The following is a 230,686-nucleotide window of genomic DNA, read 5'->3' as shown; positions in this document are numbered from 1 at the left end:
ACCGCGATCATCCTGCCCAATGACCTGCAGGATCTCGAGTACGAGCCACCAGCCCGGGCGCACGGCACCGCGCACTCTGGCGTCGGTTACACCAAGCCGAAAGTGCTGCCCTACGAGGCCGATCTGCAGCGCGCCGCTGATGTGCTGAACAGCGGTGAAAAGGTTGCGATTCTGGTGGGCGCCGGCGCGTTGCAGGCGACGGATGAAGTGATCGCCATCGCGGAAAAACTCGGTGCTGGCGTCGCCAAGGCGTTGCTCGGCAAGGCCGCGCTACCGGACGATTTGCCGTGGGTCACCGGCAGTATCGGCCTGCTGGGCACCGAACCGAGCTACAAGATGATGAACGAATGCGACACCTTGCTGATGATCGGTTCGGGTTTCCCGTATGCCGAATTTCTGCCCAAGGAAGGTCAGGCGCGGGGCGTGCAGATCGACCTGCAACCGGACATGCTCAGCCTGCGTTATCCGATGGAGGTCAACCTGGTTGGCGACTCCGCGGAAACCCTCGCCGCGCTGCTGCCGTTGCTCGAACAGAAAACCTCGCACAAGTGGCGCAAGAAAATCGAAGGCTGGCGCAGCACCTGGGAAAAGACCCTGGAAAAACGCGCCATGTCCAAGGCCGATCCGATCAATCCGCAGCGGGTGGTGTACGAGCTGTCACCGCGCCTGCCGGATCAGGCGATCATTACCAGTGACTCGGGTTCGTGCGCCAACTGGTACGCCCGTGACCTGAAGATCCGTCGTGGCATGCAATGTTCGCTGTCCGGTGGCCTGGCCTCGATGGGCGCTGCCGTGCCATATGCGATCGCCGCCAAGTTCGCCCATCCCGAGCGCGCGGTGATTGCGCTGGTGGGTGACGGCGCGATGCAAATGAACAACATGGCCGAGCTGATCACTGTCGCCAAATACTGGCGTCAGTGGGACAGCCCGAAGTGGATCTGCGCGGTGTTCAACAACGAGGACCTGAATCAGGTCACCTGGGAACAGCGGGTGATGGAGGGCGATCCGAAGTTCGAAGCGTCGCAAAGCATCCCCGATGTGCCGTATCACTTGTTCGCCATTTCCATCGGCCTGAAAGGGATTTTCGTCGACCGCGAAGAAGACGTCGCCGCTGCCTGGGAGCAGGCACTGGCCTCGGACGTACCGGTGCTGATCGAGTTCAAGACCGATCCCAACGTGCCGCCGTTGCCACCGCACATCAAGCTCGAACAGGCGAAGAAATTCGCCACGACCCTGCTCAAGGGCGACCCGGACGAGGCGGGGGTGATCGTGCAAGCCGCCAAGCAGGTGCTGGCCAGCGTCCTGCCCGGCAAAAAATAATCGTGTAGGCGCTTCGTCGCGCTCCAAATCTGTGAGCGCCGCTGAACCCTGTGGGAGTGAGCTTGCTCGCGAAAGCGTTGTGTCAGGCACAGCGTTTGTGGATGTATCGACGCCTTCGCTGGCAAGCCAGCTCCCACAGGTATTTCGCCGTGCACCAAAGCTGTGAGCACCGCTGAACCCTGTGGGAGCGAGCTTGCTCGCGAAAACGTTGTGTCAGGCACAGCGTTTGTGGATGTATCGACGCCTTCGCTGGCAAGACCAGCTCCCACAGGTATTTCGCCGTGCACCAAAGCTGTGAGCGCCGCTGAACCCTGTGGGAGCGAGCTTGCTCGCGAAAGCGTTGTGTCAGGCACAGCGTTTGTGGATGTATCGACGCCTTCGCTGGCAAGCCAGCTCCCACAGGTATTTCGTTGTGCCTGAAATCTGTGAACGAGACCGTGGAGATTTTCATGCGTGAAGCGGCGAAGGTGCTTTTTTGATGTTCATCGGTTGCGCAGGCTGGAGTCTGGGGCGTGAGTATTGGCCAGAGTTTCCGGCCGAGGGCACGCATCTGCAGCGTTATGCGGCGCGGTTCGACTGCGTGGAAATCAACAGCTCGTTCTATCGTCCGCATCGGCGTCAGACTTATGCGCGCTGGGCGGATTCGGTGCCGCCGGATTTTCGTTTTTCGGTGAAGGTGCCGAAGTTGATCACCCATGAGTTGCGCTTGCGCGACAGTGATCAGGCGCTGGATGAATTTCTCGGGCAGTGCGAGGGACTGGCTGATCGGCTGGGATGTTTGCTGGTGCAACTGCCGCCGTCGCTTGTGTTTGAGCCGGCAAGCGCAGAGGCGTTTTTCGTGGCGTTGCGCCAACGCTTCGCCGGAGACGTGGTGTTTGAACCACGGCATGAATCGTGGGTGGCGGCTGCGCCGATGTTGCAGGCGTATAGGATTGCCCAGGTCGTGGTCGATCCGTCGCGGATCAGTACCGACGGTTCGGCGCAGGGCTGGCCGGGTGTGCGCTATTGGCGGCTGCACGGCTCACCACGGATTTATCACAGTGCTTATGAGTTGCCTTGTCTGCAACGGCTGGCGCAGGACATGAAGGCCTGCGCTGCGGAGGGGGCCAGCGTCTGGTGCATCTTCGACAACACCGCCAGTGGCGCCGCGTTGGGCAACGCGATGACACTGGCGGCGCTTGTCCAGACCTGACTCAGGCCGACAAGTGCTCGTACAGAATGGTCGCGCCGACGATCATCAGCACCACGCCACCGACGATTTCCGCACGCTTGCCGACCACCGCACCGAGCACCCGGCCGAGCATCACGCCGATGGTCACCATGGTCATGGTTGCCACGCCGATGGCCGCTGCCGCCACCCAGATATTCACGTCGACAAACGCCAGACCGACGCCGACCGCGAGGGCGTCAATGCTGGTGGCGAACGCGGTGACCGCCAGAATCAGGAACGAGTGCTGGCCGGGTTTTTCTTCTTCCTCGTCTTCGTGCTTCAGACCGTTGTAGATCATGTGCAGACCGAGGATCAGCAGCAGGGTGAAGGCGATCCAGTGGTCCCATTCGGCGACCCAGCGGGTGGCGGCCTGGCCGATCAGCCAGCCGATGATCGGGGTGATGGCTTCGATCACGCCGAAGATCAGGCCGGTGCGCAGGGCTTCGCTCAGACGTGGTTTGTGCAGGCTGGAGCCTTTGCCGATGGACGCGGCGAACGCGTCCGTGGACATGGCCAGAGCGAGGAATATGAGGGAAACAGGATTCACGGGGGCACACTTCCAGTCGGGCTATGAGTCAACGACACAACCACACGCCCGACGTTAGGCATGGATGTGTCGTCGGTCTCACCAACCAAAAGGTGTTCGTACCACGGCGTGTTGCCGAGAATGTTGATACGAACGCTTCCGAGGGACTCGGAAGCAGGCTACTCCCCAACGAGGCTGCGAATCTTATTGGGGCAAACATGAAAATTTTGTCAAAAGCATCGAGACGATCGATCAACACAAGACCCTGTGGCGAGGGAGCTTGCTCCCGCGGGGTCGCGAAGCGGCCCTTCTTTTGTCGAACAGCAGAAGGCCTGCTGCGCAGTCCAGCGGGAGCAAGCTCCCTCGCCACAGATATCTTCACACGGAGTTACGCTCGAACTTGTCAGCTCAGCGCTCCTCATTGATCCGCAACTGCGCGCACAACCCGCCCTGCGGCCGGTTGTACAGCTGCAACGAGCTGCCGATCTTGCTGACGATCATCTGCACGATCGCCAGCCCCAGTCCGGCGCCGTTACTGTGGCCATGGCTGTAGAAACGCTCGAACAGCCGCGCGTATTCGTGCTCGTTGATACCGGGGCCGGCGTCTTCGACGCTGATATACACCGCGCCGCCCGCCTGCGGTTGCACCAGAACCCGTACCTCGCTGCCCGGCGGGGCGAAATTCAGGGCATTGGTTACCAGGTTCTGCAAGGCGATGGCGAGGGCCACCGGGTCGGTGTCGACCGGGCAGTGGTGGTCGCTGTCGAGGATCAGTTCGACGTCTTTTTCCATGGCCAGCGGTGCCAGTTCGGCGAGTTCTTCGCGCACCAGTTCGGTCAGCTCCACGCTGCGGGTTTCGGGGTTGGCCAGGTGCGGCTCGATGCGCGCCATGGTCAGTAACTGACTGGCGATGCGCGTCGCCCGATCCACCGCGCTGACCAGATATTCCAGCGCCTCTTCGCGTTGTTGCGGGGTCGCCGCCAGTTGCGCGTTTTGCGCGTGGATGCGCAGAATCGCCAGCGGTGTGCGCAGCTCATGGGCCGCGTCGGCAATGAAGCGCCGCTCACGCGCCAGCAGATTGTCGATCTGTTGCAGCAGACGATTGAGCGCGGTTTGCATCGGCTCCAGATCGTGGGGCAGGGGGCTGAGGTGCAGCGGTTTCAATGTCTCGGTGTCACGGCCGCGAATGCTCTGCGCCATGGCGCGCAACGGTTGCAGGCCCCAGCCGATGGTCAGCCAGATCAGCGCGGCCAGCAGCGGGACGCCGATCAGGCTCGGCCAGACGGTGTGGCCGACGATGCGCTCGATCAGGTCCTGACGGATGTCGTCGCGCTCGCCGACCCAGATCAGCAATCCTTGCTGCGAATCCTTGAGCAGAAACGCGCACCAGTCGCGGCCATTCTCCATCAGGTCGTGGGAGCCGAGGGTAGTGGGCGGTGCGGCAAGTTCCGGCGCTTCGGCCGAGCGCACCAGCAATTGCCCGTCGCTGCGCCAGACCTGAAAGGTCAGGCGGGTTTCGTAAGGGTGGGCGGGCTCGCCGTCGCCAACCCGGCTCATGGCTTCATCGAAGGCCTGATAGAGCCGGCTCCAGTCGTTGTCGCCCGGCGCGCGCTGGGCCAGCACGCCTTGCAGCAGGCGTGCGCTTTGCGCCAGTTGGGCATCGTAGACTTCTTCGATTTCATGGTGACTGTCGCGCAGCACCAGCCAACTGATCAGCAGGTCGCCGATCAATACCAGAATCAGCACCGGCACCAGAATCCGCGCACGGATGGAAATCATGGTTTGAGCTCCAGCACATAACCGACGCCGCGCACGGTGCGGATCAACTCGCTTGCGAGTTTTTTGCGCAGGTTGTGGATCAGCACTTCGAGGGTGTTGCTCTCGACCCGATCCTGCCAGCCATACAGCGCTCGCGACAGGCGTTCGCGGGTGACGACCTTGCCCGGGCGGGCCATCAGTTGATGCAGCAGTTGATACTCCATCGGCGTCACCACCACGTCGGTGCCGTGCCAGGTGACCTGCTGCGTGACCGGATCAAGGCACACGCCGGCATGCTCGAGCACCGGTTGCGCACGGCCCTGACTGCGGCGCAGCAACGCGCGAATCCGCGCTTTCAGTTCATCGACGTCGAACGGTTTGATCAGGTAGTCGTCGGCGCCGGCGTCCAACCCGGCGATACGTTCGGCGGTGCCGTCGCGGGCGGTGAGGATCAGCACCGGCAAGTCCTGCTGCTCGCCACGCAAGCGTTGCAGCAGCGCGAGGCCGTCGAGCCGTGGCAGGCCGAGGTCGAGCAGCAGCAAGTCGAAGCTTTCACTGCGCAGGGCGTGCAGGGCGCTGGCCCCGTCCTGCAACCAGTCGAGCGTATAGCCTTCGCTGCCGAGGGCAACGCGAATGCCTTGACCGAGGGCGCGATCATCTTCGACCAGCAATAGGCGCATAGCGGATTCTCTTGAGGAAACACGGCGGTTGACCGGCGGCATCATGCCGCTGTGCAGCCAGCTGTGGCAGCTGACCCGACGGGAAAGATGTAACGACTCGTTGCCAACTAAGCTTCGACTAAGGTTGCATTTGCACAGTGAGGCCTTCCTCATCGAGCGAGAGTGTTTCCATGCGCAAACTTCTGCTGTTGTCCCTCATCGTTGCCAGCCCGCTGGCCGTCGCCGGCCCGCAATGCACCACCGCCGAACGCTCGCAGTGGCAAGACCAGAAAGCCTTTCAGGAGCAGCTCAAGGCTCAGGGCTACGAGATCAGCAAGTTCAAGGTTACCGACGGCAACTGCTACGAGATCTACGGTTTCGACAAGGACAAGCGCAAGGTCGAGATCTACCACGATCCGGTCAGCGGCAAAGCGGTGAAAACCGAGATCAAGGGCTGATGCCGAGCGCGTCCGTGCGCCTGTGGGACCCCGTGGTGCGACTGTTTCATCTGTCCATCGCGGGCGTCTTTGTCGCCAATTACTTCTTCAATGAAGCCGGTGACGCCTGGCATGTCTGGCTCGGCTATTACGCCATGGGCTGGCTGCTGGTGCGGCTGGTGTGGGGCTTTGTCGGGCCGCGCAGTGCGCGTTGGGCGGATTTCTGGCCGACGCCGACGCGGCTGGTCGCCCATGCGCGCTCGCTGATTCGCGGACGGCCCGAGCATCGTCTCGGGCATTCGCCGATGGGTGCGCTGGTGATGCTGTTGATGTTGCTCGCGATGTTCATTGCCGGTGTGAGCGGCTGGGCCATGGAAGAGGTCGACGCCCTGTGGGGCGCGGACTGGCCGTTGCAGGTGCACGAAACCGCTACCGACATCTTGCTGGTGCTGGTCTGCCTGCACATCGCCGCCGCGCTGTTCGAAAGTTTTCTGCTGCGCGACAACTTGCCGTTGTCGATGCTCACCGGACGCCGACGGCGCTTGCCGGACGATCCGCCGCGCTGACGGGGATGTTTTGTCGATTGCCCTCCATCCTGTTTTTGCCGTGAGTCCACTATGCGTGCGCTTCCCGATCGCTTGAAATTTGCCCTCGGCGGACTGGCCGTGAGCCTGGTTTTCTTTGGTGCCTGGCGCAGTCATCCGGCGCATATGCTGGCGCCGTTTGCCGTGGCGGCACCGCCGGTCGATGCCTCGCTGCAGGCACCGGAGCCGCTGTACAGCAGTCGTTTCGTCTCCTCGCAATTGAATGATTTCGTGCACTCCTCGTCGGTGACCGCACTGCCGGGCGGCGACCTGATGGCGGTGTGGTTCGCCGGCTCCCGCGAGGGCGCTGCCGACGTGCAGATCCGTACCGCCCGCTTTGACGCCAACACCGCGGAGTGGGGCGCCGAGCAGGTGCTGGCCACCCGCGAATCGACCCGCGACGGCACCCGCCGCTACATTCGCAAACTGGGCAACCCGGTGATCGCCCTCGCGCCGGATCAACGTCTGTGGATGTTCTATGTTTCGGTGTCTGTGGGCGGCTGGGCCACCAGTGCGATCAACCTGATGGTCTCGGATGATTTCGGGCGCAACTGGTCGGTGCCACGGCAGTTGATCACTTCGCCGTTTTTCAATATCAGTACGCTGGTGCGCGCCGCGCCGGTGTTCCATGCCGACGGCTCGATCGGTCTGCCGGTGTATCACGAGTTCATGGGCAAATTTGCCGAGTACCTGTACTTGAGCGCGGACGGCGCGGTGATCGACAAATTCCGTATCAGCCGTGGCAAGCATTCGTTGCAGCCGACCATTGTGCCGCTGGACGGAAAACGTGCCGTGGCCATGCTGCGTTATGCCGGCGACACCCATCATCGAGTGCTGGCCAGCCGCACCGAGGACGCCGGGCAGACGTGGAGCGAGCCGTATCCGCTGGAGCCGGCCAATCCCAATTCATCGCTCGCGGCGGTCGGCACCGGTGACAACGGTCTGCTGGTGGCGCTCAATGACCTGCAGGACGGGCGCTTCAAGCTCAGCCTCTACGGCACTGATGCCAACCTGAGCAACTGGCGCAACGTGATCGAACTCGATCAGTCGCCCGATCCGCTCGGCCAGCCGTTCGCTCCCGAAGCCTACAGGGCGATCATCGGCGAAGGCTTTCGCGCTTCCAGTGGTGCCCGGCGCTTGCCGCTGGAACAGCGCTTTCTGAGCAATCTGGATTACCGGGTGTGCAAGCCGCAGGGTTGTGATTTCGAGTACGAATACCCGTACTTCAGTCGCGACAGCGATGGCCTCTATCACCTGGTGTATTCGTGGAATAACACCTTCATCAAACATGTCAGCTTCAATGAAGCGTGGCTGGCGGAGCGCCTGTGATGCTGTCTCTCTGGCAAGCCCATTTGACCTTTATCCTGCTCGGTTTTGTCCTGCTCGGCTCGTTGCAATGCACGCAACGCTGGCGCCCGTGGCTGTTGCCGCTGCTGGCGCTGGTCAGCTTCGTGCCAATCAACGAACTGCCTTTGGCGGCGTACGTGCGCAGCTTCACCGATGATCTGGCGATCACCACGCTGGTGTTGCTCGGCTGGGCCAGTCTGGTCCGGCTGGGCGTGGTCGAGCGGCAGACATTGTCGGCACGGGTGCAGATGCTGGTGCTGTTCACCGTGCTGGCCGCGCTGTTGTACCCGGCGACGATGGGCCTGACGTATGTCGATCCGTACCGCTGGGGCTTCAACCCACAGCCGATGATCGTCTGTATCGGCCTGCTGGCACTGGCGCTGTTGTGGCTGCGCAATACGCTGGCAGTGTCGATGATCGCTTTGGGCACGCTGGCGTTCGCCTTGCGTCTCAAGGCCTCGGAAAACTATTGGGATTACCTGATCGATCCGCTGCTGCTGGGTTACTGCCTGGTCGCCGCTGCGGCGCTGTGTATCCGTGAGGTCTGGCGTCTGCTGCGAGCCGCAACGGCAAGCACGACATCTTCTATTTGAACCAACGACACTGAGGTCAATGATGGGCTGGTTGCAATCGCGACGCCTGCGCTACAGCGTGGGTGCGGCAGGTTTGGCGTTCTTGTTGTTTGCCGTGCTCAGGTTGGTGTTTGTGCTGGGGTTTTCCGGGATCGCGCCCAGCGAGTTCATCGATAACCCGGCACTGCGCGAAACCCTCGGTATCGGCTTGCGTTTCGACTTGCGCCTCGCCGTGCTGCTGATCCTGCCATTGGCGCTGCTGGCCTGGCTGCCGCGCTGGAACCTCACGCGGTTGCGGTGGTTGCGCTGGGTCGCGCGAATTTACTGGCTGCTGGCGCTCGGCGTTATCGGCCTGCTGTACATCATCGATTTCGGTCATTACGCCTATCTTGGCGTGCGGATCAACGCCACGGTGCTGCGTTACCTGGAAGACGCGCAGATCTCGCAACAGATGGTCTGGGAAACCTATCCGGTGCTGTGGGTCGCGCTCGGCTGGTTGGCGGTGCTGGGCGTCTGCTTCTACGGACTTTTGCAGCTGGAACGGCTGACACTGGCCCGTGAAGCCAAGGTTATACGGCGTTCATCGCTGGCATTCGGCACCGGGCTGGGCGTGTTCGCGGTGCTGCTGGCGCTGCTGGGTCGCGTCGACAATCTCAATCTGGAAAACCCGGTGCCGCTGCGCTGGAGCGATGCTTTCTTCTCCGGTAACGCGCAGATCGCCGCGGTCGGTCTGAACCCGGTGCTGTTCCTGTACGACACGTTGAAAACCGGGCAGGCGCAATTCGATGAGCAGCAGGTGCGCGAGCACTATCCAGTGATTGCCCGCTATCTGGACGTGGATCGACCGGATCCGCAAAGCCTGAGTTTCGAGCGGCAGCAAGCCGTGCAGCCGTATCGGCTGCCGGGCGCGCCGAATGTGATGTTCGTCATGCTCGAATCACTGGGCACCAGCGCCGTCGGCGCCTACGGCAATCCGCTGAACCCGACGCCGAACCTCGATCAACTGGCGACCCAAAGCTGGTTTTTCAAGCACTTCTATGTGCCAGTCACCGGCACCGCGAAAACCGTGTGGGCAAGCATCACCGGCGTCCCCGACGTGACCCGCCGCGAGACTGCGACGCGCCATCCGCTGATCACCCGTCAGCACACGCTGATCAATGCGTTCACCGATTACCAGAAGCTCTACATGATCGGCGGCAATGCCGGTTGGGCCAACATCAACGCGCTGATCCAGCAGAGCATCGACGGCGTGCGCCTGTATCAGGAGAGTGACTGGCGTTCGCCGCTGGTGGACGTGTGGGGGATTTCCGATCTGGATCTGTTCAAGGAGAGCGACCGCATCCTGCGCGACCTGCCGAAGGACCGACCGTTCTTCGCCTACGTGCAAACCTCGGGCAACCATCGACCGTTCACCATCCCCAAGGACAACGACGGCTTCGAGGTCAGCAACCTGTCGCTGGAACAGGTGCAGGCCGCCGGTTCGCGCAGCGTCGAGCAATACAACGCGGTGCGCCTGCTGGACTTCAATATCGGCAAATTAATGGAATTGGCCAAGGCCGGCGGCTATTACGACAACACGATTTTTGTGTTCTTCGGCGACCACAACACGCGCATCAGCCAGATCCCGCACATGCCGCCGGCGTTCGAGCAACTGGGGCTGGAAAGTAATCATGTGCCGCTGCTGATTCACGCCCCGGGGCTGCTGGCGCCGAAGGTCATCGAGCAAGCGGTGGGGCTGACGGATCTGCTGCCGACGGTGGCGGGGATGGCCGGCGTGCCGTTCAGCAATGGCGCGATGGGCCGCGATGTCCAGCAACCGGCTCCGGAAGGTGAGCGCGTGGTGCCGCTGGTGCTGCGCGAGGGCACGTTCCCGGTGATTGGCGGGGTGACCAAGGATTTCCTCTTGCAGATGCAGCACGACGGCAGCTCACCGACCCTGCATGACCTGGCGTCGAAGACCCCGCTGGATAACGTCGCCGGGCAAAATCCCGAGGAATTCCAGCGCCTGGTGGAACTGACGCGGGGGCTACACGAGAGCGCGCGGCTGATGCTGTATCGCAACGTGCGCTGACCGGGTGGGTGCCTGATCAGCGCAGCGTTTTTAGCGGTTGAGGAAAGCCAGCAAATCTTCGTTCAGCGCTTCGGTGTGCGTTACGGCAAAACCGTGGGGGGCGCCGGCATAGACTTTCAGCTCAGCGCCTTTGATCAGCGCGGCGGCTTGCTTGCCGGTGGTTTCGAACGGCACGATCTGATCGCCGTCACCGTGGATCACCAGGGTCGGCACGTCGATCTTCGCCATGTCCGGTCGGAAGTCGGTTTCGGAGAACGCGGTGACACAATCCACGGTGCCTTTCAGCGAGGCGAGCAGGGCGATGTTCAGGGTTTGCGTGAGCACGCCGTCGGAGACTGTCTGGCCCTGATTGGTGCCGTAGAACGGCGCGGCGAAATCCGCGATGAACTGCGCGCGATCCTTGAGCAGGCCAGCCTTGATTCCGTCGAACACCGCCGTGTCGACGCCTTGCGGATAGTCGGCCTTCTTGCCGAACAGCGGCGTCACCGCACCCAGCAACACCAGCCCGGCAACGCGCTCGCTGCCGTGGCGGGCGATGTAGCGGCTGACGTCGCCACCACCCATGGAGAAGCCGACCAGTGTGACGTCGCGCAGGTCGAGGTGGTTGATCAGTTGCGCGATGTCATCGGCGAAGGTGTCGTAGTCGTAGCCGGTCCACGGTTGATCGGAGCGGCCGAAACCACGGCGGTCGAAGGCAATCGTGCGGTAGCCGCGACTGCTCAGGTATTCCATCTGGTATTCCCACATGTCGGCATCCAGCGGCCAGCCATGGCTGAACAACACGGGTTTGCCGCTGCCCCAGTCCTTGAAATAGATCTGTGTGCCGTCATCGGTAGTGAATGTGCTCATGGAAACTCCTTGGTGTGGGCGATCGTTCGGGAAGGCCGGATGCCGCAATGGCCGCTCATCACTATCGGCGCAAATCGCGGCGGTCACTTGTACGCAAGTGCTCAATTGCCATGGCGGGCGGCGAGGTTCTTTTCCAGCGTCACAGTTGTAAGATGCAACCACACGCTGGTTTGATGGAGAAACACCCTGTGAAGCGCAAAAGCCTGCACGGCAATGCCTGCCCGGTCGCCCGTACGCTGGATCTGATCGGCGACTGGTGGTCGCTGCTGATCATCCGCGATGCGCTGGAGGGCATCCGCCGTTTCAGCGATTTTCAGAAAAATCTGGACATCGCCAAGAACATGCTCAGCGCCCGGCTCAAGGCCCTGGTCGAGCAGGGGATTCTGCAAACCGTGCCGGCCGCCGATGGCGGTGCCTACAAGGAATACGTGCTGACTGAACGCGGCAAGGCCTTGCAGACGGTGATCGTTGCGCTGTCGCAGTGGGGCGGTGAGCACCTGTATGCGCCGGGTGAGCCGGGTTCGGTGATGGTTGATGCGCAGCAGCGTCAGCCGATCAGCAAACTGGAATTGCGTTCAGCGGATGGCCGCCTGCTGGCACCCCAGGACGTGGCGACGAAGTTGGGCGTTGCGCACTGAACCAAGGATTAACCCCGGAAAACCGCAACCGCATCGATTGTTCAATCCCTGTTACAAGCCCGACTGTCAAAATCCGATTCAAGGTTGAGTAAATGAGCCTGTTAAAAGTTGAATTTAAAGAAGTGAATCGGATAACGGCAGCGTTAGCGAATCACCTTGATTTGGAGAAAGATCTTCCTGCGATGGTCTTTCTTGATTCAGGGCTTGAGTATTATTTTTTTGAAAGACCAATGCTAAGTACTACTGATGTTCTCAGTGAACTGGTTTGCTTGAACTATGAAGTTTTCTCGACAGACGTATTCGCCTTGTTCAGCGCACCTCCTGGCTTGTGCTACCTTTTCGATGGGAACAATGTCGGTGAAAGTATCGAAGTCTTGAATTCTGGCTTTCGGGATTTTTTCAAAGGTACTGCGGATTATCCGATGATCGTCGGTAATCTGGGTTTTGATTGGCTATTGTTTGAAAGCGCTTACGAAGAGTTTGGTGTGCTGGCTCTGAGTAAGGCCAATGCCAAGTTAAAATTTTCCGAGGGCGTAGGGCGTAACTTTATCAGTTCCAAAGAGTTTCAAGCCCTTAAAGGTCGCGATGGCACTTTTGACGCAATCATTGACGCGTTTCATGATTATTTCAATGATGAAGGTGGGCGGGTCCCGCTCGAATGAACCATACCTGTGACCGCAGGTAGCGTTTCCAGTTTTTTGGGCGCGCAGGACGTTTGAGGCAATATCGTTAAAGGAACTGTCGATGTCTGTAACAGGTAAATCAAGAATCAACTGGTTATTCAAATACCGTTATTGGGTGGGGGGAGGGCTATTGCTCGCAGCACTACTCAATGGCTACTTCCAATTCAATGGCAGCTGGGGACGTTTTTTTACGGTACTTGCTGTTCAGTTATGGTTTGCTCAAGGTGTTTATAACTATTCAAGAGGGGCGACGGTTGCCATTGCACCCGGTGGATTAGGCCCGGATGCTGACCCCGCCGGGCGGGCGGCATTAGCAGTTTTTGCATTCTTTTTGTATGCGCTATTTTTCTTTGCGGATTATCGGTATTGAATTGTTGATTGCAAAATTTCCTTTGATATTCGAACTGTTTCGGAGATACCTATCAAAAAACCGGGCTGATGCCCGGTTTTTTTACAAGTCGCTCAGCGAAACGCCGGCACCACATACTTGATAAACAACTCCAGCGACTTCTTCTTCTCTGCATGCGGCAAGCTGTTGTCACACCAGAAACTGAACTCATCCACCCCCAGTTCCTGGTAGTACTTGATGCGCGGAATGATCTCCTCCGGCGTACCAATCATCGCCGTCTTGTGCAAACTCTCCAGTTCAAACTCCGGACGCCCGGCAAATTTCTCTTCCGGACTCGGAGCGAGGAAGCCGTTGACCGGTACTTCCTTGTTGCCGAACCAGGCATCGAAGGTGCGGTAGAAACGCGAGATGGCTTTTGCACCGACTTTCCAGCCGTCCGGATCGTCCGCCGAGTGCACATGGGTGTGGCGCAGCACCATCAGTTGCGGACGCGGCACGTCTGGATTGTTGTCCAGTGCGGTCTGGAATTTGTTCTTCAGGTCGAGGACTTCTTCGTCGCCTTTCATCAACGGCGTGACCATCACGTTGCAGCCGTTGGCCACGGCGAAGTTGTGCGAGTCGGGGTCGCGGGCGGCGATCCACATTGGCGGATTCGGCTTCTGGATCGGTTTCGGCACGCTGGTGGAGGTGGGGAATTTCCAGATGTCGCCGTCGTGGGCGTAGTCGCCTTGCCAGAGGGCGCGGACCACCGGGACCATCTCGCGCAGTGCCTGGCCGCCGGATGAAGCAGGCATGCCGCCGGCCATGCGGTCGAACTCAACCTGATAGGCGCCACGGGCCAGGCCGACTTCCATGCGTCCGTTGCTGATGACGTCGAGCAGCGCGCATTCACCAGCGACCCGCAGCGGGTGCCAGAACGGCGCGATGATGGTGCCGGCGCCGAGGTGAATGGTGGTGGTTTTGGCGGCGAGGTAGGCCAGCAGCGGCATCGGGCTTGGCGAGATGGTGTATTCCATCGCGTGGTGTTCGCCGATCCACACGGTGCTGAAACCACCGGCCTCGGCCATCAGGGTCAGTTCGGTCAGGTCTTCGAACAGTTGGCGGTGGCTGACGCTTTCGTCCCAGCGTTCCATGTGGATGAACAGGGAAAATTTCATGACGCTTCCTCGGATCTTTTGTTGTTGAGGCTACTGGTGTGAGGGGCTTGCTCGCGAAAGCGGTGTAACGGCCAGCATCTATGGCGACTGACAAGACGCCTTCGCGAGCAAGCTCGCTCCCACAGTTGATTTGTGTAGGGCTGACGATCAGGCCAGAACGGGCAGGGCGCCCATCTTGCCGTGGCAGTAAACCAGCGGCCCGGCGATTTGCTCCGGGACGATCAGATTTTTCACTGCGCCGACCATGATCGCGTGGTCACCACCTTCGTATTCGCGCCACAACTCACACTCGATGATAGCCGTCGCATTGGCCAGGATCGGATTGCCCAGCTCGCTCAATGTCCACTCGATGCCTTGCGCCTTGTCCTTGCCTTTGCGGGCGAAGGCATAGGCTTCGCTCTGCTGGCCACCGGAGAGGACGTGGATCGCAAAGCGCTTGTTCTTGATCAGTACAGGGTAGGAGTCGGAGCTGTAGTTGGGGCAGAACAGCACCAGCGCCGGGTCCATCGACAGTGAGCTGAAGGCGCTGGCAGTGAGGCCAACGATCTGGCCGTCATCGTCCAGCGTGGTGATGACAGTGACGCCGGACGGAAACGAGCCCATGACTTGTTTGTAAATGGCAGTATCGATCATTGGGTGATCCTCGGGTGTTGTGACGCGATTTTTATGTATTTGTTGGTCTGATGGTATACCAGTATTTTTTCTTTGCAAGGGCTTTTAGGCTGAACCGATAAACGTGGTGCTTTCGTCGGAAACTCAGCATTTATTGGGCTTTCGGCTGGCCTGCAGGCCGCAGGATCATTGAAGATGGCGTATCAGCTGGCGCCGTAAACTACGGATCAGTCTTGTGAAATGTTTGGAATACCATAATATGGTCTGCATCTGAGGGGCGGCCAAAGAGTCCCCCCGGTTTGGCTTCATACAAAGATAAGAACAGACAAACTCGAGTTCATGCATATGTCCCAGATGTCCCGGCAAGATCCGTTGATCGAGAATCACACGGTCGACTACGTCCCACTCGCGGAACGCCACGGGAAGGCCCGCGACCTTTTCACCCTTTGGTTCAGCACCAACATTGCGCCACTGCCGATCGTCACCGGGGCCATGGTGGTTCAGGTGTTTCATCTCGACTTGTTCTGGGGGCTGCTGGCGATTGCGCTGGGGCACCTGATCGGCGGGGTGGTGATCGCGCTGGCGTCGGCGCAAGGCCCGCGCATGGGCATTCCGCAAATGGTCCAGAGTCGTGGTCAGTTCGGGCGTTACGGCGCACTGCTGATCGTGTTTTTTGCGGCGCTGATCTACATCGGTTTCTTCATTTCCAACATCGTGCTTGCCGGTAAATCGATTGTCGGCATTGCACCGTCGGTACCGGCGCCGCTGAGCATTCTGATCGGCGCACTGGCGGCCACGGCGATTGGTGTGATCGGCTACAACTTCATCCATACACTGAACCGCATCGGCACCTGGGTGATGGGCAGCGCGCTGCTCGCCGGTTTCATTTACATCTTCGCTCACGACTTGCCGGCGGACTTCCTGACGCGCGGCAGTTTCAATCTGTCCGGCTGGCTGGCGACGGTGTCGCTGGGGATCATCTGGCAGATCAGCTTCTCGCCGTACGTGTCCGACTATTCGCGTTATCTGCCGGCGGATATCGGCATCGCCAAACCGTTCTGGGCTACTTATCTGGGCGCGACGCTGGGCACGATTCTGTCGTTCAGCTTTGGCGCGGTGGCGGTTCTGGCGACGCCGGAAGGCACCGAGGCGATGGCGGCGGTCAAGCAGTCCACCGGGTGGCTGGGACCGATTCTGATGGTGCTGTTCTTGCTCAACATCATCAGCCACAACGCGCTGAATCTGTATGGCGCGGTGCTGTCGATCATCACCTCGATCCAGACGTTCGCCAGCCAGTGGACGCCGAGCATCAGGGTGCGCGTGGTGTTGTCGAGCGTGGTGCTGGCGGCTTGCTGCGTGGTGGCGCTCGGTGCTTCGGCGGATTTCATTTCGCAGTTCATCGGGCTGATTCTGGCGTTGCTGCTGGTGCTGGTGCCGTGGGCGTCGATCAATCTGATCGACTTCTACCTGATCAAGCGCGGCAGCTATGACATCACCTCGATCTTTCGCGCGGACGGTGGCATTTACGGGCGCTTCAATCTGCACGCGATTATTGCCTATTTCATCGGCATCATCGTGCAGTTGCCGTTCGCCAACACCTCGCTGTACGTCGGGCCGTACGCCAATCTGGTGGACGGTGCGGATCTGTCGTGGCTGTTTGGCCTGGTGGTGACAGTGCCGTTGTATTACTGCCTCGCCACACGCGGGCAGATGCAGAAGCAACGTGGCGAGGGGATTTATCCCCGATCGGCTGCGAAGCAGTCGTGACATCAGCGAGTGCGGCCCCCTTTGAGATATAAAGGGGCCGCTTCGCAACCCATCGGGGATAAATCCCCTCACCACAAGTGACGTTTCCTTAGACCTTGTGCATTCGTGCGGTCATTCATATTGGCCATTTCGATCCCCTTTTGGCCCATCCCCCACTGTGCCACGACCGCGTGGTCGGCAAGAATCAAAGCCATAACTAAACGCTGGACTTTGCTTGCCCTTGGCTACCTTTACAGCCGCTGCCGTGTACAGAACATAAAAACCATCGATCTCACGTCGCATTCCGGGGAAACAACCATGGTCACGATGAAACGCATTCTGGGTGCCACCGTGTGTGGGCTGACGCTGCTGGCCAGCGCGGTACACGCCGAGCAGCGCGAGCTGCGGGTCTACAACTGGGCGGATTACATCCTGCCGTCGGTGCCCAAGGATTTCGCCGCGAAAACCGGCATCAAAGTGACCTGGGACACCTTCGACACCAATGAATCGCTGGAAGCCAAGCTGCTCACCGGCAACTCCGGCTATGACCTGGTGGTGCCGTCGAACCAGTTCATCGACACTCAGATCAAGGCCGGCGTGTTCCAGAAACTCGACAAGTCGAAACTGCCGAACTGGAGTCACCAGGATCCGGCGCTGCTCAAACTGCTCGACGCCAATGACCCTGGCAATCAGTACGGCGTGCCCTACATGTACGGCACGGTACTGATCGGTTTCAACCCGGCCAAGGTCAAGGCAGCGCTTGGTGACAACGCGCCGGTCGACAGCTGGGATCTGGTGTTCAAGCCGGAGAATATGGAGAAGCTCAAATCCTGCGGCGTGGCGATGCTCGATTCGCCGTCGGAAATTCTGCCGCTGGCCCTGCATTACCTCGGCCTCGACCCGAACAGCCAGAACCCGGCCGACTATGAAAAGGCCAAGGACCTGATGCTGAAGATTCGTCCGTACGTGACCTACTTCAACTCGGCCAAATACATGACTGACATCGCCAACGGCGACATCTGCGTGGCCATCGGTTACTCCGGCAGCTTCTATCAGTTCGGCAACCGTGCGAAAGAGGCGGGCAACGGTGTGGTGGTTGACTGGCGCTTGCCGAAAGAGGGCGCGCCGATCTGGTTCGATACCTTTGCCATTCCGAAGAGCGCGAAGAATGTCGAAGAGGCGCACGAGTTCCTCAACACCTTGCTCGATCCGAAAGTCATTGCGCCGATCAGTGATTTCCTCGGCTACCCGAACGTGAACAAGGATTCGATGCCGCTGGTGAACAAAGACATCACCGCCAACCCGAACCTGACGCCAACGCCTGAAGCCCTGAAAACCCTCTACGTGGTCCAGCCACTGCCGCAAAAACTCGAACGCGTACGCACGCGGGTGTGGACCAGCATCAAGTCCGACAAGTAACTACCCCCCCTGTAGGAGCTGCCGCAGGCTGCGATCTTTTGATCTTGTTTTTCAGGAAGCAAAATCAAAAGATCGCAGCCTGCGGCAGCGCCTACAGGGATTGGGTTGGGTCTTCCGTGCGGGTGATGAGCAGGCTCATTACCACCGACCCCAGTATCACCCCACCGACCACCGCCAGCGACCATTCCACCGGCATGTGGAACCAGGGCATCAGCGTCATTTTGCCGCCGATGAACACCAGCACGATCGCCAGTCCGTACTTGAGCAAATGAAAGCGGTCAGCCATGTCCGCCAGCAAGAAGTACAGCGCCCGTAGGCCCATGATCGCGAAGATATTCGAGGTGAACACGATGAACGGATCGGTGGTGACTGCGAAGATCGCCGGGATGCTGTCGACCGCAAACATCAGGTCGCTGGCCTCGATCAGCACCAGCACCAGGAACATCGGCGTGGCCCAGCGCACGCCGTTCTGCAGCACGAAAAAGCGCTCGCCATGAAAGCCCTGAGTGATCCGCATGTGTCCGCGCACCCAGCACAGCAGCGGGTTTTTGTCGAGATCAGGTTGCTGCTCGGCAAACATCAGCATCTTGATCCCGGTGATAATCAGGAACACCCCGAAGGCATACAACAGCCACTCGAACTGCGATACCAGCCACACCCCGGCGAAGATCATCGCCGCGCGCATCACGATCGCCCCGAGCACGCCATACAGCAGCACCCGCCGTTGCAATTCCGGTGGCACGGCGAAGTAGCTGAAGATCATCACGAAGACGAACATGTTGTCGATCGACAGCGACTGTTCGATCAGATAACCGGTGAGGAATTCCAGGGTTTTGCGCTGGGCAATCTCGGCGCCGAATTCGCCGTGCAGATACCACCAGAGCAATCCGGCGAAAGCCATGGCCAGTGCGCACCAGGCGATCACCCAACAGGACGCTTCGCGCACTGAAACGCGGTGCGCCTTGCGTCCGCCGAGGACGAACAGATCCAGTGCAAGCATAGCGAGGACGAAGACGATAAACGCGCCCCACATCCATGGTTCGCCGATGTTGATATTGTCAGTTGGCATGGCAATCTCCCTGTCTTTTATGTCGTTGGAGGCAGACCGGGACATGCTAGCGAGGAGTGAATGCCAAGGAAAAATCGTATATTTCTGAGGCAGGATTCGATAAAAACGAAGTGTCTGGCTTTTTTGCGGCAGGCATCATTTGCAATGACGAACGGCATTGATGCGTGAATACAGAGTAATTTTTAGCGTGAATTCATTTGGAAGGCACAGCTGCCAAACACTGCGGGCAGGCACTTACCCGTTTGGCATTGATGTGTGTTTACGAATGACTTTCCTATTGTGGAGGATTTTAAAGAGGACCCGTCGCCCGCAGTTCTAATCTGCCCTCTACTTTGTAGGACGTTCCACCGGATTCTATTTGAAAATCAAATTCTGCGTAGATTGATTCTTTTATGTTGTCTCGCTTAAGTTTGATTTCGCCCTTGTCACTCGAAATGATCCCTCCAGCGGAAATGACGTTGGCACGCACACGGCTTTCGTCACCTTTCTTAATCGGGTATGTGCCGCTTTCGAGCTTCTGATCAATGATGATAGTAATCTGGTAGAAATCGTCCGCTGTGTGATGTCGGCCGATGATACTGACTGAGCCGGGAAGCAAGGAAGCATAAATAAACAGATTCGGTTCGAAACTCGGAATGGGCGGAAAATCAGGGGTGAATTTGGCTTTGTAGTATTTATCCTCGGGTTGCTGTTTTACTTTGATGGGTAATGGCTTCGAGTTTTCATCGACGCCAAGTTGTTTAAGCAGAATGGCATTGCTCATGGTTGCGTTCCTTCAGTGCTCAACGGTTTTTGGGGTTTCTAAATGAAAAGCCCATTGAGCGAGAACGTTACTCGCCGTCCTGTTCGACCGCTACTGTCAGAACTATCAGTTGTCAGGTATGGGGGAGTGTGTTGGCAGGTGTGTAGTGATGCAGAAACGAGTGGGGTTAATGCGCCGAAAGCGGATTGAGACCCTATCGAGCCTCAATCCAACCCTCTCTGTTACTTGCCGGCAGTCAGCGCCGGAGTGCGCGGCGGCACCTGACGCTTCGAACCGGTCGCCTCGAACGCCGAGGCCAGACGCAACAGATTCGAGTCATCGTAAGCACGACCGGCGAAAGTCAGACCAACCGGCATGCCGATGTCGGCCATGATCCCCATTGGTACGGTGACAGTCGGCACGCCGAGGTGCCGGATCGCCAGATTGCCGTTGGCGACCCAGACACCATTGCTCCAGGCGATGTCCGCTGATTCCGGATTGATATCGGCATCTGCCGGGCCGACGTCGGCGTTGGTCGGGAACAATACCGCGTCGAGTTTCAGCGCATCCATCCAGTCTTCGAGGTCGAGCTTGCGGGTCTTTTCCAGGCCGCGCAGGCCGTCCGGCAGGGTCGGTATCTGGTCCCACGGGGTGATGCCGCGTTGGGCCATGCGCACGTATTCGTCCATGCCGGCGGCCAGATCGCCTTCACGGTTGGGCAGGGTGCCCGGGTCGTGCGGGAATATTTTCGGCCCGTCGACGTCGGCCAGACGGTTGAGCTTGGGATCACCGTTGGCGCGCAGGAAATCATCGAAGGCCCAGGCTGACAGGTCCCACAGTTCGTGGTGCAGAAATTCCTTGGAGACGATGCCGCGATTGAACACGGTCGGTGCGCCGGGGCGGTCGCCTTCGCAGTTGGAGACCAGCGGGAAATCCACTTCGATGACTTCGGCGCCGGCCGCTTCCAGAGCGGCGCGAGCCTGTTTCCACAGGTCGATCACCGAAGGGCGGGTGTTGATGCGCTGCCCGGTCGGGCCGCCGATGCCTGGGGCTTCGCTGGTGCCGGCTTCAGGGTCGGCATTGATGTACATCTTCGGCACACCGAGGCGTTTGCCGGCCAGTGCATCGGATTTCACCGCCAGTTCAGCGTAGGACGCCGGGCGTACCGAAGCAACGCTCGGGATCGGCACCCACGGCTGCAGGCGCCACAGATCGCCACGGGTGTCGGGGTCTTCGGCGACCACCACATCGAGCACTTCAAGCAGATCGGCCATGGTCCGGGCGTACGGCACCACCACGTCCATGGTCGGCGTCAGCGGCCAGTTGCCGCGTACCGAAATCACCCCGCGCGATGGCGTGTAGGCGCACAGACCGTTGTTCGACGCCGGGCCGCGACCGCTCGACCAGGTTTCTTCCGCCAGGCCGAAGGCCGAGAAACTCGCAGCGGTAGCGGTGCCGGCACCGTTGGACGAGCCGGAAGCAAACGGCGCGGTCAGGTAGGCCGCGTTGTAAGGGCTTTCGGCCCGGCCATAGACGCCACGCTGCATGCCGCCATTGGCCATCGGCGGCATGTTGGTCTTGCCCAGGCAGATCGCCCCGGCGGCGCGCAGGCGTTCGATGGTGAAGGCGTCGCGATGCGCCACCAGATCGGCGAAGGCCGGGCTGCCCGAGGCGGCGGTCAGCCCCTTGACCAGATAGCTGTCCTTGGCGGTGTAAGGGATACCGTCGAGCGGGCCGAGGGTTTCGCCCTTGGCGCGGCGCGCATCGGACGCCTGGGCTTCAGCCAAAGCCTCGGGGTTGCGCACCACCACGGCATTCAGTGCGGTGGCGGTGTTCGGGCCGTCGTAGGCGTCGATCCGGGCCAGATAGGCCTGCACCAGTTCAACCGCGGTGGTCTGGCCGGCGTCGAGCGCCGCGCGTAATTGAGCAATGGAGACTTCAGTGACTTCGATCATGCTGTTACCGCCGACAGGTTCGCTAAAGGGGTGGGTCATTATGGTTATCGTCGAAACGTGTGAAGAATTACCGATGAGCGAAACTCTACCCTGAACTTAGCCGAATGGCATGTGCTAATTCGATAAATATCGACAAAACTCAACGAAAAAATTCCCCCGGTGTCTCGCCAAACTGTTGGCGAAAGGCTGCGATGAACGCCGAGGTCGAGTCATAACCGCAGGCCAGAGCCACGTCGGTGACGCGTTCGCCGCGTTCCAGCGGGGTCAGCGCGCCCAGCAGACGCAAGCGCTGACGCCAGGCGCGGAAGGTCAGGCCGGTGTCGCGCAAAAACAGACGGCTGAGGGTTTTCTCGGTGACGCCGAATTTTTCGCTCCAGTGCTGCAGTGTGGTCTGCTGTTCCGGATGTTGCTCCAGGCTTTGATAGATCTGCTGCAGACGGCTGTCCTGCGGCAGCGGCAGCATCAAGTCGATCTGCGGAGCCTCGGCCAGTTGATCGAGGATCACCTGGGCCAGGCGGCCATGCGCGCCGCTCTCGTCGTATTCCACCGGGACCAGACTGAACGCACGAATCAGCTCGCGCAACAGGTCGCTGACGCCCAGCACATGACAGCGCTCAAGCGCCCAGCCGGCCACGCTGCAATCGATGTACAGGCTGCGCATTTCCGTGTGCGGCGAGCTGAACACTCGGTGCGGCACGCCCGCCGGAATCCACACCGCGCGCTCCGGTGGCGCGACGAAACGTCCGGCGCTGGTCTGCACCTCAAGCACGCCCTGAATCGCGTACGACAATTGCACCCACGGGTGACTGTGACGTCGGGTCAGTGCGCGATTGGGCAGCGATTCGGTGCGCCCGTACAGCGGACGGGGCAGGCTGGGCAACCCGGGAATGCTGCGCCGGAAGCTTTTCTCATGTCCTTTAGGCGGCATCTGTCGGCTCTTCGGCGTTAGTCGGTAATTTCTCCTCACGTTAGAGTCGCAGTCACGTACTGGCAACCCCGGAAGAACAAACCCATGACCCGCCCAAGATTCCTGCCCGACAATTTCACCCTGACCCTGATCGGCGTCGTGCTGCTGGCCAGTTTTCTGCCGGCCAGCGGGCAGGTCGCGGTGGGGTTCGGCTGGCTGACCAACATCGCCATCGCGCTGCTGTTTTTCCTGCATGGCGCGAAACTGTCGCGTGAATCGATCATCGCCGGTGCCGGCCACTGGCGCCTGCACCTGTTGGTGTTCGGCCTGACCTTCGTGCTGTTCCCGCTGCTCGGCCTGGCGCTGAAACCGCTGCTGTCGCCGCTGATTGGCGACAAGCTGTACATGGGCATGCTCTACCTCTGCGCGTTGCCCGCCACCGTGCAGTCGGCGATTGCCTTCACCTCGCTGGCTCGAGGCAATATCCCGGCGGCGATCTGCAGTGCAGCGGCGTCGAGCCTGTTCGGGATCTTCCTCACGCCGTTGCTGGTGACGCTGCTGCTGAACGTGCACGGTGACGGCGGTTCGACCCTCGATGCGATCTTGAAGATCAGCGTGCAACTGCTGCTGCCGTTCATTGCCGGGCAGATCGCTCGGCGCTGGATCGGCGCGTGGGTCGGCCGCAACAAGAACTGGCTGAAGTTTGTCGATCAGGGTTCGATTCTGCTGGTGGTGTACGGCGCATTCAGCGAGGCGGTCAACGAAGGTATCTGGCATCAGATTCCGGTAGTCGATCTGCTGGGGCTGGTGGTGGTCTGCTGCATTCTGCTGGCGCTGGTGCTGCTGGCGTCGACCTTGCTGGGCAAGGCGTTCGGTTTCAGCCAGGAAGACCGCATCACCATTCTGTTCTGCGGCTCGAAGAAGAGTCTGGCCACCGGCGTGCCAATGGCGCAGGTGTTGTTTGCCGGCAGCACGATTGGCGTGTTGATTCTGCCGCTGATGCTGTTCCATCAGATTCAATTGATGGTCTGTGCGGTGTTGGCGCAGCGCTATGCCAAACGGCCGGAATCGCTGCCGGAGCTAATGGCGCAGGTTGATCCATAAACACTGCTTCCCGTGTAGGAGCTGCCGCAGGCTGCGATCTTTTGATCTTGAAAGTCAAAAGATCGCAGCCTGCGGCAGCTCCTACACGGGTTTTTTCTCAATCCTGCGTAACGTGTTTCGGCCCGGCCAGTGCCCAGGCAATCAGGCCAAACAACGGTACGAACACGATGGCGATGATCCACACGCCTTTGTTGCTGCCTTTGCCTGCGCTCTTGCGCACGCGGTTGATCGCCCACAATTCGATGATCACAAGAACGACGGCGAGTACGATCCAGACGGGTTCAATTTGCATGGGCTACCTCCTGATGGTCTTTCAGTTAGGTGAGCCCAAGCGCGCAGGGTTCATTTAAATTGCGCCACTGCCTCCCGAATATTTCACCGCAGCGGCCGCCCGCGACGGCACGTTGAGCGTGCGCAACAGCGACGACACGTGGATGCGCACGGTGAACGGCGAAATATCCAGTTCCCGGGCAATTTCCTTGTTGGTCTTGCCTTGGGCGATCAGCCGCAACACGTCCTGCTGACGCGGGGTGAGGGCGGTGCCGGTCTCCAGCGGCAGCAGCCCGGAAGGGGCGAACCTGACCAGCACTTCGCCTTCGCGGATCGCCAGAATCGCCTCGCCGATCTCATCCGGGGCAATGTTCTTGCCGATGAAACCGTCGATGCCAGCCGCCATCACTTCGCCGATCAACCCCTCGTCGTCGACCATCGACACCACGATCAATGTGGTGCGCGGCAGTTTTCGCCGCAGCTCGGCGAGTTGGCTGATGCAGGTCAGACCGGGGAAGCGCAGGTCGAGAATCAGTGTGTCCGGCTCGCTGCCGGCGGGCAGCAAGGCCAGCACGGCGTCGAGGTCGCCGGCCTCCTCGATAGTCGCCTCGGGCAGCAGGCGCTGCACGGTGCGCCGCATGGCCTCGCGAAACAACGGGTGATCGTCGGCTATGATGATGCGGCAAGTCATGACGTGACCCTCCCTGGATCAGCGTGGTTTACGGCATGCACCTTAGCACCGCAAACGCAGATTGCCTGCCGACCGCTGCTGAATCTGATGACTGTCGCACAAGGACGTTGCCCATGAAGTTCGAGAAAAACACTGAGCTGGATCAGGCCAATCTGCGGATTATCATCGCCAGCATCGCCATGGTTTACATCTGCGTGCTCGGTGTCTTGCCGGGTCAGCGCTTCGATGTCTATCTGCCGGTGGTGATCTACATCGCGCTGTTTCTGTTGGCGTCGATTGTCTTGCGCCAGGCTATTGCGCGCTGGCCGGGGCATTACCCGGCGCGGCGGATTTTTGCCATGGTCCACGATTACACTGGCACCTGTTTCGGCCTGGTGCTCGGCGGTGAAGCGGCGTTGCCGCTGTACGCGGTGATCATCTGGGTCAACCTCGGTAATGGCATGCGCTACGGCTCGCGTTATCTGGCGATTGCCACGGGGTTGGCGCTGCTGGCGTTGCTGGCGGTTTATCGGTTGACGCCGGTATGGCAGGCGCAACCGTACATGGTGCTGATGTTGATGCTCACCAGCACGGTGATCCCGTTCTACGCACACTTGCTGCTGGAGCGCACGCGCAAGGCTTCCGAAGAGGCGGTCGCGGCCAATCTGGAAAAGTCGCGGTTTCTCGCTCAGGCCAGCCATGATCTGCGCCAGCCGATTCACTCCATCGGCCTGTTTACCGCGTGCCTGCGCGAGTCGCGGCTGGGCGAGCAGGAGCGGCAACTGGTCGACAACATCGACCGTTCGCTGCTCAACGTCTCGCAGTTGTTCCGTTCGATTCTTGATCTCTACACCCTCGACAACGGGCGCATTTTGCCCAGGCTGCAAGTGTTCAATCTCGGCGAGTGGCTGGCCGACCTGATCCGCCAGAACGCCGAGGCGGCGCGCTGGGCGGGCGTGGAGTTGCGTCTGCGTCCGTGCCAGCACTGGGTGCAGAGCGATCCGGCGTTGCTCGCGACCATGGTGCAGAACGTACTTTCCAACTGCTTCAAGTACGGCGCGCAACGCCCGGTGCTGATCGGCGTGCGCAAACGCGGCAGCGGGCTGGCCATCGTGATTTATGACCGTGGCAACGGCATTGCCGAGGAGCATCTGCCGAAGGTCTTCGAGGAGTTTTACCGAGTGCGTCAGGTGCGGGACAAGGACGTGGAAGGCGTCGGCCTCGGGCTGTCGATCGTCAAGCGTCTGGGGCAGTTGATCGGCGTCGATGTGGCCTTGCGCTCGCAGCTTGGGCGTGGCACGGCGGTCTCCCTGTATGGCTTGCCGGTGGCCGTGGCGCCGCAGTTGCCGGTCATGCGTGACGACGTGCGGCAGGCCGGCCTGTTGACCGGGCTGAAGGTGTGTCTGGTGGAGGATGATCGCAACGTCTTGCTGGCAACCTCGGCGCTGCTCGAGCGCTGGGGCTGCGTGGTGCAGGGCGAGTTGAGCGGAGAGAATCTGCGCACCGATTGCGACATCATCGTCGCCGACTACGATCTGGGTACACATTCCACGGGTATCGAGTGCATTGACGAGGTGCGGCGCCATCGGGGTTTTGCGGTGCCGGCGATGATCATCACCGGGCATGACATGGAAAAAATACAGGCGGCCTTGCACGACCGCCAAATTGCCATCCTGTCCAAACCGGTGCGCCCGGCCGAGCTGCGCGCGACCTTGCGCAGCCTGCGCGACCGGCAAACCGAGCCGGCCGAGCAGGTTTGACTCAACGCTTGCAGAGGTAGTCCTGAGTGATGGTGGTTTGCAGGCAGTTGAACTGGCCCATGGTGCGGCAGATGTTTTTCTCCGAACCGGTGACCTCGGCGTTCTTGTAGCCCCAGGTCTTGCAGCGCTCCATGGCGACAGTGAGGCCTTGCGCGGCGTTGGTCTGGCCGCTTTCGAACTGGCCCAGTTCATATGAGACCTGAACCACGCCGTCGTTCTTGCTGCCGCCGGTGGCTTCCCACTGTTTGGGCGTGGCGCAGCCGGTCAGGGCAAGGGCAGTGAGGGTGAGAGAAGCAATCAGGATTTTCATGATGAAACGTAGTCCTTTACCGAGAAAATGAATTACTGAACCGGGATCGGTGAGGCGCCTTTCGGCAGGCAGGACAGCGGCGGGGTCATGATGCCCATGCTCGCCACGGCGATAATCGCGCCGCTGGGCAACTCGCAGTTGTACTCGCCGGCCGGTGTGTACGCGGTGTAGTAGGTGAGGGTGCTGTCGCTGCGGATGTTGTCGATTTTCGACACCGGTTTACCGATGACCGTCTGGGCCCGTTCTTTCATGCTGGCTTCGGTAGGTTTGGCGGTCTGGCAGCCGCTGGCGCCAAGCAGCAGAGCGCTGACGATGGCGACTTTGCACAGGTTGGAATGGAGTTTCATGGCGTTTCTTCCTTGGTGTTGTTCTGATTTCCAGGCACAACGATCCCGCGCACTGCACAGCGGCAATGTTGGGGAGCATCGGGGGTTGCGAAGGAATATAACGCCGGTGGGCGGGGCGGTCGATTAGCACAAATGTGCTAGTGCGGCGGAGGGAGAGGCGACCCAATGGGTCGCCCCGCGCCGATTACTGAGGAGAGTTGAACTGGTCGGAATAGCTGCCGGTCATCAGCGCCGAAGCGACGCGATCAGAACCGACGCCGACGCGAGTGTAGGCATAGCGATTGGCGCCGACCTTGTCGGTGCCGTCTGAGGCCAGAGTATTGGCGCCGACATGATCGGCGCCATCGGAAGCCACTGCGCCAGCGCCAACGTGGTCGGAGCCATCGGATGCCACAGCACCAGCGCCGACATGATCGGAACCATCGGACGCCACTGCACCAGCGCCAACGTGATCAGAACCGTCCGAGGCGACTGCACCAGAGCCGACATGATCGGAACCGTCCGAGGCGACTGCGCCAGCGCCGACGTGATCGGAACCATCGGACGCCACTGCACCAGCGCCAACGTGATCAGAACCGTCCGAGGCGACTGCGCCAGCGCCGACATGATCGGAACCATCGGAAGCCACTGCGCCAGCCCCCACATGATCAGAGCCATCCGACGCCACTGCACCAGCCCCCACATGATCCGAACCATCAGAGGCCACAGCCTGCGGCTGCGCAGCCCAGACCGTTGGCAACATCACGGTCGCCGCGACCGCAAGAACGGCGCCTGATAAAAGCGTGTGTTTCATGATTTTCTCCACGACCCATCAGCCACACAGCATTCCGTTGGCCCGGGGTTGACCTGATTGGCGATTGGCACGGGCGCACGGTAACGCGCACGGGTGTCGACGTATTGCATGAAACCGCGATAGCGAACTGAAAAGTATAGATCGTTAAACACGGACCATGGCTGGCCGGGGGAGGAAGTGATAGTCGGTTAACTTCCTTGCGCAGGGGCGCTTGAAGGAAATCAGTCTAAAAACACCTGACCATCATTCGATGGATTTTGCTAGCCTCAAAGGTGTAGGCGAAGACGCAGACTGATGCGCAAGCGGATAGCAAGGGGACGTGGGGCGCGTTCCGAAGGGTACACGGTTAGAAAGATCTCCGCGCTGAGATCCAGCCCTTATGCCGTGTGAGGCAGCAAAGCACCGCTCTTTTTCCATGGTTGCTTTTGTACTGTGAGAGGCCCGATAAACCTTGTAAGCCAGAGACCAGCACTGGCCGCCTACTCGAACACCAAAGCCCGCATTGCTGCGGGCTTTGTCGTTATTGCAGGATCAGATTTTGGTCAGCGCGTAGGCCAGATCGGCGCGCAGGTCTTCGAGGTCTTCGACCCCCACCGACAGACGCACCAGGCCATCGCCGATGCCCAGTTTCGCGCGGGTGTCAGCAGGAATGGTCGCGTGAGTCATGATCGCCGGGTGCTCGATCAGGCTTTCGACGCCGCCCAGGCTCTCGGCCAGGGCAAAGATCTTCACGTTTTCCAGAAAGCGCCGTGCGCCATCCAGATCACTGTTCAGATCCACCGAGATCATCCCGCCAAAACCTTGCATCTGCCGTTTGGCCAACTCATGCTGCGGGTGCGACGGCAGGCCCGGGTAGTAGACGCGTTTGACCTGCGGTTGTTGCTCCAGCCACTTGGCCAGTTCCAGCGCGTTGCTGCAATGACGCTCCATGCGCAGCGCCAGGGTCTTGACCCCGCGCAGGGTCAGGAACGCGTCGAACGGCCCGGAAATCGCGCCGACGGCGTTCTGCAGGAAGCCGAGTTTGTCCGCCAGTTCGGCATTCTGCCCAACCACCGCGATACCACCGATCACGTCGGAGTGACCGTTCAGGTACTTGGTGGTCGAGTGCAGCACGATGTCGAAACCCAGCTCCAGCGGGCGCTGGATATACGGGCTGGCGAAGGTGTTGTCGGCGACGCTGATGATCCCGCGTGCGCGGCAGATGCGCGCAATCGCGGCGAGATCCGACAGGCTCAGCAGCGGGTTGGTCGGTGATTCGACAATCACCAGGCGGGTGTCGTCCTGCAGCGCCGCTTCGAACGCCGCCAGGTCAGTCAGATCGACGTAGCTGAAGCGATGCCCGGCACTGCGCTGACGCACCTTGTCGAACAGACGGAACGTGCCGCCGTACAGGTCGTTGCCGGAGATCACGTGCGAACCGGCATCGATCAGTTCGAGCACGGTGGAAATCGTCGCCAGCCCGGAAGCGAACGCGAACGCGCGAGTGCCACCTTCCAGATCCGCCACGCAACGTTCCAGGGCAAAACGCGTCGGGTTGTGCGAGCGCCCATAGTCAAAGCCCTTGTGTACGCCGGGGCTGTCTTGCAGGTAAGTGGAGTTGGCGTAGATCGGCGGCATCAGCGCGCCGGTGGTCGGGTCAGGCTCTTGCCCGGCATGGATCACCCGGGTCGCGAAGCCTTGGGATTTATCGTCGTGCTGACTCATGCGAGGGATCTCCGTAATTGGTTGAGCATGTCGGTGCGGGTAATCAGGCCGTGGAAGCCCGAGGCGTCGGCGATGATTGCAACGAGGCCGCGACTGAGCACCGCTTCCAGCTCGGCAAGGTTGGCACCGGGGGCGAGGGTTTGCAGTTTGTCGGTCATCACGCTGGAGACCGACTGACTGAAGCGCGCAGCGTCTTCGTGCACCGGCAGCAGGATGTCCGACTCGTCGATCACCCCGACCAGTTGTTTGCCTTCCACCAGTACCGGCAGCTGCGAAACATCGGCCAGGCGCATGCGCTGGAACGCGGTCAACAGGGTGTCATCGGGGCCGACGCTGATCACGCGGCCGTCTTCGAAACGACGAGCGATCAAATCGCGCAGGTCGCCATAGCGTTTGCGCTGCAGCAAGCCCTGATCGGTCATCCACTGGTCGTTGTAGACCTTCGACAGATAGCGCGTGCCAGTGTCGCAGACGAAGCTGACCACACGCTTGGGCTCGGTCTGTTCGCGGCAATAACGCAGCGCGGCGGCGAGCAGGGTGCCGGTGGACGAACCCCCGAGAATGCCTTCGGCCTTGAGCAACTGACGGGCGTGGTCGAAGCTTTCTTCGTCGCTGATCGAGTAGGCGTGGCGCACGCTGGTGAGGTCGGTGATCGACGGAATGAAATCCTCACCGATGCCTTCTACCGCCCATGAACCGGGGGTCGGCATCGTGCCGTCGCGGCTGTATTGCGCCATCACCGAACCGACCGGGTCGGCGAGAACCATTTCCAGATCCGGCTGCACCCGTTTGAAGAAACGGCTCAGGCCAGTCAGGGTGCCGGCCGAACCGACGCCGACCACGATCGCGTCCAGGTCATGCTCGGTCTGCGCCCAGATCTCCGGCGCAGTGCTGCATTCGTGGGCCAGCGGGTTGGCGGGGTTGTTGAACTGGTCGGCGAAAAACGCGCCGGGAATGTCTTTGGCCAGGCGTGCAGCCACGTCCTGGTAATACTCGGGATGGCCCTTGCCGACGTCCGAGCGGGTAATGTGCACTTCGGCGCCCATGGCTTTGAGATGCAGGACTTTCTCGGTGGACATTTTGTCCGGGACGACCAGCACCACGCGGTAGCCTTTGGCCCGGCCGACCAGCGCCAGGCCCAGACCGGTGTTGCCGGCGGTGGCCTCGACGATGGTGCCACCCGGTTGCAGGCGCCCGTCGCGTTCAGCGGCATCGATCATCGCCAGACCGATGCGGTCCTTGATCGAGCCGCCGGGGTTTTGTGATTCCAGTTTGAGAAACAGTGTGCAGAGGCCGGTATCGAAGCGGGTAACCTGTACCAGCGGCGTATTGCCGATCAGCCCAAGTACGGCAGGGCGTGAATCCTTTGACATTTCTTCACCTCTTGTAGTGGTGTTGATCGCGTTCCATTCGCGGGGAAAAGCTCGCGTGCAACATAGGCTTAGACATGATCCGTCGCAACCTTTAACCAGCCGCTGCGCCAGCCATTTCGATCTAACCATAGAACAGAATCGCAGCCTGCAAGCGCCCGGTTTCAGAGGGTTTACATCAAGGCGCCATCGAGTATTGAAAGGGCGTCGTGCCTGTGCTCGATAGCTTGATTCGCGGATGAATATCCTGCAGGGCAAACCGAGTTTTCAGCGGACATACGGCTGATATCTGATCATGAGGGAAACTTGTGATCATCAAGATTAAAATGAGTTTGTCTCACTAGCGCTCGATCTCGACAATGGCCGCCATCAACAAGACATTGGAGTTGTTTGTCATGGCACTGGCCCATTCCCTCGGATTTCCGCGCATCGGTCGCGACCGCGAACTGAAGAAAGCGCAAGAGGCGTTCTGGAAAGGAGAACTGAACGAGGCCGGCCTGCGTGAAGTGGGTCGTGAACTGCGCAAGGCCCACTGGGACTTGCAGAAAAACGCCGGCATCGAGCTGCTGCCGGTGGGCGATTTCGCCTGGTACGACCACGTGCTGACTCACTCGCTGATGTTCGGGGTGATTCCCGAGCGCTTCCGTCCGCATGACGGCAAGGCCAGCCTGCAGACCCTGTTCAGCATGGCCCGTGGCGTCAGCGACAATTGCTGCGTCGGTGCGCACGCTCAGGAAATGACCAAGTGGTTTGACACCAACTACCACTATCTGGTCCCGGAATTCAGCGTCGATCAACAGTTCCAGCTCGGTTGGGAACAGTTGTTCGAAGAAGTCGAAGAGGCCCGTGCCCTCGGCCATAACGTCAAACCGGTGATCATCGGCCCTCTGACTTACCTGTGGCTGGGCAAGGCCAAAGGCGCCGAGTTCGACAAACTGGAACTGCTTGATCGCCTGCTGCCGCTGTACGGGCAGATCTTCGCGCGGCTGGCCGCACTCGGTGTGGAGTGGGTACAGATCGACGAGCCGATTCTGGTGCTCGACTTGCCGCAGGAATGGAAGAACGCCTTCGAGCGAGCCTACAACCAGATCCAGCGTGATCCACTGAAAAAACTGCTCGCCACCTATTTTGGCGGTCTGGAAGAAAACCTCGGGCTGGCTGCCAATCTGCCGGTCGATGGCCTGCACATCGATCTGGTGCGTGCGCCGGACCAGTACCCGACCATCCTCGATCGCCTGCCGGCTTACAAAGTGCTGTCGCTGGGTGTGGTCAACGGTCGTAACGTCTGGCGCTGCGATCTGGAACATGCGCTGGCGACTTTGCAGCATGCGCATGAACGTCTGGGTGATCGGCTGTGGGTCGCGCCGTCCTGCTCGTTGCTGCACAGCCCGGTGGATCTGGGTCGCGAAGACCAGCTCGATGCCGAGCTGAAAAGCTGGCTGGCGTTTGCCGTGCAGAAGTGCGAGGAAGTCGCGGTGCTGGCGCAGGCGGTCAACGAGCCGGAAGCGCCGAAAGTGCTGCGCGCCTTGGCCCAAAGCCGCTCGGTACAGACCAGCCGCGCCGCCTCGCCACGTATTCACAAACCGGCAGTGCAGGCCCGTGTCGCGGCCATTACCGCGCAGGACAGCCAGCGCCAATCGCCGTTTACCCAACGTATCGCCAAGCAGCGCGCCGGCCTCGATCTGCCACTGTTCCCGACCACCACCATCGGATCGTTCCCGCAGACCGCGTCGATCCGTCTGGCGCGTCAGTCGTTCAAGCAGGGCAAGCTCAGCGAAGCCGAATACACCGAAGCCATGTACAGCGAGATCCGCCATGCGGTGCAAATCCAGGAGCAACTGGGCCTCGACGTGCTGGTGCACGGTGAAGCCGAACGCAACGACATGGTCGAGTACTTCGCCGAGCAACTCGACGGCTACGTGTTCACCCGTTTCGGCTGGGTGCAGAGCTACGGTTCGCGTTGCGTGAAACCGGCGGTGATCTTCGGTGATTTGAGCCGCCCGCAAGCCATGACCGTGGACTGGATTCGCTACGCCCAGGGCCTGACCGACAAGGTCATGAAAGGCATGCTGACGGGGCCGGTGACCATGCTGATGTGGTCGTTCCCCCGCGAGGACGTGTCCCGTGAAGTGCAGGCGCGGCAACTGGCGCTGGCGATTCGTGATGAAGTGGTGGATCTGGAGGCCGCCGGAATCAAGATCGTGCAGATCGATGAAGCCGCGTTCCGTGAAGGCTTGCCGCTACGTCGCGCGCATTGGCAGCACTATCTGGACTGGGCGACTGAAGTGTTCCGTCTGTGCGCCTCGGGGGTGCGTGACGAAACCCAGATTCACACCCACATGTGCTACAGCGAATTCAACGATGTGATCGAGTCCATCGCGGCGATGGATGCCGACGTGATTACCATCGAAACCTCGCGCTCGGACATGGAATTGCTCGACGCCTTCGAAGCCTTCGCCTACCCGAACGAAATCGGCCCGGGCGTCTACGACATCCATTCGCCGCGAGTGCCGGATGCCTCGGAGATGGCCAATCTTCTGCGCAAGGCGGCCCTGCGGATTCCGGCCGAACGGTTGTGGGTCAATCCGGATTGCGGTCTGAAAACCCGTGGCTGGCCGGAGACTGAGGCGGCGTTGGTGCATATGGTTGCTGCCGCCCGTCAGCTGCGCAAAGAACTGGCCTGAGAAGGCAACCACAAAACCCTGTGGGAGCGAGCTTGCTCGCGAAGGCAGCGTGTCAGCCGATAAGTATTTGGCTGATACACCGCTTTCGCGAGCAAGCTCGCTCCCACAATGTAGTGTGCAGGGTATCAGTGACGGCTCATCAATCCATGCAGCACACCCAGGCGCAGCCCCGGTTCCGACGGTGCCATCTGCGAAATCCCGAACACCTTGAACGCCGCCAGCATCAGCACCAGCCCACCCGGCAGGATGCTCTGACGATGCGGCTGCAAGCCTGCCAGCTTCAACTGCTGAACGTTTTTCACCTTCAGCAGCAACAGCGACAAACGCAACAGTCCGCCATAGGTAATGCCCTCCTGGCCGAAGTCATTCAAGCGATTAGCCTTGAGCACCTTCGCCAGCATCCGCGCCGTGCCGGAGGAACCAATCGTCTGCTGCCAGCCCTGCGCACGATAGCGACGGGCGACTTTCTCGAATTGCAGGATCGCCACGCGCTCGGCTTCCTGCAGCGCACCGGGTGCGATACGGCCGTCGGGGAAATAGCGGGCGCCCAGGGTGCCGCTGCCGATGGCGATGCTTTCGGTGAGCAGCGGCTGTGTGCCCTGGCCGAGAATCAGCTCGGTGGAGCCACCACCGATATCGACCACCAACCGCATGTCTTCAGCGCCCGGCAGGGAATGGGCGACACCGGCGTACACCAGTTGCGCCTCTTCATGGCCCGAAATGACGTCGATACGAAACCCCAGATGACGCTCGGCACTGTGCAGAAACAGCTGCGCATTGTCGGCCTCGCGCACGGCGCTGGTCGCCACTGCGCGAACCTTGCCGGCCTCGAAACCACGCAGCTTCTTGCCAAACCGCGCCAGCGCCTGCCAGCCCCGGTCCAGCGCCATTTCGTCCAGAGCACCGCCGTCGAAGCCCTCGGCCAACCGCACCGGCTCACGCAGGGTTTTGACCTCCTGAATCATCAAGCCTTTTCGACTGCGCACCGACTGGCCGATCATCAGGCGAAACGCATTCGAGCCCAGGTCGATGGCGGCAAACAGCGAGGCGTCGTCTTTCATGGGAATCCCTGCAAACATCCGTCGAAGGCTCAAGACGGTTTGCGAGGATTCTGCGGTGCGCTTGATGACATCCTGATGACGGGGCAGGGGCGGTTCTGTGAATTGTTGGCTGTCATGACACTGTCATTATCCGGCGACTATCCTGCTCCCAATACATCGCGTGTTCTTAAAGTTTTTGCTGCCTCTTTGGGCAGCTTTTTTTTGCCCGCGATTTGGCAAGCCGTGCGCAAGGTTTGCAATCGTGGGCGTCCCTTGGCTAATATACGATCCATATACACTTCGTATCGGATTCGGATATGGGCATCGTAAAGATTTCAGAAGACATGCACGAAAACCTGCGCATCTCCAGCAACGCGCTCAGCCGCTCGATCAACGCGCAGGCCGAGCACTGGATGCGCATCGGCATGCTCGCCGAGCTGCACCCCAACCTCGACCACAGCGCCATTTGCCGCTTGCTGATCCGCGCCGAACAGAACGGCGGGCTGGATCTGCATCAACTGACTCAGGAAGCCGTCAGCGCATGAGAAACCAGATCAAGATCAACACCCCCGCCGAAATCGCCCAGTCGCGCGCGGCCGGCAAACTCGCCGCTGAAGTGCTGGCGATGCTGGTGCCGCATGTGAAGGCCGGCGTGACCACCGATGAGCTGGACCGCCTGTGCAACGACTACATCGTCAATGTGCAAAAAGCGATTCCGGCCAACGTCGGTTATCACGGCTTCCCGAAGACCGTCTGCGCTTCGGTAAACGACGTGGTGTGCCACGGTATCCCGTCGGGCACACCTTTGAAAGACGGCGACATCGTCAACCTCGACATCGCGGTGCTCAAGGACGGCTGGTTCGGCGACACCAGCCGCATGTACGTGGTCGGCGAGACGACGCCGGAGGCGCAGCACCTGATCAAGACCACCTACGACGCCATGTGTGCCGGCATTCGCATGGTGCGTCCGGGCGCGACGCTGGGTGACATCGGCCACGCGATCCAGAGCCTGGCGGAGAAGGAAGGTTTCAGCGTGGTGCGCGAGTACTGCGGGCATGGCATCGGCAAGGTCTACCACGATGAACCGCAGATTCTGCATTACGGTTTCCCCAATCAGGGCATGAAGCTCAAGGCGGGGATGATCTTCACCGTCGAGCCGATGCTCAATGCCGGCAAGCGCCATGTGAAGAACATGCCGGACGGCTGGACCGTACTGACCAAGGATGGCTCGTTGTCGGCGCAGTGGGAGCATATGGTCGCGGTGACCGAAACCGGTTTCGAGATCCTCACGGCGTGGCCTGACGAAATTGAAGGTTTCACCCCGATCAACTGAGTGGCACCGTTGAATCGCAATCTCATGTAGGAGCTGCCGCAGGCTGCGATCTTTTGATCTTTGAAAAGCAAAATCAAAAGATCGCAGCCTGCGGCAGCTCCTGCACGGATTGTCAGTGGGAACCGGCGGCTTTGTTGAGGTCGCTTTCAGCCCATTCGGTGTAGACGCAGGCATCCGCCGTGGCCCAGCGCACTCGCACCGGATCGCCTGCCTTGAGCGGCATGCCGGCGGCGGACAGCGCTTTCACCGTCATCGAAGTACCGCCCGAAGTCACCACGCTGCAGGTCTGGCTTTCGCCAAGGAACAACACTTCCACAACCTGCGCCGACACCTCATTCCAACCCGCCGCCAACGGCTCGTCGCTCGCCTGCTGCACGCTCAGCGCCACAGCCTTTTCCGGACGCACCATCAGCAGCACATCCTGCTCGGTGTGCAACCCAGCGGTCAGTCGAATCGACAATGACTGTCCTTCAAACGAAGCCGCCGCATTGCCTTGGGCCTTGAGCTTGAGGAAGTTCGAGTTGCCGAGGAACGACGCGACAAACGCGTTCGGCGGATTCTGATACAGGTCATAACCGCTGCCTAAACCCACAATCTTGCCGTGACTGAAAATCGCAATGCGCTGCGACAGACGCATGGCTTCTTCCTGATCGTGGGTCACGTAGACGATGGTGATGCCCAAGCGTCGATGCAGTTGGCGCAGTTCATCCTGCAAGTCTTCACGCAGTTTTTTATCCAGCGCACCGAGCGGTTCGTCCATCAGCAGGATGCGTGGCTCGTAGACCAGCGCCCGGGCGATGGCGACGCGTTGCTGCTGGCCGCCAGACAGTTGCGAAGGGCGGCGATGGGCGAACTGTTCGAGCTGCACCAGTTTCAGCATCGCGTCGACACGCTTGTCACGTTCGGCGGCAGCGAGTTTGCGGATCGCCAGTGGGAAGGCGATGTTGTCGCGCACCGACAGATGCGGGAACAGCGAATAGCGCTGGAACACCATGCCGATGTCGCGCTTGTGCGGCGGCACGTTGACCAGCGACTGACCGTTGACCAGGATCTCGCCGCTGCTCGGGGTTTCGAAGCCGGCGAGCATCGACAGCGTGGTGCTTTTGCCCGAGCCGCTGGAGCCGAGGAAGGTCAGGAACTCGCCGTCCTGGATGTCCAGCGAGATGTTGTCCACGGCGGCGAAATCGCCGTAGTGCTTGTTCAGATTGCGCAGGCTGACCAGGGGTTTGTCGCTCTGCTGGGATGCGTCTTTGATCACGGCACTCATGTCGTACTCCTGGGCGCTCAGGCGCTGATTTCGTTGCGCCGGCGCAGAGCGGCGGCGATCACCATGACCAATACCGACAGGCCGATCAGCAACGTCGAAGCGACGGCGATCACCGGGGTCAGGTCCTGGCGCAAAGTGGTCCACATTTTCACGGGAAGGGTTTGCAGGGTCGGGCTGGCCATCATCACGCTGAGCACCACTTCGTCCCACGAAACCAGGAAGGCGAAGAGGGCGCCGGCGACCATGCCCGGACGGATCGCCGGGAACGTCACCTTGAACACTGCTTGCAGGCGTGAGGCGCCGCAGATCACCGCCGCGTCTTCAACCGACTGATCGAACAGCTTCAGCGAGTTGATGATCGAGATGATGGTGAACGGCAGCGCGACGATCACATGGCTGACCACAAACGCGAACATCGTCCCGGTGTAACCGAGCTTGAGAAACAGCGCGTACACCGCCACGGCGATGATCACCAGTGGCACGATCATCGGCAGGGTGAACAGGCCGTAGAGCATTTCCCGGCCGGGAAAGCGCCCGCGCACCAGGGCAAATGCGGTCGGCAAACCGAGGGCCACGGCGCAGATCGTGGTCAGCACGGCAACCTTGAGGCTGGCTGCCGCAGCGTTCATCCAGTCGGCGTTGGAGAAGAACTGGCCGTACCATTTCAGCGTCCAGCCCGGCGGCGGGAACACCAGCCACTGCGACGAGCCGAACGACAGCAGCACGATGAACACGATCGGTAGCAGCAGGAACAAACCGATCAACCCGGTGGTGGCATACAAGCCGAAACGCATCCGCCGGCTCATGGCATTGGGAGTCAGGAGCATCTCGGCTTACCTCGCGTTGCTGGCGCCAACCGGGGATTCCGGCTGAAGCTTCAGGTAGAAGTAGAACAGCACCAGCGTGATCGCGATCAGCAACGCGGCGCCGGCACTGGCCAGGCCCCAGTTGAGGAACGATTGCACCTGCTGAATGATGAACTCCGGCAGCATCATGTTCTGCGCCCCGCCGAGCAGCGCCGGGGTGACGTAGTAACCGAGCGACATCACGAACACCATCAACCCGCCGGACGCCAGGCCCGGCCGGCACAGCGGCAGGAACACCCGGAAGAAATTGGTCCAGGGACTCGCGCCGCAGATCGAACCGGCCTGCAGAATCATCGGATCGATGGCCTGCATGGTCGCCTGCAACGGCAGGACGATGAACGGGATCATGATGTAGCTCATGCCAATCACAACGCCGGTGAGGTTGTGCACCATTTCCAGCGGCTGATCGATGATGCCCAGCGCCATCAAAGCCTTGTTGATCACCCCCGAGGCTTGCAGCAAAACCAGCCACGAATAGGTGCGGGCGAGCAGGCTGGTCCACATCGACAGCAGCACGATGTTGAGGATCCAGCGCCCCCAGCCGCGCGGCACCAGAGTGATCGCCCACGCCAGCGGAAAGCCCAGCAACAGGCTGAAAATCGTCACCAGCCCGGCCACCGAAAAGGTGTTGAGCAGCACTCGCGCATACGCCGAGTTGGCGAACAGTTGTTCATAGTTGCCAAGACCCGGGGTCGGTTCGAGCACGCCGCGCAACAGCAGGCCAATCAACGGCGCGAGAAAGAACAGGCCGAGGAACAGCAGTGCCGGCGCGAGGTTGCCGGCGCCGCGCCAGCGTTGTCTGAGGGACGGGGCTTGCGCCATTGCACTGGCCTTGCCTGTGGCCGGGCCGGCAGCGCTCGCGGCGCTCCCGGTGGCAGTGGAGGGACGGGACGCAGTGGCCGCCATTTTCATTTGACCAGCCATTCGTTCCACCGTGTCGCGATGGCTTGACCGTTCTTGGCCCAGTACGCGAAATCAAGAGTGATCTGATCCTTAGCGTAGGCAGTCGGCAGGTTCGGGGCCAGCACCGAATCCAGGCGCGCCACGCTGTCGACGTTGACCGGGGCGTAGGCGGTCAGGTTGGAGAAGTCGGCCTGGCCTTTGGCACTGCTGGCATTGGCCAGAAACTTCATCGCCGCGTCCTTGTTTTTCGAACCCTTTGGAATCACCAGAATGTCGGCCATGACCAGGTTCTGTTTCCAGCTCACGCCCACCGGCGCGCCGTCTTCCTGCAGGGCGTGAATCCGGCCGTTCCAGAACTGGCCCATGCTTGCTTCGCCGGAGGCCAGCAGTTGTTGCGACTGCGCGCCGCCGCCCCACCAGACGATGTCTTTCTTGATGGTGTCGAGTTTCTTGAAGGCGCGATCCAGATCCAGCGGGTAGAGCTTGTCAGCCGGCACGCCGTCGGCCAGCAGCGCCAGTTCGAGCACGCCGGGGCTCGGCCATTTGTACAGAGCGCGTTTGCCGGGGTAGGTCTTGGTGTCGAACAGGGCGGTCCAGTCCTGCGGCTTGGCGGCGCCGAGCTTGCCTTCGTTGTAGCCGAGGACGAAAGAAAAGAAGAACGAGCCGACGCCGTAATCGCTGACGAAACGCGGGTCGATCTTGTCGCGCTGGATGACGTTGAAATCGAGGGGTTCGAGCAGGCCCTCGGAAGCGGCACGCAGGGCAAAGTCGGCTTCGACATCGACCACGTCCCATTGCACGTTGCCGCTTTCGACCATGGCCTTGAGTTTGCCGTAGTCGGTCGGGCCGTCCTGGACAACAGTGATGCCGCTCGCCTTGCTGAACGGATCGGCCCAGGCCTGTTTCTGCGCATCCTGGGTGCTACCGCCCCAGCTGACGAAGTTCACGCTTTCGGCGGCCATTGCAGCCTGGCCGGTCACGCTCAGCAGTCCCGCAAAAAAGATCGCGGTTGCAGCTTTGTTCAACACCATTTTCACGCCCTCATTGTTGTGTTTTTGAGCGGGCTTGCGTTGTTGCCCGCCTGTCGGGAGCAGTAGCCGGACGGTTTTTCAGGTCGTCCGGTCTATGGAATATCATATTATGGTATTCCAAACTTTGTGCAAGCACTTTGCCTTACCGGTTATCTGGCAGATGGGCTTTTTTGACCGCCGAAGGATTTTCGATGGGTGAAAAATTGTGGCGAGGGAGCTTGCTCCCGCTGGGTTGCGAAGCGACCCTCGCTTTATCCAGAAAAGGGGCCTGCTGCGCAGTCCAGCGGGAGCAAGCTCCCTCGCCACAGGTGATCTTCGTTTTCTCAGGAATGCTCGGTGAAGGGAATGCTCTCCACCACTTCCAGGTCATACCCGGTCAACCCCGCATACTTGAGCGGCGGCCCAAGGTGCCGCAGCTTGCCGACGCCGAGGTTCTGCAGAATCTGCGCCCCGGTACCCACCTCCGAATAGATCCGCGATTGCGAGCGGCTGAACTGCCTAGGCGGCTGAGTCAATTGCGGCACGCGCTCCAGCAATGCCTGCGACGATTCATGGTTGGCCAACACTACGACCACGCCATGCCCTTCCGCCGCGACCCGTTGCAGCGCCGCCCACAGTGTCCAGTTGCTCGGCCCGCTGTACTCGGCGCCGACCAGATCACGCAGCGGATCAATCACATGCACACGCACCAGCGTCGGCTCTTCGCGACGCAGATCGCCCATGACCATCGCCATGTGCACGCCGCCCTCGATGCGGTCTTCGAAAGTGATCAAACGAAAAGTGCCATGCACCGTCGGCAACTCACGCTCGCCGATGCGCTCGATGGTGTGCTCGGTGCTCAGGCGATAGTGGATCAGGTCGGCGATGGTGCCGATCTTGATCCCGTGCTTACGCGCGAACACTTCCAGATCCGGGCGGCGGGCCATGGTGCCGTCATCGTTCATCACCTCGACGATCACCGAGGCCGGGGTGAAACCGGCGAGGCGCGCGAGGTCGCAACCGGCCTCGGTGTGGCCGGCGCGGGTCAGCACGCCACCTTCCTTGGCGCGCAGCGGGAAGATGTGCCCGGGTTGCACCAGGTCTTCGGCGCGGGCGTCTTTGGCCACGGCAGCCGCGACCGTCCGCGCGCGGTCAGCCGCAGAAATGCCAGTGGTGACGCCGACCGCCGCTTCGATCGATACGGTGAACGCAGTGCTGAACACGCTGCCATTGCTCGGCACCATCTGCTCAAGGCCCAGGCGTTGACAGTGCTCGTCGGTCAACGTCAGGCAAATCAACCCGCGCGCCTCACGGGCCATGAAGCTGATCGCCTCAGGCGTGCAGCAGTCGGCGGCCAGCAGCAGGTCGCCTTCGTTTTCCCGGTCTTCGTCATCGACCAGCAGGACCATTTTGCCGAGGCGATAATCTTCGAGGATTTCTTCGATGCTGTTGAAGGCCATGCTGGACTCTCAGGGTTGGTTGCAAATAATATTGGTATACCATAATACAAAATCAACAAAGAGGTCACTATGAAGGCGTACTGGATTGCCCACGTGGATGTCGACGATGCCGAGCACTACAGCCAATACACCCAGCGCGCGCCGGCCGCGTTTGCCGAGTTCGGCGCGAAGTTTCTAGCCCGGGGCGGGCGCAGCGAAGCGCTGGAGGGCAGGGCTACCCCTCAGCGTAGCGTGGTGATCGAATTCGAGAGCTACGAGCAGGCACTGGCGTGCTACCACTCGGCGGCGTATCAGGAGGCGAAACGTTATCGCGAGGAATGGGCGAGGGCGGAGATTGTCATCGTCGAGGGCCTGGCGCCGTAACCCCTGTAGGAGCTGCCGCAGGCTGCGATCTTTTGATCTTGTTTTTTAAAATTACAAAGTACAAAAGATCGCAGCCTGCGGCAGCTCCTACAGGAATGTTGGGGTGTGAGGGAATATGGGGCACCGGCAGGGTGGGATGTGATCAGCGGATAAAGTGAATCTTGCCGCTGTCATCATTGCCCATGTAGATCCCATACACCCCGGCCTGACGCTCCTCAATGTAGCGCTCGAGAATCTGCCGGATCGCCGGGTAATAGATCTGCTCCCACGGAATGTCCTCGGGGGCGAAGAACTTGTAGTCCAGGGTCTCGGGGCCGAATTGGCCGGTGATCTCCAGCGCGATGGCGCGGAAGATGATGTACACCTCGCTGATCTTCGGCACGCTGAAAATCGAGTACGGCGAGACGATTTCCGCGCGCACGCCGCTTTCTTCCCAGACTTCACGCAGCGCCGCCTGCTCCGTGGTTTCGCCGCTTTCCATGAAGCCGGCCGGCAGCGTCCAGGTGCCCGGGCGTGGCGGGATCGCCCGTTGGCACAAGAGGTATTTGCCGTCCTGCTCGATGATGCAGCCAGCGATGATCTTCGGGTTGACGTAATGGATGTAGCCGCAGGCGCGGCACATCAGGCGCTCGTGCGTATCGCCCGGCGGCACCTGCTGACCGAGGTCAGGGCCACCGCATTTCGGGCAAAAGCTCGGGCTGAACATGTCAGTGACCTATGCGCGGTTCTTTCAGCGCGATGGGCAGGGTGATGTTCGGCGTGGCGCCGGTCTCTTCCTGCTTGCGCTTGAGGTAGTCGAGGGCCACGGCGGCGGCTGCGCGTACGTGATCGACACAGGCCTGATGCGCCGCCAGCGGATCACCGCTCTTGATCGCCTCAACCATTTTTTCCATTTCGTGGTTACTCGCGCCGCGCCGGTTTTCCTGGGACACCGAGGTCGCCCGCAGGTAGCTGATGCGCGCCTGCAACTGGCGCAATTGAGTGGCCGCAACGTGGTTGCCCGAGCCTTCGAGCAGCACGTCGTAGAAGCCCTGCACCGAGTCGATCACCTGCTGCAGTTCGCCGTCCTTGAGCGCCTTGCGGTTCTCGTCGAGGGCTTTTTCCAGGGCCTTGATGTCCTTGGCCTTGGCGCGCAGGGTGAACAGCTGGACGATCAGGCCTTCGAGCACGCAGCGCAGCTCGTAGATGTCGACCGCATCGGCGAGAGTGATGATCGCCACCCGTGGGCCTTTGGCATCGGCAAACTCGACCAGGCCTTCGGACTCCAGGTGACGCAAGGCTTCGCGTACCGATGTGCGGCTGACACCGAGGCGATCGCACAGATCGCGCTCCACCAGACGATCGCCGGGCATGAGCTGGAAATTCATGATCGCGCTACGCAGTTTATCCAGCACGATTTCGCGCAGGGTAACGGGGTTGCGATTGACCTTGAAGCTGTCGTCGAGTGGCTGGCGTTTCATGGGGTCCGCTCTTTACTGTGGCTGTCCATGCCAGACGGGCATCAAAACAGCCGAGGGGTTAACTGGAGGCCTCGGCGTCGGCTTCGGCGAAGGCTTCACGGGCGAGCCGGAAACTGTCCACGGCTGCCGGGACGCCGCAATAAATACCGACCTGAAGCAGAATTTCGCGTATTTGCTCACGACTCAGGCCGTTACGCAAGGCGCCGCGCACATGCAGCTTGAGTTCGTGCGGGCGGTTGAGCGCCGAGATCATCGCCAGGTTGATCATGCTGCGCTCCTTGAGCGACAAACCCTCACGCCCCCAGACGTGGCCCCAGCAATATTCGGTGACCATTTCCTGCAGCGGGCGGGTGAAGTCATCGGCGTTCTCGATCGAGCGCTGCACATAGGCTTCGCCCAGCACCTGGGTGCGGATCTTCAGGCCTTTTTCGTACTTTTCGTTACTCATATTCTTCGGCTCACCTCAATCCCTGTGGGAGCTGGCTTGCCAGCGATAGCGGTGGTTCAGTCAGCATTGATGTTGAATGTTCCGACGTCATCGCTGGCAAGCCAGCTCCCACAGGGTTTTGCATTGTTCTTTCAAGCAAGGGTTGGCAACGGCCCGAGCTTGCCCTTGTGATAAATCATCGGCGTCACCGGTTGCTCGGGCAGGATCAGGTTCTTCACCGCGCCGACAATGATCGCGTGATCACCACCGTCGTATTCACGCCACAACTCGCATTCGATGATTGCCGTGGCCTTGGCGAGGATCGGGTTACCGAGTTCGCTCAAATGCCACTGGATGTCTTTGGCCTTGTCCTTGCCTTTACCAGCAAAGGCATAGGCTTCAGCGGTCTGGTCGGCGGACAGCAAATGGATCGCGAATTTCTTGCTGTCGCGCAGCACCGGGTAGGTGTCGGAGGCGTAGTTGGGGCAGAACAGCACCAGCGCCGGATCAATCGACAGTGCGCTAAAGGCACTGGCGGTGATGCCGACGATGGCGCCCTCCGGGTCGAGGGTGGTGACCACCGTGACCCCGGACGGAAACGAGCTCATGACGTCTTTGTAAATGCCGGGTTCGATCATGTCGCAGGACTCCTAGCGCATCACAAACGGATCAGGCATCGGCGCCTGAGAGAGGTTGATCCACACCGTTTTCAGTTCGGTGTAGGCCAGCACCGAATCGATGCCGCTTTCGCGTCCATAGCCACTGTTCTTGAAGCCGCCGATCGGCGCCATCGCCGACACCGCACGGTAAGTGTTGACCCAGATGATCCCCGAGCGCACATCCCGCGCCAGACGATGAGCGCGACCGAGATCGCGGGTCCAGATACCGGCGGCAAGGCCGAACTGCGAGTCGTTGGCGATCGCCAGCGCTTCGGCTTCATCTTTGAAGCGAATCACCGACGCCACCGGGCCGAAGACTTCTTCCTGCATGATCTTCATCGAATTGCGGTCGCACTCGAACAGCGTCGGCTCGTAGAACCAGCCGTCACCGAGGTTGGCCGGACGCTTGCCGCCGGTGCGCAACCGCGCGCCTTCAGCGATGGCATCGGCGACCAGACCTTCGACTACCGCCAATTGCTGCGCGGTGGCCATCGGGCCCATTTCGCTGTGGTCTTCCTGCGGGTTGCCGATGCGGATGCGCTGGGCGCGTTCGACCAGGCGGTTGACGAACTCGTCGTAGATTTCGTCCTGCACCAGTAGGCGTGAGCCGGACACGCAGCTCTGGCCCGAGGCCGCATAGATCCCGGCAATCGCGCCGTTGATCGCGCTGTCCAGATCGGCGTCGGCGAAGATGATGTTCGGCGATTTGCCGCCGAGTTCCAGCGACAGCTTGGCGAAGTTCTCGGCGCTGCTGCGCACCACATGCCGGGCCGTGGCCGCGCCGCCGGTGAAGGCGATCTTGCGGATCAGCGGATGGCGGGTGAGGGCGGCGCCGGTGCTCGGGCCGTAACCGGTGACGACGTTGACCACGCCTGGCGGAATCCCGGCTTCGAGGGCCAGACGTGCCAGCTCAAGGATGGTCGCCGAGGCGTGCTCGGACGGCTTGATCACAATGGTGTTGCCGGCGGCAAGGGCCGGCGCCAGTTTGATCGCGGTCAGGTACAGCGGGCTGTTCCACGGAATGATCGCGGCAACCACACCCATGGCTTCGTGCACGGTGTAGGCAAACAGGTCGGGCTTATCCAGCGGCAGGGTGCCGCCTTCGAGCTTGTCGGCGAGGCCTGCGGTGTAGTGGAAGAACTCCGGCAGATAACCGACCTGACCACGGGTTTCGCGGATCAGTTTGCCGTTGTCGCGGCTTTCCAACTGCGCCAGTTGTTCCTTGTTTTCTGCGATCAGGTCACCGAGACGCCGCAGCAGTTTGCCGCGGGCAGTGGCGGTGAGGCCGCGCCAGGCCGGGCTGTCGAAGGCAGTCTGCGCCGCTTGCACGGCGCGTTCGACATCGGCTTCATCGGCGTCGGGCAGTTCGGCCCAGGCTTGCGCGCTGGCCGGGTTGAGGCTTGTGAAAGTCTTGCCGGAGAGGGCGTCGACCCATTCTCCGCCGATGCACATCTGGAAGCGTGCGAGTGTCATGCAACGATCCCCTTTATATGGTTTTGTCGGGAGTGTGCGTAGTCGAGAAATTCCAGCAGCGTCTGGTTGACCAGGCGCGGCGACTCTACCGGCATCATATGCCGTTGCTCGGGCAGCACCGCAACCTTCGCACCGGGAATGCGCCGGGCCAGTTGCTCGGCCATTTCCGGGGTGGAACCGGGGTCGAGTTCGCCGGTGGCGATCAGCGTCGGCGCCTGTATGCTGCCGAGGTCGTCGGCGCGGTACATGTCCTGGGTGGCGAACAATTCGTAGGTGGTCAGGTAGCCTTGCGGATCATTGCCGGCCAGGGTCTGACGAATGGCCGCGATCTGCGCCGGGTTGGCCGCCTGATATTCACGGCTGAACCAGCGTGACAGCGCCGCTTCGGCGTTGGCGTCCGGGCCGTGTTCAGCGGCCTGCGCGGTACGGGCGATGACGCCGGCACGCTGCTCTTCGCTGCGGTTGAACACGCTGTTCAGTACCACCAGGCTTTGCAGGCGCTCCGGGTAGTGCAGGGCAAACGCCCGCGCCACCAGGCCGCCCATGGAGAAACCGATCACCGCTGCCTCGGGCAGATTCAGGTGATCGAGCAGCTCCAGCAACTGATCGGCATAACCGAGCAGGCCGGTGCCGCTGGCCGGTCGCGGGCTGTCGCCATGGCCGAGCATGTCGTAGGCGATCACCTGGTATTGGGCAGACAGGCCAACGATCTGGCCGCCCCACATTTCTTTGTTCAGGCCCACGCCGTGGATCAAGACCACGGGCTGGCCTTGGCCGGTCGCCAGGTAACTGGTGCCAGCCGGGGTGAGTTCAGCGGTGAGCCGAATCATGGAGCGCTCCTGCAATGCCTTTTTATTGTGATTACTGGGCTTTTTCGGCGGCCAGTTCTTCCAGATCGATGTAGCGGTTGCCGATGCGCGGGTGCAGGCGACCACCGTCGGCGCAACCGAGCACCACGACGATTTCGTCGGCACGCGGCGCGTCTTCGATCTGCATTTCCAGGGTGATGTAGTGCGAGCGCAGCCCTTCGTCGTCCTTGTGCATCATCGGGATCTGGATCGAAGTGCCCGGGCCGCCGCGCTTGTTGGTGAAGCTCAGGTAGCTCTTGGCCTTGACCGCTTCGCGGTAGTGGTTACCGAAACGCAGGGTGTGGATTACGGCCGAGGCGTGTTCGATCTCGCCGTCGGCGCCGACCACTGCCGCTTTGCCGTAAGCCTCGATCTTCTCGGCGCCACCAATGATGCCCACCAGCCGCTCGACCATCATGGCGCCGAGGTCGGAGCAGTTGGCGCGGATCTGCGGTTTCAGATCCTCGACGAAGCCGTTGCCGACCCACGGGTTCTTCATCACCACGGCCAGCCCGACCATGGTCACTGGCTTGTCAGTGGCCTTGCCGCCTTCGATGAAGGTTTCTTCGACATAGCTGACGATCTTGCGAATTTCGAAACTCATGAGCTGCTCCGTAGGGGGATTGAGAGTGTCTGTGCGTCTGATGGTATACCATAATACCGATCATGCAAGTCCCCCCGATAACTTTTGCCGCATCACTCCGGCGAATGGTCATGTATTCAAATCCCAAAGCCACCACCAACCCCTGTGGGAGCGAGCTTGCTCGCGAAGAGGCCCTTTCAGTCGACATCTTCATTGCCTGACCCAGCGCATTCGCGAGCAAGCCCGCTCCCACAGGGGAATTCCTTTGTTACAGGGAGCCGCTTTCGGTTAACAAAAGATAACGTGGCGCCGATTGTCAGACGTTTCCAAAGCCCGATAGGATGAGCCAGCTTCCCAAGGCGCTCTGGACTGCGGGTTTCACGGCTATGCTTGTGACCCATCAGTCACCACGAGCACCCTTGCGGCGCCCTAAGGCCCAATGGCCTAACAATAATAAATAGGGGAAGGTCTATGAGTCGTTGCCGCCCGCCGGCGTTACGCAACACCGCGTTGCTGGCCACAGCACTCACTCTGCTGGGCTGTGCTGCCTTGTCGGCACCCGCGCTGGCCGCCGAAGCGCCGGCCGACGGGGTGTATTCCACCGAATCGGCCAAAGCCGCCAAAAGCCTGATACTCGATGTTGTCCACGCCGGCACCCGCCTGGTGGCGGTCGGTGATCGCGGGCACATTCTCTATTCCGATGACCAGGGCAAAACCTGGACTCAAGCCAAAGTGCCGACCCGGCAACTGCTGACGGCAGTGTACTTCGTCGATGACAAGCACGGCTGGGCGGTGGGGCACGACGCGCAGATCCTCGCCAGCGAAGACGGCGGCCTGACCTGGAGCAAACAGTTCGAAGACCTCAAGCGCGAAGCACCGCTGCTCGACGTCTGGTTCCAGGACGTCAACCACGGCGTCGCCGTAGGCGCCTACGGGGCCTTGCTGGAAACCACCGAAGGCGGCAAGAACTGGCAGGATGTAAGCGACCGCCTCGACAACCAGGATCAGTTCCACCTCAACGCTATCGCCGCCGTCAAGGACGCTGGTCTGTTCATTGTCGGCGAGCAGGGCAGCATGTTCCGCTCCCCGGACTGGGGCCAGACCTGGGAAAAACTCCAGGGTCCGTACCAAGGCTCGCTGTTCGGCGTGATTGGCACCGCCCAGGCACAAACCCTGTTGGCCTACGGCCTGCGCGGCAACCTCTATCGCTCCAGCGATTTCGGCAGCACCTGGCAGCAGGTCGAACTCAAGGCCGCGCGCGGTGCGCTGGAGTTCGGCCTGTCCGGCGCCACGCTGCTCGCCGACGGCTCGATCGTGATCGTCGGTAACGGCGGCTCGGTGATCAGCAGCAGCGACAACGGCGAAACCTTCAGCGTGTTCAATCGCCCGGACCGCATCTCGCTGTCCTCGGTGACAGCGGCCGGCGACGGCAATCTGATTCTGACCGGGCAGGGCGGCGTGCACACCACGCAGCCAAACGGCGCCGAAATCAATAATAAGAAGGCGGGGCTATGACTTCCTTGATCACTCCTCAGCAGGACAAAGCGACGCTCCTCGAACGTCTGATTTTCAACAACCGCCCGGCCGTGATCCTGATCTGCCTGGTGGTCAGCATTTTCCTGTTCTGGCAAGCCACGCTGATCCGCCCGTCCACCAGTTTCGAAAAAATGATCCCGCTCAAGCATCCGTTCATCGAGAAGATGATGGAGCACCGCAACGATCTGGCGAACCTGGGCAACACCGTGCGCATTTCGGTGGAAGCCAAGGACGGCGACATCTTCTCCAGGGAGTACATGGAGACCCTGCGGCAGATCAACGACGAGGTGTTCTACATCTCCGGCGTCGACCGCTCCGGCCTCAAGTCGCTGTGGAGCCCGAGCGTACGCTGGACCGAAGTCACCGAAGAGGGTTTTGCCGGCGGTGAAGTGATCCCGCAGAGCTACGACGGCTCGCCAGACAGCCTCGACATGCTGCGCAACAACGTCCTCAAATCGGGGCAGGTCGGGCGACTGGTGTCCAACGACTTCAAGTCGAGCATCGTCGACATCCCGCTGCTGGAGTCCTACCCGGACCCGCAGGATCAGGGCAAATTGCTCGCGCTGGACTACCGCCAGTTCTCCCATGAACTGGAAGACAAGATCCGCAACAAGTTCGAAGCGCAGAACCCCAACGTCAAGATCCACATCGTCGGCTTCGCCAAGAAGGTCGGTGATCTGATCGACGGGCTGGTGATGGTGGTGATGTTCTTCGGCATCGCTTTCGTCATCACCCTGATCCTGCTGCTGTGGTTTACCAACTGCCTGCGCAGCACCGTCGCGGTGTTGAGCACCACGCTGGTGGCGGTGGTCTGGCAGCTCGGGCTGATGCACTTCTTCGGTTTCGGGCTGGATCCGTATTCGATGCTGGTGCCGTTCCTGATCTTCGCCATCGGTATTTCCCACGGCGTGCAGAAGATCAACGGGATCGCCCTGCAATCGAGTGAGGCGGACAACGCCCTGACTGCGGCGCGGCGCACTTTCCGGCAACTGTTCCTGCCGGGGATGATCGCGATTCTCGCCGACGCCGTGGGCTTCATCACCTTGTTGATCATCGACATCGGGGTGATCCGCGAGCTGGCGATCGGCGCGTCCATCGGCGTGGCGGTGATCGTGTTCACCAACCTGATCCTGCTGCCGGTGGCGATTTCCTATGTCGGCATCAGCAAGCGCGCGATTGCCAAGAGCAAGAAGGACGCCAATCGCGAGCATCCGTTCTGGCGCTTCCTGTCGAACTTCGCCAGCCCGAAAGTCGCACCGGTTTCCATCGCTCTGGCGCTGATCGCCTTTGGCGGCGGCCTCTGGTACAGCCAGAACCTGAAAATCGGCGACCTCGACCAGGGTGCACCGGAGCTGCGTCCGGACTCGCGCTACAACAAGGACAACAACTTCATCATCAACAACTACTCCACCAGTTCCGACGTGCTGGTGGTGATGGTCAAGACCGCCACCGAAGGCTGCTCGCGCTACGAAGCCATGGCGCCGATCGACGAACTGATGTGGAAGATGCAGAACACCGAGGGCGTGCAGTCGGCAATCTCGCTGGTGACCGTGTCCAAGCAGATGATCAAGGGCATGAACGAGGGCAACCTGAAATGGGAAACCCTGTCGCGCAATCCGGACGTGCTGAACAACTCGATCGCCCGCGCCGACGGCCTGTACAACAACAGCTGTTCGCTGGCGCCGGTGTTGATCTTCCTCAACGACCACAAGGCCGAAACCCTCGACCGTGCGGTACACGCGGTGCAGGAATTCGCCAAGGCCAACAACAAGGACGGTCTTGAATTCATCCTCGCCGCCGGTAACGCCGGGATCGAAGCGGCCACCAATGAAGTGATCAAACAGGCCGAGCTGACCATTCTGGTCCTGGTGTACATCTGCGTGGCGGTGATGTGCATGATCACCTTCCGCTCGTGGGCGGCGACCCTGTGCATCGTCCTGCCGCTGGTGCTGACCTCGGTGCTGGGCAACGCGCTGATGGCGTTCATGGGCATCGGCGTCAAGGTTGCGACCCTGCCGGTGGTGGCGCTGGGCGTGGGGATTGGCGTGGACTACGGCATCTACATCTACAGCCGACTGGAAAGTTTCCTGCGCGCCGGGCTGCCGTTGCAGGAAGCCTATTACCAGACCCTGAAATCCACCGGTAAAGCAGTGCTTTTCACCGGTCTGTGCCTGGCCATCGGCGTGTGCACCTGGATCTTCTCGGCGATCAAGTTCCAGGCCGACATGGGCCTGATGCTGACCTTCATGTTGCTGTGGAACATGTTCGGTGCGCTGTGGCTGCTGCCGGCGCTGGCGAAGTTCCTGATCAAGCCGGAGAAGCTGGCGGGGCAGAAGGGCAACTCGCTGTTTGCCCACTGATCCGGATGGCTGAAACGACAAAGCCGCAACCTTTGGGGTTGCGGCTTTTTTTATCCCGCGAATTTCACACAATCCATTGTAGGAGTGAGCCTGCTCGCGATAGCGGTGTGTCAGTCAGTGATTCTCTACCTGATAGACCGCTATCGCGAGCAGGCTCACTCCTACAAGGGGAATTGTGCTGTGTCAGGAGAGTTCAGTGCCGAGTACTGCACTAAGAGCACTGCGCGCATCATCCAGTTGAACCAGCGTCGCGTGGCGGGCGCCAAGGGCATCACGGTTCTCGATCGCGGTGAGAATCGCCTTGTGCCGAGGCAACGCCAGTTCATGCAGATTCGGCCGCTGGTTGGAATGCTTCAACGCTTCGGCAATTGCCACCGAGAGCATGTTGCACAGGTTCGCCAGCAGATCGTTATGGGTCGCGTCAGCGATGCGGCTGTGGAAGTCCAGATCCGGCTGCAGCAATGCTTCCGGGGTCGGTGCGGCTTCCATACGCTGGTAAGCCTCGCCGATGGCCGCGATGTCGGCCTCGGTTGCATGCTGGGCGGCGAGGGCGGCGGCGGCCGGTTCGATGATGCTGCGCACGCTGGTCAGCACATTGAAGAATTCATTCTGCGGGCTGCTTTGCATCAGCCAGTGCAGCACGTCCGGGTCGAGCATGTGCCACTCGCGGCGGGCCTTGACCACCGTGCCGACGCGCGGTTTGGAGTACACCAGTCCCTTGGCCACCAGCACTCGCGTGGCCTCGCGCAACACCGGCCGGCTCACCGCGTATTCCTCGCACAACAGCGCTTCGGCGGGCAGTTTGTCGTCGGGCAAAAAGCGTCCGGAGACGATCTGCATGCCCAGTTCCTGGACAATGCGCGAGTGCATGCTTTTGCGGTCGGAAGGTTTGCGGTAATCCATGGGGAACGGCGCGATCCTGAGCGATGGAGATGCCGCGCATCATAGCAGGCGTGGCGCATTCTTGAGGCGGGTAAAGAACAACTGTGGGAGCGAGCTTGCTCGCGAAAGCGGTGGGTCAAACAACATTGCAGTTGAATGTACCGCCGTCTTCGCGAGCAAGCTCGCTCCCACAGGGATTGGTGTGATCAGTGGGAATGACGCGGGACTTCCGCACCTCGACAACCAACGAGGAAGTCGAAATCACAACCCTGATCCGCCTGCAGCACATGGTCGATGTACAGCTGACGATAGCCACCCACCAACAACTGCTGCGGTGGCTGCAGATCGGCCATGCGCGCCGCCAGCTCGGCATCCGCAATATCCAGATGCAAACGCCCGCTGGCGCAATCGAGTTCGATCCAGTCGCCTTCCTGCACCGCCGCCAAAGGCCCGCCGGCCGCCGCTTCCGGGGCAACGTGCAAAACTACCGTGCCATACGCGGTGCCGCTCATCCGCGCATCGGAGATGCGCACCATGTCGGTCACGCCCTGCGCCAGCAGCTTGGCCGGCAAGCCCATGTTGCCGACTTCGGCCATGCCCGGATAACCCTTCGGCCCGCAGTTTTTCATCACCAGAATCGAGTCTTTATCGACATCCAGATCCGGATCGTTGATCCGCGCCTTGTACATGTCGAAGTTCTCGAACACCACCGCGCGACCGCGATGCTGCATCAGCTCCGGCGTGGCGGCTGACGGCTTGAGCACCGCACCGAGCGGCGCCAGGTTACCGCGCAGCACGCAGATGCCACCGTCAGCGCGAATCGGATTGTCGAGGGTGCGGATCACTTCGTCCTCGCCATAGATCGGCGCGTCTTTCACGTTCTCGCTCAGCGTCTTGCCATTCACGGTCAGGGCATTCGGATTGGGGATCAGATTGGCCTCGCCAAGACGCCGCAGCACCGCCGGCAAGCCACCGGCGTAGTAAAACTCTTCCATCAGAAAACGCCCGGACGGTTGCAGGTCGACGATGGTCGGCATGCCGCGCCCGATGCGGGTCCAGTCGTCCAGATCGAGCTCGACACCGATGCGCCCGGCGATGGCTTTCAAGTGGATCACCGCGTTGGTCGAACCGCCGATGGCGGCGTTCACACGGATAGCGTTTTCAAAGGCTTCCTTGGTCAGGATCTTCGACAGGCGCAAGTCTTCGCGAACCATCTCCACCGCGCGCATGCCGGACATGTGCGCCAACACGTAACGTCGCGCATCCACCGCCGGAATCGCCGCGTTGTGCGGCAGGGACGTGCCCAGTGCTTCGGCCATGCAGGCCATGGTCGAAGCGGTGCCCATGGTGTTGCAGGTGCCCGCCGAGCGTGACATGCCGCCCTCGGCCGCGAGGAAATCGTCGAGGGTGATGGTGCCGGCCTTGACCTGCTCGCTGAGCTGCCAGACCACGGTGCCGGAGCCGATGTCCTTGCCCTTGTGCTTGCCGTTGAGCATCGGCCCGCCGGTGACGACGATCGCCGGCACATCGCAACTGGCCGCGCCCATCAGCAGCGCTGGAGTGGTTTTGTCGCAGCCGGTCAACAGCACCACGCCGTCAATCGGGTTGCCGCGAATCGCTTCTTCAACGTCCATGCTCGCCAGGTTGCGGGTGAGCATGGCGGTGGGGCGCAGGTTCGACTCGCCGTTGGAGAACACCGGGAATTCCACCGGAAAGCCACCGGCCTCGATCACCCCGCGTTTGACGTGCTCCGCGATCTGGCGGAAATGCGCGTTGCACGGGGTCAGTTCCGACCAGGTGTTGCAGATGCCGATGATCGGCTTGCCATGAAACTGGTGGTCGGCGATGCCCTGATTCTTCATCCAGCTGCGGTACATGAAGCCGTTCTTGTCGGCCGTGCCAAACCATTGGGCCGAGCGCAGGGTGGGTTTCTTCTCAGACATGATCGATTCTCTTATTGTAAGACTATTGTTTGCGAGTCACGGCTAAACATAAGCGCAAAATCACCGCTTTGGAAGTGTTGTTGGGTAATTAGTAATACTATATAGTCGTTTTCGACGGAGGGATTGGCCCTGGCGGTTTCCGCGAGAGGCGTCCCCCGAGGTTCTATAAAAACAACAATCGGAGACCGATCCCATGAGCCAGGAACTGCGGCTTGTTCGCCGCATCACGCTGAAACTGATCCCCTTCCTGATCCTGCTGTACCTGATCGCCTATGTGGATCGCTCCGCCGTCGGCTTCGCCAAGCTGCACATGGGCGCCGACATCGGTATCGGTGACGCGGCCTACGGTCTCGGTGCCGGACTGTTTTTCATCGGCTACTTTCTTCTCGAAATCCCCAGCAACCTGATGCTCGAGCGCTTCGGTGCGCGGCGCTGGTTCGCGCGGATCATGATCACCTGGGGCGCGATCACCATCGGCATGGCGTTCGTCCAGGGCCCGCACAGTTTCTACGTGATGCGCTTTCTGCTCGGCGCGGCGGAGGCGGGGTTCTTCCCCGGCGTTCTGTACTACATCACCCAATGGTTCCCGGTGCGCCATCGCGGCAAGATCCTCGGCCTGTTCATCCTCTCCCAACCGATCGCGATGATGATCACCGGCCCGGTGTCCGGCGGCTTGCTGGGCATGGACGGCATCCTCGGGTTGCACGGCTGGCAGTGGCTGTTCATCGTCATCGGCACTCCGGCGATCCTGCTGACCTGGCCGGTATTGCGCTGGCTGCCCGACGGCCCGCAAAACGTGAAGTGGATGGATCAGGCCGAGAAAGACTGGCTGACCGGCGAACTGAAAAAGGATCTGCAGGAATACGGCCAGACCCGTCACGGCAACCCGCTGCATGCACTCAAGGACAAACGCGTGTTGCTGCTGGCGCTGTTCTACCTGCCGGTGACCCTGAGCATTTATGGCCTCGGCCTGTGGCTGCCGACGCTGATCAAACAGTTCGGCGGCAGCGATCTGGTCACCGGTTTCGTCTCGGCGGTGCCGTACATCTTTGGCATCGTCGGTCTGCTGATCGTGCCGCGCAGTTCCGACCGCATGAACGACCGTTACGGCCACCTGGCGGTGCTCTATGTGCTGGGCGCGCTGGGCCTGTTCTTCAGCGCGTGGCTGACCCTGCCGGTGGCGCAACTGGCGGCGCTGTGCCTGGTGGCGTTCGCGCTGTTTTCCTGCACGGCAGTGTTCTGGACTTTGCCCGGGCGGTTCTTTGCCGGTGCGAGTGCGGCGGCTGGGATTGCGCTGATCAACTCGGTGGGCAACCTCGGCGGGTATATCGGGCCGTTCGTGATTGGCGCGCTGAAGGAGTACACCGGGAATCTGGCTTCGGGGCTGTATTTCCTCAGTGGGGTGATGGTGTTCGGTTTGATTCTGACGGGCATCGTTTACCGCGTGCTTGAGCGCAAGCACGTGCTACCGGTCGAGCAGTTCGCCGCGAGTGCACGGGGCGCCACAAGAACCTGACTGGCCGACACCGACCCTGTGGGAGCGAGCTTGCTCGCGAAGAGGTCGGCACATTCAACATTTGTCGTGACTGTTGCACCGCCTTCGCGAGCAAGCTCGCTCCCACAGGAATCAGCGGTGTTTTTGAGGGAATAGGAGAAGAACATGCATCTGGTTCAATTCGAATTAAGCAACGGCGAGCGCCGCGTCGGCGTGGTCGACAACGGGCTGGTCCGCGAAGTGCAGGACGCCCGCAGCGTACGCGATCTCGCGCTGGCCGCCATCGAAGCCGGCAGCACTCTGGAGCAGCAAGTACAAACCCACGGCCTCGGCATCAGTCATGACTATGCGCAGTTGCTCAAAGACCGGCGCATCCTGCCGCCGCTGGACCACCCGGACCCGGCGCACCTGTTGGTCAGCGGCACCGGCCTCACGCACCTGGGTAGCGCCTCGGCGCGGGACAAGATGCACCAGCAGGCCGGCGACGAAGCGCAAATGACCGACACCATGCGCATCTTCAAATGGGGCGTGGAGGGAGGAAAACCGGCGGCGGGGCAGGCGGGTGTGCAACCGGAATGGTTTTACAAGGGCGACGGCAGCATCGTCGTGCGTCCGGGCGAAGCCTTCCCGTTGCCGCCGTTCGCCGAAGATGCCGGCGAGGAACCGGAAATGGCCGGGCTCTACGTCATCGGCCATGACGGCAAACCGTATCGCCTCGGTTTCGCGGTGGGCAACGAGTTCTCCGACCACGTCATGGAACGCAAGAATTACCTGTACCTGGCCCACTCGAAACTGCGCAGTTGCAGCTACGGCCCGGAACTGCGCACCGGCGAACTGCCGCAGCATCTGGCCGGCACCAGCCGCATCCTGCGCAACGGCGAAGTGCTGTGGCAGAACGAATTCCTCAGCGGCGAGGCCAACATGTGCCACAGCCTCGCCAACCTTGAATACCACCACTTCAAATACCGCCAGTTCCTGCGTCCGGGCGACGTGCACATCCATTTTTTCGGCACCGCGACCCTGTCGTTCGCCGATGGCATCCGTACCCAACCGGGCGACCGGTTTGAAATCAGCCAGGCCGAATTCGGCGCACCGCTGGTCAACGGCATTGCCCCGGCAGCAGCGGCTTTTCAACCGCACAGCATCGGCACCCTTTAAGGAGCTCCCATGACTCAGATTCTCGGCCACAACTACATCGGCGGACAGCGCAGCGCGGCGGGCAACGTCAAACTGCACAGCGTCGACGCAACGACCGGCGAACAGCTGCCGTACGAGTTCATTCAAGCGACTGAAGCCGAAGTCGATGCCGCCGCCAAAGCCGCCGCAGCCGCGTACCCCGCTTATCGCAGCCTCAGCGCCGAACGCCGTGCACAGTTTCTCGATGCGATTGCCGATGAACTGGATGCGTTGGGTGATGATTTCGTTGCGCTGGTTTGCCGCGAAACCGCGCTGCCGGCAGGGCGAATTCAGGGTGAGCGCGGGCGCACCAGCGGCCAGATGCGCCTGTTTGCCAAAGTCCTGCGGCGCGGTGATTTCTACGGCGCGAGAATCGATCTGCCGTTGCCTGAGCGCCAGCCGTTGCCGCGTCCGGATCTGCGCCAATACCGCATCGGCCTCGGCCCGGTGGCGGTGTTCGGTGCGAGCAACTTCCCTCTGGCGTTCTCCACCGCCGGCGGCGATACCGCTGCCGCGCTGGCCGCCGGTTGCCCGGTGGTGTTCAAGGCGCACAGCGGCCACATGGCAACCGCTGAACGGGTTGCTGATGCACTGATTCGCGCGGCGGAAAAAACCGCGATGCCTGCCGGTGTGTTCAACATGATCTACGGCGGTGGCGTTGGCGAATGGCTGGTCAAGCATCCGGCGATTCAGGCTGTCGGCTTCACCGGTTCGCACAAGGGCGGTCGGGCACTGTGCGACATGGCAGCGGCGCGACCGCAACCGATCCCGGTGTTCGCCGAAATGTCGAGTATCAACCCGGTGATCGTTCTGCCTCAAGCCCTGGCTGAACGCTCGGAAAGCATCGCCCGCGACCTGACCGCCTCGGTGGTGCAGGGCTGCGGCCAGTTCTGCACCAATCCGGGATTGGTCATTGGTATTCGTTCGCCGCAGTTCAGCGCGTTTGTTCAGCAAGTGGCCGGGCTGATCGGCGATCAATCGGCGCAGACCATGCTCAACGCCGGCACCCTCGGCAGCTATGGCAAAGGCCTGCAGAAACTCTTGACGCATTCCGGGATCGAGCACTTGGCGGGCCAGCCGCAGCAGGGTAATCAGGCGCAGCCGCAATTGTTCAAGGCCGATGTCAGCCTGTTGATCAACGGTGATGAAGTGCTGCAGGAAGAAGTGTTTGGCCCGACCACGGTGATCGTCGAAGTGGCCGACAAGGCGCAACTGAGCGCGGCATTGCACGGCCTGCACGGGCAACTGACGGCGACCATTATCGGCGAGTTGGCCGACTTCGAACGCTTCCCGGAACTGACGCCGTTGCTGGAACAAAAGGTCGGGCGGATCCTGCTCAACGGTTATCCGACCGGGGTCGAGGTGTGTGATGCGATGGTGCATGGCGGGCCGTATCCGGCGACGTCCGATGCGCGCGGAACGTCGGTGGGGACGTTGGCGATTGATCGCTTCCTGCGCCCGGTGTGTTTCCAGAACTATCCCGACAGTTTGCTGCCCGAACCACTGAAAAACGCCAACCCGTTGCGCATCCAGCGCCTGGTGGATGGCAAACCGTCACGCGACGCGTTGTAACTGACAGCCGATATCCCTGTGGGAGCTGGCTTGCCAGCGATGAGGACGGCACATTCAATATCGATGTGTCTGACAAATTGCTATCGCTGGCAAGCCAGCTCCCACAGGGTTCTGCGTCAACAATGAGCTATCATTGCCGGTTTCCCCCCTGAAAGACTTGATTGCCATGACTGCCCAAACCCTTCTCAACGCCCTCGAACACTGCGGCATGGTCGAAATCGACGGTTTGCACGCCTTCGAATTCGCCCTCGACGAAGACGACAACCTGCACATCGAATGCATCGATGGCCGCACGGCCAGGCATTGGGAGTTCACCCCGGCGCAGGTTGCGGCGGCGACGTTTGACGAAGACCTGCAGAGCTGGCTGATCATTGGCTACGCCAGCGACACCAAAACCACCGGCGAGCACCGTCTGGTTTGCCTCGGTGATGTAGTCAGCAGCAGCGACGACGAGGAAGATGATCAATGAACATGCGTAAATTCTGGCCGCTGCTGATGGCCGGCAGCGTCGGTGCGATGGGCCTGTCCAGTGCCAGCGCCGAGACCTATCAATTGCTGGTTGGCTCCTACACCGCCGGCACCAGCCAGGGCATCTATCGAATGAATTTCGATAGCGCCACCGGCCAGATCGCCGCCAAGCCACTGCAAGTGGTCAAAAGCGAAAACCCGTCGTGGCTGACCCTGTCCAAAGACCAGCATCGGCTGTTCGTGGTCAACGAAAACGGCCCCGGCCAGAAAGACCCGGTCGGCCGCGTCAGCAGCTATTCGATCGATCCCAAGACCCACGCCCTGACCTTGATCAATCAAGTGCAGAGCCTGGGCAACGAGCCGACCCATTCGAGCCTCAGTGGTGATGCCAGCTATCTGTTCGTCAGCAACTATTCGGTGATGGAAGATCCGGGCGGCACGCTGGCGGTATTGCCGGTCGGTGCCGATGGCAAACTCAAACCGGTGGTGCAGATGAGCGCGCACCCGGCGAGCCGGGTCAATCCCGAGCGCCAGGCGTCCAACCACGTGCACTCGACGGTATCCTCGCCGGATGGTCGCTATGTGTTCTCCAATGATCTGGGGGCGGACAAGGTTTTCATCTACCGATTCGACCCGAAAGCCAACCCGGATCTGCCGCTGACCCCGGCGAAAACCGCCTCGGTGAGCCTGCCCGCCGGCAGCGGCCCGCGTCATCTGTTGTTCAGCGCGGACGGCAAGCATGCCTGGCTGACCATGGAAATGAGCGCGCAGGTCGCGGTGTTCGACTATAACGACGGCGTGCTGACCCAGACGCAACTGGTCGATCTGGTCGCCGGTCAGCCGACTTCGGACAAGGCCGGCGCAGCGCTGCACGCGTCTGCCGACGGCAAGTTCCTCTACGTCAGCAACCGCGGCACCGCCAATCAGCTGGTGGTATTCAGCATCGATCCGGCGAACGGGCAGCTCAAAGAGCTGCAAAAGCGTTCGGTGGAAGGCGATCACCCGCGTGAGTTCAGCCTCGATCCGAGTGGCAAGTTCCTGCTGATCGCCAACCAGAAGAGCAACGAAATTGTCGTCGTCGAGCGTGACGCCAAGACCGGTCTGCTCGGCAAAACCGTGCAAAAACTGCCGATGGACGCCCCGAGCGACCTGAAGTTTCTAGTGCGACAATAAGCCACAGGCCCCGGTTTGCGGGGCCTGTCTCGCTGTATTAATCGCGCTGATATCCGGTAATGCTACAAAGCATTTCAAGCGATCAACCCTCGAGCGTTAAGTTTGCTCCACGGCCCAACCGGGCAAAGCAAACCAACCGAATACGAGGTTACCGCCATGAACTTCAATCTCTTCTCGATCATCGCCGCTTCCGCCATCTCCGCCACCGTTGCATTGCCAGCCAGTGCCAGCGTTGAAATCGCCGGCAAAAAATCCCACACCCAGAGCTACACCCAGAAATACCTGCAACAGAGCGCCAACTTCTACGCCGCACTGGATCACAAAGCCCAACACTGAAAGTCTGATTTGGCACCACTCCCTGTAGGAACTGCCGAAGGCTCGGGCCGCGATCGGACGATCTTTTGACGTTTAAGATCAAAAGATCGCAGCCTTCGGCAGCTCCTACACGTTTGTGCGTTGGACGGCTTGATAGATCTCTTCAAGCACGTAAATAGAAAGGCCAAATAATCAACCAAGCTGATATTTACTATGGCAAACCCTGAGTGGTTACCACGGCTTTTTTGATTGATCCTGACGGCACTGAAACATGCCCACGGAGCACATCATGGCCAGTTCAATCATTACCTCAGCCAAGCGCGGCGCCTACCTGGCCATCGGTCTTTACCTGGCCCTGGTGTTGTTTGTCAGCATCGCGTCGCAGACGCAACACAACTTCGTAGCGCCGATCGAAGTCGCACACCCCGGCATCCAGTTCGAACACCGCGCAGACGTGTTGGTTGATCGTGCTGAACTCGCAGGAGTGGGCGGCGCATGAAAGGCTACAGACTCTGGGTCATCGCCGGTCTTGCCCTGATGACCAATGGCGCGGCGTTACTCGGCTTCGGCCAAGGTTCGGTCGGTGCGCTGGCGCGTGCCATCGAGGCCAATCACAGCATTGCGCACAACATCGAACGGGCCGGCTCCCAAGGGTTGCTGGCCGGCAATCCGCCGATCAAGGCCGAGGTCGATTTTCTTGGGCCGTTTGAAGTGGATTGCATGGCACTGGGCATGTGCAACGCTCTTGCATAACCTGTGGCGAGGGAGCTTGCTCCCGCTCGGCTGCGCAGCAGTCGCAAAACCATTCAACACGGATCATCAGAAATTGGGTATCGCCGCATTTGGGGCTGCTTCGCAACCCAGCGGGAGCAAGCTCCCTCGCCACAGATGTTCGGCAAGCAGGAAGAGGGGGTTATTTCTTCATGATCGAGGTGAAGAGGTCGGATTCGAGGAAGCGCTGTAGCCACGCCTGCAAGCGAACGTAAGGCGTCTGCGCAAACCATTCGCGATCCACATGCGCAAACTGCCGCACGAACGGCAACAGGGCGATATCCGCCAGGCTGGGATGCTCGCTCAGCAAGTAATCGCGATCCCTCAGCAACTCATCCAACTGCTGCAAAAATACCGCGCCCTCAGCCCGATAAACCTCCATCGGCTGTTCGGGATAGCGCTCGGCGTACTTGTAGCGGTTCAAATGCACTTTGAACACTTGATCATTGGCTTCGATCAATTCGGCAATCCGTGAATCACCGCCAAGCAACCAGTTGTCAGGATCATTCTGCGCCAACGCCCAGCGCATGATCTCCAGGCTCTCATCGATCACCCGACCCGCCGCATCCAGCACCGGCACCGTGCCTTTGGGCGAGATCGCCAGCATCTCGGCCGGTTTGGCCTTGAGGCTGACTTCGACGATCTCCACCGGCACGCCCGAATAACGCAGGGCCATCCGCGCACGCATCGCGTACGGGCAGCGGCGGAATGAATACAACGTGTTCATTTCACCTCCAGGGTGCTCAACCCGTTGCCGAGGCGTTGCACCTGAATCTGCACCGGAATCCGTTCGTGCATTTCCTGCACGTGGGAAATCACTGCGACCTTGCGTCCCTGCGCCTGCAAACCGTCGAGGGCGTCCATCGCCAATTGCAGCGATTCCGGGTCGAGGCTGCCGAAGCCTTCGTCGATGAACAGCGATTCGATTTTCAGCGTGCTCGAGGCCATCGATGCCAGCCCCAGCGCCAGAGCCAGCGACACCAGGAACGTCTCGCCGCCGGACAGCGAATGCACCGAGCGCAATTCGTCGCCCATCTCGGTATCCATCACCAGCAGGCCGAGCATGCTGCCACCGCGTTTCAGGCGATAGCGTTTGACCAGTTGGCGCAACTGCACGTTGGCGTGATGTACCAGCAGGTCGAGGTTGTAGGCCTGGGCGATCTTGCGGAAGGTGTCGCCGGTGGCCGAACCGATCAAGGCATTCAGGCGCGCCCAGCGCTGGTACTCGGCATAGGCGTCGGCGATCTGCTGCGCCAGCGCCTGATTGGCGTTTTGCCGGCGCTGATCTTCGGCCTGTTCGGCGCGCAGTTCGGCGCACTGTTGCTCGCTGAGATTGAACTGGTTCTGCAGCTCGGCGAGGGCGCTGGCGAGTTGTTCGGCATCGAGGTTGCCGTTGTGCTGCGCCTGATGATCGGCCAGACGCTGATCACGTTCCTGCAGCAGCACCTTGGCCTGTTCGATGGCTTTTTCATTGTGCTGCAAGCGCTGGCGCAATTCGCCGAGCTGCGCGTCATCGACGCGCAGCAGGTCTTCGAGGCCGCCGTCATCCAGCTCCGGATGACGTGCGCGCCAGTCGGCAATCTTCTGCGTCAGTTCGTCGTCTTCGCTTTGCAGTGCCTGCAAGCGTTCCTGCTGCGCCTTGAGTTCGGCACTGATCTGCACCCGTTGCGTGTGCACATTCTGCAGTTCCGCAGCCGTGCCGGTTTCGGCGTTGCGCGCCTGTTCCACGGCCTGTTCCAGTTGCTGCTGCCAGTGCTCGGCGCTGCTGTGTTCGCCCAGCAGTTGTGCGAGTTTTTCCTGACTGGCCTGTTGCTGCGTGGCCAGGGCGCCGAATTGCTGCTCGGCGCTTTGCAGCTGCTGTACGCGGCTGAGCTGGCGATCCTGTTCCTTCTCCAGCGTCTGCTGGCGTTGCTGCTGCTCTGCCAATTCTTCCTTCTGCTGCTCGACCTGCGCCAGACGCTCGGCAATCTGTCGATCCAGTTGCATGAAGGTCGCCGCCGGTTCAACGCGCAAGGCTGCAAGCGTATCGGCCGGCAACAGGCTGGCGAACGCAGCGAGTTCCTCGTCGAGGCGCTGACGGTCGCTGCTCAACTCGCGTTGTTGATTATTCAGGTGCTGCGCCGCTTGCTGATGCGCGGTTTCGGCGTTGCGCAGTTGCTGGGTCAGGCGCGCCGCATCCTGTTGCAGGGTGAGCAGGGCGCTCTGGCGTTGTTCGTCCTGGGTGATGCTCTGATTCAGTTGATCGTTGTGCCGGGTCAGCCAGGCATCGCGTTTGTCGGCGTCCTGATTGAGCAACTGAGGCGCCAGTGGATGCGCCTCCAGACTCGGCGCCAGTGCCTGCAGCTGGGCGTTCAATTGCTCCTGCTGTTGCAGCAGCTCTTTCTGCCGGGCGATCACGCCGCCGACTTCAGCGCGCAGTTCGGTGAGTTTTTCCTTGAGCAGATCCACCGCTTGCTGCGCACTGGCCTGCTCGGATTCATCATGACGGCCGAGACTTTGCAACAGCGCTTCGGGCTGATGATACGGGTGCTCGTTGCTGCCACAAACCGGGCACGGCTGGTCGTCCTGCAACTGCGCGCGCAACTCTTCGACACTGGCGCTGCGTGCCAGTCGCTGGCGTTCGAGCAGTTCACGGGTGACGTTGAGGGTTTGCTCGGCGACGGTCAGTTCGGCTTTGCTTTTCACCCCGTCCTGGGTCAGCCGTTCGCGCTCTTGCTGCGCGTCGAGCAGACGCTGCTGCAGCTCGGCGCCGCGTTTTTCCAGCTCCTGCTGACTGGCCCAGAGCCGCGTCAGGTCTTCGATGGCGCGCAGTTGTTTGCGGTTGTCCTGCAGCAGATTGCCAAGGATGCCGATCTGCTCGGCGACCGCATCCGGCTCGGCGCCGGCCTCTTTGAACAGCACTTCCAGTTGCTGCTTTTGCGTGGCAAGCGCGTCGGCGCTGTGCGCGGCATTCTGTTCGAGGGTCGCCAGTTCGGCCTGGCCCTTGTTCAGGCGATTGCCGATCAGCATCAGCTGTTGCAGGCGATCACGATAAGCATTCCATGCATCGCTGAGCGGCGCCAGATCGGCACTTTGCTCCAGTCCGGCGGCGATTTTCTGCAAGCGTTCGGCGACTTGCACCTGTTTATCCTGCAAGGTCTGAATCGCGCTCTGACCCTCACTGCAGGCCTGCTCGGCGGCTTGCCGGGCCTCGGCGCTGAGGGCGGTGTCCTTGGCGAGGCGGGCGAGGGTGCTTTGCTCGTCGAAGGCCTGACGCAGTAGCGGGGCGCTTTCGCTGTGGCGCTGCTGCGCTTCGCTGAGGGCGACTTTTGCCGACTCGAGTGCCTGTTCCAGTTGCGTTTGGCGCTCACCGAGTTCGTCGTGCTGCTGAGTGTGCGCAGCAATCTGCGCCGCCAACGGGGTCAGCTGCACATCGAGTTCAGTCTTGCGCGCGAACTGGTGGCGTTGCGGGGCGAGTTGCTCCAGGCGCGTCAGCTTCAGGCGCTCGCCGGCCAGGCCTTCCCACTGTTGTTGCGCACTGTGCAGTTGTTCGGCAGCCGCTTGCTGCGCGTCCTGCAGCTGGCTCAGATCCTTGAGCCAGCTGTGCTGTTGTTCCAGTTGCTTGAGCTGCGCCTGCTGCACTTTCAACTGTTGCTGGGCAGCGCTGAAACGCTCATCGAGTTCGGCCCGCGCCTCGGGCGTCAGTGGGGTGACGCCGGTGGCCTGATCCTGCAGCAGCTTGTGCGCTTCGCGGGCTTCTTTAGTCTTGTCGAACGCGCGGCGACCGAGACGGGTATAGAGCGCGGTGTCGGTGAGCTTTTCCAGCAGTTCGCTGCGGTCGTTGTCGTCGGCCTTGAGGAACGCGCTGAACTCGCTCTGGGCCAGCAGCACGGCGCGAGTGAACTGCTCGAAGTTCAGACCGAGCGCGGCTTCGAGTTGGGTTTTGTATTCGCCTTTCTGACTGGCGAGCAGTTGATCCTGATCGATGTCACGCAGGCTCTGACGGCTGATCTGCAACTTGCCGCCAGCCTTTTCCCGGGCACGGTTGGCTTCCCAGCGCGCCCGGTAACGGCGGCCATCGACGCCGACGAAATCCACTTCCGCATAACCTTCACCGGTACCACGGCGCAGCAAAGTGCGCGGGTCACCGGTGGCAATTTCACCGTCGGCATCCGGGACCTTGGCGTCGCGGCCAGTGTTGTTCAGACGCGGCACGGCGCCAAACAACGCCAGGCACAACGCGTCGAGCAAGGTACTTTTACCTGCGCCGGTCGGCCCGGTGATCGCGAACAGCCCGGCACTGGCCAGCGGCTCGGCAGTGAAATCAATCTCGAACGGGCCTGCCAGCGAGGCGAGGTTTTTCAAGCGAATGGCGAGAATCTTCATGGCTGCTCGCCCTCCATCTGTACGTCCTGCAGCAGTTCGGCGAAGTCCTTGAGCGTCTGCTCATCGACCTCGTTGCCGTAGTTGTCGAGCCAGGCACGGCTGAACAATTCTTGCGGGGTGAGCTGATCCAGTTCGACCAGTGCGCTGCCGTCGTCGCTGACATCGGCGCCACGGTTGCCGGCGTATTCGGCGGCAATGCGCACCAGGCGCACGGCTTTGCCTTGCAGGGCGTTTTCCACTTGATGGCGCAAGTCCGGCTGCGGCTCGTCGAGGGTCACGCGCACTTCCAGCCATGGCTGGCGCTGGGTTTCAGCGAGCAGATCGATATTCGGCAGGTCGGCCAATTGCAGCAGGATCTCCGCCAGCGGTGCCGGGCCGATGCGTTGCAGGTTGACCGACCTTGGAATCAGTTTCGGTTCGACGCTGACCAGGGTTTCGCCGTCGAGGGTGACGTCGAGAATCTGGTGCTGATAACCGATTTCCGAGAACGACAATGGGATCGGCGAGCCGCTGTAGCGGATGCGTTCTTCACCGTTGACCTTCTGCGGCTTGTGCAAATGGCCGAGGGCGACGTAACTGATGCTCGGCCCGAACAGGCTGGCTGGCAGCGCTTCGGCGTTACCGATGATCAGGCTGCGCTCGGAGTCTTCCGAGACCGAACCGCCGGCCATGTGCGCGTGACTGATGGCAACCAGTGCCTGGCCGGGTTTGCGCTTGGCATTCGCCGCTTCGATCAGCCATTCATGCACCTGACCAATGCCGCGCAGATAGTCGTCGCCCAGATGCGCACCGGTCACTTCCGCCGGACGCAGGAACGGCAGCGCCAGGCACCACGCGGCGATCTCGCCTTGGGCATTCGGCAACGGCAGCAGCAAGCGTTCGGCATCGAGCTGGCCGTCATCCAGCCACAACACGCGACCCAGCGCATGGGTGCGCAAACGGCGCATCAACGGCGCAGGCAGTTCGATGCGCGAGCCGGAATCATGGTTGCCGGCAATCATCACGATGGTCAGCAACGGCTGCTGCTCGTGGGCGCTGACGATGAAGTCGTAGAGGCGTTCCTGGGCTTTGACCGGCGGATTGACCGTGTCAAAGATGTCCCCGGCAATCAGCAGCACATCCGGCTGCGCCAGTTGCAGTTGGCGCAGCAGCCATTCGAGAAAGCACGCATGCTCGAAATCGCGCTCCTGGCCGTGCAGGTTTTGCCCAAGGTGCCAGTCGGAGGTGTGGAACAGACGCAAGGTGGACTCCGCATCAATTAAAAGAGGTGATGGCCGCGAGGAAATGATGGGCGGCTGAAGAGGGGGGAGTTTACAGATTATTGGAGAGTGAGGGCTTGTTGTGGCGATCAAGCAATTCCAGTGCGCGTGTCTCGCCGCGTCTGGCACATTCATCGTTCGAACCGGCTTACCCGTTTGTCGCAACTGTCAGATCTGACAGTTGCTGATGCCTGAAGGCTTCAAGCAGTGTCGAGCAGCCAATATTCCATTGCGGAGAACGCTCATGACGACTGAATACGAAAGGAACGATCCTGAAGGTCCAATGGCCCTTTTCCCTCTGTTCCTGCCCAATGCGACATCGTCTATTGAAGATTACGACTATGGTGTTCCGGTGCGAGCCGTAGAGGGTGGGTTGAGATTTTCTATTGATCCATGGTTATCCATGGCGGTCGCCGACTATCTCGAGATTTTTTGGGGCAACTCGCTGAGTGCGGTGTGGAGCAAGTCAATTGACAAGGATGATCTGAATCGCCGGGTGACAGGCAGTATCAGCGAATCCTTCATCGTGCGCGGTGATACGCATCCGGTGTTCTATCGTGTGACAAGGCCCGGAGGGGGTGAGGGTGAGGACTCGCTACCATTGCTGAGCGTATTGGTGAAACTCGATCGGCCCGGTGGCTTCGATAGTGATATCGGCGAACCAGGCCATCAAGGTCTGCGATATTCCATTCCCCAGGCAATCATTGATGATGGCGTCGGCCCGGATGAGGCTGCGCTGGGCATACCGATCACCATTCTTCCCTACGAGTTCATGCGCAAGAACGACCTCATCCGCTTGACATGGGGGGCCGAGGAACTCGTCACGAAGGTCGAACAGCGTCACATTGACGACCCGCTGAACAACCCGCTGGTGGTCATGGTCGATGCGAAGACGCTGGAGGACGCCGGGGACGGCGCCAGGATTGCGGTTACCTATCAGGTCATCGACGAATGCGGCAATTATCCGGATGAGCGTTCACCTTGGGCGGTAACCACCTACATTCTGGTCGATCTGAAACAGAACCGGCTCGATCCTGCCATTGTGATTTCCGCCGATCCTGATACCGATATCATTGATCTCGAAGAGTTGGGCGAGGAGGACGTTGAGGTCATTGTCAACACGGCGGGAAGTGCCTTCAAAGTCAATGACAAAATTGCCCTGAAGTGGTTCGGCATACCGGCAGAAGGCACTCCGGTGATTTATGAACCAGCCGAATTGCCGGTGGTTCGGGTGGGGGTCGCGGTCCCGTTCAGTGTGCCTAATGCGATCGTGCGGGCGATCGCCATGGGGCGTGCCAGTGTCTCTTATCTGTTGAAACGCGAAGGGACTCTGGACCGGCCATCGAAGAATGCCAGTGTCAGTGTCTCCGGGGCCATCGAGCGTCTGCCCGCGCCTGCCGTTGTCGAGGCTCCCGAGGGTTATCTTGATCCTGATCTGCGTTGGGCGACGGTGGAATGTCCGTGGTATCCCGGACGTCGATCCAGCGATCTGCTGAAACTGATCTGGGAAGCCACACGTCCCGGCGGCGGTACCGTTCATTACGAAGAGGCCATGCCGGTGGGCGACGTGCCGGATGGCGAGCCGGTATTGCGCAATGTCATAAGCACCGAGATCCAGCGTTTCGACGGCTTGCAGGTGTCGGTGTTTTACACCGTTGCCAACGACGATGAGTCGATTTTCAACGTCCGCGAATCGTATCCGTTTGTCATGCAAGTCGGCGAGGCGCTGCCTTTGTTCTCGTCACCGCGGGTGCTAGAAGCAGTATCCGGTACTTCATTGATAGATCCGGATGCGGTACCACCCTTGGGTTGTAAATTGATTGCAACGCACCTCGAAACCCAGGTCGACGACGAAGTGCATTATCGGTGGCGCGGTTCGGTCGGTAACGGCAGCACCAGTGGCTCACTGCGTCTTACCTCGCAAACGGCGGGTAAGGAAGTGCCGTTCACGGTGCCTAAACAGTTTGTGACCAACAACCTCAATCGCCGGATCGTCATTGATTACTTTATTGTCCGTAACAACAAAACCCTGGGCTACTCGCTCCCTCTGACGTTACGCGTTGGCAATGCTTTGCTGGATTTTGATCCGCCGACGATCGATGGTTCACACGGCGACCAGATCGATGTAAGTGCGGTGCCAGGTGTCGGCGCGACCTTGCGTCTCGCCGCTGCGTACGGATTAAGGGTCGGTGACAGCGGTGAAATCCGCTGGATAGGAACACCGGGAGGTGGTACGGCCATCGTGCCGTTTCGCGTGGAGAGCGGAGAAGCGGGGCGCGACAAGCTGGTGACCGTTCCGAGGTCGGTGGTGCTGGCCAACGTCGGGCAGGAGATCTCGCTGGATTGCACCGTGGTGCGTCAGACCGGTGGTCGCCAGTATTCGCGCGTGGCGGTTTATGACGTGCGTGTTTCGTTGGGAACGGGACGCTTGCTGGTGATGGGCGCGCGCTCGCGGGGTAATTACCAGATTTATGGCGGCGGGACTGCGTGGTTGACCGCACTGGATGCAACCACCCGGCAGCCGGTCAGGGCCTGGTGGCGTTATAACGGCGAGGAGGGCGAGGTCAGTGGTACGACGTTCCGTGACACTCGCCCGGATCGGCTGCTGCATGTGCGGATCAGTGATGATCAGGTGACGATCAATCCGCAGAACCTGTGCGGGAACGGTAATTTTATTTCCGGCCAGGAAGCAAACTATGCAGCCTTTGCGGCGCGGACGGAGCGCGGAGCACTGGTGGCATGGGGCAGTCCGGAACGTGGTGGAAATTTGGGGGATTCGTTACCGGACATATCCGATGCCATATCGCTGAGTGCTTGCGGTTATGCCTTTGCAGCACGTCAGGCCGGTGGTGGGGTGGTGGCTTGGGGTCTGAGAGGATACGGAGGAGACGTGTCGGAACCCATCACTCCTTTGCGGGATATCGTAGCGGTAAGCGGTAACGGTTATGTGTTCTGTGCGCTGCGTCGTGATGGGAGTCTGGTAGCGTGGGGAATCCCGGGTAATGGGGCAACGCTTCCACAGCCGATACCTGCGCTGAGGGATGTCGTCAAAGTGGTTGGCAACCTCTACGCCTTTGCTGCGCTTCGGGCCAATGGTTCGGTAGTGGCTTGGGGACACCAAAGCTACGGAGGTAATTTGCCTGCGGCCATCGAGGCATTGACTGACATCGTCGATCTAGTTGCTACCGCTTATGCTTTTTCCGCCCTGCGTGCCAATGGTGCGGTAGTAGCATGGGGCGGTACCGGTCATGGGGGAGTTGTGCCCGCCGGGATTGGGGAACTTACAGACATTGTGGAGCTAAGCGCAACCGAAAGAGCCTTTGCCGCACGCCGCAGCAATGGCAGCGTTGTTGCTTGGGGACACGGCGTATATGGCGGAAACGTCCCTGCACCGATCGCAGCCCTGACGGATATCCGGACGGTGACGGGGCACTATGCATCATTTGTCGCACTGCTGAGCAGTGGGCGTGTAGTGGGATGGGGAGCCCTGGCTATTCCTGCGCCGGTTGCAGCATTGACTGACATCGTCCAGGTGGTATGTGGGGGAGTTGCTTTTGCCGCGCTGCGCGCCAACGGCACCGTTGTAGCCTGGGGCGCTGCTGATCGAGGTGGTGAAATCCCGGAGGCCATTGCGGCCAGATTGATCAACGTCCGCGCCATTTATGGCAACACCCATGCCTTCGCCGCGCTAACCTCCAGCGGCGAGGTCGTGACCTGGGGGCGTGGCCCGGCCGGCGGTGACAGCGATGCCGTCGCCGACCAACTCAACGGCAAAATCTTCTACGAAGCTACAGCGCTGTCCCGTGGTTTGGGAATGCGTGAGACGCGATTGCTTGAAGCGGCAGAAAGTGAACAAACCTCATAACCCCGTCAACACCTGAAAGATCGCAGCCTGCGGCAGCTCCTACACGTGATCCCTGTAGGAGCTGCCGCAGGCTGCGATCTTTTGCTTTTACTTCGGGTAGAGCGGCGGCAACCCGCTGTCACCCACCGGATCCTGCACCCGCTCGGCCGCCGGAATCGTGCGGATCGCCCGCCACAAATCCTCACCCTGCCAATGCTGCCCCGTTTCGCTGTACAGCGCGCCGTTGAGCCCGTCCAGCGCATCCGACAGCGGCACAAACCGCGCCGCCATATCCGCCAAAGTCTCCGGCTGCTGTCGCGCCCAGGCATCGAGTGCCTGCCGGGTCGCTTGCGGATCGTTGGCCTGGCACGCCCGTTTGATGTCGTCCAGCAACGTGCGCGGGCTCGGCCCGGTTTGCGCGGCGCGGTGCACCGCCGGTTGCCAGCGCGCACGCCACCACAGGCCGAAGCCGAGCAGGGTGGTGCAGGCGAGGATCAGGGTGCTGAGTTTCCACCACCACAACACATCGTTATCGACGGCGTTCACTTGCAGGGTGCCGGCCGGGGTGTCGATCTGCAGGCTCGGGTTGGTCGCCACTTGCAGGGTGCGCGCCGGCAGGCTGGTGTGTTCCAGATGATCTTCGAAGGTGTTCCACCAGATCACGTCCACCGTTGGCAACTCGATCGCGCCGCTGCGGCTGGGCACCAGCGCTTCGCGTTCTTCCCGGCTGCCGATCAGGCCGCGCTCGCCGCTCTGGTTGCTCAGCACCGGTTGATCCGGGTAGCGGCGCAGGCCACTGGCTTCGGTGGCGGGCAGGGCCGGCAACTGCGAACTGGCCAGGCCTTCGGCTTTCAACGTCAGGCTGCGGGTCAGGGAGTCGCCGACCTGAAGATGATCCGGCTCAGGGTTCCAGCTTTCGCTCAGGCTCAGGCTGCGTGCGGGCAGCCACGGCGCATCGGCCGGGTAGGTCAGCGGTTTCGGTTTGACCGTCAGGGCGATCTCGGCGGAATTGACCCGCAACAGCTTGCCCGGTTTCGGGCCCTGCACGGTCGCGTCCTGGGCCGGCTGGGTGTCGACCAGCGTGGCGCTGAACGTCTGCGGGGCAATGAGCAGCAAGCCGCTGTGCTGCGGATAGATCGCATAGCGCATCTCGATCACGCCATGGCGCACACCGTTGATGTCTTTTTCGTAGGTGCGCGTATCGCCCAGTTGCTCGATGCGCGTGTCGGCGATCTGCAGCGGGGTCAGGCTGCTGTCGTCGTACAGCGACACCGAGTGATAGATGCGCAACGTCAGGATCGCCTGAGCCTGCACATACACGCTGGGCTGGTCGAGGCTGGCCTCGATGAACACCGGGGCCGGGTTGTTCTTTTCTTCGCGGATGTCGCTCTCGACCACTTGCACGGTGATCGGCTGGCTCTGCACCTCGCCCAGTTGCAGCGGCGGAATGACCACACTGCCGTTCTCTTTCGGCAGCAGGGTGATGATCCAGCGCGTGGTGGCGCGGTTGTCGCCATTGAGGGTGTTCAACTGGTTGACCTGGCGCGTGCCGCGCACCTCGAACAACGGCTCCAGCGGTGTCAGGTCGGGTTTGCCGAACTGGGTGACGTCGCTGGTTTCGAGGGTGAGTTCGACCGTCTCGCCGGAGTTCAGGCGACTGCGATCCACGCTGGCCGTCAGCTCGGCCGCCTGAGCGGTGGTCGTGCAGAGCAGCAGGGGCAGCAACAGAGCGGTGAAACGGGTCATCGAGTTTTTTCCTGATCCTGATGTTGTTGCTGTTCGTACCAGAATTTTCGTCGCAGCAGTTCGCCCGGATCGTCGGGGATCTTGCCCAGCCATTGTTCCAGCGCCTGACGTTGTTCGCCTTCGAGGTTGTCTTCGCTCGGACGCAGCGTTGGCACAGTGTCGGTTTCCTCCGCTTCATCGCTGCCCGGCACTTCATTGGGTCCCGGTTGCGGCGGGGTGGTCGGTGGCGGTTCGCTGGCCGACTCGCCGGGCTGAGCCTCGCTCGGGGCGTCACTTTTCACCGCGGGTGGCGGCGTGGTCGCTGGCGGTGGTTCATCGCCGGGCACGTTCGGCTGCGCCGGTTGTGGCTGCGGCTCGACCGGCGGCGGGGTGTTCTTCTGTTTGAGCAGGTTTTCCACCAGGGCCTTGTTGGTCAGCGCCGGGCGCAAATCCGGTTGCAGTTCCAGCGCCTGTTCATAGGCATCGATCGCCGCTTCCAGCTCACCACTTTTTGCCAGGGCGTTGCCACGATTGTAGTGGGCGTGGGCATCGCTGCCTTCGGCGAAACGCTGAGCGGCGCCACTGTAATCGCCGGCCTCGTACAACGCTACCCCTTGCCACTGATGATCTTCGAAGTGCTCGGCAGCCTCGGCCGGGCGTTTCTGCTTGAGCAAGTGCAGGCCCTGTTGGTCGGGGCGCAGCCACAGGTCTTCGAAGTCAAAAGCGTAGCTCGGCTGCGGCAGGCACAGCAGCAATGGCAGGCAGAACAACCAGCCACGCCGTCCGGCACAGGCGGCCAGCAGCAATAGCGGCAACAACAGCCAGTAACCCTGATCGGCCCAGGTGTCGAGGCGCACGGTCTGGCCATCGTCGCGCAGGCTGCGCGGGCCATCGAGCAGGCCGAGGGCGCGCAAATCGGTCTCGTCCAGCCGCGCACTGTGGTACTCGCCGCCGACACTGGCGAGGAATGCGCCAAGGCTCGGACTGTCGAGTTGCGGCACGCGGATCGCGCCCTGTTCGTCCTTGAGGAAACTGCCGTCCTCCTGGGCAATCGGCGCGCCTTCAGCGGTGCCGATGCCGAGCATCAGCAGTTGCGCCGATTGCTCGCCGAGGGCGCGGCGGATGCCTTGGCGTTCTTCATCTGTGAGCGAGGAGCCGATCAGCAGGATCCGCCCCTGGCCGAGCGCGCCTTGCTTGAGCAGGGCCAGCGCTTTGCTCACGCCGAGATCAGCGCGATGGCCGCTTTCCGGCATCAGCGACGGCTTGAGCGCGTCGAGCAGATTGCGGCTGGTCGCCAAGTCATCCGACAGCGGCACCAAGGTGTGCGCGCTGCCGGCATAGACGACGATCGCGGTCTGCGCATCGCTGCGCGCCTGCAGCAGATCGAACAGCTTGCGCCGCGCCTGCTCCAGGCGGGTTGGCGGTGAGTCGGTGGCGAGCATTTCCGGGGTCAGTTCCAGCACCACCACCAGCGGGTCGGCAGGTTTCTGGCTGGTCTGTTCGACCCGCTCCCAGCTCGGCCCGAGCAGGGCGACGAGGGTCAGCAACCACGCCACGCCGAGGGCGATCCACGGCAGCTTGCTGTCGCGCCCGCTGCCACCGCTGAGCAGCGTCGCGTGGAACGCCGGCGGCAGAATCATCTGCCAGCGTCCAGCACGTTTCTGCCGGTGCCAGAGTTGCCAGATCAGCCAGCCCAGCAGCGGCAGGAGCAGCAGCCACCAGGGGCGGAACCAGTGCGGCCAGAGCGCGATCATCGGCGCCTCCGCAGACGCAGGCGCTTGAGACGCTCGCGCCAGTCAGGCAACGGACTTTGCAGATACAGCTCCTTGGTGAACAGGCGTTGCAGCGGGTTGTCCGGCCACAATTCGCGGACGACCAGCAACAGGCTCAGCAGCAGGGCCAATGCCAGCGGCCACTGATACAGGGCTTGCGCCGGGCGCGCCTGGGTCGGTTGCTGGGTCACCGGTTCGAGCTGGTCGAGGGTCTCCCTGATCGCTTGCAGCTCTTTGCCGTCGCGGGCGCGGAAGTACTGGCCGCCGGTGGCTGCGGCAATCGCCTTGAGCGCCGGCTCGTCGAGGTCCAGGCTCGGATTGACCCCGAGCAGGCCGGTGCTGCCACTGTCTTCCGGGTCCGCGCCAATGCCGATTGGGTAGATTTTCACCCCTTCGCTGGCGGCCAGTTTTGCTGCGGTCAGCGGATCGATTTCGCCGCCGTTGTTGGCACCGTCTGTGACCAGAATCAACACCCGGCTCTGCGCCGGACGCATGCGCAGGCGTTTCAGCGCCAGGCCGATTGCATCGCCGATGGCGGTGTTCTTGCCGGCAATGCCGATGCGCGCTTCATCGAGCCAGACGCGCACGGTGTGCCGGTCAAACGTCAGCGGTGCCTGCAGATAGGCCTGACTGCCGAACAGGATCAGACCGACGCGGTCGCCATCACGGCTTTCAAGGAAATCCCCGAGCAGATGCTGGACCAGCGACAAGCGACTGACGTCTTCGTCTTGCCACTGCATGTCGGGGAAGTCCATCGAGCCGGACACGTCCACCGCCACCAGCAGATCGCGGCCGCTGGCGGCAATCGGCAACGGTTCGCCGAGCCATTGCGGGCGGGCGGCGGCGCTCAGCAATAGCAGCCACAGCAGCAGGAACGGCGCTTGCTGGCGCCACGCCGGCAGGTTGGCGCGTGCCCGCCGACGGGCGAGGCCTTCGAGGTCTGAGAGAAAACTCACGCGCAACGCCGGCTCGCCGCTGTCGGCCACCGGCAACACCAGACGCATCAGCCACGGCAGCGGCAGCAGCACGAAGATCCACGGCCAGGCGAACTCAAACATGCTTGCGAATCCAGGTGTCGACGGCTTGGGTCAGGCCGGCGATGGCTTTGTCATCGAGTTTGCATTCCGGTTTGTAGGCGCCTTCGACCAGCACCATCCAGCGTGTCAGGCCGGCGGCCGGGCAACGGTTGTCGAGAAATGCCAGCCATTTGCGGCCATTGAGCGTGTGGCTCTGGCTGTAGGGGTAGTGGTTGCGGCACAGGCGTTTGAGCAGACCGTTGAGCTGCTGCAGCCAGGCCCCCGCCGGTGCGCCATCGTAGGGTTTGGGCATTTGTGCCAGTTCGGCCAGCGCGGCGATGCGTACGGGGTCGAGAGGTTGTTCGGCGCGCACGATCGGGCGTTTCCTGGTCGGAATGAACCGGCGCAAACGCCACACGGCGAAGCCCAGCAACGGCAGCAACAACAGCAGCAGCCACCATCCCGGTGCCGGTGGCCAGAAGTCGATCGGCGGTGGCGAAATCAGCGGTTGCAGTTGCTCGAGGCCGTTCATCGACTGCTCCCCGGGCGCTGCGGATTGAGGAACTCGCGCATCTGCTCGACCATTTCACTTTGCGTGCTCAGCGGCATCAGCAGCACCCGTAGTTTCTGCGCGAGCAATTCCCAACGGGCGATACGGGCTTCGGCCTGAGCGCGATAGGTCTGGCGCAGATCGAAATTAAGCGTGTCGAGTTCCAGTTGCGCGCCACGTTCGGCGAACCGCAAAAGCCCGGCGGCGGGCAGGGCGTGGTCCAGTGGATCGGACAGCGGCAGCATCAGCAGGTCGCAATGGCGCGATAGCAGACTCAATTGCTGCTCGGCGCTGTCGGACAGCGCGCGCTCGTCGCAGATCACGATCACCAGACTGCCCGGGCGCAGCACCTCACGCGCCCGACGCAGCGCTGCGCCAAGGGCATCGCGGTCCGGTTCGCGTTCGCTGTGCAGCGATTGATTGACCTTCACCAGACGGTTGAGCAATTGCAGCAGGCTCTGCTTGCTGCGGCGCGGTTTGATTTCGTAGTGCTCGTTATCGCCGAACACCAGCCCGCCCACGCGGTCGTTGTGGCCCAGTGCGGCCCAGCCGATCAGCGCCGCCGCTTGCGCCGCCAGCACCGACTTGAACATCAGCCCGGAACCGAAAAACAGCCGGGTGCTTTGCTCGACCATGATGAAAATCGGTCGCTCGCGTTCCTCATGGAACAGCTTGGTGTGCGGCTCTTGGGTGCGCGCGGTGACGCGCCAGTCGATGGTGCGCACGTCGTCGCCGGCCTGGTAGACCCGCACCTGATCGAAGTCGACGCCGCGCCCGCGGAATTTCGAGTGATGCAGGCCGATCAGCGGGCTGCGCTGGCTCGGCGTGGAAAACAGCTGCACTTCGCGCACACGGTGGCGCATCTCGATCAGGTCGGTGAGGCTGATGCGGATGCCCGGTTCGGACGGCAGGGGGACGTTCATGGGGGTCAAGCGACAGCTACGACGTCGAGAATCCGCTGCACCACCCGATCCTGATCGATGCCGGCGGCTTCGGCTTCAAACGACAGAATGATGCGGTGACGCAACACGTCGAACAGCACCGCCTGAATGTCTTCCGGGCTGACGAAGTCGCGCCCGGCCAGCCACGCGTGGGCACGGGCGCAGCGGTCGAGGGCGATCGAGCCACGTGGACTGGCGCCATAGGCGATCCACTCGGCCATCTCCGGGTCGAACTTGGCCGGGGTGCGCGTGGCCATGACCAGTTGCACCAGGTATTCCTCCACGGCGTCGGCCATGTACAGACCGAGGATTTCCTTGCGTGCGGCGAAGATCGCCTGCTGGCTGACCCGGCGTTCAGGCTTGGTTTCGCCGTTGAGCGCTTCGCCCCGGGCCTGCTGGAGGATCCGGCGTTCGACGGCGGCATCCGGGAAGCCGATTTTAACGTGCATCAGAAAGCGGTCGAGCTGCGCTTCGGGCAGCGGGTAGGTGCCTTCCTGCTCGATCGGGTTCTGCGTGGCCATCACCAGAAACAGCGGCGACAGTTCGTAGGTGCTGCGGCCGACGCTGACCTGGCGCTCGGCCATGGCTTCGAGCAGCGCCGATTGCACCTTGGCCGGCGCGCGGTTGATTTCGTCCGCCAGCACCAGGTTGTGGAAGATCGGCCCTTGCTGGAATACGAAACTGCCGGTTTCCGGGCGATAGATCTCGGTGCCGGTGATGTCGGCCGGCAGCAGGTCCGGGGTGAACTGGATGCGATGGAACTGGGCTTCGATGCCCTCGGCGAGTTCTTTGATCGCTTTGGTCTTGGCCAGACCCGGAGCGCCCTCGACCAGCATATGGCCGTCGGCGAGCAGGGCGATGAGCAAGCGCTCGATGAGTTTTTCCTGGCCGAGAATCTGCGTTGAAAGAAAGGTTCGCAGCGCCAGCAGCGCTTCACGATGTTCCATCGGTGACTGTTCCTGGAAAGGGTGGCCCCAGGCGTTCGGATAACGCCGGGGCTGGGGGCGTTACTTTAATCCATCGAGGGGGGTGGCGACTAACGGCATTTTGCGCAAAGTGCGGGAAATGACCGGGGGATTTGTTGGAATTTTGTAGGACGCAGGAGGTGCAGTGTTCTTTCGGACGCCTTCGCGAGCAAGCTCGCTCCCACAGTGACCGCGTTCTGTCAGGAAAATACTGTTCATTGTGGGAGCGAGCTTGCTCGCGAAGGCGCCAGTTCAGACAAGATCAAATCTGGCTAATGTAGGTGCCAGTCCCGTCCAGAATATTCTTCAGGGTCTCCTCAACCTCATCCAGATCCACCATATCCGGGTTGAAGGTAATCTCCAGCACATCATCCCCATTCAGCGCATCGGCATCCGCCGCCGCAATTTCAATCTTCAGCAGCGTCTTGCTCAGGGTGACTTTCACGCCATCCAGCGTCGAAGGCTCGCCATCCAGGGTGATCTCCAGCTCATCCTCATCGGGATAGCGGCTCATCAGAAACATATCGCCCTTGTCGCTATGGCAGCAGAGCATGGCCATGTTGTCTTCTTCGTCGTCGCACGGGTTGACGATCAGTAGGGCGGTGGTCATTTGCATCGGGAATTCCTGCCTCGGCGGGCGTGTTGGTCGCAATTGGGCGCGATTCTGCCAGCCCTCGGGAATTTCTGCATGTGAGAGTGTCAGAGGATGTGTCGTGAACGCGACACAGATCAATGGTCACTTCTGGCACAGATGTACCGTAAATACGGGCATTCGAGCCGCCGTTCTGCGCCATAAATGCTAGTGTTTACCGTTGCCAAAGCCTTGGTTTACGTGCCAATGACCGAATATGTCGCAGCACCGCAAGCAGACACATTGTCGCACCCATTAAGCTGCGCAACGGATGAGCACCCGTAAAGACATTGTCGGCAGCCCCGACAGTCGTTTTTGCAGATGCCCATTCAATGGAAGGTGAATGTGACCTGAGTGTCTCGTCCAGCTTCACCCACCTGTCACCCTGTTTCCTCTGCCCGAGAATCAGGAACAGGGCGACACAAGCCCCGCAAGGGGTGTTGCACGCGACGCTTTCCATCAATAACAAGCTTAAGCGGAGTACCACAGATGGCGTTCTTCACCGCAGCCAGCAAAGCCGACTTCCAGCACCAACTGCAAGCGGCACTGGCGCAGCACATCAGTGAACAGGCACTGCCACAAGTGGCGCTGTTCGCTGAACAATTCTTCGGCATCATTTCCCTGGACGAGCTGACCCAACGTCGCCTCTCCGACCTCGCTGGCTGTACTCTTTCCGCGTGGCGCCTGCTTGAGCGCTTCGATCACGCGCAACCGCAAGTGCGCGTCTACAACCCTGATTACGAGCGTCATGGCTGGCAGTCGACCCACACCGCGGTCGAAGTCCTGCACCACGACCTGCCATTTCTGGTCGACTCGGTCCGCACCGAGCTGAACCGTCGCGGCTACAGCATCCACACCCTGCAGACCACCGTGCTCAGCGTACGTCGTGGCAGCAAGGGCGAGCTGCTGGAAATCCTGCCCAAGGGCAGCACCGGCGAAGGCGTTCTGCACGAATCGCTGATGTACCTGGAAATCGACCGCTGCGCCAACGCGGCCGAACTGAATGTGCTGAGCAAAGAGCTGGAGCAGGTGCTCGGTGAAGTGCGCGTCGCGGTCGCTGATTTCGAGCCGATGAAGGCCAAGGTGCAGGAGATCCTCACCAAGCTCGATAACAGCGCATTCGCCGTCGATGCCGATGAAAAGACCGAAATCAAGAGCTTCCTGGAATGGCTGGTGGGCAACCACTTCACCTTCCTCGGCTACGAAGAGTTCACTGTTGTCGATCAGGCCGATGGCGGCCATATCGAATACGACCAGAATTCCTTCCTTGGCCTGACCAAACTGCTGCGCACCGGTCTGACCAACGAAGACCGTCACATCGAAGATTACGCGGTGAACTACCTGCGCGAACCGACCCTGTTGTCGTTCGCCAAGGCTGCGCACCCGAGCCGCGTACACCGTCCGGCCTACCCGGATTACGTGTCGATCCGTGAAATCGACGCCGACGGCAACGTCATCAAGGAACACCGCTTCATGGGCCTGTACACCTCCTCGGTGTATGGCGAGAGCGTGCGGGTCATTCCGTTCATCCGTCGCAAGGTCGAAGAAATCGAACGCCGCTCCGGCTTCCAGTCCAAGGCTCACCTGGGCAAGGAACTGGCGCAGGTCCTCGAAGTGCTGCCGCGTGACGACCTGTTCCAGACCCCGGTCGACGAACTGTTCAGCACCGTGATGTCGATCGTGCAGATCCAGGAACGCAACAAGATCCGCGTGTTCCTGCGCAAAGACCCGTACGGTCGTTTCTGCTACTGCCTGGCCTACGTGCCGCGCGACATCTATTCCACCGAAGTGCGCCAGAAGATCCAGCAAGTTCTGATGGAGCGTCTGAAGGCCACCGACTGCGAGTTCTGGACCTTCTTCTCCGAGTCCGTGCTGGCTCGCGTACAGCTGATCCTGCGTGTCGATCCGAAGAACCGCCTCGACATCGACCCGTTGCTGCTGGAAAAAGAAGTGGTACAGGCTTGCCGCAGCTGGCAGGACGACTACGCCGCCCTGACCGTCGAAAGCTTCGGCGAAGCCCACGGCACCAACGTGCTGGCAGACTTCCCGAAAGGCTTCCCGGCGGGTTACCGCGAGCGTTTCGCGGCGCATTCGGCCGTGGTCGACATGCAGCACCTGCTGAGCCTGAACGAAAAAAATCCGCTGGTGATGAGTTTCTATCAGCCGCTGGGCCAGGTTTCCGGCCAACGCGAGCTGCATTGCAAGCTGTACCACGCCGACACCCCGCTGGCGCTGTCCGACGTCTTGCCGATTCTGGAAAACCTCGGCCTGCGCGTGCTGGGTGAGTTCCCGTACCGTCTGCGTCACACCAATGGCCGCGAGTTCTGGATCCACGACTTCGCGTTCACTGCCGCCGAAGGTCTGGACCTCGACATCCAGCAGCTCAACGACACCCTGCAGGATGCGTTCGTCCACATCGTCCGTGGCGACGCCGAGAACGATGCGTTCAACCGTCTGGTGCTGACCGCCGGTCTGCCATGGCGCGACGTGGCGCTGCTGCGTGCTTACGCCCGTTACCTGAAGCAGATCCGTCTGGGCTTCGACCTGGGTTACATCGCCAGCACCCTGAACAACCACACCGACATCGCTCGCGAGCTGACCCGGTTGTTCAAGACCCGTTTCTACCTGGCGCGCAAGCTGGGCAGCGATGATCTGGAAGACAAGCAACAGCGTCTGGAACAGGCGATTCTGACCGCACTGGACGACGTTCAGGTGCTCAACGAAGACCGCATCCTGCGTCGTTATCTGGACCTGATCAAAGCCACCCTGCGTACCAACTTCTATCAGACTGATGCCAACGGCCAGAACAAGTCGTACTTCAGCTTCAAGTTCAACCCGCACGCGATCCCTGAGCTGCCGAAGCCGGTACCGAAGTTCGAAATCTTCGTTTACTCGCCACGTGTCGAAGGCGTGCACCTGCGCTTCGGCAACGTTGCGCGCGGTGGTCTGCGCTGGTCCGACCGTGAAGAAGACTTCCGTACCGAAGTCCTCGGCCTGGTAAAAGCCCAGCAAGTGAAGAACTCGGTCATCGTGCCGGTGGGCGCGAAGGGCGGCTTCCTGCCGCGTCGCCTGCCACTGGGCGGCAGCCGTGACGAGATCGCGGCCGAGGGCATCGCCTGCTACCGCATCTTCATTTCCGGTCTGCTGGACATCACCGACAACCTGAAAGACGGCGCGCTGGTGCCGCCGGCCAACGTCGTGCGGCATGACGACGATGACCCGTACCTGGTGGTGGCCGCGGACAAGGGCACTGCGACCTTCTCCGACATCGCCAACGGCATCGCCATCGACTACGGCTTCTGGCTGGGCGACGCGTTCGCCTCCGGTGGTTCCGCCGGTTACGACCATAAGAAAATGGGCATCACCGCCAAGGGTGCGTGGGTCGGCGTACAGCGCCACTTCCGCGAGCGCGGCATCAATGTCCAGGAAGACAGCATCACCGTGGTCGGCGTCGGTGACATGGCCGGTGACGTATTCGGTAACGGCCTGTTGATGTCCGACAAGCTGCAACTGGTTGCCGCGTTCAACCACATGCACATCTTCATCGATCCGAACCCGAACCCGGCCACCAGCTTCGTCGAGCGTCAGCGCATGTTCGACCTGCCGCGTTCGGCCTGGACCGACTACGACACCAGCATCATGTCCGAAGGCGGCGGCATCTTCTCGCGCAGCGCGAAGAGCATCGCCATCTCGCCGCAGATGAAAGAACGCTTCGACATCAAGGCCGACAAGCTGACCCCGACCGAACTGCTGAACGCCTTGCTCAAGGCACCGGTGGATCTGCTGTGGAACGGCGGTATCGGTACTTACGTGAAAGCCAGCACCGAAAGCCATGCCGACGTGGGCGACAAGGCCAACGATGCACTGCGCGTGAACGGCAACGAGCTGCGCTGCAAAGTCGTGGGCGAGGGCGGTAACCTCGGCATGACCCAGCTGGGTCGTGTGGAATTCGGCCTCAATGGCGGCGGTTCCAACACCGACTTCATCGACAACGCCGGTGGCGTGGACTGCTCCGACCACGAAGTGAACATCAAGATCCTGCTGAACGAAGTGGTTCAGGCCGGCGACATGACCGACAAGCAACGCAACCAGTTGCTGGCGAGCATGACCGACGAAGTCGGTGGTCTGGTGCTGGGCAACAACTACAAGCAGACTCAGGCTCTGTCCCTGGCGGCGCGTCGTGCCTACGAGCGCATTGCCGAGTACAAGCGTCTGATGAGCGATCTGGAAGGCCGTGGCAAGCTGGACCGTGCCATCGAGTTCCTGCCGACCGAAGAGCAGATCAACGAGCGCGTTGCGGCAGGCCATGGCCTGACCCGCCCCGAGCTGTCGGTGCTGATCTCGTACAGCAAGATCGACCTCAAGGAACAGCTGCTGAACTCGCTGGTGCCGGACGACGACTACCTGACCCGCGACATGGAAACGGCGTTCCCGCCGACCCTGGTCAGCAAGTTCTCCGAAGCCATGCGTCGTCACCGTCTGAAGCGCGAGATCGTCAGCACCCAGATCGCCAACGATCTGGTCAACCACATGGGCATCACCTTCGTTCAGCGACTCAAAGAGTCGACCGGCATGAGCCCGGCGAACGTGGCTGGCGCCTACGTGATCGTGCGTGACATCTTCCACCTCCCGCACTGGTTCCGTCAGATCGAAGCGCTGGACTATCAGGTCTCCGCTGACGTGCAACTGGAGCTGATGGACGAGCTGATGCGTCTGGGCCGCCGTGCCACACGCTGGTTCCTGCGTGCCCGTCGCAACGAGCAGAACGCTGCCCGTGATGTGGCGCACTTCGGTCCGCACCTCAAGGAGCTGGGTCTGAAGCTGGACGAACTGCTGAGCGGCGAAATCCGTGAAAACTGGCAGGCGCGTTATCAGGCTTACGTCGCGGCCGGTGTGCCGGAGTTGCTGGCACGTATGGTGGCGGGTACCTCGCACCTGTACACCCTGCTGCCGATCATTGAAGCGTCCGACGTCACTGGCCAGGATCCGGCCGAAGTGGCCAAGGCCTACTTCGCCGTCGGCAGTGCGCTGGACATCACCTGGTACCTGCAACAGATCAGCGCGCTGCCGGTTGAAAACAACTGGCAGGCCCTGGCCCGTGAAGCGTTCCGCGACGATGTGGACTGGCAGCAACGTGCGATCACCATCTCCGTCCTGCAACAGGGCGACGGCACGCTGGACGTGGAAGCACGCCTGGCGCTGTGGATGGCACAGCACGAAAGCATGATCGAGCGCTGGCGCGCCATGCTGGTGGAAATCCGTGCTGCGAGCGGCACTGACTACGCCATGTATGCCGTTGCCAACCGTGAGCTGCTGGACCTCGCGTTGAGCGGGCAAGCGGTGGTGCCTGCGACTGCTGCAAATGCCGAGCTTGAACTGGCCTGAGTAGTGGTTGAATGAGAAAGCCCCGGTGTCGTGAGATGCCGGGGCTTTTTTATATCTGTGGGTTTTGTGTTGCCTGGTCTGGCCCCTTCGCGAGCAAGCTCGCTCCCACATTTGAAATGCATTCCCCCTGTGGGAGCGAGCTTGCTCGCGAAGAGGCCCTCTGGATCAATACAAGCCAGGTGCTTGTTTATTATCAAGCATCGACACTTTATCTGTCGGTCTGGTCAATAAATTGTTGAGCGACTGATCAAACTTCTGCAACGCCCGAACTTGCACATCCTGCTGCTGATTAATATCAGCGACGATCTCGTCCGAACCTTTGAAGTCCGCCCACACCGGCGTCAGTTCTTTGGCCTCCGAACCTTTCGCCGTACCGATGTAGTTCAACTTCGCATCATAGAAGTCCGCACTCACATCAGCCTTGATGTCGGAGCTGCGCGAGGTGATCAACTGGCTGTGGGTGTCAACGATCGCCACCACATAGGGGTGCGCCGCGCGCAGGCTCTGCATGTCCGGATAGACCGTGACCGAGCCGAATTGCCGTTGCAGCGAGGCCTTGACCCAGTCCACCGCCATGTCCGGTTTCGAGGTGTTGACGTAGGCGTCGTGGATCGGCTGCACCAGCAGGCTCTGGCCGAAACCGGTGCCGGCGTTGGCCTGATAGTCACGCAGGTATTCACGGTTGGTCTGGGTACTCGGGCTGTAGACCACGCCCAGTGACACGCCGGGACCGCTTTGCACCTGGGCGGCGCTGCTACGGCCGACCGGTTGGGTGAACAGGGTATCGAGGGACGAAACCGCTTTCGGCGCGGTGGGTACTGAACAGGCGGACAAAGCTAACACCGATATCGCCAAGGTACTGGCAAAGGCAAGTTTCATGGTGAGTCTCCCGTGAAGCAACTTCAGTCGGAAAGTCAGAGTTGTCGCGCTGTGGATCGAGAGCGCACGACAGTTAATTCAGACTAACCCCGCCAAGCTGTAAACAAGCTGACAATTTTTCGAGTTAGGGCAATGCATTAGTTTTATTGGCTTTAAGGCAAATCGGTTAATTGCCTCGGGAAATAAAAAGGCGCGAAACATGGTTTTGCGCCTTTTTATTTATGGCTGTGCAAACATCCATCAGTTTTTCAAGGGGATCAATACTTGCTCGTCCGGGGCCAATACCATGAACACCAGCAACTTCGCCGGTTTGGTGTTGCTGGCGTTTTTCGACACCAGATGCTCGGAGCCGGCCGGTTCGTACCAGAACTGGCCTTTCTTGTAAGTGATCGCCTGTTCGCCCTTGACCTGGGAAATCACTTCGCCTTCGAGCACGTAGGCCATGGCGGTGCCGTCGTGTTTATGGGCGATGGAGGACTGGCCGGGTTTGTAGTCGACTTCGATCATCATGGCTTTCTTGCCGGGGGCGTTTTTCAGCATCTGGTCTTGCAGGACGGTGACTTTTTCCGATGGGTCGTGGGCCAGGACGGCGGCAGACATGGACAGGGCGAGAACGGCGGTGAAGAGGTGCAGGGCTTTCATGGCGGATCACCAGTTGGGGAGGGGTGGTGACCACAGTAGTCTGCGGGGCGGGGTATTCAAACGGCCAATATTCGGGAAGATCGGGTGACCAATCAGTCGTTCGGCGGTGCAGCTGAATACGCCTTCGCGAGCAAGCTCGCTCCCACAGTTGAACGCATTCCAAATGTGGGAGCGAGCTTGCTCGCGAAGGCGTCCGGTCAGACGATGGGGAAACTATTGAAATCCACACTATTGGCCAAACGGCTATCGATCAGGTCAATAAACCCCTGCGCCTCGGGCCGGTTGAAATGCGCCTGCATCGCCGCTTCCGACTGCCAGCGTGCGCTCACCGTCCAGTGGTGGTTGTCGTCCGGGCAGCGGTCGACCAGATAGGAATCGCAACCCGGTGTCTGGCGCAAGGTGTCGACGATCTTCTGCAACTGCCGGCCGAGCTCTTCCGAACGCCCGGCGGCGGCGCGCACCTCGACGGTATTGATCACTTGGTTGGACATTGCTCACACTCCTGAATCAGGCCGGACGAATCCTGCTCATTGAGGGATAACGCCCATGCAGAATAGGCCTGCACCTGCTGATCACCAATAACCAATCGGCGGTTAATCGCCCAGACCAATCATTCACGCCACTTGTTGCAGAATGTCGCGCAGGCGATCCAGAGCGGTGTCGATGTCCAGCGTCTCGATGGCGCCGAAGCCGAAGTACAGGCCGTTACTCGCCGGTTGCTGGTGATAGAACCCATTGATCGAATACAGCCCGACCTCGACCTTTTTCGCCAGCTCGATCACCAGCGGCAGATCCACCGGTACCTTGCAGAACACCGCCATGTGAAAGCCCGCACTGGCCGGCACCGCATCGAGCCACGGCGAGAGATCACCGGCCATGCGCGCCAGAATCCGTTCGCGGCGCTGGGCGTAAATCCCGTGGCAACGGCGGATGTGTTTGAGCAAACAACCCTCGGCGATGAACTTGGCCAGCGCCCACTGTGGCAGGGTTGAGGCGTGCAGGTCGGTGAGTTGTTTGGCGCGGATCACCGCTTCGAGAATCGCCGGCGGCAGAATCGCGTAACCCAGGCGCAACTCCGGCAGCAAGGTCTTGGAGAAGGTGCCGACGTAGGCCACGATGCCGCGCTGATCAAGGCTGAACAGAGAGTCCGTAGGCCGGCCTTCGTAGCGGAACTCGCTGTCATAGTCGTCCTCGATGATGATCGCGCCCAGCTCATACGCCCGGGCCAGCAAAGCCTCGCGGCGCGCCTGGCTCATCGGCATGCCCAGCGGAAACTGGTGCGACGGGGTGACGTAAATCATCCGCGTGCCCTCGGGAATCTGCTCGACCACAATGCCTTCGGCATCCACCGGCACGCCGACCACCTCGGCGCCGTGGGTGCCAAATAGCAGACGGGCCGGCGGATAACCCGGGTCTTCCATCGCCACCCGGCTGCCAGGGCTGATCAGCACGCGGGTGATCAGGTCCAGCGCCTGTTGCGCGCCGTTGCACACCACGATGTCTTCGTCCTGACAGTTGATCCCGCGCGAGAACGCAATGTGCCGGGCAATCGCGTTGCGCAGCGCCGGCAGGCCCTCGGGCACGCTGTAGAAACCTTTGGACCCGGCCATCTGGCGCATCGCGTGCGACACGCAGCGGCGCCAGTCGTCATGCGGGAACTGGCCCTTGCTGGTGGCGCCGCCGATGAAGTCGTAGCGCAACGAACCTTCCAGCGTCGGGTGGCGCAAAAACACCGGCAGATTGCGCCAGCGCTCGATCACCTCGGCGCTGGCCAGTTCGGTGTGGCTCTGCTTGCGCTGAATCTGCGCCGGGCGGGCGTTGACGTACGTGCCTTTGCCGATCACCCCGGTGAGAAAGTTTTCGTAAGTCAGCTGCGCGTAGGTGTCGGAAATGGTCTTGCGCGAGATCCCCAGTTGCTCGGCCAGCAGTCGACTGGGCGGCAACTGTGTACCGGCGGCCAGACGCCCGGACTCGATTGCGCCGCGCAGCTGCTGGTACAACTGACCGGCGAGGTCCTTGCGGCCATTGATCACGACGTGAAGTTCCATACCGACGCGGCTCCGGGGGGCGATTGAGGTGTCGGCCAGATTACCGCTGTTGCGTGATGGGCAGTAGTTGCGCAGCACAAAAACCCGAAATTGGCCTAGACCCCCTGTGGGAGCGAGCTTGCTCGCGAATGCGGTGGGTGAGTCAACACTTTAGTAGCTGACACGACGCCTTCGCGAGCAAGCTCGCTCCCACAGGTTCTATGTGTATCTGTTGGGCAGTGGTGTAGCGATATTCCGTGGAATTGGGGCTGTAACGCCGACAGCTCTGCGCTTACCGTGAACTCATCATTCCGCTTCCCGAGACCTGCCCATGTCCCCGCGTCTGGACTACTACAACGCCTCACCCAAGGCGATGAAAGCCATGATCGCCATGGAAGCGCTGACCCGCGACCTGAGTATCGAGGCTCCACTGTTGCAACTGATCAGGATCCGCGCCTCGCAGCTCAACGGCTGCGCGTTCTGCACCGACATGCACTCGGTGGACGCGCGGCGGGCCGGGGAGAGTGATCGGCGGTTGTATGCGATTGCGGTGTGGCGCGACAGCGGGTTTTTCAATCCGCGTGAACGGGCGGCGTTGGCCTGGGCTGAGGCGGTGACGCTGTTGGCTGAGAGTCATGTGCCGGATGATGTTTACCAGATGGCCCGCGAGCAATTCAATGAAGGCGAAATGGTCGACCTGACCATGGCCGTGACCACCATCAACAGCTGGAATCGCCTCGCAGTAAGCTTCCGCCAGACCCCCAGCGACTGAAATGCATACCCTGTGATTGAGGTATTCCTTGTGGTGAGGGGATTCATCCCCGATGGCCTGCGCAGCAGGCCCAAAACTATCCGACGCGGGTCCGTCAGATAAACCGAGTCAGCGGGATTGACGACTGCTGCGCAGCCGATCGGGGATAAATCCCCTCGCCACAGGTGTGTTTCCCCTTCCTCTAGGTGTGTGAGTTTCTTAGCCTCAGGTGTTTTATTCATTTATTGGTTAATGGGGATGTTCCGTTATTGGCGGGTGGGCGTTGTGGTTTGACTGACGTCCCGAACGTATTCCCCATCCGCGTACTGGTTGCCGCCGGCGTTGCGAGGCCAACCTGATTCGGTGGCCGCTTGTTCACCGGCACATTCAGCGCTTCCTGATTCTTCTGCGCAGCCGCAGCGCCCTCGGGATTGTTACCCATCTGCTGACTCAGACAATCATAATTCGGCGCCTTGTAGCCACCCACCGTCACCTCCACACAGCCCAGTGGCTGTTCGGCGTGGGCGCTGGCGAAAGCGCTCAGCAGCAGCCCGCCGAGGGCGATTTTCCACAGTGATTTCATGCAAGCCTCCTGGCCGGCCCGAAGCGGCCGTTCTCTGATTGCAGTCTAGTGCAAGCCTCGCGCGAATCCCGTGATGGTTTTTTTGCACCGCCCGTCACACCAGATTCATAAACAGCCATCAGGATGACGGTTTTCAGGGGTACGTGAGCCGTGCAGCGAGGCAGTTCCAGGGACGGTCTTCAGCGTTCAGCGACTCTCGTGCGCCGGGTGAGTCTGGGGCTGCTGCTTGGCTGGTTCAGCGGTGCGGCGACAGCTGAACCCGCGCCCGCCGACTTGCGCATGACGCTGCACATTCCGGCGCAGGACCTGGCCCGGGCGCTGGATCAGTACAGCCATGCCACCGGGGTGGCGGTGCTGGTCGACAGTCAGTTGAGTCGTGGCCGGCGCTCGTTGGCAGTCGATGGCGAATACACCGCTGCCGACGCCTTGCGCCGTTTGCTCGGCGGCAGCGGCCTGATGGCGCGTTATGCCCGCGACGACGCGTTCACCTTGCAGGTGGCGCAGGTCGAGGACGTGCCCTCGGCCCTGGACAAAACCACCCCGGCCAGCGCCGCCGTCAGTCGCAGTTACGCCACGGCGGTGCAAGCGGCGATCGAGCGCAACCTGTGCCGTTCGCCACTGACTCGTCCGGGCAGTTATCGCGCGGTGTTGCAGGTCTGGGTCGGGCGCGACGGCGTGGTGCAGCACAACCGGTTGGTCACTTCGACCGGTGATGAACGGCGCGATACCGCGCTGGTGGAGAGCTTTCGCAATCTCAGGATCGACCGGCCGACGCCCAGCGCGTTGCGTCAGCCGGTCACGTTGCTGTTGTTACCGGAGTCGTCAGGGAAACGCATGGAATGCACCAAATGGGAAGGAGTTTCCGGGGGATGAAAAACACCGGACAAGGTTCGATGGTCCAGCTGTTCCTGACGTCCTACGAGGACTTTCGGGTGCGCTTGCGCAGGCGTCTCGGCTCGGAAGACCTGGCCAACGACGTGCTGCACGAAACCTACCTGCGGGTCGACCGCATGGAAACGCCGCCGAACCTGCTGCGGCCCAATGCCTACCTCTATCGCATGGCCCTGAACATCGCCGCCGACCGCCGTCAGGCCGATGCGCGCCTGCTCACCGGTGAGGAAGTCGAAGAGCTGCTGCAAGTCGGCGACGAGGCGCTGGACCCGGCGCGAGTGGTCGGTGGGCAAAAGGAAATCCAGTCGCTGCTCAGCGCCCTCTATGAGCTGCCCGCGCGGCGTCGCAGAATCTTCATCGCAGCGCGGCTGGAAGAGGCGCCGCACCTGGAAATCTCCCAGCGCTTCGGCATCTCCACACGCATGGTCGAGAAGGAAATCAAAGCTGCATTGGGCTTCTGCGCGGCGAAACTGGAAAGAAAAGTGTTTCAGCGGTTCGGTCGCGGGGCCGGAAAACCGTCTTCTGAATAGTGCCCGATCATTTCGTTGAGAACCTGCGCGTTTGAACATCTTTCGACTGACACCTGCCGAGCCCTCGGCAGCCGACAATCTGCACAGCGAAGCCCACGACTGGTTGGTCCTGCTGACCTCCGGCCGCGCCACCGTGTCCGACGCCCGGGCGTTGCGCCAGTGGTGCGCGCAGAGCGCCGAACATGCTCAGGCTTTCGAGCAGGCCAAGGTGTTGTGGCACAACCTGCAGCCTGCCGCTGAAATGCTGCAGTCGCCTCGGCGCTTCGGTCGCCGTGCGTTTCTCGGTGGTGCGATTGCTGCGTCGGCTGCGTTCCTGCTGGTGCGCGGGACGATCCCCGGTGGCTTCGAAGGGCTCGGCGCCGACTACATCACCGAAGTCGGCCAGCAGAAGCGTTTCGAACCGGCTGACGGCGTGCGCCTGGAACTCAACACCCAGACCCGTATCAACCAGCGCGCTGGCGATGATGGCGTGCAGGGATTCGAACTGGTCAGCGGCGAAGTCGAAGTGCAAACCGCACGGTTGCCATTGGCGATGCAGGCCGGAGGAGGGTGGTTGCGGGCCAGTCAGGCGCGGTTCAACCTGCGTAACACCGATCAGCAAGTATGCGTGACTTGCCTTGATGGTTCGGTGGACGTCAATGTCGATGGTCGCAGCCTGCGTTTGCAGCCGGGTGAGCAATTGACCTACGACGCGCAGCAAGTGGGCGCAGTGCAAAGCGTCGACACAGCCGCAGTGATGAACTGGCGCCAACAAGTGCTGGTGTTCAACGGCGCAACCCTCAGCCAGATGATCGACGAGATCAACCGCTACCGCCCCGGCATGCTGCTGTTGCTCAACCGCGAACTCGGCCAACGCCGCGTCCAGGCCCGCTTCAGCCTCGACCAACTCGCCGGCGTCGCCCTGCTGATCCGCGACGCCTACGGCGTCAAATGCACCGAACTGCCCGGCGGCGTCGTCGTCCTCAGCTAACCCAACCCCACCACCCCCTGTGGGAGCGAGCTTGCTCGCGAAGGCGGCCTTCCAGCCAACTCATCTCTCTCAGACTGCATACCATCCACTTGTAGGAGTGAGCCCGCTCGCGATGACGGCCCGACAGCCGACCAATATCTACCGGCTTGTGGCAGCTGACCTACCAGCGATGACAGCTCACAAACCAACCATTCCCCAACTGACCAAACCCAATCCAACTGTGGGAGCGGGCTTGCTCGCGAAGGCGTCCACTCAGCCAAATCATCATCAACTGACCCACCGCATTCGCGAGCAAGCCCGCTCCCACAGGGTTTTGCGGCGATGCTGACTACTCTAGCGGCCCCATCACCTGCCGATACCGCTCCACCCCCTGCGCCGTCTCCCGCGTCAACCTTACCTCCAACCCCAACGGTTCCTCCCGCCGATTCCCACTCAACTGCCGCCAACCCTTATCCACCTCCCAAACCCGCACCTGCACATCACTCACCCCATCCAACACCGCCACCCCAGCTCCCGGCGCCGGCAACGGATAACGACTGCGCGCCTCAGCCACCGCCCGATACAACGTATCCCCCTTGACCCACCAACGCACCCGCTGCAAAGCCCCAGGCTGATCCGCCGCACGGCGAATAATATCCAGCCGAAACCCTTTGCTATCACTGCTGCGCACCGTCAACGCAGGCGGCGCACTCGGCGGCTCATCATCCACACCAACCTTCTTCGGCTCGGTCAATTCAATCCCCGCACGCATCTCCACATCACGCTGCAACTGATTCAACGCCCGCAACAAACTGTCGCTCTGCTCACTGCTCGCCTGCAAATGACTGTCCGCCCGCGTCACACTGTCCAGACCGCGCCAGGCAATCAGACTGACCACCGCCATCAGCAAAATAGCGACCATCACCTCGATCAGGGTAAAGCCCCGTTGGTCGTTCATTGCACACTGATCCTGCCACTGGCATCACGCAGCACACTCAGCCGATTGAGCCCATCAGACAAGGTCAATTGCAGCGGCGGATTAATCCACTCGGCGTTGAGCACCACCTTCTGCTTAGGCTGCACCCGCACCTCCAGCTTCGGGCTCTGCCAGGTGCGCGGCCGCAACTGCGGATCATCCTTGAAATGATCAAACCCCCGACCACTGTCACTGCGCCGACTGAACCGAAACCCCTTGCCATCACTCACCCACACAATCGGCCGACCATCCGCCCGCGCCTCCGCCTGCGCCACCTGCAGCAACTGCGCCACACGCTCGGCGTCCTTGCGCAGCAACTGCAGCGGATCCGGCTTGATACTCAGACTGATCGCCGCACTGGCAATCCCGATGATCACCAGCACCACCATCAGTTCGATCAGCGTAAAGCCCTGTTGCTTGCCCACATTCATCGGTTGCGCACTCCGTTGCGTCCTGCCCCGTCCCCAAAAAAACATCCTGCACGGCCAACATGTAAGACGTGTGAAATAAAACCGTGAGAATTGCCGCGTAGCCTGTCAGCAGGGACTAAAAGGAGATTCAGCCCATGATGCTCACCACCCGTATATCCCCCCCGCAAACCGTCCAGGCCCTCGCACTGCTCGCCGCCCTGGTCGGCGTCGCGATCTGGTCGTCGCTACTCCTGACCTCCGCCGAATCCCACACCCCACCAGCGCCCCCGCAAATGCTCGCGGCACGCAGTGACAGCCCGGCGTTGCAGTGGTTTTCCAACCAGACGGCGCCGGTGGATATCAAGGTGAGCGGGGTGATGGCGGGGTCGCGCGGGGCGGTGGCGATTTTGAGTTTGAACGATGGGCCGCCGCGGAGTTTTTTGCAGGGGGAGAGGGTGGGGCCTGGGGTGAAGTTGGTGGCGGTGGAGGGGGATGGGGTGGTGATTGAGCAGGGGGGGGAGAGGGTGAGGCTGGGGGTGGAGAGGTTGGGGGAGGGGGTGGTGTTGCCGAGCCTTGTTAGGCCCTGATTTGTTGGATCGGAGTCGTTATTTTTGCTGTTTAGTTGAATGCCGGTTCAAGGGCCTCTAAAGGCAAGCAGCCGAGACGCAAGCGAGTGCTTGTTTTCGCTCCAAAGCTGATACGGGTAGACGAAAATGTCCGCTATCGGCCAAAAGCTGCCGGTGGGAACCGGCAAAAGCAGGCATTGATGATGGCGTGGATCAACTGCTGGAGGTGGTCAGTCACCAACGAGAAATTCGACAACCAACACAGGATCTGTTCGCGGAGGCCCTAACCCCTGTAGCGGAGAGCGTTGGCTACAAGTGCGAAGGCTGGCAAGGATTGCCTCCGGCTCGGGTAGTAAAGGTGATATCCCGGAAACGTCGGCGCCCAATCCTCAAGAACACGGATCAACCGGCCATCCTCGACGTATGCCTGGACAACATCCTCCGGCGCATAAGCCAACCCGTACCCTTCCAATGCGGCGGCCATTGTCTGGGATGAGGTATTGAAGATCATCTGCCCTGGTACCTGAACATGCAGCGCTTTACCAGCCTTGGAAAACTCCCAGGCATACAGGCCACCATGGGTGGGTAAACGCAGGTTCGCGCAGTTATGGGTGGTCAGATCCTGGGGGACTTGTGGCTTTGTACGGTGGGCAAAGTACCCCGGCGCGCCCACCACAGCCATGCGAAAGTCAGGGGAAATCCTGACTGCAATCATGTCCTTTGCCACTTGATCACCTATCCGTACCCCCGCGTCATAACGTTCAGCGACGATATCGATCAACCCGTAACCGATGTTGATCTCCAGGGTGAGGTCGGGATATTCCGGCAGCAGCTTGGATAGTTTCGGCCAGAGAATGGTGGATGCGGCATGGTCGTGGGACGTTATCCGAATAGTCCCTGATGGCTTGTCGCGCAGCTCTCCCAACGCGGCGACTTCGGCTTCTATTCCCTCGTAGTAAGGCACGAGGCTGGCGAGCAAACGCTCGCCGGCTTCGGTCGGCGACGCACCGCGTGTGGTGCGGGTAAGCAAGCGAATTCCGAGACGCTCTTCAAGACTGCGGATGCTATGACTGATAGCGGATTGGGACACACCCAGATGGGCAGCGGCCCTGGTGAAACTGCGCTCGCGCGCCACGGTGATAAACACCGAAAGGCTGTTGAAATCGTACTGTGCCATTATGAATTTATCTCATACCGGTTATCTCAGTATGCCACTTCTTGAATGTCTCAGATCTTTTTAAAGTAGCTGCATCCCCCAATAACCCAACAACTTGAGGGTTGGTTTCCAATACCCTCAAAGGAGATGGATGATGCAAAAGCGCAAAATCGGCAGCAACGGCCTCGAAGTTTCAGCCATTGGTCTGGGCTGCATGGGCCTGACATTTGGCTATGGCCCCGCCACTGACAAAGCGGACGCGATCAAACTCATCAGGGCTGCCTTTGAGCGCGGTGTCACCCTTTTCGACTCGGCCGAAGCCTATGGGCAAGTCAACGAAGAAATGGTGGGCGAAGCCGTTCAGCCATTTCGCGACCAGATCGTCATCGCTACAAAATTCGGTTTCAAGGACGGCAATCCCGTCGCTGGGCTGGACAGTCGGCCTGAGCGCATCCGCCAGGTGGCGGAAGAGTCACTCAAGCGCCTGAAGACCGACTGCATTGACCTGTTTTACCAACATCGCGTCGATCCTGATGTCCCCATGGAAGATGTTGCCGGGGCCGTGCGCGACCTCATCAAGGAAGGCAAGGTCAAATACTTTGGCATGTGTGAAGCCGGCGTAGACGCTATCCGTCGCGCCCATGCGGTACAGCCGCTGTCGGCGCTTCAGAGCGAGTATTCGATGTTTACCCGCGAGCCTGAACTGGAAATTATTCCAACCCTCGAAGCGCTCGGGATTGGTTTCATTCCCTTCAGCCCCCTGGGCAAGGGTTTCCTGACCGGGAAAATTGATGCCGGCACGACCTTCTCCAGCGGTGATGTACGGAACAATCTGCCTCGTTTTGCTGACGGTGCCCGCGAGGCTAACCACCATCTCGTCGCCCTGATCGGTGAAATTGCCCAGCGCAAACAAGCGACCCCGGCCCAAATTGCACTGGCCTGGCTACTGGCACAAAAACCGTGGATTGCACCTATCCCCGGCACCACCAAGCTGCATCGCCTGGAAGAGAACGTAGGCGGAGCAACCGTGGAACTGACCGCAGAAGACCTTCGTGAACTTGGTGAGGTTCTGGCCAAGGTGCCTGTACAAGGTGAGCGCTATAACGCGCAGATGATGAAAACCATCAACCGCTAAGCGTTCTTTACCGCCTAACGGTGTTCCTTTCAGGGGGCGCCGTCACGCCTCGCTTTCCCATTATTCACCTGCACGAGCGATCAATCACTATGAAGTTAGCCGAAGGGAACTTCGCCGTCCCGGCATTTGTACGTTACACCCAGGACGTGCTTCTGGAAGAGATATGGCAGCGTCCGCAGCTCCTGCCCCGGGATCGCAGCATCGTGACTATTGCCGCCTTGATTGCACGACATCAGCCAGCCGAAATGGCTCGCCAGTTCGATTTGGCGTTGAACAATGGTGTTAAGCCCACCGAACTGAGTGAAGTCATCACTCATTTGGCGTTTTATTCAGGCTGGGGCAATGCCACGTTGGCGGCATCCATCGCCAAAGACGTGTTTGAAGCCCGAGGGATCCCGCCAACCGCATTATCGGATGCACAAGACAACATGCTCCCAGTCGACGAAGCCTTTGAGCAGATGCGCGTGGCGGCGGTAGAACAGATGATCGGCCCCGCTTTCGAAGTACTCGCAGGCTATACAACTTCGGTACTGTTCCATGACCTGTGGCTGCGCCCGACGCTAACTCCCCGTGATCGCAGTCTGATCACGGTCGCAGCCCTGGTTGCAGTGGGGCAAGCCGCTCAAATTCCCTTTCACGTGAATAAAGCCTTGGACAATGGCCTGACCCAAATTCAGGCCGCTGAAGTCATTACGCATCTGGCCTTCTACGCCGGCTGGCCGAACGCAATGTCGGCGGCTGCAATCGCCAAAGGCATATTCGAAAAGCGCTCCGAGTAAGTCGCTAGGCAAATCCGGCGCTGTGCGTCGAGTCGGCCGCCGTGAATCGGTCGTTTCGCGTCAGCTGAGGGCTCCTCTACATCCAGGGTGAAAACATGCAAAGCACCAAATCAGAAGAGCGGCACATCATCTGCGAGCTTCGCTGCGATGATTGCAACATCGAGCGGGCCAAAGCGTTAATCCTGCAATTTGTCGAACCGGCAAGAGCTGAACTCGGTTGCCTGTATTACGACCTCTATCAGAGCTTCGAGGCAACCAATACGTTTTACATTATCGATGGCTGGACAAACCAGCAGGCTGTCGAAGAGCACGCTGGCAACCGGCATGTCGCCACCGTTATGGATGAGCTACGTCCATTGCTCACTTTCGGCCCCGTCATTACCCTCAATGCTCGTGTAAGTGACTGAGGTCAATCGGCTGGTTGCACTTATGGGAAGCGCCAACGGTTATGCGCTTCAGATTTCACCAAAAGCGTTTTTGGGTGATGTCCGTTTAGGGTCGTTTTCTGCCTCTCACCACGGGCAGAAAACGGCCATAAGCAGCCTTTCGGGACAGGCGGATCCAAAGCAAGCACTGCCTGCCATGGGATCACGTTCGCTTGAGTTGAAACGCAATCTTAATCGCGGCCTCAGCTTGACCAGCGAGCAAAGCTATTTTCGCGGGGATGATAACCTCACCCCAAGACAAATTTGTCGCGATGGACACTATCAAATAGAGCTCGTAATGCTGTCGGTTCAACTCGGCTTTGATCCAAGCAAGGGTGCTATCTAGAGTGCCAACTGTTACTGGGATAGAGATATACCTGCTTTGGTCCGTCGGTCGCACACCGCCGCGACGACATTCGAAGTGAACAGCCATCCGTTCGTAGGTCTGAGGGTCAATGCCATGCACGACGACGAAATAGTCTAAGCAATCATCCTGGTTCACTGTAGTAGTCATAAATTTGCAGTCCATTAAAGAGACCAATTCGCCGTAGAGGTCTGCCAGCTAAAGTCTTCTTGGCGCCGGTTTCTGCCATTATCCATTGTTGACCGACTGATTGGGTCCATAAGCAGCCGACCGCGAACGACTGCTATTGGCCGAAAGCAGCCATCGGGTGTGAAAGATAGCTCAAAGCACGTTATTCCACTGATAACGCTATGGGTGGCCATCTGCTGCCATACAACCATCTCCCCTCACCAGTTATCCTGCGCACCCCACGAATGACAGGAATCCGCAGCTACGGCACAGCTTTTTAGGCTTTGTCCTACAGCCAGCACTCGGGCTTTCCGATAGCGTTCGGCTGTCAGAACCTCAAGTCAGTATTCCCGAAATGACAAGGATGATGCATGAGTGAATATGGAAACGTACCAAAGCCCGCGCTACCTAACCCACCAAGAAAAAAGGTCTATCGCGGCGTAGAACCGACCGACCTGCACGCCAAGTATTGGGCGGAATACCCTGAGGAACCGGCGTCGAAACCGGCTGCTTCGAAGGCACCAGCGGAACCCGGTTTCTACATCGTTCAGCAAGTCATGCCACGCTCTGCGCTAGAGGCTGCACTGTTCGATAAGCCGGATGGTGCAACGCTTGAGAAGTTCACGCGCCTCAACCCTCACGTCACCGGTTATGCCAAGCCCGGTCAACTCATCGTGTTAAGCGATCCGAACAATCCGCAGTGCACGCGTGAAGAAGCGTTGCTCATGGAAGCGGCTCAGAAGGTGGACGCGGCACTCAAACCCATGAGCGACGAAGAGGCCAGCTTCATGGTTCGCTATCGGAGCGAGATTGAATCCATTCTTTCGCAAGGTTCAACATCAATCGGTGTGGGTGAATCGATTTTCGCCAAGAACCTGGAGGACGTGAAGACTTCGCTGAAGGAAATCGAAGCGTTGCACCAGAAAAGCTTTCAGCGTGACGGTCACTTGCGTAGTTCAGAGTTCTTTGCAGAACGTGCACGTTTATTTGCCAAGCTTGATAGACAGCTCACAGGTTTAACCAGAAAGGGCATCGGCTTCCCTGATCATCCGAGCCTGAAATCAGCCCTCGGCATATCCAGCAAAAGTCTGGTGCATCACTGGAGTCTGGCGGGGGCTCCGGGGCAGATTCCTGGCTACGCCACTCATACGGAAGGTGTCGCGAGAGCAGCCAAGGTTGTTAAGTACGGCGGCTGGATTGGTACAGCCGTAGGTGGCGGGGCGTCTTACATGAAGGTTCAAGAAGTCTGTGCGGCAGGCAACAAAGACGCCTGTGAAAAGATCAAATATACCGAGGGTGGTAACTTCGTCGGAGGAGTGGCCGGCGGTGCTGCTACCGGTGCGTTTTTGACCGGCTCCACGGCGGGGATTATCTGTGTCGGCTTAGGTGTGCCTACAGGTGGCATGGCAACCTTGGCATGTGGCGTCATCGTCGTAGCTGCAGGATCATACGCTGGTGGGGCCCTTGGTGGGGCTACAGGCGAGTGGGCTGGTGAGAAGATCTATGAGGCAAGTAAATGAGTTTGAACGTCGTTGATAAGGTACTTCTATCCATTGCCGTCGTTGATCTGGCAGGGCTTATTCTTTGGATAGGAGTCTGTTTGCACCTGGCCTATACGAAGATGGATTTGATGTTGGAGCACCTGAAGAATTGCTCAGCCATCATGACGCGCGCTCCACTTCGACACGGTGGACCTTGGGGAAAGCTTCTGCTCGTGGGTGGTATATCGGGCATCGTCACCTTCCCCAGGTTTTACTTGAAAAGGGGCGAGCTAAGCTCCGAAGATTTGGCCAGTTTCCCACCCCATCTCAAGCGTAAGTTAGTAGTGCTGCAATGGAGCGTTATTTGCCTGTTGTTGGTCATGATCAGCTTCGGAATAGCTGTTAAATCAGGTTTCGTTTAGCGCCTCTGCATTGCGCGGCTCCCACCGTAGGCACAGTGAAGGCTGGATAAGCGCCGATGTTTAAAGGCGGGTGTCATGTGAGCCGGCTGGCGGAATGATTTACGAGGTCACCAAATGAATATCGCAGAACTAATAGCCGGAGGGTTGTGTGGCGTAGTGATTATCTCAATGCTCATCTGGATCGGGATTGCGCTCCACATTGCGCACATCAAGACGGACGTGATCCTTGAGCACCTCAAAAACAGCTCTGCCGGCACCAGGTTAGCGGCGCTGAAGCACGGAGGCGCTTGGGGCAGATTGCTTTTGGTAGGTGGCGCCTCTGGTCTCGTTACGTTTACGAATTTCTACATTAGACGCGGCACGCTCAGCACCGAAGATGTAGCGAGCTTTCCGGCCTCACTCAGGCAGAAACTTGTATGGATGCAATGGAGCGCAATAGCGCTGCTTTCTGCGATGGTTGTGCTGGTTGCAGTGGGTAAATCAGGAATACTCAAGTGACCTGATAATAAGGTTGCTCGATAAATAAGCGATCGATCGGTCACAGGGGACGAATCCATTCTTTGAGAAGGGATCCGACCCAGAGTAATTTCGATTACAGAGGCTGCCAATCTGCAGCTAGTCTCCAGGCTTATGCTTGTGAATAGGCAACGTCGGGTGTTTTTTATCGTTGGGTGGGTTCACATGCCGTCTGCGATCTTCCTTGCCGTCTTCGCGTTTTGGCTTAGGACCTGGCTTGATGTCAGTAAACATACTCACTCCTGTAAAGATCGGTGATGAGAAGCATTGAAAAAGTAGCACATGGCCAGCCAGTTGGCTCATTACGCTGACATAGCTACCACCGTTCAGATTAAGTACCGAACCGGTCAGACACATCAAAGCCAAAACCCATCACCTTCAACCTTCGGTGCCGCAGGAATGAAAAAGCTTTTAATCGCGGCGATCCTCGCCGTGATGGTCATGCTCTATGTCGGCTACTACGATGCCCTTGAGGACGGAGACATCGAGACCATTGTTTTCATCAAGAAGCACCCCACGCTCCATATAAAGTTTTACAACATCCACGCAAACGATGGGGAGATCAGGAAGGTAGAGCGCCTGACACCAGAGGAGCGGGCGTGGATTATTGATTACTGCAGGTACCGGTTAGGTATCGACACGGCACTGAAAACCCAGGATGAAGTCCAGATATGCTCGAAGAAATAGCACTGTCTAATTGGCCGTGTAAGCCTTGTTGTCGCTGATACCCTGATTCCCGACATCTACCTTTGAGCCGCCAAATAGCCAGGAGTTGAGATGGATATCAAAGAGTTTTGCGCCGCTCATCGATTTGATATGAGCAAAAGTGGAGTCGCGTTGGGCGGCGGTGATTTCGGAATGATGGATCTGAAAACTTCGCCAATTGAATTTTTGACTTTGGCAGAAGAGGATTTTGAACGGGGTGGATTGGCAGCTCTTGTCAATGCAACGACTAATGTGAAACGCGCCATTGTCGGTCAGCTTGACCAATTGCTGATCTCTTTTGGCTATCAATCACTTAGGTGGAACGTGCCGAAGAAGATCGAGCGAGTAAGGGCGCTTGGGTTATTGGCTCCCAGTCTGTTGCGTAAAGTGGTCGACATGCGAAATTTTCTTGAGCACGAGTACGCCACACCTGAGCTCAAAAACGTTGAGGAGGCATTGGATATCGCGAGTCTATTTGTGATGTCCGCTTCAGCGATGTTCATTCCGTTCGATGATGTCTTGGAGTTTTCACGACCTGAGCCCCAAGTGGCGGATAGCTCTGTCACACATCTCACCGCGGGATTGAGTCGGGAGCAGTCAGGCAGGGTTTTTTACACTGTTTACGCGTATGAGCCTGGCGAGTACGCCGGACATTGTGTTGGTCAATGCCAGATTCAATCAGGGCATGTCCTGTTTGAAGCAATGGTGAAGCTTTCCGCATCGCTGATGCTTCGATACAAAGTAGACCAAGCACTCAGTGATTTCGAAGCTGCCTATGCTCGGTTATGAGTGCTCGTCATTTTTGTATTGGGGGAAAGGGCCCGGTCCAGTAAAGGGGGGAGTGGCGCAGCAAGGCCCCAATAAACGTCAGCGTTTAAAAAGACATCTCCAGTCAATCTCTCAGGCTACATATCCTTGCGCCTTTGCCTACAGCTACGCCAGAATCCGCCGGCTTGTGCGCTTTGTACCTGGTCTTTATCGTCTACGTGTCGCTGGCAACCCAGCGACCGGGTTTAGCGACCCGACCAGGTATAAGTGCAACGACGCTCCAGTTTGTCGCAGACGTTTGCGACGACGATATGGTGGCTGTGCGTGGGAGACCTTCGGGTCTGCCGGGTCTTATACCTCTCGGTTCGCTAACCCGCGTACAGCTGCCACCCTTACTTGTTTAGCGACGGGTTTTGGTGGTTCCACCAGGTATAAAAATGGAGCTTCACCATGATCAAACCAACACCCAACCCACCCGAAACCGCCTCGGTTTCCCCCTACGAATCTATCGATTCAAAAAAACTACACGAAGCCGCCGACCGCGCGCTCGACCATTACCTTTGTCCGCCCGGATCCACGCCGCCGCCACGTAAACACCGTGGTATGTATGCCGTGACGGCGGATAACAAGACCGAAGAGCTGCTGGTGGATGCCAGTGAAACGCTTGCTTCGGCCAAAACTCTCGCGCAGAACATTGCCAGTTTGTTGCCGGTGTCGCAGCGGCACGCGCTGGCGGGGATTGCGCAGTTGATCATGCTCGGGGAGTTGGCGGTGAATCGGGCGTTGGATAATTTGCAGTTGCCGGGGTGATGTAGGTATCGGGGACACTTGGTGATTGATCGGGTGTTCATTCTGGCGCCTTCGCGAGCAAGCTCGCTCCCACAGGGTTTCAGGCTGATTGCGGATGTCGTGTGGGGCAGGCGTTGTTTTGTTGCCTGAGGTGTTTGTGTAGGAGCTGCCGAAGGCTGCGATCTTTTGATTTTGATTTTTAACAACAAGATCAAAAGATCGCAGCCTTCGGCAGCTCCTACAGGGAGCGATTTAATAGGGTTTCCAGGCGGGCCAGGGGCGGGGTGTCCTGGTTGCGGTCGAAGACTTGGATGGCGATTTTGAGTAGTCGGCCATTTTCAGCCGCTGCGATTACTTGCTCACACCGCAACGACAATCGTCCCTGATCACAATCAACGGCTTTCACACCGGTCGGCAATCGACCTTCCAGTCGCAGCTCCGCCATGCGTGTCTGCGCCGCAATCATCGCCACCGAACGATCCCGCAAAATCCCGCTGCTCTGCGTCATCAACCCCGCCACACGCACAGCGGCCGACATCGCCACGGCAATGATCGCCAGCGCCACCAGCACTTCAATCAGGGTGAATCCGCTTTCTCGGGAGCGCGAAGGCATATAAGGCCCAAAACCAGAGCACAGCCCTCGACCCTAACCCCCGTCCTTGACGGCTTGACGACGAAAACTCCCGAGGATTTTCAACATCCCTGACATATCTTCTTGCAACACTGCGCGTCGAATCGAATCAAGCCAAGGGAATGTCGAGATGGATATCGCGCAGTTCAAACAGCCTGGACGACAGAGCCGGATGCCCCGTGGGCAGCAGGGTTTTACCCTGATCGAGATCATGGTGGTGGTGGTGATTCTCGGGATTCTGGCGGCGATGGTGGTGCCCAAGGTGCTGGATCGGCCGGATCAGGCGCGGGCCACGGCGGCGAAGCAGGATATTGGCGGTTTGATGCAGGCGCTGAAGTTGTATCGCCTCGATCACGGTACTTATCCGAGCCAGAGTCAGGGTTTGAAAGTGCTGGTGGAGCGGCCGGCGGATGCGAAGAACAGCAACTGGCGTTCGTACCTGGAGCGTTTGCCGAACGATCCGTGGGGTCGTCCTTATCAGTACCTCAACCCCGGCGCGAATGGCGAGATCGATATCTTTTCCCTCGGTGCCGACGGCCAGCCTGACGGCGACGGCGTGAATGCCGATATCGGTTCCTGGCAGCTGTAAGGCCGGTGATGAACAACCAATCGAACCAGCAAGGGATGGCGATCATCAGTGCGCTGTTGATCGCGGCGGTGGTCGCGGTGATTGCGGCGGGGATGTTGACCCGGCAGAGCGTTTCGACCCGCGCGCTGGAGGCGGATCAGCAGCGGGTGCAGGGGCGCTGGGTGTTGCACGGTGGTCTGGAGATCAGCCGGCAATTGCTCTGGGATGCGCGGCAGCGTGATCCGTTGACCCGGCTCGATCAGCCGTGGGCGCAGCGTTTGAATGCGCAGGGTTTCGAGGGGCGGCTGGAGGATGAGCAGGGCAAGTTCAACCTGCGCAATCTGGTGGCCAACGAGCGTGTCGATGAGGCGCAGGTGCAGGCGTTTCAGCGGCTGTGCGAGTTGATCGGCGTCAGCGCCGGGTTGAGTCAGCGCATCAGTCAGCGGGTGATCGGCTCTTATCCGTACCTGTTGAACCCGCAGATTGCCGAGAACACCGCGAGCAAAAACGGTTTTGACAGTGGCCGTGCCACGTCGCCGAATGCGTCGCGCAAGCCACAGAATCCGAAGTTGCCGATGCTGCGCAGTGTCGATGATTTGCGCAGCGTCGAGGGCGTGAATGAGGCGGTCATCGGCAAACTGGCGCCGTACCTGACGGTGATCCCCGCGACCACCTGGCTCAATGGCAATACCGCCACTGCGCCGGTGCTGGCCGCGTATGTGCCGGGGTTGTCGCTGGAGCGGGCGCAGGCGCTGATCAACGAGCGTGACGCCGGGCGCTGGTTCATCAACCGTGGCGATTTCGTCAACCGCTTGCGCATGCCAAACCTGGAGCTGACTAGCGTCAAGGTCGGCATCACCAGCGACTGGTTTCGTCTGCGCGGCGAGGCGCGGCGGGATCAGCGGCGGGTCAGCCTCGATGCGTTGTTGCACCGCAGCGAGGATCGTCTGCCGCAGGTGATCTGGTCGCGGGTGGGCGTATGAGTCAGTTGCGTGTGAGTTTGCCGCCACTGGCGCAGTTGAGTCTCGACAGTGAATTGGACTGTGCGTGGCTGGACCGGCAGGGGCAGGTCATTCGTGAGCAGCGCCAGACCTTTAGCCAACTGGGGCAGTTAGCGAAGCAGCCAGCGCTCAGCGTTTTTCTGCACCCGGCGGACAGCCTGCTGGCGAGCATCGACCTGCCGCCATTGCCGGCGAACAAGACTGCAGCGGCGGTGCAATGCGCGGCGCAGGCCTTGATGCTCGGCGACAGCAACGACATGCACATCGCTCACAGTTCGCGGGATGAAGCGGGGCAGGTGCAGATCGCCTGGGCGCCGCGTCAGCGTTTGCAGCATCTGGGGCAATTGCTGAAGCAGGCCGGGCTGAATCTGCGCGGCTTGTATCCGGCGGCGTACCGCTTGCCGGTGCTGCCGGGCACGGTGGCTTGCCGGCAGGACGGCCATTTGTTGCTGCGCGAAAGCGTGCAGGTGGCGCGGGTGCAGCCGCTGTTCGACGACGAGATTGGTGATTGGCTGCTGAGCTGCGGCACGCCGCTTCACTGGATCGGCTCGACGCCACCGCCGGATACGCAATTGCCGATGGCCGAGGCGCAGCGCTGGACCGGGCCATTGCCCGGTTGGGGCCTGCAGAGCGCGGTGCAACAGCAGCGCAACGAGCATCGCGGTTGGGGCCGGGCGCTGGGGCTTTGTGCATTGGCGGTGGCGGTGTGGGTCATCGGCTTGAACCTGTATGCCGCCCGCGAAGCCAGTCAGGGCCAGCAGCTCAAGGCGCAGATGGCGCAACGGGTGAAGCAGGCCTTTCCCGAGTTGCCGGTGATCCTCAATCCGCTGCAGCAGGCGCGCCAGCAATTGGCGGCGCGGCAGAAGGGCGCGGCGGAGGATCCGGCGCAGCCGTTCAATAGATTGGTGTTGCAGGCCGGCAGCGGCATGCCGTTCATGGCCGGCACGGTCGAGCGCCTGACGTTTGTCGATGGCAGCTTGCAGTTGAGTCTGCTGGCCGATGCCCGGCGCAGCGCCAATGACAAGGACAAGGATTGGCAAGCCGCATTGGCTCAGGTCGGGATCAGTGCGACGGCCGATGATGAAGGCTGGCTGCTGCGCCCGAGCGACGAAGTCACCACCCCCGACGAAAGCGCTGACGACAGCGGAGCAGAAGATGAATAAGGCATCGCTCGCGGTTTATCGCGCCCGTTGGCAGCGTTTCAGCGCGCAACTTCAGGTGCGCTGGCAAGCGTTGGCCCTGCGCGAAAAACGCATGGTCGGCGGCGTGGCGGCGCTGCTGCTGGCGCTGTTGGTATGGGTCGCATTGATTCAGCCGCCGCTGAAAAAAATCACTTACTGGCAAAGCGAAACGCCGAAGTTGCGCGCGCAGACCGAAGCCCTTGAAGTGCTGTTGCGCGAGGTCAGCATGCGCCCGGACGGGCAAAGTCTTGCGCAGTCTCTTGAGCAGACGCTGCAGTCCAGCGGCCTGGCCGGGCACTACCAATTGCAAGTCGGGGAGGCTGGCGCGTGGCAATTGACGTTCGACGCGGCGCCGGCCGATGCAGTGCTCGACTGGCTGTTGAGCAACCCTGCACAACTTTCTCTGCAAGTGGTCGAGGCCCGTCTGCAACGCGCCGACAACGCTTCGACCGAAGTCACTGCCGGCACATTGTCAGGCACCGTTCGCATGGATCAGGCGCTGGGCGCTAAGGAAGCTTCATGAAGGGGTCAGGATCCAAACCGGCGCGCATGGCGTTGCCGATGCTGCTGATGGCATTGAGCGCGTGCAGCAACACCACCACGCCGCCGAACCAGCCGCCGTTGCTGGTGGACAGCGAACTCGGCCGTCCATTGGCCAACACCCAACGCAGCGGCGATGCGCTGCTCGATCGTCAGCGCGCCCAGGTACAAACGGCGCCGCAACCACGGCAGATGCACAACATCACCGAACGTGCACGCAGTGGCGGCGCCCCACGTGGCAGCACACTGCCGAGCAATCCGCTGGGCGATCAGCCGGTGACGCTGAATTTTGTCGATGCCGATATTCAAGCGGTGGTGCGCGCGTTGTCGCGTTCCACTGGCCAGCAGTTTCTGGTCGACCCTCGGGTCAAGGGTAGCCTGACGCTGGTCTCGGAAGGTCAGGTGCCGGCGCGCCAGGCCTACGACATGTTACTGGCGGCGTTGCGCATGCAGGGTTTCAGCGTGGTCGATGTCGGCGGCGTCGCGCAGGTGGTGCCGGAGGCCGATGCGAAACTGCTCGGCGGGCCGATCTATAGCCCGGACAAACCGGCTGGGAACGGCATGCTCACCCGCACCTTCCGCCTGCAATACGAGAACGCGGTGAACCTGATTCCGGTGCTGCGCCCGATCGTGTCGCCGAACAACCCGATCAATGCCTACCCCGGCAATAACACCATCGTGGTTACCGATTACGCGGAGAACCTGACCCGCGTCGCCCAGTTGATCCAGACCATCGACACCCCGAGCGCGATCGACACCGATGTGGTGCAGATCCAGAACGGCATCGCCGCCGACATCGCGCCGATGGTCGCGGATCTGCTCGACGCGCCGGGCAACGACCCGACGCAGAAAATCGCGGTGATCGGCGACCCGCGTTCCAACACCATCATCATCCGCGCCGGCAGCCCCGAGCGCACCGAGCTGGCGCGCAATCTGATCTACAAACTCGACAACGCGCAGAGCAATCCGAGCAACCTGCACGTGGTTTATTTGCGTAACGCGCAAGCGGCGAAACTGGCGCAGGCCTTGCGCGGCCTGCTGACTGGCGAGAGTGACAGCGGCACCAGCGACAGTGCGCGCTCGGTGCTCAGTGCCATGGGCAGCAACGGCAACAACAATGGCGGATCGAGCGCGCAGAGCGGCACGCAAACCAGTGGCAACACTTCGACCACGTCGAGCACGGGCAGTACTGGCGGCAGTTACGCCCAGGGCAGCAGTTCGACCGGCAGCGGCGGCAGTCAGGCCAGCGAACAGAACGTCGCGTTCAGCGCGGGCGGGGTGACGATTCAGGCTGATGCGACCACCAACACCTTGCTGATATCCGCGCCGGAGCCGTTGTATCGCAACCTGCGCGAGGTCATCGATTTGCTGGATCAGCGCCGTGCGCAAGTGGTGATCGAGAGCCTGATCGTTGAGGTCGGCGAGGACGATGCCAGCGAATTCGGCGTGCAGTGGCAGACCGGTAATCTCGGCGGTAAAGGCGTGATCGGCGGGGCGAATCTTGGCGGGTCGGGGATCAACCTCAACGGCAAGACCAGTCTCGATGTGCTGCCGCAGGGTTTGAACCTCGGCTACGTCAACGGCACCGTCGATATCCCCGGCATCGGCAAGATTCTCGACCTGAAAGTGCTGGCCCGGGCGCTGAAGAGCAAGGGCGGCACCAACGTGCTGTCGACGCCGAACCTGCTGACCCTCGATAACGAAGCGGCGAGCATTTTTGTCGGCCAGACCATTCCGTTTGTCAGCGGCAGCTACGTGACTGGCGGCGGTGGGACCAGCAACAACCCGTTCCAGACCGTGACCCGGGAAGAGGTGGGTTTGAAGCTGAATGTGCGGCCGCAGATTTCCGAGGGCGGGACGGTCAAGCTCGACATCTATCAGGAAGTCAGCAGCATCGACGAGCGCGCGTCGGCCAGTGCGGCGTCGGCGGGGATCGTGACCAACAAACGTGCGATTGATACCAGCATCCTGCTCGACGACGGGCAGATCATGGTTCTGGGCGGCTTGCTGCAGGACGGCTACAGCCAGAGCAACGAAGCGGTGCCATGGCTGGGGACGCTGCCGGGGATCGGTGCACTGTTTCGCAACGAGCGCCGGGCGATCACCAAGACCAACCTGATGGTATTCCTGCGCCCGTACATCATCCGCGACAGCGAAGCGGGGCGCAGCATCACCCTCAACCGCTACGACTTCATGCGCCGCGCCCAGGGCGGCCTGCAACCGGAACGCAGCTGGGCAATGCCGGACATGCAGGCGCCGCAGTTGCCAACGGCGGCGCAGGGGGTGCCGGCGGTGGTGCCGGGGACGGGGCCGAGGGCGACGATCAAGGCTGTGCCGATTGAAGGGAGCACACGCTTTTGAACAGCATGATGACTGTGGCGAGGGAGCTTGCTCCCGCTCGGGTGCGAAGCGCCTGCAAATCCGACATGCAAGGTGTGTCTGTGGGAATGGGGTTGCAGGGTTTGGGTCTGCTGCGCAGCCCAGCGGGAGCAAGCTCCCTCGCCACAGGAATGGGGGGCTATACCGGACCTGTAGGAGCTGCCGAAGGCTGCGATCTTTTGCTTTGGCTTTTTTCAATGTCGCTGAAGATCAAGATCAAAAGATCGCAGCCTGCGGCAGCTCCTACGCTTTTGAAACTCACCCTCAATCTGAGAAGTCACCCTGTAGTGAGGGGATTCATCCCCGATGGGCAGCGAAGCGGCCCCAAAACCTATGCACGCGGTCAGTCAGATGGATTCGGATATCAGGTTTCGGGGCTGCTGTGCAGCTCATCGGGGATAAATCCCCTCACCACAAGAAATCCGCTCTCCATAAGAAATCCCCTCACCACAGGAACACCTCCAGGCAGAGAGATTGGGGAGGTTTTGAGATGAGTTCGCTTCCCTACGCTTGGTCCAAGGCCAAGAACTTGGCCCGCAAGCTGAAAAACATTTCTGTGGCGAGGGAGCTTGCTCCCGCTGGGCTGCGCAGCAGACCCAAAACCTGCTACCCCCTTCTTCCAGATATACCCTGTATGCCGGATTTACGGGGGCTTCGCCCCCTAGCGGGAGCAAGCTCCCTCGCCACAAAAACATGTCCAGATCCTCGAGTTGGGGAGGTTTTGAGATGAGTTCGCTTCCCTGCGCTTGGTCCAAGGCCATGAGCTTGGCCCGCAAGCTGAAAAAAATTTCTGTGGCGAGGGAGCTTGCTCCCGCTGGGCTGCGCAGCAGAGCCAAAACCTGCTACCTCATTCTTCCAGATATACCCTGCATCCCGGATTTACGGGGGCTTCGCCCCCGAGCGGGAGCAAGCTCCCTCGCCACAGGGGAATTGGGGGGCCTCAAGAGATGAGTGCATTGCCCTACGCCTGGGCCAAGGCCCAGCGCATTCTGTTGTGCGACGGGGTGCTGACCGTGTGCCCATCGACGCCCGGCTGGTCGATCAGCGAGGTGCGGCGGCAGTTTGGTGAGACGTCGCTCAAGCGCGTGCGCGACGACGAACTCGACGGCCTGCTCGCCACGGCCTACGCCGACACCGGCAGCGCCGCCGCCGTAGTTGGCGCAGCAGAAAACGAAGTCGACCTCGATCGGCTGATGCAGGACATGCCGGAAATCACCGACCTGCTCGACACCCAGGATGGCGCGCCGGTGATCCGCATGATCAATGCCTTGCTCACCCAGGCCGCGCGCGACGAGGCCAGCGACATTCACATCGAACCGTTCGAAACCCATTCGGTGGTGCGCTACCGGGTCGATGGCACCCTGCGTGACGTGGTCTCGCCGCGCAAGGCACTGCACGGTGCGCTGGTGTCGCGGATCAAGATCATGGCCCAGCTCGACATCGCCGAAAAACGCCTGCCGCAGGACGGCCGCATCGCTTTGCGCGTGGCCGGGCGGCCGATCGATATTCGCGTGTCGACCGTGCCCACCGGACATGGCGAGCGGGTGGTGATGCGTTTGCTCGACAAACAGGCCGGGCGTCTGCACCTGGAAACCCTCGGCATGGACGCGCAGGTGCTGGCCAAACTCGATCACCTGATCCGCCAGCCCCACGGCATCGTGCTGGTCACCGGCCCCACCGGCAGCGGCAAGACCACCAGCCTCTATGCCGCGCTGGCCCGACTGGATGCCAGCACCAGCAACATCCTCACCGTCGAAGACCCGGTGGAATACGACCTGCCGGGGATCAGCCAGATTCAGGTCAACGCCAAGATCGACATGACCTTCGCCCTGGCATTGCGGGCGATCCTGCGCCAGGACCCGGACATCATCATGATTGGCGAGATCCGCGATCTGGAAACTGCACAAATCGCTGTGCAGGCTTCGCTCACCGGTCACCTGGTGCTGGCGACACTGCACACCAATGACGCGGTGTCGGCGGTCAATCGCTTGATCGACATGGGCGTCGAGCCGTTTCTGCTGGCGTCGTCGATGCTCGGCGTTCTGGCGCAACGGCTGGTGCGACGCCTGTGCAATCAGTGCAAACAAGAAGACCCGGCAGCCCCGGGCACCTGGCGCCCGGTGGGCTGCGCCGCCTGCAACCACACCGGTTACAGCGGTCGCACCGGCATCCACGAATTGTTCTGCATCGACGACGACATCCGCACCTTGATTCACCAAGGGGCAGGGGAGCAGGCCTTGCGTGCGGCGGCGGCCAAGGCCGGGATGTTCAGCCTGCGCGAGGACGGCGAGCGCTGGATTCGCAGCGGCGCCACCGCCCCTGAAGAAATCCTTCGTGTGACCCGGGACGCCTGATGAATCGCTATCGATTTGAAGCCGCCGACGCTACCGGCAAAATCGAGTCCGGGCATCTGGAAGCGGACAGCCAGGGCGCGGCGTTCGGCGTGTTGCGCAGCCGTGGTTTGACCGCGTTGTCGGTGCACAAGGAAAGCAACGTCGCCCAGCATGGCGGCGGCGGTCTGTTCAGTGCGCGCATGTCGGACAACGACCTGGCCTGGGCCACCCGGCAACTGGCTAGCCTGCTCGGGGCCAGTCTGCCGCTGGAAGCAGCGCTCAGCGCGACGGTGGAGCAGGCCGAGAAAAAACACATCGCCCACACCCTCAGTGCGGTGCGCGCCGATGTGCGCAGCGGCATGCGTCTGGCCGAGTCACTGGCCGCGCGGCCACGGGATTTTCCGGAGATCTATCGCGCGTTGATCGCTGCGGGGGAGGAGTCCGGCGATCTGGCGCAGGTGATGGAGAGACTGGCGGACTACATCGAGGAGCGCAACAACCTGCGCGGCAAGATCCTCACCGCGTTTATCTATCCGGGTGTGGTCGGGCTGGTGTCGATCGGCATTGTGATTTTCCTGCTCAGTTACGTGGTGCCGCAGGTGGTCAGTGCGTTTTCCCAGGCGCGGCAGGACTTGCCGGGGCTGACCTTGGCGATGCTCACCGCCAGTGATTTCATTCGGGCGTGGGGCTGGTTGTGTGCGGCGCTGATCGCGGGTGTTTTCTGGAGCTGGCGCCTGTATTTGCGCAATCCGGCGGCGCGGTTGAGCTGGCATCACCGGGTGCTGAAATTGCCGCTGATCGGACGTTTCGTCTTGGGCCTGAACACTGCACGTTTCGCCTCGACCCTGGCGATTCTCGGCGGTGCCGGGGTGCCGTTGTTGCGGGCGCTGGAGGCGGCGCGGCAGACGTTATCCAATGATCGACTCAGCCTGAGTGTCAGCGACGCCACGGCCAAGGTTCGCGAAGGGGTGAATCTTGCGGCGGCGCTGCGGGTGGAGAACGTGTTTCCGCCGGTGCTGATTCACCTGATCGCCAGCGGCGAAAAAACCGGCGCACTGCCGCCGATGCTTGAGCGGGCGGCGCAAACCCTGTCCCGCGATATCGAACGGCGGGCAATGGGCATGACCGCGTTACTCGAACCGCTGATGATCGTGGTGATGGGCGGGGTGGTGCTGGTGATTGTGATGGCGGTGTTGTTGCCGATCATTGAGATCAATCAGTTGGTGCAGTAGCTGCGATTGATGTTGTCTGCCCGGGCCCCATCGCTGGCAAGCCAGCTCCCACAGGGGGCAGTGTTGTTAATGCGATCTGTGTCACAACATCAATACCTGTGGGAGCTGGCTTGCCAGCGATAGGGCCATGCAGAACAACAAATAATTCAGACTTTTTTCCAAGGCTTCAGCATCACCCGAGTCAGGTTTCCCCCATCCTCGGGTTCTCCTTTCTGTCATCTGCAACCACCCCGCAACGGCTGCAGTCAATTTCAGCCAAACCTTCGATCCAGCCCCCTCGCCATCCCCCGCAAACACCCGAGAAAACCCGCTGAAAAACCCCGCGCAGCTCCCGAGGTTTTTTCCTTTATCTGTCACCGGAAACTGCGAATTTCTCAGTGCGACTTAACCACGGACCCCGCTTGCGAAGGTCAGCGGTGAGTCTTCCCAGTGTCATGCAAGACCCCTGAAAACCTGTGTTCACACCCATCGTTGAAAAGGAGATTCTTCATGTTCAAGCGCACTCTGATCGCCGCTTCCCTGACCGTCGCCGCTCTGGCTTCCGCTCAAGCCATGGCCGTTACCGGTGGTGGCGCCACTCTGCCAGCCGCTCTGTACAAAGGTTCGGCCGACAGCATCCTGCCAGCCAACTTCAGCTACGCCGCCGTGGGCAGCGGTGCCGGCAAGATTGCTTTCCTGACCAACAACCCGGCCGGCTTCAGCACCACCGGCACCGTGCATTTCGCCGGTAGCGATTCGATCCTCAGCGCTTCGGAAATCAACACCTACAACACCACCTACGGCGCTTCGTACGGTCCGCTGATTCAACTGCCTTCGGTGGCCACTTCGGTTGCCATCCCGTACAAAAAAGCCGGCCAGACCGCTCTGAACCTGACCAGCGCTCAGCTGTGTGACGCTTTCTCCGGTGCCAAAACCACGTGGGGCCAACTGCTCGGCACCGCCGACACCACGCCGATTCGCGTCGTTTACCGCAACGTTTCCAGCGGCACTTCGGAAATCCTCAGCCGTCACTTGAACTCGGTCTGCCCGACTCAGTTCGCCACCAACTCGACCTTCACCAACGCGCGTCTGCCAGCCGGTTCGGCCCTGCCGTCGAACTGGGTCGGCGTTGCCAACACTGCCGATGTCGCCACTGCCGTGAACGCGGTTGACGGTTCGATCGGTTATGTCGGTCCGGACGGTGTCGACGCTACCAGCAACGCTGTCGTTGCTCGCGTCAACGGTGTTCAGCCAACTTCGCTCAACGTCACCCTGGCACTGTCGTCGGTGTCGGCTCCTTCGACCCCGGCCCAGGCTGCAAACCCTGCCAACTGGTCGCCAGTGGTGGCTAACCCGGCTTCGGGCTACAAACTGGCTGCCTACACCAACTTCATCTTCGGTCAGTGCTACAAGGATGCAACCGTGGCCGCAGCCGTCAAAGCCTTCCTGACTCAGCACTACAGCAACCCGGGCAACAACACTGCGACTCAGGCCCACAAGTTCGTCGCTGTGCCTAACGCCTGGAAAACCGCTGTAACCGCCAACTTCATCACCAACACCTCGGGCAACAACCTGGACATCAACAACGCCAGCGTCTGCAACGCTATCGGTCGTCCTTTGTAAGCTCGCGCGGTCGTAACAGCGATGACGGCAACCTTCGGGTTGCCGTCATTTTTTTTGGCTCGAATACACGCCGAACATGAAGTTTGTGTGACATCCGTTCGGTCGCGCCCCTCGCCAACGGCCTATGTCGTAACAGCAGGTTTTTGCAGGCCTGCGGCCATATGTGGCAATCAAAAAAGGATCTCGTAGTGATGCTCGCTCGCCCATCCCGTCGTCGTACCCACGTTCAGTCCTTCCAGCGTGATGCCGTGGAGCCGGCGCTGTGGCTGCTCAAGCCATTGGCGCACGCGGTGGCGTTGTGTCTGGTGGCGGGCAGTGCGCAGGCGCAGACGGCGTTCAGTTCGAGCTGGTTTGCCGCCAAGGGTGCGGCGCAACAGGCTGCGGCGGCACGTCCGAGCGTGGGTGGCTTGCCGGGCATGACACCACCGCTGGCCCAGCAGCAGAAGGCCAATGCGCAGTTGCAACGCTCGATTCAGACCCTGAACAACACGGTTGCCGCGATTGCCGCACAACAGGCGGCGCAGGCGGCCGGGCGCGCTGCTGCGTTGGGCACGGTGCAGTTCGTGCCGGACGGTCTGGGCGAGGGTGGCTTGAAGGTCGACAACAACCTGACTCAAGGCTGGCAGAACGCGAAGGGCCCGCAGCAGACCCAGGTCGATGGCAAAACCACAGTGACAATCGAGCAGACCGCCGACAAGGCCATTCTCAACTGGGAAACCTTCAACGTCGGTCGCAACACCACGGTCGATTTCGCCCAGCAGTCGAACTGGGCGGTGCTCAACCGGGTCAACGATCCGAATGCCCGGGCCAGCCAGATACAGGGCCAGATCAAGGGCAACGGCACGGTGATGCTGATCAACCGCAACGGCATCGTGTTTAGCGGCAGCAGCCAGGTCAACGTGCGCAACCTGGTGGCGGCAGCGGCGAATATCACCGATATCCAGTTCCGCGATCGGGGTCTGTATTTCGACAGCACCGGCACTCAGCCGACCTTCACCGATGCCGTCGGCAAGGTGCTGGTGGAACGCGGTGCCTCCATCGACACCCACAAGCCGGCATCGTCTACCGCTGCCGGTGGTTATGCCTTGCTGCTCGGCAATGAAGTGCAGAATGACGGCAGCATCAGCACCGCCAAGGGCCAGACCGTGCTCGCCGCCGGTGACCGTTTCTATATCCGCAAGGGCTCGGGCACCGAGGGCAATGCGCTGTCCACCACCTTCGGCAGCGAAGTCATCCCCGGTTTCAAGGCCGGTGCCGTGGCGGGCAATGTCACCAACAACGGCTTGATCCAGTCCGCCACCGGCGACATCACCCTGACCGGTCATGAGGTGGTGCAAAACGGCGTATTGCTCGCCAGCACGTCAGTGGCGACGCGGGGCACGATTCACCTGACCAACCCGAGCACCGACAGCACCGGCAACGTCACGCTGGGGCAGGGCAGTGCCACGGCCATCATGCTCGACAGCAGCGACCTGACCGCCCTCGACAGCCAGCATCAGGCCGCGCTGACGGGCGTCACGGCCAATAACCGGATCCGTGGCGACCAGTCGCGTATCGAGATTCAGAGCGGCGGCAGTGTCGAGTTCCAGAACGGCTCGATCACCCTGGCCACCGGCGGCCAGGTCGCGGTCAATGCACAACGCCGCAGCCTGGTGCGCGACGGCGCGATGATCGATGTGTCCGGTGCCCTCGGCGTCAAAGTGGCGATGGAAAACAACAGCATCAAGATCAACGTGCAGGGTAACGAGCAGCGGGATGCTTCGGTCAACCGCGAGAAAGGCGCGCTCAACAGCAATGACATCTGGGTCGATGTGCGCGATCTGGTGTATGTGCCGGCCGGCACCAACGGCTACGCCACGGATCGCTGGTACACGGCGGGCGGTTTGCTCGAAGTCGGCGGTTATCTCGGCACCCAAGGGCACAGCGTCGGCGAATGGATGGCTCAGGGCGGCACGGTGAGTTTTGCCGGCAACGACGTGGTCACGGAAAAAGGTTCGTTGATCAACCTGTCCGGCGGCACCCTGGATGTGCAGAGCGGCGAGATTCGCCAGAGCTGGCTGCGTGGCGCCGACGGCAAGTTGTATGAAGTGTCGCGCGCGCCGGGAGACCTGCTCTATACCGGCCTGTACAAAGGCTATGAAGACAGCAGCGAGCGCTGGGGCCAGACCCGTTATTACTACAGCCCGCTGATTGCCCCGCGCTCGCGTTTCGAGTCGGGTTACACCGTGGGCCGCGACGCCGGGCAACTGGTGATCGCCACGGCCAACGCCGTACTTGACGGGCAAATGATCGGCGAGGTGTACCAGGGCGAGCGGCAGAATCAGGCGCCGAAACCGGTGCTCGATGGCTATGAGCAGAGCCAGACCGCGCTGGCCCGGCGGGCGCAATTGATCGTCGGCAGTTATGACCCGACCTTCGTCGCGGCGTCGAATGGCCTGCTCTACACCCTCGATCCATTGCTCGATCAGGTGCAGATCGGCGGCACGCGTCCGGTCGCTGGCAACGATCCGGACTTGACCGGCGTGGTGTCCGATGCCCGCAAGGGCAAGCTGTATCTCGATAACGATCAGCTCAACGGATTCCGCCTCGGTGCGCTCAAGGTTTCGGCCAAGGATCAGATCGCCGTTGACGGTGCGCTTACGGTCGATAGCGGTGGCGACATCACCCTGTACGCCCCGGATGTGCAGGTCGGCGCCGACCTGACCGCTCGCGGTGGCAGCCTGCGTCTGGGCAACGTACTCAATCAGTTCAATGGTGGTGCAAACACCGACACGCGCCTGGCGGCCAAAGCCGAAAAAACCACGCAAACCCGCATCGCCAAGGGCGTGCATCTCGACACCCGAGGGCTGTGGAGCAACCTGCGCACCAACCCGGACGATAACGCCAGCCTCGCGTATCTGAACGGTGGCTTGATATCGATCCGCAGCAGCGGTGATATCGACGTCGCTGCCGGCAGCCTGCTCGACGTTTCTTCCGGTGGCGCGGTACTCGCCAATGGCAAGACCCGAGGTGGCAAGGGTGGTGATCTGACGCTGGAGTCGAGCGCTATTTCCGCGCCGGGCACATCGCATCTGAACCTCGATGGCGAACTGCGCGGTTACGGCGTCACGGGCGGTGGCACCTTGACGGTGCAGGCCAACAGGATTCTCGTCGGCCAGACGGATAAAGCCCTGGCAGACAACACCCTGCAACTGTCCACCGACCTGTTCAGCAAGGGGTTCTCCGCCTATAACCTGATCGGTCTCAGCGGGCTCGACGTTGCCGAAGGCGCCGCGATTGATGTGACCCTGCCGGTGTACCGTTTCGGTGATGCGGCACCCAATCAGGTCAGTGGCGTCGATCCGCGAACGGCGCTGGAACTGTGGACACCGACGCTGTTCCAGGAAAACCCGACCAAGGGCGTGCTGACCCAACGTGCCGGTGCCAGCCTGACCCTGCAAGGTGGCGCGACGCTGGTCGGGCTGATCGACGCGGCCAACAGCCCGCTGACCCTGGGCCGTGGCTCGCGCATCAGCGTCGACCCGGGACAGAGCATCAAGCTGCGCGGTGCCGGGCAGATCACTGTCGACGGTGAACTGAATGCCTGGGGCGGCACGATCGATATTCGTCAGCAACAATTCGGCTCGATCCAGCCGGCCACCTCGATTCAAACGGCGGATCCGAACGCACATGACCGCTCGATCTGGATCGGCGAGCAGGCCGTGCTGGATGTCGCCGGGCGTGCCAATACGGCGACCGACACTCTGGGCCGCACTTACGGGCAGGTCGGCAAGGGCGGCAGCATCATCCTCGGCGGCGAGATCGATGCGAAACTGGCCACCGCCACGGCTGCCGATGCCTACGTGATTGTGCGTCCGGGCGCGCGGCTGGATGCCTCGGGCACCGAGGCCGTTCTGGATATCGCCGGTCAAGGCCCGACGCGTATCGCAACGGACGGCGGGCGCATCAGTTTGAGTTCCTATAACGGTCTTTTCGTTGAAGGCAACTTGCGTGCGGCGGCGGGTGGCGTCGGGGCGGCCGGTGGTCGTCTGGAACTGGCGCTGGAGACGCCGTTGTATTCCGATTCGGCGAGCAACGCGGTGCGCTCGCCGAGGGAAATGATCATTGGCCAAGCGGCAGAAAACGAGCTGCTGCCCGCGAACCTGCAACCCGGCGAAGGCGCCGATGGCTTGCGTTACGGTCTAGCCCGTCTGAGTGCCGATGGCTTGATGACGGGCGGTTTCGACAATCTCAGCCTGCTGAGCAACGGTCTGTTGTCGTTTGACGGTGACGTCAATCTGCGCATGAATCAGAGCCTCAGTCTCTTCGCCGCAGCTCTGTCTCTCGCCGAGAATTCCAAAGGCTCGGCACGGGTTGATTTGAGTGCTCCATACCTGCGTCTGTCAGGGGTGGGCACCTACTTCGCCGGCTTCAACATGATGCGCCCACGGTTGCTCCCTGGCCCGACGGCCCGATTGTCCGACGCAACATTCAATGCCTCCGCGAATTTGTTGGACGTGGGCAATGGCCTGTCCTTCGGGACTCAGGGTTCGATCCTGCAACGGCAGGCGCCGGCCGTTGAATACAGCCGTCGGGCTTTCGGTCTGGTGAGCCTCGACAGCAGCGGCGACCTGCGCTTCCTCGCGCCGAATGATGGTGCGGAGAAAACCAGGCTGTGGACGCCGGGCGACTTGAACCTCGGTGCGGCGCAGATCTATCCCGCCACCGGCATTCAGGCTGAGGTGCGTGCCGGTTATCAGGGCGCCGTCCCGGTTTCCGAACACACCTTGCGGATCAGCGGCCACGGCGCGGCACCGACTGCGGTGCCGTACTCGGCATTCGGAAAGCTGATTTTTTCCGCCGCGTACATCGAACAGGGCGGTGTCTTGCGTGCACCGCTGGGCAAGATCGTATTGGGTGACGATTTGCTCAGCACCACTCACGAGGTTCGTCTTCTGCCGGGCAGTCTGACTTCGGTCAGCGGTGCCGGCCTGGTCATGCCATACGGTGGCACCACGGACGGTATCGACTATCGCTATAACGGCAAATCCGTGGTGCTCGACGGCATCTCCGGCGAAACATCAGGCGTGTCGATCGGCACGCAGTTCGCCGATGTGCAAAGCGGTGCGGTCATCGACCTGTCCGGCGGTGGCGATCTGCGTGGCGCCGGTTTCGTGTCCGGTCGCGGGGGTTCCACCGATGCACGTTTCAACCCGCTGGTGCGCACTGCGACTGACGGCACCTTCAGCCTGCCGGGGCTGGCGAGCAACCCGGTGTATGCCATCGTGCCCGGCAACCAGAGCAGCTACGCGCCGATGCTGGCCGAAGCGGGTGCGGGCGATCCGCGCATTGGCCAGCAGATCACTATTGGCGCCGGTGTGCCGGGGTTGGCGGCGGGTACTTACACACTGTTGCCGTCAACGTTTGCCCTGATGCCTGGTGCGTTCCGGGTTGAGGTAAACGGTCAGGCAGCACCCGGCGTGACAACGGGGGTGTTGCCACTGCGCAATGGTTCATGGACCAGCAGCGGGCAGATGTCGATTGCCAATACCGGCCTGCGTGACAGCCTGGCCAGTCAGTTGATTCTCACGTCAGCCGATGTGTTGCGTCGTTACTCGCAGTACAACGAAACCGGTTTCTCTCAATTCATCCAGAGCGACGCCGCCCGGCGCGGTGTGCCGCGTGCGCTGGCACCCATGGACGGCAAGACACTGGATCTGCGCCTGGCCTCCGGCGGCAAGCAAGACATCGCTTTGCAGTTCAACGGGCGCACGCTGTTCGAGGCTGCCGAGGGCGGCATGGCCGGCACAGCGGTGGTACGTGGCGGCAACGCCGGGAGCAGCTTCGAGATACTGGGTGCGGGCCGTGCATCGACACCGGGTTTCAACGGTGTGTCGCTGTACGCCGACACGCTCAACAGCCTCAACGCGGGGCGGCTGACCATCGGTGCGATGCCGAATGTCTTGTACAACACGACCGCTAACATCATCGGCTTCCTGGGCGCGAGTGAAAGTATTGTCTTGCGTGAAGGGGCGATTCTGTCTGCGCCGCAGGTTTTGCTGCGTACCACGTCAACGCTTGGCGGCATCACGGTCGAGGCGGGAGGCGGGATCAATACGCTGGGGCGTGGCAACGTCGCCTACGACTCGCTGGCCGGTTACGTTTATGAGCCGAAAGGTTCCAGCCTGTTGGTCGTTTCCAACGGCTGGACCAATGTGCTGGCGCCGGAAGCGGCCAGCGGCATCAGCGGCGCGGGCAGCATCCGGATCGGCACTTGCGCAGCGAGTGCGTGCAACAATCCGGCCCTGCTGTATTCGAACGGCAGTATCACGGCCGCTACGGATAACCAGTTCGAACTCGGTGAAGCGGTGCGTTTCGGCACCCGTCATCTGGCACTGTCGGTCGGCTCGGTCAATGCCGGCAGCGCCGAAGCACTTGCAGCGGCGGGCAGCCGCGTGCCCGCCGGCCTGACGCTGAACCAGAACGTACTCGACCGCTTGCTGCGCGGTGATACGCAGTTTGCCGCGCCGGCTCTGGAAACCCTGAGCCTGACCACTCGCGACGCCTTCAATTTCTTCGGCAGCGTGAGCCTCGACACGATCGATCCACAGACCGGCCAGAGCAAACTGCAGAACCTGGTGCTGGTCACCCCGGCGATCTACGGTCTGGGCGATGCCAACGATGTGGCGAGCATTCGTACTGCCAACCTGATCTGGAACGGCGCTACCCAGAGCCCGGGCGCAGTCATCACGGGCGGCGCGGGCACCGGCAGTGGCACGCTGGATATTCAGGCCCAGCGGATCGAGCTGGGTTACGGCCCGATGCCTCAGGCCAGCGGTCTGGATCAGAACAATCGTCTGGCGCTGGGTTTTGCCAACGTCAACCTCAGCGCCAGCGAGCGCATCACCGCCAATCACAAAGGCAGCCTGGCGGTGTATCAGGAACAGGGCGCCTACGATCCGCTCAAGGGTTACAGCTACAGCGGCGGCAATCTGAATCTGCGCACGCCGGTGCTCACCGGTGAGGCGGCTTCGGTCAATCTGCTCAAGGTCGGTAACAACTTGACGCTCAGCGGCGCCGGGGCTGCCGGGGTGGCCAATGCCTTGGGTGCGGAGTTGAATCTTGAAGCCCGCGATATCGTGCTGGACAGCCGTATCGCCTTGGCCAGCGGCAAGCTGACCGTCAAGTCCGAGGGCGATTTGACGCTGGGCACTGGTGCCGTGCTGGACATGGCCGGACGTACCTTGCCGTTCAACGATGTCAGCAAATACAGCTGGGGCGGCGACGTATCGCTGTACAGCGCCAACGGCAATATCCGTCAGGCTGCGGGCTCGCGGATCGACCTGTCGGCGAACAACAATCAGGCCGGTAACCTCAGCGTCGTCGCGCTGGCCGATGCGGCCGGGATGGTCGATCTGCAAGGCGAGATTGTCGGCGGCAGCAGCGGTTACTACGACGCCGGCGGCACGTTGGTGCCGTACAAGGCCGGTGGCGTGGACATTCGCGCGCAGCGCCTGGGTGGTAACGCCTCTGAGCAGTTTGCCGCGCTCAACCAGCGCTTGAATGCCGGGCAGGTTTACGGCAGCCGCAGCCTGCAGCTCAAGCAAGGCAATCTGGTGATCGGCGACGGTCTCAAGGCCGGCGACATCAATGTCTCGGTGGACAATGGCAGCCTGACGGCGACCGGTCTGATCGATGCCAGCGGCGAACGAGTCGGCAGCATTCGTCTGTCGGCGAAAAATGGCCTGACCCTGGCGGGCAACAGCGTACTCGATGCCCATGGTCGCGTGCTGCGGGTCGACAGCTATGGCGAGATCATCGATGCGCCGAACCGCGCCACGGTCGAACTGAATTCCGGCGATGGTTTGCTCACGTTGGGCAGCGGCGCGCGTATCGACCTGCGCCACGGCACTGATGCCGTGCCCGGTTTCCTCGCCGGGCAACACGATGGAATGCTGCGCGGCACACTGGAGCTGAACGCGCCGCGTCTGGGCAGCAATGACATCGCCATCGACGCCAGCGGTGTGTTGACCATTCAGGGTGCGCGGTCCATCGCCCTCAACGGTTTGCGCCGCTACACCGATGCCCGCGAGGGTGTCGATCAGGCAGTCAGTGGTCGGCCGTATCAGGTGATTGATCAGGCCATGCTCGAGCGCATTCACGGCGACAGCAGCAACTTTATCAACGCCGCACTGGGCAACAACGATCTGCTGCAACGCAAACTCGCCGGGTTGAATAACGCCACGTATGCCGATGCGTTCCACTTGCGACCTGGTGTGGAGATCGCCAGCAAGACGGCTGACGGTGATCTGGTGGTGGAGGGCGATCTGGATTTGTCCGGTTACCGCTACGCCAGTCTCAATCCGCACACGCAGCTGAACCCCTCCGTATATGGTTCCGGCGAAGCGGGCAGCCTGGTGATTCGTGCCGGTGGCAACCTCGATATTTACGGCAGCATCAATGACGGCTTCGCGCCGCCAACGGAAACCCAGGATGACGCCGGGTGGAAACTGATTGCCGGTGTACAGCCGTTCGGTGGCGATCTGATCGTGCCGGGCAGCGGAGTGACGCTGGCCGAGGGCACGCAGTTTCCGGTGGGCGCGACGCTCAATTACGACGTGACGATTCAGGGCGCGAGACTGGCCAGTGGCACGTTGCTGCCGACCCAGGCGGAACTGGGCGAGGCGTACACGTTCAGCGCCGGCACTGTGCTGGCGGGGGCTATCCATGATGCCAACGGAAATCTGTTGTATGCAGCGGGAACGTTGCTCAGCGAAAGTGTGACGTTGCCGGCGAACACTCGCCTGGGTGCCGGTATCCGCCTGAACAAGGCGACGAGCCTGCAGGCCATGACCTGGCCCAGGGGCGTGCCGCTGCCAGGCGTTTTCGACCTCGATCTTTTAACGGTTTCCGGTGTGAAACTGAGCAGCTCGCTGGCCTTGCTGCGCGGTTCGCTGATTCCTTCGATGACGGATGTAAAGCTTGCCGATGGCACTTCGCTGATTGAACTGCGTCCGTTCACGGGTGACCAGCAAGGCAAGAACTGGGCGGTGGCGAGCATGCTGCCATCTGGCAGTGCGTCGTGGTCGATGCGCGTGGTAGCGGGTGCGGATATTGATTCAGCCGACAGCCGTGTCGTGAAACCGGTGACCCGCGAGGGTGATCTGCGGCTGGCCGATACTCATTACGGTGTGAAGGTGACGACATCGCCCGGGCGAATGGTCTGGGCGGCGGGTAACCAATATGGCTTCCCCGAGTTTGAACCCGTCCCCGATGACGCTCTGGTTGCTTGCACTATCGAACCGAGCGATTGTGCCCCCATGGCTCGCTGGGTCTGGGCGCCAGGCAGTGGAGCGGGCCCGGATTACGAGCCGGTTCCCGAGGAGGCTCAATTCATTTGTGATCTGCAGCCAGAGCTGTGCATCGGCAACAATCCCGGAAAAACCGCTAAAGCTCATACGCAGATGTTCAGTGTCCTGCGCACCGGTACTGGCGATCTCGATCTGATGGCTGCCGGCAACCTGAGCATGGATTCGCCTTTCGGCGTGTACACCGCCGGTACACAGTCATCGAATGTCGACCCGTTGTATAACCAGAAACGCGGGCATCTCTCGGACAATAACTCGGTGTTGGGCACCGCCGGCGCCGATTATGAAAAGTGGGTCAACGGCGGCAGCGACAGCCTCTATCAAGCCTGGTATCCGCAGATGGGGGGCAACCTGACAATCAATGCCGGCGGGTCGGTGTCGGGTGACTCGGTGGGCACGAAAGCGCAATCGGAAGCGGCTGGGTTCCGCGAGCAGATGGCCAGTGTGGCAGTGGGTAACTGGCTGTGGCGCCAAGGCACGGGTAGCCCGGATGTACCCACGGCGTGGTGGATCAACTTCGGCAGTTACGCCACCCAAATGATCTCGGATCGTGTGATTAATACTGAACCGTACCTGGTGGGGTTCACCGGTTTCGGCACCTTGGGCGGGGGCAATATCAGCCTGCGGACTGGTGGTGATGCCGGCATGCTCAAACCGATGGGCGATGCCGTTCACTATCCGCGCGGGCAGGGGCTGATCGTCGCAGTCGGCAGCACCGGTCGAGTCGCCAGCGATGGCAGCGTGCAGATGACCGGTGGTGGTGACATGGATATTCGTATTGGCGGCACGCTCAACCCGTCGCTGCAAGCGCGGGCCGGAGAAACCGGTATCGGCAAACCGGTCCATGATCTGCAAGGTGCGCTGATCAACCTGCGCGGTGCGGCACAAATGACGGGTGGAGCACTGGGTGGCATCAACCTGCAGTACGGCGCCGGCACCGTGGTCAATGATCTTCGGGAAACCCGGGCACTTGATCCGTTTACCTCGACCACCGGTAGCGCTTCCGGAGGCGTGGTACTGATTCCGGGTGACACGGGCATGAGCCTGAGCAGCCGCGGTGATCTGGTGTTGGGCGGTGCAGCGGATCCTGGGCGAGTCAGTCTGATGAACGCCAGCCCGATCATGGCGGCCGACGCAAGCGTTCAGCAGGGCGGCACCCTGAGTGGCTTCTCATTGTGGACGGATCACACCGCAATCGATCTGTTCTCGGCTGGCGGGAACTTGACGCCGGGCACACAGATATCCGAGTTCAGTACCAGCAACGGCCTGATCACGGGACGCAATACCTCGCCTACCGATGGCCGGTTTGTCTACCCGTCGATTCTGCGCGCGGTGGCGGGGCAGGGGTCCATCTATGCAGGGCCGTCCGCGACGTTCACTGGCGTGGATATCTACCCGCTGCAAGGTTACTCACTGCTCCTGGCACCGTCGAAGTCGGGACAGCTTGAACTGTTGGCAGGTGACTCTATCTACGCCGGTGGCTATGCGATCAACCAGTCGGGAGCCAGCCCGATGGCCATTACCACGCCGCTCAACCCGGCGTTCAACACGTATACCACCAACAGCAACACCAGCAAGCCGGTGCGCACCAACTACAGCGACGATGGTGTGGCACCTGAGGGCAACGTGCGATATCCGCTGTTTGCCTTTGGTCCCAACAGCTACTCGGGATTGAACGACGTACAGGGGCCGGCTCGATTCTATGCGCTGACGGGGGATCTGGTGGGCATTCGCAGTGGCGAAACGTTGAGCTTTTCCACTTCCGGACGCACCTGGTACGAAGCGGCGGGGCCTGTGTGGATGATCGCCGGACGCGACATCGTTGCTTCCGGCACTACCCTGGGGCAGCCTGCGGCGGTGCCGACAGTGGAAATGAGTAGCGGCAAGGAGAACATTTTTTCCACTGGCAACCTGTTCGTCCACAATGACCCGCGAGATATATCCCGGGTGTCGGCGGGCCGCGACATTCTCTACAGCAGCTTCGATATCGCCGGACCTGGCACGCTGGACATCAATGCCGGGCGCAACATCCTGATGGAAAACCGTGCCAGCATCACCAGCCTCGGCTCGATAGTGGCTGGGGATTTGCGGCCTGGCGCCAGCGTGGTATTGCAGGCGGGCGTGGGCGCGCAGGGGCCGGATTACACAAGGTTCATCGCCCGTTACCTGAGTCCGCAAAACCTTGCTGATCCGAATGCCTCTCTCAACAGCCAGCCGGGCAAAGTGGTCAAGACCTACCTCGACGAGTTGCAGAGCTGGCTGACCCTCGGCTACGGCTTCAGCGGCAACGCAGAGCAGGCACAGGCGTTCTATGCCGCGCTGCCAAGTGCCGAGCAGGCGATCTTTGCCCGCCAGGTGTACTTCGCCGAACTGCGTGCGGGCGGCCTGGAGTACAACGACGTCGATGGCCCGCGTCAAGGCAGCTATCTGCGTGGTCGCAATGCCATCGCCGCACTGTTCCCGACCACCGATGTGGCCGGCAATCCGCTCCGCTACGACGGCGACATCACGCTCTACGGTGGTGCCGGGGTCAAGACGCTGTTCGGCGGCGATATCCAGATGCTCACGCCGGGCGGCGGTCAGGTGTTCGGCATCGAAGGCGCGGCGCCACCGTCCACGGCGGGGATCATTACGCAGGGTTCGGGCAACATTCAGCTCTACTCGCAGGGCAGCATTCTGCTGGGGCAGAGCCGGATCATGACCACCTTCGGCGGCTCGATCCTCGGCTGGTCGGCCGAGGGCGACATCAACGCCGGTCGCGGCTCGAAAACCACTGTGGTCTACACCCCGCCGAAACGCGTGTACGACACTTGGGGCAACGTGACCCTGTCGCCTTCGGTGCCGAGCACCGGTGCCGGTATCGCCACCCTCAACCCCATCGCCGAAGTGGCGCCGGGCGACATCGACCTGATTGCGCCGCTGGGCACCATCGATGCGGGCGAGGCGGGGATTCGTGTCTCGGGCAACGTGAACATTGCCGCGCTGACCGTGGTCAACGCCGCCAACATCGCCGTGCAGGGTAAAACCAGCGGCGTACCGGTGGTGGCGTCGGTGAACACCGGGGCGATCACCTCGGCAAGCTCTGCGGCCTCTTCAGCCACCCAGGCCGCTGAAGACGTGGCCCGTCAGCAGCAAGCAGCGGCGCGGCAGAACCAGGCGTCGGTGTTCACCGTGCAGGTGCTGAGCTTCGGCAACGAACAACTGGCGCCGAGCCGTGATGGTGCCAGTCGTGCGCCGGCCAGCGGATACAACCCGAACAGCCCGGTGCAGGTGTTGGGGGCAGGGGCGTTGGATGAACAGGCCAAGCAGCAGTTGACCGAGGAGGAGCGTGGGCAACTGACGTTGTAAAGGACTCTCGTGTAGTACGCTTCGGGCGGCCTTTTGGCCGCCCTTTTTTTATGTTGATGAGGTTCGTGGGTATTGTCGTCGGGTGTGGACTAACGTCAGTATTTTGATGCGCCCGTTCACTCGATAGACCAGCAGATAGTTCGGATTGACCACCATTTCCCGAGTGCCTGGCACTCGACCGGCCCGGTAACCATAGGGGACTGATGAAAGCCTTTGCGTTGCTGCACCAACCTTGTGCTGTAGAGCCACTGAAGCGTTGGAGTTGTATTGTTCAACGTAATCGATAATGTCAGCCAGATCGTTCAGAGCTTGATTGCTCCATTCAAGCAGCAGCGCGGCGCTTCCTGCGCTTCTCTTCCAGCATCTGGTGGAGCATTGCCATAGCTTCATCATGGGGAATGCCAGGGCTGGGGTCATCGAGTGCCTCCTGTACCTTGGCACGAAACCAGCGATCGTAGCTCTCTGCCTCTTCTTCGGATTCGAAGTCAGAGTAAAACGGGGAAAGTAATAAGCTCATAGTGATCTCCGTGATCAATCTCAGCAGTTTAAGGGGGAATGGCCCATTGTCGTCACTGGCAGACGATGTAGCCCATAAGCTCTCGAAGAACCATGGGATAACGAAGCCCAGTATCTGCAAGCGCCCCTTTGGAATCTGCCGGACGTTTCCCTCCGTCGTCCGGCAATCTCGACCGCCGTTGTAGGCCTATTCCTCCACTCTGTTTTTCAGGTTTCAAGCCTACAAATCCGCGCGCACCTTCCTACAAATGCACTCAGAACGCATACGGAATACTCACCTTCGCCCACAACATTTCCCCCTCTGGCCGGTTCTCCACGTCAAATTCCTTGGCCCAGCGAATCTCCGCACTGGCGTATTTGAGGAAGGTCAGGTGCAGCGCCGGGCCAATCGCGAAGACCTTGCCGCGCACGCCGTCATCCACATCCTGCCCGGCGAACTGCACAGTGTGGCCGTACTGTTTGTCGTCGGTGGTCTGCTTGAGGTAGTAGCCGTTGATACCGAACATCACATCGTCGGTGATCTTGTAGCTGGCCGAATAATCGAAGTGGAAGATCTGCCCGGACTTGTAGTCGGTGTCCTTGTTCTTCTCGTTGAAGCTGTAAGTGGTCTTCATCGACACTTCGGTCTTGTCGGTGGGTAGCCAGGTGAAGGAGAACAGCGGTTTGTAGGTGTAGAAATTGTTGCTGGTGTTGGCCAGCCGATCGACGCTGTATTCGCCGGTGGGCACGGTGACTTCCAGCGCGGCGCCGAGGGTCAGGTTCTTGCCCATGTCCCACAGGATGATCGGCGCGATGGTGGTGTCGCCCATGCCTTCGCGGGTATCGCTGAGGCCGAATACCGAGACTTCCTGCTTCAGCCAGGGCTGGGCGATGTAGCCGGCCAGGCGTCCGCCGAACACCCGCACCGGGCTCAGGTAATCGATGCGCGGAATGACCGCCGTGGATTCGATTTCGACATTCGGCACTTTGCCGCCCAACGAACTGATGTTGAGCTTGGTCGACTTGTAATGGTTGTAGTAGAGGTTGAACGCGACCATGTTCTCCGGAAGGCTGTCGACCTCCAGCGGCAGCATGAAGAACCCGTCGGTGCCGGGGCCGATGTTGTCGACGCCGGCTTCGGTGGCCAGGGCTGGCAGGGACGCGGTGCAACCGAGCAAGGTCAGTGCCAGACGCAAGGGGAAAGTGGCGCGGTTCGGGCTCATGGCTGTCCTCATTATTATTGTGGTGGGACGTGGCGCCGGTACGCAGAACGTCCGGCACTATAGAAATAAGCGCTTGGCGCCCGCCGGGGCAGGGTATTGGCGGACAGTTAGGGGGACTTCTGCGGACAGTCGGCCAACCCTGTGCTAACGTCGTTCGACATAACCGGTTACAAAAATAACAATCAAGCGTGATCCGGAATGTCAGCCCCCATGAACGTAAAAGTCCAAGACCCCACTTTCGAATTGGCGCTGGTCTCGCCGTTCCTTCTGCAAACCCTCGCCGAAGTCGTGCAGAACAAAGGCATCGACCCCGAAAGCCTGTGCCGTGGCCTGGGTTTCACCCTCGAAGATCTGCAGGATCCGGCGCAGCGGATCTCCTACCGCCAGGCCGTGGCGATGATTCAGCGCGCGCTCAAAGTGCTGCCCAATCAGGGGCTGGGGTTGTGGGTCGGGGCGCAGAATGTGTTGGGGACGCTGGGGCTGCTCGGCCATGTGCTGTCGCTGTGCAAGACCTTGCGCGATGCCTTCGCCCTCGGCATCCGCCACCAGCACACCTCCGGCGGAATCGTGGTGTCTAGCGTCGATGTGGTCGGCGATCAGGTGCAGTTGAACGCCGAGTGCCGCTTGCCGTTCGCCGATGTCCAGGTGTTCGCCGTCGAAGAATTTTTCGCCAGCCTGCTGGTGTATGGCCGGGCCTTGGCGGGCAATGACTTCAAGGCGATTGCCGTGGAGTTCGTGCACGCCGCGCCGGATTACCTGAGCGAATACCACCGCCTGCTCGGGCCGGACGTACGCTTCGGCTGCCTGCACAACCGCATGCTGATCGATGCGCAATGGCTGGACGTCAATCTGCCCAACCATCATTCGCTGGCGCTGCGTCAGGCGGTGGCCTTGCTGGAGCTGGAAGCGGCGCAGGTACACCAGAAACTCGATCTGATTCAGGCGGTGGAACGGGCAATTGCCCGAGATTTGAGCCGGGGCAGCCATATCGAAAAAATCGCCGGCGACCTGAACATGAGCAGCCGCACCTTGCGCCGCCGTTTGACCGAGCATGCGCTGACCTTCGAGGCACTGCTGGAGCAGGTGCGTCAGGCGCGGACCATGAGTCTGCTGGCCAATCCGGACATGCCCATCGAGCGGATTACCGAAGAGGTCGGCTACAGCGATGTACGCAGTTTCCGCCGGGCGTTCAAGCGCTGGACCGGGATGAGCCCGAGTGCGTGGCGCCAGGATGCAAGCACCGCTTAGACATCGTTCCCTGTGGCGAGGGAGCTTGCTCCCGCCGGACTGCGCAGCAGACCCAAAACCTGCCACGCCATTCCTCCAGACACACCTTGCCGGCGGGGTTCGCGGGTGCTTCGCCCCCGAGCGGGAGCAAGCTCCCTCGCCACAGGCTTCCGTGCGCCACTCACCAGTATTTCAACCCCACAAACCCTCCGGCCACAGGTAAACTCCCGCGCACTTTCCCAAGGAGTTCACATGAGTTACTACCAGCCGGGCATTCTCGCCACCCCTGTTCCTGCGCAAGCACGTCACCTGTTTTTTGCCCTTGCGTCGGTTGAAGCACTGCCGCAGGCGATCGACAACCTGATGAATCTGGTGGACGGCAAGTCGGCTGTGATCGGTTTCGGTGAATCCCTGACCAAAGCCCTGAACGTGCAAATCGACGGTCTGCGCAGCTTTCCGGCCATGAGCGGCGTCGGCGTGGAAAACCCGTCGACCCAGCACGCACTGTGGGTCTGGCTGCACGGTGTCGATCGTGGCGAATTGCTCAATCGCAGCCACGCTTTCGAAGCCGCGCTGGCCCCGGCGCTGCGCTTGGTAGACATGCAGGAAGCCTTCCGCCACAAGGACGGCCATGATCTGACCGGCTACGAAGACGGCACCGAGAATCCGCACGATGAAGCCGCGATTGCCGCCGCGTTGCTGGGCGAGGGCGCCGAAGGTCTGGTTGGCGGCAGCTTCGCCGCGATCCAGCAGTGGCAGCACGACCTCAAGGGTTTCCATAAGCTGTCTGCCGAAGACAAGGACAACATCATGGGCCGTCGCCTCAGCGACAACGAAGAGATCGACGACGCGCCCGTCTCCGCCCACGTCAAACGCACCGCCCAGGAAAGTTTCGCCCCTGAAGCCTTCGTCGTGCGGCGTTCGATGCCTTGGATCGACGGTGATCGCGCCGGTCTGATGTTCCTCGCCTTCGGTGTTTCGCTGGACGCCTTCGAAGCCCAATTGCGGCGCATGAGCGGTCTGGAAGACGGCATCACTGATGGTCTGTATCGCATCAGCCGGCCGATCACCGGCGGCTACTACTGGTGCCCGCCCATCAAGGACGGCCACCTCGATCTGCGCGCGTTGCGCATCGGCTGAGTTTCTCGAACAAATGGAGTTAGACATGGACGTGGTGCGTTGGGGCATGATCGGTTGCGGCAGTGTCGCCGAGCGCAAGAGCGGGCCGGCCTTCTATAAGGCGCCCGGTTCGGCGCTGGTGGCGGTGATGGGCCGGCGCCTTGAAGCGGTGAGCGATTACGCCGCACGCCACGGCATCGCCCGGGTCTACACCGATGTCGATGCGCTGATCAACGATCCCGAGGTGGACGCGGTGTACATTGCAACGCCCCCCGACAGCCACCACGCCTATAGCCTGAAAGTCGCCGCCGCCGGCAAGCATTGCTGCGTCGAGAAACCGATGGCGCTCAACGCCGGACAAAGCCGCGAGATGCAGCAGGCGTTTGCCGACGCCGGTCTGCACCTTTTCGTTTCCTACTACCGCCGTTCGTTGCCGCGCTTTGCCCAGGTGCGGCAATGGCTGGCGCAGGGCCGCATCGGTGAGGTGCGGCACCTGAGCTGGACGCTGACCAAGGCACCGTCGGCGGCGGATCTGCACGGCAGCGCCAACTGGCGAACCGACCCGAGCGTGGCCGGCGGCGGCTACTTTGCCGATCTGGCCAGCCATGGTTTTGACCTGTTCCAGTACCTGCTCGGCGACATCGCTGAAGTCGCCGGTTTCACCGCGCGGCAGGCCGGGTTGTATGCGGCGGAAGATGCGGTCAGCGCCAGTTGGCGGTTCGCCTCTGGAGCGCTGGGCATGGGTTGCTGGAGCTTTGTTGCGGATCGGCGTGAGGACCGGGTGGAGATCATCGGCAGTCAGGGGCGCATCGGTTTTTCGGTATTCGATGAGCATCCAGTCGAGCTGCATACGGATGAACAGATCAGCCTGGAAATCCCCCATCACGAGCACATTCAGTGGCATCACGTGCTGGGCATGAATGCGCATATCCGTGGTGATTCGCAGCATCCGGCCGTCGCCGAACAAGCGGTCAAGACCGATTGGGTGATGGATCAGATCCTTAAACGCCATTGATTTACATCTTAAAACCAACCCTGTGGCGAGGGAGCTTGCTCCCGCTGGGTCGCGCAGCGGCCCCAAATACTGGCAACGAGGTATTCCAGGTAAATCACCTCAGCCGGGTTTACGACTGCTGCGCAGCCGAGCGGGAGCGAGCTCCCTCGCCACAGGAGACGGGAGCCCTCAGGAACTGCTCCAGCTCTAAGGTTATACCCAAACAATATTTCTCAAGCTTGTCATAACGTCTCTAAGATCACGTCATAACTCGTTATAACAAGTGATCCCTGATGACCGATAACGTCCTGTCCCTCAGTAGCGTCCCGCTGCACACCCAACTGCGCGATGTCCTGCGCGCACGCATTCTCGATGGTGAATACCCGCAAGACAGCCAGATGCCGTCCGAAAGCGAACTCGGCACGCTGTTCAAAGTCAGCCGCATCACCGTGCGCCAGGCGCTGGGTGATCTGCAGAAAGAAGGGTTGATCTTCAAGATCCACGGCAAGGGCACCTTTGTCGCCAAACCGAAAACCTTTCAAAACGTCAGCAGCCTGCAAGGCCTCGCCGAGTCCATGACCGGGCGCGGCTACGAGGTGATCAACCGCCTGCGCAGCTTCAAATTCATCCCTGCCGACAAACGAGTCGCCGAGCGCCTGCAAGTCGCCGAAGGCGAGACCGTGGCGCAGATCAAACGCGTCCGGTTGATCAACCGCGAACCGATTTCGCTGGAAATCACCTACCTGCCCAAAGCCGTTGGCGAACGGCTGGAGAAGGCGGATCTGGTCACCCGCGACATCTTCCTGATTCTGGAAAACGACTGCGGCATCGCCCTCGGCCACGCCGACCTGGCGATTGACGCAGTGCTGGCCGACAGCGATTTGACCCAGGCGCTGAACGTCGAGGCCGGATCGCCGATCATGCGCATCGAGCGTCTGACCCACGACGCCAACGGCCAGCCGCTGGACTTCGAACACCTTTACTACCGTGGCGATGCGTTCCAGTACCGCCTGCGGATCGACCGGCAAAAAGGGGAGCAGGCATGACGCGCAACACCTTGGAACAGGAATACGACATCGTCGTGATCGGCGGCGGCACCGCCGGGCCGATGGCGGCGATCAAGGCCAAAGAGAAGAACCGCGACTTGCGCGTGCTGCTGGTGGACAAGGCCAACGTCAAGCGCAGCGGCGCGATCAGCATGGGCATGGACGGCCTGAACAACGCGATCATCCCCGGCCACTCGACGCCGGAGCAGTACACCAAGGAAATCACCATTGCCAACGACGGCATCGTCAATCAGGCGGCGGTGTATGCCTATGCCACCCACAGCTTCGAGACCATCGAGCAACTGGATCGCTGGGGCGTGAAGTTCGAGAAGGACGAGACCGGCGATTACGCGGTGAAAAAAGTCCACCACATGGGCGCCTACGTGCTGCCGATGCCGGAAGGGCACGACATCAAGAAAGTCCTTTACCGCCAGTTGAAACGCGCACGGGTGAGCATCACCAATCGCCTCGTTTGCACCCGCTTGCTCACCGACGCGGAAGGCGCGGTCAACGGCGTGATGGGCTTCGATTGCCGTACCGCCGACTTCCATGTGATCAAGGCCAAAGCGGTGATCCTTGCCTGCGGCGCGGCCGGTCGCCTCGGTCTGCCGTCCTCCGGTTACCTGATGGGCACCTACGAAAACCCGACCAACGCCGGCGACGGTTACGCCATGGCCTATCACGCCGGGGCCGAGCTGGCGAACCTCGAATGCTTCCAGATCAACCCGTTGATCAAGGATTACAACGGCCCGGCCTGCGCGTATGTCACAGGCCCCTTGGGCGGCTACACCGCCAACAACAAGGGCGAACGCTTCATCGAGTGCGACTACTGGAGCGGGCAGATGATGTGGGAGTTCCACCAGGAGCTGGAAAGCGGCAACGGCCCGGTGTTCCTCAAGCTCGATCACCTGGCCGAGGAAACCATTCAGAACATCGAGGAAATCCTGCACAGCAACGAGCGCCCGAGTCGTGGTCAGTTTCACGCCAATCGCGGCACCGATTACCGCACGCAGATGGTCGAGATGCACATCTCGGAGATCGGCTTCTGCAGCGGCCATTCGGCGTCCGGGGTGTGGGTCAACGAGCGGGCCGAGACCTCGGTGAAAGGCTTGTATTCGGCGGGTGACATGGCTGCGGTGCCGCACAACTACATGCTCGGCGCGTTCACCTACGGCTGGTTCGCCGGGCACAACGCGGCGGATTTTGTCGCCGGGCGCGAGTTCTCGGCGCTGGATGCCGCGCAGATCGAAACAGAGAAAGCGCGGGTCTACGCGCCACTGGATCGTGAACACGGTCTGCCGCCGGCGCAGGTCGAGTACAAGCTGCGGCGCTTCGTCAACGACTACCTGCAACCGCCGAAAGTGACCAAGAAAATGCAGATCGGCTTGCAGCGCTTCAGCGACATCGAGCGCGACCTCGAGCAGATGAAAGCCAACAACGCCCACGAACTGATGCGCGCCATGGAAACCAGCGTGATCCGCGACTGCGCGGAAATGGCCGCGCGCGCCTCGCTGTTCCGCGCCGAGAGTCGTTGGGGCCTGTACCACTACCGCGTCGATCACCCGCAGCGTAACGACAGTGAGTGGTTCTGCCACTGCCATCTGAAGAAGGGCGAGGACGGCCGCATGACCAGTTTCAAGAAGCCCGTCGAGCCGTACATCATCCCGCTCGATGCCGAAGAAATGCAGGCCTATGACCGTTTGCGGGTCGGCGCATTTGCCGCTTGATACACCACAAAAAAGAGAATCCGAACCATGGCCTATCAAGCCCAGGAAATCTTCTTCCGCTCCAACGCCCCGGTCACCGTGGACGAGGACAAATGCATCGCCGAAAAGGGCTGCACCGTGTGCGTCGACGTCTGCCCGATGGACCTGCTGGCGATCAACCCGGCCACCCAAAAGGCCTACATGGCGTTCGATGAATGCTGGTACTGCATGCCCTGCGAGAAGGATTGCCCGACCGGCGCCGTCAAAGTCGACATCCCTTATTTACTGCGGTGAAACCCGATCCACTGTGGGAGCGGGCCTGCTCGCGAATGCGGTAATCCAGCCAGCACATCGACACCTGACAAACCGCTTTCGCGAGCAAGCTCGCTCCCACAATGGATCGAGTTACTGCACAAATTGAGTACGCCAAAACCCTGTGGGAGCGAGCTTGCTCGCGAAGAGGCCCGCCCAGACAACCCAAAGCCATCCGGAAACCCCGGACGCTGGATTCATCGAAACCCCTCGTTTCCCACCGCGCCCTGATCGCGGCGGAGACGAACATCCAATAAATGATTCGAGGGGAAACACACCATGTTGCGTGCAGCACTCGCCGGTCTGGTACTGGCTTCATTGACCCTGTCGGCCTCGGCCGAAACCATCCGCATCGCCATCGGCACCCAGGACACCACCATCAACTGCGCCGCTGGCGGTCTGTTGATTCGTGAACTCGGTCTGCTCGACAAATACCTGCCGCACGACGGCGCCTACAAAGACGCGAAATACGACGTGCAGTGGAAAAACTTCACCAGCGGTGCGCCGCTGACCAACGAGATGGTCGCCGGCAAACTCGACTTCGGCGCCATGGCCGATTTCCCCGGAGCGTTCAACGGGGTGGCGTTCGAAACCGCCGGCAAGCACAGCCTGTTCATCAGCGTGTTGTCGGGCAGCATCAAGGGCAGCGGCAACGGCATCGTGGTGCCGAGCGCGTCCGGGGTGCAGGCGCTGAGTGAGCTCAAGGGCAAAACCATCTCGGTGCCATTCGCTTCGACCGCCCACGGCATGTTGCTGCGCGCGGTGGCGGAGCAGGGCTGGGACCCACTGAAAGACGTCAACATCATCGCTCAGCCACCGGAGGTCGCCGGCTCCGCGTTACAGGCCGGCAAGATCGACGCCCACGCCGATTTCGTGCCGTTCGCCGAGCTGTTCCCCAGTCGTGGTTTCGCCCGCAAGATCTACGACGGCGCCCAGGCCAACGCGCCGACCTTCCACGGTGCGCTGGTGGATCAGGCCTACGCGAAGCAATACCCGGAAATCGTCGTCGCTTACCTGCGGGCGAGCATCGAGGCCAACCAGTTGTTGGCCGCCGAGCCTGAGAAGTACAGCGAGCTGATCGCCAAAGTCACCGGCGTCGATGCCGAGGTCAACTACCTGTTCCACGGCCCGCTCGGCGTGCAGACCCGCGACCTGAGCTGGAAGCCGGAGTACCGTCAGGCCGTGGGCACCGCGATCGACACCCTGAAACTGCTGAAGAAGGCCGATCGCGGCCTCGACCTCAACACCTTCATCGACGATCAGTACATCCGCGCCGCTTTCAAGGCGTCGAACCTGGACTACAGCGCGCAGCTGGGCAACTACGCGCAAACGCCGTTGAAAGCCGTGGATGCGGCGACCGGCAAAGCGATCACCGACGTTAGCCATCTCGCCGAAATCTGGGTGCGCGGTGAAGACAAGGTGCGTCAGTACGCCTCAGCGGAGTCGGCGTTCACCGCGCTGGCCGCGCTGAAGCAGGAAGGCAAAAACATCCGCGCGGTGTATGCCCAGGCCAGTGACAGCGGGATCAAATTGCTCGCCGATCAAGCGTGGTTCGCCAGCGACGCCAAGGGCCGCTTGAGTGCGTTCCTGCTCAAGGGCCAGGCACAGCAGTTCGCGGCGGCGCAGGGCGGCAAGGTCTTCGACTTCACCGATGCCACAACCCAGGCCGTGGCTGCCCGCTAACCCGGAGAACACCTCGGTCAACTGTAGGAGTGAGCCTGCTCGCGATAGCGCTGTGTCAGACAACACATCAACAACTGACACACCGCAATCGCGAGCAGGCTCACTCCTACAGGGGATCTCGGTTGAAAGGAATATTTATGTTCAGATCCATTAAGCGCTGGGTTCCAAGGGCTGCGTCTTTGCTGCTCTGCCTGCTGTTCTGGCAGCTCGCCGCCAGCCACCACTGGAATCTCGGCCTGGTCACCTTCGCCAACGTGCCAACCCCGTTAGCCGTGATCGAAGCCGCCCTCGGCCTCGGCGACTCCGGCAAACTCATCCAGCACCTGACGGCCAGCCTCAGCCGGGTATTCGCCGGCTATCTCGCGGCACTGATCATCGGTATCGCTCTGGGCCTGGCCATTGGTCGTTCGAAATGGGCCGAAGACCTGTTGCTGCCACCGCTGGAAGTGCTGCGGCCGATTCCGGCGGTGGCGTGGATTCCGTTGGCGATCCTGATGTTCCCGTCGTCGGAGCTGTCGATGGTGTTCATCACTTTTACCGGCGCGTTGTTCCCGATCCTGCTCAACACCGTGCACGGCGTCGAAGGCGTTGATCCACGGCTGATCGCTTCGGCAAAAAGCCTCGGGGCAGGGCGCCGGGCGATTCTGCTGGAAGTGATCTTGCCCGGCGCTGCCCCGAGCATCATCACGGGACTGGCCATCGGCATGGGCACCTCGTGGTTCTGCCTGGTGACGGCTGAGATGATCTCCGGCCAGTTCGGCATCGGTTACTACACCTGGGAGTCCTACACCATCCAGAACTACGCCGACATCGTCGTCGGCATGCTGCTGATCGGCGTGCTGGGCATGGGCAGCAGTCTGCTGATCAAGCGTCTGGGCGGGCTGTTTACGCCCTGGCATCGACCACGAGGAAAAGCCTGATGAGCGCAATGCAAACCCCGGAAGGGCGAATCGATATTCGCCAATTGTCGATCGTTCTCGGTGAGGGGCAGCAAGCCTTCGAAGCCGTGCAGGGGCTGGATTGCCAGGTCGAACCGGGCCAGTTCGTGTGCATTCTCGGCCCGTCCGGATGCGGTAAATCGACCTTGCTCGGCGCACTCGCCGGACACTTGAACGCCCATACCGGCAGCCTCAAAGTCGACGGCGGCGAGGTGTCCGGGCCGTCGCCGCAGCGTGGCATGGTCTTTCAGCATCACACGCTGTTTCCGTGGCGTACGGTGCGCGACAACGTTGCGTTCGGTTTGAAGATGCGTGGCATCGGCAAGAATGAACGTCATCGTGCCGCTGACGAAATCCTCAAACTGGTGGGCCTTGAAGGCTTTGCCGAGCGCTGGCCCGATCAGCTCTCCGGCGGCATGCAGCAACGGGTGGAAATCGCCCGGGTGCTGGTCAACCGTCCACGGCTGTTGCTGATGGACGAACCGTTCGGCGCGCTGGATGCCTTGACCCGCCTGAACATGCAGGAACTGCTGCTGGACATCTGGACGCGGATTCGCACCACCGTGGTGTTTGTCACCCACGACATCGACGAGGCGCTGTTCCTCGCTGACCGCTTGCTGGTGATGAGCGCGCGTCCCGGGCGAATCATCGAAGACCTGCGCCTGGACTTCCCACGCCCGCGTACCACTGAGCTGGTCACCAGCGCCGAATTCTCCCGCCTCAAGCGCCATTGCCTCGACCTGCTGCGCCACGACAACCCCCGACCGCTGCCGCGCCTCAATCCGCTCGGTCTGCCTCCCGAAAACCCCTTGCCGCGATTTGCCCTATGACCTCATTTTTTGCTGTGACCGATAACGATGACATTCTCGCCCTGCAACCGCGTCTGACCGCTGACGATGCCGGTGTGCGGCGCATTGCGCTGATTGATCTGGCGGATCTGGAAGAACCGGACGGCCTGCTGTGGCTGGTCGAAAGACTCAGCGAAGATCCGGCCGAAGAGGTCCGCGCCGAAGCCGCGCGGCTGCTGGAAGCCTGGGAAGACGAACCGGTAGTGGCTGCGCTGTGCCAGGCACTGACCGATCCATCTGGGGCAGTGCAGGCCGCCGCCGCGCAAAGTCTGAGCCTGCTCAAGAGTGAGGCGGCAGGCCGGTTGATTCTGCCGTGGACCGATCATGCCGCAGTCAGTGTGCGAATCGCCGCGTTCAGGGCTCTGCGCGAGTTGCGTTTCGCCGATGCCGCGCCGGCTGCTATCACCGCGTTGAGTGATGCCGATGCCAATGTGCGTCGCGAAGCCGTCGGGGTGCTCGGCTGGCTCAAACAGCTCGACGCATTGCCGGCATTGGCGCGTCTGGCCAGCGCCGACCCGGACACCGAAGTGCGCCGCGCCGCCACCGGAGCTTTGGGATTGGCCTCGAGCGCCGAAGTCCTGCCGGCTTTGCGTCAGGCCCTGCAGGACGTTGCCTGGCAGGTGCGCGAAGAAGCGGCCACGACGCTGGGCAAAGTCGGCCACAGCGACGCTGGCCCGGCATTGATCGCAGCGCTTGGCGATGACTATTGGCAAGTGCGCCTGCGCGCCACCCGCAGCCTCGGGCGTTTGCGCTACGCTGCGGCGCTCGACGCCCTGATCGAAACGCTTGGCCACCGCATCAGCAACCTGCGCAAGGAAGCCGCGCTGGCCCTCGGTGAGTTGCATGATCGCGGCGCCGTGGCGGCGTTGCAGGCGGCGCAGGATGACGGTGATCCGGAAGTGCGCAAAGCGGTGCGGATTGCCTTGAGTCAGCTGCAATGAATCCGCTGGCGGTGGGCAACTCGCAAAGCGAACGGACGCTACGCCTGAGCTGGCCGGACGGCCGCGAATCGCTGTTCAATCACGCCGAACTGCGCCGCCAGTGCCCGTGCTCGCAGTGCCGCGCGTTTCGCCTGAAAGGTGTGACTCCGCTGGTGGATGATCGTGTTCGCCTGATCGAGATCAACCCGCAGGGCTATGGCGTGCAACTGGTGTTCAGTGACGGTCATCAGCGCGGGATTTACCCGTGGGACTATCTGGCACAGCTCAGTTCTTGATATGCCGCAGCCTCCTTGTAGGAGTGAGCCTGCTCGCGATAACGGTGTATCAGCCGACATCATTGTTGAATGACACACCCCTATCGCGAGCAGGCTCACTCCTACAAGGGAATTTGCGCAATATGCGGATTATTGCGCAGCCGTCATCGCCGGCCGGCAACCCCGAAACACATCCAGCCCCGGCTGATACAGCGCGGTCTTCACCTCGAACAAGCCCAGCACCGAATGAAACAGGTTGTCATGGCTCAGATCCGGCTGCCCGGTCTTGCCTTGCAGGCAATCGCGATCGATCCCCAACTGCGCCAGGGTGTTGCTGCCAAACCACATCACCATCGGCACGTGGGTCTGCGCTTCCGGCGCCAGCGCATACGGCGCAGCGTGCAGGTACAGGCCGTTTTCGCCCAGCGATTCGCCGTGATCGGAGACATACACCATCGAGGTGTCCAGTGAGTCCTGATTGCGTTTGAGCAACTCGATGACCTTGGCGAGGAAGTGGTCGGTGTAGAGGATGGTGTTGTCGTACACGTTGACCAGTTCATCACGACTGCAACTGCCCAACTGGTTGGTGTGGCAGATCGGGGTGAAGCGCTCCATGCTTTTCGGGTAGCGCTCGTAGTATTCCGGGCCGTGGCTGCCGTCAGCGTGCAGGACAATGATCGCGTGGCCCTTGAGGCTGTCGATGTAGTTCTGCAGATCGGCCAGCAGCGCCTCATCGAGGCAGTTGTTGCCGTCGCAGAACGGCCCCGGCTGGTTCTTCGCGATGTCGCGGTGCGGCACGCGCAGGCAGGTGCCCTTGCAGTCACTGTTGTTGTCCAGCCACAGCACCTGCACGCCGGCGCGCTGCAGGATATCCAGCAGGCCTTCGTAGGTTTTGCCTTTCTTGTCGCTGTAATCCTCACGGGGGAACATCGAGAACATGCACGGCACCGACACCGCCGTGGACGTGCCGCAGGAATGCACCTGAGTGAAGTTGAGGATGTCCAGTTTGCTCAGCTCGGGATTGGTCTCGCGCGCATAGCCGTTCAGCGAAAAATGATCGGCGCGGGCGGTTTCGCCGACCACAAACACCATCAGCGACTTCTTCTCGCGGCTGGCGGCATTGGCGCTCATCACCGCGTCTTCACCGATGGCCTGCACCACAAAGTGCTTTTTGATGCCCAGACGCTGCTTGGTGTATTTGCTGATGGCGTAGATGTAATTGGTCGGGTTGATGAAATGGGTGAGCTTGTCTTCTTCACGGAAAATCGGCGCGTAGGTCGAATAGAACGCGCCCACCGAGGCAGCGATCACCAGCACGCAAGCGGCAATCACCAGCACCTTGTTGAGCAGGCCGCGAAAGAACGGCCGATAACTCACCGGCCAGCGCCAGATCAGCACCGCTGGCAGCACGCCGAGCAACAGCACGTAGGCCAGCAGCTTGCCGTTGAACAACGCCGCAGCCTCGGCCGGGTTGGTTTCGAACACGTTCTGAATCATCACCGTATCGATGGTGATTCCGTACTCGTTCATGAAATACGCCGCGCAGGCCGAGAGCAGGGCCACCACAGTCAGCGCCGGTTTCAGCGTCCAGCGAAACGAAACGAGGGTCAGCAGCAGGGTGATCGCCGCCCACAGGAACAGCCCGAACGAAGCGAAAAACGCCAGTTTGTGCGCGCCCTGCAGAGTGATCAGATTACCCAACGCCTTCCAGGTCGCCAGGTTGTACAGCGCCACCAGTGCCAGGGAAAACAGCAACACCAGACGGGTTGAAGTGATGGACGGTAAACGCAGTCCTTTGCCCAAAGCCATTACAAATATTCCTCTACTCGAATAAAACACGCGCGGAAACGCGCGTAACTGTAGAAGAACAATAGTAAAAATTTCGTAAACATCCTGTAACAAACACACAGGTCAACGCAAAACCTTTTAGGAGTGAGCCTGCTCGCGATAGCGGTTGGTCAGCCGAAGTCGTTGTTGAATGACACACCGCTATCGCGAGCAGGCTCACTCCTACAGTGGGTACTTTGGTGGGTCAGAAGGATTTGCTGAGGCTCGCCACCACCGTCGCCGTACACACATCCTTGAACCCCCAGTTGCTCAGACACTGGCTCTGCGACAGGTCGGTGTCGATGTAGCTCAAACCCAGCACCACCCCGGCCAGGTTGTGCGTCAGCTTGACCTCCCATTCACGGTAACTGTCCTCGCCATGCCCGGACGCCGAGTACAGGTGCGGGTCCTTGAAGTCCATGTTGCCGTAACGCAGTTTCAGGCCGGAATCGAACGGCAACTCGGTTTCATAACCGACATAGGTGTAGAGCGAGCTCTGCTTGCTGTCGATCCCCGGCGCATCGCTGGAGTAATACGCCGCCAGCTTCACCCCATAGACGCCGAGAATCCCGTAGACCTCGCTCTGGTTGAACTGGCTTTCCCTGGGGTAGGCGTACTTGATGTAGCCCAGATCGAGGCTGACATCCTCGGTGGCCTGCCACAGCCAGCCGGCGTAGTAATCGACTTCCTGCCTGGTTTTCAGACCACCGCCGAAATCGACGTTGGAACTCCAGGCCCCCACGTACAAACCGCTGCTGTGGGCCAGGGTCAGGCCGGCCTGCATGGCCGGGTCATTCTGGCTTTGCGAGATGCCGCGGGTGCGGTAGTCGCTGGCCAGGGTCAGATCGACCAGCACGGCGAAATCGTCGTTCAGGGGGATCGCGTAACTGCTCAAGGGCAGCAGGCTCAAGGAACTCAGGGCGAGCAAGGGCAAGGCTTTCATGTGAAGTCCCGGTGTTGTGATTATTTTTGGGCAGTACGAAAACTGTGGAGGGAATGCCATCCCAAGCATCCACGCAAACCTTGTGGGAGCGAGCTTGCTCGCGAAAGCGGTGGGTCAGTCAGTGAAGATGTTGAATGGACTGGCCTCTTCGCGAGCAAGCTCGCTCCCACAGGGTGGGTTCGGTGTTGTTATTGGCTGGCGGTGTAGACCTGACGTCCGCCAAACCAGGTCTGCAGCACCTGGGTGTCATGCAGGGCTTTTTCGTCGACGCTGAACACGTCGCGATCGACCACGATGAAGTCGGCCTGCTTGCCCGGTGTCAGCGAGCCGATCTGCTTCTCCAGACCAATCGTGCGCGCCGCGTTGGCGGTGTAGGCGTAGAACATGGTTTCGCGGTCCAGACGCTCGTCGGCATTCAGCACCCCCAGCGGCCCGACGCGGGTGATGGCCTGGGCCATGGCGTTGAACGGGTTGGGCGACGACACCGGCCAGTCGCTGGCACCGGCAATCGTCGCGCCCTGTTTCAGCAGCGAGTGCGCCGGGTATTGATAGCGGAAGGCGAGGGCACTGACGTAGGGTTTGATCATGTCGGTGGTGTAGTCGTCGGCGCTGGCCCACAGCAGTTGCATCGAAGCGATCACGTTCAGCGGTTTGAAGCGGGCGAACTCTTTCGGGTTGACCATCTGCAGGTGGGTGATCGAGTGCGTGATGCCGCTCTGCCGATCCTTGCGCGCGCGCTCGATGCCATTGAGTGATTCACGCACCGCACGGTCGCCGATGGCGTGGATGTGCACCAGCCAGCCGCGCTGGTCGATGGCGCTCACCAGTTCGCCGAAATGCTGCGGGTCGATCAGCAGCTCGCCCTGTTTGTGCGAGTTGCGGTACGGATCGATCATCGCCGCGCTCTGCGCCGGGTACTCGATCACGCCGTCGGCGAAGATCTTGATTCCGGGCAGGCTCAGGTTGGGGATGCCCTGAAACTGCTGGCGCACCTTATCCAGTGTATCGAGATCTGCCGGCAGGCTTTTCGGGTTGGCCACCAGCAACGCGGCGACGTGCACGTTCATGTCGCCGCTTTCCGACAGGGCTTTATAGGCCGGCAGCACGCCGACGGTTTTCTCGGTGGGTTTGAGCGCGAACACGGCCTCGCCCGGCGCGGCGTTGGCGGCGGGGTCCATCCACGCGGTGATGCCGAGGCTGTTGTTGAAACGCACGGCGGATTTGGCCGCGTTGAGCATATCGGCTGGGCTCGGCACCGGAATTTTCGCGGCGACCCGATCCCAACCGGCGTCGACCACAAAGCCATTGGGCTCGCCGCTTGGCAGTTTGCCGATGGTGTCTTTTTCCGCGTTGGGCAGGTTCTTGAGCAACGCCGCGTCGATACCGGCGCGCTTGAGCATCACGTTGTTGGCCCACGCGGTGTGGTGATCGCTGCCGATGAACACCACCGGCACGTCGGCCCATTCGCCCTGGTTGAAGGTCTTGCCCAGCGCTTCGGCCTGCGCCCAGTACGCCGAACTCATGCCGGCGATGCTCAGCACGTCGCCGTGCTTCGCTTTGCCGTCGTCACGCCAGGCGCGCAGACGCTTTTGCAATTCATCGAGGGCGACGACTTCGTCTTCCATGTTGGCCGAGACCATTTCCAGGCCGCCGAAAATCGCGTGGGAATGGCTGTCGATCAAGCCCGGCATCAGGGTCTTGCCGCCGAGGTCGATGACCTGCGTGCCGGGTTCGATCAGCGCCTTGATCTGTGCGTCGCTGCCGACTTTCAGCACCTTGCCGTTTTCCACGGCCAGCGCCTGCACCTTCGGTTGCGAGCGGTCGGCGGTAAAAATCTTGCCGTTGACCAGTACCAGATCGGTGGCGGCCATGGCTTCCATCGAGGCAAAACTTATAGCGCTCACCAGCAGACTCGGGATGAATCTTTTCATTGAAGATTTCCTTGTTATTGCGTCTGATGGCCAGATTAGTGGCTGACTCTGACCGACAGAAAGCCTCCCTCACGAAAAACGTTTTTGCCTGAATGGAAAAAGCATGGACAAGCTGGGTGCACTGAAAATGTTCGTGGTCACCGCGCAACTCGGCAGTTTCAGCCGCGCGGCCGAGCAACTGGGCAAGACTCCGTCGGCCCTGACCAAAGCGGTCAATCATCTGGAGTCGGAACTTGGCGCGCGGCTGTTCGAACGCAGTACGCGGCGGATTCTGCTGACCGAAATCGGCCGGGTTTATCTGGAAACTGCGCGGCTGGTGTTGCAGCGGCTGGAGGAGGCCGGCGAAGAGATCGAGCAGTTGCAGCACGGTCTGCGCGGCAGCCTGAAAATCACCGCGCCGCTGGCGTACGGGCGGGCGTTTCTCGATCAAGTGTGCGACGGCTTCCTGCAGCAATACCCGCAGATCAGCCTGCAAGTGGACCTGTGCGACGCGTTCGTCAATCTGCTGGAAAGCGGCTACGATCTGGCCTTGCGCGAGGGCCACGACGACTTGCCGGGGCTGATTGCGCGGGTGGTCGGCAGCAATCGACTGGCCCTGTGCGGCAGCCCGGAGTATCTGGCGCGCAAGGGCTTGCCGGTGAATCCGCAAACCCTTGAGCAGCATGACTGGCTGCTGTATCAGCACCCGTTGCTCAGCCGCGAGTTCTGGTGGGCCGAGCGCGACGGCCAGCGCCTGAGCCTGGCGCAGCCGACGGCGCCGCGTTTGCGCAGCGACAATTACGACCTGCTGCTGGCCAGCGCATTGGCCGGACGCGGCTTGCTGCACACACCGCTGTGGAGCGCTGCGCCGTACATTGCCGACGGGCGTCTGGTACGGGTCATGGCTGACTACGAAATCGACCCCGACACTTTCGGCCCGCACATTCTCGCGGTATACCCCAGCCATCGGCGGGCCACGGCGAAAGTCGTGGCATTCATCGATTACATCGCCGCCTTCCTCGCCGAACGCGGCCTCAACTGACATCCCGTTCCCCTGTAGGCGCTGCCGAAGGCTGCGATCTTTTGATTTTTGTGAATGGTCAATCCAGGCCGACTGGCGGTGCTTGTCAGTAAAATCCCACAGGAGTACAAATGTACTCCATGACGAACCTGACTCCCCGCCGTACCGCCATCCTGACCTTTATCCGCGAACGCATCGCCGAACACGGTCAGCCCCCAAGCCTCGCTGAAATCAGCGAGGCTTTTGGTTTTGCCTCGCGCAGCGTGGCGCGCAAGCACGTGCTGGCGCTCACCGAAGCCGGGTTTATCGAGGTCAACCCGCATCAGGCCCGGGGCATTCGCCTGCTCGGGCAACCGCCGCGCCCCGAGCTGCTGGATATTCCCGTGCTCGGCCGGGTCGCCGCCGGTGCGCCGATCGGCGCCGATGCCGACATCCATAACCGCCTGATGCTCGACCCGGCGCTGTTCTCCCGCACCCCCGATTACATGCTGCGGGTGCAGGGCGACTCGATGATCGAGGACGGCATTCTCGACGGCGATCTGGTCGGTGTGCGGCGCAACCCCGAAGCGCTCAACGGCCAGATCGTGGTGGCGCGCCTCGACGGTGAAGTGACGATCAAACGCTTCGAACGTATCGGCGATGAGGTCCGGCTGTTGCCGCGCAACCCGGCGTACCAGCCGATTGTCGTGCGTGATGATCAGGACCTGGCCATCGAAGGGGTGTTCTGCGGTCTGGTGAGGCAAGGCTGATGGGCGCCGTCGTTGCACTCGATACGCTGTTCAATGGCGGCCAGGTCTGGAAGGGCCGGCCTGCGCCGCCGGCGGCCAGCCCGCAACCCACCGGGCATGCCGCGCTCGATGCGGCGTTGCCCAGCGGCGGCTGGCCGGAAGCGGCGCTGAGCGAAATCCTCCTGGCCGGCCCCGGGGTCGGCGAGCTGCAACTGGTGTGGCCGACCCTGGCGCGGCTGTCGGCGGCGGGCGAGCGCATCGTGCTGGTGGCACCGCCGTTCGTGCCGTACCCACAGGCGTGGGCGAACGCCGGGGTCGATCTGCGCCAGTTGTCGGTGATCCAGGCCAGCGAACGCGATGCCTTGTGGGCGGCGGAACAATGCCTGCGTTCCGGCAGTTGCGGCGCGGTGCTGTGCTGGCCGCACAAGGCCGATGACCGCGCGTTGCGACGTTTGCAGGTGGCGGCGGAAACCGGCCAGACCCTGGCGTTTGCCTGGCGCCCGCTGAGCGAAGCGATCAACCCGTCGCCGGCCGCGTTGCGCATTGCCATTGACGCCAGACCCGCCCAGTTGCGCGTGCTCAAATGCCGTGGCGGACTGGCGCGCACGGCGCCGATTGCGTTTGCCGTGGGGCACTGAGGTCGTCATGCGCTGGGTGTGTATCCTGTTCCCGCAATTGGCCCTCGACGCGGTGCTGCGTCAGCGTGCCGATCCCGATGAGCCGTTGGTGCTGCTCAGCGGCCCGGCCCAGCGCCGAGTGCTGCAAGCGGTCAATCCGGCGGCACGTCAACTGGGCCTGCGCGCCGGCCAGTCGATGACCGCCGCCCAGGCCCTGAGCAAAGGCTTTGCCACTGCCGACTACGACCTGGCCGAGGTCGAACACTGGCAACAGTTTCTTGCCGCGTGGGCCTATCGCTTCAGCGCGCAGGTCAGCGTGCATTACCCGCGTACCGTGGTGTTCGAGATTGAATCGAGTCTGGGCCTGTTCGGCTCCTGGGCGCAGTTCGAAGCACGGTTACGCAAGGAACTGACCGAGCTGGGCTTCCGCCATCGTATCGTCGCCGCACCGAATCCGGTGGCGGCGCGGGTGCTGGCCAACGCCTATGACGGTCTCGTCGTACCGGACGGTGAAGCCCTGCAACATCACCTCGGGCAGTTGCCCGTCGACCGTGTCGGGCTGGAGCCGCAGGTCGCCACGGCGCTGACGCGCATGGGCCTGCGCAACCTGAACCAGCTGCAGAGCCTGCCGCGCCAGGCCCTGGCCCGGCGCTTCGAAGCCTCAATGCTCAAGCATCTCGACACCTTGTTCGGCGCACGGCCGCTGGCCTTGGCGTTCTATCTGCCGCCGGACCGCTTCGATGTGCGCATCGAACTGAATTTCGACGTGCAATCCCATCAGGCGCTGTTGTTCCCGTTACGTCGATTGACCGCTGACCTGTCGGCGTTCCTCTGCGGACGTGACAGCGGCGTGCAGCGTTTCGACCTGCATCTGGAACACGCCGGGTTGCCGGACACGGTGATCAAGGTCGGCCTGCTCAGCGCCGAGCGCGATCCGGCGATGCTCTTCGAATTGGCCCGGGGGCGACTGGAACAAGTCCAGGTCGAGGCGCCGGTGCGTGGTTTTCGCCTGCGCGCCGAAGATCTGCCGAGTTTCGTGCCGCAGTTTCAGGAACTGTTCGATGATCGTCCGCAACAGACTTTGCCCTGGGAGCAATTGCGCGAACGCCTGCGCGCACGGCTCGGCGATGACGCGGTGCAGGGCCTGCGCTTTCAGGCCGACCACCGCCCCGAATGTGCCTGGCAGAACGGCGTCGACAAGCAGCGTTGCAGCGGGTTGCCGAGTGTGCAGCGCCCGGGTTGGCTGCTCGGCGAACCGCAGAGCGTGGCCGAAGGTTCGGCACGGATCCTCATGGGCCCGGAGCGCATCGAGTCCGGCTGGTGGGACGGTGATGACGTGCGCCGCGATTACTACCTGATCCAGAACCGCGCCGGTCAGCAGGGCTGGGCCTATCGGGCGGTGGGCGAGGGCGGTCCGTTGTGGCTGCAGGGCTGGTTTGCATGAGCGAGGGTTATGCCGAGCTGCACTGCCTGTCGAACTTCAGTTTCCAGCGCGGTGCCTCCAGTGCCCTGGAGCTGTTTCAGCGGGCGAAAAAACACGGCTATCAGGCGCTGGCGATCACTGACGAATGCACCCTGGCCGGGATCGTCCGCGCCTGGCAAGCGGCGAAATCGGTTGAACTGCCGCTGATCATTGGCAGCGAAGTCCGCATCGATAACGGCCCGAAACTGATACTGCTGGTGGAGAACCTGGCGGGGTATCAGGCCTTGTGCGGTTTGATCACCCAGGCCCGGCGGCGGACGCAGAAAGGCCAGTATCAAGTGCTGCGCGAGGATTTCAGCGAGCCGCTGCCGGGATTGTTCACCGTGTGGGTGCCGGACAGCGTCGATGACGTGGAGGAGGGGCGCTGGCTGAAGCAGACTTTCGGCGAGCGCCTGTATCTGGCGGTGCAGCTGCATCGCGGGCAGGACGACCGGCGGCGGCTGACGGCCCTGTCGAGTCTGGCCGAGCAGTTGCAGATTGTCGCCGTGGCCAGCGGCGATGTGCACATGCACGCCCGTGGCCGGCGCGCCCTGCAGGACACCATGACCGCGATCCGCCATCACGTCCCGGTGGCCGAGGCCGGATTGCGCCTGCACCCCAACGGCGAGCGCCATCTGCGCAGCCTCGACGTGTTGCGCGAGTTGTATCCGCAAGCGTTGCTCGACGCCTCGGTGCAACTGGCCCGGCGTTGCACTTTCGAGCTGAGCGAGTTGCGCTATCAGTATCCGAAAGAGCTGGTGCCAGAGGGGCACACCGGCAGTTCCTGGTTGCGCCAACTGACTGAAGAAGGCATTGCCTGGCGCTGGCCGAAAGGGCCACAGGCCAAAGTGCTCAAGCAAATCGACGACGAACTGAAGCTGATCGCCGAACTCGGCTACGAAAGCTACTTCCTCACTGTGCACGATGTGGTGCGTTTCGCCCGCCAGCAAAAAATCCTCTGTCAGGGCCGCGGTTCGGCGGCCAACTCGGCGGTGTGTTTTGCCCTGGGCATCACCGAGATCGACCCTGATCGCACCACGCTGCTGTTCGAACGTTTTATGTCGAAAGAACGCAACGAGCCGCCGGACATCGACGTCGACTTCGAGCACGAGCGCCGCGAAGAAGTCCTGCAATACGTGTTTCGCCGGTATGGCCGACACCGGGCGGCGCTGACGGCGGTGGTCAGCACCTACCATGCCGCCGGTGCGGTGCGTGACGTGGCCAAGGCCCTTGGGCTGCCGCCGGATCAGATCAATGCGCTGGCCGATTGTTGCGGCCACTGGAGCGATGAAACGCCACCGCTGGCGCGCTTGCTCGAAGGCGGCTTCGACCCCGACAGCCCGCTGCTGCGTCGGGTGCTGAGCCTGACCGGGCAACTGATCGGCTTCCCCCGGCACTTGTCGCAGCACCCCGGCGGTTTCGTGATTTCCGAGCAGCCGCTGGACACCCTGGTGCCGGTGGAAAACGCGGCCATGGCCGAGCGCACGATCATTCAGTGGGACAAGGACGACCTCGATGCGGTCGGGCTGCTCAAGGTCGATATCCTCGCCCTCGGCATGCTCAGTGCCATCCGCCGTTGCTTCGATCTGCTGCGTCGTCATCGCCATCTCGATCTGAGCCTGGCGACGATCCCTGATAAAGACAAAGCGACCTACGAGATGATCAGCCGCGCCGACACCATCGGCGTGTTCCAGATCGAATCGCGGGCGCAGATGTCGATGCTGCCGCGGCTGAAACCGGCGAAGTTCTACGATCTGGTGATCGAGGTGGCGATCGTCCGTCCGGGGCCGATTCAGGGCGGGATGGTCCATCCGTACCTGCGCCGCCGCAACAAGGAAGAGCCGGAAACCTATCCCTCGCCGGAGCTGGAAGTGGTGCTCAAGCGCACCCTCGGTGTGCCGCTGTTTCAGGAGCAGGTGATGCAGATCGCCATTGTCGCCGCCGACTACAGCCCCGGCGAGGCCGATCAGTTGCGCCGCTCGATGGCCGCGTGGAAACGCCACGGCGGGCTGGAGCCGCACAAGGCACGGCTGGCCGCCGGCATGAAGAAAAACGGCTACAGCGAGGAATTCGCTGCGCAGATCTTCGAGCAGATCAAGGGCTTCGGCAGCTATGGTTTTCCCGAATCCCACGCCGCCAGTTTCGCCTTGCTGACTTATGCCAGTTGCTGGCTCAAGTGCCACGAACCGGCGGCGTTCGCCTGCGCGTTGATCAACAGCTGGCCGATGGGTTTCTACAGCCCGGATCAGATCCTGCAGGACGCGCGCCGCCATCAGTTGCAGATCCGTCCGGTGGACGTGCGCGCCAGCGACTGGGATTGCAGCCTGGAACCGATCAGCGGCGCGCAACCGGCGATCCGCATGGGTTTGCGGATGATCAAGGGTTTTCGCGAGGACGATGCCCGGCGCATCGAAGCGGCACGGGCGCGGGGGGCCTTTGCCGATGTCGCCGACCTGGGCGAACGGGCCGCGCTCGACAGCCGCGCTCAGGCGCTGCTGGCCGACTCCGGGGCGTTGCGCGGGATGGCCGGGCATCGGCATCGTGCGCGCTGGGAAGTGGCCGGGGTGCAGAAACAGCTGGGCCTGTTTGCCGGGTTGCCGAGTCAGGAAGAGCCGGATGTGCTGCTGCCCAAACCGAGCGTCGGCGAGGACCTGCAGGCCGATTACGCGACCATCGGCACCACGCTGGGGCCGCATCCGCTGGCGCTGCTACGTGGCGAGCTGAAGGCGCGGCGTTGTCGCAGTTCGCAGGAGTTGCTGGACGTCGAACACGGCCGGCCAGTGAGCATCGCCGGGCTGGTCACCGGGCGTCAGCGACCGGGCACTGCCAGCGGGGTGACCTTCGTCACCCTCGAAGACGAGTTCGGCAACGTCAACGTGGTGGTCTGGCGCGATCTGGCCGAGCGCCAGCGTCAGGTGCTGGTCGGCTCGCAACTGCTCAAGGTCGATGGTCGCTGGGAGCGTGAGGGCGAAGTCCGGCACCTGATCGCCGGGCGATTGAGCGACCTGAGTCCGCTGCTCGACGGCATACGCGTGCAGAGCCGCGACTTCCACTAACGCCGCCCCCCCCCCTCTGTAGGAGCTGCCGCAGGCTGCGATCTTTTGACTTTGATTTTTAAAAACAAGATCAAAAGATCGCAGCCTGCGGCAGCTCCTACAGAGGTGGGTTTGTGGTGTTCAGGTCAGCCAATCCATTGGCGTCAAAAAAATCTGTCGTGAATGATGGCACTTTGTCATAATGCCGGCCCTTTTCCGCTCCCCACTGCCTTGCCGTGCCGGGACACACCGTTTTTTTCAGAAGGAATGCACAGTGAGAATGATCTCCCGGATGTTGGTCTCAGGCGTTGCGATTGCCGTGCTCGGCACCCTCGCCAGCTCCCTTGCCGGGTGCGCCACCGAAAGCTCCCGCGCACTGCCGGTGGCCAAGGTCGAGAGCGCCACGCAAGTCTGGACCGGCGCTCGTGTGCCGATGGCGGTAGGCAAATTCGACAACCGCTCCAGCTACATGCGCGGGATCTTCTCCGATGGCGTCGATCGTCTCGGCGGCCAGGCCAAGACCATCCTGATCACTCACTTGCAGCAGACCAACCGTTTCTCGGTACTGGATCGCGACAACATGGGCGAGATCCAGCAGGAAGCCGCGATCAAGGGCCAGGCCCAGCGCCTCAAGGGTGCCGATTACGTGGTCACCGGTGACGTCACCGAGTTCGGCCGCAAGGAAACCGGCGACCATCAGCTGTTCGGCATTCTCGGCCGGGGCAAGACCCAGGTCGCCTACGCCAAGGTCAACCTGAACATCGTCAATATCAGCACCTCCGAAGTGGTGTATTCGACTCAGGGCGCCGGCGAATACGCCTTGTCCAACCGCGAAATCATCGGCTTCGGCGGCACCGCTGCGTACGACTCCACCCTCAACGGCAAAGTCCTCGATCTGGCCATGCGCGAGGCGATCAATCGTCTGGTTGATGGCATGAACGCCGGTGCCTGGAAACCGGCTAACTGATCGCTATTCATTGCAAGGAGCAACACCCATGAATCTGACTTTGTCGCGGTCGCTGCTGGCCCTGACGCTGGCCGCCAGCGCGTTGCTGGCCGGTTGCAGCAGCCCGAAAACCCTGTACCAGTGGGAAGACTACCAACCGCAGGTCTACGAATACTTCAAAGGCGAAGAGCCGAAAGAAGCCCAGGCTGAAGTGCTGGAGCGCGACCTGCAGAAGATCCGATCCACCGGCAAGGCTGTGCCGCCGGGCTACCACGCGCACCTGGGTCTGTTGTACCTGAGCATGGGCAAGGACGATCAGATGGTGCAGCAGTTCCGCACCGAGAAAGCGCTGTTCCCCGAGTCCGGCCCGTACATGGATTTTCTGCTTAAAAACGCCAAGACCGGAGACGCCCAATGATCTCGCGCACCCTGAAACTGCTGGCCGCCGGTTTGGCCCTGACCGTACTCGGCGGCTGCGTCGCGCCGAAAACCGTCGACTATTCGGCGTACAAACAGGCACGGCCGAAGACCATTCTGGTGTTGCCGCCGCTCAATACCTCGCCGGATGTGAAGGCGTCGTACAGCCTGTTGTCGCAGGTGACATTCCCACTGGCCGAAGCCGGTTACTACGTGCTGCCGATCGCCCTGGTGGACGAAACCTTCCGCCAGAACGGCCTGACCACCCCGGATGACATTCATCAGGCGCCGGCCAACAAACTCAAGGAAATCTTCGGCGCCGACGCTGCGCTGTACATCACCGTGACCGAGTACGGTACGCGCTACATGGTGATCAGCAGCGAAACCGCGGTAACCGCGACTGCCAAACTGGTGGACCTGAAATCCGGCACCACGCTGTGGACCGGTTCGGCACGGGCGTCGAGCGAAGAGGGCGGCAACAACAGCGGTGGCGGCCTGATCGGCATGCTGATCACTGCCGCGGTGAAGCAGGTGATCAACAGTTCCACCGACGCCGGATACCCGATTGCCGGTGTGGCGAGCAATCGCCTGTTGTCGGCGGGGCAGCACGCAGGCTTGCTGTATGGCCCGCGTTCGCCGAAATACGGTACGGACTAAACCCTTGAGGCAGTGATGCCACTGTGGCGAGGGAGCTTGCTCCCGCTGGGCGTGCGCAGCGGCCCCAAATCCGACAGCGCGATGAGTCTGACTCACCGCGTCATTTGGGTTTACGACTGCTGCGCAGCCGAGCGGGAGCAAGCTCCCTCGCCACAGGTTTCGCAATACCGGTTTATTTGGGCTCTGGCCAAAACCGTTCGCCACCCCCCGGCGCCTCCGTCCACGCTTGCAACGAGCGGGTCGGCAAATCGAAGTAATCCCGGGTCCGTGCATAACCATGGCCGCCCATGCGCCCGATCGCATCCAGGCCCAATTGATCGATGTACAGCGTCTGTGGATCGATCAACTCGTCGCGCACATGCGCCATCAATACCTCGCCAAAAATGATCTCCCGCGACTGACCGATGTTCAGCGCCATCATCCGTCGACACTCCAGCGCCACCGGTGCTTCGCCGATGCGCGGGCATTTGACTGCCGTGCCGGGGATCGCCGTCAGTCCGGCGGCGGTGAGTTCATCAAAGCCCGGAGCGAACGGCACCGCGCAGACGTTCATCGCCTCCACCAGCGCATCGCTGACGATGTTCACCGTGAATTCCTGATTGAGCTGGATATTGCGCGTGGTGTCCTTGGGGCTTTGGTCGCCGTAGTTTTCCACGCCGAGGGCAAGGATCGGCGGGTCGGCGGACAGCGCGTTGAAGAAGCTGAACGGTGCGGCATTGACCCGGCCTTCGCCGTCGATGGTGGTGACCAGGGCAATCGGGCGTGGCACCACGCTGCCGATCAGGATCTTGTATTTTTCCCGGGGGCTGAGCTGGCTGAAGTCGAAACTGTGCATGGCAGATATCTCTAAAGAAGTGGATCAATTGCGCTCAACGGCGCTTCGGCGCTGTAGTCGTCAGCGAACGGGATGGCTGGCTGGAACAGGGTCTTCCAGTCCGGTCGGGCAAAGGCCCGCTCGCTGTGGCTGCGCATGAGTTTTTCGTATTGGCGCTGGGCCTGACGTTGCAGGGCAGGGTAGTCGACGCCATTGACCTGACCGTCGTGCATCATGCAGCGACCGTCGATGTAACTGGCGATGCAATCGTCGCCGCGCCCGGCCAGCAGCAGGTTTTTCAAGGGATCGAACAGCGGCCCCAGATGCAGGCCGCGCAGGCAGAACACGGTAATGTCGGCCTTGGCACCGGAAGCCAGGCGTCCGAGGTCATCGCGGCCCAATGCCCTGGCGCCGCCAAGGGTGGCGGCGTTGTACAGATCGAGGCTGCTGGTCAGCGAAGCGTCACCTTCCATCAGCCGGGCGATGTTCAAACCGTGACGCATGTTGTCCAGCAAGTCCGCCGGCCAAGTGTCGGTGCCGAGGGCGAAGTTGATGCCCTTGGCCCGATAACGCCCGAACGAGTTCAGCGCCTCGCCATCCCGGGCGAACACCAACGGGCAGTGCACCAGGCTGGCGCCACCGTCGATCACCCGTTGCAGATCGTCGTCACCACGGGTGTAGATGCCGTGGGGCAACAAGCTGCGCGGCGTCAGCAAGTCCAGTTGTTGCAGCCAGCCCAGCGGTGAAGTGCCGCGCAACTGCTCGACCATCGCCACTTCGCTGCGCGCCTGGCAGCAATGCAGGCGCATTGGCGCGTTCAGCTCGCGGCTCAGCGCCGAGGTGCGTTGCAGCAGCGCCGGGGTGCAGGTCTGGATGCGATCGGGCAGCAACGCGCCGCGAATCAAGCCGTCGTGGGCACCGTCGAAATCCTTGAAGAAGCGCTCAGCCGCCGCAAGCCCGGCCAGCCCTCGTTCTTCATCCCAGTGATGGGCGAGTGTGCCGTCGGCGCGCCAGTAACTCATGCCGCTCATGTAGCAAGGCCCGAGGTAGGTACGCAGGCCGAGTTCGCCGGCAACGCCTGCGACGGCGGCAAACTCGGCGTAGGTCTCGGCCCACTCGCGGTAGTACATCGAGGTGATCGGCATCGCCGTGGTGATGCCGTTGCGGATCAATTGAGTGAAGGCGTAGCGGTATTTGAAGATTTCTTCTTCGGGGCTGAAGGTCTCACGCGGGCCTGCAGCCAGATACTCGGCAGACCACATGCGGCCCATGTTGCGCTCGTCGCCGTTGTCGAGGGTCAGCACGGTGGAGTCGAGATCGCCGAGGGCGTCCAGATCAATGAAACCGGGGCCGATCAGCGCATTGCCGTAGTCGATCCACTGATCCACGGGCCCCTGATAGCCGCGCCCGACGAACTCGATCCGCGAGCCGGCGAACACCACTTCGCCGTCACGCCACAGCACGTGCTGCGTGCCGTCGAAGCCGACCACGCAACTGGCACGCAAGCCGATGCGTTTCACAGGCGACTGTCCAGCAGACGACCACCGCTGGCGATCAACACACCGCCGCGATAAACCTCACGCACCGGTCGCGCCACCACGGCCTCGCCAAGGGTTTCGACCGGCATCAGCAGAAAGTCCGCTGGCCGCCCGAGGTCGAAGCCGTAATCGTTGACTCCCAGCGCAACAGCGCCATTGACCGTAGCCGCCTCGAATGCTGCCGCCAGTTCATCGTCCTTGCCCAGATCGAAACGAAACGCCAGCAGCATCGCCCGTTCGAGCATGTCGCCGTTGCCCATCGGCGACCATGCATCACGAATGCCGTCGGAGCCGAGACACACGTTGACGCCGGCTTCACGCAATGCCAGAAACGGTGGCACGGCGGTGTCGGCCGGCGCCGAACTCATCAGCGAAATGCCCAGAGTCGCAAGGCGTTCCGCCACCGGTTTGACCTGGCTCCACGGCAGCATGCCCAGGCAGTAGGCGTGGCTGATCATCACCCGGTGCTGCAGGTTGAATCGCTCGGTGTATTCGGCGATTCGCGCGATTTGCCACAGGCCCAGTTCACCTTTGTCGTGCAGGTGAATGTCGACGCCACGGCCAAACTCGGCGGCGAGTCTGAACACGAAATCCAGCTGCGCAATCGGGTCGTTGTCGATGCCGCACGGGTCGAGACCGCCGACGTTTTCCACGCCCAGGGCCATGGCTTCGCGCATCAGTTCGGCGGTGCCGGGGCGGCTGATCAGCCCGGTCTGCGGGAACACCACCAGTTGCAGGTCGATCAGGTCCTTGTAGCGTTCGCGTAGATGCAGCATGGCTTCGACGTGGCGCAGACCGAACTCGGGATCGATGTCCACGTGACAGCGCATCGTCAGCGAGCCACGGGCGATGCAGTTTTCCAGCAGGGCACCGGCGCGTTCGGCAATCGGCGCCTGGACTTCGCGCAGCACGCGGCGTTCGTTGCTGATGTAGTCCTTGAGCGTCGGGCCGGCGCTGTTCGGGCGCCAAGGCTGGCCATAAAGGGTTTTGTCGAGGTGGACGTGGCTTTCCACCAGCGGCGCGGTGAGCAATTGGTTATGGCCGTCGATGTCGCTGGCGGCCAACGGGCTGTTCGAGGCCGGGCGGCGTTGGCTGAACCGGCCGTTTTCGATCAGCAGGTCTTCGGCGGGGCCGCCGTAGGGGCGGACATTTCTGAGCCATTGTGGCTGGGTCATCGGCTTACCTCGGTTTCAGTGGTGTCTGGTCGGGCCTCTTCGCGAGCAGGCTCGCTCCTACAGTGGTTTCGTGTGGGGCATGAAATCCGGACAACCCCATACCCTTGTAGGAGTGAGCCTGCTCGCGATGGCCGCACCTCGGTTTCGGATCAGCCCTTGAGCTTCGACCAGATCCGGTCCTGCAGCTCCCGCGACTTGTTGCTGCATTCCTTTTCCGGGCGCAGGCGTGAGGCGTATTCCTCGGGCATGTTGATGGCGTCCATGACCTTCCATTTCGGGTCGAGCAACTGGTCGCTCTGGATGCCGTTGGCGTAGGCGATGGCGTTGGACACGGCGGCAGCGTTTTCCGGTTTCATCATCCAGTCGATGAAGATCTTCGCGTTGCCCGGGTGCGGCGCGCTTTTCGGCACGGCGAAGTTGTCCTGGAACATCGCCACGCCTTCACGCGGATAGACGTACTTGATGGTGCTCTTCTGCAAGGTCGCGCGGGCAGTGGAGCCGTTCCAGTTCTGCATCATGATTACCTCGCCCGAGGCCATGCGGTCGACGGTGTTGTCGGAGCTATACATCTTCAGGAACGGTTTCTGCTTTTGCAGCAGTTCGAGGATGCGCTTGGCGTCCTGCGGGTTTTCCGTGCATTCGTCGACATTCAGGTAGTGGCTGGCGGCGTTGATCACGCTGCTGGAGGTATCGAGTGCGGCAAGCTGGCCTTGCAGTTCCTTGCGCGGTTCAAAGAACTCTTTCCACGAATCATCCAGTTTGCCGCCGGGCACCCGCGCACTGTCGTAGGAGAAGCCGGTGGTGCCCCACAGATACGGTGCCGAGAACTTGCGACCCGGGTCGAAGCTCGGGTCGCGGAACGGACCTTTGACGTACTGGAAATTGCTTAGGGTCGGGGTGTCGATTTCCAGCAGCAGATCCTGCTTGATCAGGGTTTGCATGATCGACTGCGACGGCACGATCACGTCGTACGCGGCGCCGCCAGCCTGCAATTTGGCGAGCAGGGTTTCGTTGCTGTCGTAACCGTCCATGGTGACCTTGATCCCGGTCTCCTTTTCGAACTTGGCCAGCAGATCCACCGGGTAATAATCGGTCCAGTTATAGAAAAACAATTCCTTGGGTTCAGCGGCGTGGGCGCCGAACGCGGCGAAACAACTCAGGGCCAGACCGGATACGGCCAGACGCAGGCTTTTGACTTTCATGAAAGCGCTCCAGGTTTATGGTTGTTTGCCGCGTTGGCCCAGCCAGAAGGCCAGCACCACGAGGACGATGGAAATCACCAGCATCAGGGTCGAGATCGCGTTGATCTCGGGCGTTACCCCGGCCTTGATCGCCGAGAAGATGTACACCGGCAACGTGGTCGAACCAGGCCCGGCGACGAAGAAGGTCATGATGAAATCGTCGAGGCTGACCACGAACGCCAGCACCGAGCCGGACAACACCGCCGGCCACAGCAGCGGCAAGGTCACGCGGCGGAACACCTGCCACGGATTGGCGTACAGATCGTTGGCCGCCTCCAGCAGGCTCTTGTCCAGATCATTGAGGCGGGCACGGATCGGCAGGTAAGCGAAGGGAATGCAGAAGCCGATGTGCGCGACGATCACCGTCAGCAACCCGAGCTTGATCCCCAGCGCCATGAACAGCAGCAAGGTCGCTACGGCGGTGACGATCTCCGGCAGGATCAGCGGCAGGTTGATTCCGCCTTCGACCATTTTCTGCCCGTAGAACGGTCGGTAGGTCGCCAGTGCCGCGAGCAGGGCAATCGCCGTAGCGCACACGGTGGCGAGGGTGGCGACAATGATCGAGTTCAGCGCTGCGGTCTGGATCGACGGGTTGGCCAGAATCCGTCCGTACCAGGCGAAGGAGAACTCGGTCCAGACCGTCGCCGAGCGGTTGGCGTTGAAGCTGTAGACGATCAGCACCAGGATCGGCAGGTACAGATAGGCGAGGATCAGCAGGCTGATTTCCCGGGTCGCCGGGAGTTTTTTCAGGTGCAGAGAGATCATGCTTGCGCTCCCCGGTTGAGGGTTTTCGCCGCGCTGCGGCTATAGAGGGCGTAGAGCACCAGTGACAACAGCAAGATCCCCAGCAGCAGGAACGACAGCGAACTGCCCAGCGGCCAGTTGCGTGCTGTGCCGAATTGCTGCTGGATCAGATTGCCGATCATCAGCGTCTTGCCGCCACCGAGAATCGCCGGGGTGATGAACGCGCCGAGGCTCGGCACAAACACCAGAAGCGCCCCGGCGATCACCCCGGGCATCGACAGCGGCAGGATGATCCGGCGCAGTGCGTGCCAGCGGTTGGCGCCCAGGTCATACGCGGCTTCGACCAGACGCCAGTCGAGTTTTTCCAGGGTCGAGTAGATCGGCAGAATCATGAACGGCAGAAAGCTGTAGACCAGCCCGACACTGACCGCGAAGTCGTTGTAGAGCAGGGTGATGCCGCCGGCGCTCGGGAACAGTGCGTTGAGGCTCTGGGCGACCCAGCCCTGTTCGCGCAGGATGATCAGCCACGCGTAGTTGCGGATCAGCAGGTTGGTCCAGAACGGGATGGTGATCAGCAGCACCATCAGATTGCGCCGACGCGGGGTCAGGCTCGACATCCACAACGCCACCGGAAAGCCGAACAGGAAACACAACACCGTGGTGCCACCGGCCTGCAACACCGAGCGCAACAGCGCCTGGGCGTAGACCCAGTTCAGCTCCAGTTCACCGTCGAAGCCCTCCTGGAAAAACAGCTGCACGTAACTTTGCAATTGCCATTGCGCCTGCCAGTCGACGCCGCCGTAGGTGTTGCGCGGCAGCAGGCTGATGTAACCCATGATCCCCAGCGGAATGGCGATCAGGGCGAGCAGGGTCAACACCACCGGGCTGAGCAACAGCGCCCGGTTCAGAGCGGGGGAAGTGCTGCTGACGCTCATCTCAGGCCTCCATCAACAGGCAGGCGTGCGGCGGCAGGTGCACGGCGACACGTTCGCCGACGGCGCGGCCACGGTTCAGGCCTTCGTTGTTTTCGCGCAACATGACTTTGACGTCGTTGTTCAACCGGCACTGGTACAGCGTGGCGGTGCCGACATACAGCACCGCCTCGATGACGCCGCGCAGGTGATGCGGCTGGCTGGCATCCACCAGTTGCGAACGCTCCGGGCGGAACGCCAGTTGCACGCTGCTGCCGGCAAAGCTCTGTTGCTGACACGGAATTTCGATCGGCATGCCGTTGGGCACGAAGAGTTTTTCGTTGTGCGCGCCGTGCTTGAGCTGACCGGGAAGGAAGTTGATGTCGCCGATGAATTGCGCGACGAAACGGTGTCTGGGTTGTTCGTAGATGTCGGTCGGGGTGCCGATCTGCAGGATCTTGCCGGCGGACATCACCGCAATGCGGTCGGACAGGGTCAACGCTTCTTCCTGATCGTGGGTGACGAAAATGAAAGTGATCCCGGCTTCTTTCTGCACGCGCTTGAGTTCGACCTGCATTTCCTTGCGCAGCTTCAGGTCCAGCGCCGACAGCGGTTCATCCAGCAGCAGAACTTTGGGTTTGGGCGCCAACGCCCGGGCCAGAGCCACGCGTTGTTGCTGACCACCGGACAGTTCGGCCGGTTTGCGCCCGGCCAGATGCTCCATCTGCACCAATGCGAGCATTTCGTTGACCCGATCCGGAATCAACTTGCGATCAAGACCCTGCATCTCGAGGCCGAAGGCGATATTCTGCGCGACACTCATGTGCGGAAACAGCGCGTAACTCTGGAACACCGTGTTGACCCGGCGCTTGAACGGCGGCAGATCATTGACCGGCTCGCCAGCCAGGCGAATCTCGCCTTCACTGACGTGTTCGAAACCGGCGATGGTGCGCAGCAGGGTGGTTTTGCCGCAGCCCGAAGGGCCGAGCAGGGTGAAGAACTCGTTATCGGCGATATTCACCGACACATTGTCCAGGGCCGGTGCGAGGCCAGGGTCCTCGGAGTACCGTTTGGAGACGTTGCGCACTTCAATTGCTATTGGTTGACCCATAATGGTGCAATCCTCTAATTATTGTATGCAATATCTGAATGCAATTTAGAAATACCCGGATTAATCTGCGTGTGCAACCCCCTTTTTCCATGGCCAGTCATCGCCAGGGGCCGGTTGCCTGACGCTAAAGGAGTGTTGCAATGACCGAGAAAAAACTGGAAACCACGGTCGACCGCGTCTACCAAGGGGTTTACGAGGCGATCAGCAAGCGTTCGCTGCGTCCGGGGATGAAGCTGGGCGAGGCCTCATTGGCCGAACTGTTCAATGTCAGCCGTACGTCGGTGCGTGCTGCGCTCAAGCAACTGGAGGCCGACGGACTGGTCACCACCGAGCCCAATAAAGGTGCATCGGTGTCGTTGCCGAGCAATGAAGAGATCCGTTCGCTGTTCGAAACCCGGCGCCTGATCGAGATCGGCATCGTCACCGAGCTGTGCCGGCGCAAGGACACCGCCGCGATGCAAGACCTGCGCGAGCATCTGTTGCTGGAAGACGAGGCCCACGCCGCTGGCGACCACGAACGGCTGATCCACCTGCTCGGCGAGTTCCACATCAAACTGGCGCGCAGCCTCAATAACCCGGTGCTGCTCGACTGGTTCCAGAAACTGATTTCCCGCGCCTCGCTGTACGCCGCCGCGCTGGATGACGACAGCCACGAAGCCTGCCGCGACGACGAGCACCTGCGGCTGATCGAGTACATCGAAGCGGGCAATCAGAGTGCCGCCATCGAGTTGACCTGCATGCACCTGAACGGCATTGAAAAGGCCATTCTCGACGTCGCAGCGAAGATGAAAACTGGCTACCATCCGCTCAAACACCTGATCGGGGTCTGACCCCGGCCGCGGCGTGAAATCAGCTATACCTTCAATGAAACCAATGCGGTCGGTGGCGCTCGAAACAGACGGGCGCCGCGTTCGTCAAGCGCTGCGATTTATCGGACAGACACCACAGGACACCGAGTCAATCGATGCAGTTTTTATCCGAAAGTCACGGGTGTGACGGCTGGAAGGGCGAGATGGCCGGGCGTATTCGTGCGTTCGACTGGAGCGACACCGAACTCGGTCCGCTGCAGAACTGGCCTGCGAGCCTGTGCAGCGCGGTGCAATTGATGCTGGCGTCGCCGTTGCCGATGGTCATGCTCTGGGGCCGTGCCGGCTACATGATCTACAACGATGCCTACTCGCAGTTTGCCGGTGGTCGCCATCCGTACCTGCTGGGCTCGCCGGTGGAACTGGGCTGGCCGGAAGTCGCCGATTTCAACCGGCATGTGGTGGACACCTGTCTGGCGGGCGGCACCTTGTCGTACCGCAACAAGGAACTGGTGCTGCTGCGCGATGGCGTGCCCGAAGACGTCTGGATGGATCTGTATTACAGCCCGGTGGCCAACGATGCCGGCGTGCCCGCCGGGGTGATGGCGATGGTGGTCGAAACCACCGAATTCATGCGCTCCGAACAGCTGCGTCAGGCCGCGGAAGATGCCTATCGCGCTGACAATGAGCGGGTGCGGCTGGCGCTGAATGCCGGGGCCTTGCTTGGCTCGTTTGTCTGGGACGTGAAGCACAATGTGCTGTCGGCGGATGAGCGTTTCGCCCGCACGTTTTCGTATCCGCCGGATCAGGACTTGAGCAATCTGCCGCAGTCCTACTGCGAAGCGCGGATCCACCCGGACGATCTGGCGTGGGTGCATGATCGGGTCAGCCATTCGGTGCAGACCGGCGAGCCGTACAACGCCGAGTACCGCGTGCGACGCGCGGACGGCAGCTACCTGTGGGTGCTGGCCAGTGGCGCCTGCGAGTTCGACGAACACGGCGCAGCGTTTCGTTTCCCCGGCGTGTTGATCGACATCCACGAGCGCAAGAACGCTGAAGAATCCCTGCTCAAATTCACCCGCAACCTTGAACAACGGGTAGCTGATGAAGTGGGCGCGCGGCTGGCGGCGGAAGAGCAACTGCGCCAGTCGCAGAAGCTTGAAGCCATCGGCGGCCTGACCGGCGGTGTGGCCCACGACTTCAACAACCTGCTGCAGGTAATCGCCGGCAACCTGCACTTGCTGGCGCGGCACGAGCCGGACAATGCCAACGTGCAACGCCGGGTCAGCGCGTCGCTGGCGGCGGTCGAGCGCGGGGCCAAACTGTCGTCGCAATTGCTTGCTTTCGCCCGACGTCAGCCCTTGTCGCCGGCGGTGTGCGATCCACGGCAGATCTTCGATGGTGTCGGCGAATTGCTCCAGCGTGCGTTGGGCGAGACCATTCAGATCGATGTGCAGTTGCCGCAGGAACCGTGGCACATCAACGTCGACCGCAATCAACTGGAAAACGCCATTCTCAACCTGGCGATCAACGCCCGGGATGCGATGAAGGGCGAGGGCACGATTGTCCTCAGCGCCCTCAATACCCGGCTGGACAGCAATTTCTGCGCGGGCAAAGGCATCGTTGCCGGCGATTTCGTGCGAGTGATGGTCAGCGATGCCGGCGTTGGCATTGCGCCACAAATGCTCGAGCAGGTGTTCGAGCCATTTTTCACCACCAAGGCCGACGGCCAGGGCACCGGGCTCGGTTTGAGCATGGTGTTCGGTTTCGTCAAACAGAGCGGCGGCCACGTCGAGATCGACAGCACCGTGGGCGAGGGCACGCGGGTGCAACTGTACTTTCCGCGCAGCCTGCGCCCGGTTCTCGATGAGACGCCAAGCGTCGACCCGCAACAGGGGGGCGGCCACGAGACCATTCTGGTGGTAGAGGACAACGACGCCGTGCGCGCCTCGGCGGTAGAGTTGCTGCGCGAAGAAGGTTATCGCGTACTGACCGCGGGCAACGGTGACGTGGCGATGCAAATGTTGCTGGAAGGTATCGGGGTGGATCTGATTTTCACCGACGTGGTGATGCCAGGGTTGATCAAGAGCTCCGATTTGGCAGCCTGGGCCAAAGTGCAGACGCCGCCGGTGGCGGTGCTGTTCACCTCCGGCCACACCCGCGACATCATTTCACGCAACCACCAGTTGAGTCCGGACACGCATTTGCTCGGCAAACCGTATGGTCCGGAGGCGTTGCTGCAGATGATTCGCTCGGTGCTCAGTGCCTGATTCCCTGTGGCGAGGGGATTCATCCCCGATGGAGTGCGCAGCACTCCCCAGCATTTTTACAGCTATATGGGATTTGCAGTGACTGCGCCGGCTGCGCCGCCGATCGGGGATAAATCCCCTCACCACAGGGTTCAACTTCGCTCCTAATTTTTCTGCAGGGACAGCCCATGACTTCCAAACGCACCTCCAAAGCACCCGCCGGCATGGTTCGGGTGCGTGGCGCCCGGGAACACAATCTGAAGAATGTCGATGTCGATATCCCCCGCGACGCGCTGGTGGTGTTCACCGGCGTCTCCGGTTCGGGCAAGTCGTCACTGGCCTTTTCAACGTTGTACGCCGAAGCCCAGCGACGCTACTTCGAATCCGTGGCGCCGTATGCGCGACGCTTGATCGATCAGGTCGGCGTGCCGGATGTCGATTCCATCGAAGGCCTGCCGCCCGCCGTGGCCCTGCAACAGCAGCGCGGTACGCCGAGCACGCGTTCGTCGGTGGGCAGCGTGACCACCTTGTCGAGCCTGATTCGCATGCTCTATTCCCGCGCCGGCAGTTATCCGCCGGGGCAACCGATGCTCTACGCCGAGGATTTCTCGCCGAACACCCCACAAGGCGCGTGCCCGGAGTGCCACGGCCTGGGGCGTGTCTATGAAGTGACCGAAGCGCTGATGGTGCCTGATCCGAACCTGACCATCCGCCAACGCGCCGTGGCCTCCTGGCCGCTGGCGTGGCAGGGGCAGAACCTGCGCGACATCCTCGTGACCCTGGGCATCGACGTCGATATTCCCTGGAAGAAACTGCCGAAAAAGCAGCGTGACTGGATTCTGTTCACCGAAGAAACCCCGACCGTGCCGGTGTACGCCGGGCTGACCCCGGAAGAAACCCGGGTCGCCCTCAAACGCAAGATGGAACCGAGTTATCAGGGCACCTTCACCGGCGCCCGCCGTTACATCCTGCACACCTTCACCCACTCGCAAAGTGCGCTGATGAAGAAGCGCGTTTCGCAGTTCATGCTCGGCAGCCCGTGCCCGTTGTGTGACGGAAAACGCCTCAAGCGTGAAGCGTTGTCGGTGACCTTTGCCGGTTACGACATCGGTGAGCTGTCGCAGATGCCGTTGTTGCAAGTGGCCGAGGTACTGCGGCCAGTGGCGGCGGCAACCTATCTGGACCACGCCGAGGAAACCGGCGAAACCCTGAGCCATGCGCAGACCCGCGAGGCGCGTCAGCAGCGTGTGGCTCACGGTGGCAGCGGTCACGCCAGTGCGCCGGATGTGCGCCACACGCCGAACCTGTCGCTGGAAAAACGCCTGGCGGCGCAACGGATTGCCGAGGATCTGCTGGAACGGGTCAGCACCCTGACCGATCTGGGCCTGGGTTATCTGGCGCTGGAGCGCAGCACCCCGACGCTGTCGTCCGGCGAGCTGCAGCGTTTGCGCCTGGCGACGCAATTGGGCTCGCAACTGTTCGGTGTGATCTACGTGCTCGACGAGCCGTCCGCCGGTTTGCATCCGGCCGATGGCGAGGCGTTGTTCGAGGCCTTGCAGCGCTTGAAGGCCGACGGCAATACGCTGTTTGTGGTCGAGCATGATCTGGAGACCATGCGCCGTGCCGACTGGCTGATCGATGTCGGCCCGGCGGCGGGTGAAAAGGGTGGGCGGGTGTTGTACAGCGGCCCGCCGGCCGGGCTGGCCGAGATCGATGAATCGCAGACCCGCGCTTATCTGTTTGCCGAGAGCCAGCGGCAGACCCGCACCGCGCGCAAGCCGACAGGGTGGCTGAAACTTGACGGGATCAGCCGCAATAACCTGCACAACCTCAGCGCTGAATTTCCGCTGGGCTGTTTCACCTCGGTGACCGGTGTGTCCGGTTCGGGCAAGTCGAGTCTGGTCAGTCAGGCGTTGCTGGAACTGGTCGGCGCGCAGTTGGGGCGGCCGGTGGTTGAGGAGGAGCCGGAAGAACTCAGTCTTGAAGATGATGCGCCGCAGGCCAGCAGTGGTCAGGTGACGGCGGGGCTGGAGTCGATCAAACGCCTGGTGCAGGTTGATCAGAAACCCATTGGCCGCACGCCGCGTTCGAACCTGGCGACCTACACCGGGCTGTTCGACAACGTGCGCAAACTGTTCGCCGCCACACCCGAGGCGCGGGCGGCGGGGTATGACGCCGGGCAGTTTTCCTTCAACGTCGCCAAGGGCCGCTGCCCGACCTGCGAGGGTGAAGGTTTTGTCAGTGTCGAGTTGCTGTTTATGCCGAGCGTGTATGCGCCGTGCCCGACCTGTCATGGCGCGCGCTACAACCCGCAGACCCTGGCGATTGTGTGGCAAGGTCTGAGCATTGCGCAGGTGCTGCAACTGACCGTTGAAGAGGCGGTCGCAGTGTTCGGCGAGCAACCGGGTATTCGTCGCTCGCTGGAGGTGCTGCGTGACATCGGCCTGGGTTATCTGCGGCTCGGCCAACCAGCCACCGAACTGTCCGGCGGCGAGGCGCAACGGATCAAACTGGCGACTGAACTGCAGCGCAATCAGCGCGGCGCGACCCTGTATGTGCTGGATGAACCGACCACCGGGCTGCATCCGCGAGACGTTGATCGGCTGCTGGAACAACTGGATACACTGGTCACGGCCGGGCACACGGTGATCGTGGTCGAACATGAAATGCGCGTGGTGGCACAGAGTGACTGGGTAATCGACATCGGCCCGGGGGCCGGAGATCAGGGCGGCAAAATCGTCGCCGCCGGCACTCCACAGAAAGTCGCAGCGAGCAAGAAGAGCCGCACCGCACCGTTTCTGGCGCGGGCTTTGAGCCGATAGCACCGACCCCATCGCCAGCAGGCTGGCTCCCACAGGATTTTCGGTGTGCACAAGATGGATGATCAACACAGATCCACTGTGGGAGTGAGCCTGCTCGCGAAAGCGGTGTGTCAGGCAATGAAGAGGCTGGATGTACCGACGCCTTCGCGGGCAAGCTCGCTCCCACAGGTTTTGTGGTGTACACAGGATGAGTGATCAACACAGTTCCAGTGTGGGAGCGAGCTTGCTCGCGAAAGCGATGTATCAGGCAATGAAGATGCTGGATGTACCGCTGCCTTCGCGAGCAGGCTCGCTTGTATGTTTAGACTTGAAGGGGTGGGCGGGACTACAGACTCGATTCTGACTCTGACCAGTACAGACCGTGGGAGACTTCTCGTCCCGCCCCTTCTACCCAAAGCGCCAATAAGGAATTCATCGGTAAACCGACGACAGAGACAAGCCAGCGCAACGGTAGACCCCAACAAGCTCTTAAACCCTAGCTCCGAGGATTCGTCATGACAATCCTTACTTCGCAGACGGTTGTTGGTATCGATATCGCCAAGGCCGAAATCGTTGTCTATCGCGCCGACCTGGAAACCATTGAAACGGTCAAGAATGATCGTGCCGCCCTCAAACGTTGGCTCAAAACTCTGCCCGCGCAAAGCGCTATCGCTGTCGAAGCCACCAATATCTACCATTTGGAGACTGTTGATCTGGCTCATGCGATGGGACATCAGGTCTATGTGGTGGATGCTTATCGAGTCAGCCACTATCGTCGCGGTGTCGGTCAGCGAGCCAAAAATGATCCCTGCGATGCACGCGTGCTCGCGCGCTATCTGACGAATGAACAAAGCAAACTGCGGCTTTGGAACCCGCCTCCTAAAGCCTACACCGTACTGAAAAGCTTGCTGCACAGACGCGCGACGCTGATTCAGAACCATACGGGTCTGATGTTGAGCTGGGCCGATGAACCCTTGCTGAAGAAAGAACGTACGGCTCAGCAAAAGGCATTCGAGCGATCCGACAAGGTCATTCAAAACCTGCTGCGCAAAGTCAGCAAAGAGGCCGGTATTGATGACAATATTGGCCGCTGCAAAGCGATCGAGGGCGTGGGAGAGCTGACTGCGACTGGGTTGGCAACGACCTATATGCGCGGTGACTTTGCCAACAGCGACGCGTTCATCGCGTTTTTGGGTATGGATCTGACGGTGGACGATTCGGGGAAAAAGAACGGCCCGAGGTTCCTGAGCAAAAAAGGAGATCCGGAGATCCGTCGATTAGCCTACAACGCCGCAATGGCGGCGTGTCGCTCAACCAAGTGGAAGCCTTTTTACGAGTCTTACCTGGCCAGAGGCTTCTCGAAAACCCAGGCATTGGTAGCTCTTGCTCGCAAGCTCTGCCGAGTGGCATTCACCCTGATGAAGAATCAGGGCGAATACCGATCAGTTTGAGATTTTAGGGTTGCTGAGCAACATAGAATCTCCCACAGGATTTTGTGGTGTGCACAGGGTGGGTGATGAACACAGATCCAGTGTGGGAGCGAGCTTGCTCGCGAAAGCGGTGTGTCAGGCAATGAAGATGCCGGATGTATCGATGCCTTCGCGAGCAAGCTCGCTCCCACAGGTTTTTGTGGTGTGCACAGGGTGGGTGATGAACACAGATCCAGTGTGGGAGCGAGCTTGCTCGCGAAAGCGGTGGGTCAGGCAATGAAGATGCCGGATGTATCGATGCCTTCGCGAGCAAGCTCGTTCCCACAGGTTTTTGTGGTGTGCACAGGATGGGTGATGAACACAGATCCAGTGTGGGAGCGAGCTTGCTCGCGAAAGCGGTGTTTCAGGCAATGATGATGCTGGGTGTACCGACGCCTTCGCGAGCAAGCTCGCTCCCACAGGATTTTGTGGTGTGAGCAGGATGGGTGATCAACACAGATCCTGTGTGGGAGCGAGCTTGCTCGCGAAAGCGGTGTATCAGGCACCATCAAGCGTGCGGCGGACCTTGTCCAGCAGTTCGCTGATCTGGAAGGGTTTGACCAGCATTTCCATGCCGCTGCCCAGAAACACCTGACGATTGATCGCGGTCTCGGCGTAACCGGTCATGAACAGAATTGGCAGGCTTTCACGCCAGCCCCGCGCCACGTCCGCCAGTTCCCGGCCGCTCATGCGCGGCAGACCGACGTCGCTCAGCAGCAGGTCGATCGTCGGGTCATTCTGCAAACGCTCCAGCGCGGTTTCGATATCCGCCGCCTGGGTGCAGCGATAACCGGCATCCTCCAGCACTTCGGTGACGAACATGCGCACCGCCGGCATGTCCTCGACGATCAGCACGTGCTCGCCCGAACCCTGCGGATCGACAACCACCGGCGCGATATCCGCTCCGGTCGGGTCACTGGTGGCCGGCAGCATGATCGTCACTTCCGTACCGCGCCTTGCCACGCTGCGGATATGTGCATCGCCACCGGACTGGCGGGCGAAACCGTAGATGGTCGACAGCCCTAACCCGGTGCCCTGACCCAGCGGCTTGGTGGTGAAGAACGGGTCGAAGACCTTGTCGATCACACTGTGCTCGATGCCAGTGCCATCGTCGCGTACCGACAACGCGACATACGCGCCATCGGCCATGTTCGGATCGCCATGGGAATACGCGGCATAGGTGTTGACCCAGATATTGCCGCCCTTGGGCAGCGCATCGCGGGCGTTGATCACCAGATTCAGCACCGCGCTTTCCAGTTGCACCGGATCGACCAGGGCGATCGCCGGTTTGTTGGTCAGCTCAAGTTTGAGGGTGATGCGTTCGCCGATGGTGCGCATCAGCAATTCTTCCAGCGAGCGCACCTGCTCGTTGATGTCCACCGGTCGCGTGTCCAGCGGCTGCTGACGGGCGAAGGCCAGCAGGCGATGGGTGAGGGACGCCGCACTCATCGCCGAATTGAGTGCGGCTTCGGCGTAGAACTGCACCTTGTCCGGACGCGCATCGGCCATGCGTTTCTGGATCAGTTCGAGGCTGGTGATGATCCCGGTCAACAGGTTATTGAAGTCGTGAGCGATGCCGCCGGTGAGCTTGCCCAGTGCGTCCATTTTCTGCACTTGCAGCAACTGCGATTCGGCGCGCACCCGCTCGGCGACTTCCTTGGCCAGTTGCGTGGTGGTGTCGTCCAGCTGTGCCAGGTGCGAGCGTTCGCGATGACGATGTTCGGTGACATCCTCGACGAATACCAGACTCAGCTGCGGCGTGCGGTACGGCGAAATCTGCCATTCGGTTTCGCGAATCTCGCCCTGCACGCGCATGTTCAGCGTGCCTTTCCAGCGTTCGCCATCGACCAGTCGCAGGCGCAGCTCATTGAGGATTGCGCTCTGGTTCTGGTCAAAGCATTCGCTGAGGGTGTCCAGGGCGCGGTTGTCCTGAATCATCTGCGCAAAGGCGTGGTTGCACTCGTGCACTTTGAGGTTGGCATCCAGCACGGCAATCGGCGCCGAGACATTGACGAAAATCTCGCGGAACCGGGCCTCGCTCTCGCGCAGCGCGTTTTCAGTATCACGCACCCGCAGCAGGGTGCGCAGGGTCGCCAGCAGCACGTCCGGGTCCACTGGGTGAATCAGGTAGGCATCGGCGCCGGCGTCGAGGCCGGTGATGATGTCGCCGGTCTGGATCGACGCGGCGGACACGTGGATCACCGGCAGCAACGCGGTGCGTGCATCGGCGCGCAGGATCCGCACGATATCGAAGCCGCTCATGTCCGGCAGGTTGACGTCGAGGATCAGTGCATCGAGAACCTCGCTCGCGATCAGCGCCAGGCCCTCGCTGCCAGTACCGGCTTCCAGCACCTCGTAATCATGACGCTCCAGACGCCGGCGCAAGGCGTAGCGGGTGGCGGCGTTGTCGTCGACGATCAATAGACGGATGTCACGTTTCATCGACGTTCTCCAAGGCGAGCGCCAGTGGAATGATCACGAAAAAGGTCGAGCCGACCCCAGGGGCGCTGTCCATCCCGACCTCGCCGCCGAGCAGGGCGGCGAAGCGCTTGCACAGCGACAGGCCGAGACCGGTGCCGCGCAGGCGTTTCTGCAATGGCGAGTCGACCTGCGAGAAGTCCTCGAACAATGCACCATGCAGCTCCGGCGCGATACCGATACCGGTGTCGCTGACGGCGAAACGGACTTTGTCCGAGCCTTCCAGGCGCGCCGAGACCCGCACTTCGCCTCGGGTGGTGAACTTCAGCGAGTTGGAAATGAAGTTACGCAGAATCTGCGCGAGTTTCTTGTCGTCGGTGTACAGGCGCGGCAGGCCGACCGGCTCTTCGAAAATCAGGTCCACCGCCGAGGCATCGACGATCGGCCGGAACATCCCGCGCAGGGCAGAGAACAGGTCGAACATGTCGAACCACGCCGGAGAAATACTGATCCGCCCGGCTTCGATTTTCGCCAGATCGAGCAAGTCATCGACCATGTCGCTGAGTTCGCGGGCGGCGCTGCTGACGAACGCCACCTGCTTGTGCTGCTCGGGGCTGAGCGGGCCGTCGAGCTCATCGGCCAGCAAGCTGTTGATGCTCAGGATCGAACCCAGCGGCGTGCGGAACTCATGGCTCATATACGACAGGAAACGGCTTTTCAAATCCGAGGCCTGCCTCAGTTCTTCCGCCTGGGTGTCGAGTTCGGCATAGAGCGCCAGCACGCCCTGGTTGGTCTCGTCGAGTTCCTCGCGCAGGGCCGCGGTCTCGCTCTGCAATCGGGCGATCAGCGCAGCCTGTTCGGCAGCATTCAGGGTTGGCGACTCAGCCATGGGCGGCCTCCAGGGCAACGACCAGCACGGTTACATCGTCGCGCCCGCGACAGAAGTCGCGGTGCAGGACGCTGGCTATCACGGCGGGATGGCGGTGCACCAGACCGGGGTAGTCTTGAAGATTCCAACGGGACTGCAAGCCGTCGCTGTACATGATCAATAGATGTCCGTTCACGTGAGCATAGTCAAAGGGCTGGGCTTTTCGGTATTGGCCTCCGACGATGCCCGGGTGCGAGGCCAGGCCCCGCGACTTGTCGGCGGTGATCAGGCTGGCGCCGATGTTGCCCACGCCAGTAAACGTCAGGCCGTCGCGGGCGGCATTGTACTGGGCGAACGCGGCTGCGCCGCCACGGCTGCCGATCATGTCGCGGTGCATATCCTCCATCAGCAGCACCGGACTGGCGAACGGGGTTTGGGCGAACACCCGCTCGCCGGCCTTGGCCGCGCGCTCGGCATCTTCACCGTGGCCGAGGCCGTCGATCACCAGCGCACTGACATTCGCGCCGTTGTACGCCAGGTGCCAGGTGTCGCCGCACGCCGGGTCGTTGTGCAACGAGTGCTGGCTGACGCCGTAGCGCAAGTCCGGTTGACGGTCGCCGCGCGGGTACAAACGCGCCAGTAGCACCGCGCCACGGGCGTCGGCGTGGACGTCGAAGACTTCGGTCTGCCGCGCCACGGCACCAAGACCGATGCCCTGGGTGCCGCCGGTGGAAAAGCCGTCAGTCAGGCAGGCGTCGAGGTCAAAGCCCTGTGCGCGATCGACCGCGAGCATCTCGATGCCGTACCCGTTGAGGCGCGGCAGCAGGCGCAGGTGAACTTCGCCACGGCTGGCGTGCTTGAGTATGTTGCTCGCCAGTTCGGTGGCGACCAGCGCCACACGTCCGGCATCGGTTGCATCAAAGCCATGTTGCTCGGCGAGCCGTTGCGCGGTACGCCGGGCATGGCCGATCTGGCTGCTGTCTTCGATCAGCAGCACCTGGGTCAGCGACCCCGCGATATTCATGTCCATCGGGTGATCGTTATTCGGGTGCCCTTACCGGGCTCCGTGTCCAGTTCGAACTCCTCGACCAGCCGTTTGGCGCCGGTCAGGCCCAGGCCCATGCCGCTGCCGGAGGTCCAGCCGTCGGTCATCGCCAGTTTGATATCGGCAATACCGGGGCCCTCGTCGCGGAACGTCAGGCGCAGACCGACCTTGTGATCTTCATCGAGAATCTGCCAGTCCATGTCGCCGCCGCCACCGTAAACCATGGTATTGCGGGCCAGTTCGCTGACCGCCGTGACCATTTTGGTCAAGTCGATCAGGCGCATCCCGCATTCGGTGGCCAGTTTGCGGGCGGTCTGGCGTGCAAGCACGACATCCTGCTCGATATGGATGGGTTGAGTACCGCTGCTGCGTACGGTCATTGCCGGTCTACTCGTTCCTGCAGCAGTTTCATCCCGCGCTCGACGTTCAGTGCGGTGCTGACACCCGGCAGGGTCAGGCCGAGTTCGACCAGGGTGATCGCCACCGCCGGCTGCATGCCGACCAGCATGGTTTCGGCGTCCATGATTTTCGACAGGCCGGAGATGGTGCTGATCATCCGGCCAATGAACGAGTCGACCATGTCCAGCGCCGAGATGTCGATCAGCACGCCACGCGCCGAGGTCTTGCTGATGCGCTCGGACAAGTCGTCCTGCAACGTGAGGGCGAGCTGGTCATGCATGTCGACCTGAATGGTCACCAGCAGGAACTTGCCCATTTGAAGAATCGGGATACGTTCCATCGGCTCAGACCGCTTTGCCGAGGCTGATGCCCAGGCGGGTGAGGGCGAGTTTCAGGGCATCGGCCAGATTGGCCTTGGTCACCACGCCTTGCAGGTCGAGGCCCAGGTGCACGATGGTCTGGGCGATTTGCGGACGCACGCCGCTGATGATGCAGTCGGCGCCCATCAGGCGAATCGCGGTCACGGTTTTCAGCAGGTGCTGGGCCACCAGGGTGTCGACGGTCGGCACGCCGGTGATGTCGATGATGGCGATTTCCGAACCGGTGTCGACGATGCGCTGCAGCAGCGATTCCATCACCACCTGGGTGCGTTGCGAGTCGAGGGTGCCGATCATCGGCAGCGCCAGCACACCGTCCCACAGCTTGACCACCGGCGTGGACAGTTCCAGCAGTTCTTCCTGCTGACGTTTGATCACCGCTTCACGGGACTTCTGGAAAGTGCGGATGGTGTGCATGCCGAAGGCGTCGAACAGTTCGGAAATTTCCCAGAGTTGTTCGGCGAGCAGCGCTGGCTGTTCTTTATAGTGCGCTTGCAGCAGGGCAAACAGCGGGCCCTTCAGGGCGAAGATGAAACTGGCGGTCTGTTGCGAGTCCTGACCGAGCTGAGCGCGGCTGTGGGAGAGCTTTTCGAGGAACTGGCGGGTGGCTTCCCAACCCGGCGCGTTGATGTTGCTGCCGTTGTCGCCCTGCAGGCCGTTGATCACCAGCTGCAGGAATTCGCTGGTCTGCTGTTTCAGGTCATGGTCTTTGAGGTTACGGGTGGCGCCGCTGGCTTCCAGGCCGTTGATCCATTCGCTCAGCAGTTGTGGTTGCTTGTTCTTCATCGCATCGAGTGTGCTGTTCTGCAGTGCTGCCATGTGCCTGTTGCTCCGTAGCGTATTGGGGCCGGTTCTGTAAAAAATGACCGGTGCGAAGTCAGTGACCTTTGCCGTTCAAAATAGTTGTTCAGGTGCGCAAGGATATTTTTGATCCGGCGCAAGGAATGCCCCGGTAACTCTAGTCGGCGCCCCTCGAACCAGCGATGTTTTGAACGTTGGCACCGTAGCGGCTTCGAATATACAAGGCCGGCGGGTTTGAGTCGCGCCAGCATTGAAAAACGAGGTGGCTATGAACGAGCAATCGCAACAGCAGCAGAAACCGGACGCCGAACCGATCAATCGCAACGACCCGGCCATCGACCCGCAAGTGCCGGGCCAGAGCCCGCCAACGCAACCCACGGGTGGTACCGAACAAGCGCCAAGCGCCGATCCGGCGGTGGATCAGAAGAACAAACACACTGACAACGACAACGAGTTCAGTCCGGGGTTTGAACCTGAGCCCGATCGTCCGAAGCCCGGTGAAGAAACCGATGCCGACATCGATACTGACGGCGGTTGATCGCGCTGAAACGACAAAAGGCCGCATTTATCAATGCGGCCTTTTGCTGTACAGCGCCCGGGTTACTTGCTCGGGTGCTTGGCTTGCAGCTCTTTGGCGGCGGTCAGGTGTTTTTCCAGCGCCGGGAGCATTTTCTGGGCAAAGGCTTTCAGTTCGGGGGCACCTTTGACCTTGTCATCGGTCACGGTGTTGGCTTCTTTCTTGAACAGTTCGATGGTTTCTTCGTGGGCCTTGACCTGGTTGTTGGCGTAGGCCGCGTCGAAGGACTCATCGCGCATGTCGAGGATCTTTTCCTTGGCCTGCTTGACCAGGGTGGTGGAGTCCGGAACCTCGATGTCATTGGCCTTGGCAATGCTGGCCAGCTCATCGTTGGCCTTGCTGTGGTCGGTGATCATCATGTTGGCAAAAGCCTTGATGTCAGCGGACTGGCTTTTTTCCAGGGCGAGGCGGCTGGTTTCGATCTCCGCAATGCCGCCCGCTGCGGCGTTGTCGACGAAACTGTTGGAAGTGGCAGCGAAAGCACTGCCCATGCCGGCACTCAGGGCGACAGCCAAAACGAGATGACGCAGGTTGAATCCGTCCATTGGTTTTTCTCCACGCAGGTTTTTGTGAGCGTTATTCAATGGAGGGAAGGCGACGACCAAAGGTTTTATCGTATTTGCGACAGGGCGACGAACGGCCACCGCTGGTCTGACAGGAGGTCGACAGAACGGCCCGACCAAGGCCATTCTGATAACGGGCCAGCGCAATCGGTCGCGTTGGCTGCCGATCAACTGACGGAGGTGTTCCATGCCGGTGACTCATGACCTGTATCAGGATTTGAAGCTTACGAAGGAAGAGATCCAGCAAAAACGCACCGAGGATCCATTTCTGGATGCACTGATCAACAAGTATTCCCAAGCGGACGCCGAAGTAGTCAAGGCCGAGACGGCGACCTCGGATGCACCCAGCGATGACACCCTGAAGAAACTCAAAGAGAAACGCTTGCAGGTCAAAGACAAGATCGTCGCGCAGTTGCAGGCGCGATCCTGACCGTCAGTCGCTTCACCGACCCTGGTTGGTGAATTGACTGGAACGACAGCCACCAACGGCACCTCGAATGTAAGAGCCTTCATTCAATGACTCTTTGCGAGGTGCCTCATGAACACACCCAGATTCCCCAGTGAAGAGCAGGGCGGCTTCGACCCGGTGCCCACACATCCGGAACCCAACAGCCCGGCTCACACCACGACCCAGCCAGAAGAACCGGATGAGGATCTGCCTGAAGACGAAGATCCGGACAAGTTCGACAGGTCGGGCAACTGACAGACCGCTTTCGCTGGCAAGTCAGCTCCCACAGGATTTTTAGGTGTCCACAAGGGTTGTGCCAGCCGCTTGAACCTGTGGGAGCGAGCTTGCTCGCGAAGAGGTCAGCCCATTCAACATCATCGTTGCCTGACACACCGCTTTCGCGAGCAAGCTCGCTCCCACATTGGACTTACAGCTTCCACATTTGCCATGCATCATTTCAACGCATCAGCCAACGGCAACCGCGCCATGTGCGTAGCCTTCAGCGACCCCAGATACAACCAGTCCCCATACTCGCGCGCCGTGGTAATCGGCGAGTAGTTGCCGCTGCTGGCGTCCTGCAGATTGGCGATCACCTTGCCCTCAAGATCCAGCCCCAGCACGAACCCGCGTTTTTCCACCGGTTTGGGCAAAACCGTCAGGGCGCGCACAATCATCTTGCGCAGCCACGGATGTCCGGCAGTGCCATCGAGCAAGGCACTGCGCGGCGCATAGAGCGCGACCCAGAAGCGATTGCTGCCATTGAACGCGAGGTTGTCCGGCAGGCCCGGCAGATTGTCGATGAACAGGTCACGAGTCCCCGCCTTGGGGCCGCTCAGCCAGTAACGGCTGATGCGGTAGGCACCGGTTTCGTTGACCAGTACATAGGCGTCATCCGGGCCGAGGGTCACGCCGTTGGCGAACTGCAGTTTGTCCAGCAGTACGCTGGTCTTGCCAGTCTGGAAGTCATAGCGCAGCAGACGTCCGTCGCCACCATGCTCGATGATCGCTTCGCCGTCATGGCCGTAGCCCCAGCGGCTGCTGGCATCGCTGAAATAGGCATAGTGACCGGACTTGTCGATGACCACATCGTCGGTAAAACCAAAGGGCAGGCCATTGGCCTCGGTGGCTAGAGGAATCAATTGGCCCTGGGCATCGAGTGACAGCAGACCTTTGACCCCATCGGCAACCACCAGCAAACCGTTGGGATGTCGGGCCAGGCCGAGCGGCCGGCCGCCAGTGTCGCTCAGCACCTGACGTTGTTTGCCATCGAGGCTGGTGCGGATCAGTCGCCCGTCATGCAGGCCGGTGATCAGATAGTCACCTTCCAGCAGCAACGCCTCGGGGCCGTCGATATCACCGGGGCCGATCTGTTTTGAGGCTTTGAGCCGCTGGTTTTCTGCGTACGGTCCTTCGCTTAGGGACGGCGCCGCCGGCGGCTTCCACGCCACCGGCTGCACCTTGGTCGGCATCAGCAGCAGAAACGCGATGATGAGGATCGCCAGCAGTAACAGCAGGCGCTTCATGAAACGTGCCCCGTCAGCGTCAGGTGCCTGAGCGCCATGTCACGCAGCGCCTGCATCGAGGTCGCCGATTCCCGCTCAATACGGCGCTTGAGCAGCAACAGATTGGCCAGGCGCATGCCCAGCCCGTCGAACTGATAATCCAGGGTGCGCACGAAACGCGTGCCGTCGCCTTGCGCCGCGCATTCATAGGTCAACAGCAGCGACAAACCATGATCGCCCCGCGCCTGGGCGCACCAGCGGCGACCGGGCAGATACTCGGTGACCTCCCAGCGCAAATGGCCGGCGCGCCCGCCGGCGTGAATGTCTTCTTCGAAACGCGCGCCGGCATGCAGCGGGCCTTGCGGGCCGTCGATTTTCAGCGACGACGGGTGCCACTCGGGCCAGTGATTGACGCTGGCGGCGTAGCGGAGCACGGCGATCGGTTCGCCGGCGATATCGATCTGGTGCTGCATGCGGGTCATGGGCGATCTCGAATAGCGCAACGGGGCGGGTGGCGGCTCCCAGTACAGGGTGCCGAACAGGTAGTCCATCAGCGGAAAAACGATATTGAAATTGCGCTCCTGCATGCGCTCGCGGCGGTGATGCAGTTCGTGCAGATGCCGCATCTGGCGGATCCACGGCAGGCGGGTCAGCAGGTTGTGCGGTGGCAAATGCTCGCAGGCGTGAAACACCTCGTAGGTCAGATAACCCAGGACCATGCAGCCGCCGAACAGCCCGGCGACATTGGCGTTGAACTGCGCGAGCAGCCACCACAGCGGCAGGGTGAAAACCAGCGTATGCACGATAATCAGCCAGGCCGGAAACAGAATCACCCGCCAGTCGCGGGCGCCGTCGTAAGTCATGTGGCCGGGGGTGAAAAAGCTGTGATGGTCGCCGGCATGCCGCGCATAGAACAGCTTGGCGAAAGTCTTTTTGTGATGGCCGAGATGGCGATGGACCATGTACACGCCAAAGTTGAACAACAGCAGGGTCAGCGGCACGCTCAGCCATTCCAGCGGCTGCACCTGATGCGTACTGCTCCAGAAAGCGCCGATCGCCAGCACACCGAACAGCAGCACGAAAGCGCCGTGCAGCCACGGGTTGTACAGCGGATGAATGGCCGCACGGTAGCGGCTGCGGAATGCCTCGGTGGTCTGCCTCACTGCGTTCACCTGCGGGTATTGTTGTTATACCCGGCAGATTAGCCGATCCGGCCGTTTGTGCAGGCCGCACCTTGAGGTCAGTTGCGCCATGCTCCGGTGTAAAGCGGCCGATTCAGCTCAACGGGTTCCAGCGTTGCGACCAGTCGTCATCGGTCTCGATCACTTGCCGCAGCAGGTCGAAGGCCTGCTGCAGCGTCGCCGAGTCGCGTTCGCGGGCGTACACCAGATAGGTTGGATAGCCGAACTCCGGGGCTTTGGTCACCGCTTCCAGCGCGCCGCTTTCCAGATAGCTGCGCACTACGCGGGTACGGAAGTAGCCGCTGCCGCCATGTTCGAGGATGTATTGCAGGGCCAGCGGACCGAGGTTGAAGCTCAGCGCGGCTTTGGCCTTGTCCGGCAGGGCGGCGTCGTGCTGGCGACGGAAGTCCGGCCCCCAGTCGATGTAGACGTAGGGCTCCGGGCGGTTCGGCGCACGGACCAGAATCAGTTTTTCTTCCAGCACCTGCTCGACCTGCAGGCCGGGCCAGTATTCCGGCTGATAGACCAGCGCGGCATCGAGCACGCCGAGTTCGAGCTGGCGCAACAGATTTTCGCCGTCACGGATTTCCATGCGCAGGGCATGCCCGGGGATGTGCTCGCGCAGTTGCGCGGCCCAGCTGAGCATCAACGGGTTGCACAGACTGACTTCGCCGCCGATGTGCAGCACGTTGTGATAACCGTCCAGCAGCGGCAGGTCGCGCCGTGCGGCTTCCCAGGTCTGCACCAGTTGATTGGCGTAGACCACGAAGGCCTCACCATTGGCGGTCAGTTTCGCCCCGGCGCGGTTGCGCACGAACAGCGTACTGCCCAACTGGCTTTCGAGTTTCTGCACCCGGGCGGTGATCGCCGTCTGCGTGACGAACAACTTCTGCGCCGCCGCAGCCAGGCTGCCGTGACGGACGATTTCCAGAAAAGTGCGGGCGAGGTCGATGTCCATGGGCGGGCCGGTGTCTGAGGTGCGGGCATTGTAAGTGCCGGCTCGCTACCGCGTCATCGTTCATCGCGAGCAGGCTCACTCCTACACGGTTCTGCGCTGGCCATCGACTTCCCGAACGACACAAACCCCTGTAGGAGTGAGCCTGCTCGCGAATGCGGTGTGCCTGCCAAACCAGCATTGCCTGACCCACCGCCATCGCTGGCAAGCCAGCTCCCACAGGGTTGGGCGGCGGCCATCGACTTCCCGAACGACACAAACCCCTGTAGGAGTGAGCCTGCTCGCGAATGCGGTGTGCCTGCCAAACCAGCATCGCCTGACCCACCGCCATCGCTGGCAAGCCAGCTCCCACAGGTTTTATGTTGTTCACGAGTTCTGTGAGCGCCGCAGTAACCTGTGGGAGTCTGGCTTGCCAGCGATGAGGCCGTAGTGGGCGGTGAAGCTCAACCCGCCAACTCGACCTTGCGCACCCGCGCCCAGTCTTCCACCAGCCGCGCCGGCGTGCCGCAGGCTTTGCGCTTGTAGACGAAGTTGCTGCACTTCTCGGCAAACTGGTTGCGGTTGTAGAGCATGTCTTCCTGCATTTCCTGCAGCTCGTTTTTCCGACTTTGCTCGATCAGCACCTGATCCATGCGCAATTTGCGTTCACGCACGGCGGCGTAGGTCGGATCGTTCAGGACTGCGTTGGCCCGTTGCAGCAGCCACAGCGAAAACTCGTCCGGGCAGCGTGGGCCGATTTCCTGGACCATGCCCAGTTGCAGCGCTTGCGTCGCGCTGACCGGCAGACAAGCCTGGGTCAGTTGCTCGGCCATCGCCGGGCCCACCGCACGGGGCAGGCTGTAGGTCCAGTATTCCGAGCCATACAGGCCCATGCTCTTGTAATGCGGATTGAGCACGATGTCGGCCCGGGCAAACACGATGTCGGCAGCCAGTGCGAGCATCACGCCGCCAGCCCCGGCACTGCCGGTCACGCCGCTGACCACCAGTTGCCGGGCGCTGAGCAGTTCGGCGCAGACATCGTCGATCGCCTGAATATTCGCCCACGCTTCGGCACCCGGGTCCTGCGCGGCCTGGATCACGTTCAGGTGCACACCGTTGGAAAAACTGCCGCGTCCGCCCTTGATCAGCAACACGCGGGTGTCCCGAGACTTGGCCCAGCGCAGCGCTTCGACCATGCGCTGGCACTGTTCGGTGCTCATCGCACCGTTGTAGAACTCGAAGGTCAGCTCGCCGACATGCCCGGATTCGCGGTAGCGGATCGGCTGATACGCCTCGTCGTTGAATGGCTCGCTGGCGATCGACCAGTCGAGAGTCGGCACATCGGCCAATTGCCCGGCCAGCACATGCCGCGCCGGTTGCTTGAAGGTCTCTTCGCCGGGCAGTGGTTTGCGGCGCAGCGAGCCGATCCACAGACTGTGATCGCCGGTCGCCACCAGCACCGCGTCGTCATGCACCGCGAGGATCTTGCCGGGAATGCCGGTGCGTTGATCAAGGTGCGCGTCGTACACGTAATACTGCCCGCCAGCCAGACTCGCCAGAACCCCGGGCTGACCATCAGCAGCATCGATGCAGCGTTTGATGAAGCGCGAGCAGTCGTGCCAGCTGAAGGTGCGGTCATCCTGCTTCATGTTCGGTTGCAAGCGGCCGCGGACTTTCGGGTCGGTGTAATCCAGTGCGACCGGTTGCACGCCGTCGATGAATTTCTCGACCACTTCGCGAATGCAGCGAATCGCCGCATCGCTGACCCGACCGTTGTACAGCTCGGACTTGCGCAAGCCCGACGGCAGATTGAATTCGCAGGTGGCCCAGACCGGGCCGGCGTCCATTTCTTCCACCGCTTGCAGAGCAGTCACGCCCCAGCGTGTCAGTTCGTTGGTGATTGCCCAGTCCAGCGCGCTGGCGCCACGGTCGCCGACGATGCCCGGATGAATGATCACCACCGGGCGCCGCGCATTGCTCCACAGCGCATGCGGCACGCGATCCTTGAGGAAGGGGCAGATCACCAGATCGGCGCCGCTGTGTTCGATCTGTTCGCACACCGACGCCTCGTCGGTGAACACCACAACGCTGGGCGAGTGCCCGGCCTGACGCAGTTCCAGCCAGGCACGTTGGGTCAGGCCGTTGAAGGCCGAGGACAGCAGAATAATCTTCAGTGATCGCATGGTTTTCTTCCTTGAAGGGATAGCCGCGGGCTCCCGGTGAGCCGTCCTTGGCGTTCGATGGAGCGCGCAGATTAGTCAGTGCTTCAGCGCTGGCAACTGATCGGGGTCAACGTTGTGTCAGTCAGTATTTCTGCGGCGACGGAACGCCTTATTCTCAAAGGTTTGCTTATCCTGATTTTTTATTACTTCAAATGTCTGCAGCGCTATTGCACAGTCGCGCCTGATCAAGAGCCGGACGATCCCGGCAGAACCACGGATTTTCGCAGCGGGTGGGACCCGTTTCAGGGAGCAAGGCATGGGGGATGTTCAGAACCCGCATTACCGGTTGATTGGGCAAATGTTCCAAAAGGACTATCGCTGGCTGTGCGCTGCCGTTGGCCGCACGCTGGGTTGCCCGCACAGCGCACAGGACATCGCCTCGGAAACCTTTTTACGGGTGCTGGCCCTGCCGGACCCGAGCGCCATTCGTGAGCCACGGGCGCTGCTGACCACCATCGCCCGGCGCTTGGTCTATGAAGGCTGGCGCCGCCAGGACCTGGAGCGCGCCTATCTGGAAAGCCTGGCGCTGGCGCCGGAACCGGTACATCCATCGCCGGAAGAACGGGCACTGGTGATCGAGGCGCTGCTGGCCGTCGATCGCTTGCTCAACGGTTTGTCGGCCAAGGCCAAAGCCGCGTTTCTCTACCATCAGCTCGACGGTCTGACCTACAGCGAAATCGGCCAGCAACTTGGCGTGTCCACCAGCCGCGTGCAGCAGTACATGGTCGAGGCCTTCAAACGCTGCTATCAGGCGATGCAGGCATGAGGCCGGACGACGCGGTGATCGATGAGGCGGCGCAGTGGATGGCGCTATTGCAGTCCGGCGAAGCCAGTGCTGGCGAGCGCGCGGCATTCGAAGCGTGGCGCGCGGCTGACCCGCGTCATCAGCGGATCATCGAACAAATGGGCGGCGGCCTGAACCTGCTGCGCAATCCGAGCTTGCGCGGGCTGCCGCGCAACAGTCTGCTACACAGCCTGAATGCGCCATCGAGTCGGCGGCGCTTTGTCAGTGGCAGCTTGAGCGTGCTCGGCATCGCTGTGCTGGCCGGGTTGCTCGGGCGCCGCTATGGCTGGCTGCCGGAACCGGGGGAGTTGGCGACCGGCACCGGCGAGCGGCGCGATTTCGTTCTCGAGGATGGCAGCGCGCTGAGTCTGAATGCACGTACGCGGGTGGTGGCGCAGTTCGACGCGGTTCAGCGCTTGTTGGCGTTGCGCGCGGGCGAGTTGCTGGTGGACGTCGCCAAGGATCCCGCGCGGCCGTTCGTGGTCGAGACCGAACATGGGCGGATGCGGGCGCTAGGGACGAAATTTCTGGTGCAACAGGGCGACGATTCTACGCGGCTGGTGATGCTGCATTCGCAGGTCGAAGTGGTCACCGCCGGCGGTGCGCGGCAAGTGGTGGAGGCGGGGGAAAGTCTGCTGTTCAACGCCCAGGACATTCTCGCCCTCGAACGCAGCAACGGCCAGGAAAGCGCATGGGTGCAAGGTCGTCTGGAAGTGCGCGACCGGCCGCTGAGTGAAGTGATCGACAGCCTGCGCCGCTACCGCCGGGGCATTCTGCACCTGAGTCCCGAAGTGGCCGATCTGCGCCTGAGCGGCCTCTATCCGCTGGACGATAGCGACCGCACCCTGCAACTGCTGGAGCGCTCGCTGCCGATCCGCGTCACCTGGCACAACCCCTATTGGGTCAGCATCGGCGCGCGGTTATAGCGTCATAACTTCTTGGCCTAATCCCGCCCTATAAAAAGCGCCGGCCCGCTGCTCATTCCCTGCAGACGCCTTCAACAGGGAAGCCCTTGATGATTTCATTCAAACAACAATTACCGCGCTTGACCCTCGCTGCCGCATTGGCGATGGGGCTGGTGCCGCAGGTGGTTTTCGCTGCGGATCCTGCCGTGCAAGTGTTCACGTTCGACATCGCCAGCGGCCCGCTCGACGAGGTCTTGCTGGACATCTCACGCCAGACCGGCGTGCCGATTTCCTTCAGCCAGAATCTGGTGCAAGGCAAACGCAGCAGTGCGGTGCGCGGTGCCTTGGGCGGGCGTCAGGCCGTTGAAAAAGCCCTGCTCGGCAGCGGCCTGCAAGTCGAGCAAAGTGCCCAGGGCCTGAGCGTGCGCGAAGGCGAGGCGAGCACGCCGGTGGCGGCCAAAGTCAGCGCCGTGGCCCCGGCCACCAGCGCTGATTACCGCATGGACAAAGTCACCGTCACCGGTTCGCGAATCGCCCGCGCGCAGAGTGATGGTGCAACCCCGGTCAACGTCATCACCCACGAAGAGATGGAAGCGCGCGGTTACAAGAACGTCTATGACGCTCTGGCGACACAGACGCAAAACACTGGCATGACCCAGGGCGAGGATTACGGCAACACCTGGCAACCGGCAGCCAGTGCGATCAACCTGCGTGGCCTTGGCCCCAATCACACGCTGGTGCTGATCAACGGCCGGCGTGTCGCCGATTACCCGACGCCCTATGACGGCAAGGTCAACTTCACTAACCTGGCGAACATTCCCTCGGCGGTCATCGAACGCATCGAAATTCTCAGCAGCGGCGCCTCGGCGATCTACGGTTCGGACGCGATTGCCGGGGTGGTCAACATCATCCTCAAGAAGCAAATCAATGGCATCGACGTCAATCTCAAGGGCGGCACCAGCGAGCGCGGAGGTGGCGATAATCAACGACTGCAAATCAGCGGCGGCGGCAGTTGGGGCGACTTCGACGGCTTGTTCGGCCTGGAGCTGACCAACCGTGACCCGATCTGGGCCGACGATCGCGGCTTCATGCAGAGCGGCCCGCTGGCGGATGTCGGTTACCGTCGCGACCTGAGCAACAACCGCTACCTTGGCCCCGGCTGCGGCGCCTATCAAGGCACCTTCGACAACAAGCTGCTGAACAACGCGGGTCGTTGCCGCACCGATCAGATGTACAACGATTACTGGACCATCCAGACGCAAAAGGAAAACTACGACGGCTACACCCGCGGCACCTGGCATTTCAGCGACAGCGGCCAGGTGTTTGCCGACTTGATGTATGGCCTTGATCACATCCAGAACAACACCCGTGGCCCGACCTTCACTTCACCGGATTTCATCAACCAGAACAGCGGCAATCTTGAACGCTGGTATCGGCGTTACGGTGAAGAGGAAATCGGCGGGCGCACCAGCAACAACAGCAAGTGGACCGACACGTCGTGGACCGGCACCCTCGGCCTCTCGGACAAGATCGCCGACACCGGCTGGAGCTACGATCTGGCGGCCAACCGCTCTGAGTATCGCAGCGTCAGAACCTCGCGCTACACGCCGCTTTCATCGATTCAGGATTTCTACCTCGGCCCGCAATTGGGCACACGCGACGGCTACCCGGTATTCGCACCTGATGCCTCGCGTCTCGACCGCCCGTTGACGCCACAGGAATGGGATCAGTTTCGCAGCAACCTGACCCAGCGCAGCAAGTCGGTCTCGACCAGCTACAACGCCTCGATCAACGGCGACCTGTTTGACCTGCCGGCCGGCCCGGTCGGGTTTGCCGGCGTGCTGGAAGCGGGCAAACAGGAATATCGCGTCGACCCGGACGACGGTCTGAATGACGGCACTTTTTATGGCGTGAGCCCGGCGCAAAGCTCCGGCGGTTCGCGCAAGCGCTACGCGGCGGGCGGCGAGTTCAGTATTCCGGTCACCGACACCGTGCTGGCCACCGCCGCCGGGCGTTGGGACCAATACAAATTCAGCGGCCGCAGCGAGCAGCAGAAAACCTACAACCTCGGCCTCGAATGGCGCCCGATCACCAGCCTGTTGCTGCGCGGCAGTTACGGCACCAGTTTCCGCGCGCCGGATCTGAACTACATTTACCAGTCCGACAGCAACGGTTACTACCCGGCACAGATCGACTACTACGGTTGCAGCCAGGGCGTGCAGGGCGCGTGTGATCGCGGGCGGGTCGACTACACCCAGAGCGGTACCCCGGATCTCGAGTCCGAACGCGGCAAGTCCTGGACCTATGGGTTTGTCTGGTCGCCGTCGCGCAATTTCGATTTCTCCACCGATTTCTGGCGGGTCGAGATCGACGACCTGCTGACCACCGTCGATGAAAACCGCCTGTTGCAGCAAGAGAACGAATGCCGCAACGGCACCCAGGACATCAACTCGGCCAACTGCCAGTCGACCCTGGCGCGCATCGACCGCAATCCGGGCAATGCCGCGATTGATCCCAATCAGTTGCAGCGAGTGCGGGTCAATGCGATCAACGCCGCCAGCGAGCGGGTCAGTGGTCTGGACTTCAAGAGCAACATCCGCTGGGGCGCCGGCCAGTACGGCGCGTTCAGTTCGGCGCTGGGCTATACCCTGGTGCTGTCGCATTTCTATAAAGAGTCGGACGAGGCGCCGACCCAGGACTGGCGCACATCGCGGACCAATTACGACTGGCGCAGCAAGGTCAACGCCAGCCTGACCTGGGATTACCAGAAAGCCACGGCGACGCTGATGGGCATTCGTTACGGCTCCGTGACCAACGGCGCGGGTGACGGGCGTCTGTCGCCATGGACGGTGTTCAACGCCAGCGCCCGCTACAAGCTCAACGACCGTGCCAGTGTCGGCCTGACCGTGAACAACGTGCTCAACCAGATCAAACACGATGACTCGGCCGGCTGGCCGTATTACCCGACCGGCAACTATGACCCGTACGGGCGGCAGTGGTGGCTGGATGTGAGTTATCACTTCGGCAGTTGAGCACGCGGTATTCGTGAGTAACGTCCTACGGAAACGGGAGAATTTTTCGCAGAAACGGGGATATTTCCGACGACATTCTCAGGTTGGTCGTCGGAAGCATGATCTGTAGCATCGGACGTGACATTGAAGTCGTAAACGGCTTGGACGCTCAGGCCTCTGATAACGGATGGATTATGCGAACTCCCCACCTCGAATACGAAACGCCTGCTTATTCCCATCGCCTTCAGTGGCGCACCGATCGTGCCAGATGCCCCATGGAGGATGTCGCGATGCCCAGCGTCAAGGTACCCCGATTGACGGGGGTGAAGAAGGCCGAGGGCCGACCTGTCGACTTGCTCGTAAATGGCCAGAACATAGGTGACGACGCCTTTCTGATCGTTGACCTTACCGACGAAGGTTTTGAGCTGAATGATGTCGTCAACATGCTTTCAACCTCTGAACTTTATCTGCAAGACGATATGGTCAAACGTATCACCGGCAAGTCGGTCAGAACCGTACGGCGATTACTGAAGGAAGGTAAAACGGTACGGCTTGACCCGCAGCAGAGCGTCGTCGCCTACCAATATGCGTTGGTGCTGGAAAAGGCCATTTGCGCCTTCGGGAGGCAGTCACGGGCCGAGGAGTGGCTGCGCAAGCCCTGCACCTACCTGAACGGTCGCGTACCCGTGGAGTTTATCCGGCATTCACTCGGGTTTCAGATGGTCGAGCAGTATCTGGGGCAGCTGATATATGGGGTTTACGCATGAATCCCTTGCCCTGGGACGAGCAGTGGTATGCCTGGCGGCTGGATGCCGAGGTTTACGGAGGGACGTGGAACAGCGGGATGGGGTCAAATCTCAATGGCGGCCGATGGAACAAACCCGGGCGGCGAGTCGTTTATGCATCAGTCGATCCGTCCTCGGCCATTCTGGAGGTGGCAGCCCATCACAGTTTTGATGCGCTGGACAGTGAACCTTATGTGCTCACGTGTTTTGAGGTCATCAGCGAAGCAAAAGTGAAAATCGTGCAGCCGGAGGATGTGCCGAACCCTTACTGGTTGAGCCCCGCCAAGCCTTCACCCAATCAACAACTGTTCGCCGATGCGCTATTGGCAGAGCATCCGTTTGTACTGATCCCCTCGGCGGCAACCCGGCACTCGTGGAATCTGCTGGTGAGCTGCGACTTGGCGGAGGGGCAGTTCAGGATGGTTTCCCAGGAGCGGTTTGGGCTGGATACCCGGTTGCTGAGAGAGATGGAGCTGGCTTGATCCACACGTGCCATTTTTTTGCATAACCTCATCACCCAACGGTCTAAATCGGGCTCTATAAAACCCTGCTGTCCATTGCACATCCCTGCATAAACCAAAACGCAGGGATGGCTGTTCATGATCCATTTTTCACCCGTTAGATCCCGTTTGAGCCTGGCCTTGCTGCTGGCGATCAATACCTTGCCGGCGGTCGCTGCCGACGAGCCGACCACCCAATTGCAACGGGTGGAAGTCACCGGTACGGCAATTCGCCGGGTCGATGCGGAAACCGCGGTGCCGGTCACCATTCTGCGAGTTGAAGAACTGCGCGAGCAGGGCGTGAGCACCACCGAAGAACTGGTGAGCCGGATTTCCGCCAACCAGTCATCGGTCGGCTCCGGTCGTTCGGTGGGTTCGAGCAGCGGCGGGGCGTCGTATGCCGATCTGCGTGGTATCGGCCCGAACAAGACGTTGGTGCTGCTCAACGGCCGGCGGCTGAGCAACAACGCGACCAACGCGATCAATGGTTCCGGGGTCGACCTGAACACCATTCCGTTCGCTGCCATCGACCGTGTCGAGGTGCTGCGTGACGGTGCTTCGGCGCTGTACGGCACCGATGCGATCGGCGGGGTGATCAACTTCATCACCAAGACCAACCTGACTGAAGGTCAACTGAGCACCAACTACGACACACCGACCCATGCCGGCGGTGGTGAGAGTCGCAATTTCAGCGGCAGCTGGGGCTTCGGCGATCTGCAGGATGACCGCTTCAATGTGTTCGGCGTGGTCAGTTATGACAAGCAGCAGCGGCTGGCTGCCGAGGATCGCGGTTACACCTACAACTATCAGCCCGGACGCGGCCTCGATTACACCTCCGGCACCGCATCGCCGGCCAACTGGAGTCAGGGCAGCAACGCCACCAATCCGCTGGCCGGTTCCGGCTGCAACGCGCCGGGCCTGCTGGCGCGCAATGGCATCTGCCGTCAGAGCCTGTGGAGCTATCTCGATCTGGTTCCGGAAACCGAGAAGACCTCGGCTTTCGCCAAAGCCACCGGCAAGCTTGCGGACGATCACAATGTCAGCCTCGAATATTTCTGGGCACGTAACGAAAACCGCACGCAGATCGGCCCCGGCACCTTGATGGGCAATCAGGTCAATCCCGGCACGGCGTTTTATCCCGGCAACGGCATTACCCCCGGCCCCAATGGTTTTGCCCTCGACCCGACGCAACCGGTGGATGTGAACTGGCGCGAAACCGCCGTCGGCGCGCGCCAGCACGAAGACGACAACACCGGTCAGCGTTTGCTGTTGAGCTTCGATGGCAGCGTCGTCGGCTGGGACTACAACGTCGGTGCGTCGTACAACCAGAACAAGGTGGTCAATGCCATCGAGGCCGGTTACGTCAACGACCGCGCCGTCAGCGCCGGTATCGCCAACGGCATCATCAACCCGTTTGGCCCGCAAACCGCCGCCGGGCAGGCGCTGCTGGCAGCCAACGCGGTGGACGGCGATTACTCGACGGCGGTCGGGCGGGTCAAGGCGATTGACGGGCGCGTCAGCCGCGAAATCGGCGACTGGTTTGGCGCCGGCCCGTCGGCACTGGCATTGGGTGGCGAATATCGCAAGGAAGATTTCCATCAGGACTTTGCGCAGTTCGCCGCCGACGTGCAGAGCCTGGGCGTCGACCCGAATGCCAGCGTTGCCGGGGATCGCAGCGTCTCGGCGCAGTACGCCGAGGTCAACGTGCCGGTGCTCGACAGCCTTGAATTGTCCGCCGCCGTGCGCCACGACAAGTACAGCGACTTCGGCAGCACCACCAACCCGAAATACTCGTTCCGCTTCCAGCCGTTCAAGCAACTGGTGGTGCGTGGCGCCTACAGCGAGGGCTTCCGCGCGCCGTCGTTGTACGAGTTGTACAACCCCAATTTCACCACCTTCACTGTCGCCAACTACAACGATCCACGGCTGTGCGCCGGCGGCAACCCGAGCAACGGCGGGATCGCCAACCGCGATTGCGCCCAACAGTTCTACAGTCGCACCGGTGGCAACACGGACCTCAGTCCGGAAACCGCGCGCAACGTCACCCTCGGTTTCGTCTATCAGCCGTTCGAGCGCCTGAGCACCGGGCTGGATTTCTGGTGGATCAACATCGCCAACCAGATCGCCGAATTCCCGGAGTCGGCGGTGTTCGAGAACCCTGAACTGTACCCGGATCGCCTGGTGCGCAAGCCTGACGGCTCCATCGATCACATCGTTACCGGCCTGGCCAACCTCGGCAAGATCAAGACCAATGGCGTCGACGTCAGCTTCGATTACCGCTTGCCGAGCACCCCGTACGGCAATTTCGGCATCGGTCTGCAAGGCACCTACGTCAGCCGTTACGAATACCAGCAGCAGCTCAAGGGCGACTTCATCGACAAGCTCGGCGATTTTCGTGGCGGCGACTTTTCCTCGGCCGGCGCCGTGGCTCGCTGGCGCCACAGCCTGACCGGCAGCTGGAACTACGGCCCCTACGGTGTGGCGCTGACCAACCGCTACACCAGCGGTTACCACGACTCCGACCGCGAGACCCACGATTACGTTGGCTCGTACAACGTCTGGGATCTGGCCGGCACCTACACCTGGCGTAAAACCCTCAGCGTGACCCTCGGCGCGAAGAACCTGTTCGATCGCGAGCCACCGTTCAGCAACCAGACCTACACCTTCCAGAGCGGCTACGACCCGAAATACGGCGACCCGTTCGGGCGGACGTTGTACACGCGGGTCAATTACAAGTTCTGAGAATGCCCAGAGGCGGCGGGTTTTAGTCACTTATTGATCTAAGCCTGCTCTATAAAATTTGCCGGCCTGTTGCACAAAGCAGGTAGGCAGGATGTTTGGTGATTGTTATGGCCCCATCGCTGGCTTGCCAGTGATGCGGCCATAAGCAGCACCGAGCAAAAAAGGATCTGCCAATGCTCTCCAGGCTCATTCTGTTCAGCGCTTTTGCGCTGCTAAGCCCAATCATTTGGGCCGCCCCACAGCCCGCGTTGACGGTCTACGGCGAAGCCCCCAAATACGCCCCGGACTTCCAGCATCTGGCCTACGCCAACCCCAACGCGCCCAAGGGCGGAACGTTACGCCGCTCCTCGCTGGAAAGCGGCCCGTTCGATCACCTGATTCCGTACATCGACAAAGGCACCGGCGTTGCCGACATCGATGGCTGGCTCTATGCACCGCTGGCCTATCGCAGCAAGGACGAACCCTATAGCGTCTACGGCCTGGTGGCGCAGCAGATGGAACTGGATGCGGATCGCCGCTGGCTGCGGTTCTACCTCAATCCCAAGGCGCGCTTTGACGATGGTACGCCGATCACCGCCGAGGACGTGCGTTACACCTTCGAACTGTTCACCACCCAGGGCAGCCTCAAATATCGCCAGCAGTTTCGTGACGTTGCCGACGTGGTGGTGGAGTCGCCGACGCAAGTGCGCTTCAACTTCAAGAACAACGACAGCCGCACCTTGCCGCTGGATCTGGCGACGCTGCCAGTGCTGCCCCAACACTGGTGGCGCACACGCAACTTCGCCGAGGGCGGCGGTTTCGAGATTCCGCCGGGCAGCGGCCCGTACCGGATCAGCGCGGTGGATGCCGGGCGCAGCGTGAAATTTCAGCGCGTTGCCGACTGGTGGGCCAAGGACCTGCCGATCACTCGCGGCCTGTATAACTTCGATCACTTGAGCGTCGAGTTCTTCGCCGACACTGACGTTTCCCGGCAAGTGCTCAAGGCCGGCGGCTTCGATTACAACCGCGAATTTTCCGCGACCAGTTACACCATCGGCTATGCCGGCGCGGCGCTGGAGCAGGGCAAATTGCTCCGCGAACATCTGGCACCGGGTGCCGCGCAGGGTTCGCAGGGCTTTGTGTTCAACCTGCAGAAACCCATGTTTCAGGATCGCCGGGTACGGCAGGCGATCGCCATGCTCTGGGATTTCGAGTGGAGCAACCGGCAGATGATGCGCAGCATGTATCTGCGTCAACGCAGTTACTTCTCGCACAGCGCGTTGGCGGCCACCGAGTTGCCGGACGCCGAGGAACTGAAAATCCTCGAGCCGTGGCGCGGCAAGATCCCCGACGAGGTGTTCACCCAAGTCTTTGAAGCGCCAAAAACCGATGGCAGCGGCAACATTCGCGCCGAGCAATTGCAGGCCTTGAAACTGCTGGAAGCCGCCGGCTGGAAACCCCGTGGCGATCAGTTGGTGAACGCCAATGGCGAGCCGTTGCAGTTCACTTTCCTCAACGGGCAGAAGGGCTTTGAGCGCCTGCTGCTGCCGTTCAAGCGCAATCTGGCACAGATTGGCATCGGCTTCGATATTCGCCAGGTCGACACCGCGCAATACACCAACCGCGTGCGCAATCGCGACTACGACATGATCGTCGTCGGCTACCCGGTGAGTCAGGCACCGGGGCGCGAGATGTTCAATTACTTCGGCTCCGACGGTGCCGACGATCCCGGCTCCAACAACTACATGGTGTTGCGTGACCCCGCTGTAGATGCCTTGCTCGAAGGGCTGGTGCAGGCCGACAACCGCGAAAGCCTGTTACGCCATGCCCATGCACTGGATCGGGTGCTGCAGTGGGGTTACTACTGGATTCCCAACTACTACCCGCCAGGGATTTCCACGGTGTGGTGGAACCGTTTCGGTCGTCCGGCAACAGCGCCGCTATACGACGCTGGGCTCGATACCTGGTGGGAAATCAGCCCGACCGCGCTGACCGCCACGCAGATGCAGCAACAGCAGAAGGAGTACGCCCATGTGGGGTTATAGCCTGCGGCGTCTGCTGCTGATCGTGCCGACGTTGCTCGCCATTCTGCTGGTCAATTTCGTCATCGTGCAGGCCGCGCCGGGTGGCCCGGTGGAGCAGGCGATCGCGCGCTTGCAGGGCATCGGTGTCGGCGCGGCGGTGGGTGGCGGTCATGTCGAAACCATTGGCGGCGAATCCCGTGCCACTCGAGGACTGGACCCGAAACTGGTGGCCGATATCGAGCGTCAGTACGGCTTCGACAAACCCGCCGGTGAGCGCCTGTGGCTGATGCTCAAAAGCTACGCGCAACTGGATTTCGGCCAGAGCTTTTTCCGTGGCGCCAGCGTCACCGAACTGATCTGGCAGAAGCTGCCGGTGACCTTGTCGCTGGGTTTGTGGGCGACGTTGATCACTTATCTGGTGTCGATTCCGCTGGGCATCCGCAAAGCGGTGCACAACGGCTCGGCGTTCGATGTCTGGAGCAGCGTGGCGATCATCATCGGCTATGCGATGCCGGGGTTTCTGTTCGCGCTGCTGCTGATCATCGTGTTTGCCGGCGGCAGCGCGCTGGACTGGTTTCCGGTGCGCGGGCTGGTCTCGGACAACTTCGCCGAGCTGTCGCCGTGGGGCAAGGTGGCCGATTACTTTTGGCACCTGGTGCTGCCGGTCACCGCGCTGGTGATCGGCGGATTCGCCACGTTGACGATCCTCACCAAGAACAGCTTTCTCAACGAGATCTCGCGCCTGTACGTGGTGACAGCACGGGCCAAGGGCCTCAGTCAGCGTCAGGTGTTGTACGGCCACGTGTTCCGCAACGCGATGCTGCTGGTGGTCGCCGGACTGCCGCAAGCACTGGTGACGGTGTTTTTCGGCGGCTCGTTGCTGATCGAAGTGATCTTCTCCCTCGATGGCCTCGGCCGACTCAGCTATGAAGCGGCGGTGTCACGGGATTACCCGGTGGTGTTCGGTTCGCTGTTCATCTTCACCCTGTTCGGCCTGCTGATAAAACTGCTCGGCGACCTGTGTTACACGCTGGTCGACCCGCGCATCGACTTCACCGCGAGGACTGCCTGATGCTGACCTTATCTCCCATCGGCCAGCGCCGTTGGGCGCGGTTCAAGGCGCATCGGCGTGGCTGGTGGTCGCTGTGGCTGTTTCTGCTGTTGTTCGGCCTGAGCCTGGGCGGCGAATTGATCGCCAATGACAAACCGCTGCTGGTCGAGTATCAGGGCCAGTGGTATTTCCCGGCGTTCAAGCGCTACACCGAGCAGGATTTCGGCGGTGAGCTGCCGTTTCAGCCGGACTACCGCAGCGCGCAGGTGCGGCAACTGATCGAGGGGCAGGGCGGGCGCCTGTGGTTTGCGCCGATCCCGTTCGGTTTCGACACGGTGAATTACGACCTGACCGAGCCGGCACCGAGTCCACCGAGCGCCGAGAACTGGCTGGGCACCGACGATCAGGCGCGGGATGTGCTGGCGCGGGTGATTTTCGGCACGCGAGTGTCGCTGCTGTTCGCTTTGGCGCTGACTGCCGCCAGCGCACTGATCGGCATCGCTGCCGGTGCCTTCCAAGGCTATTACGGTGGCTGGGTCGATCTGCTCGGGCAGCGGCTGCTGGAGGTGTGGTCGGGACTGCCGGTGTTGTATCTGCTGATCATTCTGTCCGGGTTCGTCGAGCCGAATTTCTGTTGGCTGCTGGGAATCATGGCGCTGTTTTCCTGGCTGAGTCTGGTGGATGTGGTGCGCGCGGAATTCCTGCGCAGCCGTGGCCTGGAATACGTGAAAGCAGCGCGGGCGCTGGGGGTTGGTGATGTGCAGGTGATCAGCCGGCACATCCTGCCCAATGCGATGAGCGCGACCCTGACCTATTTGCCGTTCATTCTCACCGGGGCGATTGCGACTTTGTCGGCGCTGGATTTTCTCGGTTTCGGCATGCCCGCCGGCAGCGCTTCGCTGGGCGAACTGATCGGTCAGGGCAAGAGCAATCTGCAAGCGCCTTGGTTGGGACTGACGGCGTTTTTTGCCCTGGCGCTGATTCTTTCTCTGTTGGTGTTCATCGGTGAGGCCTGCCGAGATGCTTATGATCCGAGGACTTGAGATGAGCGATAACCTGATCGAAATCCGCGACCTGCGGGTGGCGTTCAACGGCCAGCCTGTGGTGCATGGCATTGACCTGGATATTCGTCCGGGCGAGTGCCTGGCGTTGGTCGGTGAGTCCGGCTCGGGCAAATCGGTGACCGCCCACAGCATCCTGCAATTGCTCGACCCGAATATCACGCGAATCGACGGCAGCATCCGTTATGCCGGTGAAGAGTTGCTCGGTGTGCATGAGCGCTATCTGCGCCAGTTAAGGGGCAACCGCATCGCGATGATTTTTCAGGAGCCGATGAGCTCGCTGAATCCGCTGCACACCATCGAGCGACAACTCGGTGAGAGCCTGGCGCTGCACAAAGGACTGGCGGGCGCGCAGGCCCGTGAGCGCATTCTTGAGTTGCTGGAGCTGGTCGGCATCCAGAAACCACGCGAACGGCTCAAGGCCTATCCGCATCAGCTCTCCGGCGGCCAGCGCCAGCGGGTGATGATCGCCATGGCGCTGGCTTGTGAGCCACAGTTATTGATCGCCGACGAGCCGACCACCGCGCTGGATGTGACGGTGCAGCGCAAGATTCTGCTGTTGCTCAAGGACTTGCAGCAGCGGCTCGGCATGGCGCTGCTGATCATCAGTCATGACCTGAATCTGGTGCGCACCATTGCGCAGCGGGTGGCGGTGATGCGCGGTGGGCGGATCGTCGAGCAGGCGTCGTGCGAGCAATTGTTTAGTGCGCCGCAACATCCCTACAGCATTGAATTGCTCAATGCGGAGCCTGGGGGTGAAGCGCTGCGTCGGGAGGATGCGCAGGACTTGTTGCAGGTGCGCGATCTGAATGTGCGTTTTCGCCTGGGGGGTGGTTGGCTGCGGTCGAAGACTTGGCTGCAGGCGGTCAAGGGCATCGATCTGAATTTGCAGCGCGGCAAGACACTGGGGATTGTCGGCGAGTCAGGCTCGGGCAAGTCGACCTTGGGCCAGGCGATTTTGCGCCTGATCGACGCCGAGGGCAGCATTCGCTTTGCCGGTGAGGCGCTGGAGCAGTTGAGCGGCAAGCAGCTGCGGCCACTGCGCAAACGCCTGCAGGTGGTGTTTCAGGATCCGTTCGGCAGCCTCAGCCCGCGTCTGTGCGTCGAGCAGATCATTGCCGAGGGCTTGCAGGTGCACAGCGATCTGAATGCTGCCGAGCGTGAACAGGCGGTGATTGATGTGCTGCGCGAGGTCGGTCTCGATCCGGCGACGCGGCATCGCTACCCCCACGAATTTTCCGGTGGCCAGCGGCAACGGATTGCCATTGCCCGGGCGCTGGTGCTCAAGCCGGATCTGATCTTGCTGGATGAGCCGACGTCGGCGCTGGATCGCACGGTGCAGAAGCAGATCGTTGCTTTATTGCGGCGACTGCAGGAAGAACATGGGCTGACCTACCTGTTCATCAGCCATGATCTGGCGGTGGTGCGGGCGTTGGCTCATGACCTGATTGTGATGAAGGAGGGCGAAGTACTGGAACGCGGTGATACCGGCAAGCTGTTCAGCTCGGCGCAGCATCCGTACACGCAGGAGTTGCTGGCGGCATCCAACGTGGAGTCGAGGCTGGCGCAAATCCTGTAGGAGCTGTCGAGTGAAACGAGGCTGCGATCTTTTGAAGGCAAGATCAAAAGATCGCAGCGTGCCGCAGCTCCTACAGGGGCCAGACGCAAAAATCCCGCCACAGGGGCGGGATTTTCTTTAAGCCGGTCGCAGGTCTTACGACGGGAACAGCTCGGACAGTTTCATCGACAGCATCATGTCGCCTTCAACGCGCAGCTTGCCGCCCATGAACGCTTGCATGCCGTCGGTTTCACCGCTGACGATGTCTTTCAGGGTTGCACTGTCGAGTACCAGCGTGCAGTTGGCGTCAGCGTTTTCGCCTTCCTGGATGTCGCAAGTACCGTCTTTGACGATCAGCGCGTAGTGCTTGTCTTCGTCGGTGATGTTGAAACCGAAGACCAGATCCAGACCGGCAGCAGCGGCTGGGTTGAACTTGGCTTGCATCGCTTTTACGGCATCAGCTACGGAGGTCATGGTTCGATCCTTTCTTGGGTAATAGGCGCTGGTTTATACAGCACGGGTCTCAGTTATCCGGACTCAGCGGAAAGTGATGAGTTCCGGAGCCTTCAGCAGTTGCAGATGTGCGTGACTGTTGAAGGAGGCCAAAGCCACCTCGCGACCGCGGAACTTCAGCTGGTTGAGCGAGGTGTTGACGATTTGCCAATTCAGTTCAAAGGCCTGTTTGGCAGGCATTCGGGTAATCAGGTGGAGCAGGGCGGTGATGGTGCCGCCGGAGGTGAACACGGCGATTTTCTGGTTGCCGTCGGCCTGTTCGAGGATCCGCTGCAATCCGCCCTGAACCCGCTCGACGAAACCCAGCCAGCTCTCCAGCCCGGGGGTGTCGTAGGTACCCGCCAGCCAGCGCTCGATGACCAGGGCGAAGATGCGTTGGAATTCGCTGCGGTTCTGCGCGGCGTTGCGCAGGATGTCGATGGCTTCAGGCTCGTCCTCCAGCATGGCGGGGATCAGGGCGCGAATCACCGCATCGGCGTCGAATTCGTTGAATGCCGAATCGGTCTCCAGCGTCGGTACCGCCAGGCCCCTGGCGCTGAACTGCTCCAGCGCGCTGGTGGCCGTGTGTTGCTGGCGGCGCAGGTCGCCGGCCAGACAGCGATCAAAGCTGATCCCCAGATCAGCGAGGTGCTGGCCGAGGATTTCTGCCTGCCGCACACCGATGGGCGACAGGACGTCATAGTCGTCTGCACCAAAGGAGGCCTGGCCATGTCGAATCAGATAGATGCTGCCCACGTCCGCGTCATCCCGGTACGTTGAAGGTTTGGCGAGGTTATGAGGATGACGGAGTGCTGTCAATGAAAAAACATACGCTTGTTTGAAATGCCCGTTACAGGCCTGTTGCCAGAGGTTTCACGGCTGGCCGACGAGGCGGCGCATGGGTATGCTGGAACCATCCCGCGCGTGTTTTGCATCCGCGCATTGTTTTAAGGAGTCTCTGTGGAGTTTTTCACCGAATACGCCAGTTTCCTGGCCAAGACCGTAACCCTGGTTGTCGCCATCCTGGTGGTGCTCGCCAGTTTTGCTGCATTGCGCAGCAAGGGCCGGCGCAAGTCGGCAGGGCAGCTACAGGTCAGCAGGCTCAACGATTTCTATAAAGGCTTGCGTGAACGTCTGGAGCAGACCCTGCTCGACAAGGATCAGCTCAAGGCCCTGCGCAAGGGCCAGGCCAAGTCGGAAAAGTCCGAGAAGAAGCAGAAGAACAAATCCGAGGCCAAGTCCCGGGTGTTCGTGCTCGATTTCGACGGCGACATCAAGGCCTCGGCCACCGAGAGCCTGCGCCACGAAATCACCGCGCTGCTGACCCTCGCCACGCCCAAGGACGAAGTGGTGCTGCGTCTGGAAAGCGGCGGCGGCATGGTTCACAGCTATGGTCTGGCGTCCTCGCAACTGGCGCGCATCCGAGAGGCCGGCGTGCCGTTGACCGTGTGCATCGACAAGGTCGCGGCCAGCGGCGGCTACATGATGGCGTGCATCGGCGAGAAGATCATCAGCGCGCCGTTTGCAATTCTTGGCTCGATCGGCGTGGTGGCGCAGTTGCCCAACGTCAATCGCCTGCTGAAAAAGCACGACATCGATTTTGAAGTGCTGACCGCCGGCGAGTACAAGCGCACCCTGACCGTGTTTGGCGAAAACACCGAGAAGGGCCGGGAGAAGTTCCAGGAAGACCTGGACATCACCCATCAGTTGTTCAAGAACTTCGTTTCGCGCTATCGCCCGCAACTGGCCATCGACGAAGTGGCCACCGGTGAGGTCTGGCTTGGTGTTGCGGCGCTGGACAAGCAACTGGTCGACGAACTCAAGACCAGCGACGAATACCTGGCAGACCGGGCGAAGAAAGCCGAGGTCTACCACCTGCATTACGCCGAGCGCAAAAGCCTGCAGGAGCGCATCGGCATGGCCGCCAGCGGTTCAGTGGATCGCGTGCTGCTGAGCTGGTGGAGTCGCCTGACACAACAGCGCTTCTGGTAAACAGTCAGCCACAAAAAACGCCGGTCAATGACCGACGTTTTTTTGTGCGCACAACCTTGAAGCTTAGCGGCGACGGAACAGCGGCAGCGGTTCGTCGGTGGCGGCCTGATAGGTCACGGAAAAGTCTTTCAGGCCTTCCAGTGCTTCGTACGGGTCTTTGTCCGCACGAACGGCAAACGCATCGAAGCCGCAGCGGTGCATGTAGAACAGCTGATCGCGCAGCACATCGCCAATCGCCCGCAGTTCGCCTTTGAAACCGTAACGGTCGCGCAGCAGGCGGGCGTTGGAGTAGTTGCGGCCGTCGGTGAAGGCCGGGAAGTTCAGCGCGATGACTTGGAACTGATCCACGTCGTCACCGATTTCCTCGGCTTCTTCATCGGCGTCCAGCCAAACGCCCAGGCCGCCGTCGCGGGCCTTGAGCATGCGACTGTGTTCACGCCACAGCTGCAATGGAACGATCAGATCGTCGCAATTGCTGATGTCGTCGATGTTGAAATCTTTCGGCAGCAGGTGCCAGGTTTCGTCGACGACTTCGTTGTTCTTAATGATTCGCTGCATAGACGCGTTCCTTGAAGAGGTCGATGCCAATACGCTGGTAGGTGTCAATGAAGCGCTCGTCTTCGGTACGTTGTTCAACGTACACGTCGATCAGCTTCGAGATCACGTCCGGCATGTCGTCCTGGGCGAAGGACGGGCCGAGGATCTTGCCCAGGCTTGCGTCACGGCTGGCGCTGCCGCCGAGGGACACCTGATAGAACTCTTCACCTTTTTTGTCCACCCCGAGGATGCCGATGTGGCCGACGTGGTGGTGACCGCAGGCGTTCATGCAACCGGAGATGTTCAGGTCCAGCTCACCGATGTCGAACAGGTAGTCCAGGTCGTCGAAACGGCGCTGGATCGATTCGGCGATCGGGATCGACTTGGCGTTGGCCAGCGAGCAGAAATCACCGCCCGGGCAGCAGATGATGTCGGTCAGCAGGCCGATGTTCGGCGTAGCGAAACCACCTTCACGCAGCTCGCCCCACAGGGTGAACAACTGGCTCTGCTCGACGTCGGCGAGAATGATGTTCTGCTCATGGGAAGTGCGCAGTTGACCGAAGCTGTAGCGCTCGGCCAGATCGGCGACGGCATCGAGCTGCTTGTCGGTGATGTCGCCCGGCGCAACGCCGGTCGGTTTCAGCGACAGGGTCACGGCCACATACCCCGGCTTTTTGTGCGCCAGGGTGTTGCGCGAACGCCAGCGGGCGAAACCCGGATGCTCCTTGTCGAGTTCGGCCAAGGCGGCAGTCTGGTTCTCCAGCGCCTTGTAGTCCGGATCGACGAAGTGTTTGGCGACGCGATGCAGTTCGGCTTCGGTCAGTGTGGTCTGGCCGCCGCGCAGGTGTTCCATTTCGGCATCGACTTTCTGCGCGAACACTTCAGGGGTCAGCGCCTTGACGAGGATCTTGATCCGCGCCTTGTATTTGTTGTCGCGACGGCCATAGCGGTTGTACACACGCAGGATGGCATCGAGGTAGCTCAACAGGTCCTGCCACGGCAGGAACTCGTTGATGAATGCACCGACCACCGGGGTACGGCCCAGGCCACCGCCGACCAGCACACGGAAACCCAGCTCGCCGGCGGCGTTGTGGACTGGCTCAAGGCCGATGTCGTGGACTTCGATGGCCGCACGGTCAGCGGTCGAACCGTTGACGGCGATCTTGAACTTGCGCGGCAGGTAGGCGAATTCCGGGTGGAACGTCGTCCACTGACGGACGATCTCGCACCATGGCCGCGGGTCGATCAGTTCATCGGCGGCGACACCGGCGAACTGGTCGGTGGTGACGTTGCGCAGGCAGTTGCCGCTGGTCTGGATCGCGTGCATCTGCACGGTGGCCAGTTCGGCGAGGATGTCCGGGATATCTTCCACCGCCGGCCAGTTGAACTGCACGTTCTGCCGGGTACTGATGTGGGCGTAGCCCTTGTCGTAGTCGCGGGCAATCTTGGCCATCATGCGCACCTGACGCGAAGTCAGCTGGCCGTAAGGCACCGCCACGCGCAACATCGGCGCAAAACGCTGGATGTAGAGGCCATTTTGCAGGCGCAGGGGGCGGAATTCTTCTTCGCTCAGCTCACCTGCCAGATAGCGTCGGGTCTGATCACGGAACTGCTTGACGCGGTCCTCGATGATCCGCTGATCGTACTCGTCGTATACGTACATATAAGTCCTGTTCTCAGGCTTTGGGCTACTCGGAAAACGCTGCGTTTTCGCTTGCTGGAGTCCGATGGTGCCTCGGCAATTACGCGCGCACGGCCGCGCACTCCCTAACGGAGCCGGGGCAATATACCCGTTTGCAGTTATGCGCAAAAGTGATGTTTGAGTATATGTAAAGAACCAAATCGCCTAACGAGAATGGTTGTTGATTAACCCACATTTGTCGCGGGGACAATCATCGTCTTAACTGTGATCGAGTCTTTCTGCAATCACCGATAAAACCGACAAGAGGCGATGCAATGAGCAATCCGACCAAGGCAAGAAAGAGCGATAGCAGTGTCGATGCATGGGCCATTCTGTTCCTGATCATTCTGGTCGTCGGGACAGCGGTATTCTGGGTCAGTCATCAATAAACGACCGATTCGGGCCTGCTTCCGACGATTGTCGGACAAAAAACGGGATCACGCGTCAATAGCCGCTGATTAGAGGGCTATAATGCGCGGCCATTTTTCCCTGGGCCCGGATCATTCATGTTGAAGTTTTTCCACCTCAGCCTCCTGCTGTTCGGTGCGGTTTTCGGTTCTGCGGCCCGGGCCGAGTCGGTGCTGTTCCTCAATCCGGGGTCGACTCAGGAAGCCTTCTGGGTCAGCTATTCGCAATTCATGCAGGCGGCGGCCCGCGACCTGGGCGTCGATTTGCAGATTCTCTATTCCCAGCGCCAGCCGGAATTCACCCTGGCTCAGGCCAGAGTTGCCTTGCAGGGGCCGAATCGTCCCGATTATCTGGTGTTCGTCAACGAGCAGTACGTGGCGCCGCAGATCCTGCGTCTGGCGCAAGGCAGCGGGGTCAAGCTGTTCATGGTCAATGCGGTGCTGACCGCTGATCAGGAGGCACTGGTCGGCGAGCGTGCCGATCGCATCGGCAGCCTGGTGCCGAATGACGAGGAGGGCGGCTACCTGATGATGAAGGAGCTGATTCGCCTGCATCCTCCGGTGGCGCGGGGCGAGCAGATTGAAGTACTGGCGTTTTCCGGTCTGAAGATCACCCCGTCAGCGCAGTTGCGCGAGCAGGGCATGCAGCGCGCCCTCGCCGAACATCCACAAGTGCGACTGCGGCAACTGGTGTACGGCGGCTGGACGCGGCAGCGTGCCTACGAGCAGGCGCGGCAACTGGTTGGCCGTTATCCGAAGGTGTCGCTGGTGTGGGCGGCCAATGATGAAATGGCTTTCGGTGCGATGCGTGCGTTTGCCGAAGCCGGCAAGATCCCCGGCAAGGATGTGCTGTTCAGCGCGGTCAACACCTCACCCGAGGCGTTGCAGGCGGTGGTCGATGGACGCCTGAGCGCGCTGGTGGGCGGTCACTTCACCCTCGGCGGCTGGGCGCTGGTGGAGTTGCACGATTACGATCAGGGCGTCGATCTGGATCGGTATGGCGGACGTGACCGGCAATTGTCGCTGCTGCAACTGATCGACAAGCATCAAGCCCAGCAAATGCTGGCCATGGGCGCCTCGCCGGATTACGGCGTGAGTTTTCGCAAACTGTCAGCCAAGGGCCGCCCCACGTCCTATCGCTATCCGTTCGGCCTGCAGATCCTGATGCACTGAGTGCCGTCAGACCCCGGCGAAATGCAGCACCAGTTTGACGATGACAAACAGCGTCAGGGCGAATACCGCAGTGAAGCCGATCCCCAGAATCACGAAATGGCTGGGCTTGCCATGGGTGAAATCCCTTGCCCGGTTTTTCCCGCTTTGCACGCCGAATGCCGCAGCCATCACGCTGTGCAGCATCTGCCAGAAGCTCGGTGGCTTGTTGTCGACTGGATCGTCCATAAATCCCCCGTCCGAAAGGCTGTTCCGACAGCATAGCCAATCCAGCGGGTTGTGCCGTGGTCGCACGCGGGTTGCTGAATTGTCCGGTAACACGTCTACGCTAAAACGATAACTATGTACCGCAGGTCACTGCGGCGGACATGGTGTCCTGTCCTCCCATTTTTCAGGAGAGACAGGATGTCCACTCATCCCCCGACATTGCCCCGCGCACCGGTCAGCGCCAGCCTTCACGGCAAGCTGCTTGAGCAGATGATCCCCGATTGGCTGATTGCCGCCACGCCCGCCCGGCGAGCCGCGATGAAAGCAGTCAATAGCCGGCCAGCGCACGGCTATCACGAATTCCCGAATGATCAGCAGCAAGCCTTGAAAGACCGGGTCACGGCGGCCTTTGTCGCCCAGACCCGACTCGACAAGACCATGGCCGGCCTTGAAAGCGTCGATGCATTTGCCCAGGCGCTGCTCGGCAAGGCACTCAAGGATCAGTTCAACGTGACGGTCGATCTCGGCAAGACCTTGCTGTGTCTCAGACGGCCCCTCGAACTCGGGGTGCTGGAGGTGGAAGTTTCCACGTTCGAAGTGCTGAAGCTGCCCTTGCTGCAAGCGGTGTTGCACAACTTCGAGGCCGCGGAATGCGAAGCGGGTGCCTATCACCCCAAGTCCGGTTTCGTGGTCGAGACAGCGACCCCAGGCGAGTTTCAGGCAGCAGAAATCGGCATCACGGTCAGTCAGTTTCTGACCCTGTGTCGTTCGCTGGACGTCGGTGCCCGTTATCAGGCACGGATCAAAGGGTTTTTCGAAAAAACCGACGCCTTGCGCCAACAATTCATTACCAGCCAGAAAACCGCGCTGCGTGCCGCCGCTGAATGGGCGCTACTGAAAAAGGACATCGAGCCCGCCGACTACCAGATGATTTTGTCGGTGGTGGACGGCCAGATCCATCCGCAGCTCGGCGGCAAGGCTGTCTGGTTTCGTGATCTGAGCCTGATGAAGCGGCGGATGACCGGTTGCGTGGTGTTCAGCATCAGCGAGCGCTACCGCTATACCAACGAATTCATCGTCTACATCCCCCATGACCCGCAACACCCGCTCAAGCGTTACAGCAGTGCGCAGATGCGTGAGGTGTTCAAACGCAAGTTCACGGCCACCGACCCAACGGCTGCCGGGCCAGGACCGACCGCTTACCAGCAGTTTTTCAGTCAGTTCGTCGCTTATGCCGACCGTCCTTACTATTTCAGTCAGTTCACCCAAAAGGCAGCAGATTCCCCGAGTGACCCGTTGCATTCGATCTGGGTCAAGGTCGCACAGCTGATGCCGCCATTGTCCACCATCGCGCGGATCAAGGAGCTGCCACCTGAAGCCCCCGGCAAGCGCGAGCCGCAGCCTGACCCGTATCTCGACCCGTTTGGCATCACGCGCAAAGGCGTTGCCGGAATTTGGGCTGATAACACGGATCTGTGGCAATACCTCTACGAAGAGCACCAGGCCAAATTCATCGCCGACGCGCGCGCCCATGCCGTCCCCACGGCGGACGTCGATGCCAGGGTACGGGCAGAAAAGCTCAGTCATCTGCTCGAGTTCGGCATGCTGGCGTTGAACATGGTGTCGATGTTTGTCCCGGTCCTGGGCGAAATCATGATGACCGTGATGGCCGGGCAACTGCTCTATGAGTCGTTCGAAGGCGCCATCGAATGGTCGGAAGGCGATCGCCAGGCTGCCAAGGCGCATCTGGTCGATGTGGCGCAGAACCTCGCGCTGATTGGCGTGATGGGCGCAGTCGGCAAGGGCGCAGGGCGACTGCGTGCGGCCTCCGCCGAGCCGGTGATCGAGCATCTGCACCCGGTCGAACGGCCTGACGGCTCGGTTCGCCTGTGGAAACCTGATCTCGATGCCTACGTCAGCGATAGTGTCCTGCCTGCGACTGCCGTGCCCGATGCGCAGGGCGTGTATCGATTCGACGGCAAGACCTTCATTCGCCAGCAGGGCAAGGTCTACCAGACGCACTACGACGAGGCCTTGAAAAGCTGGCGCATCCGCCACCCGCATGATCCTGCGGCGTATCAACCGATCCTTGAACACAACCGACTGGGCGCCTGGCGCCACAACCTGGAGCGACCGCTGAGCTGGGATCGACTGACCCTGCTGCGGCGCATCGGTCACTCGACTGAGGCGTTTTCGGATGCGCAATTGCTCGAAATCGCCGATGTCAGTGGGGTCAGTGATGATGCCCTGCGTCAGATGCACCTCGATCATCAGCCGGCGCCACTGGCCCTGGCCGACACCCTGCGTCTGTATGAGGCGGATCAGCAGGTCGGGCGGTTGATCGATCAGGTCGAACGAGGAACCACCCTGGACGATTCGTATCTGCTGACGCTGCCAATGCTCACGCAAATGCCGCGCTGGCCGAACGGGCAGATCCTGCAAGTTTTCGACGCAGCGCAGTTGTCCGGCCCCAGCCGGCTGTTCGGCGCGGAATCAGGCTCTATCGAGGGCCAGGTACACACGCCGATCCAGGTGACCCGCGCCGAAGTGCTCGACGGCCAATTGCCTGAGCGTATTCTGGCAGCGCTGGATGAGTCGCAAATACGTTGGCTGCTGGGTGCCGAGCCGGCGCGTGTCGTCGAATCCCGGCCGCTGGAACTGCGCAAACAGATCGCCGATTACCTGCGCACCCGGCAACCCGCAATGTTCGACAGGCTCTATGACGAACTTGCGTTGAACGACCCGCGAATCGCCAGGCTACAAGGCGCCACACCGGGGTTGGGCAGCTCGGCGGCTATCCGTGTGCTGCTGGAGGCGAATGCCGAGGAATTGGCACGCCTGCAAAACGCTGAGCGGGTTCCGTTGCGGCTGCTGGAGCTCTCCCGTGAATATGCCCGGCAGCGCCGCTTCAACCACGCGGTCGCTGGCCTGCACAGGGAGAATCCGGGCGGCAGCGAAAGCCAATGGCTGGCCTTGCGCGCCCTGGAACGGCTGCCGGGCTGGTCGGACGAGGTGCGTCTGGAAGTGCGCGAAGGCAGTCTCGACGGGCCGTTGATCGACAGTATCGGCAGCGAAAGTGCCATCCAGACCAAGTACCTGGTCAAGCGCGGGCCGGTCTATCAGGCGTACAACGAGCGCGGCGAAGAGCTCAACAGTGTTCCGCGTCACGGCGACAACTTCCTCGCCTCAATCCTCCATGCGTTGCCCGACCAGTCGCGACAGGCCCTGGGGTTCGCCCTGGTTACGCGCAGCGCCGGACTGCGTCGGGCGCTGATCAGGTATGTGGCCCGCCACCGTACCGAAATGGCTCGACTGGCGAGCAGACGCCAGGGCCACAAGAAGCGCTTCAAGGCGCCAGTGCGGGTACGCCAGCACGGGCTGGGTTATTACGCCAGCGGTCGCGGCGAAGGCGTCAACCCGCTGCTGGTGACGCGCGTGCAGGACGTGTATCCGGCGCTGACGGATCAGCAGGCGGGCGGGTTCATCCTCAAACAGTTGGCTGCCGGGCGGACTGACGCGCAGATCTACGAGCTGTTGCAAAGGCGCCTGCGTGAATGGCAGGCGCTCGAATCGACGCTGGCGCAATGGGAAGGTGTGCCAGCCCCGGAGCAGACGCTGCAATCGATGATCGGCGGCCGAGCCAGCGTGGTGCGCAGCCTCAAGCAGAGCTGGCGCAAATCGCCACTGGCTGATAGCCAGGCCACCGCCGCTCGCCTCGATCTGACGTGCGACGACCCGTTGCCGGTGCTGACGGCGGATTTCTCGCATGTGCGCGATCTGCGAATCCGGGGGCGATGCATCACCGATGCCAACGTCGATGAGTTGTTGGGCAGTTTCCCCGGGCTCAGGGCGCTGCGCATCAATGCCACCGCTGAAGCGTTCACCAACGTGCCGGCGGTGTTGCAGAACCTGCCGGAGTTCACTGACCTGACGCTCTACTGTGCAATGCCCTATGCCGCCGACATGCCTGCACGGCTGGCTCAGTTGACCCGCCTTGAAGCATTGAGTGTCAGCACCTCGAGCTATCAGCCACTGGCCTTCGACGTCAGCGGCATGCGTAACCTGCGCACGCTCGACATCGTCGCCTATTCACTGTTCGACTGGCCTGCGGGTGTCCTGGAATTACCAGCCCTGGAGCGTCTGAATCTCAGAGACACGGGGATCAGCAGCGTGCCGCCGACATTGTTGCAGGGGCATGGAAAACTCTGGCCGGGGCTGTCGCTGGACTGGTCAAGATTCTCCCGGGAAAATTTCGCGGGCGTGTACGAATACGTCAAGACCCATCCAGAACACCTGATCGATCGAGAGACGATGGTCAGGGATTATTGCCGTGGTGAATTGCGGCGCCTGGGCGAGGGCGTGAATCAATCGCCGGAGGGGGTGTTCAATCGTTTCTTCGAGCAATGGCCGGATGAGCAGCAGCGTTTCACCGCGATCAATGCCTTGAGTGATCAATTCGCTGCGCTGGCGAGTGAACTCAATCAGTGGCAGCAGCGCGTGGTGGTGTCGGCAGAATCGCTGCGCGAACTCATCGCGCGATCAAACCTGGCCCAAGTCCTCAAAACCAGTTGGCGCAAGGGCATGTTCAAGCGCTATGGCGCGACGCTCAGCGCTTCGACCGTGGATTTGTCGGGGTTGATGCTCAGCGAACTGCCGGTATTGCCCGCTGACGCGTTTGCGCATGTGCGCACGCTGCTGCTCAGCGGCCAGCGCGTTGCCGCCGCGCAGGTGCGCGGTTTTGTCAGCGCATTCAGCGAAGTGCGCACTCTTGATCTGAGTGACAATGCCTTGCACGAATGGCCAATCGAGTCGCAGGGACTTTCGCGCCTGGTTCACCTCGACCTCGCCGACAATCTGTTGACCGATGCTTCACGCCTGCAGAGCGGATTGAGCGCATTGCCGGCGCTCGAACAGCTGAATCTGCGCAACAATCCGCTAAGCGAACTGAACGTCGGCAGCCTGCAGCGATTGAAGGCTCTCGACCTGCACGGAACACACTTGCAGCAGTGGCCGGCAGGGGCCGAGAGTCTGCCGCAACTGTCGTGGCTGGATCTGCGCGACACCCGTATCGGCACGCTGCCGCCTGCCGTGCTCGAGAGCACCGCACTGCTCAATTCCAACCTGAGCGGTGCCCCTCTGACCGCCGCAGCGGCGGCCGACCTGCGTGTGGCGCAACGGCGGCTCGAGCACACCATCGGCCTGCCTGAGGGCGCGCTGGAGGCGTTTGCCCGGCAACCGGTACCGGCGACTTTTCCGCCGGTGGAGAACGGTGTGTCAGTGGCACGCCAGTTGCTGCCGCTGACGCCGGCACCGGTCAGTAGCGGGCTGACACGCATGCGCCAGAACCTGCAGCGGTTGCAACCGGCCTTTACCGACGAACACGCCATGCAGATGATCGAGGCGCTGCGTAACGAGGGTGCGACCGATGTGCAGATCGGCGAGCGGATCACGGGCTGGAGCCAGACGTTTGAAACCCTCGTCCGCCGCCTCAACGGCTGGCTGTATACCCGGGAAACCCGTGGTGTCGACTGGGTCATCTCCTCGCAATCGCGCAGCCTGGCGGCGTGGCGCATCCTCACCTGCTGGCGCGCAAGGTTATCGGTTGCCGCGGTTGATGCGGTTCTGGATCTCAACGGTCTGCAATTGGGCGATTTACCGCCAGTGCCCGAAGACTTCGGGCATGTCGGCAGCTTGAACCTGACAGGTGCACGGGTGACGGCCGAGGGCAGTAACGGGTTTCTCAAATCCTTCTCTCATCTGCGTAATCTGACCCTCAATGGCAATGAACTCACAGCGCTGCCTGATGGCGTCCGGCAAATGCCGGAACTTGAGCGGCTTGAACTTTCCAGCAACAACTTCAGTGACAGCGAGCATTTGTACGATGCGCTGTCCGGCCTGGAACATCTGCAGACCCTGGACCTGAGCTACAACCACCTCGAGGCGTTCGACGTCAGCTATTTCGAACATTTGCGAAGTCTGGATCTGCGCAACAATAACCTCGCCGAGTGGCCGGCCGGTGCGCTGGATGCGCAACACCTGCGGACACTGAACCTGAGTCGCAACGACATCACCGCCGTCCCCGAAGAGGCGTTGGACGGTCAGCACGATGAGCTGATGGACGGCACCGACCTGACTGACAACTACAACCTGTCGGAGGACTCTCTAGACAGGCTCAGAACCTATCAGGCTGCGGGTCAGCGTCAGCGAGTGCTCGGTTTCTCGCGATCCGATCTGGAGGAAATGGCTGACGACGTTGCCGGCGGGCTCAGTGAAACCACTGACAGTATCGAGTCCGACGAAACCCTCCCGGGCGAACAGGCCCATACGCAACAGAAGGCGCCGTGGCTGGCGAATCTGCCGGCGGAGCAGGCGTCCGCGCGAGATATACTCTGGGATCAACTCGCGGCGGAACCGGATAGCGCGGCATTCTTTCATTTGCTTGACCGATTGCAAGACACCCAGGAGTTTCGGGTGGCCAACGCCGATCTGACCCGACGAGTCTGGATGGTCATGGAGGCGGCGGCCGCCAACAGTGAGCTGCGCGAGGTGATTTTCGCCGGCTCGGCCACACACGGGACTTGCGTGGACGGGCGCATCCTTACGTTCAGTGGTCTGGAGAGCAAGGTCTTCACCTACAACGCCTTGCTCGATTTACCGGCCGGCCGCCCGGGAATCCGCGGCGAGGCCTTGTTATCCCTGTCGCGGCAGCTGTTCCGGCTGGACAAGGTCGATGAACTGGCAAAAGCGGCGGCTGCGCGCAGTGGTTTCGACGAAGCCGAGGTCCGTCTCGGTTACCGGATCGGTCTGACCGGGGGCTGGGACGATGGACTGGAATTGCCCGGGCAGCCGAAAAACATGAAATTTGCCTCCGGTGTCACCCCGCAGCAGTTGGTCAATGCGCGGGCCGAGGTGGTTAACGCGGAACGCTCCGACAGATTTCTGGAGGACCTGATCCAGCGCGACTACTGGCTGGACTATCTCAAGGAGCAGCAGCCCGAAGCGTTCAGGCAAATGGATGAAGTGCAGTTGATGGAGGAGGGCGAGGACGAAGGTCTGAGTGCTGACGATCCGCTGTATCTGAGCAGGTTGTTCGACCAGGCGGCCGCGCGAAATGCCAGGCTCATCGAATTGTCGCGAGAGGAGATCGAACGCATCGGTTTGTCTGCCGGCAGCGCACAAATGCCCGGTACGTCCGGGCAAATGTCAGGCGGGTAAAACCCGCTGAACGGTCAGTCCCCGGGAGGTTCGGGGACTGACCGTTGCGCTTATTCGTCGTAACCGAGGTTTGGCGCCAGCCAGCGCTCGGTCACGCTCAGTTCCTGACCTTTGCGCGAGGTGTAGCTCTGCACCTGATCCTTGTCGACCTTGCCGACTGCGAAGTATTGCGCTTGCGGGTGAGCGAAATACCAGCCGCTGACCGCTGCCGCCGGGAACATCGCGTAGTGTTCGGTGAGGAACACGCCGCTGCGGCCAGCACGCATCTCGCTGGCCTCGGGGTCGAGGAGGGTGAACAGCGTGGCTTTCTCGGTGTGATCCGGGCAGGCCGGGTAGCCCGGGGCAGGGCGGATGCCGGAGTACTGTTCTTTGATCAGTGCTTCGTTATCCAGCACCTCGTCCTTGGCATAACCCCAGTGTTCTTTACGCACTTGCTGGTGCAGCCATTCGGCGCAAGCCTCGGCCAGGCGGTCGGCGAGGGCCTTGACCATGATCGAGTTGTAGTCGTCACCAGCGTCCTGGTAGGCCTTGGCGACTTCTTCGGCGCCGATGCCGGCGGTGGTGATGAAACCACCGACGTAGTCGGTCACTTCGCTGTCCTTCGGTGCGACGAAGTCGGCCAGCGAGAAGTTCGGTTTGCCGTCGGTCTTGATGATCTGCTGACGCAGGTGATGCAGGCGCGCCATCGGCTTGCCGTCATCGCCGTACAGTTCGATGTCGTCGTCGTGCACCTGATTGGCCGGCCAGAAGCCGAACACCGCACGGGCGCTGATCAGCTTCTCGTCGATCAGCTTGGTAAGCATTTCACGCGCGTCCTTGTACAGCGCGGTGGCGGCTTCACCGACCACTTCGTCTTCGAGGATGCGCGGGAATTTGCCGGCCAGGTCCCAGGAAATGAAGAACGGTGTCCAGTCGATGTACTCGGCCAGAACGTTGAGGTCGATGTTGTCCAGCACGCGGGTGCCGGTGAAGGTCGGTTTGACCGGCGTGTAGTTGGCCCAGTCGAACTGTGGCTTCTTGGCGATCGCCGCCGCGTAGCTCAGGCGCTCGGTACGGGCGCTGCGGTTGGCGGTGCGCTCACGCACATCGACGTATTCCAGACGGGTCTTCTCGACGAAACCGGCCTTGAGTTCCTTGGACAACAACTGCGTCGCCACACCCACCGCGCGCGAGGCGTCGGTGACGTAGACCACCGCATCGTTGCTGTACTTCGGTTCGATCTTCACCGCGGTGTGGGCCTTGGAGGTGGTCGCTCCACCGATCATCAGCGGCAGATGGAAATCCTGACGCTGCATCTCGCGGGCCACGTGGACCATTTCGTCCAGCGACGGGGTGATCAGGCCGGACAGACCGATGATGTCGCACTTTTCTTCCTTGGCGACCTGGAGGATTTTCTCCGCCGGGACCATTACGCCGAGGTCGACGATGTCGTAGCCGTTGCAACCCAGCACCACGCCGACGATGTTCTTGCCGATGTCGTGCACATCGCCCTTCACCGTAGCCATGAGGATCTTGCCCTTGGCTTCCGGCTTGTCGCCTTTTTCCAGTTCGATGAACGGGATCAAATGCGCCACGGCCTGCTTCATTACGCGGGCGGATTTCACCACCTGCGGCAGGAACATTTTGCCGGCGCCGAACAGGTCGCCGACGATGTTCATGCCGGACATCAGCGGGCCTTCGATGACTTCGATCGGGCGGGCGAACGACTGGCGCGACTCTTCGGTGTCTTCAACGATGTGGGTGGTGATGCCTTTGACCAGCGCATGCTCCAGACGTTTGTTGACGTCCCAGTTGCGCCACTCTTCGGTCTCTGCTTCCTTGACGCTGCCGTCGCCCTTGTACTTGTCGGCGATGGCGAGGAGGGCGTCGGTGCCTTCCGGCGTGCGGTTGAGGATCACGTCTTCGACGGCGTCGCGCAGCTCCTGCGGGATCTGGTCGTAGATTTCCAGCTGACCGGCGTTGACGATACCCATGGTCAGGCCGGCGCGGATCGCGTACAGCAGGAACACCGAGTGAATCGCCTCGCGCACCGGGTTGTTGCCCCGGAACGAGAACGACACGTTGGACACGCCGCCGGAGCTCAGCGCATACGGCAGCTCGTCGCGGATGTAGGCACAGGCGTTGATGAAGTCCACAGCGTAGTTGTTGTGTTCTTCAATGCCGGTGGCCACGGCGAAGATGTTCGGGTCGAAGATGATGTCTTCCGGCGGGAAGCCGACTTCGTTGACCAGAATGTCGTAGGAGCGTTTGCAGATTTCTTTCTTGCGCGCTTCGGTGTCGGCCTGGCCGGCTTCGTCGAACGCCATCACCACCACCGCCGCGCCATAGCGTTTGCACAGTCTGGCGTGATGGATGAACTGCTCGACGCCTTCTTTCATGCTGATCGAGTTGACGATGCCCTTGCCCTGAATGCACTTCAGACCCGCTTCGATAACTTCCCATTTCGACGAGTCGATCATGATCGGCACGCGGGAGATGTCCGGCTCGCCGGCAATCAGATTGAGGAAGGTCACCATGGCCTTCTTCGAATCGAGCATGCCTTCGTCCATGTTGATGTCGATCACCTGCGCGCCGGCCTCGACCTGCTGCAGGGCGACTTCCAGGGCTTCGGTGTAGTTGTCTTCACGGATCAGACGGGCGAACTTGGCGGAACCGGTGATGTTGGTGCGCTCGCCGACGTTGACGAACAACGAACTGCGATCAATGGTGAACGGCTCCAGACCGGACAGGCGGCAAGCCTTGGGAATGTCCGGAATCTGTCGCGGCGCATAACCGGCCACGGCTTTGGCGATGGCTTCGATGTGGCCCGGGGTGGTGCCGCAGCAACCGCCGACGATGTTGAGGAAACCGCTCTGGGCGAATTCTTCGATGACCTTGGCGGTTTGCGCCGGCAGTTCGTCGTACTCGCCGAACTCGTTCGGCAAACCGGCGTTCGGGTGCGCCGACACGTGGGTGCTGGCCTTGTTCGACAGCTCCTCCAGGTACGGACGCAGTTCACTGGCGCCGAGCGCGCAGTTGAGGCCGACCGAGATTGGCTTGGCGTGCGCCACCGAGTTCCAGAACGCTTCGGTGGTCTGGCCCGAGAGGGTACGGCCGGACGCATCGGTGATGGTCCCGGAAATCATGATCGGCAATTCGATGTGCAGCTCTTCGAACACGCCCTGGACGGCGAAGATCGCCGCTTTGGCGTTGAGCGTGTCGAAGATGGTTTCGATCAGGATCAGATCGACGCCGCCCTCGATCAGGCCTTTGGTGGCTTCAGTGTAGTTTTCCACCAGCTCATCGAAGGTGACGTTGCGGTAGCCGGGGTTGTTGACGTCTGGCGACAGCGAGCAGGTGCGGCTGGTCGGGCCGAGCACGCCGGCGACGAAACGCGGCTTGTCCGGGTTCTCGGCGGTCTTGGCGTCGGCGATCTTGCGCGCCAGTCGTGCGCCTTCTACGTTTAATTCGTACGCCAGTTCTTCCATGCCGTAGTCGGCCATGGAAATACGCGTGGCGTTGAAGGTGTTGGTTTCCAGAATGTCGGCGCCGGCATCCAGATAAGCCTTTTCGATGCCGCCGATCACGTCCGGACGGGTGATCACCAGCAGGTCGTTGTTGCCCTTGACGTCACTTGGCCAGTCGGCGAAGCGTTTGCCGCGATAATCCTGCTCTTCGAGCTTGTAGCTCTGGATCATCGTGCCCATGCCGCCGTCGAGTATCAGGATGCGCTCTTTGAGGGCTTGCTTGAGAGCTTGAAGGCGGACGCTGCGATCGGACATTGGGACTACTCGAAAAGACCATGACGAAGGGCCGGGATCATAACAAACCTGTGCGCTTTTGGAGCATGCAGGCTATTTGCATGAATACCGCTCATGTTGGTACGAGCGTCATACTGTAGAATCGCGGCGTTTTTTTCAGGATCGGGATCAAGGGCATGTCGTACCGCGTCATCAGCATTTTCTTGCTGTTCTTAAGCTGGGGCGCCGTTGCGCAAGAGCCTGCGATCTCTTACACCCGAGATATTCAGCCAATCTTCACCGAGAAATGCGTGGCCTGCCATGCCTGCTACGACTCTGCCTGCCAGCTCAATCTGGGCAGCGGCGAAGGCGCAGGGCGGGGCGCGAGCAAGATGCCGGTCTACGATGGTGAGCGCACGCAAGCGGCGCCGACCACGCGGCTGTTCTACGACGCCTTCGGCAAACGCGCCTGGCAGCAGAAAGGCTTTTATTCGGTACTCGATGCCCAAGGCAGCCAGGCGGCGTTGATGGCGCGGATGCTGGAGCTGGGACACAAAACCCCGCTTACCCCGAATGCCAAGCTGCCGGAAGACATCGTCCTCGGCCTGCAACGGGAAAACATGTGCGCGATGCCCGCCGAGTTTGACGGCTACGCCGGCGCCCACCCGAAAGAAGGCATGCCGCTGGCGGTGACTGGCCTCACCGATCAGCAATACCAAACCCTGCAACGCTGGCTGGCGTCCGGTGCGCCAATCGACGAGCAAGGCCTGGCGCCGAGCGCCAAAGAGGCGCTGCAAATCGTCCAGTGGGAAAACCTGCTTAACACCCCGGGGGCGCGGCAGAGTCTGGTCGGGCGCTGGTTGTTCGAGCACTGGTTCCTGGCGCACATCTATTTCAAGGACGGCGAGCCGGGCCACTACTTCCAGTGGGTGCGTTCGCGCACGCCGACCGGGCAGCCGATCGACCTGATCGCCACCCGTCGCCCGAATGACGACCCGGGCACCCAGGTTTACTACCGCTTGTGGCCGGTGCAAGGGGTGATCGTGCACAAGACCCACATCACCTATCCGCTGAGCGCGGCGAAGATGGCGCGGGTCAAGAGTCTGTTCTACAGCGGCAACTGGCAGGTCAATGCGTTGCCGGGGTACGGCCCGCAGAGCCGGGCCAACCCGTTCGCCACCTTCGAGGCGATTCCAGCGCAGGCGCGTTACCAGTTCATGCTCGACAACGCCGAATACTTCGTGCGCACCTTTATTCGCGGGCCGGTGTGCCGTGGGCAGATTGCGACGGATGTGATTCGCGACAACTTCTGGGCGCTGTTCCAGGCGCCGGAACATGACCTGTACATCACCGACCCGAACTATCGCGGCCAGGCCACGCCGTTGCTGGCGATGCCGGGGCAGAACGATGACGTCGGCAGTGTCCTGAGCCTGTGGCACAACTATCGCAACAAGCGCAATGAATACGAGGCCCTGCGCCGCGACAGCTACGCCGACCAGCCGCCGCCGAGCTGGTCGACCCTGTGGGCCGGCAACGACAACGCGCTGCTGAGCATTTTCCGCCACTTCGACAGTGCGTCGGTGACCAAAGGCCTGATCGGCGAAGTGCCACAGACCATGTGGCTGTTCGACTATCCGCTGCTGGAGCGCACCTATTACCAGTTGGCGGTCAACTTCGATGTGTTCGGCAACGTCTCTCATCAGGCGCAGACCCGCCTGTATTTCGACCTGATCCGCAACGGCGCCGAGCAGAACTTCCTGCGCCTGATGCCCGCCGACTCTCGCGAGGACTACCTCGACGATTGGTATCAGAGCAGCGGCCAGTTCAAGATGTGGCTCGACTACGAAGCCATCGACGACGACAAGCCGACCGCGCTGAAACTCGATGAGAAAGACCCGAAATACGACTTCGCCATGCAGTTGCTGGCGCGTTACGGCGACCTCAATGCGCGGCCAGACCCGATCAATCGTTGTGACGGCGCCTACTGCTCGCGGCCGAATATCGACCCGGCGCTGCAGAACGCCGAGCAGGCGCTCAGTCGCCTGACGTCGCGCCCGGCGGCCGGTCTGAAGGTTATCGATCAACTGCCGGAAGCGACCATGCTGCGCATCGAAACCCGCAGCGGCAAACGCGAGGTCTACAGCCTGCTGCGCAACCGCGCGCACAGCAACGTGGCGTTTCTGCTGGGCGAATCGCTGCGCTACCAGCCGGGGCTGGACACCTTGACCATCTATCCGGGCGTACTGAGCAGCTATCCGAACTTCATCTTCAACATTCCGGCCGAGCAAGTGCCGGAGTTTGTCGATGCCATGGAGAATGCCAAGGATGCCAACCGTTTCGAGAAAATCGTCGAACGTTGGGGGATCCGTCGCAGTCATCCGCAATTCTGGTTCTATTTCCACGACCTGAGCCAATACATCCACGAAACCGATCCGGTGGAAGAGGGCGTGCTGGACATGAACCGCTACGAGAATCTTTGATCGTTGAGATCGACCTGCTGTCCCAACTCCAAGCAACACCGCAAAGCCCCTGTAGGAGTGAGCCTGCTCGCGATGGCGTCAGTCCATTCAGAATGGTTGTCGCCTGACATGCCGTCATCGCGAGCAGGCTCACTCCTACAAGGGGGCGGCGGTGGTTTTGAGAGTTGTGGACAGGAGCCGATCATGTTGATGTCAGTGCAGGCCCTGCGGGCGCTTGCCGCGTGGACGGTGGTCTGTCACCACTTCATGCAGATTTTTTTCGACTTCAAGGCGAGCGGCCCGGTCGGGCAGTTCTTCATCGACAAGGGCGCAGTCGGCGTCGATGTCTTCTTTGTCATCAGCGGTCTGGTGATTTTCCTGTCTACCGAAAGCAAGTCGTTGCCTCCGGCGCGGTTTCTGCTGTATCGGCTGTTTCGCATCGTGCCGGCGTACTGGCTGTATACGTTGCTGATGGCGTTGCTGGTGGTGTTCGCCCGGCCGATGTTGCCGGATCAGACCGTGGATTGGGCGCATTTCCTCGCGTCGCTGTTGTTCATTCCGGCGCAAAACCCCGGCGGCTACGGGATTTATCCGACGCTGAATGTCGGCTGGACGCTCAACTACGAAATGCTCTTTTATGTGTTGTTTGCCTGTGCGCTGGTGTTTCGCTGGCAGGTGCGCTTGCTGGTGGTTGGCGCGTTGCTGTTTTCGGTGTGTCAAGCGTTCGGCTGGCTCAACGAATTTTACCGTTCCGACATCGTCTACGAATTTTTGCTGGGGATCGGCATTGGCGTGCTCTATCGCCGGGGCTGGATCGGTGCGGGTCTGTGGCTGCCACTGTTGGCGATGGGCGCCGCGTTGTTGGCGATCTATCACCTGACGCCGGCGCCAAGGCTGTTGAACTGGGGCGTGCCGAGCGCGGTGCTGGTGATGGCCTGCATATCACTTGAGCGCTACATCGAGCGTAATCGGCTGATGAAGTTGCTCGGTGATTGTTCTTATTCGGTGTATCTGATGCACGTGCTGGTGCTGTCTGCCGGTGGTTTTATTGCCCGGCGCTATGGAATCAATCCGTATCTGATGTTCGCTATTTGTGCCCTGGCTATCGCCGTGGGTTCGTGGCTGAGCTATGAATGGGTGGAAAAACGCAGCTATCAGTGGCTTAAAGCGCGGATCGACGGCGAATCGGCTCGCGAGCCTGTCAAGAATCTTTCCTGACAAAAATACTAGGACTTTGTCCGGCGCAATGATTGGCGTAAACTGCGCCCAAGCCTGCGAGGAGTTTCCATGACCGCTATTACCATTACCGACGCCGCCCACGATTACCTGGCCGATCTGCTCTCCAAGCAGAACACCCCGGGCATCGGCATCCGCGTCTTCATCACCCAGCCTGGCACCCAGTACGCCGAAACCTGCATTGCCTACTGCAAGCCGGGCGAAGAAAAACCTGAAGATACCGCGCTGGGGCTGAAAAGCTTCACCGCCTACATCGACTCGTTCAGCGAAGCGTTCCTCGACGATGCTGTCGTCGACTACGCCACCGACCGCATGGGCGGCCAGCTGACCATCAAGGCGCCAAACGCCAAAGTACCGATGGTCAACGCCGACAGCCCGGTCAACGAGCGCATCAACTACTACCTGCAAACCGAAATCAACCCGGGGCTGGCCAGCCATGGCGGTCAGGTCAGCCTGATTGATGTGGTCGAGGACGGCATTGCCGTGCTGCAGTTCGGCGGCGGCTGCCAGGGCTGCGGCCAGGCCGACGTGACCCTGAAGGAAGGCATCGAGCGCACCTTGCTCGAGCGTATTCCAGAGCTCAAAGGTGTGCGCGACGTGACCGACCACACGCAGAAAGAAAACGCCTACTACTGAGTAAGGTGTTCACTGCGGACCTGAAAAACGGCGCTGTGGCGAGGGAGCTTGCTCCCGCTTGACTGCAAAGCAGTCACAAACCTGACAATGCATTTACCCGTGATGAATGGATTGTCTGGTTTTGGGATCGCTCCGCGATCCGGCGGGAGCAAGCTCCCTCGCCACAATTGCTTTCAGGGCCTGTAAAGGTGTGCATGCCCCGCGCGATACAACGATGACTCGCTGAACACCTCACTCCCCAACACCCGCCCAACCAGAATCAACGCCGTACGCCGAAACCCTTTGGCCGCAATCTTCTCGGCAATATCCGCCAGCGTCCCCACCACCCAATCCTGATCCGGCCACGTCGCCCGGTGAATCACCGCAATCGGGCAATCCGCGCCGTAATGCGGTAGCAGTTCGGCGATGATCTTCTGCAGATGATTGACCCCCAGATGAATCGCCATGGTCGCGCCGTGCTGCGCCAGACTGCTCAGTTCCTCACCCGCCGGCATGGCAGTTTTATCGGCGTAGCGGGTCAGAATCACGCTCTGCGAAACGTCCGGCAGCGTCAACTCGGCGCCGAGCAACGCCGCACACGCTGCGGTCGCGGTGACGCCGGGGATGATTTCGAACGGAATATTCAGCTCACGCAGATAACGAATCTGCTCACCAATCGCGCCATACAGACTCGGATCGCCGGAATGCACCCGCGCCACATCCTGGCCGTTGGCATGCGCGGTTTTGATCAGTTCGATGATCTGTTCCAGATGCAATTCGGCGCTGTTGACCACGGTTTCGGCCTGATGTCCCTCCAGCACCGCGGCCGGCACCAGCGAGCCTGCGTAGATGATCACCGGGCAGCTGCGGATCAGCCGCTGGCCTTTGACAGTGATCAATTCCGGGTCGCCGGGGCCGGCGCCGATGAAGTAGACAGTCATGCAGAAATCCTGTGAAAAACGGGGCAGGGCAACGCTTCAGATGAAGATTGCTCATGATCAAACAGGGGGATTATCGGGATTTTACGCAGCGCCGGCCAATGCCAGGGTTGCCTGAGCGTATTTTTGCCGGGAAATCAGCAATTTTGCCGGTGCCTGAATCAACTGCTCGGCAAGGGCCAGGGCGGCACTTTCCGCCACGCCGTAGCAGCCGGTGCGCTCATAGGCGATCTGCGAATGGTGGCTGAGTCGCTGCTGGTAACTGGCCAGTTCGTCGCTGCTGAAATACAACAGTGGTAACGCAAGTTGTGCGGCCAGTTCCTGCAAGCCCGGTTCATCGCGCTTCAAGTCGATGCTGGCCAGGGCCTTGACCGCTTCCAGCTCGATGCGATGCGCCTGCAATGCCTGGTCGAGTAACGCGCGCAGCGTGCTGGCCGGGCAGCCGCGCTGGCAGCCCAGGCCGACCACAAAGGTCGGCGCTGCGCGGTCATCGGTCATGCGTGGTATTGACCAGCGCTTTTGCGGCGGAACAACCAGGCGCTGATCAGGCCCAGGGCCAGCCAGAACGCCACGTTGGTCAACTGCGAAGCGATTTTGAACTGGGCTTCCAGCGCTTCCGGAGCGAGCATCGAATGCACTTCCGGTTGCGGCGCGCCGATCACGTGCGGCACGGCCAGAATCGCCACGCCCAGCAGCTTCATCAGCCAATGACGGCTGAACACGATCAGCGCCAAACCGACAGCGGTGGAGGCAGCGGTGCCGATCCACCAGGTTTGCCGCGAAGCCAGATCGGCCGCAGCGGTGCCCGGCAGTTCAGGCGGCAGGCCCAGGGTCGGCGCGAGTACGAAAGTCGCGTAACCGGCCAGGCCCCAGAGCAGGCCTTGCGAGGTTTTGGTCGGTGCACGCAGGGTGTACAGGCCGGCGAGCATCAGGGCGAAACCGACCGCCACCACCAGATTGCCGCCGGTGGTCGAGACCACGCGTTGCCAGCCGTCTTCCGGCTCCCAGGCTTCGGCGTCGTGAGTGTGCCCGGCCATGGCGCCGTCGGCATGTTGGTGAACGGCCACCGGTTCGGATTTCTCGAAGGTTTCGGCCTGCAGAATCAGTGGCGAGACCCAGAAACTTTGCAGCAAGGTCAGCAACAGGGCGGCCAGCAGCCCGGTGAAACCTGCGGTTTGCGCGATACGCTTGATCATGTCGGCAGGTCTCAGTGGCACGGGAACGCGGCGCTGTGGCGGGTATCGTGGGCGGCGTTGTGCACCGCTTCGATGTGCGAGAAACCGGCGAAGTAAACCAGGCTGGCGCCCAGGATCGACGCGAAAATCGCGGCGGTCAGGCGTTGGCTCAAGGTGGCGGTGCTGGAGATTTTGTCGGTGTTGCTGCCGGTGCTGCTGATGATCGACATGGCGCTTCCCTCTGGAGTGTCAGCGGGTCAACAGAGCGCATGAAAACCCCTGCGAGTCGGGCACGCAGAGGTTCGAACAGCGCCCGCCCACCGCGGGTTTGTTATGTTCAGCGACGCAAACTGCGCACTGTGTGTTGCGGGCCGGTCTCCGGGCTCACGAGGGGTTGGCGTCTGGCCGACCTGCAAGCATCACCTTCCCACGCCGTATGGCACAGTGGATCTGACGCTTCGCTCGCTTACCGTTGCGGGGGCAGCACCGGACTGACATGGCTTTGAGTAAAGCACATGATTCACCGGTTTCCCGTTTCACCCTGTGAAGGGCACCCGTAACAAGTTGTGTAGGAGAGCATGGGTTGGGGAATTTAGTCAATTTTGTGGGGGAGGGTGTATATCCGTTGCTGCGGTAACGGCCTCCTAAGGTTCCGCCCTTACGGCGGGTCACTTTTGACAAACGCCTCAAAAGTAACCAAAAAGGCTTTACCCTGACGTTCGGCCCTCGCTTAGGCTCGGGTTCCTTCGCTCCGGGATTCATCCGGGGGGCAGCGCCTACGGTTTGCTTCGCTGCACCTCCTCTCGCTGTGTTTGGCTGCGCCAAACGGTCGCTGCGCTCCCACCCCCGGATAAACCCCTCCACTCAGCCTGCCGACGGGCCCTCAGATCAAAAGCTTTCGGCGAGCTGACACTCGGCCAGTGTAGGAGCTGCCGCAGGCTGCGCTCTTTTGATCTGGGGCTTCAGGGAGCCAGCCTGCTGGCGATGGCGGCCTGCGAGCCGACCGATCTCTGACTGAATGCATTCAACCCAAATGTGGGAGCGAGCTTGCTCGCGAAGGCGGCCTGACAACCGACCAAATCCCAAACTGAATACACCCAATCCCCTGTAGGAACTGCCGAAGGCTGTGATCTTTTGATCTGCTTTGGCTCTGGCTCTGGCTCTGGCTCTGGCTCTGGCTCTGGCTCTGGCTTTGGACCTGGCTTTTGATCTTCAGCCCCTTCGGCAGGCCGAGCGTAGGTGTCCATCAGGGGGAAGGCGCGCAGCGCCGTGCGGCGAAGCCGCATACATTGCAGCGAAGCAAACCGTAGGCGATGCCCCCTGATGGACACCGTAGCGAGGGAACACTGAGCCTAAGCGAAGTGCCGTACGCCGGGGAAGCCTTTTTGGTTACTTTTTCGGCGTTTGGAAAAAGTGACTCGCTGTAAGAGCGAAACCGCCAGCGGCAACACCCGAAGCAACGGATATGCCCCCAATCCAACCATTGACCGGTCACCACCCGATGCGTAGCCTTGCACTTTCGAGGTTCTTCGGCCCACGCCGAAGCTAAGAAGGGAACGCGGTCAAAGCCGCGGCTGCCCCCGCAACTGTGAACGGTGAAGTTCGTTGCCACGCCACTGCCAGCTCAATCCACAGAGCCCGCGGGAAGGCGCAGCGAACGCCAGGCTCAAAACCTGAACACCGTCAGCCAGGAGACCTGCCTCGTCACAGATTTCTCACTACAACCGGGCGGGGTGATCCGGTGGCGAATTCTTCCGCGCGCACGCTCGCAGCGGATCTCGTCCCGCATGCCCGCCACCTTGCCAAAGGGCATCCGATGAAAACACTGGCCAAACTCCCCGTCACCATCGTCACCGGTTTCCTCGGCTCGGGCAAAACCACCTTGCTGCGCCATATGCTCGACAACGCTCAGGGCCGCCGCATCGCGGTGATCGTCAACGAATTCGGCGAGCTGGGCATCGACGGTGAAATCCTCAAGCAATGCACCATCGGTTGCACCGAAGAAGAAGCCACCGGCCGCGTCTACGAACTGGCCAACGGCTGCCTGTGCTGCACGGTGCAGGAAGAGTTCTTCCCGGTGATGCGGGAACTGGTTGCCCGTCGCGGCGATCTCGATCACATCCTGATCGAGACGTCCGGTCTGGCCCTGCCAAAACCGCTGGTACAAGCCTTCCAGTGGCCGGAAATCCGCAGCGCCTGCACCGTTGACGCGGTGATCACCGTGGTCGACAGCCCGGCTGTGGCCGCTGGTACTTTTGCCGCGTTCCCGGATCAGGTCGATGCCCAACGCAAACTCGACCCGAACCTCGATCACGAGTCGCCGCTGCATGAACTGTTCGCCGACCAACTGGCCAGCGCCGATCTGGTGATCCTCAACAAGGCCGACCAGACAAGCGCGGAAGATCTGGCTCGCGTTCGCGCTGAAGTCGCCGAAGAACTGCCGCCAGCAGTGAAGATCATCGAAGCCAGCAACGGTCGTTTGCCGCTGGACGTGCTGATCGGTCTCGGTGCCGGATCCGAAGAACATATCGACAGCCGCCACAGCCATCACGATCACCACCACGAAGGTGATGACCACGATCACGACGCCTTTGATTCGATTTCCATAGAACTGCCGCAAGCCGATGAAAGCCTGCTGCTCGACGCGCTGACGCAATTGGTGGTCAAGTACGGCATTCTGCGGGTGAAAGGTTTCGCGGCGATTCCGAACAAGCCGATGCGCCTGTTGATTCAGGGTGTGGGCACGCGTTTCGACAAGCACTTCGACCGCCAGTGGGGCGCTGACGAAGCGCGCGTCACCCGTCTGGTGCTGATCGGTCAGGAACTCGACGCCGCGCAACTCGAAGCGCAACTGCGCGCCGCGCTTAGCGTTTAAGCCATGCACCTGCTCAGGACCCAGCCCGGCGGTTTCGTGTCGGATGACAACATTGCCGACCTTGGACAAACCCCCGCCGAACTGGTGATCCTGTGCAGCGGCGATTCCAGCCTGGCGCTGCTCGCCGAAGCGGCGCAGCAGTTACCCGAGGATTACCCCAGCCTGCGCCTGGCCAATCCGATGCAGGTGCAGAATCATGCCTCGGTCGATCTGTATGTCGATGAGGTACTGCGTCACGCCAAGGTCATTCTGATTTCGCTGCACGGCGGCATCGCTTACTGGCGTTATGGCGTCGAGCGACTGGTGGAGTTGTCCGAACGCGGCGTGCAGGTGATTCTGGTGCCAGGCGATGATCGTCCCGACCCGGAACTCAGCGACCTGAGCACCGTGCCCGCCGAAGATCGCGACCGCCTCTGGCAGTTCCTGCGTCAGGGCGGTATGGGCAATGCGCTGGACTTCTTCCATTGCCTGGCCAACCGCTGGCTGGCGCGCGACTACGCCTGGGGCGAGCCGCAGGCCCTGCCGCGTACGGCGATTTACCACCCACAGAAAAACACCGCCGCACTGTGCGACTGGCAAGCCGAATGGCTGCCCGGTCAACCGGTCGCGGCGGTGTTGTTTTATCGCTCGCATTTGCAAGCGGCGAACACTGCGTTCATCGACGTGTTCTGCCAGCGCTTGCAGGCGGCGGGGCTCAATCCGTTGCCGATCGCCGTCGCCAGCCTGAAAGAACCCGGCTGTCTGAGCGTGGTCGAGGACTGGCTGGACGAGGTCGAGGCGGCGGTGATTCTCAACACCACCGGTTTCGCGCAGTCCAGTCCAGAAGCCCCGCATCTGCGCCCGTTCCGGCGCAATATTCCGGTGATTCAGGCGATCTGCGCTCAGGACAACGAGCCCGGTTGGCGCGACAGCGAACAGGGCCTGGGGCCACGGGATCTAGCGATGCACATCGCCTTGCCGGAACTCGACGGGCGCATCATCAGCCGGCCGATCAGCTTCAAGGACCTGGCCTGGCGCAGCGAGCGCAGCCAGTCCGACGTGGTCTGCTATCGGGCGCAACCCGAGCGCATGGATTTTGTCGCCGAACTGGCCCGACGCTGGAGCGATCTGGCGCGGCTGCCGAACGCTGAAAAACGCATCGCGCTGATTCTCGCCAATTACCCGACTCGCGACGGCCGGATCGGCAATGGCGTCGGTCTCGATACGCCAGCGGCGGCATTGAATATTCTGCGCGCGTTGCAGACCGAGGGCTTCCCGTTGACGGCCGAGTTGCCGGACAGCGGCACTGCGTTGATCCAGCAATTGCTCGGCGGCGTCAGCAACGACCTCGATAGCATCGACCTGCGTCCGTGCCAGCAAAGCCTCGCGATGGACGCCTATCTGGCGATGTTCAATGCGCTGCCGCAGGCCAATCGCGCGGCGGTGCTGGAACGCTGGGGCGCGCCGCAAAACGATCCGATGTGCCGCGACGGGCGGATGATGATCGCCGGGCTGCGTTTTGGCCTGACCTTTGTCGGCATTCAACCGGCGCGCGGTTATCAGGTCGATCCAAGTGCGGTGTACCACGACCCGGATCTGGTGCCGCCGCATGGCTATCTGGCGTTTTATTTCTGGCTGCGCAACACCTACGGCGCGCACGCGGTGATTCACGTCGGCAAGCACGGCAACCTCGAATGGTTGCCAGGCAAGGGTGTCGGCCTTTCGGAGAATTGCTGGCCGGATGCATTGCTCGGGCCGCTGCCGAATATCTATCCATTTATCGTCAACGATCCGGGCGAGGGCGCCCAGGCCAAACGGCGTACGCAAGCGGTGATCATCGACCACCTGATGCCGCCGCTGACCCGCGCCGAAACCTACGGCCCGCTGCGCAATCTGGAGCTGCTGGCCGACGAATATTACGAGGCGCAACTGCTCGATCCGCGTCGTGCGCGGGAGCTGCAGCGTGACATCCTGCAACTGGTGCGCGAGACGCAGATCGATCGCGAACTGCAGCTTGATGCCGGTCTGGACAGCGACGCTGACGCAGCAATCTGGCTGCCGCGCCTGGACACCTATCTGTGTGATCTGAAGGAATCGCAGATCCGCGATGGCCTGCACATTTTCGGCGAGTCGCCGACCGGGCGTTTACGCATCGACACGCTACTGGCGTTACTGCGCATCCCGCGTGGCGACGGCAAGGGCGCGCAGTCGAGTTTGCTGCGGGCGTTGGCCAAGGCGTTTGAGCTGGGGTTTGATCCGCTGGACTGTGCGTTGGCCGATCCGTGGAACGGCCCGCGCCCGCCGGAGCTGCAAAACGTCAGCGACGAAATCTGGCGCACCGCCGGCGATACCCGCGAACGCCTCGAACTGTTTGCCACCCAACTGATCTCCCAAGCACTACAAATCCCCTGTGGGAGCGAGCTTGCTCGCGAAAGCGGTGGGTCAGGTACATCAATGTCGACTGACACGACGCTTTCGCGAGCAAGTCGAATCGTCGCACCGTCGCTCCCACAAGGGGCAGGATGGGTCGAAGTCAACGCGATTCTGGACAACCTGCGCGAAGTCGTCGCCCCACGCCTCGATGCCTGCGGCCCTGCTGAAATGCGCGGCCTGCTCGACGCCATCGGCGGCCGCTTCGTCCCCGCCGGGCCAAGCGGCGCGCCCAGCCGTGGCCGTCTCGACGTGTTGCCCACCGGGCGCAATTTCTACTCGGTGGACGTGCGCAACCTGCCAACCACCACCGCCTGGCGCATCGGTTTCCAGTCCGCCACGCTGATTCTCGAGCGGCACCTGCAAGATCACGGCGATCACCTGCGCCAGCTCGGTTTATCGGTGTGGGGTACGGCGACCATGCGCACCGGCGGTGACGACATCGCCCAGGCCATGGCGTTGATGGGCGTGCGTCCGGTGTGGGCCACCGGCAGTCAGCGCGTCGATGATTTCGAGATTCTGCCGCTGAGCCTGCTTGACCGGCCACGGGTCGATGTCACGCTGCGGGTCTCGGGCTTCTTTCGCGATGCCTTTGCCAATCTGATTCGCCTGTTCGACGCCGCCGTGCAAGCGGTGGCAGCGCTGGACGAACCGGATGACCTCAATCCGCTGGCCGCGAAGGTGCGCGCTGAACGCGAGGCGCTTTTGCAATCGGGGCTGGATGCCGACGCGGCGCGGCGCCAGGCCGGCTGGCGGATCTTCGGCGCCAAACCCGGTGCCTATGGCGCGGGTGTACAGGGCGCGATCGACGGTCGCCTGTGGCAGAGCCGCGAAGATCTGGCCGAGGTCTACCTGAACTGGGGTGCCTACGCTTACGGCGGTTCTGACGAAGGCACCGCCGCCCGCGAGCAGTTCGTTCAGCGCCTGAGCCAGGTGCAGGCGGTGTTGCAGAATCAGGACAACCGCGAGCACGACCTGCTCGATTCCAATGACTATTACCAGTTCCAGGGCGGCATGCTCGCGGCGGTGGAAACCCTGCGGGGTGAAGCGGCGGCCAGTTATCACGGCGATCACAGCCAGCCGGATCTGCCGAAAATTCGTACCCTCAAAGAAGAACTCAATCGGGTGATCCGCTCGCGGGCGGCCAATCCGAAATGGATCGACGGGGTCAAGCGTCACGGCTATAAAGGCGCGTTCGAACTGGCAGCGACGGTTGATAACCTGTTCGCCTTCGACGCCACCACGCAACTGATCGACGATCATCAGTACGCGTTGCTGGCGGACGCCTATTTGCTCGATCCGGCGACCCGCGATTTTGTCCGCGAACACAATCCGCATGCCCTGCGCGACATGACCGAGCGCATGCTGGAAGCACAGCAGCGCGGAATGTGGCAAGAGCCCGGTGCCTATAAAGAAGCGCTGGAAAACCTGCTGCTGGATATAGAAGAAGACTCCTGACACACCGCAATCCCCTGTGGGAGCGAGCTTGCTCGCGAAGGGTGTGTCAGACAGCATTTCTGTAGCTGAAACACCGCTTTCGCGAGCAAGCTCGCTCCCACAGGAAATAGGCTTGGCTCCAACGATCTTCCGACAGACTACCGACCATGACCGAGTATTGAAGATGACCGACACCCCGCATTTCCCGCTATCCGCCGTGGTCGGCGCCGATGACCTGAAACTCGCGCTGTGCCTCACCGCCATCGACCCGAAAATCGGCGGGGTGCTGATCGAAGGTCCGCGTGGCATGGCCAAATCCACCCTGGCCCGTGGCTTGGCCGATCTGCTCGCCAGCGGTCAATTCGTCACCTTGCCGCTGGGCGCCACCGAAGAACGTCTGGTCGGCACCCTCGATCTGGACGCCGCGCTGAGCGAGGGCCGTGCGCAGTTTTCCCCCGGCGTGCTGGCCAAGGCCGACGGCGGCGTGCTGTACGTCGATGAAGTGAACCTGCTGCCCGATCATCTGGTGGATCTGCTGCTCGATGTGGCGGCCAGTGGCACCAACCTGATCGAGCGCGACGGCATTTCCCATCGGCATTCGGCGCGGTTCGTGTTGATCGGCACGATGAACCCGGAAGAGGGTGAACTGCGCCCGCAACTGCTCGACCGTTTCGGCCTGAACGTCGCTCTCAGCGGCCACACCGCGCCAACCGAACGCGGGCAGATCATCCGCCGCCGCCTGGATTTCGACAGCGATCCCCAGGCGTTCTGCGCGCAGTGGGAAGCCCGGCAGCAAGCGCTACGCGAGCGCTGCGAACAGGCGCGCATTGCTTTGGCGAGCATCCCGCTGGACGACGACGCGTTGGCGAGCATCACCGAGCGTTGCTTTGCGGCGGGTGTCGATGGCTTGCGTGCTGATCTGGTCTGGCTGCGGGCTGCCCGTGCGCACGCAGCATGGCGCGGCGCTGCTGCGATTGCCGAGCAGGACATCGACGCCGTGGCGGAATTTGCCCTGCGTCATCGCCGTCGCGAGCCATCTTCGTCGAGTCCGCAATCGCCCGCACAGAGCTCGGCCAAATCCCAGGCTGAACCAAGCGAGGGGCAGGGCCAGTGGGGTGATATGCCCGCCCCGGCACTGGCCACGGGTGCTCGTCGCGAAGTGCCGAGCTGGCCAAAAAAGTAACCGGCATTCGTCCCCGATCCGACGCGGGGGCGAATGCCAGACCCCGTGCCGGACGCCTCGATCATGGACGCCAAGGCCAGCGCCACGCCGCGCGCAGCGGCCTGGTGAACTGGCCGGGGACGTTGCTCAACGGTCGGCCGCAGACACGCGCCGATCTGCAATTTCAGCTGCGCACTCGTTCTGCCCATGAATTGTGGCTGGTGATCGTCGACGCCTCGGCATCGACGCGTCGGCATCAGGCACTGAGCGATGCCAAGGGCTTGCTCGCGCAATTGTTCGATGACGCTTATCGGCAGCGGGCACGACTGGCCTTGCTGACCGCCAGCGGCAGCGCGCCGAAATGGCAGGTGCAAGGATTGAAGGCGTCGAGTGGCTTGCGCACCTGGCTGGAGGCGTTGGGGGCGGGCGGCGGCACGCCGTTGGTGGCAGCGTTGATGCAGGCGCAGCAATGGCTGGCGCAGCGACAGAAGCGCTTTCCCGCCGAGCAGCAGCGCTTGCTGGTGGTGACGGATGGGCGTTTGAAAGTCTTGCCGCCGATGTTGCCATTGGAGTGTCCGGGGTTGTTGATCGACATTGAGCGCGGACCGATCCGTCTGGCTCGGGCGCGAGAATTGGCAATGGCGCTGAATGTGGATTATCGGCATATCGATGATGTGTGAAGTCTGAGCGGGCCTCTTCGCGAGCAGGCTCGCTCCCACAAGGTTGGTGTGTGGGAGCGGGCTTGCTCGCGAAGAGGTCACCTCGGTTCAAACGGATATCCTCAAAACTTGCAGCGCTGCTCTATGCTCACCCCAGCCCAATCACAAGGAGTGAATCATGCGGGTACTGGTCGCCAATCCTCAGGATGATTTTCGCGTCAAAGCCTACGCCGGCACCAACGGCGTGCTGCTCGCCATGGACCTGGCCGAACCCCGGCGCAAAGGCCTGCTCGGTTTTGCCATCGAAAAGCAGCAGGGCGACAAACCGTGGTTGTTCCTGTTCAACAGCCTGACGTTTCCCGGCAAGGCCCACACGTTCCCGCAATATCACGCCACGCCGAGCGATAAGGCGCCGCTGCAGAAATTCCGCTGGGCCGATTACGCGGTCAATCCGGGCACGACGATGCACTATCGCGTGCATCTGGCCTACGGCACGGCGGATGCGCCGCAACTGGGCGAATCGCTGGAGCTGAGCATCACCAGTGACGACGGCCATCCAGCCAACCAGAGCGTAATCTTCAATCGAGCCGTGGCTGCCAGTCAGGCCTTCCAGCGCAAGTTTCCCGAGCTCGACGCGCAGATCAGCGCCAACAAGAACCTGCCCATCGAAGCCTGGCCCGACGCGGCACGACTGTGGCTGGAGAACGGACTGCTGGAGCGATTGCTCGGGTACATCGAGCGTGCCGTGGACGCCAATTGGGCGCTGGATATCGCGATTTACGAGTATCAGTTGCAGGCGATCATCGATGCCGTGAACGCGGCGTTCGCCCGAGGGGTACAGGTGCGGGTGCTGTATCACGCCCAGCCTGATGACCCGGATACAACCCTCAACGAAGCGAACCTTGCCCAATTGCCGGCGGCAAACAAGCGGGGCCGGGTCACTCACAATATTTTTCACGACAAATTCATCGTCCTCAGCCGAGTCGATGGCGCCGGTCAGCGGCAACCGCAGGCCGTGCTATGCGGCAGCACCAATTTCACCGCCAATGGCGTGTATCGCCAGGCCAATGTGGTGCATACGCTCGACGATGTGACGATTGCCACTGCCTATCTGCAAACGTTCGAAGAGGTCTGGGCCAACCCCGCCGACGTCGCTGCGACGCGCAGCTGGATCACCGAGCACAATCCGATGGACCCGACGCAGCCGCTGTTCGCCGGGTTCTCGCCACGCAGCGGTGGCGGCGATTTGCGCGAGTTTGTCGAGATCATCGAGGCGGCCAGGAAGGACGTGCTGTTCGTCACCGCGTTCACCTTGCCGGACGCGATCCTCAACGCGCTGCTCGGCAAACCGCATGACGACATTCTGCGTTACGGCCTGCAAAACACCGCGAGCAGCATCACCGGTTTTCATGCCGACCGCACCGCCGAATTCGCTGCCACAGCTTTGCTCAACACCGGGCTGGAAGGCTGGCTGAAAGAAAACATGAAAGGGCAGAAGGGCAACCTGCTGGTGCACACCAAAGCCGTGATCACCGACTTCACCACCGATGCGCCGACCATCATCAGCGGCAGTCACAACCTCAGTACGTCAGCCAGTAACGGCAATGACGAGAACTTCCTGATCATTCGTGGCGACACCGATCTGGCTGATCGCTATGGCCTGGAGTTGCTGCGGTTTTATGAGCATTACCGTTTTCGCTATTTCGCGAAAAAGCTGGAACTGAAGCAGGTGAGTCCATTGGCGGTGGATGACAGCTGGACCAACGATTATTACGTGGAAGGGGATTTGCGCCAGTTGTCGCGGTTGCGTTTTGCCGGGCGATGATGTGGTGTGTTTGATGACCCCTTCGCGAGCAAGCCCGCTCCCACATTGGACCTTCTTTGAACTCAGAACCTGCGTCCGACGAATAACCGCTGTGGGAGCGTGCTTGCTCGCGAAAGGGCCTGCAGGAAAATCACATCTCTTGTGCTCTTACAGATTTTGAAATGATTTGGCGCTGTAGAAAATGTGCCTTGAGCCTGTACGCTCCAAGGCCATTTTTCATTCAGGATTTGCATGAACACCCTCTTGGAGCCTCCCAGTCGTACCTTCTCCTCGCGCCCAGGCGCGGTCTTGACGCACTCGCAGCATCCGGTTTTCCGACTCCCGACTATCGTTGACAACGCGGCTTCAGAGCCTTCGCGTTGCACTTTGCCGTGCCCGGCAGCCTGAATTCACTGAAGAGAGATCGAGACATTTATGGAATGGTTAGCGGATCCCACGGCCTGGTTAGGCCTGTTGACTCTGATCGTGCTGGAACTGGTGCTGGGTATCGACAACCTGGTGTTCATTGCCATCCTGGCGGACAAACTGCCGCCGCATCAGCGCGACCGTGCGCGGATCATCGGCTTGTCGCTGGCGCTGATCATGCGCCTGGGCCTGTTGGCGAGTATTTCCTGGCTGGTGACTCTCACGCAGCCGTTGTTCGAGGTGTTCGGCAAGAGCTTCTCCGGCCGTGACCTGATCATGCTGTTCGGTGGTGTGTTCCTGCTGTTCAAGGCGACGATGGAGTTGCACGAACGACTTGAGGGCCACGTCGGCCAGCGCTCGACCAATGCCGCTTACGCATTGTTCTGGCCGATCGTGGCGCAGATTGTGGTACTCGACGCGGTGTTCTCGCTGGACGCGGTGATCACTGCGGTCGGCATGGTGGATGAACTGGCGGTGATGATGATCGCGGTGATCATTTCCATTGCTCTGATGATCGTGGCCAGCAAGCCGCTGACCCGCTTCGTCAATGCGCACCCGACGGTGATCATGCTGTGTCTGGGCTTTTTGATGATGATCGGTTTTGCCCTGACCGCCGAAGGCCTGGGTTTCCACATCCCGAAAGGTTATCTGTACGCGGCGATTGGTTTCTCGATCCTGATCGAGGTGTTCAACCAGATCGCTCGTGCTCGACGCAAGCGCTCGATGCAAGGCATGCGGCCGATGCGTGAGCGCACGGCGCATGCGGTGATGCGCTTGCTGGGCGGACGCAAGCTGGCGGTGGAGGAGGTCGGCGAGGAGATTTCCGACTTGCTGGACGACGGTGAAGCACCGAGTGCGGAGCTGTTCGACCGCCGTGAGCGAGTGATGATCAGCGGTGTGCTGCAACTGGCCGAACGGCCGATTCGCAACCTGATGACCGTGCGCGCCGACGTCGACACCATCGATCTGGCCGACGACGCCGAAACGATTCGCACAAAATTGATGCACTCGTCGTATTCGCGTCTGCCGCTGATTCGCGACGGCGCGGTGGATGAGCCGCTGGGCTTCGTGCACAAGAAGGAACTGCTCAAGGAATACCTGGCCGGTACCGAGCCGAATCTGGAGCACCTGGCGCGCAAGACCATCAACCTGCTCGACAGTTATTCGATTCTCAATGCGCTGGAGCAGATGCGCACGGCGTCGACCCACATCGCCTTCGTGGTCAATGAATTTGGTGACTTCGTCGGTGTGTTGACCATGACCGACATCCTCGAATCGATTGCCGGCGAACTGCCCGATGCCAGCGAAATCGAGGGGCCGGACGTGATCGAGGAGCAGGGCGGGTTTGTCGTCAGCGGCGCACTGAACCTGATGCGCGTGCGAGAACGCACGGGGTTTGGTGCTCAGCCAACCGAGGACTATCAGACCTTGGCGGGGCTGGTGATGAGCCTGCTGGATCGCTTGCCGATGAAGGGTGATCGCCTGCAGTACGAAGGCTGGCAAATGACCGTGGTGGCCGTGGAAGAGCGACGGGTGACGCGGGTGTTATTGGTGCGTGAAATCGTGTAATCCTTGGGCGCTCCTTTCGCGAGCAGG

187 protein-coding genes and 3 riboswitches (1 of these 190 cut by a window edge) are annotated in these 230,686 nt (G+C 61.2%); of the genes, 102 read left to right on the top strand and 85 right to left on the bottom strand.

The features are described from left to right. Both PMI25_RS14355 and PMI25_RS14350 read left to right on the top strand, forming a co-directional pair. A protein-coding gene (locus tag PMI25_RS14355) for a thiamine pyrophosphate-requiring protein (RefSeq protein ID WP_007960474.1) crosses the window boundary here: on the top strand, nt 1-1,320 show its 3' portion. The gene continues 468 nt to the left of window position 1, outside the view; only the last 1,320 of its 1,788 coding nucleotides appear in the window; its start codon lies off the left edge, out of view; the stop codon is at nt 1,318-1,320. A gap of 478 nt (nt 1,321-1,798) precedes the next feature. Then, nucleotides 1,799-2,512 (top strand): DUF72 domain-containing protein, encoded by a 714-nt coding sequence (locus PMI25_RS14350; RefSeq protein ID WP_007960473.1) that lies wholly within the window; start codon nt 1,799-1,801, stop codon nt 2,510-2,512. Between the two features lies 1 nt (nt 2,513). Here the strand turns inward: PMI25_RS14350 and mntP are convergent, their stop codons facing one another. From mntP to PMI25_RS14335, 3 genes are all read right to left on the bottom strand, one after another. Next, entirely contained in the window at nt 2,514-3,077 is a 564-nt protein-coding gene (mntP, locus tag PMI25_RS14345) for a manganese efflux pump MntP (protein WP_045122064.1), read from the bottom strand. 8 nt (nt 3,078-3,085) lie between these two features. Continuing rightward, nucleotides 3,086-3,256: riboswitch (yybP-ykoY riboswitch) on the bottom strand. Nucleotides 3,257-3,464: 208 nt separating this feature from the next. Continuing rightward, a complete protein-coding gene (locus tag PMI25_RS14340) occupies nt 3,465-4,835 on the bottom strand; it encodes an ATP-binding protein (RefSeq protein ID WP_007960470.1) in 1,371 nt (456 codons plus the stop codon). Further along, a complete protein-coding gene (locus tag PMI25_RS14335) occupies nt 4,832-5,494 on the bottom strand; it encodes a response regulator (RefSeq protein ID WP_007960467.1) in 663 nt (220 codons plus the stop codon). The genes PMI25_RS14340 and PMI25_RS14335 overlap by 4 nt, the downstream gene beginning before the upstream one ends. 170 nt (nt 5,495-5,664) lie before the next feature. On the opposite strand from PMI25_RS14335, the gene PMI25_RS14330 reads away from it, so the two are divergent. Genes PMI25_RS14330 through PMI25_RS14310 form a run of 5 tightly spaced genes read left to right on the top strand, consistent with a single transcriptional unit; the run spans nt 5,665 to nt 10,484 of the window. After that, nucleotides 5,665-5,931, top strand: a complete 267-nt coding sequence (locus PMI25_RS14330) for a PepSY domain-containing protein (RefSeq protein WP_007960465.1) — start codon at nt 5,665-5,667, stop codon at nt 5,929-5,931. Further along, nucleotides 5,931-6,476, top strand: a complete 546-nt coding sequence (locus PMI25_RS14325) for a cytochrome b/b6 domain-containing protein (RefSeq protein ID WP_007960464.1) — start codon at nt 5,931-5,933, stop codon at nt 6,474-6,476. Before PMI25_RS14330 ends, PMI25_RS14325 begins: the two co-directional genes overlap by 1 nt. A 51-nt stretch (nt 6,477-6,527) precedes the next feature. Next, nucleotides 6,528-7,823, top strand: a complete 1,296-nt coding sequence (locus PMI25_RS14320) for a sialidase family protein (protein ID WP_007960463.1) — start codon at nt 6,528-6,530, stop codon at nt 7,821-7,823. Further along, on the top strand, nt 7,823-8,434 hold the full coding sequence (locus tag PMI25_RS14315; protein WP_007960462.1) for a hypothetical protein: 612 nt from the start codon (nt 7,823-7,825) through the stop codon (nt 8,432-8,434). The genes PMI25_RS14320 and PMI25_RS14315 overlap by 1 nt, the downstream gene beginning before the upstream one ends. A 22-nt stretch (nt 8,435-8,456) precedes the next feature. After that, nucleotides 8,457-10,484: an LTA synthase family protein gene (locus tag PMI25_RS14310; RefSeq protein WP_007960461.1), complete on the top strand. Its 2,028-nt coding sequence runs from the start codon at nt 8,457-8,459 to the stop codon at nt 10,482-10,484. Between the two features lie 30 nt (nt 10,485-10,514). On the opposite strand, the gene PMI25_RS14305 is transcribed toward PMI25_RS14310, so the two are convergent. Then, nucleotides 10,515-11,333, bottom strand: a complete 819-nt coding sequence (locus tag PMI25_RS14305; RefSeq protein WP_007960460.1) for an alpha/beta fold hydrolase — start codon at nt 11,331-11,333, stop codon at nt 10,515-10,517. 188 nt (nt 11,334-11,521) lie between these two features. Here PMI25_RS14305 and PMI25_RS14300 point away from each other — a divergent pair, with 188 nt between their 5' ends. The 3 genes from PMI25_RS14300 (at nt 11,522) to PMI25_RS28920 (ending at nt 13,024) form a co-directional block, all read left to right on the top strand. Then, nucleotides 11,522-11,971 carry a winged helix-turn-helix transcriptional regulator gene (locus PMI25_RS14300; protein WP_007960459.1) on the top strand — a complete coding sequence of 150 codons (450 nt, stop codon included), beginning with the start codon at nt 11,522-11,524 and terminating at the stop codon, nt 11,969-11,971. 92 nt (nt 11,972-12,063) lie between these two features. Then, on the top strand, nt 12,064-12,633 hold the full coding sequence (locus PMI25_RS14295; protein WP_045122063.1) for a hypothetical protein: 570 nt from the start codon (nt 12,064-12,066) through the stop codon (nt 12,631-12,633). A gap of 82 nt (nt 12,634-12,715) precedes the next feature. Continuing rightward, complete coding sequence (locus tag PMI25_RS28920) at nt 12,716-13,024, top strand: hypothetical protein (protein ID WP_150113632.1); 309 nt, start codon at nt 12,716-12,718, stop codon at nt 13,022-13,024. 92 nt (nt 13,025-13,116) lie between these two features. Here the strand turns inward: PMI25_RS28920 and PMI25_RS14290 are convergent, their stop codons facing one another. Continuing rightward, a complete protein-coding gene (locus PMI25_RS14290; RefSeq protein WP_007960456.1) occupies nt 13,117-14,160 on the bottom strand; it encodes an LLM class flavin-dependent oxidoreductase in 1,044 nt (347 codons plus the stop codon). 147 nt (nt 14,161-14,307) lie between these two features. After that, a complete protein-coding gene (locus PMI25_RS14285; protein WP_007960454.1) occupies nt 14,308-14,793 on the bottom strand; it encodes a flavin reductase family protein in 486 nt (161 codons plus the stop codon). A 324-nt stretch (nt 14,794-15,117) separates the two neighbouring features. Between PMI25_RS14285 and PMI25_RS14280 the strand changes: the two genes are divergently transcribed. Continuing rightward, nucleotides 15,118-16,539 carry a purine-cytosine permease family protein gene (locus PMI25_RS14280; RefSeq protein ID WP_007960452.1) on the top strand — a complete coding sequence of 474 codons (1,422 nt, stop codon included), beginning with the start codon at nt 15,118-15,120 and terminating at the stop codon, nt 16,537-16,539. A 297-nt stretch (nt 16,540-16,836) separates the two neighbouring features. Further along, nucleotides 16,837-17,937, top strand: coding sequence for a polyamine ABC transporter substrate-binding protein (locus tag PMI25_RS14275; RefSeq protein ID WP_007960451.1), 1,101 nt, complete (start codon nt 16,837-16,839; stop codon nt 17,935-17,937). A 91-nt stretch (nt 17,938-18,028) separates the two neighbouring features. On the opposite strand, the gene PMI25_RS14270 is transcribed toward PMI25_RS14275, so the two are convergent. From PMI25_RS14270 to PMI25_RS14255, 4 genes are all read right to left on the bottom strand, one after another. Next, nucleotides 18,029-19,006, bottom strand: a complete 978-nt coding sequence (locus PMI25_RS14270) for a TerC family protein (protein ID WP_007965746.1) — start codon at nt 19,004-19,006, stop codon at nt 18,029-18,031. A 289-nt stretch (nt 19,007-19,295) separates the two neighbouring features. Continuing rightward, nucleotides 19,296-19,769, bottom strand: a complete 474-nt coding sequence (locus tag PMI25_RS14265) for a hypothetical protein (protein WP_007965743.1) — start codon at nt 19,767-19,769, stop codon at nt 19,296-19,298. A gap of 221 nt (nt 19,770-19,990) precedes the next feature. Then, nucleotides 19,991-21,703, bottom strand: coding sequence for an amidase (locus tag PMI25_RS14260; RefSeq protein WP_045122062.1), 1,713 nt, complete (start codon nt 21,701-21,703; stop codon nt 19,991-19,993). 139 nt (nt 21,704-21,842) lie between these two features. Next, complete coding sequence (locus tag PMI25_RS14255) at nt 21,843-22,631, bottom strand: AraC family transcriptional regulator (RefSeq protein WP_007965738.1); 789 nt, start codon at nt 22,629-22,631, stop codon at nt 21,843-21,845. Nucleotides 22,632-22,715: 84 nt separating this feature from the next. On the opposite strand from PMI25_RS14255, the gene PMI25_RS14250 reads away from it, so the two are divergent. Then, entirely contained in the window at nt 22,716-23,714 is a 999-nt protein-coding gene (locus PMI25_RS14250) for a bile acid:sodium symporter family protein (RefSeq protein WP_007965736.1), read from the top strand. Between the two features lie 97 nt (nt 23,715-23,811). Here the strand turns inward: PMI25_RS14250 and PMI25_RS14245 are convergent, their stop codons facing one another. Together PMI25_RS14245 and PMI25_RS14240 are read right to left on the bottom strand one after the other, a co-directional pair. Next, nucleotides 23,812-24,006, bottom strand: coding sequence for a PLDc N-terminal domain-containing protein (locus PMI25_RS14245; protein WP_007965735.1), 195 nt, complete (start codon nt 24,004-24,006; stop codon nt 23,812-23,814). Between the two features lie 54 nt (nt 24,007-24,060). Continuing rightward, nucleotides 24,061-24,675, bottom strand: a complete 615-nt coding sequence (locus tag PMI25_RS14240) for a LuxR C-terminal-related transcriptional regulator (protein WP_007965734.1) — start codon at nt 24,673-24,675, stop codon at nt 24,061-24,063. A 113-nt stretch (nt 24,676-24,788) separates the two neighbouring features. Here PMI25_RS14240 and PMI25_RS14235 point away from each other — a divergent pair, with 113 nt between their 5' ends. Continuing rightward, on the top strand, nt 24,789-26,414 hold the full coding sequence (locus PMI25_RS14235) for an ATP-binding response regulator (RefSeq protein ID WP_007965733.1): 1,626 nt from the start codon (nt 24,789-24,791) through the stop codon (nt 26,412-26,414). Between the two features lies 1 nt (nt 26,415). On the opposite strand, the gene yecR is transcribed toward PMI25_RS14235, so the two are convergent. The 5 genes from yecR to PMI25_RS14210 all read right to left on the bottom strand — a co-directional run bounded on the left by yecR (nt 26,416) and on the right by PMI25_RS14210 (nt 30,941). Next, nucleotides 26,416-26,724, bottom strand: coding sequence for a YecR family lipoprotein (gene yecR, locus PMI25_RS14230; RefSeq protein WP_007965732.1), 309 nt, complete (start codon nt 26,722-26,724; stop codon nt 26,416-26,418). A gap of 32 nt (nt 26,725-26,756) precedes the next feature. After that, a complete protein-coding gene (locus tag PMI25_RS14225; protein ID WP_007965731.1) occupies nt 26,757-27,071 on the bottom strand; it encodes a hypothetical protein in 315 nt (104 codons plus the stop codon). Between the two features lie 184 nt (nt 27,072-27,255). After that, nucleotides 27,256-27,864, bottom strand: a complete 609-nt coding sequence (locus PMI25_RS29485; RefSeq protein WP_007965730.1) for a hypothetical protein — start codon at nt 27,862-27,864, stop codon at nt 27,256-27,258. A gap of 531 nt (nt 27,865-28,395) precedes the next feature. Continuing rightward, on the bottom strand, nt 28,396-29,568 hold the full coding sequence (locus PMI25_RS14215) for a cystathionine gamma-synthase (RefSeq protein ID WP_007965729.1): 1,173 nt from the start codon (nt 29,566-29,568) through the stop codon (nt 28,396-28,398). Continuing rightward, nucleotides 29,565-30,941, bottom strand: coding sequence for a pyridoxal-phosphate dependent enzyme (locus PMI25_RS14210; RefSeq protein ID WP_007965728.1), 1,377 nt, complete (start codon nt 30,939-30,941; stop codon nt 29,565-29,567). Before PMI25_RS14210 ends, PMI25_RS14215 begins: the two co-directional genes overlap by 4 nt. Before the next feature lie 392 nt (nt 30,942-31,333). Here PMI25_RS14210 and metE point away from each other — a divergent pair, with 392 nt between their 5' ends. Then, a complete protein-coding gene (gene metE, locus PMI25_RS14205) occupies nt 31,334-33,622 on the top strand; it encodes a 5-methyltetrahydropteroyltriglutamate--homocysteine S-methyltransferase (protein WP_007965727.1) in 2,289 nt (762 codons plus the stop codon). Between the two features lie 125 nt (nt 33,623-33,747). On the opposite strand, the gene PMI25_RS14200 is transcribed toward metE, so the two are convergent. After that, nucleotides 33,748-34,683 carry a Ppx/GppA family phosphatase gene (locus PMI25_RS14200; protein WP_007965726.1) on the bottom strand — a complete coding sequence of 312 codons (936 nt, stop codon included), beginning with the start codon at nt 34,681-34,683 and terminating at the stop codon, nt 33,748-33,750. Between the two features lie 296 nt (nt 34,684-34,979). Between PMI25_RS14200 and PMI25_RS14195 the strand changes: the two genes are divergently transcribed. Both PMI25_RS14195 and map read left to right on the top strand, forming a co-directional pair. After that, nucleotides 34,980-35,207, top strand: a complete 228-nt coding sequence (locus PMI25_RS14195; RefSeq protein WP_003225727.1) for a ParD-like family protein — start codon at nt 34,980-34,982, stop codon at nt 35,205-35,207. After that, the gene (gene map, locus PMI25_RS14190) at nt 35,204-35,995 is read left to right on the top strand and encodes a type I methionyl aminopeptidase (protein ID WP_007965722.1); all 792 of its coding nucleotides are present in this window, start codon (nt 35,204-35,206) and stop codon (nt 35,993-35,995) included. Before PMI25_RS14195 ends, map begins: the two co-directional genes overlap by 4 nt. A 112-nt stretch (nt 35,996-36,107) precedes the next feature. Here the strand turns inward: map and PMI25_RS14185 are convergent, their stop codons facing one another. From PMI25_RS14185 to ribBA, 5 genes are all read right to left on the bottom strand, one after another. Further along, entirely contained in the window at nt 36,108-37,262 is a 1,155-nt protein-coding gene (locus PMI25_RS14185) for an ABC transporter ATP-binding protein (protein ID WP_007965720.1), read from the bottom strand. Between the two features lie 17 nt (nt 37,263-37,279). After that, nucleotides 37,280-38,089: an ABC transporter permease gene (locus PMI25_RS14180; protein ID WP_007965718.1), complete on the bottom strand. Its 810-nt coding sequence runs from the start codon at nt 38,087-38,089 to the stop codon at nt 37,280-37,282. A gap of 6 nt (nt 38,090-38,095) precedes the next feature. Next, nucleotides 38,096-39,040, bottom strand: a complete 945-nt coding sequence (locus PMI25_RS14175) for an ABC transporter permease (RefSeq protein ID WP_007965717.1) — start codon at nt 39,038-39,040, stop codon at nt 38,096-38,098. Continuing rightward, on the bottom strand, nt 39,037-40,062 hold the full coding sequence (locus PMI25_RS14170) for an ABC transporter substrate-binding protein (RefSeq protein WP_007965715.1): 1,026 nt from the start codon (nt 40,060-40,062) through the stop codon (nt 39,037-39,039). The genes PMI25_RS14175 and PMI25_RS14170 overlap by 4 nt, the downstream gene beginning before the upstream one ends. 323 nt (nt 40,063-40,385) lie before the next feature. Further along, the gene (gene ribBA, locus PMI25_RS14165) at nt 40,386-41,501 is read right to left on the bottom strand and encodes a bifunctional 3,4-dihydroxy-2-butanone-4-phosphate synthase/GTP cyclohydrolase II (RefSeq protein ID WP_007965713.1); all 1,116 of its coding nucleotides are present in this window, start codon (nt 41,499-41,501) and stop codon (nt 40,386-40,388) included. Nucleotides 41,502-41,570: 69 nt separating this feature from the next. Here ribBA and PMI25_RS14160 point away from each other — a divergent pair, with 69 nt between their 5' ends. After that, complete coding sequence (locus tag PMI25_RS14160) at nt 41,571-41,864, top strand: DUF1330 domain-containing protein (RefSeq protein WP_007965711.1); 294 nt, start codon at nt 41,571-41,573, stop codon at nt 41,862-41,864. Nucleotides 41,865-42,006: 142 nt separating this feature from the next. On the opposite strand, the gene PMI25_RS14155 is transcribed toward PMI25_RS14160, so the two are convergent. The 7 genes from PMI25_RS14155 to PMI25_RS14125 form a co-directional block, all read right to left on the bottom strand. Continuing rightward, a complete protein-coding gene (locus tag PMI25_RS14155; protein ID WP_007968637.1) occupies nt 42,007-42,570 on the bottom strand; it encodes an NUDIX hydrolase in 564 nt (187 codons plus the stop codon). A gap of 1 nt (nt 42,571) precedes the next feature. After that, complete coding sequence (locus tag PMI25_RS14150; protein WP_007968636.1) at nt 42,572-43,324, bottom strand: GntR family transcriptional regulator; 753 nt, start codon at nt 43,322-43,324, stop codon at nt 42,572-42,574. A gap of 58 nt (nt 43,325-43,382) precedes the next feature. After that, entirely contained in the window at nt 43,383-43,772 is a 390-nt protein-coding gene (locus PMI25_RS14145; protein ID WP_007968634.1) for a carboxymuconolactone decarboxylase family protein, read from the bottom strand. A gap of 131 nt (nt 43,773-43,903) precedes the next feature. Continuing rightward, complete coding sequence (locus tag PMI25_RS14140; RefSeq protein ID WP_007968633.1) at nt 43,904-44,389, bottom strand: flavin reductase family protein; 486 nt, start codon at nt 44,387-44,389, stop codon at nt 43,904-43,906. Between the two features lie 12 nt (nt 44,390-44,401). Beyond that, nucleotides 44,402-45,883, bottom strand: coding sequence for an aldehyde dehydrogenase (locus PMI25_RS14135; RefSeq protein WP_007968630.1), 1,482 nt, complete (start codon nt 45,881-45,883; stop codon nt 44,402-44,404). After that, nucleotides 45,880-46,713 carry an alpha/beta fold hydrolase gene (locus tag PMI25_RS14130; protein ID WP_007968628.1) on the bottom strand — a complete coding sequence of 278 codons (834 nt, stop codon included), beginning with the start codon at nt 46,711-46,713 and terminating at the stop codon, nt 45,880-45,882. Before PMI25_RS14130 ends, PMI25_RS14135 begins: the two co-directional genes overlap by 4 nt. Before the next feature lie 31 nt (nt 46,714-46,744). After that, nucleotides 46,745-47,335, bottom strand: a complete 591-nt coding sequence (locus PMI25_RS14125) for an amino acid synthesis family protein (protein WP_007968626.1) — start codon at nt 47,333-47,335, stop codon at nt 46,745-46,747. A 450-nt stretch (nt 47,336-47,785) separates the two neighbouring features. Between PMI25_RS14125 and PMI25_RS14120 the strand changes: the two genes are divergently transcribed. Further along, complete coding sequence (locus PMI25_RS14120; RefSeq protein ID WP_007968625.1) at nt 47,786-48,829, top strand: WD40/YVTN/BNR-like repeat-containing protein; 1,044 nt, start codon at nt 47,786-47,788, stop codon at nt 48,827-48,829. Next, the gene (locus PMI25_RS14115; RefSeq protein ID WP_007968624.1) at nt 48,826-51,210 is read left to right on the top strand and encodes an efflux RND transporter permease subunit; all 2,385 of its coding nucleotides are present in this window, start codon (nt 48,826-48,828) and stop codon (nt 51,208-51,210) included. The genes PMI25_RS14120 and PMI25_RS14115 overlap by 4 nt, the downstream gene beginning before the upstream one ends. A gap of 183 nt (nt 51,211-51,393) precedes the next feature. On the opposite strand, the gene PMI25_RS14110 is transcribed toward PMI25_RS14115, so the two are convergent. Together PMI25_RS14110 and PMI25_RS14105 are read right to left on the bottom strand one after the other, a co-directional pair. Then, nucleotides 51,394-52,113, bottom strand: coding sequence for a FadR/GntR family transcriptional regulator (locus PMI25_RS14110; RefSeq protein WP_007968622.1), 720 nt, complete (start codon nt 52,111-52,113; stop codon nt 51,394-51,396). 185 nt (nt 52,114-52,298) lie between these two features. Further along, nucleotides 52,299-54,035 (bottom strand): IlvD/Edd family dehydratase, encoded by a 1,737-nt coding sequence (locus tag PMI25_RS14105; protein ID WP_007968620.1) that lies wholly within the window; start codon nt 54,033-54,035, stop codon nt 52,299-52,301. 193 nt (nt 54,036-54,228) lie between these two features. Between PMI25_RS14105 and PMI25_RS14100 the strand changes: the two genes are divergently transcribed. From PMI25_RS14100 to PMI25_RS14065, 8 genes are all read left to right on the top strand, one after another. Continuing rightward, complete coding sequence (locus tag PMI25_RS14100) at nt 54,229-55,551, top strand: MFS transporter (protein WP_007968618.1); 1,323 nt, start codon at nt 54,229-54,231, stop codon at nt 55,549-55,551. Nucleotides 55,552-55,695: 144 nt separating this feature from the next. After that, nucleotides 55,696-56,688, top strand: a complete 993-nt coding sequence (gene araD1, locus PMI25_RS14095) for an AraD1 family protein (protein ID WP_007968616.1) — start codon at nt 55,696-55,698, stop codon at nt 56,686-56,688. A 9-nt stretch (nt 56,689-56,697) separates the two neighbouring features. Next, nucleotides 56,698-58,278: an aldehyde dehydrogenase (NADP(+)) gene (locus PMI25_RS14090; protein WP_007968612.1), complete on the top strand. Its 1,581-nt coding sequence runs from the start codon at nt 56,698-56,700 to the stop codon at nt 58,276-58,278. A gap of 166 nt (nt 58,279-58,444) precedes the next feature. Next, on the top strand, nt 58,445-58,747 hold the full coding sequence (locus PMI25_RS14085) for a DUF5629 family protein (RefSeq protein ID WP_045122076.1): 303 nt from the start codon (nt 58,445-58,447) through the stop codon (nt 58,745-58,747). Beyond that, on the top strand, nt 58,744-59,919 hold the full coding sequence (locus tag PMI25_RS14080) for a lactonase family protein (protein ID WP_007968607.1): 1,176 nt from the start codon (nt 58,744-58,746) through the stop codon (nt 59,917-59,919). The genes PMI25_RS14085 and PMI25_RS14080 overlap by 4 nt, the downstream gene beginning before the upstream one ends. Before the next feature lie 156 nt (nt 59,920-60,075). After that, nucleotides 60,076-60,255 carry a hypothetical protein gene (locus PMI25_RS14075; protein ID WP_007968605.1) on the top strand — a complete coding sequence of 60 codons (180 nt, stop codon included), beginning with the start codon at nt 60,076-60,078 and terminating at the stop codon, nt 60,253-60,255. A gap of 268 nt (nt 60,256-60,523) precedes the next feature. Next, nucleotides 60,524-60,733, top strand: coding sequence for a hypothetical protein (locus PMI25_RS14070; RefSeq protein WP_007968604.1), 210 nt, complete (start codon nt 60,524-60,526; stop codon nt 60,731-60,733). After that, entirely contained in the window at nt 60,730-60,987 is a 258-nt protein-coding gene (locus tag PMI25_RS14065; protein ID WP_007968603.1) for a hypothetical protein, read from the top strand. The genes PMI25_RS14070 and PMI25_RS14065 overlap by 4 nt, the downstream gene beginning before the upstream one ends. A 160-nt stretch (nt 60,988-61,147) precedes the next feature. Here the strand turns inward: PMI25_RS14065 and PMI25_RS14060 are convergent, their stop codons facing one another. Genes PMI25_RS14060 through PMI25_RS14050 form a run of 3 tightly spaced genes read right to left on the bottom strand, consistent with a single transcriptional unit; the run spans nt 61,148 to nt 66,611 of the window. Continuing rightward, nucleotides 61,148-61,732, bottom strand: coding sequence for a glutathione S-transferase (locus tag PMI25_RS14060; RefSeq protein ID WP_007968602.1), 585 nt, complete (start codon nt 61,730-61,732; stop codon nt 61,148-61,150). Next, on the bottom strand, nt 61,729-65,370 hold the full coding sequence (locus tag PMI25_RS14055) for an AAA family ATPase (protein WP_007968600.1): 3,642 nt from the start codon (nt 65,368-65,370) through the stop codon (nt 61,729-61,731). The genes PMI25_RS14060 and PMI25_RS14055 overlap by 4 nt, the downstream gene beginning before the upstream one ends. After that, entirely contained in the window at nt 65,367-66,611 is a 1,245-nt protein-coding gene (locus PMI25_RS14050) for an exonuclease SbcCD subunit D C-terminal domain-containing protein (protein WP_007968598.1), read from the bottom strand. Before PMI25_RS14050 ends, PMI25_RS14055 begins: the two co-directional genes overlap by 4 nt. Before the next feature lie 262 nt (nt 66,612-66,873). On the opposite strand from PMI25_RS14050, the gene PMI25_RS27715 reads away from it, so the two are divergent. After that, a complete protein-coding gene (locus PMI25_RS27715) occupies nt 66,874-70,494 on the top strand; it encodes an RCC1 domain-containing protein (protein WP_007968596.1) in 3,621 nt (1,206 codons plus the stop codon). An 87-nt stretch (nt 70,495-70,581) separates the two neighbouring features. Here PMI25_RS27715 and PMI25_RS14035 read toward each other — a convergent pair whose 3' ends face one another. The 7 genes from PMI25_RS14035 to PMI25_RS14005 form a co-directional block, all read right to left on the bottom strand. Continuing rightward, nucleotides 70,582-72,219: a BatD family protein gene (locus PMI25_RS14035; protein ID WP_007968594.1), complete on the bottom strand. Its 1,638-nt coding sequence runs from the start codon at nt 72,217-72,219 to the stop codon at nt 70,582-70,584. Then, a complete protein-coding gene (locus tag PMI25_RS14030) occupies nt 72,216-73,952 on the bottom strand; it encodes a tetratricopeptide repeat protein (protein WP_007968592.1) in 1,737 nt (578 codons plus the stop codon). Before PMI25_RS14030 ends, PMI25_RS14035 begins: the two co-directional genes overlap by 4 nt. Next, nucleotides 73,949-75,028, bottom strand: coding sequence for a vWA domain-containing protein (locus PMI25_RS14025; protein WP_007968590.1), 1,080 nt, complete (start codon nt 75,026-75,028; stop codon nt 73,949-73,951). The genes PMI25_RS14030 and PMI25_RS14025 overlap by 4 nt, the downstream gene beginning before the upstream one ends. Continuing rightward, nucleotides 75,021-75,518, bottom strand: a complete 498-nt coding sequence (locus tag PMI25_RS14020; RefSeq protein WP_007968588.1) for a DUF4381 domain-containing protein — start codon at nt 75,516-75,518, stop codon at nt 75,021-75,023. Before PMI25_RS14020 ends, PMI25_RS14025 begins: the two co-directional genes overlap by 8 nt. Continuing rightward, the gene (locus PMI25_RS14015) at nt 75,515-76,459 is read right to left on the bottom strand and encodes a DUF58 domain-containing protein (RefSeq protein WP_007968586.1); all 945 of its coding nucleotides are present in this window, start codon (nt 76,457-76,459) and stop codon (nt 75,515-75,517) included. The genes PMI25_RS14020 and PMI25_RS14015 overlap by 4 nt, the downstream gene beginning before the upstream one ends. Before the next feature lie 5 nt (nt 76,460-76,464). After that, nucleotides 76,465-77,424 carry an AAA family ATPase gene (locus PMI25_RS14010; RefSeq protein WP_003218556.1) on the bottom strand — a complete coding sequence of 320 codons (960 nt, stop codon included), beginning with the start codon at nt 77,422-77,424 and terminating at the stop codon, nt 76,465-76,467. A gap of 280 nt (nt 77,425-77,704) precedes the next feature. Next, the gene (locus PMI25_RS14005; protein ID WP_007968580.1) at nt 77,705-78,058 is read right to left on the bottom strand and encodes a hypothetical protein; all 354 of its coding nucleotides are present in this window, start codon (nt 78,056-78,058) and stop codon (nt 77,705-77,707) included. Nucleotides 78,059-78,562: 504 nt separating this feature from the next. On the opposite strand from PMI25_RS14005, the gene PMI25_RS14000 reads away from it, so the two are divergent. Beyond that, a complete protein-coding gene (locus tag PMI25_RS14000) occupies nt 78,563-83,458 on the top strand; it encodes an NAD-glutamate dehydrogenase (RefSeq protein WP_007968578.1) in 4,896 nt (1,631 codons plus the stop codon). Nucleotides 83,459-83,623: 165 nt separating this feature from the next. Here the strand turns inward: PMI25_RS14000 and PMI25_RS13995 are convergent, their stop codons facing one another. The 4 genes from PMI25_RS13995 to pdxR all read right to left on the bottom strand — a co-directional run bounded on the left by PMI25_RS13995 (nt 83,624) and on the right by pdxR (nt 87,027). Beyond that, the gene (locus PMI25_RS13995) at nt 83,624-84,337 is read right to left on the bottom strand and encodes a hypothetical protein (protein WP_007968575.1); all 714 of its coding nucleotides are present in this window, start codon (nt 84,335-84,337) and stop codon (nt 83,624-83,626) included. A gap of 240 nt (nt 84,338-84,577) precedes the next feature. Beyond that, on the bottom strand, nt 84,578-84,979 hold the full coding sequence (locus tag PMI25_RS13990; RefSeq protein WP_007968573.1) for a cupin domain-containing protein: 402 nt from the start codon (nt 84,977-84,979) through the stop codon (nt 84,578-84,580). Between the two features lie 197 nt (nt 84,980-85,176). Then, on the bottom strand, nt 85,177-85,470 hold the full coding sequence (locus PMI25_RS13985; protein WP_007968572.1) for a putative quinol monooxygenase: 294 nt from the start codon (nt 85,468-85,470) through the stop codon (nt 85,177-85,179). 123 nt (nt 85,471-85,593) lie between these two features. After that, on the bottom strand, nt 85,594-87,027 hold the full coding sequence (pdxR, locus tag PMI25_RS13980) for a MocR-like pyridoxine biosynthesis transcription factor PdxR (protein WP_007968570.1): 1,434 nt from the start codon (nt 87,025-87,027) through the stop codon (nt 85,594-85,596). Between the two features lie 310 nt (nt 87,028-87,337). On the opposite strand from pdxR, the gene PMI25_RS13975 reads away from it, so the two are divergent. Then, entirely contained in the window at nt 87,338-87,778 is a 441-nt protein-coding gene (locus PMI25_RS13975; RefSeq protein WP_007968568.1) for a carboxymuconolactone decarboxylase family protein, read from the top strand. 217 nt (nt 87,779-87,995) lie between these two features. Here the strand turns inward: PMI25_RS13975 and PMI25_RS13970 are convergent, their stop codons facing one another. Beyond that, nucleotides 87,996-88,340, bottom strand: a complete 345-nt coding sequence (locus PMI25_RS13970) for a hypothetical protein (RefSeq protein WP_007968566.1) — start codon at nt 88,338-88,340, stop codon at nt 87,996-87,998. Nucleotides 88,341-88,547: 207 nt separating this feature from the next. On the opposite strand from PMI25_RS13970, the gene PMI25_RS13965 reads away from it, so the two are divergent. Genes PMI25_RS13965 through PMI25_RS13955 form a run of 3 tightly spaced genes read left to right on the top strand, consistent with a single transcriptional unit; the run spans nt 88,548 to nt 90,731 of the window. Beyond that, a complete protein-coding gene (locus PMI25_RS13965; protein WP_045122060.1) occupies nt 88,548-89,213 on the top strand; it encodes a secretin and TonB N-terminal domain-containing protein in 666 nt (221 codons plus the stop codon). Next, a complete protein-coding gene (locus tag PMI25_RS13960; RefSeq protein WP_007968562.1) occupies nt 89,210-89,761 on the top strand; it encodes an RNA polymerase sigma factor in 552 nt (183 codons plus the stop codon). The genes PMI25_RS13965 and PMI25_RS13960 overlap by 4 nt, the downstream gene beginning before the upstream one ends. Before the next feature lie 31 nt (nt 89,762-89,792). Further along, nucleotides 89,793-90,731, top strand: coding sequence for a FecR family protein (locus PMI25_RS13955; RefSeq protein ID WP_007968560.1), 939 nt, complete (start codon nt 89,793-89,795; stop codon nt 90,729-90,731). A gap of 328 nt (nt 90,732-91,059) precedes the next feature. On the opposite strand, the gene PMI25_RS13950 is transcribed toward PMI25_RS13955, so the two are convergent. Both PMI25_RS13950 and gspH read right to left on the bottom strand, forming a co-directional pair. Next, on the bottom strand, nt 91,060-91,668 hold the full coding sequence (locus tag PMI25_RS13950; RefSeq protein WP_007968558.1) for a prepilin-type N-terminal cleavage/methylation domain-containing protein: 609 nt from the start codon (nt 91,666-91,668) through the stop codon (nt 91,060-91,062). Further along, nucleotides 91,665-92,117: a type II secretion system minor pseudopilin GspH gene (gene gspH / locus PMI25_RS13945; RefSeq protein ID WP_007968556.1), complete on the bottom strand. Its 453-nt coding sequence runs from the start codon at nt 92,115-92,117 to the stop codon at nt 91,665-91,667. Before gspH ends, PMI25_RS13950 begins: the two co-directional genes overlap by 4 nt. 134 nt (nt 92,118-92,251) lie before the next feature. Here gspH and PMI25_RS13940 point away from each other — a divergent pair, with 134 nt between their 5' ends. Next, nucleotides 92,252-92,683 (top strand): type II secretion system protein N, encoded by a 432-nt coding sequence (locus PMI25_RS13940; RefSeq protein WP_007968555.1) that lies wholly within the window; start codon nt 92,252-92,254, stop codon nt 92,681-92,683. Between the two features lie 262 nt (nt 92,684-92,945). Here the strand turns inward: PMI25_RS13940 and PMI25_RS13935 are convergent, their stop codons facing one another. Then, nucleotides 92,946-93,839 carry a LysR family transcriptional regulator gene (locus PMI25_RS13935; RefSeq protein ID WP_007968553.1) on the bottom strand — a complete coding sequence of 298 codons (894 nt, stop codon included), beginning with the start codon at nt 93,837-93,839 and terminating at the stop codon, nt 92,946-92,948. Between the two features lie 133 nt (nt 93,840-93,972). On the opposite strand from PMI25_RS13935, the gene PMI25_RS13930 reads away from it, so the two are divergent. From PMI25_RS13930 to PMI25_RS13885, 10 genes are all read left to right on the top strand, one after another. After that, entirely contained in the window at nt 93,973-94,953 is a 981-nt protein-coding gene (locus PMI25_RS13930; protein WP_007968551.1) for an aldo/keto reductase, read from the top strand. A gap of 89 nt (nt 94,954-95,042) precedes the next feature. Further along, nucleotides 95,043-95,732, top strand: a complete 690-nt coding sequence (locus PMI25_RS13925; protein WP_007968548.1) for a carboxymuconolactone decarboxylase family protein — start codon at nt 95,043-95,045, stop codon at nt 95,730-95,732. A gap of 95 nt (nt 95,733-95,827) precedes the next feature. Next, a complete protein-coding gene (locus PMI25_RS13920) occupies nt 95,828-96,139 on the top strand; it encodes a putative quinol monooxygenase (protein ID WP_007968546.1) in 312 nt (103 codons plus the stop codon). Continuing rightward, the gene (locus tag PMI25_RS28895; RefSeq protein WP_150113629.1) at nt 96,132-96,503 is read left to right on the top strand and encodes a hypothetical protein; all 372 of its coding nucleotides are present in this window, start codon (nt 96,132-96,134) and stop codon (nt 96,501-96,503) included. The genes PMI25_RS13920 and PMI25_RS28895 overlap by 8 nt, the downstream gene beginning before the upstream one ends. 557 nt (nt 96,504-97,060) lie before the next feature. Next, on the top strand, nt 97,061-98,209 hold the full coding sequence (locus tag PMI25_RS13910) for a hypothetical protein (RefSeq protein ID WP_007968545.1): 1,149 nt from the start codon (nt 97,061-97,063) through the stop codon (nt 98,207-98,209). Next, a complete protein-coding gene (locus tag PMI25_RS13905) occupies nt 98,206-98,592 on the top strand; it encodes a hypothetical protein (RefSeq protein ID WP_045122058.1) in 387 nt (128 codons plus the stop codon). The genes PMI25_RS13910 and PMI25_RS13905 overlap by 4 nt, the downstream gene beginning before the upstream one ends. Nucleotides 98,593-98,706: 114 nt before the next feature. Further along, the gene (locus PMI25_RS13900) at nt 98,707-99,090 is read left to right on the top strand and encodes a hypothetical protein (RefSeq protein WP_007968541.1); all 384 of its coding nucleotides are present in this window, start codon (nt 98,707-98,709) and stop codon (nt 99,088-99,090) included. A gap of 417 nt (nt 99,091-99,507) precedes the next feature. Next, the gene (locus PMI25_RS13895) at nt 99,508-99,795 is read left to right on the top strand and encodes a hypothetical protein (RefSeq protein WP_007968537.1); all 288 of its coding nucleotides are present in this window, start codon (nt 99,508-99,510) and stop codon (nt 99,793-99,795) included. Nucleotides 99,796-99,885: 90 nt separating this feature from the next. Next, complete coding sequence (locus tag PMI25_RS13890; RefSeq protein WP_007968535.1) at nt 99,886-100,602, top strand: hypothetical protein; 717 nt, start codon at nt 99,886-99,888, stop codon at nt 100,600-100,602. A 429-nt stretch (nt 100,603-101,031) separates the two neighbouring features. Beyond that, nucleotides 101,032-101,391 (top strand): DUF6124 family protein, encoded by a 360-nt coding sequence (locus PMI25_RS13885; RefSeq protein WP_007968533.1) that lies wholly within the window; start codon nt 101,032-101,034, stop codon nt 101,389-101,391. 217 nt (nt 101,392-101,608) lie between these two features. Here PMI25_RS13885 and gspI read toward each other — a convergent pair whose 3' ends face one another. Further along, nucleotides 101,609-101,983, bottom strand: coding sequence for a type II secretion system minor pseudopilin GspI (gene gspI, locus PMI25_RS13880; protein WP_007961834.1), 375 nt, complete (start codon nt 101,981-101,983; stop codon nt 101,609-101,611). 148 nt (nt 101,984-102,131) lie between these two features. On the opposite strand from gspI, the gene gspG reads away from it, so the two are divergent. The 9 genes from gspG to PMI25_RS13835 all read left to right on the top strand — a co-directional run bounded on the left by gspG (nt 102,132) and on the right by PMI25_RS13835 (nt 125,532). Next, nucleotides 102,132-102,590, top strand: a complete 459-nt coding sequence (gspG, locus tag PMI25_RS13875; RefSeq protein ID WP_007961835.1) for a type II secretion system major pseudopilin GspG — start codon at nt 102,132-102,134, stop codon at nt 102,588-102,590. A gap of 8 nt (nt 102,591-102,598) precedes the next feature. Beyond that, nucleotides 102,599-103,552, top strand: coding sequence for a type II secretion system minor pseudopilin GspK (gene gspK, locus PMI25_RS13870; RefSeq protein WP_007961836.1), 954 nt, complete (start codon nt 102,599-102,601; stop codon nt 103,550-103,552). Next, the gene (gene gspL / locus PMI25_RS13865) at nt 103,549-104,733 is read left to right on the top strand and encodes a type II secretion system protein GspL (RefSeq protein ID WP_007961837.1); all 1,185 of its coding nucleotides are present in this window, start codon (nt 103,549-103,551) and stop codon (nt 104,731-104,733) included. Before gspK ends, gspL begins: the two co-directional genes overlap by 4 nt. After that, nucleotides 104,726-105,274 carry a type II secretion system protein GspM gene (gspM, locus tag PMI25_RS13860; protein WP_007961838.1) on the top strand — a complete coding sequence of 183 codons (549 nt, stop codon included), beginning with the start codon at nt 104,726-104,728 and terminating at the stop codon, nt 105,272-105,274. Before gspL ends, gspM begins: the two co-directional genes overlap by 8 nt. Beyond that, entirely contained in the window at nt 105,271-107,652 is a 2,382-nt protein-coding gene (gene gspD / locus PMI25_RS13855; protein WP_007961839.1) for a type II secretion system secretin GspD, read from the top strand. Before gspM ends, gspD begins: the two co-directional genes overlap by 4 nt. A 965-nt stretch (nt 107,653-108,617) precedes the next feature. Then, nucleotides 108,618-110,024: a type II secretion system ATPase GspE gene (gene gspE, locus PMI25_RS13850; protein ID WP_007961841.1), complete on the top strand. Its 1,407-nt coding sequence runs from the start codon at nt 108,618-108,620 to the stop codon at nt 110,022-110,024. Beyond that, entirely contained in the window at nt 110,024-111,235 is a 1,212-nt protein-coding gene (gene gspF, locus PMI25_RS13845) for a type II secretion system inner membrane protein GspF (RefSeq protein ID WP_007961842.1), read from the top strand. The genes gspE and gspF overlap by 1 nt, the downstream gene beginning before the upstream one ends. 489 nt (nt 111,236-111,724) lie before the next feature. Then, entirely contained in the window at nt 111,725-112,837 is a 1,113-nt protein-coding gene (locus PMI25_RS13840) for a substrate-binding domain-containing protein (RefSeq protein ID WP_007961843.1), read from the top strand. Nucleotides 112,838-113,028: 191 nt separating this feature from the next. Continuing rightward, nucleotides 113,029-125,532: a filamentous hemagglutinin family protein gene (locus PMI25_RS13835; protein ID WP_024164462.1), complete on the top strand. Its 12,504-nt coding sequence runs from the start codon at nt 113,029-113,031 to the stop codon at nt 125,530-125,532. Nucleotides 125,533-125,580: 48 nt separating this feature from the next. On the opposite strand, the gene PMI25_RS28130 is transcribed toward PMI25_RS13835, so the two are convergent. The 3 genes from PMI25_RS28130 to PMI25_RS13825 all read right to left on the bottom strand — a co-directional run bounded on the left by PMI25_RS28130 (nt 125,581) and on the right by PMI25_RS13825 (nt 127,250). After that, nucleotides 125,581-125,922: a type II toxin-antitoxin system RelE/ParE family toxin gene (locus PMI25_RS28130; protein ID WP_150113635.1), complete on the bottom strand. Its 342-nt coding sequence runs from the start codon at nt 125,920-125,922 to the stop codon at nt 125,581-125,583. Further along, nucleotides 125,855-126,049, bottom strand: coding sequence for a type II toxin-antitoxin system RelB family antitoxin (gene relB, locus PMI25_RS13830; RefSeq protein ID WP_007968649.1), 195 nt, complete (start codon nt 126,047-126,049; stop codon nt 125,855-125,857). The genes PMI25_RS28130 and relB overlap by 68 nt, the downstream gene beginning before the upstream one ends. Nucleotides 126,050-126,302: 253 nt before the next feature. Next, a complete protein-coding gene (locus PMI25_RS13825) occupies nt 126,303-127,250 on the bottom strand; it encodes a SphA family protein (protein ID WP_007968651.1) in 948 nt (315 codons plus the stop codon). Nucleotides 127,251-127,460: 210 nt separating this feature from the next. Here PMI25_RS13825 and PMI25_RS13820 point away from each other — a divergent pair, with 210 nt between their 5' ends. The 11 genes from PMI25_RS13820 (at nt 127,461) to PMI25_RS13770 (ending at nt 138,339) form a co-directional block, all read left to right on the top strand. Continuing rightward, nucleotides 127,461-128,498 carry an AraC family transcriptional regulator gene (locus PMI25_RS13820; RefSeq protein WP_007968653.1) on the top strand — a complete coding sequence of 346 codons (1,038 nt, stop codon included), beginning with the start codon at nt 127,461-127,463 and terminating at the stop codon, nt 128,496-128,498. 231 nt (nt 128,499-128,729) lie between these two features. Further along, on the top strand, nt 128,730-129,617 hold the full coding sequence (locus PMI25_RS13815) for a Dyp-type peroxidase (protein ID WP_007968656.1): 888 nt from the start codon (nt 128,730-128,732) through the stop codon (nt 129,615-129,617). A 25-nt stretch (nt 129,618-129,642) separates the two neighbouring features. Continuing rightward, nucleotides 129,643-130,611 (top strand): Gfo/Idh/MocA family protein, encoded by a 969-nt coding sequence (locus PMI25_RS13810; protein ID WP_007968658.1) that lies wholly within the window; start codon nt 129,643-129,645, stop codon nt 130,609-130,611. Nucleotides 130,612-130,883: 272 nt separating this feature from the next. Continuing rightward, nucleotides 130,884-131,636: a GntR family transcriptional regulator gene (locus PMI25_RS13805; RefSeq protein ID WP_007968661.1), complete on the top strand. Its 753-nt coding sequence runs from the start codon at nt 130,884-130,886 to the stop codon at nt 131,634-131,636. Continuing rightward, nucleotides 131,633-133,363, top strand: a complete 1,731-nt coding sequence (locus tag PMI25_RS13800) for a fumarate reductase/succinate dehydrogenase flavoprotein subunit (protein WP_007968662.1) — start codon at nt 131,633-131,635, stop codon at nt 133,361-133,363. The genes PMI25_RS13805 and PMI25_RS13800 overlap by 4 nt, the downstream gene beginning before the upstream one ends. A gap of 27 nt (nt 133,364-133,390) precedes the next feature. Next, nucleotides 133,391-133,636: a 4Fe-4S dicluster domain-containing protein gene (locus tag PMI25_RS13795; RefSeq protein ID WP_003225615.1), complete on the top strand. Its 246-nt coding sequence runs from the start codon at nt 133,391-133,393 to the stop codon at nt 133,634-133,636. A 297-nt stretch (nt 133,637-133,933) separates the two neighbouring features. Beyond that, nucleotides 133,934-135,337: an ABC transporter substrate-binding protein gene (locus tag PMI25_RS13790; RefSeq protein WP_007968664.1), complete on the top strand. Its 1,404-nt coding sequence runs from the start codon at nt 133,934-133,936 to the stop codon at nt 135,335-135,337. A gap of 137 nt (nt 135,338-135,474) precedes the next feature. Continuing rightward, nucleotides 135,475-136,257 carry an ABC transporter permease gene (locus PMI25_RS13785; RefSeq protein ID WP_007968667.1) on the top strand — a complete coding sequence of 261 codons (783 nt, stop codon included), beginning with the start codon at nt 135,475-135,477 and terminating at the stop codon, nt 136,255-136,257. Beyond that, nucleotides 136,257-137,105, top strand: a complete 849-nt coding sequence (locus PMI25_RS13780; RefSeq protein WP_007968669.1) for an ABC transporter ATP-binding protein — start codon at nt 136,257-136,259, stop codon at nt 137,103-137,105. The genes PMI25_RS13785 and PMI25_RS13780 overlap by 1 nt, the downstream gene beginning before the upstream one ends. Continuing rightward, nucleotides 137,102-138,064: a HEAT repeat domain-containing protein gene (locus tag PMI25_RS13775; RefSeq protein WP_007968671.1), complete on the top strand. Its 963-nt coding sequence runs from the start codon at nt 137,102-137,104 to the stop codon at nt 138,062-138,064. The genes PMI25_RS13780 and PMI25_RS13775 overlap by 4 nt, the downstream gene beginning before the upstream one ends. Further along, a complete protein-coding gene (locus PMI25_RS13770; RefSeq protein ID WP_007968673.1) occupies nt 138,061-138,339 on the top strand; it encodes a DUF971 domain-containing protein in 279 nt (92 codons plus the stop codon). The genes PMI25_RS13775 and PMI25_RS13770 overlap by 4 nt, the downstream gene beginning before the upstream one ends. Nucleotides 138,340-138,468: 129 nt before the next feature. Here PMI25_RS13770 and PMI25_RS13765 read toward each other — a convergent pair whose 3' ends face one another. From PMI25_RS13765 to PMI25_RS13755, 3 genes are all read right to left on the bottom strand, one after another. Further along, nucleotides 138,469-140,127: a phosphoethanolamine transferase gene (locus PMI25_RS13765; protein WP_007968676.1), complete on the bottom strand. Its 1,659-nt coding sequence runs from the start codon at nt 140,125-140,127 to the stop codon at nt 138,469-138,471. Nucleotides 140,128-140,350: 223 nt separating this feature from the next. Continuing rightward, nucleotides 140,351-141,088 carry a TorF family putative porin gene (locus PMI25_RS13760; protein ID WP_007968678.1) on the bottom strand — a complete coding sequence of 246 codons (738 nt, stop codon included), beginning with the start codon at nt 141,086-141,088 and terminating at the stop codon, nt 140,351-140,353. Between the two features lie 188 nt (nt 141,089-141,276). Next, complete coding sequence (locus tag PMI25_RS13755) at nt 141,277-143,019, bottom strand: amidohydrolase (RefSeq protein ID WP_007968680.1); 1,743 nt, start codon at nt 143,017-143,019, stop codon at nt 141,277-141,279. Between the two features lie 103 nt (nt 143,020-143,122). Between PMI25_RS13755 and PMI25_RS13750 the strand changes: the two genes are divergently transcribed. The 8 genes from PMI25_RS13750 (at nt 143,123) to PMI25_RS13715 (ending at nt 151,881) form a co-directional block, all read left to right on the top strand. Continuing rightward, nucleotides 143,123-144,040, top strand: coding sequence for a LysR family transcriptional regulator (locus PMI25_RS13750; RefSeq protein ID WP_007968682.1), 918 nt, complete (start codon nt 143,123-143,125; stop codon nt 144,038-144,040). 110 nt (nt 144,041-144,150) lie between these two features. Continuing rightward, nucleotides 144,151-144,768 (top strand): transcriptional repressor LexA, encoded by a 618-nt coding sequence (gene lexA / locus PMI25_RS13745; RefSeq protein WP_007968684.1) that lies wholly within the window; start codon nt 144,151-144,153, stop codon nt 144,766-144,768. After that, nucleotides 144,768-145,385: a translesion DNA synthesis-associated protein ImuA gene (gene imuA, locus PMI25_RS13740; RefSeq protein WP_007968686.1), complete on the top strand. Its 618-nt coding sequence runs from the start codon at nt 144,768-144,770 to the stop codon at nt 145,383-145,385. Before lexA ends, imuA begins: the two co-directional genes overlap by 1 nt. A gap of 7 nt (nt 145,386-145,392) precedes the next feature. Next, complete coding sequence (locus PMI25_RS13735) at nt 145,393-146,808, top strand: Y-family DNA polymerase (protein WP_007968688.1); 1,416 nt, start codon at nt 145,393-145,395, stop codon at nt 146,806-146,808. After that, complete coding sequence (locus tag PMI25_RS13730) at nt 146,805-149,882, top strand: error-prone DNA polymerase (protein ID WP_007968690.1); 3,078 nt, start codon at nt 146,805-146,807, stop codon at nt 149,880-149,882. Before PMI25_RS13735 ends, PMI25_RS13730 begins: the two co-directional genes overlap by 4 nt. Nucleotides 149,883-150,141: 259 nt before the next feature. Next, the gene (locus tag PMI25_RS13725) at nt 150,142-150,828 is read left to right on the top strand and encodes a CsgG/HfaB family protein (RefSeq protein WP_177325722.1); all 687 of its coding nucleotides are present in this window, start codon (nt 150,142-150,144) and stop codon (nt 150,826-150,828) included. Between the two features lie 28 nt (nt 150,829-150,856). Next, nucleotides 150,857-151,225: a DUF4810 domain-containing protein gene (locus PMI25_RS13720; protein ID WP_007969675.1), complete on the top strand. Its 369-nt coding sequence runs from the start codon at nt 150,857-150,859 to the stop codon at nt 151,223-151,225. Next, nucleotides 151,222-151,881, top strand: coding sequence for a DUF799 domain-containing protein (locus PMI25_RS13715; protein WP_007969673.1), 660 nt, complete (start codon nt 151,222-151,224; stop codon nt 151,879-151,881). The genes PMI25_RS13720 and PMI25_RS13715 overlap by 4 nt, the downstream gene beginning before the upstream one ends. 172 nt (nt 151,882-152,053) lie before the next feature. Here the strand turns inward: PMI25_RS13715 and PMI25_RS13710 are convergent, their stop codons facing one another. From PMI25_RS13710 to PMI25_RS13680, 7 genes are all read right to left on the bottom strand, one after another. Then, nucleotides 152,054-152,716, bottom strand: a complete 663-nt coding sequence (locus PMI25_RS13710; protein WP_007969672.1) for a flavin reductase family protein — start codon at nt 152,714-152,716, stop codon at nt 152,054-152,056. A gap of 11 nt (nt 152,717-152,727) precedes the next feature. Continuing rightward, nucleotides 152,728-154,215 (bottom strand): amidohydrolase family protein, encoded by a 1,488-nt coding sequence (locus tag PMI25_RS13705; protein ID WP_007969670.1) that lies wholly within the window; start codon nt 154,213-154,215, stop codon nt 152,728-152,730. After that, nucleotides 154,212-155,408 carry an amidohydrolase family protein gene (locus PMI25_RS13700; protein WP_007969669.1) on the bottom strand — a complete coding sequence of 399 codons (1,197 nt, stop codon included), beginning with the start codon at nt 155,406-155,408 and terminating at the stop codon, nt 154,212-154,214. Before PMI25_RS13700 ends, PMI25_RS13705 begins: the two co-directional genes overlap by 4 nt. Before the next feature lie 149 nt (nt 155,409-155,557). Further along, nucleotides 155,558-156,610: an extracellular solute-binding protein gene (locus tag PMI25_RS13695; RefSeq protein WP_007969668.1), complete on the bottom strand. Its 1,053-nt coding sequence runs from the start codon at nt 156,608-156,610 to the stop codon at nt 155,558-155,560. 15 nt (nt 156,611-156,625) lie between these two features. Continuing rightward, entirely contained in the window at nt 156,626-157,414 is a 789-nt protein-coding gene (locus tag PMI25_RS13690) for an ABC transporter permease (protein WP_007969667.1), read from the bottom strand. Beyond that, on the bottom strand, nt 157,411-158,328 hold the full coding sequence (locus PMI25_RS13685; RefSeq protein ID WP_007969666.1) for an ABC transporter permease: 918 nt from the start codon (nt 158,326-158,328) through the stop codon (nt 157,411-157,413). Before PMI25_RS13685 ends, PMI25_RS13690 begins: the two co-directional genes overlap by 4 nt. Nucleotide 158,329: 1 nt before the next feature. Next, nucleotides 158,330-159,415, bottom strand: coding sequence for an ABC transporter ATP-binding protein (locus PMI25_RS13680; protein ID WP_007969665.1), 1,086 nt, complete (start codon nt 159,413-159,415; stop codon nt 158,330-158,332). A gap of 140 nt (nt 159,416-159,555) precedes the next feature. On the opposite strand from PMI25_RS13680, the gene PMI25_RS13675 reads away from it, so the two are divergent. The 4 genes from PMI25_RS13675 (at nt 159,556) to PMI25_RS13660 (ending at nt 166,722) form a co-directional block, all read left to right on the top strand. Next, entirely contained in the window at nt 159,556-160,245 is a 690-nt protein-coding gene (locus tag PMI25_RS13675; protein ID WP_007969663.1) for a GntR family transcriptional regulator, read from the top strand. Between the two features lie 134 nt (nt 160,246-160,379). Continuing rightward, a complete protein-coding gene (locus PMI25_RS13670) occupies nt 160,380-162,491 on the top strand; it encodes a hybrid sensor histidine kinase/response regulator (RefSeq protein ID WP_007969661.1) in 2,112 nt (703 codons plus the stop codon). A gap of 167 nt (nt 162,492-162,658) precedes the next feature. Further along, nucleotides 162,659-165,292 (top strand): excinuclease ABC subunit UvrA, encoded by a 2,634-nt coding sequence (locus PMI25_RS13665; protein WP_007969659.1) that lies wholly within the window; start codon nt 162,659-162,661, stop codon nt 165,290-165,292. A gap of 494 nt (nt 165,293-165,786) precedes the next feature. Then, the gene (locus tag PMI25_RS13660; RefSeq protein ID WP_024164461.1) at nt 165,787-166,722 is read left to right on the top strand and encodes an IS110 family transposase; all 936 of its coding nucleotides are present in this window, start codon (nt 165,787-165,789) and stop codon (nt 166,720-166,722) included. 516 nt (nt 166,723-167,238) lie between these two features. Here the strand turns inward: PMI25_RS13660 and PMI25_RS13655 are convergent. From PMI25_RS13655 to PMI25_RS13630, 6 genes are read right to left on the bottom strand one after another with little or no spacing between them, the layout of a single operon-like run. Then, entirely contained in the window at nt 167,239-169,182 is a 1,944-nt protein-coding gene (locus PMI25_RS13655; protein ID WP_007968810.1) for a response regulator, read from the bottom strand. Further along, entirely contained in the window at nt 169,172-170,047 is an 876-nt protein-coding gene (locus PMI25_RS13650) for a sensor histidine kinase (RefSeq protein WP_007968812.1), read from the bottom strand. The genes PMI25_RS13655 and PMI25_RS13650 overlap by 11 nt, the downstream gene beginning before the upstream one ends. Next, nucleotides 170,040-171,050: an ATP-binding protein gene (locus tag PMI25_RS13645; protein WP_007968814.1), complete on the bottom strand. Its 1,011-nt coding sequence runs from the start codon at nt 171,048-171,050 to the stop codon at nt 170,040-170,042. Before PMI25_RS13645 ends, PMI25_RS13650 begins: the two co-directional genes overlap by 8 nt. Continuing rightward, complete coding sequence (locus PMI25_RS13640) at nt 171,047-171,451, bottom strand: anti-sigma regulatory factor (RefSeq protein WP_003225570.1); 405 nt, start codon at nt 171,449-171,451, stop codon at nt 171,047-171,049. Before PMI25_RS13640 ends, PMI25_RS13645 begins: the two co-directional genes overlap by 4 nt. Next, nucleotides 171,448-171,810 (bottom strand): STAS domain-containing protein, encoded by a 363-nt coding sequence (locus PMI25_RS13635; RefSeq protein WP_007912539.1) that lies wholly within the window; start codon nt 171,808-171,810, stop codon nt 171,448-171,450. The genes PMI25_RS13640 and PMI25_RS13635 overlap by 4 nt, the downstream gene beginning before the upstream one ends. Before the next feature lie 4 nt (nt 171,811-171,814). Further along, complete coding sequence (locus PMI25_RS13630; RefSeq protein ID WP_007968817.1) at nt 171,815-172,666, bottom strand: STAS domain-containing protein; 852 nt, start codon at nt 172,664-172,666, stop codon at nt 171,815-171,817. Nucleotides 172,667-172,916: 250 nt separating this feature from the next. Here PMI25_RS13630 and PMI25_RS13625 point away from each other — a divergent pair, with 250 nt between their 5' ends. Continuing rightward, nucleotides 172,917-173,186, top strand: a complete 270-nt coding sequence (locus PMI25_RS13625; RefSeq protein WP_007968819.1) for a hypothetical protein — start codon at nt 172,917-172,919, stop codon at nt 173,184-173,186. Nucleotides 173,187-173,248: 62 nt separating this feature from the next. Here PMI25_RS13625 and PMI25_RS13620 read toward each other — a convergent pair whose 3' ends face one another. Continuing rightward, complete coding sequence (locus tag PMI25_RS13620) at nt 173,249-173,770, bottom strand: DUF4142 domain-containing protein (RefSeq protein WP_007968820.1); 522 nt, start codon at nt 173,768-173,770, stop codon at nt 173,249-173,251. A gap of 205 nt (nt 173,771-173,975) precedes the next feature. Here PMI25_RS13620 and PMI25_RS13615 point away from each other — a divergent pair, with 205 nt between their 5' ends. Together PMI25_RS13615 and PMI25_RS29480 are read left to right on the top strand one after the other, a co-directional pair. Then, nucleotides 173,976-174,218 (top strand): YdcH family protein, encoded by a 243-nt coding sequence (locus PMI25_RS13615; RefSeq protein ID WP_003225561.1) that lies wholly within the window; start codon nt 173,976-173,978, stop codon nt 174,216-174,218. A gap of 108 nt (nt 174,219-174,326) precedes the next feature. Beyond that, a complete protein-coding gene (locus PMI25_RS29480) occupies nt 174,327-174,491 on the top strand; it encodes a hypothetical protein (RefSeq protein WP_007968822.1) in 165 nt (54 codons plus the stop codon). Between the two features lie 197 nt (nt 174,492-174,688). Here the strand turns inward: PMI25_RS29480 and PMI25_RS13610 are convergent, their stop codons facing one another. From PMI25_RS13610 to PMI25_RS13595, 4 genes are all read right to left on the bottom strand, one after another. Further along, a complete protein-coding gene (locus tag PMI25_RS13610; protein WP_007968824.1) occupies nt 174,689-175,759 on the bottom strand; it encodes an SMP-30/gluconolactonase/LRE family protein in 1,071 nt (356 codons plus the stop codon). Then, nucleotides 175,756-176,901, bottom strand: coding sequence for a sterol desaturase/SRPBCC family protein (locus PMI25_RS13605; protein WP_007968826.1), 1,146 nt, complete (start codon nt 176,899-176,901; stop codon nt 175,756-175,758). Before PMI25_RS13605 ends, PMI25_RS13610 begins: the two co-directional genes overlap by 4 nt. Before the next feature lie 112 nt (nt 176,902-177,013). After that, a complete protein-coding gene (locus PMI25_RS13600) occupies nt 177,014-177,877 on the bottom strand; it encodes a LysR family transcriptional regulator (protein WP_007968827.1) in 864 nt (287 codons plus the stop codon). Nucleotides 177,878-178,317: 440 nt separating this feature from the next. Then, nucleotides 178,318-180,036 carry a hydrogenase maturation protein gene (locus tag PMI25_RS13595; protein WP_007967885.1) on the bottom strand — a complete coding sequence of 573 codons (1,719 nt, stop codon included), beginning with the start codon at nt 180,034-180,036 and terminating at the stop codon, nt 178,318-178,320. A gap of 295 nt (nt 180,037-180,331) precedes the next feature. Between PMI25_RS13595 and PMI25_RS13590 the strand changes: the two genes are divergently transcribed. The 10 genes from PMI25_RS13590 to PMI25_RS13545 all read left to right on the top strand — a co-directional run bounded on the left by PMI25_RS13590 (nt 180,332) and on the right by PMI25_RS13545 (nt 194,496). Beyond that, nucleotides 180,332-180,841, top strand: coding sequence for a sigma-70 family RNA polymerase sigma factor (locus PMI25_RS13590; protein ID WP_007967884.1), 510 nt, complete (start codon nt 180,332-180,334; stop codon nt 180,839-180,841). Continuing rightward, nucleotides 180,838-181,785: a FecR domain-containing protein gene (locus tag PMI25_RS13585; RefSeq protein ID WP_007967883.1), complete on the top strand. Its 948-nt coding sequence runs from the start codon at nt 180,838-180,840 to the stop codon at nt 181,783-181,785. Before PMI25_RS13590 ends, PMI25_RS13585 begins: the two co-directional genes overlap by 4 nt. An 89-nt stretch (nt 181,786-181,874) precedes the next feature. After that, complete coding sequence (locus tag PMI25_RS13580) at nt 181,875-184,796, top strand: TonB-dependent receptor (protein WP_007967881.1); 2,922 nt, start codon at nt 181,875-181,877, stop codon at nt 184,794-184,796. A gap of 269 nt (nt 184,797-185,065) precedes the next feature. Continuing rightward, entirely contained in the window at nt 185,066-185,542 is a 477-nt protein-coding gene (locus PMI25_RS13575; RefSeq protein WP_007967879.1) for an antitoxin Xre/MbcA/ParS toxin-binding domain-containing protein, read from the top strand. Beyond that, entirely contained in the window at nt 185,539-186,042 is a 504-nt protein-coding gene (locus tag PMI25_RS13570; protein ID WP_007967877.1) for an RES family NAD+ phosphorylase, read from the top strand. The genes PMI25_RS13575 and PMI25_RS13570 overlap by 4 nt, the downstream gene beginning before the upstream one ends. 117 nt (nt 186,043-186,159) lie before the next feature. Next, entirely contained in the window at nt 186,160-188,802 is a 2,643-nt protein-coding gene (locus PMI25_RS13565) for a TonB-dependent receptor (RefSeq protein ID WP_007967875.1), read from the top strand. 173 nt (nt 188,803-188,975) lie between these two features. Next, nucleotides 188,976-190,826, top strand: a complete 1,851-nt coding sequence (locus tag PMI25_RS13560) for an extracellular solute-binding protein (protein WP_007967874.1) — start codon at nt 188,976-188,978, stop codon at nt 190,824-190,826. Continuing rightward, nucleotides 190,813-191,877 (top strand): microcin C ABC transporter permease YejB, encoded by a 1,065-nt coding sequence (locus tag PMI25_RS13555; RefSeq protein ID WP_007967873.1) that lies wholly within the window; start codon nt 190,813-190,815, stop codon nt 191,875-191,877. The genes PMI25_RS13560 and PMI25_RS13555 overlap by 14 nt, the downstream gene beginning before the upstream one ends. After that, nucleotides 191,877-192,899, top strand: coding sequence for an ABC transporter permease (locus PMI25_RS13550; RefSeq protein ID WP_007967872.1), 1,023 nt, complete (start codon nt 191,877-191,879; stop codon nt 192,897-192,899). Before PMI25_RS13555 ends, PMI25_RS13550 begins: the two co-directional genes overlap by 1 nt. Nucleotide 192,900: 1 nt before the next feature. After that, nucleotides 192,901-194,496, top strand: a complete 1,596-nt coding sequence (locus PMI25_RS13545) for an ABC transporter ATP-binding protein (protein ID WP_007967871.1) — start codon at nt 192,901-192,903, stop codon at nt 194,494-194,496. Nucleotides 194,497-194,631: 135 nt separating this feature from the next. On the opposite strand, the gene PMI25_RS13540 is transcribed toward PMI25_RS13545, so the two are convergent. Both PMI25_RS13540 and PMI25_RS13535 read right to left on the bottom strand, forming a co-directional pair. Further along, complete coding sequence (locus PMI25_RS13540; RefSeq protein ID WP_007967870.1) at nt 194,632-194,949, bottom strand: SCP2 sterol-binding domain-containing protein; 318 nt, start codon at nt 194,947-194,949, stop codon at nt 194,632-194,634. Nucleotides 194,950-195,012: 63 nt separating this feature from the next. Then, nucleotides 195,013-195,723, bottom strand: coding sequence for a histidine phosphatase family protein (locus PMI25_RS13535; RefSeq protein WP_007967869.1), 711 nt, complete (start codon nt 195,721-195,723; stop codon nt 195,013-195,015). 204 nt (nt 195,724-195,927) lie between these two features. Between PMI25_RS13535 and sohB the strand changes: the two genes are divergently transcribed. Continuing rightward, a complete protein-coding gene (sohB, locus tag PMI25_RS13530; protein WP_007967867.1) occupies nt 195,928-196,959 on the top strand; it encodes a protease SohB in 1,032 nt (343 codons plus the stop codon). Between the two features lie 63 nt (nt 196,960-197,022). Here the strand turns inward: sohB and PMI25_RS13525 are convergent, their stop codons facing one another. Next, nucleotides 197,023-197,517 (bottom strand): DUF934 domain-containing protein, encoded by a 495-nt coding sequence (locus PMI25_RS13525; RefSeq protein ID WP_007967866.1) that lies wholly within the window; start codon nt 197,515-197,517, stop codon nt 197,023-197,025. Then, nucleotides 197,501-199,159, bottom strand: a complete 1,659-nt coding sequence (locus PMI25_RS13520) for a nitrite/sulfite reductase (RefSeq protein ID WP_007967865.1) — start codon at nt 199,157-199,159, stop codon at nt 197,501-197,503. Before PMI25_RS13520 ends, PMI25_RS13525 begins: the two co-directional genes overlap by 17 nt. Nucleotides 199,160-199,683: 524 nt before the next feature. Here PMI25_RS13520 and PMI25_RS13515 point away from each other — a divergent pair. After that, complete coding sequence (locus PMI25_RS13515) at nt 199,684-200,757, top strand: ABC transporter substrate-binding protein (RefSeq protein WP_007967864.1); 1,074 nt, start codon at nt 199,684-199,686, stop codon at nt 200,755-200,757. Between the two features lie 6 nt (nt 200,758-200,763). Here PMI25_RS13515 and PMI25_RS13510 read toward each other — a convergent pair whose 3' ends face one another. Next, nucleotides 200,764-200,982: a DUF2970 domain-containing protein gene (locus tag PMI25_RS13510; protein WP_007967863.1), complete on the bottom strand. Its 219-nt coding sequence runs from the start codon at nt 200,980-200,982 to the stop codon at nt 200,764-200,766. A gap of 177 nt (nt 200,983-201,159) precedes the next feature. Between PMI25_RS13510 and PMI25_RS13505 the strand changes: the two genes are divergently transcribed. Next, nucleotides 201,160-208,176, top strand: a complete 7,017-nt coding sequence (locus tag PMI25_RS13505; RefSeq protein ID WP_007967862.1) for an NEL-type E3 ubiquitin ligase domain-containing protein — start codon at nt 201,160-201,162, stop codon at nt 208,174-208,176. 50 nt (nt 208,177-208,226) lie between these two features. On the opposite strand, the gene metH is transcribed toward PMI25_RS13505, so the two are convergent. After that, nucleotides 208,227-211,937 (bottom strand): methionine synthase, encoded by a 3,711-nt coding sequence (gene metH / locus PMI25_RS13500; RefSeq protein ID WP_007967861.1) that lies wholly within the window; start codon nt 211,935-211,937, stop codon nt 208,227-208,229. Between the two features lie 155 nt (nt 211,938-212,092). Between metH and PMI25_RS13495 the strand changes: the two genes are divergently transcribed. The 3 genes from PMI25_RS13495 to nfuA all read left to right on the top strand — a co-directional run bounded on the left by PMI25_RS13495 (nt 212,093) and on the right by nfuA (nt 216,226). Next, complete coding sequence (locus PMI25_RS13495) at nt 212,093-214,375, top strand: fatty acid cis/trans isomerase (protein WP_007967860.1); 2,283 nt, start codon at nt 212,093-212,095, stop codon at nt 214,373-214,375. 183 nt (nt 214,376-214,558) lie between these two features. Beyond that, entirely contained in the window at nt 214,559-215,572 is a 1,014-nt protein-coding gene (locus tag PMI25_RS13490) for an acyltransferase family protein (RefSeq protein WP_007967859.1), read from the top strand. 69 nt (nt 215,573-215,641) lie between these two features. Continuing rightward, on the top strand, nt 215,642-216,226 hold the full coding sequence (gene nfuA / locus PMI25_RS13485) for a Fe-S biogenesis protein NfuA (protein WP_003225494.1): 585 nt from the start codon (nt 215,642-215,644) through the stop codon (nt 216,224-216,226). A 173-nt stretch (nt 216,227-216,399) separates the two neighbouring features. Here the strand turns inward: nfuA and cobM are convergent, their stop codons facing one another. The 4 genes from cobM to PMI25_RS13465 form a co-directional block, all read right to left on the bottom strand. Then, entirely contained in the window at nt 216,400-217,146 is a 747-nt protein-coding gene (cobM, locus tag PMI25_RS13480) for a precorrin-4 C(11)-methyltransferase (RefSeq protein ID WP_007967858.1), read from the bottom strand. An 81-nt stretch (nt 217,147-217,227) separates the two neighbouring features. Further along, a complete protein-coding gene (locus tag PMI25_RS13475; protein ID WP_003225490.1) occupies nt 217,228-217,641 on the bottom strand; it encodes a cobalamin biosynthesis protein in 414 nt (137 codons plus the stop codon). Then, entirely contained in the window at nt 217,638-218,339 is a 702-nt protein-coding gene (locus PMI25_RS13470) for a CbtA family protein (RefSeq protein WP_007967857.1), read from the bottom strand. The genes PMI25_RS13475 and PMI25_RS13470 overlap by 4 nt, the downstream gene beginning before the upstream one ends. Nucleotides 218,340-218,350: 11 nt before the next feature. Then, on the bottom strand, nt 218,351-218,548 hold the full coding sequence (locus PMI25_RS13465) for a CbtB domain-containing protein (protein WP_003225486.1): 198 nt from the start codon (nt 218,546-218,548) through the stop codon (nt 218,351-218,353). Between the two features lie 122 nt (nt 218,549-218,670). Further along, nucleotides 218,671-218,891: riboswitch (cobalamin riboswitch) on the bottom strand. 932 nt (nt 218,892-219,823) lie between these two features. Then, nucleotides 219,824-220,036: riboswitch (cobalamin riboswitch) on the top strand. Between the two features lie 98 nt (nt 220,037-220,134). Between PMI25_RS13465 and cobW the strand changes: the two genes are divergently transcribed. The 6 genes from cobW (at nt 220,135) to PMI25_RS13435 (ending at nt 230,659) form a co-directional block, all read left to right on the top strand. Next, on the top strand, nt 220,135-221,193 hold the full coding sequence (cobW, locus tag PMI25_RS13460) for a cobalamin biosynthesis protein CobW (RefSeq protein ID WP_007968867.1): 1,059 nt from the start codon (nt 220,135-220,137) through the stop codon (nt 221,191-221,193). Between the two features lie 3 nt (nt 221,194-221,196). After that, nucleotides 221,197-225,060 carry a cobaltochelatase subunit CobN gene (gene cobN / locus PMI25_RS13455; RefSeq protein ID WP_007968866.1) on the top strand — a complete coding sequence of 1,288 codons (3,864 nt, stop codon included), beginning with the start codon at nt 221,197-221,199 and terminating at the stop codon, nt 225,058-225,060. A 163-nt stretch (nt 225,061-225,223) separates the two neighbouring features. Continuing rightward, nucleotides 225,224-226,222, top strand: a complete 999-nt coding sequence (locus PMI25_RS13450; RefSeq protein ID WP_007968865.1) for an ATP-binding protein — start codon at nt 225,224-225,226, stop codon at nt 226,220-226,222. Continuing rightward, nucleotides 226,207-226,881: a VWA domain-containing protein gene (locus PMI25_RS13445; RefSeq protein ID WP_150113626.1), complete on the top strand. Its 675-nt coding sequence runs from the start codon at nt 226,207-226,209 to the stop codon at nt 226,879-226,881. Before PMI25_RS13450 ends, PMI25_RS13445 begins: the two co-directional genes overlap by 16 nt. A 157-nt stretch (nt 226,882-227,038) precedes the next feature. Next, nucleotides 227,039-228,685, top strand: coding sequence for a phospholipase D-like domain-containing protein (locus tag PMI25_RS13440; protein WP_007968863.1), 1,647 nt, complete (start codon nt 227,039-227,041; stop codon nt 228,683-228,685). Between the two features lie 414 nt (nt 228,686-229,099). Further along, the gene (locus tag PMI25_RS13435) at nt 229,100-230,659 is read left to right on the top strand and encodes a TerC family protein (RefSeq protein WP_007968861.1); all 1,560 of its coding nucleotides are present in this window, start codon (nt 229,100-229,102) and stop codon (nt 230,657-230,659) included. Nucleotides 230,660-230,686: the final 27 nt, after the last annotated feature.

Origin of the sequence: Pseudomonas sp. GM30 (assembly GCF_000282275.2) — a bacterium.
In the GTDB taxonomy this organism is placed as follows: Bacteria; Pseudomonadota; Gammaproteobacteria; order Pseudomonadales; family Pseudomonadaceae; genus Aquipseudomonas.
This window is presented reverse-complemented; position numbering and strand designations above follow the sequence as displayed.

Excerpts from the sequence above, each read along its gene's own strand:
- PMI25_RS14350 (WP_007960473.1), top strand. The coding sequence starts at position 1,799 with ATGTTCATCGGTTGCGCAGGCTGGAGTCTGGGGCGTGAGTATTGGCCA.
- PMI25_RS14340 (WP_007960470.1), bottom strand. The coding sequence starts at position 4,835 with ATGATTTCCATCCGTGCGCGGATTCTGGTGCCGGTGCTGATTCTGGTA.
- PMI25_RS14335 (WP_007960467.1), bottom strand. The coding sequence starts at position 5,494 with ATGCGCCTATTGCTGGTCGAAGATGATCGCGCCCTCGGTCAAGGCATT.
- PMI25_RS14330 (WP_007960465.1), top strand. The coding sequence starts at position 5,665 with ATGCGCAAACTTCTGCTGTTGTCCCTCATCGTTGCCAGCCCGCTGGCC.
- PMI25_RS14325 (WP_007960464.1), top strand. The coding sequence starts at position 5,931 with ATGCCGAGCGCGTCCGTGCGCCTGTGGGACCCCGTGGTGCGACTGTTT.
- PMI25_RS14320 (WP_007960463.1), top strand. The coding sequence starts at position 6,528 with ATGCGTGCGCTTCCCGATCGCTTGAAATTTGCCCTCGGCGGACTGGCC.
- PMI25_RS14315 (WP_007960462.1), top strand. The coding sequence starts at position 7,823 with ATGCTGTCTCTCTGGCAAGCCCATTTGACCTTTATCCTGCTCGGTTTT.
- PMI25_RS14310 (WP_007960461.1), top strand. The coding sequence starts at position 8,457 with ATGGGCTGGTTGCAATCGCGACGCCTGCGCTACAGCGTGGGTGCGGCA.
- PMI25_RS14305 (WP_007960460.1), bottom strand. The coding sequence starts at position 11,333 with ATGAGCACATTCACTACCGATGACGGCACACAGATCTATTTCAAGGAC.
- PMI25_RS14295 (WP_045122063.1), top strand. The coding sequence starts at position 12,064 with ATGAGCCTGTTAAAAGTTGAATTTAAAGAAGTGAATCGGATAACGGCA.
- PMI25_RS28920 (WP_150113632.1), top strand. The coding sequence starts at position 12,716 with ATGTCTGTAACAGGTAAATCAAGAATCAACTGGTTATTCAAATACCGT.
- PMI25_RS14290 (WP_007960456.1), bottom strand. The coding sequence starts at position 14,160 with ATGAAATTTTCCCTGTTCATCCACATGGAACGCTGGGACGAAAGCGTC.
- PMI25_RS14285 (WP_007960454.1), bottom strand. The coding sequence starts at position 14,793 with ATGATCGATACTGCCATTTACAAACAAGTCATGGGCTCGTTTCCGTCC.
- PMI25_RS14280 (WP_007960452.1), top strand. The coding sequence starts at position 15,118 with ATGTCCCAGATGTCCCGGCAAGATCCGTTGATCGAGAATCACACGGTC.
- PMI25_RS14275 (WP_007960451.1), top strand. The coding sequence starts at position 16,837 with ATGGTCACGATGAAACGCATTCTGGGTGCCACCGTGTGTGGGCTGACG.
- PMI25_RS14270 (WP_007965746.1), bottom strand. The coding sequence starts at position 19,006 with ATGCCAACTGACAATATCAACATCGGCGAACCATGGATGTGGGGCGCG.
- PMI25_RS14265 (WP_007965743.1), bottom strand. The coding sequence starts at position 19,769 with ATGAGCAATGCCATTCTGCTTAAACAACTTGGCGTCGATGAAAACTCG.
- PMI25_RS14260 (WP_045122062.1), bottom strand. The coding sequence starts at position 21,703 with ATGATCGAAGTCACTGAAGTCTCCATTGCTCAATTACGCGCGGCGCTC.
- PMI25_RS14255 (WP_007965738.1), bottom strand. The coding sequence starts at position 22,631 with ATGCCGCCTAAAGGACATGAGAAAAGCTTCCGGCGCAGCATTCCCGGG.
- PMI25_RS14250 (WP_007965736.1), top strand. The coding sequence starts at position 22,716 with ATGACCCGCCCAAGATTCCTGCCCGACAATTTCACCCTGACCCTGATC.
- PMI25_RS14245 (WP_007965735.1), bottom strand. The coding sequence starts at position 24,006 with ATGCAAATTGAACCCGTCTGGATCGTACTCGCCGTCGTTCTTGTGATC.
- PMI25_RS14240 (WP_007965734.1), bottom strand. The coding sequence starts at position 24,675 with ATGACTTGCCGCATCATCATAGCCGACGATCACCCGTTGTTTCGCGAG.
- PMI25_RS14235 (WP_007965733.1), top strand. The coding sequence starts at position 24,789 with ATGAAGTTCGAGAAAAACACTGAGCTGGATCAGGCCAATCTGCGGATT.
- yecR (WP_007965732.1), bottom strand. The coding sequence starts at position 26,724 with ATGAAAATCCTGATTGCTTCTCTCACCCTCACTGCCCTTGCCCTGACC.
- PMI25_RS14225 (WP_007965731.1), bottom strand. The coding sequence starts at position 27,071 with ATGAAACTCCATTCCAACCTGTGCAAAGTCGCCATCGTCAGCGCTCTG.
- PMI25_RS29485 (WP_007965730.1), bottom strand. The coding sequence starts at position 27,864 with ATGAAACACACGCTTTTATCAGGCGCCGTTCTTGCGGTCGCGGCGACC.
- PMI25_RS14215 (WP_007965729.1), bottom strand. The coding sequence starts at position 29,568 with ATGAGTCAGCACGACGATAAATCCCAAGGCTTCGCGACCCGGGTGATC.
- PMI25_RS14210 (WP_007965728.1), bottom strand. The coding sequence starts at position 30,941 with ATGTCAAAGGATTCACGCCCTGCCGTACTTGGGCTGATCGGCAATACG.
- metE (WP_007965727.1), top strand. The coding sequence starts at position 31,334 with ATGGCACTGGCCCATTCCCTCGGATTTCCGCGCATCGGTCGCGACCGC.
- PMI25_RS14200 (WP_007965726.1), bottom strand. The coding sequence starts at position 34,683 with ATGAAAGACGACGCCTCGCTGTTTGCCGCCATCGACCTGGGCTCGAAT.
- PMI25_RS14195 (WP_003225727.1), top strand. The coding sequence starts at position 34,980 with ATGGGCATCGTAAAGATTTCAGAAGACATGCACGAAAACCTGCGCATC.
- map (WP_007965722.1), top strand. The coding sequence starts at position 35,204 with ATGAGAAACCAGATCAAGATCAACACCCCCGCCGAAATCGCCCAGTCG.
- PMI25_RS14185 (WP_007965720.1), bottom strand. The coding sequence starts at position 37,262 with ATGAGTGCCGTGATCAAAGACGCATCCCAGCAGAGCGACAAACCCCTG.
- PMI25_RS14180 (WP_007965718.1), bottom strand. The coding sequence starts at position 38,089 with ATGCTCCTGACTCCCAATGCCATGAGCCGGCGGATGCGTTTCGGCTTG.
- PMI25_RS14175 (WP_007965717.1), bottom strand. The coding sequence starts at position 39,040 with ATGAAAATGGCGGCCACTGCGTCCCGTCCCTCCACTGCCACCGGGAGC.
- PMI25_RS14170 (WP_007965715.1), bottom strand. The coding sequence starts at position 40,062 with ATGGTGTTGAACAAAGCTGCAACCGCGATCTTTTTTGCGGGACTGCTG.
- ribBA (WP_007965713.1), bottom strand. The coding sequence starts at position 41,501 with ATGGCCTTCAACAGCATCGAAGAAATCCTCGAAGATTATCGCCTCGGC.
- PMI25_RS14160 (WP_007965711.1), top strand. The coding sequence starts at position 41,571 with ATGAAGGCGTACTGGATTGCCCACGTGGATGTCGACGATGCCGAGCAC.
- PMI25_RS14155 (WP_007968637.1), bottom strand. The coding sequence starts at position 42,570 with ATGTTCAGCCCGAGCTTTTGCCCGAAATGCGGTGGCCCTGACCTCGGT.
- PMI25_RS14150 (WP_007968636.1), bottom strand. The coding sequence starts at position 43,324 with ATGAAACGCCAGCCACTCGACGACAGCTTCAAGGTCAATCGCAACCCC.
- PMI25_RS14145 (WP_007968634.1), bottom strand. The coding sequence starts at position 43,772 with ATGAGTAACGAAAAGTACGAAAAAGGCCTGAAGATCCGCACCCAGGTG.
- PMI25_RS14140 (WP_007968633.1), bottom strand. The coding sequence starts at position 44,389 with ATGATCGAACCCGGCATTTACAAAGACGTCATGAGCTCGTTTCCGTCC.
- PMI25_RS14135 (WP_007968630.1), bottom strand. The coding sequence starts at position 45,883 with ATGACACTCGCACGCTTCCAGATGTGCATCGGCGGAGAATGGGTCGAC.
- PMI25_RS14130 (WP_007968628.1), bottom strand. The coding sequence starts at position 46,713 with ATGATTCGGCTCACCGCTGAACTCACCCCGGCTGGCACCAGTTACCTG.
- PMI25_RS14125 (WP_007968626.1), bottom strand. The coding sequence starts at position 47,335 with ATGAGTTTCGAAATTCGCAAGATCGTCAGCTATGTCGAAGAAACCTTC.
- PMI25_RS14120 (WP_007968625.1), top strand. The coding sequence starts at position 47,786 with ATGAGTCGTTGCCGCCCGCCGGCGTTACGCAACACCGCGTTGCTGGCC.
- PMI25_RS14115 (WP_007968624.1), top strand. The coding sequence starts at position 48,826 with ATGACTTCCTTGATCACTCCTCAGCAGGACAAAGCGACGCTCCTCGAA.
- PMI25_RS14110 (WP_007968622.1), bottom strand. The coding sequence starts at position 52,113 with ATGGATTACCGCAAACCTTCCGACCGCAAAAGCATGCACTCGCGCATT.
- PMI25_RS14105 (WP_007968620.1), bottom strand. The coding sequence starts at position 54,035 with ATGTCTGAGAAGAAACCCACCCTGCGCTCGGCCCAATGGTTTGGCACG.
- PMI25_RS14100 (WP_007968618.1), top strand. The coding sequence starts at position 54,229 with ATGAGCCAGGAACTGCGGCTTGTTCGCCGCATCACGCTGAAACTGATC.
- araD1 (WP_007968616.1), top strand. The coding sequence starts at position 55,696 with ATGCATCTGGTTCAATTCGAATTAAGCAACGGCGAGCGCCGCGTCGGC.
- PMI25_RS14090 (WP_007968612.1), top strand. The coding sequence starts at position 56,698 with ATGACTCAGATTCTCGGCCACAACTACATCGGCGGACAGCGCAGCGCG.
- PMI25_RS14085 (WP_045122076.1), top strand. The coding sequence starts at position 58,445 with ATGACTGCCCAAACCCTTCTCAACGCCCTCGAACACTGCGGCATGGTC.
- PMI25_RS14080 (WP_007968607.1), top strand. The coding sequence starts at position 58,744 with ATGAACATGCGTAAATTCTGGCCGCTGCTGATGGCCGGCAGCGTCGGT.
- PMI25_RS14075 (WP_007968605.1), top strand. The coding sequence starts at position 60,076 with ATGAACTTCAATCTCTTCTCGATCATCGCCGCTTCCGCCATCTCCGCC.
- PMI25_RS14070 (WP_007968604.1), top strand. The coding sequence starts at position 60,524 with ATGGCCAGTTCAATCATTACCTCAGCCAAGCGCGGCGCCTACCTGGCC.
- PMI25_RS14065 (WP_007968603.1), top strand. The coding sequence starts at position 60,730 with ATGAAAGGCTACAGACTCTGGGTCATCGCCGGTCTTGCCCTGATGACC.
- PMI25_RS14060 (WP_007968602.1), bottom strand. The coding sequence starts at position 61,732 with ATGAACACGTTGTATTCATTCCGCCGCTGCCCGTACGCGATGCGTGCG.
- PMI25_RS14055 (WP_007968600.1), bottom strand. The coding sequence starts at position 65,370 with ATGAAGATTCTCGCCATTCGCTTGAAAAACCTCGCCTCGCTGGCAGGC.
- PMI25_RS27715 (WP_007968596.1), top strand. The coding sequence starts at position 66,874 with ATGACGACTGAATACGAAAGGAACGATCCTGAAGGTCCAATGGCCCTT.
- PMI25_RS14035 (WP_007968594.1), bottom strand. The coding sequence starts at position 72,219 with ATGACCCGTTTCACCGCTCTGTTGCTGCCCCTGCTGCTCTGCACGACC.
- PMI25_RS14030 (WP_007968592.1), bottom strand. The coding sequence starts at position 73,952 with ATGATCGCGCTCTGGCCGCACTGGTTCCGCCCCTGGTGGCTGCTGCTC.
- PMI25_RS14025 (WP_007968590.1), bottom strand. The coding sequence starts at position 75,028 with ATGTTTGAGTTCGCCTGGCCGTGGATCTTCGTGCTGCTGCCGCTGCCG.
- PMI25_RS14020 (WP_007968588.1), bottom strand. The coding sequence starts at position 75,518 with ATGAACGGCCTCGAGCAACTGCAACCGCTGATTTCGCCACCGCCGATC.
- PMI25_RS14015 (WP_007968586.1), bottom strand. The coding sequence starts at position 76,459 with ATGAACGTCCCCCTGCCGTCCGAACCGGGCATCCGCATCAGCCTCACC.
- PMI25_RS14010 (WP_003218556.1), bottom strand. The coding sequence starts at position 77,424 with ATGGAACATCGTGAAGCGCTGCTGGCGCTGCGAACCTTTCTTTCAACG.
- PMI25_RS14005 (WP_007968580.1), bottom strand. The coding sequence starts at position 78,058 with ATGCAAATGACCACCGCCCTACTGATCGTCAACCCGTGCGACGACGAA.
- PMI25_RS14000 (WP_007968578.1), top strand. The coding sequence starts at position 78,563 with ATGGCGTTCTTCACCGCAGCCAGCAAAGCCGACTTCCAGCACCAACTG.
- PMI25_RS13995 (WP_007968575.1), bottom strand. The coding sequence starts at position 84,337 with ATGAAACTTGCCTTTGCCAGTACCTTGGCGATATCGGTGTTAGCTTTG.
- PMI25_RS13990 (WP_007968573.1), bottom strand. The coding sequence starts at position 84,979 with ATGAAAGCCCTGCACCTCTTCACCGCCGTTCTCGCCCTGTCCATGTCT.
- PMI25_RS13985 (WP_007968572.1), bottom strand. The coding sequence starts at position 85,470 with ATGTCCAACCAAGTGATCAATACCGTCGAGGTGCGCGCCGCCGCCGGG.
- pdxR (WP_007968570.1), bottom strand. The coding sequence starts at position 87,027 with ATGGAACTTCACGTCGTGATCAATGGCCGCAAGGACCTCGCCGGTCAG.
- PMI25_RS13975 (WP_007968568.1), top strand. The coding sequence starts at position 87,338 with ATGTCCCCGCGTCTGGACTACTACAACGCCTCACCCAAGGCGATGAAA.
- PMI25_RS13970 (WP_007968566.1), bottom strand. The coding sequence starts at position 88,340 with ATGAAATCACTGTGGAAAATCGCCCTCGGCGGGCTGCTGCTGAGCGCT.
- PMI25_RS13960 (WP_007968562.1), top strand. The coding sequence starts at position 89,210 with ATGAAAAACACCGGACAAGGTTCGATGGTCCAGCTGTTCCTGACGTCC.
- PMI25_RS13950 (WP_007968558.1), bottom strand. The coding sequence starts at position 91,668 with ATGAACGACCAACGGGGCTTTACCCTGATCGAGGTGATGGTCGCTATT.
- gspH (WP_007968556.1), bottom strand. The coding sequence starts at position 92,117 with ATGAATGTGGGCAAGCAACAGGGCTTTACGCTGATCGAACTGATGGTG.
- PMI25_RS13940 (WP_007968555.1), top strand. The coding sequence starts at position 92,252 with ATGATGCTCACCACCCGTATATCCCCCCCGCAAACCGTCCAGGCCCTC.
- PMI25_RS13935 (WP_007968553.1), bottom strand. The coding sequence starts at position 93,839 with ATGGCACAGTACGATTTCAACAGCCTTTCGGTGTTTATCACCGTGGCG.
- PMI25_RS13930 (WP_007968551.1), top strand. The coding sequence starts at position 93,973 with ATGCAAAAGCGCAAAATCGGCAGCAACGGCCTCGAAGTTTCAGCCATT.
- PMI25_RS13925 (WP_007968548.1), top strand. The coding sequence starts at position 95,043 with ATGAAGTTAGCCGAAGGGAACTTCGCCGTCCCGGCATTTGTACGTTAC.
- PMI25_RS13920 (WP_007968546.1), top strand. The coding sequence starts at position 95,828 with ATGCAAAGCACCAAATCAGAAGAGCGGCACATCATCTGCGAGCTTCGC.
- PMI25_RS13910 (WP_007968545.1), top strand. The coding sequence starts at position 97,061 with ATGAGTGAATATGGAAACGTACCAAAGCCCGCGCTACCTAACCCACCA.
- PMI25_RS13905 (WP_045122058.1), top strand. The coding sequence starts at position 98,206 with ATGAGTTTGAACGTCGTTGATAAGGTACTTCTATCCATTGCCGTCGTT.
- PMI25_RS13900 (WP_007968541.1), top strand. The coding sequence starts at position 98,707 with ATGAATATCGCAGAACTAATAGCCGGAGGGTTGTGTGGCGTAGTGATT.
- PMI25_RS13895 (WP_007968537.1), top strand. The coding sequence starts at position 99,508 with ATGAAAAAGCTTTTAATCGCGGCGATCCTCGCCGTGATGGTCATGCTC.
- PMI25_RS13890 (WP_007968535.1), top strand. The coding sequence starts at position 99,886 with ATGGATATCAAAGAGTTTTGCGCCGCTCATCGATTTGATATGAGCAAA.
- PMI25_RS13885 (WP_007968533.1), top strand. The coding sequence starts at position 101,032 with ATGATCAAACCAACACCCAACCCACCCGAAACCGCCTCGGTTTCCCCC.
- gspI (WP_007961834.1), bottom strand. The coding sequence starts at position 101,983 with ATGCCTTCGCGCTCCCGAGAAAGCGGATTCACCCTGATTGAAGTGCTG.
- gspG (WP_007961835.1), top strand. The coding sequence starts at position 102,132 with ATGGATATCGCGCAGTTCAAACAGCCTGGACGACAGAGCCGGATGCCC.
- gspK (WP_007961836.1), top strand. The coding sequence starts at position 102,599 with ATGAACAACCAATCGAACCAGCAAGGGATGGCGATCATCAGTGCGCTG.
- gspL (WP_007961837.1), top strand. The coding sequence starts at position 103,549 with ATGAGTCAGTTGCGTGTGAGTTTGCCGCCACTGGCGCAGTTGAGTCTC.
- gspM (WP_007961838.1), top strand. The coding sequence starts at position 104,726 with ATGAATAAGGCATCGCTCGCGGTTTATCGCGCCCGTTGGCAGCGTTTC.
- gspD (WP_007961839.1), top strand. The coding sequence starts at position 105,271 with ATGAAGGGGTCAGGATCCAAACCGGCGCGCATGGCGTTGCCGATGCTG.
- gspE (WP_007961841.1), top strand. The coding sequence starts at position 108,618 with ATGAGTGCATTGCCCTACGCCTGGGCCAAGGCCCAGCGCATTCTGTTG.
- gspF (WP_007961842.1), top strand. The coding sequence starts at position 110,024 with ATGAATCGCTATCGATTTGAAGCCGCCGACGCTACCGGCAAAATCGAG.
- PMI25_RS13840 (WP_007961843.1), top strand. The coding sequence starts at position 111,725 with ATGTTCAAGCGCACTCTGATCGCCGCTTCCCTGACCGTCGCCGCTCTG.
- PMI25_RS13835 (WP_024164462.1), top strand. The coding sequence starts at position 113,029 with ATGCTCGCTCGCCCATCCCGTCGTCGTACCCACGTTCAGTCCTTCCAG.
- PMI25_RS28130 (WP_150113635.1), bottom strand. The coding sequence starts at position 125,922 with ATGAAGCTATGGCAATGCTCCACCAGATGCTGGAAGAGAAGCGCAGGA.
- relB (WP_007968649.1), bottom strand. The coding sequence starts at position 126,049 with ATGAGCTTATTACTTTCCCCGTTTTACTCTGACTTCGAATCCGAAGAA.
- PMI25_RS13825 (WP_007968651.1), bottom strand. The coding sequence starts at position 127,250 with ATGAGCCCGAACCGCGCCACTTTCCCCTTGCGTCTGGCACTGACCTTG.
- PMI25_RS13820 (WP_007968653.1), top strand. The coding sequence starts at position 127,461 with ATGAACGTAAAAGTCCAAGACCCCACTTTCGAATTGGCGCTGGTCTCG.
- PMI25_RS13815 (WP_007968656.1), top strand. The coding sequence starts at position 128,730 with ATGAGTTACTACCAGCCGGGCATTCTCGCCACCCCTGTTCCTGCGCAA.
- PMI25_RS13810 (WP_007968658.1), top strand. The coding sequence starts at position 129,643 with ATGGACGTGGTGCGTTGGGGCATGATCGGTTGCGGCAGTGTCGCCGAG.
- PMI25_RS13805 (WP_007968661.1), top strand. The coding sequence starts at position 130,884 with ATGACCGATAACGTCCTGTCCCTCAGTAGCGTCCCGCTGCACACCCAA.
- PMI25_RS13800 (WP_007968662.1), top strand. The coding sequence starts at position 131,633 with ATGACGCGCAACACCTTGGAACAGGAATACGACATCGTCGTGATCGGC.
- PMI25_RS13795 (WP_003225615.1), top strand. The coding sequence starts at position 133,391 with ATGGCCTATCAAGCCCAGGAAATCTTCTTCCGCTCCAACGCCCCGGTC.
- PMI25_RS13790 (WP_007968664.1), top strand. The coding sequence starts at position 133,934 with ATGTTGCGTGCAGCACTCGCCGGTCTGGTACTGGCTTCATTGACCCTG.
- PMI25_RS13785 (WP_007968667.1), top strand. The coding sequence starts at position 135,475 with ATGTTCAGATCCATTAAGCGCTGGGTTCCAAGGGCTGCGTCTTTGCTG.
- PMI25_RS13780 (WP_007968669.1), top strand. The coding sequence starts at position 136,257 with ATGAGCGCAATGCAAACCCCGGAAGGGCGAATCGATATTCGCCAATTG.
- PMI25_RS13775 (WP_007968671.1), top strand. The coding sequence starts at position 137,102 with ATGACCTCATTTTTTGCTGTGACCGATAACGATGACATTCTCGCCCTG.
- PMI25_RS13770 (WP_007968673.1), top strand. The coding sequence starts at position 138,061 with ATGAATCCGCTGGCGGTGGGCAACTCGCAAAGCGAACGGACGCTACGC.
- PMI25_RS13765 (WP_007968676.1), bottom strand. The coding sequence starts at position 140,127 with ATGGCTTTGGGCAAAGGACTGCGTTTACCGTCCATCACTTCAACCCGT.
- PMI25_RS13760 (WP_007968678.1), bottom strand. The coding sequence starts at position 141,088 with ATGAAAGCCTTGCCCTTGCTCGCCCTGAGTTCCTTGAGCCTGCTGCCC.
- PMI25_RS13755 (WP_007968680.1), bottom strand. The coding sequence starts at position 143,019 with ATGAAAAGATTCATCCCGAGTCTGCTGGTGAGCGCTATAAGTTTTGCC.
- PMI25_RS13750 (WP_007968682.1), top strand. The coding sequence starts at position 143,123 with ATGGACAAGCTGGGTGCACTGAAAATGTTCGTGGTCACCGCGCAACTC.
- lexA (WP_007968684.1), top strand. The coding sequence starts at position 144,151 with ATGTACTCCATGACGAACCTGACTCCCCGCCGTACCGCCATCCTGACC.
- imuA (WP_007968686.1), top strand. The coding sequence starts at position 144,768 with ATGGGCGCCGTCGTTGCACTCGATACGCTGTTCAATGGCGGCCAGGTC.
- PMI25_RS13735 (WP_007968688.1), top strand. The coding sequence starts at position 145,393 with ATGCGCTGGGTGTGTATCCTGTTCCCGCAATTGGCCCTCGACGCGGTG.
- PMI25_RS13730 (WP_007968690.1), top strand. The coding sequence starts at position 146,805 with ATGAGCGAGGGTTATGCCGAGCTGCACTGCCTGTCGAACTTCAGTTTC.
- PMI25_RS13725 (WP_177325722.1), top strand. The coding sequence starts at position 150,142 with ATGATCTCCCGGATGTTGGTCTCAGGCGTTGCGATTGCCGTGCTCGGC.
- PMI25_RS13720 (WP_007969675.1), top strand. The coding sequence starts at position 150,857 with ATGAATCTGACTTTGTCGCGGTCGCTGCTGGCCCTGACGCTGGCCGCC.
- PMI25_RS13715 (WP_007969673.1), top strand. The coding sequence starts at position 151,222 with ATGATCTCGCGCACCCTGAAACTGCTGGCCGCCGGTTTGGCCCTGACC.
- PMI25_RS13710 (WP_007969672.1), bottom strand. The coding sequence starts at position 152,716 with ATGCACAGTTTCGACTTCAGCCAGCTCAGCCCCCGGGAAAAATACAAG.
- PMI25_RS13700 (WP_007969669.1), bottom strand. The coding sequence starts at position 155,408 with ATGACCCAGCCACAATGGCTCAGAAATGTCCGCCCCTACGGCGGCCCC.
- PMI25_RS13695 (WP_007969668.1), bottom strand. The coding sequence starts at position 156,610 with ATGAAAGTCAAAAGCCTGCGTCTGGCCGTATCCGGTCTGGCCCTGAGT.
- PMI25_RS13690 (WP_007969667.1), bottom strand. The coding sequence starts at position 157,414 with ATGATCTCTCTGCACCTGAAAAAACTCCCGGCGACCCGGGAAATCAGC.
- PMI25_RS13685 (WP_007969666.1), bottom strand. The coding sequence starts at position 158,328 with ATGAGCGTCAGCAGCACTTCCCCCGCTCTGAACCGGGCGCTGTTGCTC.
- PMI25_RS13680 (WP_007969665.1), bottom strand. The coding sequence starts at position 159,415 with ATGGGTCAACCAATAGCAATTGAAGTGCGCAACGTCTCCAAACGGTAC.
- PMI25_RS13675 (WP_007969663.1), top strand. The coding sequence starts at position 159,556 with ATGACCGAGAAAAAACTGGAAACCACGGTCGACCGCGTCTACCAAGGG.
- PMI25_RS13670 (WP_007969661.1), top strand. The coding sequence starts at position 160,380 with ATGCAGTTTTTATCCGAAAGTCACGGGTGTGACGGCTGGAAGGGCGAG.
- PMI25_RS13665 (WP_007969659.1), top strand. The coding sequence starts at position 162,659 with ATGACTTCCAAACGCACCTCCAAAGCACCCGCCGGCATGGTTCGGGTG.
- PMI25_RS13660 (WP_024164461.1), top strand. The coding sequence starts at position 165,787 with ATGACAATCCTTACTTCGCAGACGGTTGTTGGTATCGATATCGCCAAG.
- PMI25_RS13655 (WP_007968810.1), bottom strand. The coding sequence starts at position 169,182 with ATGAAACGTGACATCCGTCTATTGATCGTCGACGACAACGCCGCCACC.
- PMI25_RS13650 (WP_007968812.1), bottom strand. The coding sequence starts at position 170,047 with ATGGCTGAGTCGCCAACCCTGAATGCTGCCGAACAGGCTGCGCTGATC.
- PMI25_RS13645 (WP_007968814.1), bottom strand. The coding sequence starts at position 171,050 with ATGAATATCGCGGGGTCGCTGACCCAGGTGCTGCTGATCGAAGACAGC.
- PMI25_RS13640 (WP_003225570.1), bottom strand. The coding sequence starts at position 171,451 with ATGACCGTACGCAGCAGCGGTACTCAACCCATCCATATCGAGCAGGAT.
- PMI25_RS13635 (WP_007912539.1), bottom strand. The coding sequence starts at position 171,810 with ATGGAACGTATCCCGATTCTTCAAATGGGCAAGTTCCTGCTGGTGACC.
- PMI25_RS13630 (WP_007968817.1), bottom strand. The coding sequence starts at position 172,666 with ATGGCAGCACTGCAGAACAGCACACTCGATGCGATGAAGAACAAGCAA.
- PMI25_RS13625 (WP_007968819.1), top strand. The coding sequence starts at position 172,917 with ATGAACGAGCAATCGCAACAGCAGCAGAAACCGGACGCCGAACCGATC.
- PMI25_RS13620 (WP_007968820.1), bottom strand. The coding sequence starts at position 173,770 with ATGGACGGATTCAACCTGCGTCATCTCGTTTTGGCTGTCGCCCTGAGT.
- PMI25_RS13615 (WP_003225561.1), top strand. The coding sequence starts at position 173,976 with ATGCCGGTGACTCATGACCTGTATCAGGATTTGAAGCTTACGAAGGAA.
- PMI25_RS29480 (WP_007968822.1), top strand. The coding sequence starts at position 174,327 with ATGAACACACCCAGATTCCCCAGTGAAGAGCAGGGCGGCTTCGACCCG.
- PMI25_RS13610 (WP_007968824.1), bottom strand. The coding sequence starts at position 175,759 with ATGAAGCGCCTGCTGTTACTGCTGGCGATCCTCATCATCGCGTTTCTG.
- PMI25_RS13600 (WP_007968827.1), bottom strand. The coding sequence starts at position 177,877 with ATGGACATCGACCTCGCCCGCACTTTTCTGGAAATCGTCCGTCACGGC.
- PMI25_RS13595 (WP_007967885.1), bottom strand. The coding sequence starts at position 180,036 with ATGCGATCACTGAAGATTATTCTGCTGTCCTCGGCCTTCAACGGCCTG.
- PMI25_RS13590 (WP_007967884.1), top strand. The coding sequence starts at position 180,332 with ATGGGGGATGTTCAGAACCCGCATTACCGGTTGATTGGGCAAATGTTC.
- PMI25_RS13585 (WP_007967883.1), top strand. The coding sequence starts at position 180,838 with ATGAGGCCGGACGACGCGGTGATCGATGAGGCGGCGCAGTGGATGGCG.
- PMI25_RS13580 (WP_007967881.1), top strand. The coding sequence starts at position 181,875 with ATGATTTCATTCAAACAACAATTACCGCGCTTGACCCTCGCTGCCGCA.
- PMI25_RS13575 (WP_007967879.1), top strand. The coding sequence starts at position 185,066 with ATGCCCAGCGTCAAGGTACCCCGATTGACGGGGGTGAAGAAGGCCGAG.
- PMI25_RS13570 (WP_007967877.1), top strand. The coding sequence starts at position 185,539 with ATGAATCCCTTGCCCTGGGACGAGCAGTGGTATGCCTGGCGGCTGGAT.
- PMI25_RS13565 (WP_007967875.1), top strand. The coding sequence starts at position 186,160 with ATGATCCATTTTTCACCCGTTAGATCCCGTTTGAGCCTGGCCTTGCTG.
- PMI25_RS13560 (WP_007967874.1), top strand. The coding sequence starts at position 188,976 with ATGCTCTCCAGGCTCATTCTGTTCAGCGCTTTTGCGCTGCTAAGCCCA.
- PMI25_RS13555 (WP_007967873.1), top strand. The coding sequence starts at position 190,813 with ATGTGGGGTTATAGCCTGCGGCGTCTGCTGCTGATCGTGCCGACGTTG.
- PMI25_RS13550 (WP_007967872.1), top strand. The coding sequence starts at position 191,877 with ATGCTGACCTTATCTCCCATCGGCCAGCGCCGTTGGGCGCGGTTCAAG.
- PMI25_RS13545 (WP_007967871.1), top strand. The coding sequence starts at position 192,901 with ATGAGCGATAACCTGATCGAAATCCGCGACCTGCGGGTGGCGTTCAAC.
- PMI25_RS13540 (WP_007967870.1), bottom strand. The coding sequence starts at position 194,949 with ATGACCTCCGTAGCTGATGCCGTAAAAGCGATGCAAGCCAAGTTCAAC.
- PMI25_RS13525 (WP_007967866.1), bottom strand. The coding sequence starts at position 197,517 with ATGCAGCGAATCATTAAGAACAACGAAGTCGTCGACGAAACCTGGCAC.
- PMI25_RS13520 (WP_007967865.1), bottom strand. The coding sequence starts at position 199,159 with ATGTACGTATACGACGAGTACGATCAGCGGATCATCGAGGACCGCGTC.
- PMI25_RS13515 (WP_007967864.1), top strand. The coding sequence starts at position 199,684 with ATGTTGAAGTTTTTCCACCTCAGCCTCCTGCTGTTCGGTGCGGTTTTC.
- PMI25_RS13510 (WP_007967863.1), bottom strand. The coding sequence starts at position 200,982 with ATGGACGATCCAGTCGACAACAAGCCACCGAGCTTCTGGCAGATGCTG.
- PMI25_RS13505 (WP_007967862.1), top strand. The coding sequence starts at position 201,160 with ATGTCCACTCATCCCCCGACATTGCCCCGCGCACCGGTCAGCGCCAGC.
- metH (WP_007967861.1), bottom strand. The coding sequence starts at position 211,937 with ATGTCCGATCGCAGCGTCCGCCTTCAAGCTCTCAAGCAAGCCCTCAAA.
- PMI25_RS13495 (WP_007967860.1), top strand. The coding sequence starts at position 212,093 with ATGTCGTACCGCGTCATCAGCATTTTCTTGCTGTTCTTAAGCTGGGGC.
- PMI25_RS13490 (WP_007967859.1), top strand. The coding sequence starts at position 214,559 with ATGTTGATGTCAGTGCAGGCCCTGCGGGCGCTTGCCGCGTGGACGGTG.
- nfuA (WP_003225494.1), top strand. The coding sequence starts at position 215,642 with ATGACCGCTATTACCATTACCGACGCCGCCCACGATTACCTGGCCGAT.
- cobM (WP_007967858.1), bottom strand. The coding sequence starts at position 217,146 with ATGACTGTCTACTTCATCGGCGCCGGCCCCGGCGACCCGGAATTGATC.
- PMI25_RS13475 (WP_003225490.1), bottom strand. The coding sequence starts at position 217,641 with ATGACCGATGACCGCGCAGCGCCGACCTTTGTGGTCGGCCTGGGCTGC.
- PMI25_RS13470 (WP_007967857.1), bottom strand. The coding sequence starts at position 218,339 with ATGATCAAGCGTATCGCGCAAACCGCAGGTTTCACCGGGCTGCTGGCC.
- PMI25_RS13465 (WP_003225486.1), bottom strand. The coding sequence starts at position 218,548 with ATGTCGATCATCAGCAGCACCGGCAGCAACACCGACAAAATCTCCAGC.
- cobW (WP_007968867.1), top strand. The coding sequence starts at position 220,135 with ATGAAAACACTGGCCAAACTCCCCGTCACCATCGTCACCGGTTTCCTC.
- cobN (WP_007968866.1), top strand. The coding sequence starts at position 221,197 with ATGCACCTGCTCAGGACCCAGCCCGGCGGTTTCGTGTCGGATGACAAC.
- PMI25_RS13450 (WP_007968865.1), top strand. The coding sequence starts at position 225,224 with ATGACCGACACCCCGCATTTCCCGCTATCCGCCGTGGTCGGCGCCGAT.
- PMI25_RS13440 (WP_007968863.1), top strand. The coding sequence starts at position 227,039 with ATGCGGGTACTGGTCGCCAATCCTCAGGATGATTTTCGCGTCAAAGCC.
- PMI25_RS13435 (WP_007968861.1), top strand. The coding sequence starts at position 229,100 with ATGGAATGGTTAGCGGATCCCACGGCCTGGTTAGGCCTGTTGACTCTG.